219 protein-coding genes and 6 tRNA genes (1 of these 225 cut by a window edge) are annotated in these 230,686 nt (G+C 57.0%); 98 read left to right on the forward strand and 127 right to left on the reverse strand.

Annotated elements, in window-relative coordinates; genetic code table 11:
• The coding region (locus A8B84_RS21905) for a hypothetical protein (RefSeq protein WP_227512611.1) at positions 1-326 on the forward strand (326 nt) is incomplete at its 5' end.
• Positions 327-1,053: 727 nt separating this feature from the next.
• Here A8B84_RS21905 and A8B84_RS17915 read toward each other — a convergent pair.
• The 13 genes from A8B84_RS17915 to A8B84_RS17975 all read right to left on the reverse strand — a co-directional run bounded on the left by A8B84_RS17915 (position 1,054) and on the right by A8B84_RS17975 (position 13,309).
• Positions 1,054-1,140: transfer RNA gene (locus A8B84_RS17915), tRNA-Leu, on the reverse strand.
• 82 nt (positions 1,141-1,222) lie between these two features.
• Complete coding sequence (gene flgL, locus A8B84_RS17920; RefSeq protein WP_064226903.1) at positions 1,223-2,446, reverse strand: flagellar hook-associated protein FlgL; 1,224 nt, start codon at positions 2,444-2,446, stop codon at positions 1,223-1,225.
• Positions 2,447-2,464: 18 nt separating this feature from the next.
• Complete coding sequence (gene flgK / locus A8B84_RS17925; protein ID WP_064226902.1) at positions 2,465-4,495, reverse strand: flagellar hook-associated protein FlgK; 2,031 nt, start codon at positions 4,493-4,495, stop codon at positions 2,465-2,467.
• A 5-nt stretch (positions 4,496-4,500) separates the two neighbouring features.
• Positions 4,501-5,487, reverse strand: coding sequence for a flagellar assembly peptidoglycan hydrolase FlgJ (gene flgJ / locus A8B84_RS17930; protein ID WP_064226901.1), 987 nt, complete (start codon positions 5,485-5,487; stop codon positions 4,501-4,503).
• A gap of 8 nt (positions 5,488-5,495) precedes the next feature.
• Positions 5,496-6,593: a flagellar basal body P-ring protein FlgI gene (locus A8B84_RS17935; RefSeq protein ID WP_064226900.1), complete on the reverse strand. Its 1,098-nt coding sequence runs from the start codon at positions 6,591-6,593 to the stop codon at positions 5,496-5,498.
• Positions 6,590-7,291, reverse strand: coding sequence for a flagellar basal body L-ring protein FlgH (gene flgH, locus A8B84_RS17940; protein ID WP_227512610.1), 702 nt, complete (start codon positions 7,289-7,291; stop codon positions 6,590-6,592). Before flgH ends, A8B84_RS17935 begins: the two co-directional genes overlap by 4 nt.
• Before the next feature lie 19 nt (positions 7,292-7,310).
• On the reverse strand, positions 7,311-8,099 hold the full coding sequence (gene flgG, locus A8B84_RS17945) for a flagellar basal-body rod protein FlgG (protein ID WP_014576888.1): 789 nt from the start codon (positions 8,097-8,099) through the stop codon (positions 7,311-7,313).
• 82 nt (positions 8,100-8,181) lie between these two features.
• Positions 8,182-8,934: a flagellar basal body rod protein FlgF gene (locus tag A8B84_RS17950; RefSeq protein WP_014576887.1), complete on the reverse strand. Its 753-nt coding sequence runs from the start codon at positions 8,932-8,934 to the stop codon at positions 8,182-8,184.
• A gap of 76 nt (positions 8,935-9,010) precedes the next feature.
• The gene (locus tag A8B84_RS17955; protein WP_064226899.1) at positions 9,011-10,912 is read right to left on the reverse strand and encodes a flagellar hook protein FlgE; all 1,902 of its coding nucleotides are present in this window, start codon (positions 10,910-10,912) and stop codon (positions 9,011-9,013) included.
• Positions 10,913-10,939: 27 nt separating this feature from the next.
• Positions 10,940-11,617 (reverse strand): flagellar hook assembly protein FlgD, encoded by a 678-nt coding sequence (locus tag A8B84_RS17960; protein WP_064226898.1) that lies wholly within the window; start codon positions 11,615-11,617, stop codon positions 10,940-10,942.
• A gap of 18 nt (positions 11,618-11,635) precedes the next feature.
• On the reverse strand, positions 11,636-12,085 hold the full coding sequence (flgC, locus tag A8B84_RS17965) for a flagellar basal body rod protein FlgC (protein ID WP_008174287.1): 450 nt from the start codon (positions 12,083-12,085) through the stop codon (positions 11,636-11,638).
• Between the two features lie 34 nt (positions 12,086-12,119).
• Positions 12,120-12,518 (reverse strand): flagellar basal body rod protein FlgB, encoded by a 399-nt coding sequence (gene flgB, locus A8B84_RS17970; RefSeq protein WP_064226897.1) that lies wholly within the window; start codon positions 12,516-12,518, stop codon positions 12,120-12,122.
• A 239-nt stretch (positions 12,519-12,757) separates the two neighbouring features.
• Positions 12,758-13,309: a nitroreductase family protein gene (locus A8B84_RS17975; protein WP_064226896.1), complete on the reverse strand. Its 552-nt coding sequence runs from the start codon at positions 13,307-13,309 to the stop codon at positions 12,758-12,760.
• 166 nt (positions 13,310-13,475) lie between these two features.
• Here A8B84_RS17975 and A8B84_RS17980 point away from each other — a divergent pair, with 166 nt between their 5' ends.
• Both A8B84_RS17980 and A8B84_RS17985 read left to right on the forward strand, forming a co-directional pair.
• The gene (locus A8B84_RS17980; protein WP_064226895.1) at positions 13,476-13,787 is read left to right on the forward strand and encodes an Mpo1-like protein; all 312 of its coding nucleotides are present in this window, start codon (positions 13,476-13,478) and stop codon (positions 13,785-13,787) included.
• A 1-nt stretch (position 13,788) separates the two neighbouring features.
• Positions 13,789-15,228, forward strand: a complete 1,440-nt coding sequence (locus A8B84_RS17985) for an adenylate/guanylate cyclase domain-containing protein (RefSeq protein WP_064226894.1) — start codon at positions 13,789-13,791, stop codon at positions 15,226-15,228.
• A gap of 30 nt (positions 15,229-15,258) precedes the next feature.
• Here A8B84_RS17985 and queF read toward each other — a convergent pair whose 3' ends face one another.
• From queF to A8B84_RS18000, 3 genes are read right to left on the reverse strand one after another with little or no spacing between them, the layout of a single operon-like run.
• On the reverse strand, positions 15,259-16,077 hold the full coding sequence (gene queF, locus A8B84_RS17990) for an NADPH-dependent 7-cyano-7-deazaguanine reductase QueF (protein WP_064226893.1): 819 nt from the start codon (positions 16,075-16,077) through the stop codon (positions 15,259-15,261).
• A 14-nt stretch (positions 16,078-16,091) separates the two neighbouring features.
• The gene (locus A8B84_RS17995; RefSeq protein WP_064226892.1) at positions 16,092-16,865 is read right to left on the reverse strand and encodes an ABC transporter permease; all 774 of its coding nucleotides are present in this window, start codon (positions 16,863-16,865) and stop codon (positions 16,092-16,094) included.
• Positions 16,862-17,809: an ABC transporter ATP-binding protein gene (locus tag A8B84_RS18000; protein ID WP_064226891.1), complete on the reverse strand. Its 948-nt coding sequence runs from the start codon at positions 17,807-17,809 to the stop codon at positions 16,862-16,864. The genes A8B84_RS17995 and A8B84_RS18000 overlap by 4 nt, the downstream gene beginning before the upstream one ends.
• A gap of 260 nt (positions 17,810-18,069) precedes the next feature.
• Between A8B84_RS18000 and A8B84_RS18005 the strand changes: the two genes are divergently transcribed.
• The gene (locus tag A8B84_RS18005; RefSeq protein WP_064226890.1) at positions 18,070-19,185 is read left to right on the forward strand and encodes a hypothetical protein; all 1,116 of its coding nucleotides are present in this window, start codon (positions 18,070-18,072) and stop codon (positions 19,183-19,185) included.
• Here the strand turns inward: A8B84_RS18005 and A8B84_RS18010 are convergent.
• The 3 genes from A8B84_RS18010 to A8B84_RS18020 all read right to left on the reverse strand — a co-directional run bounded on the left by A8B84_RS18010 (position 19,175) and on the right by A8B84_RS18020 (position 21,604).
• Positions 19,175-20,482 (reverse strand): HD-GYP domain-containing protein, encoded by a 1,308-nt coding sequence (locus A8B84_RS18010; RefSeq protein ID WP_064226889.1) that lies wholly within the window; start codon positions 20,480-20,482, stop codon positions 19,175-19,177. The genes A8B84_RS18005 and A8B84_RS18010 overlap by 11 nt on opposite strands.
• Positions 20,483-20,658: 176 nt before the next feature.
• The gene (locus tag A8B84_RS18015; protein ID WP_227512609.1) at positions 20,659-21,108 is read right to left on the reverse strand and encodes a hypothetical protein; all 450 of its coding nucleotides are present in this window, start codon (positions 21,106-21,108) and stop codon (positions 20,659-20,661) included.
• Between the two features lie 217 nt (positions 21,109-21,325).
• The gene (locus A8B84_RS18020) at positions 21,326-21,604 is read right to left on the reverse strand and encodes a PilZ domain-containing protein (protein WP_064226887.1); all 279 of its coding nucleotides are present in this window, start codon (positions 21,602-21,604) and stop codon (positions 21,326-21,328) included.
• A gap of 188 nt (positions 21,605-21,792) precedes the next feature.
• Between A8B84_RS18020 and A8B84_RS18025 the strand changes: the two genes are divergently transcribed.
• The gene (locus A8B84_RS18025) at positions 21,793-22,809 is read left to right on the forward strand and encodes a Fe(3+) ABC transporter substrate-binding protein (protein ID WP_064226886.1); all 1,017 of its coding nucleotides are present in this window, start codon (positions 21,793-21,795) and stop codon (positions 22,807-22,809) included.
• 156 nt (positions 22,810-22,965) lie between these two features.
• The gene (locus A8B84_RS18030; RefSeq protein ID WP_064226885.1) at positions 22,966-24,654 is read left to right on the forward strand and encodes an ABC transporter permease; all 1,689 of its coding nucleotides are present in this window, start codon (positions 22,966-22,968) and stop codon (positions 24,652-24,654) included.
• 5 nt (positions 24,655-24,659) lie between these two features.
• Here A8B84_RS18030 and A8B84_RS18035 read toward each other — a convergent pair whose 3' ends face one another.
• Both A8B84_RS18035 and A8B84_RS18040 read right to left on the reverse strand, forming a co-directional pair.
• Positions 24,660-25,145, reverse strand: a complete 486-nt coding sequence (locus A8B84_RS18035; RefSeq protein WP_064226884.1) for a thioesterase domain-containing protein — start codon at positions 25,143-25,145, stop codon at positions 24,660-24,662.
• A gap of 133 nt (positions 25,146-25,278) precedes the next feature.
• Complete coding sequence (locus tag A8B84_RS18040; RefSeq protein WP_064226883.1) at positions 25,279-26,946, reverse strand: AMP-binding protein; 1,668 nt, start codon at positions 26,944-26,946, stop codon at positions 25,279-25,281.
• 242 nt (positions 26,947-27,188) lie between these two features.
• Between A8B84_RS18040 and A8B84_RS18045 the strand changes: the two genes are divergently transcribed.
• The 3 genes from A8B84_RS18045 to A8B84_RS18055 all read left to right on the forward strand — a co-directional run bounded on the left by A8B84_RS18045 (position 27,189) and on the right by A8B84_RS18055 (position 29,937).
• The gene (locus tag A8B84_RS18045; RefSeq protein ID WP_064226882.1) at positions 27,189-28,163 is read left to right on the forward strand and encodes an ABC transporter substrate-binding protein; all 975 of its coding nucleotides are present in this window, start codon (positions 27,189-27,191) and stop codon (positions 28,161-28,163) included.
• A gap of 67 nt (positions 28,164-28,230) precedes the next feature.
• Positions 28,231-29,133: an ABC transporter permease gene (locus A8B84_RS18050; protein WP_064226881.1), complete on the forward strand. Its 903-nt coding sequence runs from the start codon at positions 28,231-28,233 to the stop codon at positions 29,131-29,133.
• Between the two features lie 9 nt (positions 29,134-29,142).
• Positions 29,143-29,937, forward strand: coding sequence for an ABC transporter ATP-binding protein (locus tag A8B84_RS18055; RefSeq protein ID WP_064226880.1), 795 nt, complete (start codon positions 29,143-29,145; stop codon positions 29,935-29,937).
• 45 nt (positions 29,938-29,982) lie between these two features.
• Here A8B84_RS18055 and A8B84_RS18060 read toward each other — a convergent pair whose 3' ends face one another.
• Positions 29,983-30,804 (reverse strand): DUF6160 family protein, encoded by an 822-nt coding sequence (locus A8B84_RS18060; protein WP_064226879.1) that lies wholly within the window; start codon positions 30,802-30,804, stop codon positions 29,983-29,985.
• 449 nt (positions 30,805-31,253) lie between these two features.
• On the opposite strand from A8B84_RS18060, the gene A8B84_RS18065 reads away from it, so the two are divergent.
• The 8 genes from A8B84_RS18065 (at position 31,254) to A8B84_RS18100 (ending at position 39,508) form a co-directional block, all read left to right on the forward strand.
• Positions 31,254-33,392, forward strand: a complete 2,139-nt coding sequence (locus tag A8B84_RS18065) for an adenosylcobalamin-dependent ribonucleoside-diphosphate reductase (protein WP_064226917.1) — start codon at positions 31,254-31,256, stop codon at positions 33,390-33,392.
• A gap of 27 nt (positions 33,393-33,419) precedes the next feature.
• Positions 33,420-34,118: a ribonucleotide reductase subunit alpha gene (locus tag A8B84_RS18070; protein ID WP_014576864.1), complete on the forward strand. Its 699-nt coding sequence runs from the start codon at positions 33,420-33,422 to the stop codon at positions 34,116-34,118.
• 234 nt (positions 34,119-34,352) lie between these two features.
• Positions 34,353-35,012 (forward strand): hypothetical protein, encoded by a 660-nt coding sequence (locus A8B84_RS18075; protein ID WP_138102995.1) that lies wholly within the window; start codon positions 34,353-34,355, stop codon positions 35,010-35,012.
• Between the two features lie 153 nt (positions 35,013-35,165).
• The gene (locus A8B84_RS18080) at positions 35,166-35,936 is read left to right on the forward strand and encodes a hypothetical protein (RefSeq protein ID WP_064226877.1); all 771 of its coding nucleotides are present in this window, start codon (positions 35,166-35,168) and stop codon (positions 35,934-35,936) included.
• Positions 35,926-36,456 carry a hypothetical protein gene (locus A8B84_RS18085; RefSeq protein ID WP_064226876.1) on the forward strand — a complete coding sequence of 177 codons (531 nt, stop codon included), beginning with the start codon at positions 35,926-35,928 and terminating at the stop codon, positions 36,454-36,456. Before A8B84_RS18080 ends, A8B84_RS18085 begins: the two co-directional genes overlap by 11 nt.
• Positions 36,457-36,559: 103 nt before the next feature.
• Complete coding sequence (locus A8B84_RS21910; RefSeq protein ID WP_227512607.1) at positions 36,560-37,645, forward strand: hypothetical protein; 1,086 nt, start codon at positions 36,560-36,562, stop codon at positions 37,643-37,645.
• A 91-nt stretch (positions 37,646-37,736) separates the two neighbouring features.
• On the forward strand, positions 37,737-38,690 hold the full coding sequence (locus A8B84_RS18095) for a hypothetical protein (RefSeq protein ID WP_064226875.1): 954 nt from the start codon (positions 37,737-37,739) through the stop codon (positions 38,688-38,690).
• A gap of 317 nt (positions 38,691-39,007) precedes the next feature.
• The gene (locus tag A8B84_RS18100) at positions 39,008-39,508 is read left to right on the forward strand and encodes an AAA family ATPase (RefSeq protein WP_064226874.1); all 501 of its coding nucleotides are present in this window, start codon (positions 39,008-39,010) and stop codon (positions 39,506-39,508) included.
• A 117-nt stretch (positions 39,509-39,625) separates the two neighbouring features.
• Here the strand turns inward: A8B84_RS18100 and A8B84_RS18105 are convergent, their stop codons facing one another.
• The gene (locus tag A8B84_RS18105; RefSeq protein WP_064226873.1) at positions 39,626-40,105 is read right to left on the reverse strand and encodes a nucleoside deaminase; all 480 of its coding nucleotides are present in this window, start codon (positions 40,103-40,105) and stop codon (positions 39,626-39,628) included.
• Entirely contained in the window at positions 40,098-40,802 is a 705-nt protein-coding gene (locus tag A8B84_RS18110; protein WP_064226872.1) for an FMN-dependent NADH-azoreductase, read from the reverse strand. Before A8B84_RS18110 ends, A8B84_RS18105 begins: the two co-directional genes overlap by 8 nt.
• Positions 40,803-40,946: 144 nt before the next feature.
• Here A8B84_RS18110 and A8B84_RS18115 point away from each other — a divergent pair, with 144 nt between their 5' ends.
• From A8B84_RS18115 to A8B84_RS22165, 7 genes are all read left to right on the forward strand, one after another.
• Complete coding sequence (locus tag A8B84_RS18115) at positions 40,947-41,792, forward strand: LysR family transcriptional regulator (protein WP_264753901.1); 846 nt, start codon at positions 40,947-40,949, stop codon at positions 41,790-41,792.
• 59 nt (positions 41,793-41,851) lie between these two features.
• Positions 41,852-42,139, forward strand: coding sequence for a DUF1330 domain-containing protein (locus A8B84_RS18120; RefSeq protein ID WP_064226870.1), 288 nt, complete (start codon positions 41,852-41,854; stop codon positions 42,137-42,139).
• Positions 42,140-42,202: 63 nt separating this feature from the next.
• Positions 42,203-42,682: an acyl-CoA thioesterase gene (locus A8B84_RS18125; RefSeq protein WP_064226869.1), complete on the forward strand. Its 480-nt coding sequence runs from the start codon at positions 42,203-42,205 to the stop codon at positions 42,680-42,682.
• A gap of 152 nt (positions 42,683-42,834) precedes the next feature.
• Positions 42,835-43,155, forward strand: a complete 321-nt coding sequence (locus A8B84_RS18130; RefSeq protein WP_064226868.1) for a DUF2834 domain-containing protein — start codon at positions 42,835-42,837, stop codon at positions 43,153-43,155.
• A 98-nt stretch (positions 43,156-43,253) separates the two neighbouring features.
• The gene (locus A8B84_RS18135) at positions 43,254-43,520 is read left to right on the forward strand and encodes a DksA/TraR family C4-type zinc finger protein (RefSeq protein ID WP_064226867.1); all 267 of its coding nucleotides are present in this window, start codon (positions 43,254-43,256) and stop codon (positions 43,518-43,520) included.
• Between the two features lie 42 nt (positions 43,521-43,562).
• On the forward strand, positions 43,563-44,051 hold the full coding sequence (locus A8B84_RS18140; protein WP_082905225.1) for a hypothetical protein: 489 nt from the start codon (positions 43,563-43,565) through the stop codon (positions 44,049-44,051).
• Positions 44,052-44,342: 291 nt separating this feature from the next.
• Positions 44,343-44,534, forward strand: coding sequence for a hypothetical protein (locus A8B84_RS22165; RefSeq protein ID WP_413772285.1), 192 nt, complete (start codon positions 44,343-44,345; stop codon positions 44,532-44,534).
• Positions 44,535-44,653: 119 nt separating this feature from the next.
• Here the strand turns inward: A8B84_RS22165 and A8B84_RS18150 are convergent, their stop codons facing one another.
• Entirely contained in the window at positions 44,654-45,085 is a 432-nt protein-coding gene (locus tag A8B84_RS18150) for a GFA family protein (protein WP_064226914.1), read from the reverse strand.
• Between the two features lie 158 nt (positions 45,086-45,243).
• On the opposite strand from A8B84_RS18150, the gene A8B84_RS18155 reads away from it, so the two are divergent.
• From A8B84_RS18155 to A8B84_RS18180, 5 genes are all read left to right on the forward strand, one after another.
• Positions 45,244-46,263, forward strand: a complete 1,020-nt coding sequence (locus A8B84_RS18155) for a GlxA family transcriptional regulator (protein ID WP_064226866.1) — start codon at positions 45,244-45,246, stop codon at positions 46,261-46,263.
• A 311-nt stretch (positions 46,264-46,574) separates the two neighbouring features.
• Positions 46,575-47,087, forward strand: coding sequence for a type II CAAX prenyl endopeptidase Rce1 family protein (locus A8B84_RS18165; RefSeq protein WP_161487076.1), 513 nt, complete (start codon positions 46,575-46,577; stop codon positions 47,085-47,087).
• 70 nt (positions 47,088-47,157) lie between these two features.
• On the forward strand, positions 47,158-47,382 hold the full coding sequence (chaB, locus tag A8B84_RS18170; protein WP_064226863.1) for a putative cation transport regulator ChaB: 225 nt from the start codon (positions 47,158-47,160) through the stop codon (positions 47,380-47,382).
• A 36-nt stretch (positions 47,383-47,418) separates the two neighbouring features.
• Entirely contained in the window at positions 47,419-47,670 is a 252-nt protein-coding gene (locus A8B84_RS21615; RefSeq protein WP_064226862.1) for a hypothetical protein, read from the forward strand.
• A gap of 69 nt (positions 47,671-47,739) precedes the next feature.
• Entirely contained in the window at positions 47,740-48,336 is a 597-nt protein-coding gene (locus A8B84_RS18180) for a glutathione S-transferase family protein (RefSeq protein ID WP_064226861.1), read from the forward strand.
• Here the strand turns inward: A8B84_RS18180 and A8B84_RS18185 are convergent.
• The gene (locus A8B84_RS18185; protein ID WP_064226860.1) at positions 48,333-49,217 is read right to left on the reverse strand and encodes a LysR family transcriptional regulator; all 885 of its coding nucleotides are present in this window, start codon (positions 49,215-49,217) and stop codon (positions 48,333-48,335) included. The two genes, A8B84_RS18180 and A8B84_RS18185, sit on opposite strands and share 4 nt — an antisense overlap.
• Positions 49,218-49,306: 89 nt before the next feature.
• Here A8B84_RS18185 and A8B84_RS18190 point away from each other — a divergent pair, with 89 nt between their 5' ends.
• The 10 genes from A8B84_RS18190 to A8B84_RS18235 all read left to right on the forward strand — a co-directional run bounded on the left by A8B84_RS18190 (position 49,307) and on the right by A8B84_RS18235 (position 55,176).
• Positions 49,307-50,056 (forward strand): NAD(P)H-dependent oxidoreductase, encoded by a 750-nt coding sequence (locus tag A8B84_RS18190; RefSeq protein WP_064226859.1) that lies wholly within the window; start codon positions 49,307-49,309, stop codon positions 50,054-50,056.
• Between the two features lie 67 nt (positions 50,057-50,123).
• Positions 50,124-50,552 (forward strand): GFA family protein, encoded by a 429-nt coding sequence (locus A8B84_RS18195; RefSeq protein ID WP_064226858.1) that lies wholly within the window; start codon positions 50,124-50,126, stop codon positions 50,550-50,552.
• A 73-nt stretch (positions 50,553-50,625) separates the two neighbouring features.
• A complete protein-coding gene (locus A8B84_RS18200) occupies positions 50,626-51,195 on the forward strand; it encodes a hypothetical protein (protein WP_138102993.1) in 570 nt (189 codons plus the stop codon).
• A 101-nt stretch (positions 51,196-51,296) separates the two neighbouring features.
• Positions 51,297-52,208, forward strand: coding sequence for a GNAT family N-acetyltransferase (locus A8B84_RS21915; protein ID WP_227512606.1), 912 nt, complete (start codon positions 51,297-51,299; stop codon positions 52,206-52,208).
• 54 nt (positions 52,209-52,262) lie between these two features.
• Positions 52,263-52,580 carry an antibiotic biosynthesis monooxygenase family protein gene (locus A8B84_RS18210; RefSeq protein ID WP_064226856.1) on the forward strand — a complete coding sequence of 106 codons (318 nt, stop codon included), beginning with the start codon at positions 52,263-52,265 and terminating at the stop codon, positions 52,578-52,580.
• A 21-nt stretch (positions 52,581-52,601) separates the two neighbouring features.
• Positions 52,602-52,934 carry a YnfA family protein gene (locus tag A8B84_RS18215; protein ID WP_064226855.1) on the forward strand — a complete coding sequence of 111 codons (333 nt, stop codon included), beginning with the start codon at positions 52,602-52,604 and terminating at the stop codon, positions 52,932-52,934.
• 24 nt (positions 52,935-52,958) lie between these two features.
• Complete coding sequence (locus tag A8B84_RS18220; protein WP_201257915.1) at positions 52,959-53,423, forward strand: GNAT family N-acetyltransferase; 465 nt, start codon at positions 52,959-52,961, stop codon at positions 53,421-53,423.
• Positions 53,424-53,484: 61 nt separating this feature from the next.
• Entirely contained in the window at positions 53,485-53,904 is a 420-nt protein-coding gene (locus A8B84_RS18225; RefSeq protein ID WP_413772180.1) for a DUF4399 domain-containing protein, read from the forward strand.
• Positions 53,905-54,017: 113 nt separating this feature from the next.
• Positions 54,018-54,764 carry an SDR family oxidoreductase gene (locus A8B84_RS18230; RefSeq protein ID WP_064226853.1) on the forward strand — a complete coding sequence of 249 codons (747 nt, stop codon included), beginning with the start codon at positions 54,018-54,020 and terminating at the stop codon, positions 54,762-54,764.
• Positions 54,765-54,783: 19 nt separating this feature from the next.
• The gene (locus A8B84_RS18235; RefSeq protein WP_064226852.1) at positions 54,784-55,176 is read left to right on the forward strand and encodes a hypothetical protein; all 393 of its coding nucleotides are present in this window, start codon (positions 54,784-54,786) and stop codon (positions 55,174-55,176) included.
• Positions 55,177-55,285: 109 nt separating this feature from the next.
• Here A8B84_RS18235 and A8B84_RS18240 read toward each other — a convergent pair whose 3' ends face one another.
• From A8B84_RS18240 to A8B84_RS18265, 6 genes are all read right to left on the reverse strand, one after another.
• Complete coding sequence (locus A8B84_RS18240) at positions 55,286-56,008, reverse strand: amino acid ABC transporter ATP-binding protein (RefSeq protein ID WP_014576841.1); 723 nt, start codon at positions 56,006-56,008, stop codon at positions 55,286-55,288.
• On the reverse strand, positions 56,005-56,658 hold the full coding sequence (locus tag A8B84_RS18245; protein WP_008169529.1) for an amino acid ABC transporter permease: 654 nt from the start codon (positions 56,656-56,658) through the stop codon (positions 56,005-56,007). The genes A8B84_RS18240 and A8B84_RS18245 overlap by 4 nt, the downstream gene beginning before the upstream one ends.
• The gene (locus A8B84_RS18250; RefSeq protein ID WP_008169533.1) at positions 56,658-57,323 is read right to left on the reverse strand and encodes an amino acid ABC transporter permease; all 666 of its coding nucleotides are present in this window, start codon (positions 57,321-57,323) and stop codon (positions 56,658-56,660) included. Before A8B84_RS18250 ends, A8B84_RS18245 begins: the two co-directional genes overlap by 1 nt.
• 153 nt (positions 57,324-57,476) lie before the next feature.
• A complete protein-coding gene (locus A8B84_RS18255; RefSeq protein ID WP_064226851.1) occupies positions 57,477-58,295 on the reverse strand; it encodes a transporter substrate-binding domain-containing protein in 819 nt (272 codons plus the stop codon).
• Positions 58,296-58,604: 309 nt separating this feature from the next.
• Positions 58,605-61,172, reverse strand: coding sequence for an ABC transporter permease (locus tag A8B84_RS18260; RefSeq protein WP_064226850.1), 2,568 nt, complete (start codon positions 61,170-61,172; stop codon positions 58,605-58,607).
• The gene (locus A8B84_RS18265) at positions 61,162-61,815 is read right to left on the reverse strand and encodes an ABC transporter ATP-binding protein (protein WP_064226911.1); all 654 of its coding nucleotides are present in this window, start codon (positions 61,813-61,815) and stop codon (positions 61,162-61,164) included. The genes A8B84_RS18260 and A8B84_RS18265 overlap by 11 nt, the downstream gene beginning before the upstream one ends.
• Positions 61,816-61,980: 165 nt before the next feature.
• Between A8B84_RS18265 and A8B84_RS18270 the strand changes: the two genes are divergently transcribed.
• Positions 61,981-63,177 (forward strand): CaiB/BaiF CoA transferase family protein, encoded by a 1,197-nt coding sequence (locus A8B84_RS18270; RefSeq protein ID WP_064226849.1) that lies wholly within the window; start codon positions 61,981-61,983, stop codon positions 63,175-63,177.
• Positions 63,178-63,216: 39 nt separating this feature from the next.
• The gene (locus A8B84_RS18275) at positions 63,217-64,128 is read left to right on the forward strand and encodes a histone deacetylase (RefSeq protein ID WP_064226848.1); all 912 of its coding nucleotides are present in this window, start codon (positions 63,217-63,219) and stop codon (positions 64,126-64,128) included.
• 26 nt (positions 64,129-64,154) lie between these two features.
• Here the strand turns inward: A8B84_RS18275 and A8B84_RS18280 are convergent, their stop codons facing one another.
• Entirely contained in the window at positions 64,155-65,258 is a 1,104-nt protein-coding gene (locus tag A8B84_RS18280; RefSeq protein WP_064226847.1) for a histone deacetylase, read from the reverse strand.
• Between the two features lie 22 nt (positions 65,259-65,280).
• On the reverse strand, positions 65,281-65,817 hold the full coding sequence (locus A8B84_RS18285; RefSeq protein WP_064226846.1) for a GNAT family N-acetyltransferase: 537 nt from the start codon (positions 65,815-65,817) through the stop codon (positions 65,281-65,283).
• A 212-nt stretch (positions 65,818-66,029) separates the two neighbouring features.
• Between A8B84_RS18285 and A8B84_RS18290 the strand changes: the two genes are divergently transcribed.
• The 4 genes from A8B84_RS18290 (at position 66,030) to A8B84_RS18305 (ending at position 70,994) form a co-directional block, all read left to right on the forward strand.
• Positions 66,030-67,157: a hypothetical protein gene (locus tag A8B84_RS18290; RefSeq protein ID WP_227512604.1), complete on the forward strand. Its 1,128-nt coding sequence runs from the start codon at positions 66,030-66,032 to the stop codon at positions 67,155-67,157.
• Positions 67,158-67,170: 13 nt separating this feature from the next.
• Positions 67,171-67,836 carry a DNA-3-methyladenine glycosylase I gene (locus A8B84_RS18295; RefSeq protein WP_064226845.1) on the forward strand — a complete coding sequence of 222 codons (666 nt, stop codon included), beginning with the start codon at positions 67,171-67,173 and terminating at the stop codon, positions 67,834-67,836.
• Between the two features lie 92 nt (positions 67,837-67,928).
• Positions 67,929-70,028, forward strand: coding sequence for a TonB-dependent siderophore receptor (locus tag A8B84_RS18300; RefSeq protein ID WP_064226844.1), 2,100 nt, complete (start codon positions 67,929-67,931; stop codon positions 70,026-70,028).
• Positions 70,029-70,124: 96 nt separating this feature from the next.
• On the forward strand, positions 70,125-70,994 hold the full coding sequence (locus tag A8B84_RS18305) for an AraC family transcriptional regulator (protein ID WP_082905227.1): 870 nt from the start codon (positions 70,125-70,127) through the stop codon (positions 70,992-70,994).
• Here A8B84_RS18305 and A8B84_RS18310 read toward each other — a convergent pair.
• Positions 70,956-71,549, reverse strand: coding sequence for a LysE family translocator (locus A8B84_RS18310; protein ID WP_064226843.1), 594 nt, complete (start codon positions 71,547-71,549; stop codon positions 70,956-70,958). The genes A8B84_RS18305 and A8B84_RS18310 overlap by 39 nt on opposite strands.
• Before the next feature lie 283 nt (positions 71,550-71,832).
• Between A8B84_RS18310 and A8B84_RS18315 the strand changes: the two genes are divergently transcribed.
• Positions 71,833-72,321, forward strand: coding sequence for a CBS domain-containing protein (locus tag A8B84_RS18315; RefSeq protein ID WP_064226842.1), 489 nt, complete (start codon positions 71,833-71,835; stop codon positions 72,319-72,321).
• Positions 72,322-72,410: 89 nt separating this feature from the next.
• On the opposite strand, the gene A8B84_RS18320 is transcribed toward A8B84_RS18315, so the two are convergent.
• Together A8B84_RS18320 and A8B84_RS18325 are read right to left on the reverse strand one after the other, a co-directional pair.
• On the reverse strand, positions 72,411-72,650 hold the full coding sequence (locus A8B84_RS18320) for a DUF1289 domain-containing protein (protein ID WP_064226841.1): 240 nt from the start codon (positions 72,648-72,650) through the stop codon (positions 72,411-72,413).
• Between the two features lie 97 nt (positions 72,651-72,747).
• Positions 72,748-73,659, reverse strand: a complete 912-nt coding sequence (locus A8B84_RS18325; RefSeq protein WP_064226840.1) for a pirin family protein — start codon at positions 73,657-73,659, stop codon at positions 72,748-72,750.
• Positions 73,660-73,817: 158 nt separating this feature from the next.
• On the opposite strand from A8B84_RS18325, the gene A8B84_RS18330 reads away from it, so the two are divergent.
• Positions 73,818-74,837, forward strand: a complete 1,020-nt coding sequence (locus A8B84_RS18330) for a sodium:calcium antiporter (RefSeq protein ID WP_064226839.1) — start codon at positions 73,818-73,820, stop codon at positions 74,835-74,837.
• A gap of 6 nt (positions 74,838-74,843) precedes the next feature.
• Here A8B84_RS18330 and A8B84_RS18335 read toward each other — a convergent pair whose 3' ends face one another.
• The 4 genes from A8B84_RS18335 to A8B84_RS18350 are packed head-to-tail and all read right to left on the reverse strand — an operon-like array spanning position 74,844 to position 78,176.
• Positions 74,844-75,596 carry a LytR/AlgR family response regulator transcription factor gene (locus tag A8B84_RS18335; protein WP_064226838.1) on the reverse strand — a complete coding sequence of 251 codons (753 nt, stop codon included), beginning with the start codon at positions 75,594-75,596 and terminating at the stop codon, positions 74,844-74,846.
• Positions 75,593-76,666, reverse strand: a complete 1,074-nt coding sequence (locus A8B84_RS18340; protein WP_064226837.1) for a sensor histidine kinase — start codon at positions 76,664-76,666, stop codon at positions 75,593-75,595. Before A8B84_RS18340 ends, A8B84_RS18335 begins: the two co-directional genes overlap by 4 nt.
• A complete protein-coding gene (locus A8B84_RS18345; protein WP_064226836.1) occupies positions 76,663-77,340 on the reverse strand; it encodes a hypothetical protein in 678 nt (225 codons plus the stop codon). The genes A8B84_RS18340 and A8B84_RS18345 overlap by 4 nt, the downstream gene beginning before the upstream one ends.
• Positions 77,341-77,351: 11 nt before the next feature.
• On the reverse strand, positions 77,352-78,176 hold the full coding sequence (locus A8B84_RS18350) for a MipA/OmpV family protein (RefSeq protein WP_138102991.1): 825 nt from the start codon (positions 78,174-78,176) through the stop codon (positions 77,352-77,354).
• A 144-nt stretch (positions 78,177-78,320) separates the two neighbouring features.
• On the opposite strand from A8B84_RS18350, the gene A8B84_RS18355 reads away from it, so the two are divergent.
• The 3 genes from A8B84_RS18355 (at position 78,321) to A8B84_RS18365 (ending at position 83,002) form a co-directional block, all read left to right on the forward strand.
• Positions 78,321-79,016: an aspartate/glutamate racemase family protein gene (locus A8B84_RS18355; RefSeq protein ID WP_064226834.1), complete on the forward strand. Its 696-nt coding sequence runs from the start codon at positions 78,321-78,323 to the stop codon at positions 79,014-79,016.
• Between the two features lie 93 nt (positions 79,017-79,109).
• A complete protein-coding gene (locus A8B84_RS18360; protein ID WP_064226833.1) occupies positions 79,110-81,302 on the forward strand; it encodes an OsmC domain/YcaO domain-containing protein in 2,193 nt (730 codons plus the stop codon).
• 140 nt (positions 81,303-81,442) lie between these two features.
• A complete protein-coding gene (locus A8B84_RS18365; protein ID WP_064226832.1) occupies positions 81,443-83,002 on the forward strand; it encodes a glutamate synthase-related protein in 1,560 nt (519 codons plus the stop codon).
• Here the strand turns inward: A8B84_RS18365 and A8B84_RS18370 are convergent.
• Positions 82,972-85,065 (reverse strand): hypothetical protein, encoded by a 2,094-nt coding sequence (locus A8B84_RS18370; protein WP_064226831.1) that lies wholly within the window; start codon positions 85,063-85,065, stop codon positions 82,972-82,974. The genes A8B84_RS18365 and A8B84_RS18370 overlap by 31 nt on opposite strands.
• A 161-nt stretch (positions 85,066-85,226) precedes the next feature.
• Between A8B84_RS18370 and A8B84_RS18375 the strand changes: the two genes are divergently transcribed.
• On the forward strand, positions 85,227-86,240 hold the full coding sequence (locus A8B84_RS18375) for a class I fructose-bisphosphate aldolase (protein WP_064226830.1): 1,014 nt from the start codon (positions 85,227-85,229) through the stop codon (positions 86,238-86,240).
• Positions 86,241-86,270: 30 nt separating this feature from the next.
• On the opposite strand, the gene A8B84_RS18380 is transcribed toward A8B84_RS18375, so the two are convergent.
• The 8 genes from A8B84_RS18380 to A8B84_RS18415 all read right to left on the reverse strand — a co-directional run bounded on the left by A8B84_RS18380 (position 86,271) and on the right by A8B84_RS18415 (position 95,043).
• Positions 86,271-87,263 (reverse strand): MBL fold metallo-hydrolase, encoded by a 993-nt coding sequence (locus A8B84_RS18380; RefSeq protein ID WP_064226829.1) that lies wholly within the window; start codon positions 87,261-87,263, stop codon positions 86,271-86,273.
• Between the two features lie 107 nt (positions 87,264-87,370).
• A complete protein-coding gene (locus tag A8B84_RS18385; RefSeq protein WP_064226828.1) occupies positions 87,371-88,342 on the reverse strand; it encodes a tRNA dihydrouridine synthase in 972 nt (323 codons plus the stop codon).
• 137 nt (positions 88,343-88,479) lie between these two features.
• Positions 88,480-90,651 carry a catalase/peroxidase HPI gene (katG, locus tag A8B84_RS18390; RefSeq protein ID WP_064226827.1) on the reverse strand — a complete coding sequence of 724 codons (2,172 nt, stop codon included), beginning with the start codon at positions 90,649-90,651 and terminating at the stop codon, positions 88,480-88,482.
• 366 nt (positions 90,652-91,017) lie between these two features.
• Complete coding sequence (locus A8B84_RS18395; RefSeq protein WP_064226826.1) at positions 91,018-91,236, reverse strand: DUF2835 domain-containing protein; 219 nt, start codon at positions 91,234-91,236, stop codon at positions 91,018-91,020.
• A gap of 6 nt (positions 91,237-91,242) precedes the next feature.
• Positions 91,243-93,135: a molecular chaperone HtpG gene (htpG, locus tag A8B84_RS18400; RefSeq protein ID WP_064226825.1), complete on the reverse strand. Its 1,893-nt coding sequence runs from the start codon at positions 93,133-93,135 to the stop codon at positions 91,243-91,245.
• 247 nt (positions 93,136-93,382) lie between these two features.
• Positions 93,383-93,817, reverse strand: coding sequence for a PaaI family thioesterase (locus A8B84_RS18405; RefSeq protein ID WP_064226824.1), 435 nt, complete (start codon positions 93,815-93,817; stop codon positions 93,383-93,385).
• Entirely contained in the window at positions 93,814-94,284 is a 471-nt protein-coding gene (locus tag A8B84_RS18410) for a PaaI family thioesterase (protein ID WP_064226823.1), read from the reverse strand. Before A8B84_RS18410 ends, A8B84_RS18405 begins: the two co-directional genes overlap by 4 nt.
• Positions 94,285-94,302: 18 nt before the next feature.
• Positions 94,303-95,043 carry a DUF599 domain-containing protein gene (locus A8B84_RS18415; protein ID WP_064226822.1) on the reverse strand — a complete coding sequence of 247 codons (741 nt, stop codon included), beginning with the start codon at positions 95,041-95,043 and terminating at the stop codon, positions 94,303-94,305.
• 199 nt (positions 95,044-95,242) lie between these two features.
• On the opposite strand from A8B84_RS18415, the gene A8B84_RS18420 reads away from it, so the two are divergent.
• The 4 genes from A8B84_RS18420 to A8B84_RS18435 all read left to right on the forward strand — a co-directional run bounded on the left by A8B84_RS18420 (position 95,243) and on the right by A8B84_RS18435 (position 99,378).
• Entirely contained in the window at positions 95,243-96,520 is a 1,278-nt protein-coding gene (locus A8B84_RS18420) for a M48 family metalloprotease (RefSeq protein ID WP_064226908.1), read from the forward strand.
• 173 nt (positions 96,521-96,693) lie between these two features.
• A complete protein-coding gene (locus A8B84_RS18425; RefSeq protein WP_064226907.1) occupies positions 96,694-97,239 on the forward strand; it encodes a hypothetical protein in 546 nt (181 codons plus the stop codon).
• Positions 97,239-98,426 (forward strand): iron-containing alcohol dehydrogenase, encoded by a 1,188-nt coding sequence (locus A8B84_RS18430; RefSeq protein WP_064226821.1) that lies wholly within the window; start codon positions 97,239-97,241, stop codon positions 98,424-98,426. Before A8B84_RS18425 ends, A8B84_RS18430 begins: the two co-directional genes overlap by 1 nt.
• 169 nt (positions 98,427-98,595) lie before the next feature.
• Entirely contained in the window at positions 98,596-99,378 is a 783-nt protein-coding gene (locus A8B84_RS18435; protein WP_064226906.1) for a substrate-binding periplasmic protein, read from the forward strand.
• A 9-nt stretch (positions 99,379-99,387) separates the two neighbouring features.
• Here A8B84_RS18435 and A8B84_RS18440 read toward each other — a convergent pair whose 3' ends face one another.
• Complete coding sequence (locus A8B84_RS18440; protein ID WP_064226820.1) at positions 99,388-101,874, reverse strand: ABC transporter permease; 2,487 nt, start codon at positions 101,872-101,874, stop codon at positions 99,388-99,390.
• Positions 101,874-102,593: an ABC transporter ATP-binding protein gene (locus tag A8B84_RS18445; protein WP_064226905.1), complete on the reverse strand. Its 720-nt coding sequence runs from the start codon at positions 102,591-102,593 to the stop codon at positions 101,874-101,876. The genes A8B84_RS18440 and A8B84_RS18445 overlap by 1 nt, the downstream gene beginning before the upstream one ends.
• Before the next feature lie 60 nt (positions 102,594-102,653).
• Here A8B84_RS18445 and A8B84_RS18450 point away from each other — a divergent pair, with 60 nt between their 5' ends.
• Complete coding sequence (locus A8B84_RS18450; protein WP_064226819.1) at positions 102,654-103,283, forward strand: arylesterase; 630 nt, start codon at positions 102,654-102,656, stop codon at positions 103,281-103,283.
• A 7-nt stretch (positions 103,284-103,290) separates the two neighbouring features.
• Here A8B84_RS18450 and A8B84_RS18455 read toward each other — a convergent pair whose 3' ends face one another.
• Complete coding sequence (locus A8B84_RS18455) at positions 103,291-104,256, reverse strand: YheT family hydrolase (RefSeq protein WP_064232343.1); 966 nt, start codon at positions 104,254-104,256, stop codon at positions 103,291-103,293.
• A gap of 72 nt (positions 104,257-104,328) precedes the next feature.
• Between A8B84_RS18455 and A8B84_RS18460 the strand changes: the two genes are divergently transcribed.
• A tRNA-Asn gene (locus tag A8B84_RS18460) sits at positions 104,329-104,404 on the forward strand.
• A gap of 56 nt (positions 104,405-104,460) precedes the next feature.
• On the opposite strand, the gene A8B84_RS18465 is transcribed toward A8B84_RS18460, so the two are convergent.
• A complete protein-coding gene (locus A8B84_RS18465; protein WP_064230631.1) occupies positions 104,461-105,750 on the reverse strand; it encodes a M18 family aminopeptidase in 1,290 nt (429 codons plus the stop codon).
• Positions 105,751-105,871: 121 nt separating this feature from the next.
• On the opposite strand from A8B84_RS18465, the gene A8B84_RS18470 reads away from it, so the two are divergent.
• Positions 105,872-106,360, forward strand: coding sequence for a hypothetical protein (locus A8B84_RS18470; protein WP_064230630.1), 489 nt, complete (start codon positions 105,872-105,874; stop codon positions 106,358-106,360).
• Positions 106,361-106,464: 104 nt separating this feature from the next.
• Complete coding sequence (locus tag A8B84_RS18475) at positions 106,465-107,073, forward strand: outer membrane beta-barrel protein (RefSeq protein ID WP_064230629.1); 609 nt, start codon at positions 106,465-106,467, stop codon at positions 107,071-107,073.
• Positions 107,074-107,207: 134 nt separating this feature from the next.
• On the opposite strand, the gene rlmKL is transcribed toward A8B84_RS18475, so the two are convergent.
• On the reverse strand, positions 107,208-109,400 hold the full coding sequence (gene rlmKL / locus A8B84_RS18480) for a bifunctional 23S rRNA (guanine(2069)-N(7))-methyltransferase RlmK/23S rRNA (guanine(2445)-N(2))-methyltransferase RlmL (protein ID WP_264753902.1): 2,193 nt from the start codon (positions 109,398-109,400) through the stop codon (positions 107,208-107,210).
• 301 nt (positions 109,401-109,701) lie between these two features.
• On the opposite strand from rlmKL, the gene rmf reads away from it, so the two are divergent.
• Entirely contained in the window at positions 109,702-109,914 is a 213-nt protein-coding gene (gene rmf, locus A8B84_RS18485; protein ID WP_008172042.1) for a ribosome modulation factor, read from the forward strand.
• A gap of 172 nt (positions 109,915-110,086) precedes the next feature.
• Here the strand turns inward: rmf and A8B84_RS18490 are convergent, their stop codons facing one another.
• Entirely contained in the window at positions 110,087-111,106 is a 1,020-nt protein-coding gene (locus A8B84_RS18490) for a quinone-dependent dihydroorotate dehydrogenase (RefSeq protein ID WP_064230628.1), read from the reverse strand.
• A 409-nt stretch (positions 111,107-111,515) separates the two neighbouring features.
• Between A8B84_RS18490 and A8B84_RS18495 the strand changes: the two genes are divergently transcribed.
• Complete coding sequence (locus A8B84_RS18495) at positions 111,516-112,676, forward strand: cation diffusion facilitator family transporter (protein WP_064230627.1); 1,161 nt, start codon at positions 111,516-111,518, stop codon at positions 112,674-112,676.
• An 18-nt stretch (positions 112,677-112,694) separates the two neighbouring features.
• Here the strand turns inward: A8B84_RS18495 and A8B84_RS18500 are convergent, their stop codons facing one another.
• A complete protein-coding gene (locus A8B84_RS18500) occupies positions 112,695-114,194 on the reverse strand; it encodes a RimK family protein (protein ID WP_064230626.1) in 1,500 nt (499 codons plus the stop codon).
• Positions 114,195-114,394: 200 nt separating this feature from the next.
• Here A8B84_RS18500 and rimI point away from each other — a divergent pair, with 200 nt between their 5' ends.
• Positions 114,395-115,513: a ribosomal protein S18-alanine N-acetyltransferase gene (rimI, locus tag A8B84_RS18505; protein WP_064230625.1), complete on the forward strand. Its 1,119-nt coding sequence runs from the start codon at positions 114,395-114,397 to the stop codon at positions 115,511-115,513.
• Here rimI and uvrB read toward each other — a convergent pair whose 3' ends face one another.
• Complete coding sequence (uvrB, locus tag A8B84_RS18510) at positions 115,514-117,574, reverse strand: excinuclease ABC subunit UvrB (RefSeq protein ID WP_064230624.1); 2,061 nt, start codon at positions 117,572-117,574, stop codon at positions 115,514-115,516.
• 183 nt (positions 117,575-117,757) lie between these two features.
• Between uvrB and A8B84_RS18515 the strand changes: the two genes are divergently transcribed.
• Both A8B84_RS18515 and A8B84_RS18520 read left to right on the forward strand, forming a co-directional pair.
• Positions 117,758-118,942, forward strand: a complete 1,185-nt coding sequence (locus A8B84_RS18515; protein WP_064230623.1) for a pyridoxal phosphate-dependent aminotransferase — start codon at positions 117,758-117,760, stop codon at positions 118,940-118,942.
• Positions 118,943-119,012: 70 nt separating this feature from the next.
• Positions 119,013-119,088, forward strand: a tRNA-Asn gene (locus A8B84_RS18520).
• 573 nt (positions 119,089-119,661) lie between these two features.
• Here the strand turns inward: A8B84_RS18520 and pyrF are convergent.
• The 12 genes from pyrF to purU form a co-directional block, all read right to left on the reverse strand.
• Entirely contained in the window at positions 119,662-120,378 is a 717-nt protein-coding gene (gene pyrF, locus A8B84_RS18525; protein ID WP_064230622.1) for an orotidine-5'-phosphate decarboxylase, read from the reverse strand.
• Positions 120,379-120,404: 26 nt separating this feature from the next.
• Positions 120,405-121,574 carry a lipopolysaccharide assembly protein LapB gene (gene lapB, locus A8B84_RS18530; protein ID WP_064230621.1) on the reverse strand — a complete coding sequence of 390 codons (1,170 nt, stop codon included), beginning with the start codon at positions 121,572-121,574 and terminating at the stop codon, positions 120,405-120,407.
• Complete coding sequence (locus A8B84_RS18535) at positions 121,574-121,876, reverse strand: LapA family protein (RefSeq protein ID WP_064230620.1); 303 nt, start codon at positions 121,874-121,876, stop codon at positions 121,574-121,576. The genes lapB and A8B84_RS18535 overlap by 1 nt, the downstream gene beginning before the upstream one ends.
• Before the next feature lie 59 nt (positions 121,877-121,935).
• Positions 121,936-122,232: an integration host factor subunit beta gene (locus tag A8B84_RS18540; protein WP_008172061.1), complete on the reverse strand. Its 297-nt coding sequence runs from the start codon at positions 122,230-122,232 to the stop codon at positions 121,936-121,938.
• Between the two features lie 134 nt (positions 122,233-122,366).
• Positions 122,367-124,061: a 30S ribosomal protein S1 gene (rpsA, locus tag A8B84_RS18545; protein WP_014576794.1), complete on the reverse strand. Its 1,695-nt coding sequence runs from the start codon at positions 124,059-124,061 to the stop codon at positions 122,367-122,369.
• 130 nt (positions 124,062-124,191) lie between these two features.
• A complete protein-coding gene (gene cmk / locus A8B84_RS18550; RefSeq protein ID WP_064230619.1) occupies positions 124,192-124,872 on the reverse strand; it encodes a (d)CMP kinase in 681 nt (226 codons plus the stop codon).
• Positions 124,872-127,100, reverse strand: coding sequence for a bifunctional prephenate dehydrogenase/3-phosphoshikimate 1-carboxyvinyltransferase (locus tag A8B84_RS18555; protein ID WP_064230618.1), 2,229 nt, complete (start codon positions 127,098-127,100; stop codon positions 124,872-124,874). Before A8B84_RS18555 ends, cmk begins: the two co-directional genes overlap by 1 nt.
• Before the next feature lies 1 nt (position 127,101).
• Complete coding sequence (gene hisC, locus A8B84_RS18560; RefSeq protein WP_064230617.1) at positions 127,102-128,226, reverse strand: histidinol-phosphate transaminase; 1,125 nt, start codon at positions 128,224-128,226, stop codon at positions 127,102-127,104.
• A gap of 45 nt (positions 128,227-128,271) precedes the next feature.
• Positions 128,272-129,369: a prephenate dehydratase gene (gene pheA, locus A8B84_RS18565; protein ID WP_064230616.1), complete on the reverse strand. Its 1,098-nt coding sequence runs from the start codon at positions 129,367-129,369 to the stop codon at positions 128,272-128,274.
• 2 nt (positions 129,370-129,371) lie between these two features.
• Positions 129,372-130,454 carry a 3-phosphoserine/phosphohydroxythreonine transaminase gene (gene serC / locus A8B84_RS18570; RefSeq protein ID WP_064230615.1) on the reverse strand — a complete coding sequence of 361 codons (1,083 nt, stop codon included), beginning with the start codon at positions 130,452-130,454 and terminating at the stop codon, positions 129,372-129,374.
• A 51-nt stretch (positions 130,455-130,505) separates the two neighbouring features.
• The gene (gyrA, locus tag A8B84_RS18575) at positions 130,506-133,145 is read right to left on the reverse strand and encodes a DNA gyrase subunit A (RefSeq protein ID WP_064230614.1); all 2,640 of its coding nucleotides are present in this window, start codon (positions 133,143-133,145) and stop codon (positions 130,506-130,508) included.
• A gap of 126 nt (positions 133,146-133,271) precedes the next feature.
• Positions 133,272-134,126 carry a formyltetrahydrofolate deformylase gene (gene purU, locus A8B84_RS18580; protein WP_064230613.1) on the reverse strand — a complete coding sequence of 285 codons (855 nt, stop codon included), beginning with the start codon at positions 134,124-134,126 and terminating at the stop codon, positions 133,272-133,274.
• A gap of 143 nt (positions 134,127-134,269) precedes the next feature.
• On the opposite strand from purU, the gene ggt reads away from it, so the two are divergent.
• Genes ggt through ftsH form a run of 3 tightly spaced genes read left to right on the forward strand, consistent with a single transcriptional unit; the run spans position 134,270 to position 138,234 of the window.
• Entirely contained in the window at positions 134,270-136,033 is a 1,764-nt protein-coding gene (gene ggt, locus A8B84_RS18585; protein ID WP_064230612.1) for a gamma-glutamyltransferase, read from the forward strand.
• A 42-nt stretch (positions 136,034-136,075) separates the two neighbouring features.
• On the forward strand, positions 136,076-136,324 hold the full coding sequence (locus A8B84_RS18590; RefSeq protein WP_014576785.1) for a thiamine-binding protein: 249 nt from the start codon (positions 136,076-136,078) through the stop codon (positions 136,322-136,324).
• Positions 136,321-138,234: an ATP-dependent zinc metalloprotease FtsH gene (gene ftsH / locus A8B84_RS18595; protein WP_064230611.1), complete on the forward strand. Its 1,914-nt coding sequence runs from the start codon at positions 136,321-136,323 to the stop codon at positions 138,232-138,234. Before A8B84_RS18590 ends, ftsH begins: the two co-directional genes overlap by 4 nt.
• Before the next feature lie 9 nt (positions 138,235-138,243).
• Here the strand turns inward: ftsH and A8B84_RS18600 are convergent, their stop codons facing one another.
• The 7 genes from A8B84_RS18600 to cysP all read right to left on the reverse strand — a co-directional run bounded on the left by A8B84_RS18600 (position 138,244) and on the right by cysP (position 146,252).
• Positions 138,244-138,969, reverse strand: a complete 726-nt coding sequence (locus A8B84_RS18600) for a ZIP family metal transporter (protein ID WP_082905229.1) — start codon at positions 138,967-138,969, stop codon at positions 138,244-138,246.
• 33 nt (positions 138,970-139,002) lie between these two features.
• On the reverse strand, positions 139,003-139,869 hold the full coding sequence (locus A8B84_RS18605) for a universal stress protein (protein ID WP_064230610.1): 867 nt from the start codon (positions 139,867-139,869) through the stop codon (positions 139,003-139,005).
• Positions 139,862-142,261: a Lon protease family protein gene (locus tag A8B84_RS18610; protein ID WP_064230609.1), complete on the reverse strand. Its 2,400-nt coding sequence runs from the start codon at positions 142,259-142,261 to the stop codon at positions 139,862-139,864. Before A8B84_RS18610 ends, A8B84_RS18605 begins: the two co-directional genes overlap by 8 nt.
• A 129-nt stretch (positions 142,262-142,390) precedes the next feature.
• The gene (locus A8B84_RS18615) at positions 142,391-143,482 is read right to left on the reverse strand and encodes a sulfate/molybdate ABC transporter ATP-binding protein (RefSeq protein ID WP_064230608.1); all 1,092 of its coding nucleotides are present in this window, start codon (positions 143,480-143,482) and stop codon (positions 142,391-142,393) included.
• Positions 143,483-143,492: 10 nt separating this feature from the next.
• Positions 143,493-144,323: a sulfate ABC transporter permease subunit CysW gene (gene cysW / locus A8B84_RS18620; protein ID WP_053114946.1), complete on the reverse strand. Its 831-nt coding sequence runs from the start codon at positions 144,321-144,323 to the stop codon at positions 143,493-143,495.
• Between the two features lie 3 nt (positions 144,324-144,326).
• Positions 144,327-145,199 (reverse strand): sulfate/thiosulfate ABC transporter permease CysT, encoded by an 873-nt coding sequence (cysT, locus tag A8B84_RS18625; protein WP_064230607.1) that lies wholly within the window; start codon positions 145,197-145,199, stop codon positions 144,327-144,329.
• An 18-nt stretch (positions 145,200-145,217) separates the two neighbouring features.
• Positions 145,218-146,252 carry a thiosulfate ABC transporter substrate-binding protein CysP gene (gene cysP / locus A8B84_RS18630; RefSeq protein WP_082905230.1) on the reverse strand — a complete coding sequence of 345 codons (1,035 nt, stop codon included), beginning with the start codon at positions 146,250-146,252 and terminating at the stop codon, positions 145,218-145,220.
• Positions 146,253-146,510: 258 nt separating this feature from the next.
• Here cysP and A8B84_RS18635 point away from each other — a divergent pair, with 258 nt between their 5' ends.
• Positions 146,511-147,995, forward strand: coding sequence for a hypothetical protein (locus tag A8B84_RS18635; protein WP_064230606.1), 1,485 nt, complete (start codon positions 146,511-146,513; stop codon positions 147,993-147,995).
• Positions 147,992-149,032, forward strand: coding sequence for a succinylglutamate desuccinylase/aspartoacylase family protein (locus A8B84_RS18640; RefSeq protein ID WP_227512900.1), 1,041 nt, complete (start codon positions 147,992-147,994; stop codon positions 149,030-149,032). Before A8B84_RS18635 ends, A8B84_RS18640 begins: the two co-directional genes overlap by 4 nt.
• A gap of 71 nt (positions 149,033-149,103) precedes the next feature.
• Here the strand turns inward: A8B84_RS18640 and A8B84_RS18645 are convergent, their stop codons facing one another.
• The 3 genes from A8B84_RS18645 to A8B84_RS18655 all read right to left on the reverse strand — a co-directional run bounded on the left by A8B84_RS18645 (position 149,104) and on the right by A8B84_RS18655 (position 150,757).
• Entirely contained in the window at positions 149,104-149,610 is a 507-nt protein-coding gene (locus A8B84_RS18645) for a GNAT family N-acetyltransferase (RefSeq protein ID WP_064230604.1), read from the reverse strand.
• An 86-nt stretch (positions 149,611-149,696) separates the two neighbouring features.
• Positions 149,697-149,996 carry a helix-turn-helix domain-containing protein gene (locus A8B84_RS18650; protein WP_064230603.1) on the reverse strand — a complete coding sequence of 100 codons (300 nt, stop codon included), beginning with the start codon at positions 149,994-149,996 and terminating at the stop codon, positions 149,697-149,699.
• Positions 149,997-150,130: 134 nt separating this feature from the next.
• Positions 150,131-150,757, reverse strand: coding sequence for a DUF6386 family protein (locus tag A8B84_RS18655; protein WP_138103224.1), 627 nt, complete (start codon positions 150,755-150,757; stop codon positions 150,131-150,133).
• 227 nt (positions 150,758-150,984) lie between these two features.
• Between A8B84_RS18655 and A8B84_RS18660 the strand changes: the two genes are divergently transcribed.
• Complete coding sequence (locus A8B84_RS18660) at positions 150,985-151,221, forward strand: addiction module protein (protein WP_064230601.1); 237 nt, start codon at positions 150,985-150,987, stop codon at positions 151,219-151,221.
• Between the two features lie 2 nt (positions 151,222-151,223).
• The gene (locus A8B84_RS18665; RefSeq protein ID WP_064230600.1) at positions 151,224-151,538 is read left to right on the forward strand and encodes a hypothetical protein; all 315 of its coding nucleotides are present in this window, start codon (positions 151,224-151,226) and stop codon (positions 151,536-151,538) included.
• Positions 151,539-151,813: 275 nt separating this feature from the next.
• Here the strand turns inward: A8B84_RS18665 and A8B84_RS18670 are convergent, their stop codons facing one another.
• Positions 151,814-152,161 (reverse strand): 4a-hydroxytetrahydrobiopterin dehydratase, encoded by a 348-nt coding sequence (locus A8B84_RS18670; protein ID WP_064230599.1) that lies wholly within the window; start codon positions 152,159-152,161, stop codon positions 151,814-151,816.
• A gap of 128 nt (positions 152,162-152,289) precedes the next feature.
• Between A8B84_RS18670 and imuA the strand changes: the two genes are divergently transcribed.
• From imuA to A8B84_RS18685, 3 genes are read left to right on the forward strand one after another with little or no spacing between them, the layout of a single operon-like run.
• Positions 152,290-152,979, forward strand: coding sequence for a translesion DNA synthesis-associated protein ImuA (gene imuA / locus A8B84_RS18675; RefSeq protein WP_064230598.1), 690 nt, complete (start codon positions 152,290-152,292; stop codon positions 152,977-152,979).
• 9 nt (positions 152,980-152,988) lie between these two features.
• Entirely contained in the window at positions 152,989-154,407 is a 1,419-nt protein-coding gene (locus A8B84_RS18680) for a Y-family DNA polymerase (protein WP_064230597.1), read from the forward strand.
• Positions 154,407-157,526, forward strand: coding sequence for an error-prone DNA polymerase (locus A8B84_RS18685; RefSeq protein ID WP_064230596.1), 3,120 nt, complete (start codon positions 154,407-154,409; stop codon positions 157,524-157,526). Before A8B84_RS18680 ends, A8B84_RS18685 begins: the two co-directional genes overlap by 1 nt.
• Before the next feature lie 281 nt (positions 157,527-157,807).
• Here A8B84_RS18685 and A8B84_RS18690 read toward each other — a convergent pair whose 3' ends face one another.
• From A8B84_RS18690 to dbpA, 4 genes are all read right to left on the reverse strand, one after another.
• A complete protein-coding gene (locus A8B84_RS18690; protein WP_082905231.1) occupies positions 157,808-159,142 on the reverse strand; it encodes a sodium ion-translocating decarboxylase subunit beta in 1,335 nt (444 codons plus the stop codon).
• Positions 159,143-159,156: 14 nt separating this feature from the next.
• On the reverse strand, positions 159,157-160,944 hold the full coding sequence (gene oadA, locus A8B84_RS18695; RefSeq protein WP_064230594.1) for a sodium-extruding oxaloacetate decarboxylase subunit alpha: 1,788 nt from the start codon (positions 160,942-160,944) through the stop codon (positions 159,157-159,159).
• 41 nt (positions 160,945-160,985) lie between these two features.
• Positions 160,986-161,237, reverse strand: a complete 252-nt coding sequence (locus tag A8B84_RS18700) for an OadG family protein (protein ID WP_008172126.1) — start codon at positions 161,235-161,237, stop codon at positions 160,986-160,988.
• A 224-nt stretch (positions 161,238-161,461) separates the two neighbouring features.
• Positions 161,462-162,835 (reverse strand): ATP-dependent RNA helicase DbpA, encoded by a 1,374-nt coding sequence (gene dbpA, locus A8B84_RS18705; protein ID WP_064230593.1) that lies wholly within the window; start codon positions 162,833-162,835, stop codon positions 161,462-161,464.
• Between the two features lie 106 nt (positions 162,836-162,941).
• On the opposite strand from dbpA, the gene A8B84_RS18710 reads away from it, so the two are divergent.
• Both A8B84_RS18710 and A8B84_RS18715 read left to right on the forward strand, forming a co-directional pair.
• Positions 162,942-163,478, forward strand: a complete 537-nt coding sequence (locus A8B84_RS18710; RefSeq protein WP_064230592.1) for a DUF2058 domain-containing protein — start codon at positions 162,942-162,944, stop codon at positions 163,476-163,478.
• A 251-nt stretch (positions 163,479-163,729) separates the two neighbouring features.
• The gene (locus A8B84_RS18715) at positions 163,730-165,559 is read left to right on the forward strand and encodes a methyl-accepting chemotaxis protein (protein WP_227513984.1); all 1,830 of its coding nucleotides are present in this window, start codon (positions 163,730-163,732) and stop codon (positions 165,557-165,559) included.
• A gap of 70 nt (positions 165,560-165,629) precedes the next feature.
• Here the strand turns inward: A8B84_RS18715 and A8B84_RS18720 are convergent, their stop codons facing one another.
• From A8B84_RS18720 to alaS, 7 genes are all read right to left on the reverse strand, one after another.
• A complete protein-coding gene (locus A8B84_RS18720; protein WP_064230590.1) occupies positions 165,630-165,821 on the reverse strand; it encodes a hypothetical protein in 192 nt (63 codons plus the stop codon).
• Positions 165,822-166,149: 328 nt separating this feature from the next.
• Positions 166,150-166,226, reverse strand: a tRNA-Arg gene (locus A8B84_RS18725).
• Between the two features lie 25 nt (positions 166,227-166,251).
• A tRNA-Arg gene (locus A8B84_RS18730) sits at positions 166,252-166,328 on the reverse strand.
• A gap of 63 nt (positions 166,329-166,391) precedes the next feature.
• A tRNA-Ser gene (locus A8B84_RS18735) sits at positions 166,392-166,481 on the reverse strand.
• A 126-nt stretch (positions 166,482-166,607) separates the two neighbouring features.
• The gene (csrA, locus tag A8B84_RS18740; RefSeq protein ID WP_008172808.1) at positions 166,608-166,805 is read right to left on the reverse strand and encodes a carbon storage regulator CsrA; all 198 of its coding nucleotides are present in this window, start codon (positions 166,803-166,805) and stop codon (positions 166,608-166,610) included.
• 189 nt (positions 166,806-166,994) lie between these two features.
• Positions 166,995-168,233 (reverse strand): aspartate kinase, encoded by a 1,239-nt coding sequence (locus A8B84_RS18745; RefSeq protein WP_064230589.1) that lies wholly within the window; start codon positions 168,231-168,233, stop codon positions 166,995-166,997.
• 105 nt (positions 168,234-168,338) lie between these two features.
• Positions 168,339-170,969 carry an alanine--tRNA ligase gene (gene alaS, locus A8B84_RS18750; protein ID WP_064230588.1) on the reverse strand — a complete coding sequence of 877 codons (2,631 nt, stop codon included), beginning with the start codon at positions 170,967-170,969 and terminating at the stop codon, positions 168,339-168,341.
• A gap of 141 nt (positions 170,970-171,110) precedes the next feature.
• On the opposite strand from alaS, the gene A8B84_RS18755 reads away from it, so the two are divergent.
• Positions 171,111-171,665: an RDD family protein gene (locus A8B84_RS18755; RefSeq protein ID WP_064230587.1), complete on the forward strand. Its 555-nt coding sequence runs from the start codon at positions 171,111-171,113 to the stop codon at positions 171,663-171,665.
• 24 nt (positions 171,666-171,689) lie between these two features.
• Here the strand turns inward: A8B84_RS18755 and lptG are convergent, their stop codons facing one another.
• Together lptG and lptF are read right to left on the reverse strand one after the other, a co-directional pair.
• On the reverse strand, positions 171,690-172,751 hold the full coding sequence (lptG, locus tag A8B84_RS18760; RefSeq protein WP_064230586.1) for an LPS export ABC transporter permease LptG: 1,062 nt from the start codon (positions 172,749-172,751) through the stop codon (positions 171,690-171,692).
• Positions 172,738-173,847 (reverse strand): LPS export ABC transporter permease LptF, encoded by a 1,110-nt coding sequence (lptF, locus tag A8B84_RS18765; protein ID WP_064230585.1) that lies wholly within the window; start codon positions 173,845-173,847, stop codon positions 172,738-172,740. Before lptF ends, lptG begins: the two co-directional genes overlap by 14 nt.
• Before the next feature lie 242 nt (positions 173,848-174,089).
• Here lptF and A8B84_RS18770 point away from each other — a divergent pair, with 242 nt between their 5' ends.
• From A8B84_RS18770 to A8B84_RS18790, 5 genes are all read left to right on the forward strand, one after another.
• Positions 174,090-175,583 carry a leucyl aminopeptidase gene (locus A8B84_RS18770; RefSeq protein WP_064230584.1) on the forward strand — a complete coding sequence of 498 codons (1,494 nt, stop codon included), beginning with the start codon at positions 174,090-174,092 and terminating at the stop codon, positions 175,581-175,583.
• Positions 175,570-176,085, forward strand: coding sequence for a DNA polymerase III subunit chi (locus tag A8B84_RS18775; protein WP_064230583.1), 516 nt, complete (start codon positions 175,570-175,572; stop codon positions 176,083-176,085). Before A8B84_RS18770 ends, A8B84_RS18775 begins: the two co-directional genes overlap by 14 nt.
• 131 nt (positions 176,086-176,216) lie before the next feature.
• Positions 176,217-179,069 carry a valine--tRNA ligase gene (locus tag A8B84_RS18780; protein ID WP_064230582.1) on the forward strand — a complete coding sequence of 951 codons (2,853 nt, stop codon included), beginning with the start codon at positions 176,217-176,219 and terminating at the stop codon, positions 179,067-179,069.
• A 5-nt stretch (positions 179,070-179,074) separates the two neighbouring features.
• The gene (locus A8B84_RS18785; protein WP_064230581.1) at positions 179,075-179,968 is read left to right on the forward strand and encodes a ketopantoate reductase family protein; all 894 of its coding nucleotides are present in this window, start codon (positions 179,075-179,077) and stop codon (positions 179,966-179,968) included.
• A 14-nt stretch (positions 179,969-179,982) separates the two neighbouring features.
• Positions 179,983-180,540 carry a cob(I)yrinic acid a,c-diamide adenosyltransferase gene (locus A8B84_RS18790; protein WP_064230580.1) on the forward strand — a complete coding sequence of 186 codons (558 nt, stop codon included), beginning with the start codon at positions 179,983-179,985 and terminating at the stop codon, positions 180,538-180,540.
• Between the two features lie 42 nt (positions 180,541-180,582).
• On the opposite strand, the gene A8B84_RS18795 is transcribed toward A8B84_RS18790, so the two are convergent.
• From A8B84_RS18795 to A8B84_RS18810, 4 genes are all read right to left on the reverse strand, one after another.
• Positions 180,583-182,613, reverse strand: a complete 2,031-nt coding sequence (locus A8B84_RS18795) for a methyl-accepting chemotaxis protein (RefSeq protein ID WP_064230579.1) — start codon at positions 182,611-182,613, stop codon at positions 180,583-180,585.
• A gap of 120 nt (positions 182,614-182,733) precedes the next feature.
• On the reverse strand, positions 182,734-183,621 hold the full coding sequence (locus tag A8B84_RS18800) for a hypothetical protein (RefSeq protein ID WP_064230578.1): 888 nt from the start codon (positions 183,619-183,621) through the stop codon (positions 182,734-182,736).
• On the reverse strand, positions 183,622-184,248 hold the full coding sequence (gene ampD / locus A8B84_RS18805; RefSeq protein WP_064230577.1) for a 1,6-anhydro-N-acetylmuramyl-L-alanine amidase AmpD: 627 nt from the start codon (positions 184,246-184,248) through the stop codon (positions 183,622-183,624). It lies immediately after the preceding gene.
• Positions 184,249-184,317: 69 nt separating this feature from the next.
• A complete protein-coding gene (locus tag A8B84_RS18810; RefSeq protein WP_064230576.1) occupies positions 184,318-186,627 on the reverse strand; it encodes a DUF1631 domain-containing protein in 2,310 nt (769 codons plus the stop codon).
• Between the two features lie 223 nt (positions 186,628-186,850).
• Here A8B84_RS18810 and nadC point away from each other — a divergent pair, with 223 nt between their 5' ends.
• Entirely contained in the window at positions 186,851-187,690 is an 840-nt protein-coding gene (gene nadC, locus A8B84_RS18815) for a carboxylating nicotinate-nucleotide diphosphorylase (RefSeq protein WP_064230575.1), read from the forward strand.
• Here the strand turns inward: nadC and A8B84_RS18820 are convergent, their stop codons facing one another.
• Genes A8B84_RS18820 through A8B84_RS18840 form a run of 5 tightly spaced genes read right to left on the reverse strand, consistent with a single transcriptional unit; the run spans position 187,691 to position 191,511 of the window.
• The gene (locus tag A8B84_RS18820; RefSeq protein WP_064230574.1) at positions 187,691-188,026 is read right to left on the reverse strand and encodes a YqcC family protein; all 336 of its coding nucleotides are present in this window, start codon (positions 188,024-188,026) and stop codon (positions 187,691-187,693) included. It abuts the gene before it with no gap.
• Between the two features lie 12 nt (positions 188,027-188,038).
• Positions 188,039-188,836 (reverse strand): ParA family protein, encoded by a 798-nt coding sequence (locus tag A8B84_RS18825; protein ID WP_064230573.1) that lies wholly within the window; start codon positions 188,834-188,836, stop codon positions 188,039-188,041.
• Between the two features lie 60 nt (positions 188,837-188,896).
• Positions 188,897-189,595, reverse strand: a complete 699-nt coding sequence (gene hda / locus A8B84_RS18830) for a DnaA regulatory inactivator Hda (protein ID WP_064230572.1) — start codon at positions 189,593-189,595, stop codon at positions 188,897-188,899.
• Positions 189,592-190,152 carry a CDP-alcohol phosphatidyltransferase family protein gene (locus A8B84_RS18835; protein WP_064230571.1) on the reverse strand — a complete coding sequence of 187 codons (561 nt, stop codon included), beginning with the start codon at positions 190,150-190,152 and terminating at the stop codon, positions 189,592-189,594. Before A8B84_RS18835 ends, hda begins: the two co-directional genes overlap by 4 nt.
• 21 nt (positions 190,153-190,173) lie before the next feature.
• Complete coding sequence (locus tag A8B84_RS18840; protein ID WP_227512899.1) at positions 190,174-191,511, reverse strand: DUF2066 domain-containing protein; 1,338 nt, start codon at positions 191,509-191,511, stop codon at positions 190,174-190,176.
• Positions 191,512-191,670: 159 nt separating this feature from the next.
• Here A8B84_RS18840 and purM point away from each other — a divergent pair, with 159 nt between their 5' ends.
• The 3 genes from purM (at position 191,671) to A8B84_RS18855 (ending at position 194,219) form a co-directional block, all read left to right on the forward strand.
• Positions 191,671-192,735, forward strand: coding sequence for a phosphoribosylformylglycinamidine cyclo-ligase (purM, locus tag A8B84_RS18845; protein ID WP_064230634.1), 1,065 nt, complete (start codon positions 191,671-191,673; stop codon positions 192,733-192,735).
• On the forward strand, positions 192,732-193,394 hold the full coding sequence (gene purN, locus A8B84_RS18850; RefSeq protein ID WP_064230570.1) for a phosphoribosylglycinamide formyltransferase: 663 nt from the start codon (positions 192,732-192,734) through the stop codon (positions 193,392-193,394). The genes purM and purN overlap by 4 nt, the downstream gene beginning before the upstream one ends.
• A gap of 90 nt (positions 193,395-193,484) precedes the next feature.
• Positions 193,485-194,219, forward strand: a complete 735-nt coding sequence (locus A8B84_RS18855) for a DUF3108 domain-containing protein (protein WP_064230569.1) — start codon at positions 193,485-193,487, stop codon at positions 194,217-194,219.
• Here A8B84_RS18855 and A8B84_RS18860 read toward each other — a convergent pair.
• The 4 genes from A8B84_RS18860 to apbC all read right to left on the reverse strand — a co-directional run bounded on the left by A8B84_RS18860 (position 194,216) and on the right by apbC (position 198,101).
• On the reverse strand, positions 194,216-195,493 hold the full coding sequence (locus tag A8B84_RS18860) for a valine--pyruvate transaminase (RefSeq protein ID WP_064230568.1): 1,278 nt from the start codon (positions 195,491-195,493) through the stop codon (positions 194,216-194,218). The two genes, A8B84_RS18855 and A8B84_RS18860, sit on opposite strands and share 4 nt — an antisense overlap.
• A gap of 74 nt (positions 195,494-195,567) precedes the next feature.
• Entirely contained in the window at positions 195,568-196,167 is a 600-nt protein-coding gene (locus tag A8B84_RS18865; protein WP_064230567.1) for a YjaG family protein, read from the reverse strand.
• Positions 196,164-196,730 carry a dCTP deaminase gene (gene dcd, locus A8B84_RS18870; RefSeq protein ID WP_064230566.1) on the reverse strand — a complete coding sequence of 189 codons (567 nt, stop codon included), beginning with the start codon at positions 196,728-196,730 and terminating at the stop codon, positions 196,164-196,166. The genes A8B84_RS18865 and dcd overlap by 4 nt, the downstream gene beginning before the upstream one ends.
• A 270-nt stretch (positions 196,731-197,000) precedes the next feature.
• Entirely contained in the window at positions 197,001-198,101 is a 1,101-nt protein-coding gene (gene apbC, locus A8B84_RS18875; protein ID WP_064230565.1) for an iron-sulfur cluster carrier protein ApbC, read from the reverse strand.
• 198 nt (positions 198,102-198,299) lie between these two features.
• On the opposite strand from apbC, the gene metG reads away from it, so the two are divergent.
• From metG to nth, 8 genes are read left to right on the forward strand one after another with little or no spacing between them, the layout of a single operon-like run.
• On the forward strand, positions 198,300-200,330 hold the full coding sequence (gene metG / locus A8B84_RS18880; protein ID WP_064230564.1) for a methionine--tRNA ligase: 2,031 nt from the start codon (positions 198,300-198,302) through the stop codon (positions 200,328-200,330).
• 44 nt (positions 200,331-200,374) lie between these two features.
• Positions 200,375-200,956 (forward strand): electron transport complex subunit RsxA, encoded by a 582-nt coding sequence (gene rsxA, locus A8B84_RS18885; protein ID WP_064230563.1) that lies wholly within the window; start codon positions 200,375-200,377, stop codon positions 200,954-200,956.
• Positions 200,957-200,985: 29 nt separating this feature from the next.
• On the forward strand, positions 200,986-201,564 hold the full coding sequence (gene rsxB, locus A8B84_RS18890; protein WP_064230562.1) for an electron transport complex subunit RsxB: 579 nt from the start codon (positions 200,986-200,988) through the stop codon (positions 201,562-201,564).
• Entirely contained in the window at positions 201,564-203,411 is a 1,848-nt protein-coding gene (gene rsxC, locus A8B84_RS18895; protein WP_064230561.1) for an electron transport complex subunit RsxC, read from the forward strand. Before rsxB ends, rsxC begins: the two co-directional genes overlap by 1 nt.
• A gap of 21 nt (positions 203,412-203,432) precedes the next feature.
• Positions 203,433-204,482 carry an electron transport complex subunit RsxD gene (gene rsxD, locus A8B84_RS18900; RefSeq protein ID WP_064230560.1) on the forward strand — a complete coding sequence of 350 codons (1,050 nt, stop codon included), beginning with the start codon at positions 203,433-203,435 and terminating at the stop codon, positions 204,480-204,482.
• Positions 204,483-204,484: 2 nt separating this feature from the next.
• Complete coding sequence (gene rsxG / locus A8B84_RS18905; protein WP_064230559.1) at positions 204,485-205,186, forward strand: electron transport complex subunit RsxG; 702 nt, start codon at positions 204,485-204,487, stop codon at positions 205,184-205,186.
• Between the two features lie 2 nt (positions 205,187-205,188).
• The gene (locus A8B84_RS18910) at positions 205,189-205,905 is read left to right on the forward strand and encodes an electron transport complex subunit E (protein WP_064230558.1); all 717 of its coding nucleotides are present in this window, start codon (positions 205,189-205,191) and stop codon (positions 205,903-205,905) included.
• Positions 205,906-205,933: 28 nt separating this feature from the next.
• Positions 205,934-206,572 carry an endonuclease III gene (nth, locus tag A8B84_RS18915; RefSeq protein ID WP_064230557.1) on the forward strand — a complete coding sequence of 213 codons (639 nt, stop codon included), beginning with the start codon at positions 205,934-205,936 and terminating at the stop codon, positions 206,570-206,572.
• 62 nt (positions 206,573-206,634) lie between these two features.
• Here the strand turns inward: nth and A8B84_RS18920 are convergent, their stop codons facing one another.
• From A8B84_RS18920 to A8B84_RS19000, 17 genes are all read right to left on the reverse strand, one after another.
• Entirely contained in the window at positions 206,635-207,210 is a 576-nt protein-coding gene (locus A8B84_RS18920) for a chalcone isomerase family protein (protein WP_064230556.1), read from the reverse strand.
• Between the two features lie 206 nt (positions 207,211-207,416).
• Complete coding sequence (gene rpoS / locus A8B84_RS18925; RefSeq protein ID WP_064230555.1) at positions 207,417-208,412, reverse strand: RNA polymerase sigma factor RpoS; 996 nt, start codon at positions 208,410-208,412, stop codon at positions 207,417-207,419.
• 205 nt (positions 208,413-208,617) lie between these two features.
• A complete protein-coding gene (locus tag A8B84_RS18930) occupies positions 208,618-209,406 on the reverse strand; it encodes a peptidoglycan DD-metalloendopeptidase family protein (RefSeq protein WP_227512898.1) in 789 nt (262 codons plus the stop codon).
• A gap of 309 nt (positions 209,407-209,715) precedes the next feature.
• The gene (locus A8B84_RS18935) at positions 209,716-210,705 is read right to left on the reverse strand and encodes a DUF368 domain-containing protein (protein WP_064230554.1); all 990 of its coding nucleotides are present in this window, start codon (positions 210,703-210,705) and stop codon (positions 209,716-209,718) included.
• 2 nt (positions 210,706-210,707) lie between these two features.
• Positions 210,708-211,364, reverse strand: coding sequence for a protein-L-isoaspartate(D-aspartate) O-methyltransferase (locus tag A8B84_RS18940; protein ID WP_064230553.1), 657 nt, complete (start codon positions 211,362-211,364; stop codon positions 210,708-210,710).
• On the reverse strand, positions 211,361-212,131 hold the full coding sequence (surE, locus tag A8B84_RS18945) for a 5'/3'-nucleotidase SurE (RefSeq protein WP_064230552.1): 771 nt from the start codon (positions 212,129-212,131) through the stop codon (positions 211,361-211,363). The genes A8B84_RS18940 and surE overlap by 4 nt, the downstream gene beginning before the upstream one ends.
• Positions 212,132-212,142: 11 nt before the next feature.
• Positions 212,143-213,192 (reverse strand): tRNA pseudouridine(13) synthase TruD, encoded by a 1,050-nt coding sequence (truD, locus tag A8B84_RS18950; protein WP_064230551.1) that lies wholly within the window; start codon positions 213,190-213,192, stop codon positions 212,143-212,145.
• Positions 213,189-213,668, reverse strand: a complete 480-nt coding sequence (gene ispF / locus A8B84_RS18955) for a 2-C-methyl-D-erythritol 2,4-cyclodiphosphate synthase (protein WP_064230550.1) — start codon at positions 213,666-213,668, stop codon at positions 213,189-213,191. Before ispF ends, truD begins: the two co-directional genes overlap by 4 nt.
• Before the next feature lie 26 nt (positions 213,669-213,694).
• On the reverse strand, positions 213,695-214,396 hold the full coding sequence (ispD, locus tag A8B84_RS18960) for a 2-C-methyl-D-erythritol 4-phosphate cytidylyltransferase (protein WP_064230549.1): 702 nt from the start codon (positions 214,394-214,396) through the stop codon (positions 213,695-213,697).
• A 6-nt stretch (positions 214,397-214,402) separates the two neighbouring features.
• Positions 214,403-214,675, reverse strand: coding sequence for a septum formation initiator family protein (locus A8B84_RS18965; RefSeq protein WP_064230548.1), 273 nt, complete (start codon positions 214,673-214,675; stop codon positions 214,403-214,405).
• A gap of 205 nt (positions 214,676-214,880) precedes the next feature.
• Positions 214,881-216,176 carry a phosphopyruvate hydratase gene (gene eno / locus A8B84_RS18970; RefSeq protein WP_064230547.1) on the reverse strand — a complete coding sequence of 432 codons (1,296 nt, stop codon included), beginning with the start codon at positions 216,174-216,176 and terminating at the stop codon, positions 214,881-214,883.
• 180 nt (positions 216,177-216,356) lie between these two features.
• Entirely contained in the window at positions 216,357-217,202 is an 846-nt protein-coding gene (gene kdsA / locus A8B84_RS18975; protein WP_064230546.1) for a 3-deoxy-8-phosphooctulonate synthase, read from the reverse strand.
• 2 nt (positions 217,203-217,204) lie between these two features.
• The gene (locus A8B84_RS18980) at positions 217,205-218,833 is read right to left on the reverse strand and encodes a CTP synthase (protein WP_064230545.1); all 1,629 of its coding nucleotides are present in this window, start codon (positions 218,831-218,833) and stop codon (positions 217,205-217,207) included.
• 87 nt (positions 218,834-218,920) lie between these two features.
• A complete protein-coding gene (tilS, locus tag A8B84_RS18985) occupies positions 218,921-220,276 on the reverse strand; it encodes a tRNA lysidine(34) synthetase TilS (RefSeq protein ID WP_064230544.1) in 1,356 nt (451 codons plus the stop codon).
• Positions 220,260-221,213 carry an acetyl-CoA carboxylase carboxyl transferase subunit alpha gene (gene accA, locus A8B84_RS18990; RefSeq protein ID WP_008172897.1) on the reverse strand — a complete coding sequence of 318 codons (954 nt, stop codon included), beginning with the start codon at positions 221,211-221,213 and terminating at the stop codon, positions 220,260-220,262. Before accA ends, tilS begins: the two co-directional genes overlap by 17 nt.
• Before the next feature lie 139 nt (positions 221,214-221,352).
• Complete coding sequence (dnaE, locus tag A8B84_RS18995) at positions 221,353-224,835, reverse strand: DNA polymerase III subunit alpha (RefSeq protein ID WP_064230543.1); 3,483 nt, start codon at positions 224,833-224,835, stop codon at positions 221,353-221,355.
• Positions 224,836-224,880: 45 nt separating this feature from the next.
• Complete coding sequence (locus A8B84_RS19000) at positions 224,881-225,348, reverse strand: TlpA family protein disulfide reductase (RefSeq protein ID WP_064230542.1); 468 nt, start codon at positions 225,346-225,348, stop codon at positions 224,881-224,883.
• A 68-nt stretch (positions 225,349-225,416) separates the two neighbouring features.
• On the opposite strand from A8B84_RS19000, the gene arsC reads away from it, so the two are divergent.
• From arsC to A8B84_RS19020, 4 genes are read left to right on the forward strand one after another with little or no spacing between them, the layout of a single operon-like run.
• Positions 225,417-225,770: an arsenate reductase (glutaredoxin) gene (gene arsC, locus A8B84_RS19005; RefSeq protein ID WP_064230541.1), complete on the forward strand. Its 354-nt coding sequence runs from the start codon at positions 225,417-225,419 to the stop codon at positions 225,768-225,770.
• Positions 225,771-225,813: 43 nt separating this feature from the next.
• A complete protein-coding gene (gene wrbA, locus A8B84_RS19010) occupies positions 225,814-226,419 on the forward strand; it encodes an NAD(P)H:quinone oxidoreductase (protein WP_064230540.1) in 606 nt (201 codons plus the stop codon).
• A 57-nt stretch (positions 226,420-226,476) separates the two neighbouring features.
• The gene (locus A8B84_RS19015) at positions 226,477-226,848 is read left to right on the forward strand and encodes a DUF2069 domain-containing protein (protein WP_064230539.1); all 372 of its coding nucleotides are present in this window, start codon (positions 226,477-226,479) and stop codon (positions 226,846-226,848) included.
• 20 nt (positions 226,849-226,868) lie between these two features.
• Positions 226,869-228,686 (forward strand): GspE/PulE family protein, encoded by a 1,818-nt coding sequence (locus A8B84_RS19020; protein ID WP_064230538.1) that lies wholly within the window; start codon positions 226,869-226,871, stop codon positions 228,684-228,686.
• 6 nt (positions 228,687-228,692) lie between these two features.
• Here the strand turns inward: A8B84_RS19020 and A8B84_RS19025 are convergent, their stop codons facing one another.
• The 3 genes in view from A8B84_RS19025 to A8B84_RS19035 are tightly spaced (at most 36 nt apart) and all read right to left on the reverse strand, a layout consistent with a single transcriptional unit that may run on beyond the window.
• Complete coding sequence (locus A8B84_RS19025; RefSeq protein WP_064230537.1) at positions 228,693-229,748, reverse strand: DUF3080 domain-containing protein; 1,056 nt, start codon at positions 229,746-229,748, stop codon at positions 228,693-228,695.
• Between the two features lie 36 nt (positions 229,749-229,784).
• Positions 229,785-230,477 (reverse strand): acireductone synthase, encoded by a 693-nt coding sequence (gene mtnC, locus A8B84_RS19030; RefSeq protein WP_064230536.1) that lies wholly within the window; start codon positions 230,475-230,477, stop codon positions 229,785-229,787.
• A protein-coding gene (locus A8B84_RS19035) for a 1,2-dihydroxy-3-keto-5-methylthiopentene dioxygenase (protein WP_064230535.1) crosses the window boundary here: on the reverse strand, positions 230,474-230,686 show its 3' portion. Its footprint extends 348 nt past the window's final position; 213 of the gene's 561 nt are visible here — the last part of the coding sequence; the start codon falls outside the window, past its right edge — the gene reads right to left on this strand; it ends in the stop codon at positions 230,474-230,476. The genes mtnC and A8B84_RS19035 overlap by 4 nt, the downstream gene beginning before the upstream one ends.

Here is a 230,686-nt window from a genome sequence, read left to right on the forward strand (position 1 = left end):
ATTACTCAGTCGTGGGCAGTTACACAATTTGGTTTACAGGCTCCGCAAAGACGTTAGACCGGTATGAAAAATATATTCTGCTCGTTCTATCCGCCAATCCTTCACAATTCAGAGCAATTAATCGGACCGACGCAAAAACAATGGAGACGACTGACCTTGTAATGCATAGCGCTGCCATGAACCTTAGACGAAAGGGCCTGATAGACAGTTTTGAGGCTCCGCCAGATGGTGTTCTTGCCAAACTCACTAAAGCTGGGCTTGAACGAGCGAAGCCTTTGCAGGAATCGTTTTTTGAGAAAGAAGATGTAGTACTAACCGATGATTAAAACCTACCCCTGAGAACTCTTGGCCTGTATCTCTGCAACAACTGCTGACGGTGCTGCTAGCACTATTTCTAGCGAATGCTTGGCTTGCTATAGCCGTTACGTTCAAATCAGTTGTGCCTTCCTGACAGCCTGAGTGGGTAGACGAATGAAGCTATGACAACTGATGGAAGATTTGCGACATACGAATTCGGACACGCTAAAGGAAAGTTCTTACGACAGACAGGGATTCTATTGAACAACCAGTGCCGGGACACAACCATTAATACGCCAATAGAGTCACGCCTGTGGCACTGGTTTCGTTGTTGTGAGGCTCATGTTTGACGAACAACCCCGCCCTTATTTTTCACATGTGTCACGATAGGTTAGATCATAATCCAGTGGGGAAAGGGGCATAATGTTATCTAAACATAGCCTCAGAGGCCCCTATAGCCTTCTAGAATTACCCTCATCCATATTGACGGTACCGCCCTACCACTTGGCTTAGGAAAAACCTCCTAGGAGCCCGTGTTGGGTTTTAGTTTTTATCGGAGATTCTGACGATGAGGAATATTCCGGGAGAGGTAAAAACGGTGTCATGGAGCTTGACTCCACGTCCCGGAAATAAACGGCCTCTCATGCCGCAAATGAGACACACGGCCCGACACTTTTATATTTAATTCTGCATGGATTGAGAATTTGGCAGGAATTCTAAAAACTAAAAAGGCCCTTATATCAGGGCCTTAAAAGATGGTAGCGGCGGGCGGACTCGAACCGCCACGGGTTTTACCCCAACGGATTTTGAATCCGTCGTGTCTACCAATTTCACCACGCCGCCATCGGAGAGTGTTGGGGATTATACTGAGCTAAATCGCGAAAGCAATAAGCCAGCGGACACAACTGCCCGCTGGTTCAGATATTTACAGTCTGTCGAACAAAGACAGTTGCGAAACCTGCGCAAATGACTGCTGCGCCGCCTGCAGCACGAAGCTCTGGAAACTCAGGTTACTGATTGCTTCTGCGTAGTCCACGTCCTGTAACTGGGATCGGATTTCATTGGTATAAACGGAAGAATCCTCAAGGAAGGTCTTGGTCGATTCCACCGCGTTCATCCGGCCACCAAGTTCGGTTTGCTTGAGGATGATGCTCTCCTGGGCGTTGTCCAGGTTGATCAGGGAATTGGCGATCAGATCATCGTACTCGGCCTGCCCGCCCGGGCTGCTCTTGTCGATGCTGTTCAAGCCGGCAATCAGGTTTTCGATGGTACCGAACACCGACTGCTTTTCGTTGATCTGGAGCGTAAACACATCGCCCGCGCCCGGCACCGCATCGGTCAGAGTCACCTCAACACCTGCGACAACGAACGGCTCGCCACTCTGATAGGTGGCTGGATCTACCGTCAGCACATCACCCTGACTGTCTGTAGCGATGATATTGCCACCGGCATCTACCTCAACCGTGATGTCGTCCGGGAAGGAATTGGGATACTCCGCAGCAAGGTCTGCTTCGTTAACCAGACTGACCCCGGAAATGGAGGCGCCCGGCGTATTCACAGTGCTGTGCTCGCCGGTTATGGCAGCAGGAACCCGGACAAAAATGTCCTTGCCGTTATCACTGATGGGAACGGTAACGCCGTCATCAATCTCCAGGACACGCTGACCCTCGTCGCCCTGGTAGACCCAGCTGCCTGAAGGGTCCTGTTCAAAGGCCTTCACCGAGCCCTGAAAGCCACTGAAAATGTACTCACCAGACGCATCGCGGGTATTGGCAATATTCGCCAGCTGGCCAAGGCGCTCCTCCAGCTCGGAAGAAATCGAGCGTCGATCGTTGGCCGACAACGAACCGTTACCGGCTTGAACAGTCAACTCGCGGATCCGCTGAATCACATCGATTGAGCTTTCCAACGCGCTCTCTTCCTGCTTCAGCCGGTTGTCTGCCAGGTCAACGTTACGCTGGTAGGTTTCAACCCGCGAAAGCTCCTGGTCCAGTTTCAGAATCCGGGCCGCAGCGACCGGATCGTCGGAAGGTTTGTTTACCCTCTGGCCGGTCGAGATCTGTTGCTGGGTGTTATTCAGGCTGGTATTCAGCTCCTGAAGCCGATTTATACCGCCCGAGAAAATCTGCTGTGATGAAATTCTGATCATGTCACATCACCTCAACCGTTACCGGAAACTCTGCAACAGGGTATTGAACAGGTCCTGAGCCACCGACATCACCTGGGCCGAGGCGTTGTATGCGGCCTGATACTGGATCAGGCGGCCGGCTTCCTCATCCAGGTTGACACCAGATACCGATTCCCGCTGGTTGGTTGATTGCTCCAGAAGGGTTTTTCCGGCATCCACATCCAGTTGACTCTGGCGCGTTTTAACACCGATATCTTCAACAAGCCCCGCATAACCTTCGGAAAAATTCTGGCTGCCGCCGTTCAGGGTATTGGCAGTGCCCAGGGCGGCCAGCAATTCCGCGTTCCGATTGTCGGAAACGCCGTTGGAGTTGTAATTGATCTCGAAGGTGTCACCGTCGGCCGGCTGACCGGTTATCGTGAACTGAAAGCCCTGATACTCGGCACCATCGGCCGGATTATCGCTAAACAGTTCATTGGCAACGCCTGGAGTGTATGGCCTATTGGCCGGACCTATCGGGTTGCCACTGCCGTCCGTCACGGTGAACACCAGGCCGGTACCCGGATCATCAAATTCCACGGTTATCGGGCCATTCGCCAGCTGACCGGACGACTGGAAAGCGGGCAACAAGGAATTGGTGAACGGATTCCTCACGTTCAACATGGTGCCCTGGTCGATCTTGCCGGTTCCGATGTTGCCGTCTCCGGTCGTCGCACGAACCGGGCTGGCAAAGGCCAGATCCTCTTCCCGATTAACCACCAGACCGATGCTTTCAGCAGCATTTCGACTGGGCTGAATCAGGTACTTGTCGCCGGCGTTGAAGGTGCCGCCTTCAACGCGGATGTTGAAGCCCGGCATGCTGATCTCAGACTGCGCAGGATCCGGCAAGCGCCCCTGGTTCACCGTCTTGCCTGTGGCCTGGTCAATCAACTCGTAGCTCCGGCCGTCGCCACTGAACTGCAGGGTCCAGCGTCCTGCAGGAAGCGCAGAGCTGTCGGTTATTTCCACGGCCAGCTGGCCGGTGGTGGAAGGCGCGTTATTCCCGTTAGGGACCACCCGGCTGCGTTGTGCCTCGAGCGAATTGATATCGGTAAAAAACAGGCCACCAAGCTCGCCCTCCAGGTCCATCCCGATTTCATGCTGGTGGTTCATGGTGTCGGACAGGGCAATAGCAATTCTGCCAAGCTCATCGAAAGCCGGCTTCAGACCTTCGGTATCGAAACGCAGAAGCCCCCCCAGCTTGCCGCCGGTTATCTGCTCATCAATATTGAGTGTTCGGCCACCGTTGTTCAGGGTGAATTCCAAACGGGTCGGGTCCTCGGCGTTTTCCCGGGTACCAAGAGTCGACGCATTGCTGCCTACCACCAGGGAAAGGCCATTCGACAGTGACACGTTGACCTGGCTGCCGTCGGTCGGAGTTACTTTGATGCTGACCAGCTCGGAAAGCTGACGCAGTTTCTCGTCCCGCTTGTCCAGCAGTTCGTTAGGCATTTGCCCCTGGGCAATGCCCGGTGATTCAGAAATCGCCAGGTTCAGTTCTGCAATGCTTTTGAGCAGGGTGTTAGCATCCTTCACGCCCTGCTGCATCTGGGTCTTGATGGATTCCCGCTGCTGAATGAATTCCTGGTTAAGGGCCTGGAACCGGTTAACAACCTGTTGCGCCTCGCTCAGAACCAGCTGGCGCTGTGGCAGAGACGTCGGATCCTCGGCTGCGTTCTGAAGGCTGGCAAAAAAGTTGTTCAAGGCATTGCTGAGGCCCGTGGTTTCGCCGCCCAGGAGGTTATCAAGCCTGGAAAGCTCCGAATTGAGGGCTTCCTGCTCTCCATACAGCGTGCTGTCTTCCCGCACCTGCTGAACCAGATATTCATTGGCCAGGCGTCGAATGTCTGCAACGTTCACGCCGCTGCCAATGGTGCCGGCGCCAGTGCGCTGGCCTTCCTGGGTTTCAAACAGCACTTCCTGGCGACTGTAACCAGGCGTGTTGGCGTTGGTTATATTGTTGCCTGTAGTATTCAGCGCAGCCTGATGACTGAGGATGCCGGTCAGACCAATGCCTATCAGCCCTGCCATACGGTTTACTCCTTCATCCCGTCACTGCCCATGGACAGTGTCATCAGTGAGTCACGGTTCATGATCTGGCGGATCTTGCTGCCGTAGTTAGGGTCGGTGGCGTAGCCGGCTTCCTGGAGTTTCTCTGCAAAGACTTCAGGCTGGTCTGCTACTGACAGCACCTCCCGGTATCGGGGATTGGATTCCAGGAACGAGACATAATCACGGAAGCTGGATTCGTAATCCCGGTAGGCCCGGAAGCTGGCCTGCTCCTTCATTGGCAGCCCTTCCCGGTATTCCGTGGTGGTGATGGATACCGCGTCGCCCTGCCAGCGGCTATCTGCCTTGATGCCGAACAGGTTGAAACTGGGTTCACCCTGCTCCCCACGAATCATGTGCCGGCCCCAGCCGGTTTCCAGGGCGGCCTGGGCCACCATGAGTTTCGGATCAATGCCCGAATCGCGTGCAATTCGCTCGGCCACCGGCAGCAGCTCGGTGACGAAGTGCTCCGGAGATTCAAACCGATCCGGCAAATTCGACGGTGTAGCAGTCACCGGTGATACTGCTTTCTCCGCCACAGAAGTCACTGTCTGCACGCGGTCAGGCAATTGAGGAGTGAGGGCCGGCAGGCTTCGATCATAATCCGCAAGGCTCGCCTTGTGGCCAACAAGTCTGCCGCCTTCGTTATTCATGCCCGGAATCTGTTTGCCCAATTGGCGTACGAGTGCCTCGGCAAGACCACTGCCCTTGCCTCCCGCCATGGTCAGACTCATCTGGCTATCGAACATATCCCGGTATAGCTCGGACTGATTGCTCTTCAGGTAGTTGCCCTCGGAGAAGACGTCGCCGGCCTTGCGCATGGACTTCAGCATTTCAGACAGGAACAGGCTCTCGAACTGGCGCGCCACCTCACGCAGAGCTGACTCTTTGTCAGTGCGAGCCTGGGCCTTCAACGCATTGAGACCGTTGAAATCGGTGTAAACCTGGGCCTGTTGAACCTTGTAGTCCTGCATCACGCCACCTAGATAACAATCAGCTCGGCGCGCAGTGCACCGGCCTGTTTCAGGGCTTCGAGTACCGCCATAACGTCGCCGGGTGCAGCGCCCACCTGGTTTACGGCCTGCACGATCTCGTTCAGTGTGACGGCGGGGCCGAACTTGAACATCCGAGCTGGCTCCTCGGTAATGGCAATCTGGGAATCCTGCTCAATGGCGGTGTCACCACCGGCAAAGGGGTTCGGCTGCTCCACATTGGGGTTTTCCTGAATGGTGACTGTCAGGTTGCCGTGGGTAACGGCTGCCGGGCTGACCTGAACATTCTGGCCAACCACGATGGTGCCGGTACGGCTGTTAATCACCACTTTTGCAGCATCCTCGGCCGGATCCACCTCGATGTTCTCAAGGATCGACAGGAAGCTGACCCGCTGGGACGGATCCCTTGGCGCTCTTACAGAAACCGACGTTGCATCGTGGGCGTAGGCCATGTCCGGTCCCAACCGGTCGTTCACGGCCTCCACCACCCGACGTGCCGTTGTGAAATCCGGGCGCAGCAGATGGAAGGTAATGGTGTCGCCCTCAGTGAACGGCGAAGCTACCTCGCGCTCAATCGTAGCCCCATTAGGAATGCGACCAACACTGGGAACATTCACGGTAATTCTGGACCCGTCCTGCCCCTGGGCCCCGAAGCCACCAACCACCAGACTACCCTGAGCCATGGCATAAACCTTGTTGTCCGCGCCCTTCAGCGGTGTCATCAGAAGGGTGCCGCCACGCAGGCTGTCTGCGTTGCCGATGGACGAGACGGTGATGTCGATTTCCTGGCCAGCTTTTGCGAAGGGCGGCAATGTCGCACTCACCGTTACAGCAGCAACGTTGGCAAGGTTCGGATTGACGCCTTCCGGAAGGGTCACGCCAAACTGATTCATCATGTTCCTGAAGGTCTGATTGGTAAACGGTGCCTTGTCACCGGTTCCATCAAGACCAACCACCAGGCCATATCCCACCAGTTGGTTGTTGCGGACACCCTTGATCCGGGACAGATCCTTCAGGCGGTCCGCCATTACCGGGGCCGAAACAACAGCCAGGGCAAGTACCCAGACAATTAAACGGCGTAAGCTCATAGTGGCCACCACTCGCTATTAAAGAAGCGTGCCAGCCACCCCATCTGGTTTGCCTGGTCAAAATCACCGGTGCCGCCATAAGCGAACCGGGCATCAGCAATGCGATTGGACGCCACCGTGTTATCAGGCTGGATATCCTGGGGGCGAACCAGACCCGTCAGGCGGATGTATTCATCACCATTGGTCAACGAAAGCCATTTTTCCCCGCGAATCCTCAAAACACCGTTTGGCAACACCTCTGTCACGGTGACGGTGATACTGCCGGCCAGACTGTTGCTTTGATCTGCTTCAGCGCTGCCCTCGAAATCACGTTCGTGATTCAGGGAGGTATTAATTCCGAAATTGCTCTTACCCAGGATGGTCGGCTCTGGCAGCGTTACCTCATTGTCCTTGGTGATGCTGGTTTCTGCGTTCTTGCTGGCCCGGGTAGATTCTTCAAGAATGACTGTGAGCACGTCACCCACGTTCAACGCTACGGTATCGCCGTAGAAGTTGTAGTTCCGGGAGACCTGGTAAATCGAACCCGACGCACTGCCCCGCTGCATCATGGCCTGAGGGCGAACCGGTGCATACTCGGGGTCATCCGGAATTGCCCGGGGCCGGCTCATGGCCGTGCACCCCTGCAACACAATGAGAACCACCACAGTCGCCAGTGTGCTGGCACCTCGGGTTGTCCGGTTTGATGTCATCAATTTCATGACGTCACCTCTGGCGGCGTTAGCCAATGTTTTGAGTAATGAACTGGAGCATCTGGTCGGTTGTGGAGACCACTTTCGAGTTCATCTCGTAGGCCCGCTGAGTGGTAATCATGTTCACCAGCTCCTCAACCACCTCAACGTTGGAGGACTCCACGGAGCCCTGCTCGATACTGCCAAGCCCGGCCAGCCCGGGTTCACCTTCCGCAGGATCGCCACTGGCGTTGGTCGCCTTGAACAGGTTGTTGCCGATGGCCTGCAGGCCCTGGGGGTTGATGAAATCCACCAGCGTAATCTGGCCCAGGTTTACCGGTGCCGCCTGATCATCCGTTACTGCCGTCACAGTGCCGTCTTTGCCAATAGTGATATTGGTGGCGTTCTCCGGCACGTTGATGGCTGGTTCCAGCGGGTAGCCATCCGGGTTGACCACATCACCGTCAGCATTGAGCTGGAACTGGCCATCCCGGGTGTAGGCAATCTGGCCATCCGGCAACTGAACCTGCAGGAAGCCGCGGCCATTGATGGCCATATCCAGGGGCTGCTCGGTAATCTGCAGGTTGCCCTGAGAGAATTGCTTGGCGGTACCGACAACCCGCACACCGGTACCCAGCTGCAGGCCGGAAGGTAATTCGGAGTTCTGGGTTGTCAGACCTCCGGGTTGCCGGTTGATCTGGTACAGAAGGTCCTGAAACACGGCCCTGTCCCGCTTGAAGCCAGTGGTGTTGACGTTCGCCAGGTTGTTGGAAATGGTGGACATGTTGGTGTCCTGAGCGCTCAACCCGGTCTTGCTGACCCAAAGTGCTGGATGCATGCTGCTTACTCCTTGCCGGGGGCAGTCAGGCGGCCATTTTTTGCCGCTTCAGGCCCGCCAGGCCAATGTGTTCAGTCGTTACTTAAAGGTTCTGCAACAGCCGTGCCGTTGCTTCGGAATTCTCGTTGGCGGTGGTCATTACCTTCACCTGCATCTCGTATTGCCGGGACAGCTGAAGGTTCGAGATCATCTCTTCCACCGCATTCACGTTGGAGCTCTCAAGGAACCCGGAGGCAACCCGCTGGTTTGCATCCGGTGGCTCGGGGCCATCCAGAGCCTGATCCGGCTTGCGGCGCATGTGTCCGTCCAGGCCTTTCTCCAGGGCTTCCGGCGGCGGGCTGACCAGTTTCAGCCGGTCCACTTCAACCAACTGGTCCGGTGGTCCACCCACAGGAACAATTGAGACGGTGCCATCGGCGCCAATCTCGACGTTGTCAAAAGGCGGGAGCGCCACCGGCCCACCGTTGCCGAGCACCAGTTCACCGTTGGCCAGGCGCACCAGGCCGTTGACATCGACCTGGAGACTGCCACTGCGGGTGAAGACTTCCTCGCCCTGATCGTTCTGAATGGCAAGCCATCCCTCGCCTTCAACCGCCACATCCAGTTTGCGCCCGGTTTCCATCAGCGCACCGGCGGAAAGGTCCGTGCCGGGTCTTTCTGTCATGGCATAGGCGCGAGTCGGGTGGTGCTCCCCGTAGACAGGCATGCTGCGGGCCTGGGCGAAATCTTTCTTGAAGCCGGTGGTACTGACGTTCGCCAGGTTATTGGCATGGGCCTGCTGGGCCAGCATGTTCTGCTTGGCACCAGACATACCGATATAGAGGGCTTTGTCCATGGGAAAACTCCTGCCGGAATTTTGACTGTTTCCAGTCTTCCTGCAGGAGTCATGCCATGTTCTCTAGGTCGCGATATTAACGGAGGTTGATGATGGTCTGGGTGACCGCATCGGAGGTTTCAATGGTCTTGGCGTTGGCCTGATAGTTTCGCTGGGCAATGATCAGGTTGACCAGTTCCGCGGACAGATCCACGTTGGACTCTTCCACCGAGCTGGCCTTGATCGATCCAAGGGTTCCAGTATCGGGAGCACCGATGATTGGTTGGCCGGATTCGAAGGTTTCGACCCAGGAGGTGTCCCCTACCGGCGACAGCCCATTGGTGTTATTGAACGATGCCAACGCTACCTGACCCAATGCCTGGGATTGGCCGTTTGTGTAACGGGCGAACAATACCCCCTGATCCGATACGTCAAGTCCGGAAAGGCGACCGGTGGTATAACCATTTTGCTGCTGGTCATTTACCCCGAATGCCGCACCGTACTGGGTTGTACCGCTCAGATTTATTACAAAAGCCGAGGTTGTTGGCGGCTCGGGAATCGGCGTCACCACCGTCTCGCCGGCTGCAGGAGGTCCGTCCGCGCCATTGGGCTGACCGGCATCATCCTTTGGAATCCAGTCGTCGATCAGAATTTCACCGCTTGGGTCGCCATCAATAGACTGTAAAGCACCGTCCTGGTCAAACCGAGCCGTATACGGTGTCACGTCGGTTCCGCCCACAAATTCGCCATCAATCTGGGCATAGACCGACCACTCACTCACCCCAACACCATTACCCGGAGACGGATTTTTCACGAAGAACTGTGTCAGTTCATGAGAGTTACCCAGGCTGTCGTAAACCGTGGTGGATGTGGCGTGGTTATAGGTGCGCTGATCCAGAGGATTGAATTGGTTGGTAACGCGAATCGGAGACGCGTTGAAGGCTACCTCAAAATCATTATCGGCAGTAGTTGATGTAATGCCAGCTACCGTTCGGTCAGCGGTAACATTTATATCTCCCTCAACGGTGCCCGTATCGCCGTTTCCATTTCCATCTGCAAAGGTGTAATCCAGTGTTTCACCCTGATTATGAATTACGCGCAGGACATCATTACTACCAGACCCATCGTCCACTAGAGATGCCGAAATTGCGGTTTCAGAGGAATTATTTATGGAATCCACCAGATCCTGAAGCGAATTGATGTTGGAGGTATCCAGTGTCAACGGCGAACCATTAATATCGAGACTGAAGGAGAAAGAACTGGCTCCGGTAATGAAAGCATCATCAAGAGCCGGTGTACCGTCAAACGTCGCCGTTGTTGTGGCAGAGGCACTTAATCCAGAGGCATCGTTGATGGTGGAAGCCGCCTCACGAGCGCTCGCGGTGGGGTCAATAGCCACGTTGAAGTCCGGCGAGCCGTCCGAATACTGCACATCAAAGCTCTCACCCTGAATCGACGCAAGCGTCAACGGCCCGATATCTCTCACGCGGGTTTCCAGAACAGACTCTCTTGAGTCCAGGTTCAGGTCGGAATCCAGATTGGTCGTGCGACGCGGCGCCAGGTTATCCGTCTCAATCTGAAGATCCCCGCGAATCCCGGATAGATTGCCGTCTTCGTCTGCGGTATAGCCCTGCACCCGCATGTTCTGGTTATTCGTTACATAGCCTTCCTTATCAATACCAAACTGCCCCGCCCGGGAGTAGCGAATCTCGCCACCGTTGTTAAGAATAAAGAAACCATCGCCACTTATCGCCATATCCAGGCCGTTGTCAGTGAAGCTGATATTGCCCTGGCCAAAGGACTGCTTTACATCCTGAACCCGGACACCGTCACCGATCGGGTTGGTGCCTGCGCTCAGGAAGCCGCTGGCGTAGAGGTCGCCAAACTGGGCCTTGCTGCCCTTGAAGCCAACAGTACTGGCGTTCGCAATGTTGTTGCCGGTGACGTCCAGATCCACCGATGCCGCACGAAGGCCGCTCAAACCTGTATTAAATGCCATGGTTCACCCCTTGGTGTTTCACCGGTCTCAGTTAATTTGTTTCACATCAGACAGGGCAATGGAGCCCATGCCCGCAAGATTCAGGGTTATCGAGCCGCCCTGGCCCAGGGATACGCTGTCCACATTGGCGCTCACCATCGTGCCCAGCTGCTGCGGCCCGTCGGGATAGGAAGCCTCGGCCACAATGCGGTAGGGTCCCGGCGGCAAGGGATTGCCGTTACCGTCCTGGCCGTCCCAGCGGAAGGACACAACACCTGCCTGGCTGCTGCCCATATCAATCTGCCGCACCCGCTCACCATTCTGTCCTTCGATAGACAGGCGCAGGCCGCCCGTAGAGGCAGGCACTTCAATGGTTCCGGTAATCTCACCTTCGGCACCCAGGATCCCGATCTGTGAGGGCGCAAGTACGGTTTTACCCACCATGGCCGAGGCCTGGAGCGCCTGGGTGGATCGGAACTGCCCGACCACATCCTCAACCGTTCCGGAGAGATTCTGCATCTCCTCCAGCGAGCTGAACTGCGCCAGCTGGGAAATAAATTCGCCGTTGTCCTGCGGCTCCAACGGATTCTGATTTTTCAACTGCGCCAGCATCAGTTCCATGAACTCATTCCGGCCCAGCTCGCTGGTGCCCTGGCCGCCATTCTGTTGCTTCAGCTGGTACTGGCTCAGAACATCCGACGCGTCTGTTGCATTTACTGCAGTCATGTTGTGCTCCTCACCCTGTTACTGCTGACCGAGAGTCAGAATGCGCTGCATCATGGACTTGGCTGTATTCATGACATCCACATTCATCTGGAAACTTCTGGACGACGACATCATGTCCGCCATCTCTTCAACCACATTCACATTGGGGTAGTAGACGTAACCGTCCTCGTTGGCCGCCGGATGATGTGGCTCGTAACGCATCTGCAGCTCCGCATCGCTTTCAACGATACCTTCCACCCTGACACCGGCACCCGGGCCCTCATCGGCCGCCATCGGCAAACCGCCCTGCCCCGGATTCATCAGGGACTGCTGAATGGCCGAGAAAACCGGCTTTCTGGCCCGATAGGTTTCGCCGGTGCTGGAGCTCGCTGTCTCCGCATTGGCGATGTTGGACGCGGTTGTGTTCAGCCGCAGTGATTGCGCGGTCATGCCGGAACCGGCGATATCAAAAATGCTGCCCAGTGACATGAAAACTCTCCTTCGCTAACCCTGTGACTGCGGCTTACTCGCCTTTAATGGCTTTGGTCAAACCGCTGAACTTGCTGTTCAGAAACTGGAAACTGGCCTGGAAATCCATGGCGTTGCGCATGAAGCGGGTCTGCTCCTGCTGGGCGTCCACGGTATTGCCGTCAACCGACGGCTGGTGAGGTACCCGATACATCAGATCGCTTTCCGAGGCCGATAGGGAGGTATCCATGTGCGCATCATGCGTTTTGGACATCTGGAAACCGCTGACCTGCTCCTGGGCCTTCTGCATCATCGCCTGAAAATCCAGGTCGCGGGCTTTGAATCCCGGGGTATCAGCGTTCGCCAGGTTGTTTGCCAGAACTTCGGCACGTTTAACCCGCGCTTCAACCGCGTGTTGGTGAATGCCCAGAGCCGAATCGAACGTAATTGCCATGTTGCCTCCCGAAAACTGCACCAGTATGCCGACCTGTTTTTGCCGGCTGTGCTCTTTGACAGGACTAAAGCAAGCTGGATGCCAGAATTCAGGTGTGGTGTGAATTTGTCAGGAAAGCCAGTGTTGGCGGGCCCTGACCAGTGGTGCATTAACGGTCAGGGCAAAGCGAGTAAGGAAAGGGCAGGAAAAAGCGGCAAGCTGCTTCCCCCGGCGCGGACCGGGGGCGTTCGATCAAAAGATCAGGGCCAATGACGCACGAACTCATCAACTCCCGGCCGGGGAACAGCCGGCTTGGAAGCGGAGACTGTTCCGGTGTAGAGAAAGCCGACGATCAGCTCATGCTCTTCCAGTCCCAGCCCGGCGTGAACAGAAGAATGGTACGCAACACCGCCCGTTCTCCACATAACGCCGTACCCGGCGTCCTGCAGGGCAATCTCAATAAAACTCATGCCGGCTGCGGCCGACATCACCTGCTCGATTTCAGGTACCTTCGGATGCGTTTTCGGCGACGCGATACCGACAATCACCATCGGCGCGCGAAGAGGGGCACGCCTGAGCTTCTCGATCTCTTTCTCGTCACTGTTGTTGGCACAGGTAGAGGCAAACAGTTCGCCCAGGGCTTCCAGTCCTTCGCCCTCCACGACCAGGTAGCGCCAGGGCCTCAGCAGCGCGTGATCAGGCGCGCGGGCGGCACAGGCAAAAGCCCGGTCGAGGGTTGCCGGATCCGGCGCGGGCGACTCCAGCCTGGGTTCTGACGAACGATTGAGGAGAAAATCGGTAACTGCTGTCATATCTGCTCGCTGTCTGATCGCTATTCTGATGAGTTGGAAAAATAGGTACGAATACAATTCCCTGCCGTGAATTGTGGCTTGTACGTAATGCTGTTAACCTTTAGTCGTAGTCGGGTCTACCAACAATTATAAATGACGCGGTCGTACAACGGTGAGTGGCAACACAATGAGCAACCAGCAAACCTTCAACAACTTTTCCGAATTCTATCCTTACTACCTTGAAGAGCACAGCGACGTTACCTGTCGCCGTCTGCACTTTGCCGGCAGCCTGCTGGTTCTGATCGTGGCCTTGTGGGCACTGACTACAGGCAAGCTTTTGTGGCTTCTGGCCTTGCCGGTCATCGGCTATGGTTTTGCCTGGGTGGGTCATTTCAAGTTTGAGAAGAACCGCCCTGCCACCTTCAAGTACCCACTGTACAGCCTGATGGGCGACTGGGTCATGTTCCGTGACATGCTCATTGGCAGGATCCGTTTCTGAAATGATGAGCGCCCCGGCAGACCTTCGCAGCGCCAGCAGCTCAGCTGGCAGGTCCCTGGCGTCCGAGGCGTCAGGCAACCCGATTGCGATTCCCCCAATGCCCGATTACAACGGCCGGGTTCTGGCCTATACCTCAACCGCCGCCATTATTGCAACCGGCGTTCTGCAGGGTGCTTTTGCCCAATGGCTTCTGTGGCTGGTTGCCGGCGCCCTGACCTGGCCACATATCGCCCACGCCCTGACCCGCCGAACGTTCCTGAGAAATTCCCCACGCATACGCCAGAAGATGCTGATTTTCGATTGCGTTGTGGGCGGCGCGTTTATTGGCTGCATCGGGCTGATCGTCATCCCCTCCCTGGCAGTCGCCCTGATGCTGATGTTCAGCTGCCTGATCGTCGGGGGCATCCGCCAGTGGCTTATGGGCACCGTTTTCATGGCCGCAGCCATTGCCGGCTCTGTCGCTATCCTTGGCCCGGCAGATGGGCCACATTCGCCCCTGCTCACCAGCATTGTCTCGATTCTCTCAACCGGCATATATATTTGCGTCACCGCCTATTATTCCCACCAACAGGCACGTGCGTTGATGCTGGCAAAAACCCAGATCCAGAACCAGCGGGAGCAATCGATCGCTCTCTCCCACAAGCTTTCCAAATACCTCTCGCCGCAGGTTTGGCAGTCCATCTTTACTGGCGAGCGGGATGTGCGGTTGGAAACCCAGCGCAAGAAACTGGCGGTGTTCTTTTCGGACATCAAGGGCTTCACCGAGCTGTCTGAGGAAATGGAACCCGAAGCCCTTACCGAACTACTGAATCACTACTTCAACGAGATGTCGGAAGTGGCCCTGAAGTATGGCGGCACCATCGACAAGTTCGTTGGCGATTCCATCATGGTGTTCTTTGGCGACCCCACCAGCCGGGGCCAGCGGGAGGACGCCTTTGCCTGTGTATCCATGGCCATCGAGATGCGCAAGCACATGAAAATCATGCGCCAGAAATGGCGGAGCCAGGGCATCAAGACTCCGCTTGAAATTCGAATGGGGATCAGCACCGGTTACACAACCGTCGGCAACTTCGGTGCGGAAAACCGGATGGATTACACCATCATCGGCAAGGAAGTGAACCTTGCCAGCCGGCTTGAATCCCTGGCCGAACCGGGTGAAATCCTGGTGTCCTACGAGACCTTCTCGCTGATCAAGGACAAGATCATGTGCCGGGACAAGGGCGAAATTACGGTGAAAGGCTTCGGCAAACCGGTGCCAATTTATGAGGTGGTGGATTTCCGGCGCGACATGGGCCCCAACCGCAGTTTCCTAGAGCACGAGCACAGTGGCTTCGCCATGTATCTGGATTCAGACAAGATCACTGAGAAGGAGCGCCAGGCCATTCTGACCGCCCTGGAAGACGCCGCAGACCGCCTGCGACGGGAAGAAGATGTTTCCTGAAGCGCGTCCCTGCGCTCACGTTGATCCGTACTACTGACGTATCAGTCGCGGCCCGGCATCCTTGCCGGTTTCTGTGCTGCGCCAGGGATTGATATCCAGCCCGCCCCGCCGTGTATATCTGGCAACCACTGTAAGCGACTCCGGGTTGCATCGGCTCATCAGGTCGGTAAACACCGTTTCCACGCAATGCTCGTGGAAATCCTGTTTCTGCCGGAAACTCACCACGTAACGCAGCAAGCCAGCCCGGTCGATTTTCGGGCCAGTATAACTTACCAGCAGGGTGGCCCAGTCCGGTTGCCCCGTCACCGGGCAGTTGCTCTTCAGAAGATGGGAACATAGCTGCTCAGTCACCACCTCACTACCGGCCTTGAGAGACTCGGGTGAATACTCGTACACCACATCACTCACCGGCTCGTCATCAATGAGGTCAAAACCCTCAGGGCGGCCTATCGCCTCCCCGGATTCGTCCACGCTTAACAGCTTGACCTGTACCGCACCTCCGCAAGCGCTGGACAGATCCTTGGTAATCACTTCCGCGACCTGCTCCCGGGAGGAGTAAACCGCCTGGTTAAGCGAGTTGAGGTACAGCTTGAGCGATTTGGACTCAATGATCGAAGGCGAAGCCGCAGGAAACACAATCTCCGCCCAGACCACCTCCGGCACACCATTTGGCCTCAGCCAAGAGACCTCCCAAGCCTGCCACAAGTCCTCGCCAAACCAGGGCCAGCGGCCATCTTCTAGCCCCAGGCGTCGGCGGTTTTCCTCCCTCGCCACGGGGAACAACAGGCCCGGGTCGTAGCTGTCCGGGTAATCGCTTGTTTTGCCAAGCGGCGCGTCATTGAGTGCCATAGGTGTTCCTGAGATCAGTGGCGAATGCCTTTTCCACGCTCGAGCATTCTGAGCGCAATGAATGCCAGCACGGAGATGAAGACCAGAATCATACCAAGAGAAACGAACGGATTAACGTCTGACACACCCAGAATCCCGTACCGGAAGCCATTAACCATATACAGTATGGGATTGGCCATGGATACGCCCTGCCAGAACCCGGGCAGCAGATCAATGCTATAGAACACTCCGCCCAGGTAAGTCAACGGCGTCAGTACGAACGTGGGCACGATTGAGATGTCATCAAACTTGGTTGCCAGCATGGCGTTGATAAAACCGCCCAGTGCGAACAGGGCAGACGTCAGAAAGACCGTCAGAATCATCATGGGCAGGTTGTGGATGGACAACCGGGTAAACGCCAGTGAAAGCAGCGTTACAATCAGGCCGATACCGAGGCCCCGGGCCATGCCTCCGCACACGTAGCCGGCAAGGATGACCCAGTTAGGTACGGGGGACACCAATAGCTCCTCAATGCTGCGCTGGAACTTCATGGAGAAAAACGACGACACCACGTTGGCATAGGAACTGGTGATTACCGCCATCATGATCAGCCCGGGCACAATAAACGACATATAGTCGAAGCCGCCCATTTCGCCGATCCGGGAGCCGATCAGGTTGCCGAAAATAATGAAATACAGGGTCATGGTGACAGCAGGCGGCAGCAGCGTCTGAGCCCAGATACGGGTAAAACGGCGTATCTCCCGGACAACGATGGTGCTGAAGGCGGTGAAAAGGGCATGTGGGGTCATGCTGCACCCTCCGCTGCCTTGCTGGATTCTGCGTTCTCCTCAACCATTCGAATGAACAGTTCCTCCAGACGGTTGGCCTTGGTTCTCATGCTGACCACCTTTATGCCCAGCCGCTCTAGCTCCACAAACACCTGGTTGAGCCCCTGACCTTTCTCCACTTCCACCTCCAGGGCTCCTTCCGCGTCGAGGCGTGTCGGAAAACCGTTGAGCTCGGGCGCGGAGTCGAGGGTCTTCTCGGTATCCAGCACAAAAGTCTCCAGGCTCAGTTGCTGCAGCAAGGCTTTCTTGCTGGTGTGCTTGAGGATCTTGCCATGGTCGATAATGGCAATGTTGCGGCAAAGGGCTTCCGCCTCCTCCAGGTAATGGGTCGTCAGGATGATGGTTGTGCCCTGGCGATTCATCTCCTCCAGAAAGGTCCACATGGAACGGCGGAGTTCAATATCCACACCGGCGGTGGGCTCGTCCAGAATCAGCAGTTTTGGTTCGTGGACCAGGGCGCGGGCAATCATCAGACGGCGCTTCATGCCGCCGGACAGCATCCGGGCCGGGGTGTTCCGCTTGTCCCACAGACCAAGTTTTTTCAGGTACTTCTCGGCCGACGCGGAAGCCTGCTTCAACGGAATTCCGTAGTAGCCGGCCTGGGTGGTCACAATATCAAAGACTTTTTCGAACTGGTTGAAGTTGAACTCCTGGGGCACCACACCAAGGTTCAGCTTGGCATCGGAGAGGTGAGTATCGGTGTCATACCCGAACACCCGAACCTTGCCTGCTGTCTTGTTCACCAGGGAGCAAACGATGCCCAGGGTAGTCGATTTGCCAGCCCCGTTAGGCCCCAGCAAGGCAAAGAAATCCCCCTCGGCGACGTGCAGATCAATCCCCTTGAGAGCCTGAAACCCGTCACCGTAAGTCTTGGTGAGGCCCTCAATTTCCAGTGCATTGGTCATAAATCATCCCGATTCGGTGAAAAACAGCATGAACGGCCCCAGCCGCCCGCCAGAATTTAGAATGCTATTTATTGTGACAAAGTCGCTGATTTCAAGGCCCTTATCAGCCGGACGTATACCCTGGCCAATAACGGAAACTGCGACAGGAATCCCGATATGAGGCAAACCCCGCCCCTATAATGCGGTTACAACAATTTACAAAAGGGGCTGCCGCACCCTGAGTGCGGGCGCGCTGAATCGAAGGGAATGTACGACCAACCATGAGATCCGTTCACCGCATCCGACTAACGTTTACCCTGCTGGGCGCCCTCGCCCTCTCTGGCTGCCTGGATGACGACGGAGGTTCCGGCGACGACACCAGCGCCGGCCGGGTTAATTTCAACGGCTTTAACGGCCTCTCCTACCAGACGGCGAGCCAATCGGGCACCACGAACCCCGCAGGAGAGTTCCGCTACTACCCCGGCGAAACACTGACCTTCCGCGTTGGGGACCTGCCGTTGGTCAGTGGTGTGCCGGCCCGGCAATACGTAACACTGCTCGAGTTCTTCGAGACCACCCGCACAGAGCTGCAGACGCCGATGGTCGATGATGAAGGTCTGAGCACCCATACGCTTACCGAGCAACAGGTTCTGGAAAACACCGCGCTGATGAACCTGTCCCGGTTTCTGATGCTTCTGAACTGGAGCCAGAATGTCGCGGAAGGGGACGGTATCGATATTCGCGACCGGGTTATTGCGCAGTTGAATGCCGCCCTTCCGGACCTGACAGCACCCATTGACTTCACTGTCAGCGAATCGGAGTTCACTGCAACGGATCCCATGTCCCCGGCCAACCAGCTGCTCGCCGCAATCTGCTTTTACCCCGAAGACGACGAACTGTGTGAGGAGCCGCCAACCCAGGAGGAGATCGATAATGCGCCTCCAAGGCCGGAAAATGACGAGGATCGCGATCCGGACATTGAATACAGTGAAGACCTGCAGGCTAAAAAGGACAGGATCGAAAATGCCGTGCGCACCATGGAAGATATCGACTCGGAAGATGCCCAGACCTATCTCACGCGGGAACTCAAGGCCATCAGTACAACCGTCGCGAACCGTTATTTCCTGGACGAAGACGTAGCCAGCCATTCGGCCACTGATACAGCCCTGAAGGAGGTAGCGGTTCGAAAGATCGGAGGCGGGCTCTCCCTGGCAGAGCTGGAAGCCATCAGCACACGCCCGCAGGATGTCCAGATAAATTCAGCCGACTGGCAGAGCGGAAAAGTGGAGTATTTTGTCGCCGGTCCCTCCGGCGGAGAATCCGAGCTTCTGCTCAGCTTCCGTCCGGAGGATACCTATCGGTGGGTTCGCAAACAGCTGCGTGTGATTATCCGCTGATCAGGCGGGACAGACTCCAGCGTGACTCCACACCGGTAACATCATAGTAGGACGGATCCAGACCTTCCGTGCCATGTGGCAGGCATTCACGAATCCGCACCGTTTCCGCCGCTTCCTTGCCTTCGTTGTACCGGGACAGATCAATGACCTTGGCAGTTTTCAAAGGCCTGGAAGCAGCATCTGTCATAACCATGACACGGGGCCAGAGCCGGCGTTCCGGCGAGTGAGAAACCACGATGCCACGCTGGCCGTCGGTCAGCTCCACGAGGCTGCCAGTGGGATAGATACCAATCGCCTGGATAAAATTCTCCACCAGGTCTTCCTGGAATTCGATGTTGCGCATCTCGTAGAGCAGCGTCACCGCTTTCGCTGGTGTCATGGGCTCGGTGTGGGAGCGGGGCGCAATCAACGATTCGAAAAATTCCGCAATGCCGGCCACCTTTGCCAACAACGGAATGCGATCCCCCCGGACACCTTCCGGGAAGCCGGAACCGTTATGACGCTCGCGATGCCCCTGAACCACACTGAGCACCGCACGTGAGAGCCCAGTATTTTCCAGCATGGCAACACCACGGGAAACATAACCACGGTAAGTAAGGTATTCCTCGGCGCTCAACTGACCTTCCCGGGCCAGCAACTCAGGCGGCAGCGTGGTTTTGCCCACCTGGGACAGCAAACAGCCCAGGCCAAGATGATTAAGAAGCCCTTCGTTCAAACCCAAATGTCGACCACAAACCAGGGCCCATACCGATGTGTTCAAGGCATGGCGGTAAAGATAGCTGTCATGCGCACGGGTGCGACTGAGCCACAATAACGCATCAGGCTGGCGAACAACGCTGCTTACCATTTTACTGGTGATTGCCGCGATCGGCCTGAGATCAGGAACGCCGTCGGCACGGAGGGTCTCGAAAAGCTGATCCAGCGCCACTTCCATATCGTCCAGCAGGCGTTTGGACGTTTTCATTTCCTTTTTAAGGCTGGTGACGGTTTCGTAGGCTACCGGCTCCCGAATACTCAGTGGCGGCAACTGAAGCTGCTCTCGCCCGCCGCCACGCTTGTTCAGTGTCTTGCCGAAAACCGGCTTGCTACCGCCTTTTACCTCTTTTGCTTCCCGCGCTTCCGCGACATCGACCATGACCCACTTGCAGTGGGAAACCAGAGCGCGGATGTCATCCTGGGACCGGATATGAAAACCCTGGATAGGGAACGGGGTCTGGTGCCATGGTCTATCCAGATCAGACACGAACATGCCCACTTCCAGATCATGTACTGCGACTTTTTTCTGTTGGACACCCACGGGACACCTCACAAAACAAACTTTTCGATGTCTACCATTCTGACCGAACCGCCGGAAGACACAATTACATTATCGTATCGTCGGGTAACCCAAACGCGACAAAGCGTAACGCTAATCTTCAATGGGAAACAAAATGTAGCAATGTGATAGGGGTCACATATCAACGTCAGAATCTGTCACTCTGCGTCACATACGGATTCATCAAATTCAGGCAACCGGGCGCGCATCGACCCACGGGGCGCCTTGCGAACATAGACGGTGTAGGGCACCGAGGAAGCTCGCAAGTAGTCGAGGTTGCGCGCATCGTCGCCCTGACCTTCTGTGACAGCCGCGGGGGTACAGGAAACGAGCAACTCCAGCTTGCTACCCACATGGGCAATACGCGCGTCGGGGTCCGCAGGATTAATCGCCATGCAGCGGGTCGTGACGGTTGCCGGCCGGCCCGTTGCTGCCACGAGATCCCTGCCCCGCTCGCCACAGGCCCGAATGCCCGAACCACAGTCACCGGCATCATCGCCATCGCGCAGGCGCCAGACGCGGTCGCTGCATTGGGTTTCCAGCTTTACCGAGGTTGCCTTATCACCGGCGAACCACCAATCGGGGTATTCAGCGCTCTGCCAGGACATCCGCACATGCCTTGGTTCCCCTGATGAATTCTCCGCCGGAAACATCGCAAAATGTGAGTAATAGCTGGCACAGCCCGATGTAAACAACAGCATCAGGCTTGCAATAACTGGCTTGTAAGCTCTGGAAAAGGCTGAAAAGATCATCTGACTGGCACATCCCTGACGGCGGTTAAGTTAGCCCTGCCATTATCCATGGCAGGCGCCGTGAATCCGCCTATCAGTCACCATTTTGATCAAACTGGAGGCCATACCCGTCATTGGTTTTACGCACGACCACCATTTCAAGCACCGGCGCCGGAACAGGCAGACCCTGCACCTGCACGGTGACCTTGTCGCCAAGGTTTGGCGCGAAAGGCTCAGTGTCGACAACGATAAAAACACCGCCATCGGAAATATCGCGGGTCGAGAATATGAATTCTCCCAGCTCCGCGTGCACCACCTTTACTTTCGCACTCATGGCAGTGCGCATGTGTTCTCTTCGATCGTTCCCAACCATCTGAGGATTCCACTACTTTTTGCATAGTTTTTATAGTCTTCCGAAGCATAACACCATTTTCAGAAAAATATGCCAAAGGAGATATTGACTATACAATTAATAGAAATGAGAATGGTTGGCGTTTTTAAACGCCTGCAAATCTCAATGCAGGTAACTCATTAACGGAATCACCTGAAAAGGATGGGACTATGCGAATGAAACTGGCTGCCACCGCAGCAATCGCCCTTACCGCCATGCCCATGGCCGCCTCCGCAGACGGCGAGGTCAACATCTACTCCTACCGTCAGGCATACCTGCTTGAGCCCCTGCTGAACGCTTTCGAGCAGGAAACCGGCATCAAGAGCAATGTAGTATTCGCCAAACAGGGCCTTGCAGAGCGCCTGGAACGTGAAGGCCGCAACAGCCCGGCCGATGTGGTGATGACCGTTGATATTTCTCGCCTGAACGAGCTGGTAGAGCGTGATCTGGTCCAGGGCGTGGAAAACGACACCCTTGAAGAGAACATTCCGGAAAACCTTCGCCACCCAGACGGCAAATGGTTTGCACTGACCACCCGCGGCCGTCTGATCTTCGCTTCCAAGGAGCGCGTTGAGGAAGGCGAGATCACCACCTACGAGCAACTGGCAGACGACAAGTGGGACAACCGGATCTGTACTCGCAGCGGCAAGCATCCGTACAACATTGCCCTGTTCTCCTCCATGATTGCCCACCACGGTGAGGCCGAGACCGAGAAGTGGCTGGAAGGCCTGAAGGACAACCTGGCCCGCAAGCCCCAGGGTGGCGACCGTGACCAGATCAAAGCCATTGCCGAGGGCGTCTGCGACATATCCATCGGTAACAGCTACTACTACGGCAACATGCTGCAGGATGAGAACCAGCGTCCGATCGCCGAGCAGGTTCGCCTTGTGTTCCCGAACGCCGAAGGCCGGGGAACCCACGTGAACATCAGTGGCATTTCCCTGACCAAGAGCGCGCCAAACCGCGAGAACGCCGTCAAACTGATGGAATTCCTGTCCTCGCCGGACGCCCAGCGCATCTATGCCGAGGCAAACACCGAATACCCGGCAAACCCGGAAGTACAGCCTTCCGGACTGGTTGCCGAGTGGGGTGAAATCAACCCGGACGACCTTTCTCTGCAGGAAATTGCCAACAACCGCAATGCTGCAGTCAAGCTGGTTGACCGCGTCGATTACGACGGCGAGTAATCGCAAGTGGTGAGGGTGGCTTCGCTGCCCTCACCCGCTACTCGGCAGGCAACTGCCCAATCCGTGGGTGACGCCAGTCATTGCAGGCATCAGGCCAGGTGACTACAATCTGCAACCTTCAATCGGACAGACCCCACATCCAGACACAGGAACACTATGAGCGAGGCCGCAACCAGCGTTAACCCCGGGCTATCCCAGCCCTTGCTGGCAAAGCGTACCTCTCCAAAATGGATGATCAGCGCATTGCTGACCACCGCCATCGTCGCCCTCCCGGTTCTTTCCGTTATTTTCCTGGCGTTTTTTCCCGAAGAGAATATCTGGCCTCACCTCATCGAGACCACGCTTCCCCGTTACCTGACAACCACACTGAAGCTGATGATTGGCGTGGGCGCCCTTACTCTGGTGATAGGCCTGGCCTCGGCCTGGGCAGTCACCATGTGCGAGTTTCCCGGCCGCAAATTCTTTGAGTGGGCCATGCTGCTGCCGTTCGCGGTGCCGGCCTACGTTATTGCCTATGTGTACACCAGCCTCCTGGACTACGCAGGGCCGGTCCAGGGCGCACTGAGGGACCTTTTCGGCTGGAACAGCGCTGCCGATTACTGGTTCCCGGAAATCCGCAGCCTTGAAGGCGCCACGCTGATGATCGGGCTGGTCCTGTATCCCTACGTTTACCTGCTGGCCCGGGCTGCCTTTCTGGAGCAGTCCCCGTCTCTGTTCGCCGTCAGCCGCAGTCTTGGCCACTCCGCTCTGAGCACGTTCTTCAAGGTGGTTCTCCCCATCGCCCGCCCGGCGGTTGCTGTGGGTCTCTCGCTGGTGTTGATGGAAACCCTGAACGATTTCGGCACCGTGGATTTCTTCGCGGTTCAGACCCTCACCGCCGGCCTGTTTGATACCTGGATGAACCTGGGCAACCTTGGCGGCGCGGCCCAGATAGCCACCACCATGCTGATTTTCGTGGTCATCCTGGTGACCCTTGAGCGCTACTCGCGAAGACGCCAACAACAATTCGCAGCCCGGGATAACCGGGATCCGATCCAGCGCTTTACCATGTCATTCCCGCGCCAGATGATTTGCGTGGCCGTGTGCGCATTACCGGTGCTGTTCGGGTTTGTGATTCCCGGAGCCACGCTCGGCCTCTATGCCTGGGAATATTTTGGCGAAAGCTGGAACCCGGATTTTGTCCGCAACACCTTCAACAGCCTCTTCCTCTCCGGTACTGCGGCCCTCACCACTCTGCTGATCGGTATCACGCTCGCCTACAGCCGCCGCTTGCACAACACTCGCAAAATGCAGGTGCTTATGCGCCTGTCCAGTCTTGGCTACGCCATGCCCGGGGCGGTGCTGGCCGTGGGCGTGATTGTGCCACTGGCGGGTTTTGACAACTGGCTGGACAGCCTGATGCGGGATGTTTTCGGTGTCAGCACCGGCCTGTTACTCAGCGGCTCGGCCTTCGCCCTGGTGTTTGCCTATACCGTGCGATTCCTGGCGGTTTCTGCCGGTAGTGTGGAAAGTGCGTTGCAGAAAATCACACCAAGCATGGACATGGCATCGCGGTCTCTTGGACACAGCCCGGGTAACACCCTGGTACGTGTTCACCTGCCCATGCTGAGGGGCACGCTGGTTACCGCTGCCCTGGTGGTGTTCGTGGATTGCATGAAGGAATTGCCGGCCACACTGATTCTCAGACCGTTCAATTTCGAGACACTGGCCACCTACGTGTACCAGTTTGCGTCAGACGAGCGACTGTACCACAGCGCCCTGCCCGCGCTGATCATAGTCCTGGCAGGCATCATTCCGATCATTCTGATGAGCCGCTCCATTTCCAACAGTCGCTCAATCGCCTGAGCGGATCAGAAAGTGACCCGGGATTTCACATCCTGAACCACGAATCGCCCCTGGAACACAGCCACAGGGTCGCCTTCCGGCATCGTGGTTGGCTCCCCACAGAAGACTTCAGCAGTCAGATCCAGCCGCCCCTTGCCGTGCCTGGCAAGGCTCTTGCGAAAACGTTCGGGGATCTCGTCCCCCGGCAGACGGCAGATCACGTAGAAGTCTGATGTCACGGGCTCCAGATAGTCGATATTCCCGCTCTGCACCACGACATTCCCCCGGAGGCCGAGGTCCCAGAGCGCCAGTTCCGTCAGGCCCCAGGCCGCCGTTACCGCCGCCGAGTAGACACTGCCTCCGAACCCGGTACCCTGATGGTTACTGTTGGGCTCAAGAGGTGCACTGAGTAACAAGGAATGGCCATCCCAGGAATGTAATTGAATCCCCAAGGCCCGAGAAAGGGGAATCTCGTCCTGAATACGTTTCTGGAAAAGGGACAACTGGCTCATAACATCCTCCTGATATCCCTTCAGTTTAGGCCTGCTTCCCCCGATTCCCTATGCGACTTACGTCGGTTTTTTCCACTACAAAAAAAGGCCCGGCAGAGCCGGGCCAGAACATCTTCACCTGTAATCAAAAGCGCTATTGCCAGATAACTGGCTGACGCTGCGCATACCAATTGTCGACTTTCTCCTGGTATGCGTCTTCAACCACGTTTCGCTTGAGCTTCATCGTGGGTGTGAGGAAGCTGTTCTCGATGGACCATTCGTCGCTCACCACCGTGATAAATGCCAGCTGTTCGTGGGGATCCACGGTCTTGTTAACATCGGCAATCAGCTTCTTGAAGCTCTCCTCGATTTCCTTCCGGAACGCTTCATCCGCCATTTTCGGTCGGGACTCCTCTGCCAGCATCACGAGGGCGTGGGGCTGGGTCTGATTGGCACCGGAGACACACACCATCTCGATGGCATCATGGGACATCAGGCGGTTCTCAATGGGCGCAGGCGCAATATACTTGCCCTTGCTGGTCTTGAAGATTTCCTTGATGCGACCGGTGATCTTGAGCCGGCCCATCTCATCAATCTCACCCTTGTCGCCGGTCTTCAGGAAGCCATCCTCGGTAAAGGTCTCCCGGGTTTTCTCCTCGTCCTTGTAGTAGCCCATCATGGTGGCCGGGCTCTTGATCTGAATCTCACCCTCCGGGCTGATACGGGTTTCAACCCCCGGCGCGGACTCGCCGACGTAGCCGGTTCTTGATCGTCCTGGCTTGCTCATGTGGGAATAGGCAAAGTTCTCAGACATGCCATAGCCTTCGAGCAACTCAAGGCCAAGGTTGCGGTACCAGTCCAGAACGTCGCTCGCCAGGGGGGCCGAGCCACTGCCAGCCAGCTTGACCTTGTCCAGGCCAAGGCCCTTGAGAATTTTCTTCTTGATCAGTTTGTTGACCACCGGAATCTTCAGCAGGCGGTCCAGCTTCTTCTTCGGCAGCTTCTGGAGCACACCGTGCTGGAATTTCACCCACAGGCGCGGTACCGAGAGGAACAGCGTTGGCTGGGCCCGCCGCAAATCTTCCACGAAGGTGTCCAGAGATTCCGCAAAATACAGGTGGAACCCGGCATAGAGCGATGCCAGTTCAACAAAGGTACGCTCGAACACGTGAGCCAGCGGCAGGTACGACAACATGCGCTCCTCGGAGCCCACACCGAGCACCTCCATGCCCCCCTCTGCCGCATAGGCCATGTTGTAGAAGCTGAGCATCACGCCCTTGGGTTTACCGGTGCTGCCGGAGGTGTAAACGATGGTGGCCAGCTCGTCGGCATCACGCTGAACGTTTTCTTCCAGAGGCGGATACTTGGCGACAATATCGTCCCAGGTTTCGAAATCATTGGGCGGGCTCAGCGGGAAGGAGACGCAACGCACAGATTCCGGCACGCCCGGTTTCATCATGTCCCAGTCATCCAGCTTGCCGACAAACACCACGTCACACTCGGCATGATTGAGGATGTAATTCACGGTGTCGGCGTTGAGCGTGGGATAGAGCGGAACGGAAATGTGGCCAGCCATCCAGATGGCCCAGTCGGTCATTATCCAGTGGGCGCAGTTTTTGGAAATCAGGCCGATGCGGCTCTTTTCGGGGAGGTTCAGGGACTTCAGGTAAGACGCCATGCGCCTTGCCTCATCCACCGCCCGGCCCCAGGTGTACTCCACCGTTTTCCCGCCCCCGATGGGCTGAGTCATATAGACAGAGTTCGCCTTGGCCTTCTCCCAGTGATAGACCATATCCAGGGGAAGTTTATTTGTTGTGTCCATGGACCTTCCTTGCAGTTCGTTATTCGAATTATGGATGACTTATTATTAGACTTTCGTAGGGTATTTCAACATAGTATGAGCCGTCAAAACGTGACACAAGCAAAATAATTTCCAACTGCACCTATTTTCCACATCCCTGCTCTCCCGGGCCAAGATCCCTACCCCTCAAACCCTTTGCCTGTGGTAAACTTGCGCCCCTTCAGAATTGAAACATACCAGTTAACCTACCCGGAGATGGGCATATGGCCAAGACAACCCTGCGTACCCTGTTCGGTGCCACACTGCTGGCGCTGGCAACCCTCGTTCAGGCACAGGAACCCCGCGTTGTAGCCATCACACAGATTGTGGAGCACCCGGCACTGGACGCCGTCTACCAGGGCATTAAAGACGAACTCGCCGAGCTCGGCTTCAAAGAAGGCGACAACCTGGAAGTGATGCACGAAAGTGCCCAGGGCAATTCCGCCATCGCCTCCCAGATCGCCCGCAAATTTGTTGGCGAAAGCCCCGACGTGATCGTGGCGATTGCCACCCCTTCGGCCCAGACCGTTGCCGCAGCAGCCCGCAATACGCCGGTCATCTTCTCCGCTGTTACCGACCCGCTTGGTGCCAAGCTGGTTAGCAACCTGGAAGCGCCAGGTGCCAACATCACTGGTGTGAGCGACATGCTGCCCATCGACAAACACCTGGATATGCTTCAACGAGTAATGCCCGATGCCAAACGCATTGGCACGGTCTACAACCCGGGCGAAGCCAACGCTGTGTCCCTGGTGGAACTGCTGGAAGAGCGCCTCGCCGCCCGCGGTCTTGAACTGGTAAAAGGTGCCGCCACCAAAACCTCCGAAGTTCTTGGTGCCGCCCGCTCCCTGGTTGGTAAAGCCGATGCCATTTACCTCACCACTGATAACACCGTGATCAGTGCTGCCGAAGCCGTTATCTCTGTTGGCGAACGCGCCGGCATTCCGGTATTCGCCGCTGACACCGCCACCGTTGAACGTGGTGCTGTCGCTGCACTGGGCTTCGACTACTACGACCATGGCCGCCAGACCGGCGTGATGGTTGCCCGGGTACTCAATGGCGAGAAGCCCGGTGACATGGCTGTTGAGACTATGGAAAAACTGGACCTTTTCGTGAACCCGGCTGCCGCAGAGCGAATGGGTATCACCTTGTCCGATGACGTCATCGCAGACGCCGAGCAGGTTATCGACAGCGCCAAATAACCTCCCTGAACCCTCACGGGCGGCCCTCACAAGGGGCTGCCCGTTTTATCATTGGTGATACCCGACCATGCTGAGTAACATCGCTCTTTATGGTGCCATCGAGACCGGCCTGATCTACGGCCTGGTCGCTTTCGGCATCTACCTCTCCTTCCGGGTGCTCGATTTCCCGGACCTCACCGTAGATGGCAGCTTTCCGCTCGGTGCTGCCGTCGCCGCTGTACTGATCATTGAAGGCTGGAATCCCTGGTTGGCGACCGGTTGCGCGGTAATTGCCGGCATGGCCGCTGGCGCGGTAACCGCTTTGCTGAATGTAAAACTCAAGATTCTGAACCTGCTGGCCTCGATCCTCACCATGATCGCGCTCTATTCAGTCAATCTGCGTATCATGGGCCGCCCCAACGTGGCTCTGCTGACGGAAGAAACGGTGCTGACTCCCTGGTACGACCTGGATCTGGCCTACCATCAGGTTCCAGTGCTTCTGTTCGTTATTGTGGTCTTTATTGCACTCATCCTGCTGTGGCGCTTTATGAAATCCGAGACCGGCCTGGCCATGCGAGCCACCGGCGCCAACGCCAGAATGGCCCGGGCCCAGGGCATCGCCACCGGCGCCATGATTGTGCTTGGCGTTGCCGTCTCCAACGGCCTGGTTGGCCTTGCCGGCGCACTGTTCGCCCAGAGCCAGGGCGCAGCAGACGTCACCATGGGCGTGGGCGTAATTGTGATTGGGCTTGCCTCCCTGATTGGCGGTGAAGCGGTGGTTACTCCCTCTTCGGTTTTGCGTGCCCTTATCGCCTGCGTGGTGGGCGCCATCATCTACCGGCTGGCCATTGCCTTCGCTCTGAATGCGGATTTCCTTGGCCTTCAGGCCCAGGATCTGAACCTGATTACCGCGGTGCTGGTTACCCTGGCCATCGTTCTGCCCGGCGTGCGTTCATCCATTGCCGGCAAACTTTCCCGTAGCAAGGCCTAAGGAGGCGAAATGATCAGTGCAACCGACCTCCGACTTACCTTTGGCAAAGGAACACCGCTGGAGAACCCCGCGCTTAAAGGCATGAGCCTGACGGTCAACCAGGGGGAATTTGTCACGGTCATAGGCAGTAACGGCGCCGGTAAATCCACCTTTCTGAATGCCCTGGCCGGCGAAGTGCTGGTAGACAGCGGCCAGATCATTGTGGACAACCTGGACGTAACCAAACTCCCGACCCACAAACGGGCCGGCCGGGTTGCCCGGGTATTCCAGGACCCGCTGGCCGGCACCTGCGAAGGTCTCACCATCGAGGAAAACCTCGCCCTGGCCATCAAGCGCGGCCAGCGCCGGGGCCTGACCAGCGCCGTTAAAAGACAGTACATGGAGAAGTTCAAGGACAGCCTTTCGTCCCTGAACCTGGGCCTGGAAAAACGTCTTGGCGACAAGATGGGGCTGCTGTCCGGCGGCCAGCGCCAGGCCGTGAGCCTGCTCATGGCAAGCCTTACACCCTCCAGCATCCTGCTGCTGGACGAACACACCGCCGCGCTGGACCCGAAAACCGCTGCGTTCGTGCTGGAACTCACCACCAAGATCATCGAGGAGCAGAAGCTCACCGCACTGATGGTGACCCACAGCATGAAGCAGGCGCTGGAAGTTGGCAGTCGCACCGTAATGCTGCACCAGGGGCAGGTGGTATTTGATATCGAAGGCAAAGACCGCGAAGGCCTGGAAGTGAAAGATCTACTCGGCTTGTTTGAAAAACAGCGCGGGTTGGAAGTGGATGACGACAGTTTGTTGCTGGGCTAAAAAACGGGGGCCAGACTGGCCCCCGTTTTCGTTTAACAGCCGGAATCAGTGACCGTAGACCAACAGCTGGGTATTGGTGATCGCCAGATCATCCATAAACACGCTGCCTATGGATGTTCCACCAACCAGAACCCCTCCCATTGTGATGTCGGCATTGAACGAGTTCAGATCAATGGCCAGGCTATCAACACCAAGGCTGTTGGCGCGTTTGTAGATATCCAGATCAACCTTGGCAAACAGGTCCGGAATGTTTTTGTTTCGAACCGGATCATAGGTGTTGCCTGTCAGTCGGAAATCTCGGATGCCCAATGCCAGGAACGGCATGTCGAAATCCATGTCGTCAACGGCGATGTCCGTTCTCAGGTTCATCACATCGGTATCGGCATCAATCTCGATATTGGCGCCGCCCATCAGGATATCCGCATTAAAGTTATCCAGAATGGTGGTACTGCCACCAGTCCCCGTCAGATTCCACGCACCGGTCGAAACTCTCAGGTCCACCGCTCCGAACACCTGAGGCAGAACGTTGATGATGGCATCGCCATCGCTGAGGATATCAATTTCGATACGGACATTATCCAGAAGGTCCGTCTCCTGAGCTGCGCCCCCCATCAGATTTACCCCCAGCTCAGGGAACAAATCACTCCGGTTGGTACCACCCACGAAGATATCGTTGATTTCCATTGATCCCTCATCGGTATAGATGAAGCGATCAATGTTCAGTTTGGTTTCCAGCTCAATGGTTACACCGGCCTGGCCGGTGATCATGCCCATCGCCGAATCATCCAGCATCTGGATCTCGGCTACGGCTGCAGGTGGAACACCCGCAACGCAGAGCGCTAGCAAGGTAGGTTTCAGGCCTTTCATTGTTATTTCCTTGTTTTTAGTCTTTTTCACATCCTGTGGGCCACTGCAGTTTTCGACACCACGTCCATACTTTAGCGACACGTTCAAACCGGGTACGTGCAGGGGTCACAAATCATGTGACTACCTGAACCTCCTAGGGCCTGATCAATTTTTAAACCACAACATGTAGTGGTTTTGAACCTTTAACCCCAAACCGCTGTTTTAGAAAAAATTTCCCGGATTCAAGCCGGTTTCGATTGATTTTCTTTGCCCCGAAGCGTCTATCAATAGTTGCGTTCTTATTCACAGAACACTATATCCTGTTATACTCGTTTCAGATTCAGCCCATATATAGTGGTTAAAAAGAAAACAGGCCCAAGGCCAAACAGACGATTCTCAAGGGGTATGGCGCCGCCGGTACAAGGACTGGTGCCATCAAAAGAAGACATACCGGAAGACAGAGGGTGGAAATGAACGCTAAGGCACAGGCAGTGGTAACAACAATTCCGATGCAGGAAGCCTCGATCGACATCTGGCACAGCAAATACCAGCTGAAGACCAAGACCGGCGAGCCCGTAGACAAGGACATCAACGCAACCTACGAACGTGTTGCCAAAGCCCTTGCCGAGGTGGAAAACAAATCCGTTCGCACCCAGCACATGAAGAACTTCATCTGGGCCCTGCAGAACGGCGCCATTCCCGCCGGCCGGATTACCTCCAATGCCGGTGCCGAAGCACACAAGCCGGCAACCTCCACCATTAACTGCACCGTTTCCGGCACCGTTCAGGACTCCATGAACGACATCCTGGAAAAGAACCACGAAGCCGGCCTTACCCTCAAGGCAGGTTGTGGCATCGGTTATGAGTTCTCCACCCTGCGCCCGAAAGGCGCGTATGTGGCCGGCGCTGGTGCAACCACCTCTGGCCCGCTGTCGTTTATGGATATCTTCGATCGCATGTGCTTCACCGTGTCCTCTGCCGGTGGCCGCCGTGGCGCCCAGATGGCCACGTTCGATGTGCACCATCCGGACGTGATCGATTTCATCCAGGCCAAGCGTGAAGACGGCCGCCTGCGCCAGTTCAACCTCTCGCTGCTGATCACCGAAGACTTCATTGAAGCCGTGCGCAACGACGCCGACTGGCACCTCTCCTTCCCCGTTACCCAGAAGGAAGTCGAAGACGAGAATCTGGACCTGAGCGACGAGAGCCAGTTCGTATACCGTGATTTCCCGGAGCAGAAAGGCTACGTGGTGAACGGTGAAGGCAAGGTTGCCTGCCGCATCTACCGCACCCTGAAAGCCCAGTTTATCTGGGACACCATCATGACCAGCACCTACGACTACGCCGAGCCGGGTTTCATCCTGATCGACAAGGTCAACCAGATGAACAACAACTGGTTCTGCGAAGATATCCGTGCCACCAACCCCTGCGGTGAGCAGCCCCTGCCCCCGTACGGCAGCTGCCTGCTGGGCTCCGTAAACCTGACCATGTTCGTGGACTACCCGTTCACCGACAAGGCCAGCTTTAACTACGAGAAGTACCGCAAGGTTGTGGCCATCTTCACCCGGATGCTGGACAACGTGGTTGAGATCAACGGCCTGCCGCTGGCTGAGCAGCGCCATGAAATCACCTACAAGCGCCGCCACGGTATGGGCATCCTCGGCCTGGGCTCCACCCTCGCCATGCTGCGCATGCCCTACGGTTCCGCAGAATCCGTTCAGTTCACCGAAGAAGTCGTTCGTGAAATGGCCGTTGAAGGCTGGCGCCAGTCCCTCGCCCTGGCCGAGGAAAAGGGCGTTGCGCCGATCATGGACGACGAGTTTGAAATTACCCCGAAAATGCTCACCAAGTGCCCGCAGCTGTCTGAAGACGGCTACAAGTTGGGCGACAAGGTGAAAGGCCGCATCCTGCACGCCAAGTACAGCAAGTACATGCAGCAGATTGCCCAGGTGGAGCCGAAGCTGGTGGAAGAACTGGCCGAGAAAGGTGGCCGCTTTACCCACCACACGTCCATCGCGCCGACCGGCACCATCAGCCTGTCACTTGCCAACAACGCCAGTAACGGCATCGAGCCGAGCTTCTCGCACCACTACGCGCGTAACATCATCCGCGAAGGCCGGAAGACCAAAGAGAAAGTCGACGTATTCTCCTTCGAGCTGCTGGCATACCGCCATATGGTAAACCCGGGCGCCATGCCGTTCTCCGATGATGAAGACAAGAAGCTGCCGGCCTACTTCACCACATCCGACGACGTAACACCGTCACAGCACGTGGACATCCAGGCCGCCGCCCAGAAGTGGGTAGATTCCTCGATTTCCAAGACCGCGAACGTTCCGACAGACTTCGCTTACCAGGACTTCAAGGACATTTACCTCTACGCCTACGACAAGGGCTTGAAGGGTTGCACCACTTTCCGCTTCAACCCGGAAGCCTTCCAGGGCGTACTGGTTAAGGAAAAAGACCTCGAGAACACAATGTACGAGTTCACCCTGGACGATGGCAGCAAGGTCACCCTCAAGGGCAACGAGCAGGTAGAGTACGACGGCGAAATCCACAACGCCGCCAACCTGTTTGACGCGCTTAAAGAAGGCACCTACGGCAAGTACTGATCCGGGAACCGACACAGGACAACGAACATGACAGTTAAAATCAGCAACAAAATCGTCGGCTACCGCGTAAAGAAGGCCGACCCAGAAGCAGCCGCCGAACACCAGGCACCGGTGCACGCAGAAACCAAGCCCGTTCAGATGAACGAATACATCGAACGGCCGGACTTCCTGCTGGGCACCACCTACAAGATCAAGCCGCCGGTGGCCGAGCACGCGATGTACATCACCATCAACGACATCCTGCTCAACGAAGGCACCGACCACGAGAGCCGGCAGCCGTACGAAGTGTTCATCAACTCCAAGTCGATGGAACACTTTCAGTGGGTTATCGCCCTCACCCGCGTTATCTCTGCGGTATTCCGCAAGGGTGGCGACGTAACCTTCCTGGTGGAAGAGCTGCGCAGCGTGTACGACCCCAACGGTGGCTACTTCAAGAAAGGCGGCGTGTTCATGCCTTCCCTGGTGGCTGAAATCGGCGCCGTGATCGAGAAGCACCTGAAGGCCATCGGCCTGCTGGAAAGCGAGGAAATGAGCGAAACCACCAAGCGCATCCTCGCCGAGAAGCGCGCCGAGTTCGAAGCCAGCCACAGCACGGCGACGAACGATGAAAAGGCCAGCGACTTCCCGCCGAACGCCACCATGTGTGGCAAGTGCAGCACCAAGGCGGTGATCGTGATGGATGGGTGTGCGACTTGCCTCTCCTGCGGCGATAGCAAGTGCGGTTGAGGTGATGAGCTATTATGAATGACGAGAAGGCCTGGAGTGAGAACTTCGGGCCTTTTTGTTTGGTGGGCCGGAAGAACGGCCTGTTTGATCGAAAGGTTGGTGATATCAGTGAGAGCGGTCGCGAAGATTGTTTTTATCGAAACCCTGAGAACGAGCTTGGGATTCAGGATATTCAGTCTGAAGCACTTTTTGACAGATTGAGAAGTGGTCAGAGTGGATATTTGGTCGGGGAATATGATCATCGCGACCACTGTACAAATGTTAAGCGAGAGGGAAATGCACCAGTACGTCACGGATACCGAGTTTGCGGTGGCGAATCTATTGAAACTTGCCACTGATGAAGAGAAGCTGTTGTCAGAATTAAGACGAGCGCTCACCACGTTAGAGGCCAAAGAAAAGGCCTATAAGTGGGATTTCGAAACTAGTGATATGAATGACGATTTCTCCGATGCTTACGTCATGGCTGCTTTTCATCGTATGGCTGAAGCCCACCAAGCTGCGAAAGAGATAGAGCGCAGGGCTGCTGAAATCCAAGCGGCTGTGGGCGCTCATCAACAAGCCACTCAGGCAATTGCTGGGGGAGTACTGCAAATCGCAAAGCAAGGCATCTCCTTGGTGTTTGGTAAGAAAAGTGACGCGCCAATGGGTAGGCAAATTGGAGCCTTACCAATTAGAGATATTATTTGGGAAGGTAGAAACCAAGCCCTTCACTATGAAGAAGCAAATTACAAGAAAGGGGTAAAGAAAGTCTTCACTGCGCTTGAGCAAGACCATGGCGAGCATTTCTCCCTTGAATCTCACGGTCACCAAAACCGAGCCAAGCAAATACTTTATGTGCTTGGCTGGTTTAGTTTTAAGGATTATGCGCGAGACATGAATGAGCTCTTGTCATAGCGTCTTTTAGGTGCCGGGCATCGTAGCACGCTTAACCAGTGGGTGAAGCCGACCGGTACTCCGCTGCGCTCCGTCCCAGCGGCTTACCCAAGGCGTTAGAGGGCGGCTCCCTATCAGAGTACGATTCTTTATACACAGAAAATGGAGAACAAAATGACCGATGCGATAAGCTTGCCAGCGTCTTCGCTGGGAGAGTTGGAGAAGATCATCAAGGGCTATGGTCACTCAGGTAAGGAAATCGACTTGGCGAGCCTTTCCAAGCTCATTGGTATCGGTAGAACAAGTATTAGTCCTAACAACCCATTTCTAGCAGAAACCGGGATTGTCACATCCGGGAAAAAGAAAAAGATCACTGATGAGGGATTGAAACTCGCCAGAGCGCTTGACCACAACCAGTCTGAGCATATAGCAGCCACATGGCGTAAGGTTGTTCGTGAAAGTGAATTCTTATCCAACATTGTTTCTACTATTAGAATCAAAGGTGGCCTCTCAGTTGAGGATGCTGCTGGTCATGTGCTTTATGCGGCAGGAGCCAAGAATACAAAGGGGAATCGTACCGGGGCTCGTACTATTGTCGATATCCTTGTTATCACAGGATTAGTTAGTAACGATGACGGAACGTTAAGGGTAGCGCAAACTAACCCAGATGACAGTGAACCAGTGGCTAAAGAAGCGCTCGACCATGGGGGTGGTCAACAAAGTGACCGTAGTTCGTCTTTCAATGTTGATCCAGTTAGCACGGCTCAAAATGAAGCTCCCATTTCCGGTATTGGCGGATTATCAAGTCAAATCAAGGGTAACGGCGTTCCAACCATTGCGATAAATATCGAGCTTCATCTGCCCGCGACTGATAATCCAGAAGTCTACGATCAGTTGTTTAAATCTCTGAGAAAAAATCTTCTGAGCCCTGAAGATGACGACTGAATTACTGCCGAATTTATTGAAGCGTGTAGGACAGGCTGAGAAAGAAGCTCATGGAATTCTCAGCAGCCATGAAGCTTCGAAATCACGGATTATATTTCTTGAAGGCCTTCTCCGGGACATTCGTTCCATGCCCGTTGATGTGGAAACATACTTTCAAGAATCAATAAAGTGTCTTGAGGTGGGCTGTATTCGAGCAGGAATGGTCCTAGCCTGGAGCGGGTTGTTCGAAATACTGGCCGAGCGCTTATACGCCGACAAGGAAGCCGAAATTCGGTCTCTGCGCCCGAAGTGGAAGTTTAAAGACCTGGCAGAACTGAAAGAACAATGTCCTGAATCCCAGATATTGGATGTTGGAAAAGAAGTCGGTGTAATTAAGAAAGCACACTTGAAAGTTCTGCACGGCCATTTGGCCACTCGGAATCAATGTGCTCACCCTACAGTGTACTTGCCGAGCTTGAATGTCGGAATCGGATACGTCGATGAGCTTATTGCCTTCACCAAACTATATATTAGCCCCTAACAATCGGCTTCACAGCGACCTGGATTTCCACCGCTTCGCGGCTCCAAACCGGCGCGTGAGCCGGGCGTTCATTATAGCCAGGATTTTTCTTGAGGAGCAAAGTGTGTCATTGCTGGATTCTTACCGTCGAAATGTGTCGAGAAAACGAGAAGAAATCGCCAAGCTGCAGCAGGGAAAGGCGAAGGAACAAGCTAAAATAGCCAATCTCTCTGTGAAGATAGGCTCTGCTTCACAAGCATTGTCCCGAACTAGTAGTACAAGTACTGCGAAAACCAAGCTACGTGAAATTGAAAGACACCAAAAGGATCAAGTGACAGCGGAAAAGAAAGTGGCTGATCTTGACTACAAAATTGCAAAAAAGCAGAAAGAACTTTCTGATGAGCAGAAAAAAGTGTCAACGGAAGAAGAAAAAGAGGCTAAAAAAAGACAAAGGGAATCAGAGCGTCAGTCCAGAGCAGAACAATCAAGAATAAATCAAATAAACAGAACTCTGGATAAGCATGAAGGGTTGCATCAAAGCACTATTGAAACTCTAGAGGCACTTCAACAGCTTCCAGAGAGGATTATGGTTCTATTTTTAGCATCAAACCCAGTCGATGCGCAACAGTTAAGGCTTGACGAAGAAGCGCGTTCTATCGGCGATATGATTAGAAAGGCGAAGCACAGAGATTCAGTTTCATTTGAAAGTAGGTGGGCAGTCCAACCAATGGATGTGCTGCAAGCAATAAATGAGTTGAGTCCAACAATAGTTCATTTTAGCGGTCATGGTTCAGACTCCGACGAGATAGTATTTCAGGATGCCAATGGCAATGCAAAACTAGTTAGTAAAGAGGCAATTGTTCAAACTATGATGGCCTCATCGAGTAACATTCGTTTAGTTTTCTTTAATACTTGCTATTCCTATAACCAAGCGGAATCTGTAATTCAGCATGTTGAAGCAGCTATTGGCATGAATACTAGCATTGGCGATAATGCGGCTAAAGTATTTTCTTCACAGTTCTATTCTGCAATAGGGTTCGGACTTTCAGTTAAAAACGCATTTGAGCAGGCTAAGGCTTTGGTTATGATGGAAGGCATCAAGGAAGAGAATACCCCAGAGCTTTTTGTCCAAGATGGCCTAGATCCAGAAGATTTGATTATGGTGCGACCAAGTGGAGTACCAGAAAAATCGTTCGAATCATCAGAGTAAATACTGAACAAAGCCATTCATCAGACTCCGGCGCTATCGCGCCCCCCGCTGTTGATCGCGACGTTAAGGCAAAAATGGTAAGGATCTAATTTTGGGTGTAAAAGTAAAAAAAGTTAAAGACAAAAAAACTCAAGAAGAAGTCACCGTTGAAGATTGTGAAGGTGGCTATGACGGCGAGTATGTCTGCCATGTGAATGGATGTGATGCATATATGTCTTTTGTTCACTCCTATGAGCAAAGACGCTTAGAAAGAGTAATTACAGTTCCTTCGTTTTTTAAGCTTAAGCAAAACCATAAACATTCATACAAATTTTGCCCTTACAACACCGAGGGCGCGGTTGAGGTTATTGCAAGAGACTCTGACCCAGATGTATTAAGGTCTTTAGATGACAATAAGTATGAGTTCAGTCTTCAAATACTTCACAAACCAGAACGTTCTGAGACTACAACTGAGCCAAGAGACGGTTCCATAGAATATCCGAGCAAAAAAAGACTCAAAGGTAAAACGTATACCAGAAAAGGTACAGCCCCGAGCTATATAAAGGTATTGCAGCAAGTTCTTGCGCTGAGATCAGAACTTGAAGAGGATAATGAACTTGCTTCTTTGATCGTCCTCAATTACAGAGGAAAGAAGATTAAATGGGATGCATTCTATTTTGAGGAAGATCAGTATATTTCAGCCTACAAACTTGTTGAAAATAAAAAACAAAAACACCCAATGTGTTTTCAGGGTGTTGTTTCAAAGCTTATTCCGCCAACCGAAAAATTCAAATACTGGAAAATAAAGCTACACAGTCCTTATTATGAGTTAGTAGACAAGGTTACACCTATTCCTAGTATTGAGCTAGTTATCGCAGATAAGGAGCTTGACCCCTCAGAATATACCGAAGGCCAGAGGATTCTGGCGTATGGTGTCGTGAAGACTTCAGTAGGTGAATGGGTGCCGCCTAAAGAAAGAGACAAAAAGGAGCCAAAGAAAATTAAATTTTTAAATATGAGCTTGTGGATTAACCATCTTGAGCAGATCGCCAGTCTCAGCCCTTAACATAGGCGTCAACGGGACCGTGGACCTCCCCCATTTCGTGGGCTGGACCTGCAAACCGCTACGCGGTTTTTCGGCCGGTTACGGCGGCGTTAAAGGTACTCGTTGGCCTACACTGCTGGGCGTATATCGAGATTCCAGCCAATGAGGCAAAGGAGATGCGTCATGGCTAAGAGCGGAAATGGTTCAAAAGGCAATGGACGCCCGCCATCCAGTCACGCGGGCCCCGGAGGAAATTGGCCTAGCACAACGGGGCGCCCGTCCGGTGGCGGCCGAGGTAATCGAGCGCCGTTTTTGGCATTTTGCCTAAGGATTAAGCAATGAGTTCGTACGGAACGTTGATATTCTTCTGTGGGAAGATGGGAGCTGGCAAAAGCACTTTGTCTGGCAAGATCGCTCGCGAGCGGGGAGCCGTGCTTATTTCAGAGGATGAATGGCTGGCCGCTTTGTTCCCTGGCGAGATCAATGATTTCAATGATTACATTCGTTACTCATCTCGGCTCAAGCCAGTGCTGAGATCACACGTTGAGCAAGTGCTCTTGGCCGGTACCTCTGTGGTCCTGGACTTTCCCGGCAACACCCCTAAGCAGAGAGCCTGGTTCAAGGATATATACTCGCAACACGGCATTCCTCATGAGCTGTACTATTTGTCGGTAGACGATGAAGTTTGTTTAAAACAGCTGAAACAGCGGCAGAAAGAACAACCCGAACGAGCACAGTTCGACACGGAGGAGGTCTTTCGCATGGTGACGGGTTACTTTGAACCGCCCGAAGAGTCGGAGGCGTTCAACCTCCAGATTGTTGAAGGAAAGTCCGGATAACGGGTGACTGCTGCCAGACGCATCTACGTTGGCAGTCAGTTGCTAGCCTGACAAACTTGGAAATGCCAGCGTGGCAGCTCTGGTTTTAGCCGCCACGCCATTAGTAACCCCCTCTCCTCAATCACTCACACCCATTCTGGTCATCTGGAAGGGAAGCAATTTCCTATCGCTATCCAATGTCACAACGTCGAGTTCATCGATGAGAGCCGGATTCAAATGCTGGTAAGTCCACAGGTAGTCAAACCCGTTTTCTGCCGCCTCATATCGATCCAACAATATACGGACATTCGCAATGCCGGCCATACGGATCGCCATGTAACAGAGAGCGCAAGGCTCTCCTGAAGCAATCAACGTCGTCCCTTTTAAAGAAACGCTTTTCTCATTCCATGAAGCGTCCCTTATCGCCTGTATTTCTGCGTGTGCGGTACAATCCAGATGCTCGGCAACCTGATTTACCCCCTTGCCGACAACGTCTCCATTTTGATTGACGATCACAGCGGAAAACGGCAAACCACCGGCTTTTACATTGCTAATAGCCAGATCAATGGCACTTTCGCCACAGGTTGCCAGACGCTCCTCATCAATTCGGTCACGCATCGGTGACCTCATTTCTTGACGATAGCGCCGGGGCTGAAAGGCTCAGCTCTGAAGCAAGGCTCTCGGCTCGAGCTTTGGCGTTGGCGACTGACACTCGGTGCCTCTCGTCGCCAAATTCCTGATATTCAGCGGCGACCTCATAAATGGTGTCCACACCGAGGTATTTGCTCAACGTTCTGAGGTGCGGCACCAGGTGGCCAGACTCTTCTCTTATTCCGCCCTTCTCAAAGCCAAACTCTCCGCTGGAGGTCACGATGATCAATGTCTTACCGGAGAGCAGAGGCTGCAGGGGGAAGTCCCCTCGTTCGAGATCGAAATCAAACGTTTTGCCAATGCGAACGATCTGATCGAACCAGGCTTTTAGCTGAGCCGGCATACCGTAGTTGTACATGGGTGAGGAGATCACGATAACGTCAGCCGCCGACACTTCCGCGATCAGGGTATCAGAGAGTGCCAGTGTCTCCTGCTGCGCCGGGGTACGTTTCTCCTCCGGGGTAAACACCGCGCCAATCCAATCCTGGGTGATGAAAGCGGGTGGATTCACGCCAACGTCACGATAGATATATTCATCTTCAGGCCGGTTCTGTTTCCAGGTATCAATGAACCGACGGGCGACATTTTTCGATATGGAATCGTGATCCGGGTTCGGGTTTGTCGCCGCTCTGACGCTGGAATCAATGTGTAATAGTGTGCTCATGTTCATTTCCTTGGCTGATTGATGACAGGAGCTAGTTTGTGGCGCTGAATGGACTTGCACAAACGGAAAAATTACACTTGCAGATGACTTAAACTCATCCGAACGTTCATGAACTCGTGATTGACCTGGAGATTCATATTGCAAGTGTCATTACAGGCGCTGAAAGCCTTTGAGTCGGCTGCCCGCCGGGGAAGTTTCAAGTTGGCCGCAGAAGAACTTTCGCTAACGCCGACAGCCATTTCACACCACATTGGCAACCTGGAAAGCCGATTGAATGTGAGCCTGTTTCATCGGCAGGGAAGGCGGATATCCTTAACCGGAACGGGTATCCGATTAGCCAAAGCGACCTCGGAAGGATTTCGGAAAATCGACAGCGCTTTGGAAGAGGTGGTGAAGGCAGGCAATACGGTCAGGGTGACGACGACATCATCCTTGGCAGCGATGGTGCTGATCCCTTCCCAGCACGAGTTTGAACAAGCCAACCCGGATATCTCTGTGGAAATATCGACCGGCGAGTCGGTCGACAGCCAATCCTATATCATTCCGGTTCGGCTCGGTGATGTCTCAGTCGTTGAAGATTCTGATGTCATTCGATTTGAGTCATTCAATGTATTTGGTGCTTATGGAATGACGCCTCCTTCCTGGGAGAGTGAACCAATCACACTTTTCACCACGGAGTGGAAAAACAAAGCGTTACCGGCCCCTCCCCTCACCAATTGGTTAGAGAAAAATGGACTGGAGGGGGCAAATGTTCAACTCAAAACGTTTGATCAGGAGCTTTTCGGGATCCAACAGGCTATGGCAGGCAACGGACTGGTGTTCTGCTCTACAACGCTCGTAGACAGGCTGTTGAAGGCCAACGTTCTGCAGCACTTCGACACTCAATCGGTAACATCAGATTTGTGCTATTACGTTCCAGGTAGGGACAGCTTCGAAACGAGGAGTGCGGCCAGATTCCTGAATTGGATCGAAGATATCTTGAACCAGTAATGCATGCAGTCACTCTTATTTTTCATGGACATCAGCCCAATAAAAACCGGAGAACGCCAATGACCGCCTACGTGATCGGCAACATCACCGTAAAAGACCCCGACAAATGGGCACAATACCGCAGCCTTGTTCCGGAAACGCTGGTTCCCTGGGGTGCGGAACTGGTACTTCGGGGCACACAGGCAAAGGTGCTGAGCGGGCAATACCGGCACACCGATACCGTTGTCATTCGGTTTCCCGATGCGGATTCCGTCGTCGATTGGCACGACTCTCCTGCCTATCAGGCATTGGTGCCGTTACGCACCCAGGCAGCAGATGTGGATCTGGTGACGTTCGAGGCCGATTAATAACTACTGCCACCGCTGGCAGCCTGGCGCCTATACTGGAAAGCAAACCAACAGAGAAGCGCCATGGAAAACAATTCAACAAGCCTGAGCATGACCGTTCTGATGACGCCGGACAAAGCCAATTTCTCCGGCAATGTGCACGGCGGCACCCTGCTGAAGTACCTGGATGAGGTTGCCTATGCCTGCGCCAGCCGCTACGCGGGGACTTATGTTGTTACCCTGTCCGTCGACCAGGTGATGTTCCTCCAGCCCATCCAGATTGGCGAGCTGGTCACCTTTCTGGCCAGCGTGAACTATACCGGCCGTACCTCCATGGAGATCGGCATCAAGGTGGTTACCGAGAACATCCGCGACAAGTTGGTCCGCCATAGCAACAGCTGCTTCTTTACCATGGTGGCGGTTGATGACAACGGCAAAGCTGTCGCCGTACCGCAGCTGGTTCCGGGCACCGATGATCAGATACGGCGATTTGCCAACGGCAAGGAGCGCCGCGCGATTCGTGCCGAACTGGAGGAGCGCTACAGGGCACTGCATAAGAAATGAGCCCGGTGCTCTAAACGTCACGCGATGGTATGGTTCAGGAACGGATCGACGCCAGTATTGAAGACGAACGGATCAACAGGAGATGACCCAATACACAGAAAATCCCCGAGTCTAGAACCAATAAACCTCAATTTTTTAAATCAAGGAAGATCATGAAAGTATCCCCCCTCCCCCTCATCGTTCTCTGCCTGTTCATGGGCTTCACTTTCTGGGTAATGGCCGGAGCCGAGCAATCCCTCCTGGCCTTCGGTGCCCAGCTGATGTCCAGCCCCGATACCGCACAGGTTGTTATCGATCTCTACATTCTCGCGGTATTGGCTTGCATCTGGATGTACCAGGATGCCAAACGTCGAGGCAAAGGATTGGGTTACCTGATTCCGTTTTTCGTTCTGACAGCAGTGTTTGTCTCCGCAGGGCCCTTGCTGTATCTGGTTCTTCGAGGTGGGCGCGAGACTGAAGCCGGTAGGCTTTGACCATTCGTGTGGGCTAGATCAGCGTCGGCTATCTTTGAGCACCCGAGCTACAATGCTAACGTTGAGTGGTTTCAGTCAGCCAGACTCCGGAGGGCCCCATGGCAGGCGGATGGTCTCGTGATGGTGCGGTTCAGGAACAGATCGACGCAAGCGTTGAAGATGAAATCCAGCGCGCGCGCAGCCAGTTGGCCAAAGGCGAAAGTGCCGAGGAATGCGATGAGTGCGGAGCGCCGATTCCAGAGGCGCGGCGCAAGGCCATTCCCGGTGTTCGTTTGTGCATTGACTGCCAGTCGGCCCATGAAAAAGAGCACCCTCACTCCGGCGGCATCAATCGCAGGGGTAGCAAGGACAGCCAGCTTCGATAGCCCGTTGATTCACTTGCTCTAAAGCTCAGGAGCTATAGAACCATGCTAAGGATGACACCACACGTAATTTTTCAGTTTATTCTGCCCGCAATTTTCGTATTCCCCGGACTTGCACTTGCTGAGCCAGCTGAACCTGAAGTTTACATCGCTAGCGACCAGTTGGTCCTGGAAGTCCGGTATTGTGAATGCGAGGCCACCAGGCCCAATAGCCGTTCATCCGATGTGTTACCGGTATTTCTGGAAGAGTCGGGTGTTCTGAGGATGGCGGTGTCTGCCGAAGATAAGGGCTTCGCTTCAACTGCTGAAGTTTCAATCGGGTATCAGGTCAGTCGAATCAAAGACTCACCCGGTAAACTCAATTTCGGATTTGCAGGCACCTATACCACAGGTGGCAGGCATAGTTCGGGCCACGGGCAACTCATTCTGGAGAAGGGTCAATGGGTAATCCTGTTTGGCTCGCGTCACGAGAGTGGAACTGGATCGCTCCATTCAAATGTCGCTGTGCGGCTGGTAGAACCAACTGATTCATGATGGTGCCTTTAAGACTACAGGAATTAGTCAGATGATTCGGGAGTACAGGCAGGCCGATTTAGATCAAATCCTGGAGATTTGGCTATCGGCCTCAATCAAAGCTCATAATTTCATTGCGCCGGAGTTTTGGGAATCAAAGGTCAACGACATGCGGGATCTATACATTCCTGCATCGGAGACATTCATAGCAGAGTCCCAAGGAACGATGGCCGGCTTCTATAGCCTTTACGGGACAACCTGGCGGCAATCTTTGTAGCGCCTGACTTGCAAGGCAAGGGAATCGGCACGGCCTTGCTGGATGACGCTAAAAAACGGCGGGAGTGCTTGCAACTGACCGTTTACAAAGAGAATGTGCCGAGCGTCAAGTTCTATGAAAAACAGGGATTCGTATTTGTTGGTGAGCAGATAAATGAGCACACTGGTCACCCTGAGCAGGTCATGGAGTATAGCAACGTTACTTTAAAACCACCCCATGGATGCTAAATTTCCACGGTGAAGACAGACATTTATGGAGTGCCGGTATCGAACGTAGCGCTGGCTGAGACGAGCCGCCGGGGATGGTCTTCCGACCGTGCCCGGCGGCTGCTTGTCTTTGACAGGGCTTACTCTTCCATTGTGATTCCAGATCCACCAATGTCTTCCGGGGTATCCCGGAACTTTGGCAAGCCGTCGTGCACCCTCAGCACTTTCTCCTGGTAGTTCACATGCACACCGGGCTTAAACGGCAATTCCGGCAGGATCGCCGCGTAGACGTCGGTCAGGCCAAGTTCCGGATGCTCCGTCAGAATATGCCCACCGCAGCTCTTGCACCATTTACGATAGCTTTGTGGGGTTTTGTGATACGAAACAATGTTATCCATGCCCCTAGTGATCTGGACTGCCTCCGGCTTCCACAGAGTAAAGGCGTTCACGGGCCCCGCGGACCAATGCCTGCATGATTCACAATGGCAATAACCCATAGCCTCGGGCTGGCCGCGGGCATTCAATTCAACCGCACCGCAGAAACAGCTTCCTTTGTAGGTCGTCGTGCTCATGATCTGCACCTCCTCGACGTTGGCAATTGCGCCCTTTCGAGGATCCGCTCCGGGATCCACCATCAAACGTACTGGGTAAAGTATTTGCTATTTGCACCTTTTCGCGTAGTGGCGGCTGCGCCACAATAAAGGGACATTTCGGACTTCCGAGGTGCAGGATGATTGATGTCACCGTCGTTCTGGTCGAGGGCGGAATGCCGTCGACCGCCGTGGCTCCGGTGGAGGTTTTCAGCACAGCCGGCGTGCTTTGGAACTCCATGCGAGGCCTGCCGGCCGAACCGCGTTTCAGGGTGCGCACCGTTTCCCAGGATGGCAAAAAGGTGTCCACCGCCGTGAACCTGAACCTGGAGCCCGGCCGTCGCCTCGACGAGGTGGACGCCACCGATCTCATCATCGTATCGGCAGTGGGAACAAATCTGGAGGCCGCTTGCCGGGCCAACGCACCACTCTACCCCTGGCTTCGCGATTGGCATCAGAGAGGCTCCAGAATTGCCGGGGTCTGTGCCGGCGTTGCATTGTTGGCTGAATCCGGCCTTCTGGATAAAAGGCCCGCGACAACCCACTGGGGCGTTGTCGATGCCTGTCGTCGCCGGTATCCCGATGTTCATTGGCAGCCAGAGCGGTTTCTGACAGAGAGTGACAACCTGCTCTGCAGCGGCGGCGTCTATGCTTCCGTGGATCTCAGCCTATACCTGGTTGAAAAGCTGTGTGGCCACAGGGTGGCCATCGAGACCGCCAGGGCCTTGCTACTGGAAACGCCCCGGATTTGGCAGATTGGGTACGCAGCCGATCCCCCTGCGGTTAACCATGAGGATCGGTTGGTACGGCGAGCTCAGCAGTGGTTGTTCGAACATTACAACGGCCCGGTCCGTATCAGTGAACTGGCAGAGTCCGTGGCCATGAGTCCGCGCAATTTCGCCCGGCGTTTCAAGCTCGCAACGGGAGAAACACCTACAGACTATCTCCACCGGCTGCGAATCAATGCTGCGCGGCATTTGCTGGAAAACGAGCAACAAACAATCCAACAGGTTAGTCGAGCCGTTGGCTATGATGACCTTGCTTTTTTTCGTAGGCTGTTCAAACGCTACGTGGGCTCCTCTCCCAAACACTATCGGGAGAGTTTCACTGTCGACGCGTCCGAAAATGTTGCGATTAGCGGGCGCAGTCCTCATCGATAATTCTTCGATTATCAGAAGGAATAATTGAAGGGTTCTAAACCATCTCTTAAATGCTAAGTTTCCCGGAGGGAGACATACTTTGATGGAGTTGTGGAAATGAGCAGAAGGGAGCGACCGAATCAGCCCGGCCGACAGAAAGCGTTAATTTGGCTGATTGCTGGTTTTGGATCAGGCATCGCCATTGGCGCTGCTGTCGGCGTGACATTGTGGACCCCTATGGCGGGGATAGCTCTGGGTAGTGCATTGGGAGCCGGCTTGGGAGGCGTACCGGCATCGCTATATTATTTTGGTGATCTGAAATAACAGTGCGCTTGGCATACGATCTAACCCAAGCGCTGTTACATTCCCCATTTAAGACTCCGCTTAAAGCCTGGGCTCTTGTGCCGGTGTTCACAATCATTGCAGTCTCCGTCGGCCTCAGCACTGGCTTATTTCGGCCGGGTTGGCTGGATTCGCCACTTACTCCCCTGCTTCCCTTCATATTGTTTTTGTTTCCCTCATTGCTCGAAGAAGCCTTTTTCAGGGGCGTACTGATTCCAAGAAACATCCTGGCATCCGGCCGGGTAAAAGCGACCTGGCGTGTTGTAATCAGTACGCTGCTATTCGTTGCGTGGCATCCGTTCAATGCAATGGCCTTTAACCCAACGGCTATTCCTCTTTTCCTTGATCCGTGGTTTCTGGTTATCGTGGGCGCTATGGGACTTACCTGCGGCTTCGCTTATGCGCTTTCCAGATCGATCTGGGTGCCGGTTATCATTCACTGGGCGGCTGTAACGGTCTGGGTGCTTTTTCTTGGCGGTAGAAATCTTGTGCTGGAGTTGTAACCTTGTACCCGCTCCCTCCCGCTGAAAGATGCTAGCCTCTGACTCAAGCAAGTTTTTGGAGGTACCCCTCATGCCCTACAACAAAAATTCGGAATTGCCAGCCAGCGTGCGCAATAACCTGCCAGGGCATGCTCAGGAAATTTACCGCAAAGCGTTCAATTCAGCATGGGAAGAATACCGTGATCCCGAAGACCGCCGTGGCGACGCAAGCCGGGAAGAGACGGCCCATAAGGTTGCCTGGGCGGCGGTAAAACAGGAGTATCACAAGGAAGGTGATAAATGGGTTAAGACTTAAACCGTCTGAATTGGTTGGCCTACCGAGGAGTGCATCATGATGTGGTTCATCATCTATGTGGTATCACTTTACGCCCTCTGGGAAGCGATTGACCTCAAGGCAAATACCTTTTTCGCCAGTGGCGTTGCCCCTTTCACATTCTTTATCGTGCTAGTGGTTTTTCTTCTGTGGCTATCCACCAAGGTGAAAGTTCGCTCAGGCTCCTCATCGGGGGTTGGCGGTGGTAGCTTTTTGGGCGGCGGAGGGGACTCCTGCGGAGGCGGTGGCGATGGTGGTGGAGGCTGCTAGCAATTAAGCTACCATCTTGTGTTTTCTGCCTCCCCCCCACCACTCGCCCATTCTGGCAAAGGAATCTGCATGAAAATCTACGGCGATACCAAGTCCGGCAACTGCTACAAGGTACAGCTGGTCTGCCACCTGCTGAACATTGACCATCAGTGGATTGATGTCGACATTCTGGCCGGCGACACACAGTCTGATGAATTTCTGAAAAAGAACCCGAACGGCAAGATTACTCTGCTGGAGCTGGATAGCGGCGAGACGCTGTCAGAGTCCAACGACATCATTAACTACCTCGCGTCCGGCTCTGATCTGTACCCGAATGGCGGCCTCGCCCAGGCCCGCGTTCTGCAATGGCAATTCTTCGAGCAGTACAGTCATGAGCCATTTATCGCCGTCGCGCGCTTTATCAACAAGTACCTAGGACTGCCGGCGGAGAGAGCCGATGAGTATGCCGCCAAGCAAACCGGCGGACACAAGGCCTTAGAGGTGATGGAGCAGCAGCTGGCACAAACGCCATTTCTGACGGGCGAGAATGTCACTACCGCAGATATCTCACTCTATGCATACACCCACGTCGCAGATGAGGGTGGTTTTGAGCTGGAAGCCTACCCTGCGATTCGGGCGTGGCTGGATCGCATTGCGGCATTACCGAACTTCAGGCCTATGGTCTAATCCAGCGCTTGCCTCAATCCCTCACCGATGACCTGGGTAAACTCGCGGATTCGCTTCACGCGTTTCAGATCAGGATGGGTGAGAATCCACAGAGGTATATCCAGTTCCGCAATGGGATCAGTCAGCCGGCAGAGCAAATAATCGGACTCCCCCAAGTAGTCTGGAAGTACGGCCACTGCGTCACCTGATCGAGTGGCAGTTTGCATGCCCAGCATTGAGTCAACGCGGTAACTGCAGCATTCATTCAACCCGTTTCGGGCCATCCAGGTTTCCAGGGCCCGATTGCCCATATGCGTATCCGGGCCAATCCACTGGTGCCCGGTAAAGGTGTCCAGAGGGGCCCGCCGGTTCTGCCAATGATGCCGTTGCCCATAGACGCTCTGACGAATTACTCCAACCTTCCGCCCAACCAGGGTTTCCGGGGGATTCCCGGTGGGGCGAATGGCGACGTCTGCTTCGCGTTTGCTCAGGCTGTGCACCTGATTCGAGATGACAACTTCCAGCTTGATATCGGGGAAGTCCCCACGAAACTTTTCGAACAATGTAGCCAGCAAACCCGCAAACAGAGTGTCGGTTGTGGTGACCCGGATGATTCCGGAAAGCTTGAGGTCTTTTCCTGCAAGCCGGCGCTCAACGCCAGTGATATCCTCTTGCACCCTTCTCGCGACGGAGAAAAGGTCCTCTCCGGCAGCGCTTGGCGTGTATCCAGTGCGCGATCGCTCAAAAAGCACCACGCCCAGCTGATTTTCCAGATTGGTGAGCCGGCGGAAGACTGTCGCATGGCTGATTCCCAGCTGCCTGCCAGCTCCTGAGAGCGTTCCCATGTCGGCAATAGCCGACACAATCTGCAGATCATCCCACCGTATTTGCTGTTCATTCATGCAAATTGAGTTCGCGCATATTGAGAATTTATGTGTACCAAAGAACAGCTTAGGCTATCGCCAGATGAATGCAAAAGGAGTGATGGGCTATGAACGTACTGATTGTTTTCGCTCACCCCGAGCGCAAATCGTTTAATGGCGGGCTGGTTGATGTGGCGATAGAGTCCCTTCAGGCTGTTGGACACATAGTGGAACTCAATGACCTGTACCAGGAAGAGTTTGATCCGGTTGAACGTGCGGGCCACTACCGCGAGCGGGTTGATGACACCTATTTCGCCCCGTTGACCGAGCAGCGGGCTCATTATCAACGACGGGCGCTGGCTCCTGAGGTTCAGAGGGAAATCAGCCACCTGGAGTGGGCCGACTTCGTGATCTTCCAGTTTCCGTTGTGGTGGCACGCGCAACCGGCAATCCTCAAGGGTTGGTTCGATCGGGTTCTGGTATACGGAGGGCTCTATTCCGGGAGCCGACGGTACAACCGGGGACACTTCCGGGGCAAAAAAGCTATGTTGTCGGTAACCACCGGGTCTCCGGAGCAGGCTTTCATGCCCTTCGGCCGCGCTGGCAATATGGTGGAATGGCTATGGCCGATGCATTCCTCACTTTATTACGTGGGGTTTGATGTTCTGCCACCCCAGGTGAGCTATGGCATTCAGGGAGGCGGTATTCGTTACGAGGACGAGTCCAGGTTCAGGGAACAGCTGGAACAGAAGAAAACCCTATGGGCGGAGCGGCTACCCGGACTATTCGATGAAACACCCATCCCTTTTACTGGCTGGGAAGACTGGGACGAGGACGGTATGCTTCAACAGACACATCCTATGCGGTGGCGCCTTTAGAAAATAGAGCATGTTTCAAAGAGCTCCATAGCCTCAACTGCGGAATGAATGCGACAAGGAATTAACAATGAAAGGCGAGTGCCTTTGCGGCGGAGTGAAATTCAAGATTGAGGGCAATATGCCCAACCTCTACCAATGCCACTGCTCCCTTTGCCGGAAGGTAACGGGATCGTCGGCGAATGCGGCAACTTTTGTGAAGCAGGAGGACTTTCACTGGCTGTCTGGTCAGGACAAAATCTCTTCTTTCCAGAAGCCAACAGGCTATCGCAGTGATTTCTGCTCGGTCTGCGGTAGCCCAGTACCAAACCAACTGAGGGGCATGGAGTTGGTTTGGGTTCCCGCAGGACTTTTGGAGAAATCATTTGAAGCGGCTGTGAACGTGCATCTTCACATGGGCTCAGCTGCATCCTGGGAACGTGATTCCGGGGAATGCATCCGCCTTGAGGCGGGGCCAGAAAGCCTCGCGGCTCTGAAGAACGCCATCAACCGAACATGAGGCGTGAAACGACTGGCCAAATAACGGGTAGAAATCTTTTTTCTTGAAAGTCGAAGAGGGGTTGGCGTTGAAAATGAGACAGGTCGCTCCAATCGCAATGTTCGTGTTCTGTGCGGGCTGTGCCTCCACAGAAGTCGCGGAAGAAGACACTGGATTCGCAGAATCACCCAGTCTGGAAGACTTTATTGGCTGTTACAGGAACTGCAGTGATCCTTCGGACGGCTCAGCGCCCGTCTGTTTGACCTCCATCATCTGGCCCGACGTGTTTACGGCTGAAACGCGACCCCAGGCGGTTTACATTCAGCAAGGCGATGGCAAGAGTCTGGTCGCATCTGCAATATCGAATGGCACGGTGCTCAAGCAGTCCCAATTTCGGGAAGGCAAGGATTTCGAGTTGAAGGCCGGGCGAATTGAGCTAAAGCGGGACTACATTGCCTCCGGCGCCCGAGAACCGGGCAACCCTTTCATCGGTGTGGTCACCAGCAAAACGGTGTTGGGGCTGGATGACTCGGGCCAGGGCCGCATCAGCCAGTCAACCGCCTTCGCCGGCACTGGTTTCCTGGTAATACCCGTTGCCGGGAAAACATCGAACACACAGCAGATCGAACGGGTTCCTGTAGATCTGTGTGAGATCAAGAATTAGGCACTTATTGACCTGCACCCAACTGCAGGAGGCTTGGGAGCGGCGGCAGACCTAATTCGCTCCACCAAACACATGCCCAAGCTTTGACGTAAGGAAAAATATTGGCATTACACGAAGCATTCATGGCACTCGCACTCTCCGAGTCGCAAAAGGCCCTGCCACACTGCTTGCCGAATCCTCCCGTTGGGTGCGTATTGGTAAAAGATGATGTGGCGGTCTCTACCGGGCACACGAGAGCGCCAGGCCGCTATCATGCCGAGGCTGATGCGCTGGCAAATTACGCTGGGTCGTTTTCCGATCTCACCGCTTACGTGACACTCGAGCCCTGCTCTTTTCACGGAAGAACCCCATCCTGTGCGGACGCTCTAATCAACAAAGGGATTAACCGGGTTATCGTTGCATTGATTGATCCAGACCCGAGAAACAACGGCCAAGGGGTGGAAAAGTTACGGCGGGCCGGCATCCAGGTGATCCAGGGCATTTGCGAGGAAGAAGTGAGCAGATTTTTGGGGCCCTACCTGCGTAAAAAGCAACAAACGAAATTGACAGGCGCGCAGATAAAACTACGGGGCCTCAATCAGAGAGATAAACCTGCAGTCCTCTCAATGCTCGCAGATCCTGAGGTCATGCGGTTTTTAGGTCCCCGCCGCGCTCTTTCTGATGATGAGGGAGCCGCCTGGTTTAACGACGCTCTTCAAGGTCCATCCCGCTTTGTTATCTCCGATGCTACATCTGACGAATTCATTGGGTTTTGCGGCATAAAGGAGATTAATGGCATTCTGGATTTCGGCTATTTCATCAGGTCGGAGTTCTGGGGCAATGGCATCGCAACCAGGGCCTGTGAACTGGCCGTCGAAAAGCTCGCACATGAAGTCGATCTTGCTACCGCACAGGTATTTATCGCAGACGACAATGAAGCCAGTAAAAGAGTCGCCGAAAAAATGGGCTGGCAGGTTGTCCGCGGTTCAACGAAGGATGGCGAGTTCGGCCATTACTACCGAATAGGCAAATAGATAATCGGTAATGTGATAGAACCAAACCAGAAGCACAACCATCCAGAGGGACTTATGTCAGAGATCGCCAACACTCCCGAACCGCCCTACTACGCAGTGATTTTCAGCAACCACCGCACCGAGGGCGACAATGGCTACGCGGAAATGGCCGGGCGGATGGCAGAGCTTGCGAAATCCCAGCCCGGTTATCTGGGCATGGAATCCGTTCGGGAGGATCTGGGCATCACTGTCTCCTATTGGAAGAGCCTGGAGTCCATCGCCAACTGGAAGAAAAACACGGAGCACCTGGAAGCCCAGCGGCTGGGTCATCAAAAATGGTATTCAACCTTTCGCGTGCGTGTTGCGAAGGTGGAGCGTGAGTACGGAATTTAACGTTTCCAGAGGTCAATTCCCTTGCCTGAACTGAAAACCATCGGTCTGTTTCTCGTCACCGCGCTGGCCGAAATCGTTGGCTGCTACCTACCATATCTTTGGCTTCGCGAGGGAAAGAGCATCTGGCTTCTGGTGCCAGGCGCTCTGAGCCTGGCCGCGTTTGCCTGGTTACTCTCCCTGCATCCTACAGCCGCCGGCCGGGTGTATGCGGCCTACGGCGGTGTGTATATCTTCATGGCTATTCTCTGGCTTTGGGCTATTGATGGTATCCGGCCAACCGTCTGGGATCTGGTGGGTTCCGGTGTTGCATTGCTGGGCATGGCGATCATCATGTTTGCGCCGCGAAGCACATAGCGAGCGCGGAGGGACTTTGATCATATGATGAGTATCAGACCTTACGCAGAACAGGACCTGGCCGACATCGTCGCTGTGTTCACGGATTCAGTGCATCAGATTGCCTCGCGGAGCTATACCCCGGAGCAACTGGCAGCCTGGGCACCACTATCGCCGGATCTTGAACAATGGCGTGCACGCCTTTCAGGTGTGGAAACACTCGTCGCTGAATCCAGGGGCGTATTGGCGGGCTTTATCTCTTTCACCTCCAACGGTCATATCGAGTTTCTCTTCACGGCGCCAACGTTCGCCCGTCGAGGTGTCGCCTCTCTGCTTTACGAGGCAGCAGTGCAGAGTCTGGCTTCGGGCGGGGTCAAAACGTTAACAACCGACGCAAGCCTGGAAGCCCTTCCGTTTTTCGAGTCCAGGGGATTTTCAGTTACAGAGGCGCAAACGGTGGAGCGCAACGGAGTACAGTTTCGGCGCTTCGCCATGACCGGCCCGTCATAACTTCATTTCCTCAACTATACTCACCTGTGGCAAACACCAGGGAGGTAATGAAATGAACAGGATTGCAGTTACCCTATCTTTAGCTCTGTTGACCGCGCCAGTTGCCGCATTCGCAGAGAGCATGATGTCTGAGGCACCGGCCAACGCTGGCGTGTATTTCGTGCAACCAACTGACGGTGCAACCGTCGACCAGACCTTCAAAGTCGTCTTTGGTCTTCGAAATATGGGCGTGGCGCCTGCTGGCGTGGAAAAAGCGGGCACCGGGCATCACCATCTGCTGATCGATACCAATGTGCCTTCTGATTTAAGCCAATCTCTTCCGGCAACGGATCAGATCAAGCACTTTGGTGGCGGGCAAACCGAAACCGAGGTCACTCTATCACCGGGTAAACACACGCTGCAGCTTTTGGTCGGTGATCACATGCATGTGCCACATAACCCGCCAGTGGTCTCCGAGAAGATCACAGTGATGGTGGAGTAACGTTCTACCCTGAACGGAATGGCCAGTGCAGAGTTGCATTTCAGTCAATCCCCTGAGCGTTCGATCATGGTACTGTGAGCGCAAATAACCCGAACGAATCCAGGGGATAACTGATGCGAAAGAACATTCTGATTACCGGTGCCAGCACCGGTCTCGGCGAAGGCATGGCCCGAGAATGGGCCGCCAAAGGCTGCAATCTGGCGCTTTGCGCACGGCGGGCTGGCAAGCTGGAGGCTCTGCAGCGGGAATTGCAGCAGGCCAATCCGGGTATCCGGGTGCTGGTTCGTGGCCTTGATGTCTGCGATTACGATGAGGTGTTCGAAGTGTTCCGTGGCTTCCGGGATGAGCTGGGCAGCCTGGATCGGGTGGTGGTTAACGCGGGTATCGGCAGCTCACAGCCCATCGGCCGTGGGCATTTTGCCGCCAACCGACACACCGCCGAGACCAACTTCATCGCCGCCATTGCCCAGAGCGAGGCGGCCATGGAGATTTTTCGCGAACAGAACAGCGGTCATCTGGTGTTGATGTCGTCAGTGAGCGGTGTTCGTGGTTTCCGTGGCCCTCTGAACGTATACGCTGCCACCAAGGCTGCCGTGGCCTCTTTGGCGGAGGGTCTGCAACTCGATACCAAGGGTAAGCCGATCAACGTCAGCAACATTATGCCCGGCTACATTCTCACGGATATAAACCGGGATACCAAAAACGCGCCCTTCCGGGTGGATCTGGAAACCGGCGTGAAGGCTCTGGTGAAAGCCATCGAATCCGAGAAGCGCCGCGCCTATGTTCCCTGGTGGCCCTGGACACCCCTGAGTTACGTGTTGAAGTCCCTACCCTTCGGGATCTTCGCGAGAGCCATGTAACCAGCCTGAGATCCACTTGATGATCAAATCCATCGCCTTGGCCACACTGCTTATCCTGTTGGTGGCCTTTCTGGGTTTCCAGTACTACATCACGTCAGTGCCCGACCTGGCAGAGCCCATTTCTGTTGAGGAAACCCGTTTTATCGAGCGGGACAACTCGCTCCTGGTAACTCTGCGGGGCAATAACGGCCGCCACTTTACCCTGGGCCTACGGGGAGACATTGAGAACGAGCCTGAAGAAACCGCCCTGTTCTTTATCAGCAATCCGGATTTAGTTCCCTATGTGTACTGGCCAGGGCTTCGCAGCAACGATGAGAAACGGGTGCTGGAACTACTAGAGGATTTAGTCGAAAAAGAGGTGCAGGATGGGGAGATATCGCGCATCTACGAGGTTCTGAAGAACCGGAACTGACACTTTCAGTTTTGAGCCAGGAGGATTCACCCGCCTCTTGGGGCTGAAAAATGGCTGGGGAAGCGGGTCCAAAAACTCCCCCAGCCAGCGCCACGGTTGTGGCGACTTTCTAGCGCACTTTTGAAAGGAACTTCTGGGTGAGCGGGTTTTGCGGATCGGTAATCACCTGGCGTGCTTCACCGATCTCTGCAATCACACCCTCGTGGAAGTAAGCCACCCGGTCAGAGACATCCCGTGCGAATCCCATTTCGTGGGTCACACAGATCATGGTCATCCCCTCTTCTGCCAACAGGCGCAGGGTATCCAGAACCTCGCCGACCAGCTCCGGGTCGAGCGCGGAGGTCACCTCGTCAAGCAGCATGTAGTCGGGCTTCATGGCCAGAGCACGGGCAATCGCCAGGCGCTGCTGCTGGCCGCCGGACATTTTGGTGGGATAGACGTCGAACTTGTCACCCAGGCCGACATGCTCCAACTCTTTCTTGGCAATTTCAATTGCCTCTTCCTTGCTCATTTTCTTGACGATTCTGGGCGCCAGGGCGGCGTTCTCCAGCACAGTCATATGAGGAAAGGAATTCCATTGCTGAAAGACCATGCCCAGTTTCTGGCGCAGCTTGTCCTTATTGGTCTCTTTGGCATGGACATCCACATCATCAACGAGGATCTTGCCCTTGTTGATGGGCTCAATGGCATTGATGCAATACAGGAGAGTCGACTTGCCACTGCCGGAGCCCCCGATAACGCTCACGACCTCGCCTTTCTTTACATCCAGGCTGACGCCTTTCAGTACTTCAAGATCGCCGAAGGATTTATGGACATTCTGTACGCTGATCATATTGCCATTTTCCTCTCAACATACCGGCCGTAGTGGGACAGCGGGTACGAAATAATGAAGTAAAAGATACCAACACCGATCAGGATCTCGAGCGGTTGCTGGGTTCTTGAAATCAGTTGCTCCGACGTGCGCAGCAATTCCATGTAACCAATGACCGAGACCAAGGCCGAGTCCTTGATTACACTGAGTGCGACACCCAGCCACGAAGGGAACACAGCACGCAAACCAATCGGTAACCGAATGTGGTAGATGGTTTGCCATTTGGTCATACCCAGTGAGCGCGCTGCCGTCTGCATTGAGGGACTGACACTTTCAAAGCCACTGCGGAATACCTCGCTCATGAAGGCCATGGTATACAGCGAAAGCACAATGGAGCCCGCAACAAACGGCGCCAATGGATTTCCCATCGCACCGACAAAGGTGGAGAACAGAATAAGCTGGATGATCAGGGGAACACTTCTCAGCACGTCGAGCACGCTACCGAAAAGGACATTGACGGCCTTGTTGCTCTCGGCACGGAGAAAGCCGACGATCAATCCCAGAATAGTGCCCACCACGATGGCGACAACGGAGATGATGATGGTATTCCAGACACCGGTCAGGATCAGACCGCTATCGCTCCAGGACAGGGGTGTGAATAAAGAATTCATCAGATTTCCCCCTTGAAGAGTCTACGAGCAAGCAGTGATGACCCAAACAACACGAGTTTGGTGATAACGAAGTACATCACGGCCGCCACAATGAAGAACTCCAGCGTTCTGAACGACAGTGACTGCAAACGCTGAGTCGTGCCAGAAAGCTCGCTCATACCCACGAGAATGCCCAGAGAGCTCATCAGGATGGACCAGACAAACTGGTTGGTCATCGGGTGGTAGATGCGTCTCAGCATCTGCGGAAGGATGATGTATCGATACGTCTGGATACTGGTCATGCCCAGCGACTTGGAGGCGCTGTACTGGGTGCTCGGAATCGACTGGAAACCACCCCGGAACGTCTCTGTCAGGTAGCCCGCGTTGATGAAGACCAGTGCGCTCAGTACCGCCACATAGGGGCTGAGGTGGATACCAAATGCTCCAAGGCCAAAATAGGCCATGTAGATCTGGAACAGGGCCGGCGTATTCCGGGCGATCTCGACCCAGACCGTAGCAACCTGGCTGAAGAACTTCGTGTTATTCATTTTGGCGATCGCCAACAGTATTGCGATCACAACGCCCAGAAGCATCGCCAGAACGGATACGTGCAGGGTAACGAAGGCACCGTTCAGCAGCTGGGGCATGTTCTGGAACACAACGTTCCAGTGAAATTCGTAGTCCATACCTTGGCCATTTTATGAATGGTAGGAAACTCGACCAGAGCCCGGTAAGAAGGGCCTTGATCAGAATTTTAAGTCAGGACACCCGAGGGTGAGTGCCCGACCCGGGAACCAATGCAATGACGGCCGCCTGTTTGGCGGCCGTCGGTTCGGCGCTTACTTGTTGTCCCGGAGGGACTGAATCAGATCGGCCGGCGCATCGGTACCGAAGTGCTTGTTGTAAGCTTCGTTCATGTTGCCGTCGCGAATCTGGCGTACCAGGAACAGGTTCAGGTAGTTGATCCAGGCAACCTCATCACGCTTGGCGATGATGCCCACAACGTCGTCGTAGTTGGGAACGTAGGGGCCGGCTTCAAAGTCTTCGAACTCTTCGCTACGCAGTTTGGTCGCGATGTTCGTGTTGGTGGAAATGATCGCATCGACCTTACCCTGGTACAGACCCAGGTAAGCGTCATTCTCGGATTTGAAGGAGGTGTAGTTGTCCTTGCCCCAGCCCTGCTGCTCGGCATACGCGAGGTATTCGGTTTCGTAGGTGGTGCCGAGTGCCGCACCAACTTTCAGGTTCTTCAGGTCGTCGAAGGATTCAATGTTCTTGTCCTCGTTGGCGATAACCTGGAATTTGAACACGAAGTACGGGTAGGTGAAGCCAACGGTCTTGGCGCGCTCCAGTGTATCGGAGGTAGAACCGATAACCACATCAGTCTTGCCGGACACCAGGGAGGGAATCCGCTCGCCCCAGGTCAGGTTGAGAACGTTGACGTCTACGCCGAGCGCCTCGCCCAGATCGTTACAGTAATCGACGTCGAAGCCTGCAGGCTCGTTGTTCTCGTCAAAATATCCCATTGGTGGGAAATCCAGAACCACGCCACAGTTCAGAGTGCCACGTTGAATCACGGTGTCCAGCTGATCGGCTGTCGCGCTTACGGAGGTTACCGCAGCACAAGCGAATACAAGCGGTGCTAGTTTGCGAATCATAGTTATTCTCTCTTTTTCTTTCGTGGGCGAAAAGTGTGTGTCCGTTATGCCTACACAACACGAGTTATGTGCAAAAAGCATACGTAAAAATACTACCGTAGATTATTTAGTGAAAATTTTTGAAATTTGCCATTTGGTAGGCAATTTTCCTTAATTTCCTCAATATAACCGGATTTTTTGAGCCTGCAACTCGTGATAGCGGCCAAAAAACGAACAAACAGTCATTTTTCATGTTCTTAGGTCTATGATTTAACTGATGTTTACACCTCCTTAATCAAAAAGACGAATTTATTACGATAGCAGGCCATTTTAACTGTCTCTGAGCAACACAGCGGGGTTTAACCGCATTGCCCTGAGCGTGGGCAGGAGTCCACCCAGCAGCGCCAGCGAACTGACACCTCCGGCAACCAGCGCCCCAATCCACCATAAATCGCCTGCCGGCAGCTTCAAGGCGAGGTCAGCTACAGGTAAAGCAATTAGCGCACCAAGCGCCGTCGCGAAAACCGTTGCCAGGAAGGTCAGCAAACCGGTTTCCAGCAGCATGGATTGGCGGATGGCTCCGTGACGGGCGCCAAGGCAGTGCAAGAGGTTGGCCTCGTAAAGCTGCCGCCTGCGGCTGACACTCACCACGCTGGAAAGCACAAGCAGGCTGGCGAGAAGACTGACCGATGCCACAGCCGCCAGGCCCGCGGCTGCCTTGTTCAGCAGATCGCCTGCGGTTTCCAGCCAGTCAGCGGTGCGCAGCGTGATTACATTGGGGATGTTCTGTGCCAGCCATTGCTGGGATTCCCTGGCCGCCTCATCGCTTTGGTAGACCGCACCGACGTAAAGGCTGATCAAGTCGTCCAGCGCGCCTTGCTGCAATATGCCCTCGAACCAGAATCGCGTCTGAAGCCCTTTTTGCCGGTAAATTGCACGGATTTCGACGTCGATGCTCTTATCCTGTGCAGTAAAGGTGAGTTGGTCGCCCACCGCCAGTCCAAGCTGGTAGGCCTCCCGATCCTCCATGGCCATGTACGCGGGCTCCCCCTCGGGGGCCGGCGATTCCCACCAGCTGCCTTCCACCAGTTCCAGTGCTTCGGGGTTTCCCGAGAGATAACTCAGTTTGTATTCATCTCCCATGGCTTCTCGCCGGGCCCCGGCATTATCAGCGAGAACCTCCGCAATCGGCTTCTGGTTAATAGTGTCCAGACGGGAACGGACCATCGGAAGCAACTCAACGCGGCTGGAGGCATCCAACGCTTCCAGGCCGTTTTGCAGCGGTTCCATCTGGTCCGGGAACACTTCATAGAGGATTAGCGCCGGCGACTGTTCCGGTATGGTGGTTTCAAGCGCCCTCAGGAGCGTGGTAACCATCAACGTGCAGGCCACCACAAGCGTCAGTGCGGTGCCCAGTGACAGCAGGGTTGCCCGGAGCGGCGAATCCGGCCGGTGCAGATTGGCCAGGGCCAACCGCCGGGCAAACCTGCGGTCGGCAAAACCGCCGTTTTCCAGAGCCTTGGCACCGCGGCGCAACCCCTTGATCAAACCTTCCAGGAGGCCCCAGAGCAGCGTAACCGCCAGCAGGAACAGAAAGCCCAGATGAGGCGATGGCAGCCAGAAAAGAGTAGCGCCGATGTAGACGGCCAACAGAAGATAGCTGGCAATCCGCCAGCTGCGAGGCTCGTTGGGAGCCGCCTCGACCTGCCCCCGGAAAAGCCCGGCCGGCGCAGCAGCCAGGGCTCGCGCCAGCGCCGGCAGAGCAAAAACATAAGCAGTGAGCACCGCGAACAGCCAGCTCAGCAGCAAAGGAACAAACCACAGAGATAGCCAGCCGCCTGCCCCGTCGGGACCCGCCAATGCAAAGGCATCGCCCGCCAGGCTGATCGCCAGGGCGGAAAGCCCCAGCCCGATACAACCGCCAATAAGCCCCGCAAGGCTGCCCAATACACCAATCTGCAGGAGGTATATGCCGACAAGCGGTTTGCGACGCAGGCCAAGTGTTTGCAGGGTGGCAATTGTGCCCAGCTTTTCATCGAGGTAGGCGTGGATGCTGTTGGCAACGCCGAGGCCACCGATGAACAATGTAGTAAAAGCGATAAGGATGAGTGCTGTAGCAATCTGGTCCAGCCGCTCGGAAATCCGTTCGCTGCGCTCGGCAAACGTAGTGATTTCCCATCGCGCATCCGGGAATGCCTGCTCGAATTCCTCAAGCCAGGTGTCGAGATTCTGTTCGGTTTGTACCCGGTATTCGTAATCCACGCGGCTACCCGGGCGTATCAATCCGGTCGCCTCTACGGCCTGCTCGGAAATCATGATCGGCAGACCTCGCCAATTGGCGTTCAGGCTCCGATCCGGTTGCTTCTCGATAAGGCCGCTGATTCGGAAGGTGGCGGCGCCAATCTCAATCTGATCGCCCACCGACTGGCCCAGGCGTTCTGCCAGCAAAGGATCGATGATAGCGCCCCACTGCCCTTCTTTCTGGTCTGTAAGCGCACCCAGGGGTTCATCCGGCGTTAGCTCCAGCTCGCCGTATAGGGGATAGAGGGCATCCGGAACCAGTATCTCGGCCCGGAAGAAACCGTCGCCGCCGCTTCCGCTGACGATGGTATCGAATTCCCGAACCAGTGAAATTTTGCCGGTAGCACGAATCCATTCGAGCGCATCATCGGGTAGCGGCTCGCTGGTATCCAGCTCCACATCGCCACCGAGCAGCGCGCGGGTATCCGCCAGCAAGCTTTGCTCGATCACCCGGTAGAGGCTGGCTGTCGCAGCCACAAGGGTAACGCCGAGAATCAGGCAGGCCAGGAAAATCTTCAACGCAGAGATACGTGACCGCAGATCGGTGATCGCGAATCGGAGCATCCAGAGCGGGTTTGTGGAGCGTTCAGGAGGCATAGAGACGCCCACCGTCCATCCGGACCCTGTGCTGACAACGCTCGGCAACGCGCTCGTCGTGGGTCACCAGTACCAGCGTGGATTTGCTGTCCTTGTGCAAGTCGAACAGCAGAGAGAGCACTTTCTCACCGGTTTCATGGTCCAGATTGCCTGTGGGCTCATCCCCCAACAACAGGCTTGGCTGGTGAACCAGTGCCCGAGCGATCGCAACCCGTTGCTGCTCGCCGCCAGAGAGCTGCCCCGGGTAGTGCTGCAGCCGATGGCTGAGACCAACGGCCTCCAACATGGCGAGAGCTCGTTCCCGCGGCCTGGCCTCGCCGGCAATCTCAAGCGGCAGACTCACGTTTCCCAGGGCCGTGAGGCCAGGCAGCAGGTGAAAGGACTGGAAAATAATGCCAAGGTGCTCACTTCGCCAGTCGGCCAGAGCATTGGCGTCCATGTCGCCCAGGCGTTGATCGCCGACCAGAATTTCACCACTGGTCGGTCGCTGCAGGCCGGAGAGCAACAAAAGCAGGGACGTTTTCCCGCTGCCAGAGGGGCCTGTGATTGCCAGTGTTTCTCCCGGGGGCACCATGAGGGAGGCATTTTTGAGTACAGCAACCTTGCCGGACTCTGCGGGGTACTCGAGAAAAATGTCGGTCATTTCAACACTGGTGGACACTGGCGCTCCTCTGGTTTGATGAATTTCCTGCTCTGTTGCGTACTAGTAAATGATCGGCATCCGCATAAAGTTTAGAGTACGAACCCTTTTTAAGAGTGGCGCACTCACGTTTTTTGGCGCCTCCAAGGAAAAACAGGAGTCCTGACCATGACCGGACCGCTCGATGGCATCCGCATTATCGATCTGACAGCCATGATTTCCGGGCCTCTCGCGACCATGATACTGGCGGATCAGGGTGCCGAGGTTATCAAGATCGAGAATCCGGCGGGTGGAGACTTTACTCGCTCCGCGGCCAATCGGCAGGGCGATATGTCGGCGCTGTACCTCAACAACAACCGTAACAAGAAGTCGGTGGCATTGAACCTGAAAGAGCAGGAGGGGCGCGATGCGCTGCTGAGGCTGGTAGCGTCGGCCGATGTCTTTGTGCAGAACTTCCGGCCGGGCGTCATTGAGCGGATGGGTCTCGGCGAGGAGCAGCTGCGCAAGGTGGCGCCGAATCTCGTGATGGTATCAATCAGTGGCTTCGGTGACACCGGCCCCTATTCCCAGCGACCGGTATACGACCCGCTGATCCAGGGCCTCTCCGGATTGGCCACCGTTCAGGCGGGCGCCGATGAACTGCGTCCGCAACTGGTGAGGACCATCCTGCCCGACAAGCTCACCGGTGTAACCGCAGCCCAGGCGATTACCGCGGCTCTGTTTGCCCGGGAACGCACCGGGGAAAGCCAGCATGTCCGGCTGTCCATGCTGGACGCGATCATCGCGTTTCTCTGGAGCTCCGACATGGGCAGCCAGACCTTTGTTCACAGTGAGGTGCCACAGCAGGAGGCTGCAAGCCTTCAGGATCTCATCTATGAGACCACAACCGGCTACATCACCATTGCGGTTCAGAGCGATCGAGAGTGGCAAGCCCTCATTCGTGCCGTGGACCGCCCGGAGTGGGCGGAGGATCCACGATTCCAGACTGCCCGGCTGCGCCAGGAGAATATTGATGCGAGGCTTGAGCTGATCCAGTCGGTTATCAAAACCGATACGGCCGAACACTGGCTGGCAAGGCTTGAAGCCGAACAAGTGCCCTGTGCCCCGGTGTTGACCCGCACCCAGGTGCTCGACCATCCCCAGGTGCTGGCCAACGATCTGCTCTCACACTACGACCACCCCCAGGCTGGCCGACTGCGCCAGGCCAGGGCCCCGTCGCGATTCTCGGCCGCACCGGAGCAGCACTGGCAGGGAGCTCCGCGCCTCGGCGAGCAAACCGGCGAACTGCTGGCCGAGTGCGGGTATTCCGCCGAAGAAATCCAGGCGATGTGTGATTCTGGCATCGCAGCCGTGCCTGCCAAATAACATTCTGACGTCGCAAATCCACTGCAGCCGGACGATCCAATGCCCGTACCCGTGGTTCACCATCCAGACTACAGCTTTCCATTCCCGGCAAAGCATCGATTTCCCATGGAAAAATTCGGCCTCCTTGCCGATTACGCCCGCTCAAGAGGGCTTCTCACTCAAGCCAATAGCTTTCGCCCTGCCCCATGCCGGCAGGCGTGGCTGACCCGCACCCACTGCCCGGATTACCTCGCCCGTTTCGCCGGCGATCAACTCTCGGCGCGGGAGAAACGGCAGATGAATCTGCCCTGGAGCAAGGGCCTCGTCCGACGCACTTTCCTGGCTCCTTCAGGCACGGTTCTGACGGCGCAGTTGGCCCTTAAGCATGGCATTGCCTGTCACCTGGCCGGTGGTACCCATCATGCCCATTACGATTACGCTGCCGGCTTCTGCATCCTCGACGATCTGGCGATCGCCGCCAATGTGCTGTTGCAACAGGAGGGCATTGAACGTGTGCTTATCTTCGATGTGGATGTGCATCAGGGTGACGGTACCGCTGCTTTGTTGGCGAATGAGCCGAATGCCTTTACCTGCTCGATTCACTGTGAGCGTAACTACCCGTTCGAGAAAAAGGTGAGCGATCTCGATGTCGCCTTACCGGATGGCCTCGAAGACGGGGCCTATCTGGAGGTTGTCAGCGAAACGCTGCACAAAGCATTTGCGTTATCCCGGCCGGATATCGTGCTCTATGACGCAGGCGTGGATGTATTCAGGAATGATCCCCTCGGCCGCCTGAACATTTCCGAACAGGGAATTTTTGAGCGGGACTTCCAGGTGCTCAGTGAATTGAAACGTCGGGACATTCCGGTAGCGACGGTGATTGGCGGCGGCTACGATGACGACCGGGTGAAACTGGCCAAGCGGCACGGGATTGTTGTGGAAGCCGCCAGCCGGGTGTTTTCAACCGACTAACAGTGTCACTCGTGTTCAAAGCGGGCTCAGTCCTCATCACTGAAGGCAGAACGATGGAACTCCGCTGCCTCCTCGGCCTCCGGTACACCGATTTCATGCACTTCCGGCACCTCCCCTCCGGCAAGCACTTCGAGCACGGCATGCACCCCCTTGGACAGAGAACTCAGGCTGTAGCCACCTTCCAGAACCAGCGCTAACCGTCCCTCACAGTGTTTGTCAGCAATCGCCTGAACAATGCCTGTGATTACTTTGAAGCCCTCGTAGGTGAGGTTCAGGGCCATGTCGTTTCTGTGCGGATCAAAGCCGGCAGAGACCAGCACCAGATCCGGCTTGAAGTAATCCGCCGCCGGCATCAGGATCTCCCGGAACACTTTCTCGAAGGCAACGTCGCCAGCCGTTTCCGGAAGTGGCACGTTGATGGTGTAGCCCTCCCCCAGCCCATCACCGATCTCCTCCAGGTGACCGGATCCGGGATAGAACGGCGCCGCGCAGTGGGTATCGAAAAACAGGACATCGGGGTCTGCCCAGAAAATATCCTGGGTACCGTTGCCATGGTGGGCATCCCAGTCGATGATCAGAATCTTCTCACAGCCGAGTTTGGCCTGGGCATGGGCCGCAGCAATGGCCACATTATTGAGCAGGCAGAATCCCCGTGCCCGAACCGGTTCGGCATGATGGCCGGGCGGGCGGATCAGGGCAAACGCACTGTCACATTCCCCTTTAACAACGCTTTCAACGGCGGCAATGGCGTTGCCGGCCGCAGCCGTGGCGGCTTTGATGCTGTCGGGTGACACCGCCGTAGTGTCTTTATCAAGCCACGCCCGTTTGCCGTCCAGTGAGAAGATGTGGTCAAGGTAGGAGGTGGTGTGTACCCGTGCCAGCTGATCGTATGTTGCGGCAGCCGCACCCGATTTGAATTGAGTACCTGCCACAGGGTTTTCATCCAGATACGTCTTGATGGCGCTGATCCGCCCCGGGTGTTCCGGATAGCTCCATTTGAAGTCCAGCCCCTGAAGAATGGAGCGCACCCGCTTTTCCACCCGGCTGGGCATGAACGGAAGATCCACCTCGGGGTTATGCCCGAGCATGATCTCATCGTAAAACACATTCACACTGCGATCGCCGATCATGATCTGTTTCCTTTTCTTATCCCTATGATGCTGTCAGCGCTTGCTTCACTACAGAGGTGAATGCCGCCGCTCGAACGCCGGTCGGTTTGAAACCCAGTTTGGTCCAGGCGGCCTTGGCTTCCTTGTTTGAAGCGGAATACTCCAGGATCAGCTCCGAGGCGTGATGCGCCTCTGCGAAGGTCACCAGGTCCCGCAACAAGGCCTTGAGGATTCCGTGCCCCCGAAATTCCGGCTCTACCCAGATATCGTCAATAACGCCAGACTTGAACTCTGTAGACTCAGACTGCTCCCAGATGCCCTGGCTTCGCCAAATATAGACATAGCCCATTCCCACGAGACCCGAGTTTTTATTCTCCGCCACAAGCAACAGTTTGTTGGGATCGTCCAGCGAGGAGTGCAACGTTCGCAGAAGTCGCTTACGTTCACTTTCCTTAAGATCATGAGGGGGCGCGCCCGAAACATGCAGGGCCAGTTTGGCCAGGAATCCCACCATTTCGGGCAGATCCTCTTCGCAGGCCTCTCTGATAACAAATCCACGCTTCGTGTGCTTTCCAGCCACGTGCAACTCCCGTTAGACCGCTGTGTAGAGCTAACCTTCAAAGCTTAGTCGCTGGTTGATCCCGCTACAAAAGCAAAGTCCTTGAAACTGTTCTTGGAATAATTTCGGCTGCAGGTTAGTTTCAACAACAAACCTGATTTGAATTGCACCGGGATTTCTATGAGGCACGCGCACCGGAACAACATTGGTCGAGTGAGTATTCAGGCCAAGCGATGATGAGAAAACTTCTTCTGATCCTTTGCCTTGCGACGATGATCGCGCTGGTAGCCACTGTCGGCTCACGGCCTATGCTGATTGAAGAGAGGCTGATCCGGATTCAGGCGGAGGATACTCTCCGGGAGTTCCCTCGCATCGAATCGGAGCCACTGGAAGTTCAGGCCGCATTGCTCGATATGGCGGACGACGAGCTTCTTCTGCTGAAGGCTCGCGCGGCCTATTTGCGATACCCTGCCATGACCCGTGAGATCTTTCCGGTTTACGGGCCCGAGCCTGAGTTCCGGGAAATTCTCCGGTTGTATGGCGAAAACATTCTTCCGCCCATCCACTATTTCCTGAGCAACCCGATTGGCTCGATCGAGCTGATGAACGATCTGGCCACTCAATACCAGGCGGCTGTGGAGTTCTTAACCGGGAACGGAAAATCCGACAGCGATACAACCGGCCAGCAAAGCAGTCCGGGAAAGGAGAAGCTGACTCGGGAAGAGCGTGGGTGGTACGCGGTAGGCTTCATCCAGGAAGAGGGACATGATTTCCTGGGCCAATTCGTGGTGAACGATCAGGGCGACATTATCTGGGTTCGAACGGAACGTGTACTGGAAAATATCAATCAGTTTTTCGCCAGCGGCATCCGCAACCTGGAGATTCAGCATCGCACGGGTGAGGACGTGTCCGCCGCTGACGTTGGCTGGGCATCGGTGGATGTGCTGGTTTTTGCCAGCGCACTGAAGGTGCTTCGGGCAGGACGGGCAGTTGCGGTTTCTTCAAGAAGTGCCGCCGCTGGTACCCGGTCTGCAGCCCTTGGCGCTCGCCTGGCCAATAGCAGGCGCATGCTGATGACTACCGCCCGATACGCAAAGTGGCCCGCGGTAGTCGGCGTCGGATACCTGGTGGTCACGCACCCGGGTATTATCAACGACGTTCTGGCCGAGGTGTCCGAAATCCTGGGTTACCCGGTAAAGCTGGTGCAGTTTCTCGGATGGATGCTGATACTGCTGCCCGTCTTGTACGTCGGCAGCTGGGTATTCCGATTCATCGTGCGGCCAGCTCTTGCATTGCTGGGTGCCTCGATGGCCGGTCTGTCGCGCCTAGGCCGGCGGAAATCGCTTAACAGACTCGACTGATTCAGAGAGCACTATGTCTTTTTCCCGTATTTATGAACAAGCCGTCCTCCAGAAGGGCGGCGAGAACGAAGTTCGCGCACAGCTCCCAAGAGTGGCAGCACCCGGCGAACTGGAGGCTCTTGGTGACGATCGCTACCTCTCGGAAATCACCCGATGCGTCTTCAAGGCAGGCTTCGTCTGGCGGGTGATCGAAAAGAAATGGCCAAAGTTTGAAGAGGCGTTTGAGGGGTTCGTTCCGCTTTACTGGCAACAGGTTCCACCCGAGGTACTTGAGCAGTTGGCCGGCGATGAACGGATCGTGCGGAACGCCCAGAAGATTCAGACCGTGCCCGAGAACGCACGGATGATTGTGGATGCCGCCCGGGAGCACGGCAGCTTCGGCAAGTTCCTGGCCGATTGGCCCAGTAGTGACCAGGCCGGGTTACTGCTGTGGCTAAAACGCAACGGTGCCCGGCTAGGTGGCAACAGCGCGCAGTATTTTCTGCGCCGTGTGGGCTGGGATGGCTTCATCCTCTCCCGCGATGTGATTGCCGCGCTGCACCGTGAGGAGCTACTGGACGCCTCGCCCACCAGCAAGAAGGGGCTTATGCAGGCCCAGGAAGCTTTCAACCGCTGGCATCAGGAGAGCGGCCTGCCCTATAGCCATCTTTCGAGAATTCTTTCGTTTACTGTGGACTGAACCTATCTGACGATTGACGCGTCAGTTCTTGTAACTTTAATAATAATTGTTATCATTCGCCTCAGCATTCACAACCGAGGCATAAAACACTCATGAAAGCCCCAAGCCCCCGACGCCGTAGTTTCGTCGCGCTCGCTTCCCTGCTCGGCGCCAGTTCCCTGGCCACTGCACAATCCCAGACCGACAACGCCACCACACTCGAGGCTCTCGATGTGGTGTCCGATGCCATTACCGCACCCGACTACATGCCTCTCGAAAAGACGCCCAAAGTCGGCAAGCTCAATGTGCCTGTCGAAGAGCAACCCTATTCCGTCTCAATCGTCGATCGCGGATTCATCGAAGATTCCGGCGCCAAGAACATACAGGATGCCCTGCTCTACACTCCGGGTGTCTACGCAGGCAACTTTGGCTTTGACACCCGAATCGATTCCGCGAAAGTTCGTGGGGTTGATGCCGGGCGCTATCTGGATGGTCTGCGTCAGATCTACGGTTCCTACAACACTGTCCGAACCGATGTTTACGCCTTGGAGAGCATCGAAGTGCTCAAAGGCCCCTCGTCCATGCTTTATGGCCAGAGCGATCTGGGCGGCATCATCAACGGGGTATCCAAGCTCCCGGAAGAGGAACAGGCCGGCGAGATCTGGGCTCAGTACGGCACCTTTAATCGCAAGCAGCTGGCGGTGGATGTAACCGGCCCCGTCAATGAGAGCGGTGATTTGCTGTACCGCCTGATCGCACTTGGACGCGACAGCGACACCCAGGTGGATTATGTGGAAGACGATGGCTACGTGCTCGCCCCTTCCCTGACTTGGCGCGCCACTGATGACACAAGCATTACCCTGCTCCTGAACCGCCAGGAGAACAAAGGCCAGGTATCCGCTCAGTTCCTGCCACAGGCCGTCACCCTGGAGCCGGGATCACAAGGGTTTATCGGCTCTGAGCGATTCGTTGGGGAGCCAGGCTGGGATCGTTATGACCGGGAGAAGACCGAGGCTACCCTGTTTGTTGATCATCGACTGAATACCAACTGGGCGCTTTCCGCTACGGCCCGTTACACCCGCTCCAGCACCGAGACCCGTGAACACTGGATTACCATTCCGAGTGTCCCCGATGCCAATGGCGAAGTGCCACGTACTATCTTCACGGCGGACTCGGAAACTCGTATTTTCAACATGGATGCTCGCCTCGAAGGCGATGTTGAGCTGGGCATTACCCGCCATCGCCTGATTATCGGCGCCGACCGCCAGGACGCACTTTGGAAACAGGACAACTACTTTTACGGTTATGGCCTGGGTGGCACCTTCGATGTGTATGATCCACAGTACGGCAACCTGAATGATGGTGTCATCAATCCGACTGACCGGCCAGACAACGAGATCGAGCAGATCGGCCTCTACGTTGCCGATCACATCGAGATCGGCAACGTCATCGTGTCCGCTGGTCTTCGTCACGACTGGGCAGAGAACCGCAGCCTTGCCGTCTCCGGGGCGGACACCGTCAGCGACGAAGAGGCCACCACTGGTCGTGCGGGCTTGATGTACCGATTCGAAAACGGGATCTCCCCGTACATCAGCTACGCTGAAGCCTTCAGCATGAACCTCGGTACCGATGGCACCGCAGCCGCCAACACACTGGAACCCACCACCGGCGACCAGCAGGAAGCGGGCGTGAAGTACGTGTCCCCGGACCAGTCCCTTGGCATTACTGCAGCCTACTTCGATATTACCCAGGAGAACCGGATCAGCGACGGCAGCACTCCCGGAGGTGTTGAACAGACCGGCGCGGTGATCGACGGCTGGGAGCTGCAGGTGAACAAGCGGTGGCAGCGCTTTGAAACCCAACTGGCCTACACCGATCTGAATGCTAGGGATGACGCCTCTGGAAACCGGCTCCCCTATGTGGCCGAGCGTCAGGCTTCCTGGTGGAACCAGCTCTACATCGCCAGCAACTGGCGGGTCGGTGCGGGGGTGCGCTACGTGGGTGACAACGTTGGCTCAGGCGGCGGGCCCGTCGTTCCTTCCGTTACCCTCTACGACGCCATGATTGGCTACACCTGGCAGAACTGGGACTTCACCGTAGATGCCAAAAACCTGGCCGATGAGGAGTACATCACCTGGTGCCGCTCCGAAGGCGCAGACTGCGGCTACGGCGAGCGACGCACTGTGAATGCAAACGCTAAATATCGCTTCTAAACCTTCCGATATCCAGCGACATCTGCAGCCAGCTTACGGGCTGTGGATGTCGTGCTAGCATTACACTCTGTGCAAGGCGTTTGCATCGAGGAAGCTATGTCACACATTGCCAACATGGAAAGCAAGCCCCTATTCTGGCGGGATGCCCGAATCCCCCATGTGGAATTGCGGAAGGTGGGCGATGGTCGCAAGGTCTGTTATGACCCTCACAGCCACACCCAATGGTCGATTGGTGCTATTACGGCCGGCAAAAGCACATTTCAGTACCGGAATGACCATTATCGCGTACGCGCCGGTGATCTGGTACTCATGAATCCGGAATGGGTTCATGCCTGCAATCCTATCGGCAATCAGCCCTGGGCCTACCTGATGCTTTACGTGGATGCCGACTGGCTGACGGATCTCCGGTTTCGCGCCGGGCTTCTGCAAGAACCTCTCTGGCAGGATATTTCCACAGCAACAATATCTGAAACCATCTGGTATGAGCGCTATTGCCGAATGGCAGAGTGTCTTCTTGATCCCCGGAGTGATTTGCTGGAGAAACAAACCGAAGTGGTCGAGTTCATGTCGGACCTGATGCAAAAACTGGCCGAGCAACCAGTTGCTGCCGAATCCCGGGCACCAGACACCCTCTCAGCCCTTGCCCGTTACCTGGACCACCATGCCGCAGAAGATGTCTCGCTGGACACACTCTGCGAGCTTTCCGGATACAGTCCCGGGCATCTTATCCGGGCGTTCAAGCAGTATTTTGGCCTGACACCTCACGCCTATCTGGTAAACCGTCGCGTGCAACTGGGACGGGTGGATCTGAAAAATGGCATTCCTATCGCCGAAGCAGCCCTGAACGCAGGGTTTGCCGATCAGCCGCATTTCCAGCGTGCTTTCAAACGGCTAATGGCCGCAACGCCAAATCAGTACCGTCGACTCTCACCCGATCACCAAATACAGACAACTGGCCGCGAGTAATAGCGCCAGAATGCGGTTCACCGTTACCAGCACCTCTGGTCGCTGAACGTACCTTCGCAAGAAAGCACCGGCGTATACCCAACAGGCCAGCGACAGCCAGCAAATCGGCAGATAGACGAAGGCAAACATCAGAATCTGATCCAGATCGTTGGCGCTGGTATAGGCACCAATACCGGAGGCCGAGGCCAGCCACGCCTTGGGGTTGAGCCACTGCATCAGTGCCCCAGTCGCGAAACCGGGGGCCTTCCGGGTTTCTCCCTCTGGCAAGCGGCCATTGTCCGTGGCCAACTTCACGCTCAGGTACAGCAGGAAAACGACGCCCGCCCAGCGGAGCACCTCCTCAAAAATGGGCAGCATGGTTAATAGCGAATACAGGCCGAGACCCACAGCAATGAACAGGGCAATGAAACCCAGCGTAGCTCCGGTCACAAAAACAAGACCGCGAGAAACCGGATAGCGGGTACCACTACTGAGGCAGACCAGGTTGACCGGCCCCGGAGATATAGAGGCGGCCAGAGCAAACGCGGACATTGGCAGGATCAGGGAAAGACTCATGGTTTTATTCTCCGTTCGTGTCTTGGGATGAGTCTGGCCTGAAGTCCGGAGAGTTTATTGAATAAAATTGAGGTTGGTGGAAATAGAAGCTTTCAGGGTTGTCAAAATCGGACCATGGACATTAGACATGGGCGGGAATACATTGACCATGGCGCCGGATAAATATCCAGGGCGCTGCCTTCAGGATGAACGGCCCAAGGAAGTATGCAGGATCCGATGTCGCAGGGGCGAATTGCTGACGGCATTCATTGGACAGCCAAACCTCAGGAAGGAGGACATCCTAATGAAAGTCAATGAAGTGATGGTTACCGAAGTGGCGAGCTGCTCCCCACAGATGTCTTTACAGGACGTTGCCATGATGATGTGGAACAACGACTGCGGCGCCATTCCGTTGGTGGATGATATGGAACACCCACTGGGCATAATCACAGACCGGGATATCGCCATGGGCGCGGCTCTGCAACACAGGCCGTTGTGGGATATTCGTGCCGAGGATATCTGCAGTAATCGTGAACTGTATTGCTGTTCACCGGACGACAGCATCAAGAAAGTTCTACAGCTCATGGAAAAACATGAGGTGCGGCGTCTTCCGGTGGTCAATCAATACAACCAGCTTTGCGGCATGGTAAGCATGGGAGATATCGTTTCATTCACCGGCACTGAGACCCCGAAGAAAGCCGGCGACAAGAAGATTTCCTCAACGGAGACCATGGATTTCCTGCGGCACGTAAGTGCACACCACCCCAGCCATAAGGCTCCAGCCGCCTTGTAAGAGCAATTAGCTCAGTGCAGTCGTCCACCTCACAAGCGGCGGCTGCAGATTTGAGGGCTATCTAGTCAAACTCGGTCGTCAGAGCCTTGTCAGTTCTTCTTATTCCTCTTCTTTTTCGCCTTCTCGTACAACTCCCGCAATGCTTTGGGATTCTTCCCTTTACCCGAGCCGTGAGACTCCAGGATGCGTGTCCAGATCGCCTGCTTCTGATCAGGAGAGAGCTGCTTCCACTCCTTTTTTTCTTGCCTGGTTCGGCCACAGGCTTTGCATATGGCTTTTTTGTTGAACTCGCAGACGTCGATGCAGGGTTTCTTGGTGACGGGCTCCATGGACTCTGGTTTCCCATTTTGCTGAAGAAGTGTCTTGATTCAAGACTGAGGACTGGGCTCCGGGGATGCAAGACACATAGGCCGTGGAAAACCGAGACTAATAGGGAATAAATGCCTCCTCATCGCCCACCACTTTTTCAAAACGCCCTGCCCGCCAGTCTCCCCTGGCCTGGTCAATGCGGGCCTTGCTGGAGGACACAAAGTTCCACTCAATAAACCGCTTACCCAGCGGCTCGCCACCAATGACTGCAATGCGGGCATCCTCCGTGGCGGTAATGGCAACACCGGGCTCACTCGAAAAGACTGTCATGCTATGGGTGGGAAGTTCTGAGCCATGGGCTCGCAGGGCCCCGCTGGCTATATAAACTGCACGCTCAGGCGCCTCGGGTAATATCAGGGTCTGGCCGGCTTCTACCGTGGCTTCAAGATACAGGGTTTCGCTGAACTGGCGCACCGGCGAAGTGACTCCGTAGGCAGTGCCGATCATGACTCGAACCGGCACTCCATTGATCTCAATTGCCGGGATGTCATCGTCTGGATAGTGGTGGAACGCTGGCTCCGTTTCCTCGTGGCTTTCTGGCAGAGCCAGCCAGAGCTGGAGCCCATGCAAACGGTGATCCATTGCGGTGACTTCGGGGCGCTCCCGCTCAGAATGGGTGATGCCGCTACCGGCTACCATCAGGTTGATATCGCCGGGCCGGATTGGCTGATAGCTGCCAACGGAATCCCGGTGCAGTATCTCGCCCTCAAACAGGTAGGTAACCGTGGCAATACCAATATGGGGATGCGGCAGCACGTTGATACCCTGGCCAGCCGGAAATTCCGCCGGGCCCATTTCGTCAAAGAATACCCAGGGGCCTACCATTTTCCGCTTCGCGGTTGGCAACAGCCGACGTACGGAGAAGCCGCCCAGATTGGCAACCCGGGGGCTCAAAATGGTTTCGATGGCGCTGCACGGCGCATCGGCCGAATCACAGTTCTGTTCAACAGTATTCATCAGATTGCTCATGCATCGCTCCCGTTTTGCCCCGAACCTGTCACCCGGTTTCCTGAATCTATTATAGAAGCCGGAATCTTTCTCCGGGCACCGATATTCATCCTGGCCATTCCGCAACCGCTATAGTTACCGTAAGCAATTCAAGCAATCGCAACAGCCTGGGGCCTTGAGTGTTTCCATCACTGACTACCGGCATCATAGCTTTTGCCATCGCATCCGTCGTTATTGTGACAGCCGGCAGCCAACTTGCGCGGGTCGCCGATGAACTGGCTGATCGCACAGGTCTGGGCGAGGCGTTGTTCGGCATCTTTCTGCTGGCCGGGGTAACCTCACTGCCCGACTTCGCCGCCACGCTGAGCGCGGCCATGGATTCAAGGCCGGATCTGGCCATGAGCAATGTCATGGGCAGCATGGCTGCGAACCTGGTGTTTCTGGGCATTGCAGACATCATGTACCGGAAGGCCAACCTGGAGCACGCAGCTGCATCTTCCACCAACCTGATGCTGGCCGCGTTGTTGATCGTTCTGCTGGCTTTGCCGCTACTGGCAATTGCGAGTCCACCAGTTTCCCTCTGGGGAATACACCCAATCACACCCGTGATTACCGCAGCGTATTTGTTCGGGCTTCACCTGGTTCGCACAACAGACAGTAAACCCATGTGGTTTCCCCGACTGACCCGCCAGACCGTTCCCGACAAGCCTGGTCATTATCTTCGCGGCGGTCTTGCCCAGGCCTGGGTCACTTTCATTATTCTGGCGGCAATTACAGGCATAGCTGGATGGGTACTGATGGAAGGGGCCAAAGTGATCAGTGACGAAACGGGCCTGTCCGATACCCTGATTGGCGGCCTGTTTACCGCGCTCGCTACCTCCTCACCCGAGCTGGTCACCACCATTGCTGCCATCCGCAGGAACGCGCTGACCCTGGCGGTAAGCAATATATTCGGCACCAACTGTTTTAACATGCTGGTGATTGCTTCAGCCGATGTGGGCTACCCTGGCGGTTCCATATATCACGACATTACCCCGATACAGATGACCTGGGGCCTGGTGAGCATTCTGATGACGGCCACACTGCTGATGGGCATGGTCCGACGCCAGCGCTACGGAATCGGAAAGATCGGATTTGAAAGCGCGTTGATGCTGACGGTTTACGCGGTGGCGCTATCCATCGTTATGGCAAGCGGATGACAGCTTTTACATCTGCTTGAAGAGATGGGCATTGCTGCGACTGACCGGCAGTCTTCTGCCAATGCCATCCATAAACACCTCATAGTGTCCTTCTTCATCTCGTTCCACCCTGGAAATACGGCCAACCTGAACTATGATCGCCCGATGAATACGCCAAAACTGATCACCATCGAGGGTTTCCGTTAATTCTTTGATGGTTTTGCGAATGAGGAACTCCCCGTTCTCGGTCACCACTGTTGTGTACTTGTCCTCGGCGATAAAGCAACAGACATCGTCCAACCGTATAACATGAACCTGCTGGCCGCGGGTGGCGTTAATCCAGCGAAGTTCGCTGGAGCCTGCAACCGGCATTAGGCGTTTCAGCTGCGCAGCATCCAGCTCATACTTCACTGTTCTTTCATCACGCTTTCTCAGTCTTTCAATGCACTGATACAAGCGGTCTCCGTGCACGGGTTTAAGCAGATAGTCCACCGCTTCATGTTCAAATGCCTCCAAGGCATGTTGATCGTAGGCTGTAACAAATACGAGGTTCCCGGAAAATCCCATATCACGCAGGACACCCGCTGTCTCAACGCCGCTCATACCGGGCATCTTGATGTCCAAAAACACGGTATGCACATCAACTTCATTGATTCGTTCGACCGCTTCCACGCCCGACCCCACACAGATCACCTGCTCTGCTTCATCCCAGAGATCCGTGAGCAGTTTCTGAAGGTGAAATCTGAGTAAGGGTTCATCATCAACAACCATAACGTTCATGGCGAGTCCCCGGGATTAATCGGCCACCGAACCGTAGCAACGCAACCGGTTACTGAGCCCTTTTCATCAGTATGGTTGGCCAGTATCAGCGATGCATTCTTTCCATAGAGCAGCGACAAACGCTGATGAATGTTGTCAACGGCGATTCCATGCCCGACGCCATTGTTCTTACGAGAATCCTTTCGCAATCCCAGCCCCGTATCACGGATGGTAACGCAGCACCGCTCAGGTCCAACATCTACCAGCACCCGGATATGACCGCCTTCAAGTTTAGGTTCAATGCCATGGATAACCGAATTTTCAACAAGCGGCTGCAGCGTAAATGGCGGGCAGCTCACTCCAGCGATGTCATCCTGCACGACAACTTCAAAGGTCAATCTGTCTCCCATTCTAGTGCGCTGTATCGAAAGGTAAGCTTTCACAAACTCCAACTCTTCAGACAGAGGAATGAGCTGACGCTCAGCCTTGGTCATGGAACCTCTGAGCAACCCTGTAAGGTCATCCAGAACTGTTTTCGCCGTCTCCGGTCGCACGTCAATGAGTACACGTATATTGGCGAGTGTGTTGAATAGGAAGTGCGGCTCAATTCTTGATTGCAACACCTGATAGTTGGATTCCGCCAGCTGTTTTTCCTGCTCAAGCGTTCGCATTCGTTGAGCCTGTAGTTCTCTACGTTTACGGGTCAAACGATGTGAGTTGTAGAAAACGTAGGTCACCAACAAACTGAACAGGATCTTGAGTATAAGATCAGAAGCCGGCGCCTCCCGCACTTCTTCGAAGGAGCCATAAAGCTGATAAAACAAGTGGACGATGCCAATAACGACTCCCACCAGGTAGCCAATGACCGTGGCCACCAATATGGAAGTCCGGTTTTCAAGATAATGAACACTGACCCGTATCGCACACAGGCAAGACACCCCGAATACAAGAGCAACCTGCAGTGTCAGCCAGAACTCGCCCGCGTCCGTTAGCCAGATTACCATCGAAATCGCGTAGCAGATTGCAAGCGTCTGAAAGGTATCTCGGAGCAGGTCATGGCGCTGCCAGAGGCGTTGAATCTCAGTAATCATGATGTCTGCCCTGCTCCATTAAAAGCCAGATGCATACCCGTGGCCACGAACCAGAGAATGCCGCCAAGCCCGAATACCGCACCGCAGAACCCTGCCAGTTGCGGCAGTGCAGTAGCCGTGCCGGCAAAACCGACCAACAGTGCGCTCCACTGAATAGCCTCTGGCAACGACTGTTTCTGCCGTGAGGCAAAAAAAACCAGAATCAGCCATACGCCACCTACGAGTTCGTTCCCGCCCCCCAGACCGTTGACGACTATATGGAGCGAAACAAAGGCCCCCGGCGCGATTTCCGGATGGGCTTGTGCAAGAGTGATCACCATATTATGCCCTACGGTCGCCACCAGCCCCGCTGAAATCACGAGACCTGCCCACAGATACGCCACGAGCGATGCAGCTTGGCTCAGGGTTGTTCTCGGCAACAACGCCGACAATCCGAACTGCATGTTGAGCAGCGCAAAGCCGAACACGAGGTAAATAACAAAATACCATGTATACAGAAAACCGCTGTGCTCCTGCAGGTAAATGAGCTGGGCAGTGATGTCTGCCGATAGATTCCCGAACTGAACTTCCGTCAAGAGCGCGAGGTAAAAGACCATCCCGAACAGAAACGTTAATCCGGCAAGGATACCGGCAAACCCTCCCGTTCGTTCGCGAGATGAGAAACACAGCTTCATGTCGTTTGCTCCTAGAACTGATAAAAGATTGCAACACCACCAGACCAGAAGCCCTTGCGCTCCACGATTGAACTTTCGCCAGCCCCGTCGCCAAGATGTTCATAACCAAACGCGAACACCGAATGCCAATCGCTACCCAGTTTCTGGACGTGAGAGACCGACGTCCGCATTACGACCGATTTCTCTCCTTCGTATGCCGCAATGTTTGCAGACGCCTCTTGCTGGCTAACGCCGTAGTAGTAATCAACCAGCCTTCGCGATTGCTGACGCACGTCAATGCTTGGCACCAACGCACCCCCCCATGTGGGCAATTCGCGCGATACTCCAATACCCCATTCATGGCCGCCATGCCGGTCCAACACATCGGCCGACGCGAAAATGGCAAGATCAACCCAGGGGGTCGCCTGCTCCCATTTGATCAGAAACTCACCGGTGTCATCCCGGTCGTCCAGTGCTGCCAGCACCTTGTTATCATCCGGGTCGAACACAGACTGGCGTAACTGCACCATCACCTTGAGCCTGCTAGAAGACGTGGGCGGGGTAACAAGCCCGATACCTTCCGGGCTTGCCATCATCATCCCCCACCGCAGATCGGCATAAGGTACGACGACATGCTGATCATTCTCCCCCTTTACATGGCGCTGGATAGAGCCGCCCGAAAGGCCAAGGCTTGCTTCCCAGTCGGAGGCGCTGACAGGGCCTGCAAGAATACACAAGACAAGTGCTGTAAAAGTGAGCCTTGACCGGAGGGCAAGGTGAGTCGCTAACGGGTTCATTTCAATGATCTCCATGTGAATGAATTCAGGGGTGGAATACCCGGAAGCACGGACTTTCACACGGATGGAGAGTCTCCAAGGAAGCGTGAGATAAACGGTTGGTATGGACGACAAGCCGGCATAAATAGAGATGGACGGTAACGCGCATTCGACCGCACTAGACTGTGCTAGAGTCGTTGGAAACTCTGTTCTGGGATTTCATGTATGAAAACCATTGGCCTTCTCGGCGGCATGAGCTGGGAATCCACGCAAACCTATTACCGGCTTATCAACGAGGGCATTAAAAACCGCCTGGGCGGGCTGCATTCAGCCAAACTGGTGCTCTTCAGCGTGGATTTCGCCGAGATTGAAGCGCTACAACACAAAGGCGACTGGCCGGCCACTGCCGACATTCTTGCCGGGGCCGCTCTGTCATTGCAGAAGGCCGGCGCGGATTTCCTGGTGATCGGTACCAACACCATGCACAAGGTTGCTCCGGAGATCGAACAGGCAATCGGGATTCCATTGCTGCACATCGCGGATGCCACCGCGCAGGTACTGAAAAAAGATGGTGTGACCCGAGTAGGCCTGCTGGGCACCCGCTTTACCATGGAGCAGGCGTTCTACAGGGAACGACTGGAGGCCGCCGGTATCGACGTTCTCACCCCGGATGAAAGCCAGCGGGATGAGGTGCACCGTGTTATCTACGAAGAGCTTTGCCAGGGCGAGATCAAGCCTGACTCGCGCCACACCTACCTGAATATCGTTTCTTCGCTTTCCGGGCGCGGGGCCCAGGCGGTCATTCTCGGCTGCACCGAGATCGGATTGCTGATCAGCCAGGCCAACACCGAGGTTCCACTTTACGACACCACGGAGATTCACGCCGCCCGGGCTGTGGAGCTGGCGTTACATCATCCGTAGAAGACCGACCAAGACGAACACCTGCAAAAACTGGATAATGGCCGCCATTAGAAGCCATGGCGCGCCAAATTCTCCGATCCAGGACTCTTTGCAATGGAAATCAACGTCAACTTTCTCGAGAACCTCAGACTTGAAGCCAAGTTTGACGATTTCACCGTCGTAACGGACCAGCCGATTCGCTACAAGGGCGACGGCTCGGCGCCCAGCCCGTTCGACTATTTCCTGGCCTCCTCTGCCCTGTGTGCGGCCTACTTTGTTCGGGTTTACTGTCTCGCTCGGGACATTCCCACCGAGAACATCCGCCTGTCCCAGAACAACATCGTGGACCCGGAGAACCGCTACAACCAGATCTTCAAGATTTCCGTTGAGCTGCCCGAGGACATCTCAGAGAAAGACCGCCAGGGCATTCTGCGCTCGATCGACCGCTGCACCGTGAAAAAAGTGGTCCAGACCGGCCCCACCTTCGAGATTGAAACGGTCGAGAACCTCGACGCCGATGCCCAGGCGCTGTTGATGACCCAGCCGGAAGGCGGCACCCAGACCTTTATCGAAGGCAAGGACCTGCCCCTGGAGCAGACCATCGCCAACATGACTGGCATCCTTGAAGAATTGGGCATGAAGATCGAGATTGCCTCATGGCGGAACATTGTGCCGCACGTGTGGTCCCTGCACATTCGCGATGCCGCCTCACCCATGTGCTTTACCAATGGCAAGGGTGCTACCAAGGAGAGCGCCCTGTGCTCTGCCCTGGGTGAGTTCATCGAACGGCTAAGCTGCAACTTTTTCTACAACGATCAGTTCTTTGGCGAGGAAATCGCCAACAGCGAGTTCGTCCACTATCCGAACGAAAAGTGGTTCAAACCCGGCCCCAACGACGAGCTGCCGGAAGGCATTCTGGATGAGCACTGCCTCGCCATCTACAACCCGGAGGGCGAGCTGCGCGGCTCCAACCTGATCGATACCAACTCCGGCAGAGCCGACCGGGGCATCGTCTCCCTGCCCTACGCTCGAAAATCTGACGGCGAGGTGGTGTACTTCCCTTCCAACCTGATCGAAAACCTGTTTCTCAGCAACGGCATGAGTGCGGGCAACACGCTGAACGAAGCACAGGTCCAGTGCCTGTCGGAGATTTTCGAGCGGGCGGTGAAGAAGCAGATCATCGAAGAGGAAATCGCACTGCCAGACGTACCCCGGGAGGTACTGGAACAGTACCCGGACATCCTGGAAGGCATCGAGGCCCTGGAAGCCCAGGGCTTCCCCACGCTCGTGAAAGACGCCTCTCTCGGCGGCCAGTTCCCGGTGATGTGCGTTACCCTGATGAATCCGAGAACCGGTGGCGTGTTTGCGTCATTCGGCGCTCACCCAAGCTTCGAAGTGGCTCTTGAGCGGAGTCTGACCGAGCTATTGCAGGGCCGCAGCTTTGAAGGTTTGAACGATGTGCCGGCGCCCACCTTTAACAGTCTGGCGGTAACCGAGCCGAACAACTTCGTGGAACACTTCATCGACTCCACCGGCGTTGTTTCCTGGCGTTTCTTCAGCGCGAAATCAGACTACGATTTTGTGGAATGGGACTTCTCCGGCACCAACGCCGAGGAAGCCGAGTGCCTGTACGGCATTCTTCGGGATCTGGACAAGGAAGTGTATGTCGCCGTCTACGAGGAACTGGGCGCGCCGGTCTGCCGGATTCTGGTTCCAGGCTATTCCGAGGTGTATCCGGTGGAAGACCTGATCATGGATAACACCAACATGGCCCTGGACTACCGGGAAGATATCCTCAACCTGCACCGTCTGGACGATGAGCAACTGGCCGACCTGGTGGAACGCCTGGAAGCCAGCCAGTTAGACAACTACATGACCATCATCACCCTGATTGGCGTGGAGTTCGATGAGAACACGGTGTGGGGCCAGCTCACCATCCTGGAGTTGAAGATCCTGATCTGCCTTGCCCTGCAGTGGCACGAGGAGGCGCTGGAATTCGTCGACATGTTCCTGCAGTTCAACGACAACACCGTTGAGCGTGGCCTGTTCTACCGCGCCATGTACGCAGTGCTCGAAGTCACTCTCGATGACGAGATGGAGCTGGACGACTACATCACCAACTTCACCCGCATGTTCGGCGAGAAAACCATGGAAGCCGTTGTTGGCTCGGTGGATGGCAGCGTTCGTTTCCACGGCCTGGAGCCCACGAACATGCAACTGGACGGGCTGGAGAAGCACCAGCGATTGATTGAGAGCTACCGGAAGCTGCATGCCGCCCGTGCAGCCAGGGCAGGCCTGCGGCAGTAACAGGACGCTGAGCCAACCGCGCCGCATTGGCGGCGCGGACATTCCTGATCCACACTGGATCATTACAAGTAGCCTATTTGCGTTTAATGCCCGTACACCTTTGTACATTTACCGGCATACGCCAAACAAGGAGCCTTGCAATGAGCAATCCGGTGATCGCTGATAACAAGCCCAAGAAAGTCAGCCTGAAAGAAGGCAAGAAATACGCCTTCTGTGTTTGTGGCCGTTCCAAAAACCAGCCCTTCTGCGACGGTTCCCACGGAGACACGGGGTTCAAGCCCAAAGTCTTCAAAGCGGAGAAAGACGAGGAGGCGGTTCTGTGCCAATGCAAACAGACCGGCAGTGCTCCTTATTGCGATGGCACCCACCAGCAGTTCAGCGATGACCAGGTTGGCACGGAGGCGCCGGATTCCAACGATGATGGCGACGACAAGTCCGATGCGGCACCGAAAGCCAAATCCACCAAAGAAGAACCCACCGTTGAATTTATTCACCAGTTGGCGCGTGAAGGGCTGAGCAACATGGGCCACCACGGCCCCACGACTGCGATGGGCGTACCCCGCCACACCCTGCCCCATTGGGACGATCTTCAGCTGATGGTAGCGCAGATGGCCAGTAAACCGCTGGCCGATGATGCCGAGGTATCAACAGAGCTGGTGATCGGGCCTGAGGCCAAAAAGCCTCTGACCCTGAGTATGCCCCTGTTCGTATCAGACATGAGTTTCGGAGCCCTGTCCGAGGAGGCGAAGATTGCCCTGGCCCGGGGCGCCGAGCTTGCTGGCACCGGCATCTGCTCTGGCGAGGGCGGCATGTTGCCGGAAGAGCAGCAGGAAAACTCCCGTTACTTCTATGAACTGGCCAGCGCCAAGTTTGGCTACAAAGAAGAGCTGCTGAAGAAAGTCCAGGCTTTCCACTTCAAGGGTGGCCAAGGCGCCAAGACCGGCACCGGCGGCCATCTGCCCGGCAACAAAAACACGGGCAAGATCTCCGAGGTTCGCAACATTCCGGAGGGTGAAGCGGCCATTTCCCCGCCCACGTTCGAGGATCTGCGCTCGGTTGAGGATTTCCAGCGCTTCGCCAGCCATGTTCGGGAAATTACCGGTGGTATTCCCGTGGGCTTCAAGCTCAGCGCCAATCACATCGAGCGGGACGTACAATTCGCACTGGATGCCGGCGCCGACTACATCATTCTGGACGGCCGTGGCGGCGGCACCGGTGCTGCCCCGGAAATCTTCCGGGATCACATCAGTGTGCCCACCATTCCTGCCCTGGCTCGCGCCCGGCGCTATCTGGATGATCGCGGCGCCAGCGGACGAGTCACATTGATCGTGACTGGCGGACTGCGTGTGCCCATTGATTTCGTGAAGGCCATGGCCCTGGGCGCTGACGGTATTGCCGTTGCCAACAGTGCCATGCAGTCCATTGGCTGCGTTGCGGCCCGTATCTGCAACACCAACAACTGCCCGGCAGGCATCGCGACCCAGAACAAGGATTTGCGCCAGCGGTTGAATGTGGATCAGTCAGCCAGACAGCTGCAGAACTTCCTCGAGGCCTCCGTCTCTCTGATGCAGGTGATGGCGCGGGCCTGCGGGCACGACAGCCTGAGCAAACTGAATATAGATGACCTGTCCACCTGGCATCGGGAGATGGCCCTGCTCAGCGGCGTGCGCTACGCCGGTGTGCTCGATCCCTCTGCCTGAGATTCCTCCGCCTGAGATTCTTCTGCACTGGCCGCCAGGACTCGAACCCGTTCGAAGTCTTCCTCGGTGAACACACCGTTCACCCCGGAGATGGCGGCCAGTTTCATGCCGTGTTTCAGGCCCAATTTGTAGATTTCCCGCACCTTCTCCCACTCGATGTTCCGACCCAGGGTGAAGTTCTCGAAACGCGCTTCCAGGGCCAGCACAATGGTTTCTGCCAGGCAGGCATAGGCAATACCTTTGGGCAGGCCGATGTCTTTCATGTGCACTTCGCCCGGTAGCTGTATCTCGCCGGACTCGATCACCAGCACATCCGGACGTTTCGCCACATCTTCGGCCGGAATATCCAGCGGACGGGCTACGTCGGTGATCACACAGCCGGGCTTCACTTTCATGATGTCGAGAATACGTTTGCCGGCGCCGGAGGTAGCGGTCACGATCATATCCATGTCCGCCAGATCCCGTTCGGCAGAACCGGCAACGTGCACGATGGCCCCGGGCGTTTCCTGTTCGATGCTTTCCTTGAGCGCCAGCAGTTTCGCCGGCTCCGGTGCGGCCAGGTAAACCTCGTCCACTGCCTTGGCCAGCAATCTGGCGCAGACGGAACCGATAGCACCCGTGGCGCCAACCACCATGGCCTTGCCGGCCGCTTTGCCACTGGGACCAATACTCACCCGCCCTATTTTCTTCATGGCGTCATGGGCCGCCCAGAGTGCGCCGGAGGCGCTATAGCTGTTGCCGGTTGTGATCGGCAGCGGTGCCCGTTTGGCCACCGTAATTCCAGCGTCTCCCACAACCTTGGTGAACGCACCCAGGCCCATGATCTGGGCACCGAGTTTCTTCGCCAGTTTTGCCGCCTGTAGAAGCCTGGCGTAGGTAAATTCCGGCCCGTGGGCCATGATTTCGCGAGGGGTACCCCCAACGGTAATGAGCCAACCCTCCACTTCATCACCATTCGGTGAACGAATGCCAGACACCTTCGAGTAGATGAACGGCGGTGAGTACGCTATGGCCTTTTCAACCAGGTTCATCACCACAGGAGGCGACACGTTGGCAACCCAGTCCAGAGGCGGTGTTTTGGTAAGGTATTGCTGCGACAGGGGATGAATGACAAACGCAAACCGGTTAACCCGGCGATAACCGTTCGGGTAAAGGATCCGCGGCTCAATCTCCAGGCTCTGAATAACATCCAGATAGTCGTCGGGTCCCAACTGGTCCGGTGTCCTGGAAAGCGCCGCACTGATCATCGCCTCCATCACATTCACGCCAACGGGGCGCCCCTCCAGCCAGGGGCTGTAGTCCACCACCATGGCAACCTTGCGGGAACGCATCCAGTCCAGCGCAGCATCCGTGACCCTTGAGGTAATCACGGTTTTTCCATCCAGCTCTTTCTCAGTGAAGTTCTCCAGATCGCCTATGGAAGCCACGATGACATGGGCCTCCGATACAGCATGATGGAGAGACCCTTTCACCAAATTCTCACCCAATCGATACAGCGGTGTTCGGAGAATGGTCTCCACAGCTTTCACAGCCGCCGGCCTGAACATGATGGGTGCGGTCAGCGAGGTATAGGTTTCCAGTTGTTTCAGGGAGGTCAGCAGCCTGGGCACTCCGAAATCCGTGTAAGGATCGGCAAAGAAGAGATTTTCGGTATGCTCCGATAGCGCCCTCGCGATTCGATAGCCGGCCTGGCCATTCATGAACAGCACACGGGCGTTGTCAAAGAAATGCCCCAGTTCGGATTGGGTATGGCGTACGGCCCATTCCTGCAGGATCGCCCGCAGGCCCGCACCGGTGGTAACGGGTTTGTCCGGTACACAGGCCTCCAGACGAGCGGTATCGGGGTGTTCAAGCTGCTCCCGGCCCACCTCATAGTGATCGTGGACCATGCTCAGACCAATGGCGTCTGCCTGCGTGTGCACCGACTCCAGAACCGCCTCGGCACGGGAGAGATCGCCGTCTGTGCCAATACGGATAATCCTGAAAGGCTGGCCGAGGAAGGAGGTTTCCAGATCGTAATCGTATTCTGAAGATCCCTGGCTGACACTGACAACGGTTTTCATATTCAGGCTTCCCTTTTCCCTGTTGTTATCTTTACAGCGTAAATCACAGGACCGGTTTATGCCTTAGCCCAGATCAAATTCCAGACCGCTATTCAACGTCTACAATAAGGTGGCGGGCCGAACGACCAATCAGACCTTCAAGGATCAACCAGGAGCTCACTATGACCATTCAGGAAGAACTGAACACCACCGTCCGGGATTTGGTTCAGCCCGGCAAGGGAATTCTCGCGGCGGATGAAAGTCACCCCACCATTGCCAAACGCTTCAAAGCCGTTGGCGTGGAATCCAGCGAAGACAAACGCCGGGAATACCGGAGCCTCATTTTCTCTGCTTCCGGGCTCGGAGAATTCATCAGTGGGGTAATTCTTTTCGAAGAAACGCTGGGCCAGAACAGTCTGGATAATGTGGCCATGCCGAAGCTTCTGGCCAGCAAGGGCATCGTGCCGGGAATCAAGGTAGACAAGGGCAAGGGCGCCCTGGTTAATGCCCCCGGTGATGAAATCACCTTTGGCCTGGATGGTCTGGAAGATCGCCTGGAAATCTACAAGAACCAGGGTGCTCGGTTTGCCAAATGGCGCGATGTGTACCACATCTCCGACACCCTGCCCTCACGGCAGGCCATCGAGGCGAATGCCGAGGTTCTTGCCCGCTATGCTGCCATCTGCCAATCCCTGGGCATCGTGCCCATCGTCGAGCCCGAAGTACTGATTGATGGCAATCACACCATTGAGCGCTGCGCGGAAGTCAGTGAAGCGGTGATTCGCGAAGTTTTCCACGCCCTTTATCGGCATAAAGTGCAACTGGAACACATGATCCTGAAGCCCAGCATGGTGACACCGGGCAAGGAAAATCCCAAGGCATCACCGGAGGAAGTGGCCACAGCAACCCTTGATGTCTTTCGCAGGGCGGTGCCGGCGGCGGTACCCGGCATCTTCTTCCTCTCGGGCGGCCAGACCCCGGAAGAAGCGACCATCAACCTGAATGCCATGAACAGCATGGGGCCTCAGCCCTGGGAGCTCAGCTTCTCCTATGGTCGGGCCCTTCAGGAACCGGCCCAGAAAGCCTGGGCCGGTAGTCTGGATAATGGTCCAGAGGCGCAGGCAGCGATGCTGAAGCGCGCCCGCCTGAACGGTGCAGCGCGCTCGGGCAATTACCGACCGGAAATGGAAGACTGATCGGCAACTGCCCTGCGTGGGCGTGTTTCCTCAGTTACAGCCAGAGACGCAGCTCGCCATGCCATTGAATGCCATGGTACGGCCACTGAGGGGCACATGGACCGGCACGGTCACTGAATCCCGGAACAGGGCCGTGCGTGTGCCCTCCTGCACCTCGCCACCGGAGGTCGCCGGTTCGTTCGCATGGGAGGCAATGACCGCCTTCGGTTGCACCAGGTCATTGATGACGTAGGCAGCCTGTTTTGGCCCGGTGGTGAACGTATCGCCAATGTTCATCACCGCCAACCCGGCGCCATAGTGATCCTTCACCACCAGTTTCTGCTCTGCTGTGATGCCGGTATCACCAGACAGGTAAACAACCAGCCCGTTGGAAAACTTCAGCACATAGCCGGTTGGTGGCCCGACACTCGCGCCGACACCGGCAGCCGCCAGGTATTCCGCCAATGGCCCGGTCAGGAAGGAAGGCGAAACGCCATTGCTGTGAACCGCCGGCACCGTGGTGATTGCCACCCCGCCGACCTCACGTTCGCCACCGAAACGCACCAGCATGGAGTTTGCAGGGTCACCGCCCGCGTCTTTGAGCTTGGCGGCAAAGAATGCGGGCATTTCACTGCCAGTCACTATTTTCGCGCCATGCTTCACCGCAATGTCCACGGTGTTCGACTGTGGCAGCGTTGAAACACCAGTGTCCGGAGACCCGCAGGTGCCTTCGTTTGTCTTGCTGATACGTTGGTCACCCACGTGGTCGCCATGCATGTGGGAAACCAGAACAACATCAATCTTGCCCAGACGGGGATCGTCCGGCCCGGCGACGGTTCTGCCAGCGTCGTAGAGAATTCGGGTGCCATTTGGATCTTCAAACACCAGCGCCCGGTCCCGACTGCAGAACTCACCATCGTGACTGCCCAGCGGTGTGACCTTCACCGCGTGATCATCAGCGGCAGCCGGCATGGCCGCGCCAAGTAGCATGCAGGCACCGGCGCCGGCAAACGCCAGGGTGTGGCGTAAACGTGTTGATAGCATGGTGTTCGTCCTCCCACTCGTTTTATTGTTGGTGCTGACATTGATACGAACGACACAACCGTTAATACCAGTGTAGCCGGGGAAAACTGACAAGGGGGATATCGGTATCAGGCAGCGCGGGAACCTGGAACTGAAACCTGCTGTTCAAGACAGGCCATCATGGGTGCCACCTGGCGGATCTTGCGGGCCTCGGGCCAGAGGATTTGAGCTTCGGCAAAGCCCTGGCGAAGGAAGTTGAGCCACTGTTTGATGCGGCCTGTCACATAGCGGTCTTCCAGCCAGCCCTGCAGAACCGTGGCGTACTCACGAACCAGGGCCACCGCTTCCGGCCAGGTCATATCCGGTAATGTTTCGCCCTGCTGGCTGGCTTTGATCTGACGAGCCAGGTCTGGCCTGGCTATGAGCCCACGGCCAATCATGACATCGTCGCAGCCGGAGACCTCCCGGCATCGCCAGTAGTCCGCCACTGTCCAGATTTCGCCATTGGCAATGATATGGGTCTTTACCGCTTCCCGTGCCCGGGCGATTTCCTCCCAGTAGGCAGGCGGTTTGTAACCATCCACCTTGCTGCGGGCATGGATGACAATTTCTTCAGCCCCTGCGGCCTCCAGGGCCTGGGCACAGGCCACACCCATGGACCGGTCGTCATAGCCCAGTCGCATCTTGGCCGTGACGGGCACGTGGCCTGCCACCGCCTGGCGTACGGCGGCCACAATTTCATGCATGAGCTCCGGTTCGCGCATCAGGACGCAACCACCTTTGTGCTTGTTCACCGTTTTCGCCGGGCAGCCAAAATTGATATCGACCTGGGTGGCGCCCAGTTCTGCAGCACGCACACCATGTCGCGCCATCTGGATCGGGTCAGATCCCAGTAACTGGACTGCAACGGGCGTACCCACCCGGGTGAGAGACTGGTTATGTAGCTCAGGGGCGTACTTGTAGAACACTCTGGGCGGCAGCATGCCGTGGGTCACTCGAACGAATTCGGTTACGCACCGGTCAATACCGCCTACCTCGGTGAGGGTTTCACGGATAGGTGCGTCAACCAGCCCTTCCATCGGGGCAAGAATAATCCGCATGAGTGCTCCAGTCTTTACAGGGTCTGTTCAGGGTGAGACTGATCAAAAATCAGACGGAGCGGATTGTAAGGAATTTGGCGGGAAGTTGATAGACGGGCACCCCGTTACCGGGGCGCCCAACCATCTGCTTACAGGTCTTATTTAACGTCGAATCGATCGGCGTTCATGACCTTGGTCCAGGCTGCAACGAAGTCTTTCACAAACTTCTCTTCGTTGTCGTCCTGGGCGTACACCTCTGCGTAGGCTCGCAGGATGGAGTTGGAACCGAACACGAGGTCAACACGGGTCGCGGTGAACTTGGTATTGCCACTATTGCGATCCACGATGTTGTACGAGTTCTTGCCAGTAGGCTCCCAACGGTTCGACATGTCGGTCAGATTCACGAAGAAGTCGTTGGTCAGTTGGCCAACGCGATCCGTGAATACGCCGTGCTTGGTACCGCCATAGTTGGTTCCAAGTACCCGCATGCCACCGAGCAGGACTGTCATTTCAGGCGCGGTCAGGCCCATAAGCTGGGCACGATCCAGAAGCATTTCTTCCGGCTTGACCACGTAATCCTTCTTCTGCCAGTTACGGAAGCCATCAGCCAGCGGCTCCATGGGATCGAAGGAGTCAGCATCCGTCATCTCGTCGGTGGCGTCGCCACGGCCCTTCAGGAAGGGAACATGAACTTCATGGCCGGCTGCCTTCGCCGCCATCTCGATACCGAGGTTACCGCCGAGTACGATCACGTCTGCAACGCTGGCGCCGGTGTCGGCCGAGATCTGCTCGTAGACCTTGAGCACCTTGTCCAGACGATCAGGCTCATTACCTTCCCAATCCTTCTGGGGTGCCAGGCGAATACGGGCACCGTTGGCACCACCACGCATGTCCGACCCGCGGAATGTGCGGGCACTGTCCCACGCGGTACAGATCAGTTCGTTAAGGCTCAGACCGGCTCCGGCGATTTTTTCCTTCACCACCTCTTCGATGTAATTGGTCTCGCCCTGGGGAACCGGATCCTGCCAGATCAGGTCTTCATCCGGCACACCCGGACCAATGTAACGGGACTTCGGCCCCATATCGCGGTGCGTCAGCTTGAACCAGGCCCGGGCGAAGCAGTCCCTGAAGTATTCCGGATCTGCCATGAACTTCTCGCAGATTGCGCGGTACTTCGGATCGACTTTCATCGCCATATCCGCATCCGTCATCATCGGCTTGCGACGGACGGACGGGTCGGTCGGATCAACCGGCATGTGCTCTTCTTTGATGTCGATCGGCTCCCACTGATTTGCACCAGCCGGGCTCTTGGTCAGCTGCCACTCGTAGCCGAACAGCAGATCAAAATAGCCCATATCGAACTTGGTCGGGTTAGTTGTCCAGGCGCCTTCGATTCCGGAAGTCACGGCATTTGTCGCCTTACCGTCCAGGTTCGGGTTCATCCAGCCAAAGCCCTGAGTTTCAACGTCTGCTCCTTCCGGCTCCGGCCCAAGTGCATCGGCATCGCCATTACCGTGGGCCTTACCGACAGTATGGCCACCGGCGGTCAGGGCTGCAGTTTCTTCGTCATTCATGGCCATACGAGCGAAGGTGACACGCACCTGCTCGGCAGTCTTCTGTGGATCAGGCTGACCGTTCACGCCCTCAGGATTCACATAAATCAGACCCATCTGCACCGCAGCGAGTGGGTTTTCCATGGTGTCGGGCTTGTCGACGTCTTCATAGCGGCTGTCAGACGGCGCCAGCCACTCTTTTTCCGCACCCCAGTAAATGTCTTTTTCCGGGTGCCAGATATCCTCCCGTCCATAGGAGAAACCGAAGGTCTTCAGGCCGAAGGACTCATAGGCAACATTACCGGCCAGGATAAACAGATCGGCCCAGCTTACCTTGTTGCCATACTTTTTCTTGAGCGGCCACAGCAGACGGCGGGCCTTATCGAGGTTGCCGTTGTCGGGCCAGGAGTTCAGAGGAGCAAAACGCTGATTACCAGTACCTGCACCGCCGCGACCGTCGGCCAGTCGATAGGTACCAGCCGCATGCCAAGCCAGACGAATCATCAGGCCGCCGTAATGCCCCCAGTCAGCAGGCCACCATTCCTGGCTGTTGGTCATCAGCTCATGCATGTCTTTTTCAAGCGCTTCGTGGTCGAGCTTTTTGACCTCTTCGCGGTAATCGAAATCCTCACCCAGAGGATTGGTTTTCCGATCATGCTGATGAAGAATATCGAGGTTCAGATTTTCAGGCCACCAGGCGGCCACATCGGCCTTCTCCTGTGTGTTCGAGCCGTGCATTACGGGGCACTTTCCACCCGCACTGTTATTGTCGGTCATTTCTCTCTCCTCATTGGGGTTGGCAAAACGACACTGCTTCGATTCAGGCACTTCTAACTATAGGACACAACAAATACTCTGCTCTGAGTATTTCTTATCTCCGGGATAGCGTGTGCCTATAGCGTTTCCCGCATACTTTGCGGGCTTCATTCCGTTAATGGGCACAAGCGTAATCACTTGAATAATCCGACAGGATTCCGAGAACATCCGGCCAGGCGATAGAACGGCTAAGTGAAAATGCATTGGACATGGATCTGCTCCTGCCTAACGAGAACGCCTCCACCATAGCGCGAGGTCGAACGCCCAATACAATTAATTAAAAATAAATTTGTGAAAGTTTTTCTTTATGGGAGGCGCGTCGGCTACTTAAAGCCGTTCGATCGACGAGAACTTGCCGGCATCGTCAAAAACAATGCGGAAACTGCCGCAAATACCGTCGCGGAGGTAAAAACGGGAAAGGATACGGGCCGGGAACCGGACGGAGCGTCCGTCCCGGGCCGTGGTGTGAACATCGGTGGCAACGCCCTGATAGAGTTTGATCCACTCATCAGGGCTGATGCTGATATCCACAATAATCTGCTGCATCGGCTATCAGTTCGCCAGTTCAAGCAGCAGACGGTTCAGGCGGGTAACGTAGGCGCCCGGGTCCGGGAGCTGCTCGCCGCTGGCCAGGGTGGCCTGGTCCAGAATGACCGCCGAGAGCTCGTTGAACCGCTCTTCGCCCTTCTCGCTTTCCAGGCGCTGAACCAGCGGATGATCAACGTTGATCTCAAAGATCGGCTTGCTGTCTGGCACTTTCTGGCCGGCAGCTTCCATGATCTTCTTCATCTGCGCACCCATGTCGAAATCACCTACAACCAGGCAGGCCGGTGAATCGGTCAGGCGGTTGGTCACCCGCACTTCCTGAACCCGGTCGCTGAGGGCATTCTTGATGCGCTCCAGCAGGTCCTTGTGCTCTTCAGCCGCCTCTTCCTTGTGCTTCTTGTCCTCTTCGGTCTCAACTTCACCGAGATCCAGATCACCGCGGGCGACGTCCTGGAATTGCTTGCCGTCGTACTCACTGAGGTAGCCCATCATCCACTCGTCGATGCGATCTGTGAGGATCAGCACCTCAATGCCCTTCTTGCGGAACACTTCCAGGTGCGGGCTGCTCTTGGCCGCCGTGAAATTGTCCGCGGTAATGTAGTAGAGCTTCTTCTGGCCTTCTTTCATGCGGCCGATGTAGTCATCCAGCGATACATTCTGCCTACTCTCGCCGGTATCGGTGGAGGCAAAACGCAGCAGACCTGCAATCTTCTCGCGGTTGCTGAAATCTTCCGCCGGGCCTTCCTTCAATACAGTGCCAAACTCGCCCCAGAACTTCTGGTACTGCTCCGGATCCTTCTTGGCCAGCTTGGACAGCATATCCAGAACCCGCTTGGTCAGTGCGGTACGGATGCTTTCCACGGTGCTGTCGTTCTGCAGGATCTCACGGGACACGTTCAGGGACAGATCGTTGGAATCGATCACACCCTTGGCGAAGCGCAGGTACAGCGGCAGGAACTGCTCGGCGTCATCCATGATGAACACACGCTGCACATACAGCTTCAGGCCACGGGGCGCTTCCCGGTTGTAAAGATCAAACGGTGCCCGGGCGGGGATGTACAGCAGGCTGGTGTAGTCCAGCTTGCCTTCCACCTTGTTGTGGGACCAGGTCAGCGGATCTTCAAAATCGTGGGCAATGTGTTTGTAGAACTCCTTGTACTCCTCGTCCTTGATCTCGGTACGCGGGAGGGTCCAGAGCGCCGTCGCGTCGTTGACGGTTTCGTACTCGTCCTTCTTCTCACCCTCTTCGGATTCGGCCTTCATCACCACCGGGAAGGAAATATGATCCGAGTACTTTTTCACCAGACTGCGCAGCTTCCAGCCGTTGGCGAATTCCTTGGCGTCTGGTTTCAGGTGCAGCACGATCTGGGTACCGCGGTTATCCAGATTGACTTGCTCAATGGAAAACTCACCGTCGCCCTTGGACTCCCAATGCACGCCCTCTTCTGCCGGCGCACCCGCACGACGAGTGAAAACATCCACCTTGTCGGCCACGATAAACGACGAGTAGAAACCAACACCGAACTGACCGATCAGCTTGCTGTCCTTCTTCTCGTCACCGGACAACTGCTTCAGGAACTCCGCTGTACCAGAGCGGGCAATGGTGCCGAGGTTCTGGATGACGTCGTCACGGGTCATGCCGATACCGTTATCGGTGAGGGTGACGGTATTTGCCTCTTCATCAAAATCCAGGCGAATCTTCAGCTCAGGATCGCTTTCATAAAGGCTGTCGTCCTTCAGCGCCGCGAAGCGCAGTTTGTCTTCGGCATCTGAGGCGTTCGAAATCAGCTCACGAAGGAAGATTTCCTTGTTGGAATACAACGAGTGAATCATCAGGTGAAGCAGTTGCTTCACTTCAGTCTGGAATCCAAGCGTCTCTTTATTGGCTTCAACCGTCATGGCGTTTATGTCTCCTGATACAAATAAACGGGCAAAGAGGGGCGCCCGAGTTACCTCATAGTTTGGAGAGTGAGCGCGGAGGCCGTTCCGAAACCGTGCGGAGCCATGGATGGCGGAGCCGAGCGTACATGGACGTATTCACAGCGTGTTTCGGAACGGCCTCCGTGCTCGCTCCTGCACAAAAATCTCAGTCTGAGCAAAAAGTGGGGGCGCACCGGGGCATTTCAAGCCCCAGCGCATCAGCAAATCAGTCTTCGAGGAGGAAATGGGCGCGGGCGGTTGCGATGGGTTGCGAACGGGATTTCTGCCAGGCGCTGACCATAACATTGGCAACCCGATTGCCCTGGCGGGTCAGGCGGCATTCGGCGTAGGTTTCGCGGTTGAGGCCGGCCCGGAGATAATCCAGGGAGAAGTCCACGATACGGGGCATGCGCAGGCTTTCCTGGGACATGATCAGGTAGATATTGGCGGACATTTCCATGAAGCCGCCAATGACGCCACCGTGAATGGCCGGCAGGATCGGGTTACCAAGGTTGGAGTCCTTGCAGGGCAGGCGGAAAATCAGATCGTCGCCGAACCGCTCACACTGAAGGCCAATCCAGGTGGCGTAGGGAATGCTTTTGAGCATTCGGCTGAAGTCACCGGTTTCCTGGGTGTAGCGGAGGATTTCAGGATCGGTCATTCTTCACCTCCGGTAATCAGGTCCCGATAGTGTTTCGGGCTGGCATCCTTGCCGATACGCATGAAGGTGGCCACGCAGTTGGCAATGGTTTCACCGCCCTCCTGGTAGGCTTCACAGCGGGTGAAAATGATGTTCCGGGTTACCCGGTAGGTTTCAGCCCTTGCGTAGACCGGCTTCCTGGGATGGGCCGGGCGCATGTAGTCCACACGCAGGTCCAGCGTCGGGCAGAGTTCAAAATCTTCCAACGCACACAGGATCACACAGCCTGAAGTGGTGTCCATCAATGTGGTAATGGCGCCGCCATGAATCACGCCGGTGTCCGGATTACCAATAATCTGGTCGCTGTAGGGCAGGCAAAGTGTGAGGCTGCCTTTTTTCGCCTCGGTAACCGTCAGGCCCAGCTCTTTGGCCTGATTGAGGGTGTCGATGAAACGGGTGACCCGTTTCCGTCGGATATCATCGTTCATTCAGGTTCAACCTGTGGATCAACTTTTGGGTTTCGGGCTGTTTTCCGCCTTGCCGGGCACTGGCTCCTCAAACACCTTCCCTGCCCTCAACGCTTCCAGAGCCGTGGAGCAGAACTCCCGGCGGTAAAGGACGATCACCACCAGGGTGGATGCCGCCATGAAAACGATCGGATGGATAAACCAGCCTACCACGGCAAGTGCGTAATAGTAGGATCGCAGCCCAAGGTTAAAGGCATCGCCCGCGAGATTACAGATATTGCCGGCACTACGGGCAAACGCCTCCCGCCCTGCCGGGCTGGTTTTGGTATCGTCCGGTGGCGGGGCGCTGCCCACCATCACCGACACAAAATTGTACATCCGCATGGACCAGGTGAATTTGAAGAAGGCGTAGATAAATACGACCAACAGAACAACCATGCGCAGTTCCCAGACTTCCCGGGTGGGTAATGTGCCAAATGGCATGGTGCTGAACACTTCCATCACCTCCTGGGTATAGCCAAGAGCGGTGATAATACCCGCCAGAATCAGCAGGCAACTGGAGGCGAAAAAGGCGCCGTTCCGCTCCAGGTTGCCAACCACCGAGGCATCGGCAATCCGGTTTTCCCGGCGCAGCATGACGCGCATCCAGTCTTCCCGGTAAAGATCGAGCGTGTTGGAGAGGCAGGGACGATCTGCGGCTCGGCGTTTGGAGTATTCGGTGTAGCCGAGCCAGCAAACCAGGAACCAGAGCAAAGCGATTAATTCGAGTAGATTACCCATGGGTTGCCTTAGGTTCGAAATTGGCGAAACAGTGCGGGAACAGGGGCTTATGATACGCCAAGGGCCTGCTCGCCACCACCACTGAACAGGGTGAGGTAATCCACCCGGGGGCAATCATGTGCTATAAACTGGCCATTCAGGAATCGGGCAAAGTTTTATGGCAGTGCCCGACATCGCATTATCGAAAAGGGAGCTCATTGTGAACCTGTCTGCTATTAAAACCAGCGTCGTTGCTCTTGCCCTTGCGGTGACGCTCAGTGGCTGCTCGGTCAATCCGGTTACCGGGGAAAAGCAGCTTTCGCTGATCGGGGAAAGTCAGGAACTCGCCATGGGCGCGGAGCAATACGTGCCCACCCAACAAACCCAGGGCGGCCGGTTTTATGTGGACCCGGAACTGACGCTTTATGTGAGCGAGGTTGGCCAGAAAATGGCGGAGGTCAGTGACAGGCCGGATCTGCCCTATGAGTTCGTGGTCCTTAACAGCAGCGTACCGAATGCCTGGGCCCTGCCCGGGGGCAAGATTGCGATCAACCGCGGGCTGTTGACAGAACTTGAAGACGAAGCCCAGCTGGCTTCCGTTCTTGGCCATGAGATTGTTCATGCCGCCGCCAGACACAGTGTCCAGCGCATGCAGCAGGGAATGCTGATCAGTGCCGGTGTTGCCGGCCTCGGTTTTGCCCTGTCGGATAACGAGTGGGCCGGGCTGATCATGGGTGGCGCTGCACTGGGAGCCCAGCTCGCGCTGTCGCAGTATAGCCAGGGCGATGAACTGGAATCAGACCACTACGGCATTCTCTACATGAAAGAGGCGGGCTACGACCCCCAGGCGGCTGTGGAGCTGCAGGAGCTCTTTCTGAAACTCTCCGAAGGCCGCCAGTCCAGTTTCATTGATGGCCTGTTCGCTACCCACCCGCCCTCGGCAAAACGGGTTCAGGAGAACCGCGAACTGGTTAAGAAAGTTGGTGCCGGCGGCTATCGTGGCGAGGATGTCTACAAGCGAAAGATGGCCAAACTCCGTTCGCTGCAGCCCGCTTATGATGCCCACGACAAAGCCATGGAGCTGGCCTCCAAGGGTGAGATGAAGGCTGCGCTGGACAAGGTCAACGAGGCCATCCGCCTGCTACCGCGCGAAGCCATGTTCTATGCGCTGCGCGGCCGCATCTATCAGGATCAGAAGGAAGCCGAGAAAGCCGCTGCCGACTTTGAAAAGGCGGTGGAGCTCTACCCCGAGATGTTCAAGTATCGTCTGTACAATGGCCTGAATGCTCTGAGACTCAACAATCTCGACAAGGCCAGGGAAAACCTCACCAAAGCCAATGAAACGGTGCCCACTTCCATTGCGTTTCTGCGCCTGGGCGATGTTGCAGTGAAGCAGAACAATCGAAATGAGGCTATTGCCTATTACAGCAAGGCTGCCGAAGCTGGCGGGGACGTTGCCGAGGAGGCCAAACGCAAACTGGCGGCGCTCACGCAATAACTGTCCCCTGAATCGTTGACTTGAAAAGGCCGGAGTCCTGAAGGATTCCGGCCTTTTTATTGCCCGGGATCAAGATTGCCGGGCTGACGCGCAACTTCTGTCATCAGCTCCATTGACTTTTAGAGCAATAACTCTAAAAATCAGATGACATCAACAATGATTGGATGACGGACATGTTAGCGAAACGTATCCAGCCCATGGTTTTCCAGGCGCGTCGCTTGTATGTGGAACTGATGTTCCAGGTAATGGGGCGAGCCCTGCAGGCTGTTAGTGAAGTGGACGAAAAGGTGCAGAACGAAGCCAGGGCTCTGCCTGATGGCTTTCTGTTTGAGATGATGGTGATGCCGGACGGCTCAAAGCTGATTGTGGAACACACCGGCCAGGGACGTTTCCGTTATCACGGCGACAAGGCACCCCGCCCGGTCGACCTGTCGATTCAGTTCAAACACATTGCCCATGCGTTTCTGGTGCTGTCTTTCCAGGAAAAAACCTCGGTTGCATTCGCCAATGACCGCATGCTGGTCGATGGCGACATCAGCTATGCCGTGCGGATGACGCGAGTGCTGAACCGGCTTGAGTCCTTCATTCTGCCAAAACTGATTGCCGAGCGGGCCGTCAAGGAATACCCGGCCGACTTGCACCTTCCGGAAAAACTGATCAGCGCCGCGCGTATTTACCTGAAAGTTGCCACCAATTTCGTCGAGACAGTGAGAGCGTAATGACCAATAAATACTATGAGTTCTTCTGCCCGGTAAAAGTCATTGCCGGCAAGGCCGCCCTTGAACATATTCCCTACGAACTCACCGGCATGGCCGCCAAGCGGCCGATGATCGTAACCGACAAGGGCGTACGGGCTGCCGGCCTGCTGGAACCCGTTATCGCGGCCTGTGAGGAAAGTGGACTGGAGATTACGTCCATCTATGATGATGTTCCGCCAGACTCGTCCACCACCGTGGTGCGCGATATCGCCGGCATCTATCGCCAGGAGAAGTGCGACTCCATCATCGCCGTCGGCGGCGGTTCGGCGATCGATACCGGCAAGGCCGTCAATATTCTGGTCTCCGAGGGTGGTGACGATATTGCGAAATACAGCGGTGCCGGCGTGCTCAAGCACCCCTTGAAGCCGTTTTTCGTTGTGCCGACAACGGCCGGCACCGGCTCCGAAGTTACCTCTGTTGCCGTGATTACCGATGAGGCCAAGGGCGTCAAGCTCCCCTTTACGTCATCGTTCCTGCTTCCGAACGCGGCCATTATTGACCCGCGTATGACCCTCACCCTGCCGCCCCACATCACCGCGGCAACAGCGATGGACGCCATGACCCATGCAACGGAAGCCTTTACCTGCATGGCCAAGAACCCGCTGAGCGATGCCTATGCCACGTCGGCGATCAAAAAGATCAGCCACTCACTTCTCCACGTTATGGACAACCCGAAAGACAGTGACGGCCGGTTGGAACTGGCCCAGGCGTCGACCATGGCCGGCATTGCCTTCTCAAATTCCATGGTAGGTCTGGTGCACGCGCTCGGGCACGCCACCGGCGCTATCTGCCACTTGCCCCATGGCCTGTGTATGAGCCTGTACCTGCCCTATGTGCTGGAATACAACCTGGAGACCATCCGGGAACCCCTGGGCGAGTTGTTGCTGTATCTGGAAGGCCCGGAAGTGTTTGCAGCGACGCCAGCGGGCCGAAGGGCCGAGGCCAGCATTTCTGCTATTCGCAAGCTGCGGGACGCCCTGTACAAGCGATGCCAACTGCCACGGACTCTGAAAGAAACCGGCAAGGTAACCGAAGACCAGTTGGATCACATCGCCGAAATGGCGCTGGATGATGGCTCCATCATGTTCAATCCGAAGGAAGTCACCCTTGAAGATGCCCGCGCCGTCCTGCGACGCGCCTGGGCCTGATCTGTCATGCAGGGGCCTCGCCAGGGGCCCTCTGCTCGGGTGGTCTGAAGATAGAAATCAAATCATTGAAATTAACAAAGGAACAGAGGACAATTAAGATCTTCTGGCAGGGATGATAGCCGGGTTCGTTTTCCACCTACAGTACCGTTCCGTAGAGAGCCCCTTCCGCATGCAAAACCGACTTTCCTGCCTTTTATCTGCCACTCTGGGCACCCTTCTATTTGCTCTGGTGACACTTTCGCCCTCTGCATTTGCTTCTCAAGAAATCTCTCAGGAAAAGCAGGTTTTCCGTTTCAATGTTTCTCCAAACGGTTACCCGCCTTACCTAATCGTGCATCAGAACCAACCCTCAGGAATCATGTGGGATGTGGTGTCCGTGGTTGCCCGCCGCCTTGGCTACACGGTAATCGCGGAGCAGATACCGCGAAAACGGGTTGATCAGATGCTGCTTGAGGGGTACATCGACGGAACGCCGAGGGCCCGGGAGTGGGCCGACGATCCGGAGCAATTCCTGTTTACCGACCCGGTGGTGGACATTGAAGAGGTGTTTTTCGTTCCAGCGCAATCGGGCTTCTCGTACGAGAGCCCCGATGATCTGGTTTCAAAAACCATCGTCACTCATCTTGGCTACCGATACCCATTGCTCGAGCCCTACTTCGAAGAAGGTCGGATTCGCCGCTTTGATGTTTCCCGGGACAAAGACATGTTCACCTTCGTACTGCATGGCGACCGGTTCGACGCCGCTGTCGCCGACCGGCTCGTCGGCAAATGGATCCTCAGGAACGAGGGGCTGAGACAGCACTTCGACATAACCCGCGAGAGCATCAGTAATTACGGATTCAGGCTGATGCTACGGAAGGACTGGCATTCTTTTGCCAATCGGTTTAATGAAGAATTGGCGAAGATGAAGGAGAATGGCGAACTCGACGCCATTCTCGCCAATTACCGATAGTCTCCGCCGTTACTCCAGACGCCTGAGCAACAGCATCGGCGACACGTTCAGAACCGGACGGAGCTGCCAGCGGCCAAACAGGGCCAGGACGACAGCGCTTATCAGCGGGATAGGCAATACCACGTGCCAGTGCCATTGGAACGCCCCCTCGAACATCCTGAACTGAAGTGCCCAGACCGCCGCCTCGGCGGCAACCACGCCCAGTAAACCCGCAAAACCGCCCAGCAATGCGAACTCGAGCATGGTGCTTCGCACCAGCAGACTCTGCCGTCCGCCCAGTGTTCGCAGCAACGCGCCTTCCCTCTGACGGTCGCGTAGCGTGGCACTGACCACCGCTGCCATCACCACAAGTGCAGCGGCAAGAATCAGCGCGAGAATTGCTTCAATCGCCTGGGTTACCTGCCGGACGATTTCCTGGATTCGCTCGATAATGTGGTCGATTTCCAGTACCGATACGGTCGGGAACTGCCGGGAAAAATCATTCAATGCATCCTTCCTGTCCTTGGGCAGGTAAAAGCTGGTAATCCATGTTGCAGGCATGTCCGTCAGGCCGCCCTCGGGCGGAAAGGCCATGTAGAAGTTGGGCTTCATGCTGTCCCACTGAACCGTGCGGATGCTGGTGACAGTTTCCGTCACCTTCTCGGAGCCGATGGTGAAGGTGAGCTCATCGCCCAGTGACAGGCCAAGCTGCCCGGCCAGTTCAGCTTCCACCGAGACGCCATCTTTCTGGTTCTCGTCAAACCAGGTGCCTTCAACAATCTCGTTATCTTCCGGCAGCGTCGACATCCAGGTCAGGTTCAGTTCACGGTTGAGCGCGTTTACGTTCTCGTCTTTGCTGACCGCCTGCTTGACGGGCTGACCGTTGAGTTCAGTGAGGCGCCCGCGAACCATCGGGTAAAGCTTGTCCAGCGGCTGGCCACGCTCCTGCCAGAACGCATCCACTTCCTCTACCGCTTCCGGTGCGATGTTGATCAGGAAATGATTGGGAGCATCCTCGGGCAACTGAGCCTGCCAGTCCGCCAGCAGTGACGTCCGCACCAGTATCAGTGTGGCAGCCAGCATCAGCGTCATCGCAAATACGGCGATCTGGGACAGACTGGCCCGGCGATGCCGGTACAGGCCAACCAGGGCAAGTCGCCAGGAGTTGCCGCCTCCACGGACCTTGCGCAGGGTCGCCACCATCAGCCAGCCCACCAGGCCCAGCGCGCCAAGCAGCAGGGCAAGACCACCGAGCAGGGAAACAACAAGGGCCAGTTCTCCGGCGTACATCCAGACCAGCCCGAAGACCGCCACAATGGCGATCACGATATCCGGCAAAGCCTCACGCCCGGTTTCACCAGGCTGGCTGCGCAATACACGCATGGCTGGAACATTCCGAAGCCGACGCACCGGCGGATAGGCAAAGGCAAACAGGGAAACCAGGGCCGTCAACAGCGCAGGTACCAAAGCGGCAGGGTCAAGCTGGAAGTCCACGGGACGCTCCAGTACCTCGCTGAGCATACGAATCAGCAACCAATAAAGCGGTATGGCCACCAGCAGACCACCGACGATACCGGTTACGCCCCAGAGTGCCAGACGCCTCAGGTACAGACCGCCAATTCCGGCCCCGCTCAGGCCCAGGGTTTTCAGCAGTGCGACGGTGTCGCGCTGGGACAGGGCGTATTGCCGACTTGCCACGGCCACCGCCACAGCTGCGAGCAGAACCGCAAGGCTGCCGCCCAGCAACAGGAATCGTTCAGCACGCTCCAGGGAACGGGAGAAGGTTTCACCATCCCGCACCCCTTCCCATTCATGACTCGGCTCCATCCGGGGCTGCAGCCACTGATAGTAAGATTCCAGAGAGGCTTCTTCGCCGGCAAACAGGTAGATGTACTCAACCCGGCTGCCCTCCTGAATGACCCCGGTGGCTGAGACATCATCCACGTGCATCATCACCCGTGGCGCCAGCGCCGAAAGCCGGAAACCACCATCGGGCTCGCGAATGAGGAGGCCGGAGACCGTCAGGTTCAGATTCCCGACTTCCAGGGACTCGCCGATTTCGAGATCCAGCAGTCTGAGCAGGCGCGGGTTGATCCAGACTTCGCCAGGCCCGGGACCCTGATTTACCAGTTCCCTGGGCCCCGTTGGCTCCCGCTGTATTTCGATATCACCCCGAAGCGGATACTCGTTGCTGACCGCTTTCACCGACACCAGCTGGAAATTATCGGCGCCCAACACCATGGTGGAGAATTCAACCATCCGGCCGGTTGCCAACCCCTGATCAGTCGCCTCCTGCAGCCAGGAATCCGGTATCGGGCGACCATTCTCCGCTTCGAGCTGCCGATCCGCCGCCAGGAACGTACTGGCTGAGGAAACCAGGGTGCGCTGCAGCTGGCTGGCAAACAGGGCGATGGTGGCAACCGTGGCAACGGCAATGATCAGGGCAGCCAGAACGACGCGAACATCTCGTTCCCGCCAGTCCCGGCGGACCGACATAAGCTTCTTTGCAGCAGCCATCAGTGCGCCATCTCCTGAGCTGCTTCCGGTTCGGTAAGAACGCCGGCTTCAATATGGAACTGCCGATTACAGCGTGCCGCCAGATGTTCGTCGTGGGTAACCATCACCAGGGTTGTGCCCTGCTCCCGGTTCAGCGCCATCAGCAGATCGGAAACTGCCTGGCCGGTTCGGTTATCCAGGTTGCCCGTCGGCTCATCGGCAAACAGGATCAACGGGTCAGACGCAAACGCCCGGGCGATGGCCACCCGCTGCTGCTCACCACCGGAGAGCTGCCTGGGTGTGTGGGTCAGTCGCTCGCCAAGCCCCACCCGCTCCAGTAGCTCACGGGCTCTCTTTTCCGGTGACTGCATACCGGCAAGCTCCAGTGGCAACATGACATTCTCAAGCGCGGTAAGCGCCGGCAACAGCTGGAACGACTGGAACACAAACCCGACACGGTGCGCCCGAAGCTTTGCCCGCTCGTCTTCGCTGAGCTTGCTGATCACCGAGCCGTCCAGCTCAACCGTACCCTCAGTGGGCGTATCAAGGCCCGCCAGTAAACCCAAGAGCGTGGTTTTGCCGGAACCGGAGCGCCCGACGATGGCTACGGACTCTCCCCGATTGATTTCGAGAGTGACCCCTTGCAAGATCGTGAGCGTATCGGTTTCAACACTGACACGGTGAGTCAGGTTATTTACCCGTAACATTGGGCTCTGGCTATCCGGGTTAACATTGGTCATCTGGTTCACGGAATCTCCCGATCCTGGGTCCTGAATTACTTAAAGGTGTATTGGTTGTCTATGCATACGGCATTGGTGTACGTCAGATCAATTCTTTTTCTTGTAGTTACCCTGCTGGCCCTGCCGGTAGCGGCCAACCAGAGCACGCTGCTGATTGTCGGCGACAGCCTCAGTGCAGCCTATGGTGTACCCTCCGAAACCGCGTGGGTGCAGCTGTTGCGTAACCGGCTGGAGAACAACGGGCTATCGGACTGGGACGTGGTCAATGCCAGCATCAGCGGAGAAACCACCGATGGCGGCGCTCGCAGGCTGCCCGAACTGCTTGCGGAGAATGACCCCGAAGTGGTGATTATCGAATTGGGGGGCAACGATGGCCTTCGCGGCTTTCCGCCCAACGTGATCGAATCCAATCTCGCCTCCATGATCGAAAAGGTCCAGAGTTCGGGCGCCCGTGCTGTGCTGGTGGGCATGCAGATACCACCAAACTACGGACAGCGGTATACCGAAATGTTTGCTGACATTTACCCGAAGCTGTCAGACCGCTACGACACCGCTCTGGTTCCCTTTTTCCTGGACGGCATCTACAACCAGGACGGGCTAATGCAGGACGATGGCATTCACCCTACCGAGGAAGCCCAGGCCAAACTGCTCGAAAACGTCTGGCCTGTGCTCAAACCGATCCTGCAATAAAGCCGGATCAGCTTAATCCCTGCAGGAAAGCCAGGGCCCGACGCTCTGACCAGTAAAAGCCATCTCTCGCATGCTCGACAAACCCCACGTGGCCGCCCCAGCGAGGGGCTTCCAGGCGCACGTGGGCACCAAGCTGCCGCCGGGACTCCGGAAAGCACTGCGGCGACAGGAACGGATCATCGGCGGCATTCACCATCAGTGCCGGCACCCTGATATCTCGCATGCGCCCCAGGGCCGAACACTGGGCCCAGTAATCCCGCGCATCGCGAAAGCCATGCAGAGGCGCCGTGTAACGGTCATCAAATTCATGAAAGCTGCGGATGGCTTCAAACCCCGAAACATCAATCAGGTCCGGAAACCTTTCCGCCTTTTCCTGCATTTTCACCCTCAGATCCCGAAGAAAGCGCTGCATGTAGATCTTTCGGCTGGGCAGCGCCAGCATATCGGCGCTACCGGCCAGGTCACAGGGAACCGAATAGGCAACGGCACCGCAGATCCGGCTGTCCACCCGCTCCCCCTGCTCCCCCAAATAGAGCAGCGTCAGGTTGCCCCCCATACTGAACCCCGACAGAAACAAAGTGTCGTAGGTGCCGGCCAGACCATGATCAATCACCAGGCTGAGGTCTTCGGTGGCGCCACTGTGGTAAAACCTTGGCTGTCGGTTCATCACACCGCCGCAGGAGCGGAAGTTCCAGGCCAGAACGTCCCAGCCCTCCCGTAACAGGGCCCGGGTGAGGCCGAGCACGTAGGGCCGTCGGCTGTGACCTTCGAGACCGTGAGACACGATGGCCAGGCGGCCGCTGCCCTGCCGGTACCAGTCCAGATGCAGTTCATCGTCATCCGGTGTGGCGATAGTTTCCGGTTCCGGATCCACCATCGGAACCTTGCGAAACAGCGTGGGCCAGACAGACTGGACGTGGCCGTTGCGCAACCAGGGCGGTGGACGGTAGTGAAGGGTCCTGCTTTCGTACAATTTTTAGCCTTTCATATCAGGGGGTTGACCCCGTAAATCAAAGCGCTTAATATGCGCGCCACTTGATGCTGTTCCCCGATAGCTCAGTTGGTAGAGCAACGGACTGTTAATCCGTTTGTCGCTGGTTCGAGCCCAGCTCGGGGAGCCACTTATTCCGAAATGCCGCTGTTTCAAATGAATCAGCGGCATTTTTCGTTTCCGACCTCAGAAAATCTGTTCGCGCTGCATGAATTCGGTCAGCACGCGGAACAGTGTGAAACCATCCTCGGTACCAATCAGTTCCCGAATGGAATGCATACCGAACTGAGGCACACCAATATCCAGTGTGGTCACGCCCAGATTCCCCGCCGTCAACGGCCCGATGGTGCTGCCACAACCCATATCGCTTCTAACCACGAAGGTCTGGTGCGGCAGCCCGAGTTCATCGCTGATGTGACGGTAAACAGCAGCAGAGCGGCTATTGGTCGCGTAGCGCTGATTGTGATTGACTTTGATCACCGGGCCCTGGTTAAGAATCGGCCCGTGATTCTCATCGTGCTTGTCCATGTAGTTCGGATGAATCCCGTGGGCGTTATCCGCCGACACCATCATCGAACGAGCGATGGCTCGCGCCTTGCCAGCACCGGCCCAGCGGTCCAGAACCGCGGTCAGGAACGGCCCCTGGGCGCCCTCGGCCGACATACTGCCAACTTCTTCGTGATCGTTACAGACCAACAGCGCGGCCTCGTCACCGGAGGCTTTCAACAACGATTGCAGGCCAATGTAACAACTCAGCAGGTTGTCCAGGCGCGCCGAGGCAATGAAATCATCGCGCAAGCCCACGAACGACGCTTCCCGGGCATCGTAGAAGCTCAGCTCATAACCCAAAACCTTGCGGGCACTAATTCCGGATTCGGTCCTGACCTGTTGTGAGAGCAGATCAACAAAGCTGGTCGTGTCGCTTTCCGGAACCTGCATCAGAACCGGCGGCAGATCAGTCTGGGGGTTGACCGTCCGATTGCTGTTGGCTTCGCGGTCCAGATGAATGGCCAGGCTGGGAATAAACGCGATTGGCTTGCGAAAATCCACCAGGGTGTCCCGTACCTTGCCGTCCTCGTCCAGCACAGTCACCCGGCCGGCCAGGGAAAGATCCCGATCAAACCAGGGGTTAAGCAGAACACCGCCGTAAACCTCGACACCCAGCTGGAAAAAGCCCTTGCGACGCAGCTCCGGGTTCGGCTTGACCTTCAGGCAGGGGCTGTCGGTATGGGCGCCTACCATACGGATACCGGAGGTGGTGACATCCTTGCTGCCGGTACGGAAGGCGACGATTGAAGAGCCATTACGGATAACGAAATAGCCCTGGTTGCTGGCCAGTGACCAGTCCTCCCGCTCATCCAGCTCCTGAAATCCGGCCGCACTGAGCCGTTGCTTCATGGTGTCGACCGCATGCCAGGGCGTGGGGGAAGTGTTCAGAAACTTCAATAAATCTTTGTTAAATTCAGCGTGTTCCATGATGTCCCTGATTAAAAGATAATTGCTTCAACAGTATGGCATGAAGCCGGAAAGCCTCATACTGGGTCAACGGACATTCCCTATAACCGGGTCACAAATCAACCACCACCGGGAGCCCAACGTGCCTGCACCGAGATTTCTCGACATTGAATATTGCCAGACCGATGACGCCCTGTTCCCGACCGCCATGGCCTGGTCGCTGGAAGACGGCCAAATGAAAACCGTGGTGATCGCCCCTTCCGATGACTGGCTTCCGGAAGACGGTGATCTGGGCGATGTCGACCTCCTCTATCTTGAAGAACAGGGCGTGCCCCTGATCGAACTGGCCCGGGAACTGCACCAGGACCTGCCCGACCAGACGGTATTTGTGGACGGCCTGGACCCGGACGAGATCTTGGTGGATCTGATCTTCACCGCCGTGGCCCAGGAGGCCCCATTCGAAATCGCCCCCATCAGTGAGCTGATCACTGGCCTGGACAGCGAAACCCTGGAAGATCGTCGGCGTCAGCTGCTGTTCGAAGAGAGCCTGGAACCCCAACTGCCTGAAAACGGCGTCTACGCCCTGCTGCTGATGGCCCGCGAAGAAGGCCTGTTTGACGAAGACCTTTAAGCAGGTAAGACCGACACAGGGAAGTGTGACACGGGTCGACGTAACAAACGGTTACACGAGGCAGAATCAGCCCGTATTCGCCTACGTCAGGAAGCCCGATAACAATGAACAAGGTTGTGCGAACGCCCCTCATCTGCCCGCTTGTCCCTGCCCTGCTTCTCGCCTCCCAGGTCGCACTGGCCCAGGAGACCCCGAGGGCCGACAAACACTACATCGGTCTGCTGGCAACCACCTACAACCACCGCACCATCGGTGAAAACACCAAGGAAACCGCCTGGGGCACTGGCGGAACCCTGATGTTGGGTGGCCATATCACCGATCTGTTCCACGCCGAGCTGCGAGCCGGCGGCGGTTTCAAAGACGCCGAGGTTCCGAACAGCGACCTCACCCTGAGCGTTGACTATTACGCCAGCTGGTACATGGGCCTGCACTACCCTATCACCGACTACGCCAACGTTTACGGCCAGTTCGGCTTTTCCTACATCCACGGTGAGGGCGAGATCAGCGATCCGGCGAACGACCGCAACAACGCCTACCTTGATCTCGACGGCGAATTTCCGGACAGCGGTTTCAGCGTCAGCTGGATCGCCGGTCTCGACTTTGAAGTGATGGACGATACCTTCCTGGTATTCGAGGGCGGAAAGCTGTTCGAAGACACCGGAACGGATGTGAATACCTTCCAGTTCTCCGGCGGCGTGCGCTACGAGTTCTGAAGTCGCTGATATTAAATGTAGGTCGGATTAGCGAAGCGTAATCCGACAATCTGCTGATACGTAATCCCGCCGAATTTTTGTCGGATTACGCTTCGCTAATCCGACCTACCATTCGACCTACTATTCGATACCCGTTACGCCTTGTGGCGAATGTGCCAGCACCGGTGAATACGGGCGTTGCGCTGAAAATCCTTGTCCAGGGTATCCCGGGTAACCTCGGCAACCTCGAACTCATTCTCCAGCGCTTCGTCCAGCTTAAAGCGTCGGAAATTGTTGGAAAATATCAGCAACCCGTCGGAGCTCAACCGGGCCATGGCCTGCCTGACTAGCGTCGGATGATCCTTCTGGATATCCAGAACGCCAGCCATACGGGCAGAGTTGGAAAAGGTCGGAGGATCCATAAAGATCAGATCAAACCGTTGATCTGCCGTTTTCCGGTCTGCCAGCCAGGCCAGGCAATCCGCCTGCTCTACCCGATGCTTCTTCGGGTCGGCGCCGTTCAGGGCCAGATTTTCCTCGGCCCAGCCAACATAGGTCTTTGACATATCCAGGCTCAGAGACCGGCTAGCGCCTCCAACCACGGCGTGAACGGTAGCCGCGCCGGTATAGCAGAACAGGTTCAGAAACCGCTGGTTTGCCGAGTGTTGCTGAATCCAGTGCCGCACCGGCCGATGATCGAGGAACAGACCGGTGTCCAGGTAATCCTTAAGGTTCACCTTCAGCACGCAGCCATGTTCGTGAACCTTGAAGAACTCGCCACTGGCCGCCTGCTTTTCGTACTGGCTGGTGCCCGTCTGGCGCTGGCGCTGCTTGCACACCATCTCTTCCCGCTCCACGCCCAGTGCTTCAGGAATCACCGCAAGAGCTTCGGCCAGGCGTTCACGGGTGGAGCGCTCGTCCACCGATTTCGGGGCGGCATACTCCTGCACGTGCACCCTGCCCTCATAGATATCGATTGCCAGGGCAAACTCCGGCATGTCGGCATCGTAAAGACGGTAGCAACCAATGCCCTGCTTTCTTGCCCACTGGCCAATGGTTTTCATGTTTTTCCTGAGGCGGTTGCGGAGCATGGCCGCACGTTCCTCGTTGGCAATACGAGGGGTAACCTCACCGGGAGTATCGGGAACCCGGGGTGTCATGGCGCTGACGTCATTAATCTCGAACAGCAGCAACTGAGCGGGCAACTTGCCGTTGAAAAGTCGATATTGCTTATAGCTCCGCAAACCGATGGATTTTCCGAATTCCGGCGCGCCGGTAAATACGCCAAGGCGCCAGCCCGGAACCGTGCGTTTCACTGCATCACCCAGGGCCTGATACAGGGCGCCCAGCTCCCTGCGCTCACTCAACCGCTCGCCGTAGGGAGGATTGGTCAGCACCAGCCCCTGATCGGACCAGTCACCCTCCAGATCCAAAGCGTCGACAGCCCGCGCTTCAACGTGGACATTACTCTCCAGGCCCGCTCTCTGAATGTTTTTCCAGGCCGTCGCGATGACCCGGCTGTCCTGATCAAAGCCAGCCAGTCTCGGGATGCGCCCCTGATTGCCTTCATGGGCGCGGCGCTCCGCTTCCTGGCGCAGGGACAACCAGAGTTCCGGCTGGTGCCCGGGCCATTTCTCGAAGCCGAACCGTTCCTGCTTGCGGCCGGGCGCCATGTCCAGCGCCATCATGGCGGCTTCAATAACAAGAGTCCCGGACCCACACATCGGGTCCACGAAATCGCCACCGGCCGCGGCAATCTCGGGCCAGCCCGCGCGCATCAGCAATGCTGCCGCCAGGTTTTCTTTCAGGGGGGCTATCCCTTTATCCGTACGGTAGCCGCGCATGTGCAGGCTGTGACCACTCAGGTCGATGCCCAGTGACAGACGCCCCCGATTCAGGCGGGCGGAAACAATCACATCGGGGTTCTTGGCATCTACTGAAGGACGCGGGCCGCCGTTGGCCTGGAACCGGTCCACAATGCCGTCCTTCACCCGTTGCGCACCGTACTGGGTATTCCGGATGGCCTCGTTCTGGCCAAGGAAAGTCACCCGGAAGCTGCCATGCACCGGAATATGCTGCTGCCAGTCCATGTGCACAACGCCGTCATAGAGCTGATCGCCGCTGTTGGCATCCACTTCGTCAATATGAAGGATCAAGCGGTTGGCCAGGCGTGACCACAGGCAAGCGCGGTAGCCAGCCTCCAGAGAACCTTCCACCCAGACTCCGGCCGGCGCATTGCGCACGGTGTCCAGGCCAAAGGTGCTGAGCTCGTCCGCCAGAAGGTATTCCACTCCCTTCGGGCAGGTTACGAAAAATACAGATTTGGACAAGTTCAACTCCTGGTGCATCGACGGCTATTGGTAAGTTTCCGGAATACTGGCTGTTCCGAAATTGGCAGCAATTCTTTAGTTCACATAACTATAAAAAAAGCGTCACATAGATGAAATAATTAGTGTACATCTGCGCAAGGTTCGACTTACCTTGTAAGTGACGCGTCGTTCCGGAAGGCAATAAACCTTCCGTTAACAGGATCCTGACTGCTCTGGCTTGAGCTGACAATAGTGGGTTATCCCGGAAGTGGGTAACGCTTGTCGCAGCCACTGCAGAAGTGTACACGCTTGTTCTGTTAATCCATCAGTGAGGAACGGCATGAAAAGACAGAAAAGAGACATGTACGCTCGTGCATTCAAGCGGGGTTATCTCGCTGGCGTGTCCGGTAAATCCAAAGACAGCTGCCCGATTGAACAGGCGGAAGTTCGCCAGGAATGGCTGAACGGGTGGCGAGAAGGCCGCACAGATCAATGGGAGGGCATGACCGGCGTATCCGGCATCCACAAACTGGCTAACGTTACGACGGCGTGACGCCTGAACTAACCCCGAATCTTAATCTGATCTTTTTCTACACAATTTGACGCAGTACTCAGAGCAACCCAAATGGGGCCTCCCGCCCCATACCATGCGATGAAGCGCCACGGGGTTCATTCCCCGCTCGGGCCCGCTAAGCGGGCCCACCTTCGTTCTGGGGCACAACAAATCACTTAACCTGCCGGATCGCCTCAACCGCTTCTTTAATCAACTCAGGCCCGCGGTAGATAAACCCGGTGTATACCTGCACCAGTTTGGCACCGGCCCGGACTTTCTCTGCCGCGCTCTCGCCATCGGTAATGCCACCGACACCAATAATCGGTAGTGACTCCCCCAGCTCGGCGTAAAGCCCTTTTATTACCCTGAGAGACGCTTCCCGAACCGGCGCTCCACTAAGACCGCCAGCTTCATCTGCATGGGCGTGACCCGCCACCGCATCGCGACTGATCGTTGTATTGGTGGCAATAACGCCGTCCAGTCCTGTCTCCCGCAGCGCAGATGCCACAAAGCGGATACCGTCATCATCCATGTCCGGGGCGATCTTCACGGCCACAGGCACATACCGCCCATGTTGTTTCTCACACTTGAGCTGCTCATCCTTGATCGCTTCGAGCAGACCTTTCAGGGAATCGCCAAACTGCAGATCCCGGAGCCCCGGCGTGTTGGGCGAGGACACATTGACAGTGATGTAGTCGGCCCGGGTGTAAACCGCCGATATCCCCTTCCGGTAATCCGACTCGGACTGGTCGTTGGGGGTATCCTTGTTTTTGCCCACATTGATTCCGAGCACACCGCTGTAGCGACGGTTATCCACGCGCGCCAGCAAGTGGTCCAGACCTTCATTGTTGAAACCCATGCGGTTAATGATGGCCTGGTGTTCCGGCAAACGGAACATTCGCGGCTTGGGGTTGCCCGGCTGCGCCAGGGGCGTGACCGTACCCACTTCGATAAACCCGAAGCCCAGGGCACCGAGCGCATCCAGGTGATCAGCATTCTTGTCGAGGCCTGCAGCGAGGCCTACGGGGTTCGGGAAATCCAGCCCCATAACATTTACTGGTAATGCATCTATCTTTGGCGAAAAAGCGCTCAAAACACCCAGTCGGTGCGCAAGATCCAGACCATTCAATGCAACATTGTGAGCCTGCTCCGGCGGTAGGCGGAAAAGCAGGTTTCGGATAACGCCGTACATCTGAAAAAACTCCCCTCATCCAAGTGGGCGGAGTATACCGGAAGTTTTCCACAGCATCCCGGGCTAGAACCAAATCAGCTGTAAATGACTGTATCATGGCAGTCTCGTGACCTTTTCCACGGAATCTGTGGATAACCCTGTTGAAAATCCCGGGGCAACGGTTGCCATCCCTTGATAACTGCGCCAATCTACAGATTGATCATTTTTTAACCAGTTATTTTTTCCTTTATTTTCATGGTTTTATATATTTTTCTCTTGCCTGTCGACAAATACTAAACAAAATGTTACCGAGTCACCGTTCTGCAATGATGTGCATAAATCACTTGAAATTCTTCATTTTGGCCGCCCCTGCCAAAGGCACTGGGAATAACGTTATACTGACACCTGTCTTCTGATCTGGAGTGCTTCAATGCAAGAGCCGACTTCCCCCGCCCAACAGCACCGGGACAATCTCGCGGGCGAAATGAAGGCGGCCTCGCGCGTGACCATTATCGGGATGATTCTCGATGCAGTGCTCGGGATCATAAAAGTCATTGGCGGTGCTCTTTTTCATTCCCAGGCCCTCCTGGTTGACGGCATTCACTCCTTCACAGATGTAGCCTCGGATCTTGTTGTTCTTGGGGTAATGAAGGTATCCCGCCAGGAACCCGATGACGATCATCCCTATGGCCATCAACGAATCGAAACTTTCGGCACTCTGGTTCTCGGTAGCATTCTGATCGCCGTTGGCGCAGCCCTGGCCTGGGAAAATACCCTGCGCCTGCTCGAGGGCGGCGTGGATACCGTGCCGGGCTGGCCGGTTCTGGTGGCAGCTGCAGCGTCCGTTGCTGGTAAGGAATGGATTTTCCGATACACTCGCCATGTCGGCCAGAAGATTCGCTCAGACCTGATTATCGCCAACGCCTGGCACAGCAGAACCGACGCGTTTTCCTCTGTTGTCGTTCTGGTTTCCACCGCCGGTGCCATGCTAGGCATGGTTTGGCTGGATGTGTTTGCGGCAGTGGTGATCGCCGGAATCATTATCCACATCGGCTGGAAGTTCACCTGGGACAGCGTGAAAGAGCTTGTTGACACCGGTCTTTCGCATGAGGATACGGAGATGCTCAAGAGCATCGCCCGGGACACAGACGGGGTACGTAACGTCCACGAACTCCGTAGCCGCCGAATGGGCCACGATATTTTGCTGGATATTCACCTGGTGGTTCGGCCGGAAATCAGCGTCTCAGAGGGACACCAGATCGGTATGCAGGTAGTCTCGGGCATGCGGGATGCCCTGGACAATATTCGGGATATCAATTTCCACATCGACGCCGAAAACGACGAAGACCAGCCCCTGACCTCTGAGCGTCTACCCTCCCGTGGAGACATCCGGGCCATCCTGGCTCAGCACATTGGTGAGCTCCCTCACCACAGTCGTTTGCGGCTTCACTACCTGAAGAACAAGGTGCACCTGGAATTGTTCCTGGACGAGCACGAAGAAAGGACTGCCTTCTCCTCTGCGAACATCAAGGAACAGCTCCGGGATTACCCCTGGTTTGGCAGTGTCAGGGTGTGGGTGGCCGGCCCCTGAGGGAGCAGGCCATACCCTTCACCGACGGCGGTTCTCTTCCATCCTTGAAAGAAACTCCTGCATGATCAGGGTATAGAGTTCGCCACCGAGAAAGCGATCCTCTACACCGGCATCAATGCTCGGATTGTCGTTGACCTCAATCACCGCAACACGGTTGCCGGACTGCTTGATATCCACGCCATAAAGCCCGTTACCAATAAGCTTGGTGGCATTCAGCGCCGCCTGGATTACGTTTCTCGGCACCTCGTAGGTGGGCATGGTCTCAAAGCCACCGCTTTCACTCTCGGATTCACCGTGCTGATAGATCTGCCAGTGGCCTTTCACCATCATGTACTTGCAGGCGTAGATAGCCCGACCACCCAGTACACCAATGCGCCAGTCATAATCGGTGTACAGATATTCCTGAGCCAACACCAACGCCGACTGCTTGAACAGGTCCCTGAGACCGGCACGAAGGGTCTTTTCGTCCTCCGCCTTGGTAACGCCCCGGGAAAACGCACCATCGGGAATCTTTATAACCACCGGGAAACCCAGCTCACTGATGACCTGCTCGACCGCATTCTTCTGGTCTTTCGACAGGATCAGCGTCTTGGGTGTGGGAACCTTGTTGTTCTTGAGAAGATCCGCAAGGAACACCTTGTTGGTGCATTTCAGGATCGATACCGGGTCATCAATAACCACCATGCCCTCAGCGGCGGCCTTGCGGGCAAAGCGGTAGGTATGGTGATCAATGGCGGTGGTTTCCCGGATGAACAGGCCATCGTATTCCGGCAGGCGCATATAATCCCGCCGGGTAATCTGCTCAACATTGATACCCAGCTTGCGACCAGCCTTCTCGAACCGCTTCAGGGCGACCTTGTCACTCGGAGGCATTTCCTCATCGGGATTGACCAGCACCGCCAGATCATAGCGGTAACGGCGGCGGGTTCTGGGCTTACGCCACACCATGCTACTGAAACGATCCAGGGCGGCAGCAAACACATCCTGTTCGTGTTCGCCGAGATCCGCCGGAGCGGCCGGCTTCATGGACTCGATCTGCCACTGCTTGCGGCGCTTGAAGACAATCTCGAGAATCGGGCAGGGGAAACGCTCGAACAGCGCCCGGGCGACCGGTTTGAGATCCGGATGCTCAGCCTGGCCAAAGTAAGTCCGAATCCGGACTTCGTGGGTGGCTGCTCGCTCATCACTGGCGGGATCAATTGCCGAGCCAGCCGCTTCCAGCCAGTTGATGACGCTTTCATCAAGCTCTTCCAGCTCAAGTGAAAACAGCCCTTTTCGGCCGAGGTCGTTAAGAGTCATTACCGAAGGCACCACATGGTGGCCACGGGCTTCCGCCAGGAGTGAGCAGTAATAGCCCTTGCTAAGATAGCGGGCGCTCTGACACAGGTTGATGACCCTTACCCGGCTGGCAGGCGGAGCTGAGAACTGGAGGTACTGATCAAACGTCAGCACATCTTCACTGGGGTAATAGGGCGCCCAGTCTTTGGCACGGTCCACTACGATAAGCAATCGGGACATTAAGGGCATTCCTCCCTGAAAGGTCTTGCCTGTGGTAATTGAGGCCACAATACGCCGGTCACGATCCCTGCACAATCGGCGAATAATGCGTGCTTTTACGCATCCTTGCGGTCTTTGCGTTCCACCTACTCTCACCCATAATAGCCGAATACGGGAAGCCCACCAGCATGCCCTCCAAGTCTTCTCAAGGCCGCACCTTAATGCCTGATTTCCAGCTCCGACAAGCCACCAGCAAGGACCTCGACGCTCTGGTTGCGCTTGAAAACCGGTGTTTCACCGAGGACCGTCTGTCCCGGCGCAGCTTTCGCCGTTTTCTGGAAATGCCCAGGGACCGGTTGATTGTGGCTGAGGCCAATGGCGAATTGGTGGGTTATTGCCTGGTTCTGATGAGCGCGGCTACCCGGCTGGCCCGCATTTACTCCATTGCTGTTTCGCCAACGGTGCGCGGCCAGGGCGTGGGTGAAAAGCTGGTCCGGGAGGCAGAATCAGAAGCTGCGGAAGCGGGCCGAATCGTCATGAGACTGGAAGTACGTGAGGATAACCGGGGCGCCATCAGCCTTTACAAACGCCTGGGGTATCGACAGTTCGGAACCTACCGGGACTACTACGAAGACCACGGCACTGCCCTGCGTTTTGAGCGGCGAATCCTGTTCTACGAGCCGTCCCGGGAATTCCCCGCGGTGCCCTATTACCCGCAGACCACGGATTTTTCCTGCGGCCCCGCCGCCCTGATCATGGCCATGGCCGCCCTGGATGAGCAGCAACCGCTGACAACGCTGGAAGAACTGAGATTATGGCGGGAGGCGACCACAATTTTCATGCTTGCCGGCCACGGCGGCTGCGGCCCCCATGGACTGGCACTCGCCGCCTGGAATCGGGGCTTTGAAGCCAGTGCGTGGATCAGCATGGAAGGTGCCCTGTTCAAGGACACCGTCAGAAGCGAGGACAAAAAGCGGGTCCTGGAACTGGTCCATGAGGGCTTTCTGCATGACATCGGCCAGACCGGCATCCAGTTGCACCATGACCCGCTGACTCTGGAAGCCATGGCAGAGGCCCTACACGAGGGCCGGGTTCCGGTGATCCTTATCAGCACCTGGCAACTGAACCGAAGCCGCGTTCCCCACTGGGTAACCGTGTGCGCGATTGATGACCAGTTCGTATACCTGCACGATCCGGAGATAGACGTGGAAATGGGCGAGACCGTCGCCGACAAGCAATACCTGCCAGTCGACAAACGGGTATTCAGCCAGATTTCCCGCTATGGCAGGAACCAGCCATTGCAGGCCGCAGTCATCGTTGGCCCGAAACGGCCGGCCTGATTACCCCGTCCGCAAGGCCGCCTCTTTCAACTCGGCGATATCGTCCCGCAGACGAGCGGCCGTTTCGAAATCCAGCTCGGACGCGGCCTTGTACATTTCATCCTCCAGTCGCGAAACTTCTTTGAGCACTTCCTCCGGAGACCGGTTGCCGGCTTTGGCCCGATACTGTTCTGCCTCTTCCGCCGCTTTCTGTCCCGGACGCTCCGCCTTACGGCGGCCGCGACCGCCACCACCGGCACCTTCCATAATGTCGGCAATCTTCTTGTTCAGCCCCTGGGGAGTAATACCCTGCTCGAGGTTATGGGCCTCCTGCTTGGCCCGGCGACGTTCCGTTTCATCAATGGCCCGCTGCATAGAGCCGGTAATTCGATCGCCGTAGAGTATGGCCTTACCGTGAACATTCCGCGCGGCGCGGCCCATGGTCTGGATCAGTGAGCGCTCGGACCGCAGGAAACCTTCCTTGTCAGCATCGAGGATAGCCACCAGCGAAACCTCGGGCATGTCCAGACCTTCCCGCAACAGGTTGATGCCCACCAGTACATCGAACTCACCCCGCCGGAGGTCCCGTATGATCTCGACCCGTTCCACGGTATCAATGTCCGAGTGCAGATAGCGAACTTTGATGTCGTGCTCCATCAGGAAGTCGGTGAGATCCTCCGCCATACGCTTGGTCAGCGTTGTCACAAGAACCCGTTCCTTCGCTTTCACCCGGGTGTGGATCTCTGAAAGCAGGTCGTCCACTTGCGTGGAGGCCGGACGCACTTCGATTTCCGGGTCAAGCAGGCCAGTGGGTCGCACCACCTGTTCCACCACCTGCCCAGCATGCTCGGCCTCGTAGTTGGCCGGCGTTGCCGATACGAAGATCATCTGGGGCGCAATCCGCTCCCATTCCTCAAATTTCATAGGCCGGTTATCCAGCGCCGATGGGAGGCGGAAACCATATTCCACCAGCGTTTCCTTACGGGAACGGTCGCCCTTGTACATGGCACCGATCTGAGGAATGGTCACGTGGGACTCATCCACCACCAACAACGCGTTGGGTGGCAGGTAATCAAACAGGGTCGGCGGTGCCTCACCGGGAAGGCGACCGGAGAGATAGCGCGAGTAGTTCTCGATGCCGTTGCAATAGCCCAGCTCCAGCATCATCTCGATGTCGTACCGGGTTCGCTCTTCCAGGCGCTGGGCTTCCACCAGGCGGTTGTTGTCTCGTAACTGCTGCAGTCGCTCGTCCAACTCAACTTTGATGTGCTCAACCGCATCCAGCACCGTTTGCCGGGGTGTCACATAATGGGATTTCGGATAAATGGTTACCCGCGGTACCCGCCGCAATACCTCACCAGTCAACGGGTCGAAATAGCTTAGATTCTCCACCTCGTCATCGAACAGCTCGATGCGGATCGCCTCTTTTTCGGATTCCGCCGGAAATACATCAATCACGTCGCCCCTCACCCGGTAATTGGCCCGGTGAAACTCAACATCATTCCGGGTGTACTGAAGCTCGGCCAGGCGGCGGAGAATAAACCGCTGGTCAATCTGATCGCCCCGGTCCAGATGCAGCATCATCTTCAGATAGGACTGGGGATCACCCAGACCATAGATAGAAGAAACCGTCGCCACGATGATGGCGTCTGGTCTCTCCAGCAAAGCCTTGGTGGCGGACAGACGCATCTGCTCGATGTGCTCGTTGATAGAGGCGTCTTTTTCGATAAACGTGTCCGACGAGGGCACGTAAGCTTCTGGCTGGTAGTAGTCGTAGTAGGAGACGAAATACTCCACCGCATTGTCGGGAAAGAACTCCTTGAACTCACCATAAAGCTGAGCCGCCAGGGTCTTGTTATGGGCCATGATGATCGTTGGCCGCTGGATTTGCTGGATGACATTGGCGATGGTGAAGGTTTTGCCGGAGCCGGTTACCCCCAGCAACGTCTGATGTGCCAGACCGGAGTGGATACCATCCACCAGTCCCTCGATTGCCTTGGGCTGATCGCCCGCCGGCTGGAACGGTGAATCAACCTGGAACACACCTTCTCTGGCGGAAACGTTTGCCTGATTACTGGCCATAACTGGCGGAAACCTCCGGTAAAACCGATGCAGGGCTGAAACAGCCCCTGCCATTAGAGAAATTTAGCGATACACTCGCTTCATGATACCATCAGTGCGATCGACGGCTGGGCGAAAATCAGCCAGCAGCTCTGGCACCCGGCGGTCGCAGCCCTATCAGACGCAGCTTTAAGGAGCGCAAGTTTGGACCTTCAACTTTCCAGCCGAGTACAGGCTATCAAGCCCTCTCCCACCCTCGCAGTCACCAACAAGGCCGCGGAACTCCGCGCAGCAGGCCAGGACATTATCGGCCTGGGTGCCGGCGAGCCGGACTTCGACACACCTGATCACATCAAACAGGCAGCCATTGAAGCCATCAATAACGGCCAGACCAAATATACTGCCGTGGATGGTACGCCAGCCCTGAAAAAAGCGATTATTGCGAAGTTCAAACGGGACAACGGCCTGGATTACGAAGCCAACCAGATACTGGTAAGCAGTGGTGGCAAACAGAGCTTTTTCAACCTCGCACTTGCCACACTGAACCCGGGTGACGAAGCCATTATCCCGGCGCCCTACTGGGTTTCCTACCCGGACATGGTGCTGGTAGCCGAGGGCAAACCGGTTATTATCGAAACCGGCGCCGAGACCCGCTTCAAGATCACGCCGGAACAACTGGAAAACGCCATCACCGAGCGTACCCGCCTGTTCGTGATCAACAGCCCCTCGAACCCGAGCGGCATGGCCTACACCCTGGAAGAGCTGCAGGCCATCGGCGAGGTGCTGAAGAAGCACCCGAATATCATGATCGCCACTGATGACATGTACGAACCGATCCTGTGGACCGGCAAGCCGTTCTGCAACATCCTGAACGCGACGCCTGAGCTGTATGACCGTACCTTCGTACTGAATGGCGTGTCCAAAGCCTATTCCATGACTGGCTGGCGTATCGGCTACGCGGCGGGCCCGGCGAAAATCATCGGCGCCATGAAGAAGATCCAGTCCCAGAGCACCTCCAACCCGGCCTCTATCTCCCAGGCAGCAGCACAAGCTGCGCTTGATGGCGATCAGGCCTGCGTGGGCGAGATGGTCAAGGCCTTCAAGGAACGCCACGACTGGCTGGTAGAGGCCTTGAACAAACTACCGGGCGTTGAGTGCCTGAACGGCGACGGTACCTTCTATGTGTTCCCCAGCTTCCAGGGCGCCATTGATGCGGATTCCAGCGTCAGCACCGACGTTGAATTCGCCGAGAAACTGCTGACCGACGCCGGCGTGGCACTGGTCCCGGGCTCCGCCTTCGGCTGCCCTGGCCACATGCGCCTGAGCTTCGCGACCAGCATGGAAAACCTGGAAAAGGCTGTCGAACGTCTTCAGAAAGCGCTTGGCTAAAAAGTTCTGGCCAGGGGTTGACGGGGCGGTATTGCCAACTTAATATACGCGCCTCGTCACACGACGACGTTCCCCGATAGCTCAGTTGGTAGAGCAACGGACTGTTAATCCGTTTGTCGCTGGTTCGAGCCCAGCTCGGGGAGCCACTATTCTGAAAGCCCGCTAATTCTTTGAGTTAGCGGGTTTTTTATTGCCCCGCTTTTGACTCTGTCTTTTGTTGTTTTGATCTAGTCCTGCCCTAGCCTGGTCGATGGCGGGACTGGCGTGGCTGTCATGGCTTTCCAAAACACGCTACAAGCACGTCCGTGTGCGCTTGAATCGGGCCATCCCTGGCCCTCTACAGTTTTGGAAAGCCATGACAGCCACACCGTTCTGACCGTGAAGTTATCTGAAAAGCAAACAACAAACCTTGTGGAAACGGGTAACCAGTAGGTCGGATTAGCGCAGCGTAATCCGACAAATACGTTGACTGCCTATTTAGCAGCCTCCCTCGTCGGATTACGCTGCGCTAATCCGACCTACTCTTAGTTGCGGCCAGATATTTCTGAGAAGTCCGAAGAGGTGGTGTGGGGCCTCCCTCCCAAAAATGTCTGTGGCCAAGGATGGCCACAGCCAAGCGCACATGGATGTGCTCGTAGCGGTTTTTGGGAGGGAGGCCCCACACCACCAGACTCCAAACCATGCAGGCTAGGAGCCCAACTCAGACAGGAACCGAGAAACTAGACGCCAATAACCTCAGAGTGAATAGCCTCAAGGGCAGCCAGCGGGTCAGACGCCTGAGTAATCGGACGGCCGATCACGAGGTAATCGGAACCGGCTTTGAGGGCATCTGTGGGCGTCATGATGCGCTGCTGATCTCCTTTGTCAGCGGTCAGCGGTCGAATCCCCGGGGTAATCAACTTGAAGTCGGCGCCCTGCTCGGCTTTGAGCTTTGGTGCTTCCTGCGCAGAGCAGACGACGCCGTCGAGGCCGCAGTTTTTGGCGAGGGTTGCCAGGCGGGATACCTGGGCCTCCGGGGAATCGGTGATGCCGATGCCAGCCAGGTCGTCGGCGTTCATGCTGGTGAGGACGGTGACGGCGATCAGCAGCGGGCGGTTCGCGCCGAAAGCTTCAAGACGTTCCCGGCAGGCGGTCATCATTTTCTCACCGCCAGAGGCATGGACGTTCACCATCCAGACACCTAGGTCGGCTGCGGCTGCTACTGCTGCCGATGTGGTGTTCGGGATGTCGTGGAATTTCAGATCCAGGAACACGTCGAAGCCACGCTTCTGTAGCCCCTCGACCAATTGCGGGCCAGAGCGGGTGAACAGCTCCTTGCCCACTTTCAGACGGCATTTGGCCGGGTCCAGTTTGTCGACCAGCTCAAGGGCCGGATTCTGGGAGGGGAAATCGAGGGCGACGATGATCTTGGGATCGTTAGCGGTTTGCACGTTCATTTGTCCTGCAGAAATTCGGTAAAGGTTTATTCGGCTTCAACACCCTGGATCGGGCGGACGGTTTCCCATTGCTTGCAGCTTGGGCAAAGCCAGTGCAACTGACGACCAGAGAAACCACAGCTGACACAGCGGTAGACGGGACGATTGGCAAGAATCAGGTGGCCGATACGGCTCACCAGCCTGCCCTCATCGGTGGTCATGCCCTTTTCATAGCCGGCCATTTCCACCAGCCTGAGCAAGCCACGGACACTCGGCCGGGTTTCCAGTTCCTGCCTGAGTAAATCGATGGCTGCCGGTCGCCCCGAAGCGCGCTCTACGGACTCTACGAGGGCAAGCAGCAGACTGGTGCTCGGGTAGCTTTCGTACAGCTTGCGCAGCTTTTTCGCAAGCCTGCCGATGTCGCCGTGCTCATGCTCAAGCTTCATCAAACGGTCGATCGCTTCCGGCCCAAACTCCGGGTTCTGATCAAACACTTTCAGGCACTGGTTGCCGGCTTCCCGATAACTGCCCTGCCGAACCAGCAGCTTCATCAGAATAAGATTGGCCCGAACGCATGAGCGATCATAGTCGAGCGCTTCCTTGGCCAGCTTCTGGGCAGCCCACCGGTCGTCCTGTTTCAGGGACTCCTCAGAAAGCTCACAGGTCAGATAGGCCAGGACCTTGAACATGGCCGGGTCGGCGTCGCCCCGGGTCAGAGTCCGTGCAACCTCGGCAGCTTTGGCCCACTCCTTCTCTTGCTGATAGAGGTCGATCAGCTGCTGGGAGGAGTGCCGCCCGTATTCCTTGTCGCCCATCAACTGGTGCAGCAGCGCCTCGGCACGGTCTAGCAGGCCGGCATTGAGATAATCCCGGGCAAGCTCAAGGGTTACCTGTGGTGAGAAACGCGGAGGCAGTTCGGGCCTGGCCAACAGATTCTGGTGGATCAAGATGGCGCGGTCTGTTTCACCCTTGTTGCGGAAATGACTACCAATGGAAAGGTGCAGACTGACCGTGTCCTTGTTTACCGCGAGGGACTGGACGAAATTTTCAACAGCCTGATCAGAGTAGTTAGTGAAAAGGAACTGGAGACGATCCTTCACTGACTCCTCATCGGAAATCGTCTTTCCGGATCGGCTGTCATTGCTTCCTAGCCGGCCGACAAGCCAGCCAACGGCAACTGCAACTGTCAGCAGCAGCCACTGAAGTACCATATCCATTAAAGAGTCCGGTCGTTCTGGGCCCTGGATTTCTCCAATGCCTGCTCGGCGCGATCAAGTCGTTTCTGAAGGGTTCGCCGGGACACCGAGGTGCGGACGGTGGCCAGCATGGTCATCAGCACGCCAACGAGGGCACCGACAACGAATGCCATGATAATCCAGACGGCAACACCATGGGGTTGGGTTTCAAACAGCAGGAAGTTGAGGGAAACTGCCATTTGATTGTTGAGCGAGAATACCAGTGCCAGCAGAACCAGGACCAAAACCAACAGAATAATGAGGATCTTCTGCAATCCTGCCATAGCGATAGCACTCCCAAAGGGCTTCAAAGCCCGAATTATACGCGTTCCCTGAGCAGCTGTTAAAAGCCTTTCTTCAAGCTGTCGTTGACCTGCTCTCTTAATTCCTTGCCGGGTTTGAAGTGCGGCACATACTTGGCAGGCAACTGAACAGCCTCACCGGTTTTCGGGTTGCGCCCGGTGCGCGCGGCCCGGTGGTGAAGGGAAAAACTGCCAAATCCCCGGATTTCTATTCTCTGACCATCGGCAAGCGACTGGGACATGTGCTCAATGATGGTTTTTACAGCCAGTTCGACATCTTTAACGGAGAGCTGGGTCTGCTTGGAAGCAATCAGCTCGACCAGTTCGGACTTCGTCATGAGGCGTTTCCCTCTTTCGTTTTTATTCGGCCGTCGGTTACCGGATTCCCATGACTACCTAGTTTAGCCAAACCAGAAAAAAACACAAAAAAAACGGGCTCTTAGAGCCCGTTTTTTTCGTACCAACCGGAGGATTAGTCCTTATTGGCGTTTTGCTGCTGCATCTGCTCCTTGATGAGATCACCGATGGTGGTCGCACCAGAGGAAGTTTCCGCAGTCTTGGTCCGCACGTTTTCCAGCGCCTGCTTGTCGTCCTCAACGTCTTTGGACTTCACAGACAGGTTGATGATGCGGTTCTTGCGGTCGATGCTGATGATCTTCGCTTCAACTTCTTCGCCTTCCTTCAGCGCGTTGCGTGCATCTTCAACACGGTCACGGCTGATTTCAGAGGCTTTCAGTACCGCTTCAACTTCGTCATTCAGGGCGATGGTAGCCGCCTTGGCATCAACTGCAGACACGGTGCCCTTAACAATGGAACCCTTGTCGTTCAGCTGTACAAACTCGGCGAACGGATCGCTTTCGAGCTGCTTGATACCCAGGGAGATACGCTCACGCTCCGGATCAACAGACAGGATAACGGTTTCAACTTCGTCACCCTTCTTGTACTCACGAACCGCTTCTTCGCCAGTCTCGTTCCAGCTGATGTCAGACAGGTGAACCAGACCATCGATGCCGCCATCCAGACCGATAAAGATACCGAAGTCAGTGATTGACTTGATCTTACCGGAGATGCGGTCGCCCTTGTTGAAGTTGCTGGAGAAATCTTCCCACGGGTTGGATACACACTGCTTGATACCCAGGGAGATACGACGACGCTCTTCGTCGATATCCAGAATCATCACGTCCACTTCGTCGCCTACCTGGACAACCTTGGACGGATGGATGTTCTTGTTGGTCCAATCCATTTCGGAAACGTGAACCAGACCTTCAACACCCTCTTCCAGCTCAGCAAAGCAGCCGTAGTCGGTCAGGTTGGTAACGCGTGCCTTGACCTTGGAGCCTTCCGGGTAACGACCCTTGATATCAACCCAGGGATCTTCGCCCAGCTGCTTCAGGCCGAGGGAAACACGGTTACGCTCACGGTCAAACTTCAGGACCTTAACGCTGATTTCGTCGCCAACATTAACGATTTCGCTCGGATGCTTGATGCGCTTCCAGGCCATATCAGTAATGTGCAACAGGCCGTCAACACCACCCAGATCTACGAACGCGCCGTAGTCGGTCAGGTTCTTGACGATACCCTTGATTTCCATACCCTCGGTCAGGGTTTCCAGCAGAGCTTCACGCTCAGCACTGTTTTCGGCTTCCAGAACGGCGCGGCGGGAAACAACCACGTTGTTACGCTTCTGGTCGAGCTTGATAACCTTGAATTCGAGTTCTTTGTTCTCCAGGTGCGCGGTGTCGCGAACCGGACGAACGTCTACCAGCGAGCCAGGCAGGAAGGCACGGATACCGGCCAGATCGACGGTGAAACCACCCTTGACCTTACCGTTGATGATACCTTTAACCACTTCCTCAGCTTCGAAGGACTTCTCAAGTACCTTCCAGGCTTCTGCACGCTTGGCCTTTTCACGGGACAGACGGGTCTCACCGAAGCCGTCTTCAACAGCGTCGAGAGCTACATCGACAACGTCGCCGATAGCAATTTCCAACTCGCCTTTTTCGTTAAGGAACTGGGAGGCGGGGATAACGCCTTCGGACTTCAGTCCGGCGTTAACGGTGACCCAGTCGTTATCGACGTCTACAACAGTTCCCTGGACGATGGAACCCGGTTGCATGTCAATTTCTTTTAGGCTTTCTTCAAAAAGATCCGCAAAGCTCTCGCTCATTATGAGTCCTATATGATCAACGCAAGTGTACTCCGTGCCACCAGCAACACGGTCTGTTAACAAGTTCCGGATTAAGCCTGTGGCTGGCAGATAGCGCTACATCCGGCATTTCAACGACAAAAAGGTGTAGTCAGGCCTGGCCTGCTGCGGCCATACACCTGTCCAACACCTCTTCTATACTCAACCCCGTAGAATCAATGACTTGCGCATCATCTGCGGGCTTGAGAGGGGCAGCGGAACGGTTCATATCCCGTTCATCACGAACCCGTATCTCCTCTAAAAGGGCGTCAATATTAACATCGACACCCGCGTCCTTCAACTGGCTATAGCGCCGCTGGGCCCTCTCCTCGGCGCTTGCCGTAAGGAAGATTTTCACCGGCGCATCCGGAAACACCACCGTCCCCATGTCACGACCATCGGCCACCAGGCCCGGCGCCTGCCGGAAGTCGCGCTGGCGCTGCAAAAGTGCGTCCCGGACCGGCTGCATCACAGCCACCTTTGAAGCATTGTCGCCAGCCGATTCCGTACGTATATCTGCGGTCACGTCCTGCCCTGCCAAAATGACTTTAACCGGTTCACCTGCCGGAGTGGGCTCAAACGCCACGTCCAGTCCGGCAGCGACGTTCACCAGGCCGGCCTCATCGTCCAGAGACACGCCCTGACGAACTGCGGCCAAGGCCGTCAGCCGATACAAGGCACCACTGTCAAGCAGGTGCCAACCCAATTTACGGGCCAGCATCTGGGTAATTGTGCCTTTGCCGGAACCCCCGGGACCGTCCACGGTAATCACCGGCGCACTGCTATCTGACATCATTCAGCCCCCTCGGCTGAGATATTGATTCCCGTACCTTGCGCAAGTTCCACGAATCCCGGGAAAGATGTCGCCACGTTCGCACAATCGGTGACCGTGATCTCTCCCTCGGCGCGGAGCGATGCCACCGCGAAAGACATGGCAATCCGGTGGTCTCCATGGCTGTTCACGGTGCCGCCACCGATGGTCTGGCCGCCATCAATAATGATGCCGTCTGGCGTTACCGTGGTTTCCACACCCAGAGCGGCGAGGCCGTCAGCCATTACCTGGATTCGGTCGCTTTCCTTGACCCGAAGCTCCTCTGCGCCTCGCAGAACCGTTCGGCCTTTGGCACAGGCCGCGGCGATGAACAGCACCGGGAATTCGTCAATGGCCAGGGGCACCTGATCCTCAGGAATATCGATACCTTGCAACTCTGCCGAGCGGACCCGCAGGTCAGCGACCGGCTCGCCGCCGATTTCGCGCTCGTCCAGAATCTCAATGCTGGCGCCCATCTGGTTCAGGATGTTGATCACACCGACCCGGGTCGGGTTCATCCCCACATGCCGCAGAACCAGATCGGATCCGGGAGCAATACTCGCGGCTACCAGAAAAAAGGCGGACGACGAGATATCGGCAGGCACATCAATATTGGTCGCCGTCAGTTTGCCGCCACCACTGACACTTGCGGTCGCGCCGTCCCGGTGAACGTGATAGCCAAAGCCCGCCAGCATGCGCTCGGTGTGATCGCGGGTGGGAGCCGGCTCGGTCACCGACGTACTGCCTTCCGCATAAAGACCAGCCAGCAGGAGGCACGATTTCACCTGGGCGCTGGCCACCGGCATTTCATAATGAATACCGGAAAGTTTCTGGCCGCCACGGATCTTCAGTGGCGGGCGGCCACCCTCCGCGGTATTAATCACGGCACCCATGGCCCTGAGCGGATCGGCAACCCGCCCCATCGGGCGACCGGAGAGACTCGCATCGCCGGTCAGCTCGGAATCAAAGGGCTGGGCGGCCAGCAACCCCGCAAACAACCGCATGGCGGTTCCCGAGTTACCCAGATACAGAGGCCCCCGGGGGGCCTGAAGCCCGTGCATGCCAACGCCATGGATGCGAACAAAGCCGTCGTCCGGGCCTTCGATGGTTACGCCCATATCCCGAAACGCCTGGAGCGTGGCCAGGCTGTCCTCACCTTCCAGAAATCCCTTCACTTCGGTTACGCCGTCCGCCAGCGCACCCAGCATTATTGAACGGTGTGACATCGACTTGTCACCGGGCACCCGGATATCACCGGCAATCGCCCCACCGGGCCTAAGACGGAACGTTACCTGCTTTTCACTGTTGTTTGTCACGTAAGCCTGTCCTGAGAGCATCTTCGAAAAATGTTCACGCGCCGCCTTGGCGCGACTGAAAACCCGTAACAACGTGGCACTGTCCTGGTTGGCGATGGCAGTACGCAGTTGCTCGAGATCGTGGGTAAAGTGGTCAATCACGCGCAGAACCGCATCGCGGTTCGACAGAAAGATATCGTGCCACATCACCGGATCGCTGGCCGCAATCCGGGTAAAGTCCCTGAAGCCACCGGCAGCATAGCGAAAGATATCCATGTTCTCATCTTCACCCGCCAGGGTATCCACCAGGGAGAACGCAATCAGGTGCGGCAGGTGGCTTGTGGCCGCCAGCACCTCATCGTGATACGCCACCGACATGGTCAGCACCGTGGCACCACAGCCCTCCCACAGCGCTTTAAGCCGGGCAAGGTGTGGCTGACTGACGTCGTCAGGCGGCGTAAGAATGACCTTGTGGTTGGCAAACAGCTCGGGATTGGCCGCCCGAATGCCGCTCTTTTCAGAGCCAGCAATGGGATGGCCGGGAATAACCCGGGGCGACAAGCCGCCGAACACGGCCTCAACATCGGTTACGAAGCTGGATTTAGTGCTACCAACGTCGGTCAATATCGCGTCCGGTTCCAGTGCCGGGCGAACCTGCTCAAGCACCTTGCGAGTAGCCCGTACAGGAACGGCCAGCACAACCAGGTCTGCCCCCCGGACAGCATCGGCGATCGAAGCAGCCGACTGATCGATTACACCCAGCTCTTTGCCGAGTTGCAGCTCTTCATCGCGCTGATCTGTACCAACAACTGTGCCCGCCAGCCCGTTGCGCCGGATCGCGCAGGCCAGGGAGCCGCCAATCAGCCCCAGACCAATCACCGCTACCCTTTTAAACAGAGGCTCGGAAGACGCCATATCAGTCGCTGAGCCCCGATGCGGTAAGGGCCTGGGCCAAAGCCTCGATAAAGCGCTCGTTTTCTTCCGGAAGCCCGACAGACACCCTGAGATGCCGTGGCATGCCGTAGCCCGCGATCGGCCGGACAATTACACCGTGTGCGAGCAGAGCCTGGTATACGCCCATGGCCTGCTCCCCCACTTCCACGGCAACGAAGTTCCCGGCTGACGGAATGTAGCTGAGCCCCATCCGGTCGAATGCCTCCTGCAACTGACGCAGACCGGCTGTGTTCACGTCACGGGAACGCTGGAGATAGTCTTCATCCTCAAGCACAGCCGTGGCCGCAGACAGGGCAACCGTATCGACGTTAAACGGCTGGCGCACCCGGTTCAGAATATCCGCAATGGCCGGTGAGGAGATGCTGTACCCGACCCGCAAAGCCGCCAGCCCCCAGGCCTTGGAAAACGTGCGGCAAACGATGAGGTTCGGGAAGCGGGCCAGAAGCTCAACACCGTCCGGGTATTGCTCTCCGGTCAGGTATTCGCAGTAGGCCTCATCCAGAACTACAAGCACCTTCTCCGGAATCTTGTTCAGGAACGCCTCAATGGCATCCGCCGTGTGAACCGTGCCCGTGGGGTTGTTCGGGTTGGCGACAAACACCAGGCGAGTGCGATCGGTAACCGCCGCAGCCATGGCATCCAGATCGTGCCCCCACTCCCGGGCTGGCACAGACACGCCCCTGGCGCCGATAGCCTGGGTCACCAGAGGATAAACGGCGAATGCGTACTGGGAGAAAACGACTTCGGAATCTGTATCAGCGAAACAACGGGTAATCACTTCCAGTACATCATTGGAGCCGTTACCCAGGGTAATCTGATCCATTCCAACGTTCAGACGCTTCGACAACGCCTGTTTCAGATTGAATCCGTTACCATCGGGATACAGACAAAGCTCGGAGAGAGCCTGCCGCGCAGCCGACAGAGCCTTTTCGCTGGGCCCCAGCGGGTTTTCATTGCTCGCCAGCTTGATGATCTCTGCCGGATTGAGGCCAAGCTCACGGGCCAGCTCTTCAATCGGCTTGCCCGGCTGATAGGGTGAGAGCGCCTGTACGCCGCGAACCGCCAGACTCTGGTAATCAATGGCCATAAATCGTCCTCGACACTCTTTTCTCAGAAACGCAGGTGCAGATACTCAAAGCACGCCAATCGGGTAGGAACCCAGGCGCTTGAGTTCAACGGCCTCTTCGTCCACTTCCGCCAGCACCCTCCGAACCTGTTCGTCCTCCATATGCCCCTCAAAATCGATGTAGAACACATAGGCCCAGGTACCGCTGGGCGACGGCCGCGTTTCGATTCTGGTCAGGCTGAGACCGTGACGATGGAACGGCTCGAGAAGCTGATAAAGAGCCCCTGGCTTGTTGCGCATGGACACCAGAATGGATGACTTGTCGTGACCGCTGGCCGGCACTTCCTCCCGGCCAATGATCAGGAATCGGGTGGTATTGTCCGGGCGATCCTCAATGCTGTTCGCCAGCTTCTCCAGGCCATAGAGCTCGGCCGCCATGTCACCGGCAATGGCTGCGGTACCCGGCTCTTCGGCGGCGCGTCGGGCGGCTTCCGCATTGCTGGAGACGGTGACCCGCTCGATGCCGTAGCGGTGGGTATCCAGCCATTGCCGGCATTGGGCAAACGATTGCTGATGGGAATAAATCCGGGTAATTTCCTGGTCGCCGTGCTTCGGAGACACCAGGAGGTGATGATGAATCCGCAGCTGAACCTCGCCACAGATCTTGAGCGGCGAGGACATGAACATATCGAGGGTGTGGTTGATCATTCCCTCGGTAGAGTTTTCCACCGGTACCACGCCGTAATGGGCTGCGCCGGATTCGACCTCCCGGAACACCGCATCGATAGCCGGTAGCGGCACACTGACCACCGAGTGGCCAAAATGCTTGAGCGCTGCCGCCTGGGTAAAGGTGCCAATCGGTCCAAGGAAGGCAATGTGCATGGGCTTTTCAAGCGCCAGGCAGGCCGACATGATTTCCCGGAACAGACGGGCCATTTCTTCACCAGACAGCGGCCCAGGATTCTGCTCCTTGATGCGCCGAAGTACTTGCGCTTCCCGCTCAGGGCGATAGAAGAAGACGTCCTGCCCCGGATTGGCGGTCATTTTGACGTGGGCCACTTCCTGGGCACAGGCGGCCCTGGCACTGATCAGCTCCATGATCTTCTGATCAATCTGATCGATCTCGTCCCGCAGCTCTCCGAGCCGAACCTGCTCGTCACTCATGATCAGCCACGCTCCTTCGCAAATTCGGTCATGTAGTCAATCAGCGCATCAACCCCCGACTCGGGCATCGCGTTGTAGATGCTTGCACGCATTCCGCCAACCGAGCGGTGGCCGGCGAGGTTCAGCAGGCCACGGGCATTGGCACCTTTCAGGAATTCGCCATTCAGGGCGTCATCAGCCAGGGTGAACGGCACGTTCATCCAGGAGCGGAAGCGCGGATCGATCGGGTTGGCGTAGAACTCGTTGGTATCGATAAAGTCGTAGAGCTTGCGGGCCTTGCGCAGGTTGACCTCACCCATTGCCTTCACACCGCCCTGCTCTTTCAGCCACTTGAACACCAGACCGGCCAGGTACCAGGAGTAGGTGGCCGGGGTGTTGTACATGGAGCCGTTATCCGCAATCACCTGATAGTTCATCATGGTCGGGGTCTCCCTTCGGGCCTTGCCGAGGAGATCCTTGCGAATAATGACCACCACCAATCCTGAGGGACCGATGTTCTTCTGGGCACCGGCGTAGATTACGCCGAACCTGGAGACGTCCACCGGCCTCGAAAGCATCGATGAGGACATGTCGGCGACCAGCGGTGTGCCCGCGCTATCCGGAACAAAATCGAACTCCAGTCCACCGATGGTTTCGTTGGGCGTGTAGTGCAGGTACGCCGCATCGGCGGTGGTCTGCCACGAAGACTGGTCCGGAACCGTGGTAAAGCCACTATCTTCTGAACTCGCTACCACGTTCACCTTGCCATAACGACTGGCCTCGGCAATGGCCTTCTTGGACCAGATGCCGGTGTTCACGTAGTCCGCAGAGCCGTTTTCGCCCAGCAGATTCAGAGGAATGGTGGAAAACTGGCTGGACGCTCCACCCTGCATAAACAGAACGGCGTAATCATCCGACACGCCAGCCAGTTCACGCAGATCTTTTTCTGCAGTCTCGGCAATCTGGACAAACTCATCGCTGCGATGGCTCATTTCCATCACCGACATGCCGGTACCGCGCCAGTCGAGCATTTCATCCCGCGCCTGACGAAGCACGCTCTCCGGCAAAGTCGCCGGACCTGCACAAAAATTATACGCCCTGCTCATGTTGCTGTGTTCTCTCACGTCTTGCTGAATCTGTCTGTGGCAAGTGCCGGCTTATTCGTCGCCGGCACTCTCGCCTTCTTGGCCTTCTTGGCCTTCTTGGCCTTCTTCCGGGCTCTCGGCGGCAACAATCGGGTTGCCTTCGCTGTCGAGCTCTTCGTCGTCGGTTTCCGCGATCCGCTCAACGCCTACCAGCCGCTCGTCTTCCTGACTCAGCTTGATCAGGCGCACACCCTGGGTGTTCCGGCTCAGAACGGACACTTCGTCTGTCCGAGTACGCACCAGCGTGCCCTTGTCAGAGATCAGCATCATTTCATCGCCTTCGAACAACTGCAGGGCTGTAACCAGGTTACCGTTGCGTTCGGAGCACTGCATGGCGATAACGCCCTGGCTACCCCGGCTGTAGGTCGGGAACTCGTCGATAGCGGTCCGCTTGCCGTAGCCATTTTCGGAGGCCGTCAGGATAACCCCGCCTTCCTGCGGGATGATCAGCGACACCACATGGTGACCTTCCGGCATCTTGATACCGCGAACACCACGGGCTGTCCGGCTCATCGGACGAACGGCTTCTTCGTTGAAACGCACGGCCTTGCCAGCGGTCGAGAACAGCATGACCTCGGCATCGCCCTTGGTAATGGCCGCACCGATCAGGGTATCGCCTTCGTCCAGAGACAGGGCGATCAGGCCGCTGCTGCGCGGACGCGAGAAGTTCGGCAACGGCGTTTTCTTGACCACGCCTGCGGACGTAGCCATCAGCACAAACTGGTCTTCCGGATAGTCACGAACCGGCAGGAAGGTGGTAATACGCTCTCCCTCATCCAGCGGCAGGATATTCACCATGGGCCGCCCGCGGGACGCCCGGCTCGCACGCGGAATCTCGAATACCCGCAGCCAGTAGACCTTGCCACGGTTGGAGAAGCACAGAATCGTGTCGTGGGAGTTGGCAACCAGCAGCTTCTCAACGAAGTCTTCATCCTTCATGGAAGTTGCCGCCTTGCCGCGACCGCCCCGGCGCTGGGCCTGGTAGTCTTCCACTGCCTGTGTCTTGGCGTAACCACTGTGGGAGATTGTCACCACCAGATCTTCTTCATCAATCAGGTCTGCGATGGTCAGGTCGCGACGGGAGCTGGTGATCTCGGTACGACGCTCGTCGCCGAATTCGCTAACGATAGCTTCCAACTCTTCCCGAATTACCTGAAGCAACCGCTCCGGGTCGCCCAGGATATCCAGCAGATCGGCAATTTTTTCGAGAATCTCCTTGTACTCGTTCTGGAGCTTCTCGGTTTCCAGGCCGGTCAGGCGGTGCAGTCGCAGATCCAGGATCGCCTGGGCCTGCTCCGGAGACAGATGATACAGCCCTTCACGCAGCCCATATATCTCTGGCAGATCGTCCGGACGACAGGCGTCTTCGCCAGCACGCTCCAGCATGGCCATGACATCGCCCGGGGACCAGCCCCTGGCAATCAGCTTTTCCTTGGCTTCGGCGGCAGACGGCGAGGCCTTGATCAGCTCGATAATCTCGTCGATGTTGGCCAGGGCAACGGTCAGACCTTCCAGAATATGGCCACGTTCACGGGCCTTGCGCAGTTCGTAGATGGTACGGCGGGTCACCACTTCACGGCGGTGACGAACAAAGGCATCCAGCAGCTGCTTCAGATTCAGGGTTTTCGGCTCACCGTTGATCAGGCCGACCATGTTGATGCCGAATACGGTTTCCAGCTGGGTCTGGGCAAACAGGTTGTTGATCACAACGTCCGGGTTTTCACCCCGACGCAGCTCAATCACCACCCGAATACCTTCCTTGTTGGATTCGTCCCGCAGCTCGGAGATACCCTCGAGACGCTTCTCTTTCACCAGCTCGGCGATCTTTTCGATCAGGCGGGCCTTGTTCAGCTGATACGGCAGCTCGGTGATGATGATGGCATCGCGATTGGTCTTGTTGTCGTGCTCGATCTCGTGGCGGGCACGAATATAGATACGACCACGGCCGGTACGGTAGGCCTCAACAATGCCGGCACGGCCGTTGATAATGCCCTCGGTCGGGAAATCCGGGCCCGGAATGAATTCCATCAGCTCATCGATGGTCAGATCCGGATTATCAATCAGCGCCAGGCAGCCGCTTACGACTTCCGTCAGGTTGTGGGGCGGAATGTTGGTAGCCATACCCACGGCAATACCAGAGGAACCGTTCACCAGCAGGTTGGGCACCCGGGTGGGCAGAACCTCGGGAATCCGCTCGGTGCCGTCGTAGTTATCGACGAAATCGACCGTTTCCTTGTCCAGATCCGCCAGCAGGGAGTGGGCGATCTTCTCCATGCGGATCTCGGTGTAACGCATGGCTGCCGCGTTATCACCGTCGATGGAACCAAAGTTACCCTGGCCGTCGACCAGCGGATACCGCAGGGAGAACGGCTGGGCCATACGTACGATGGTGTCGTATACCGCAGAGTCACCGTGGGGGTGGTATTTACCAATGACATCACCCACCACACGGGCGGACTTCTTATAGGCCTTGTTCCAGTCGTTGTTCAGTTCGGACATGGCGAACAGAACGCGACGGTGAACCGGCTTGAGGCCGTCCCTCACATCCGGAAGCGCCCGCCCGACGATCACGCTCATGGCGTAATCGAGGTAGGACTGTTTTAACTCGTCTTCAATATTGACCGGCAGGATCTCTTTGGCTAATTCACCCATCGAGAAAGGTTCCTTTGCGTTATCTGGAAGTCGTATCGGAGCCGTTTCCGGGCCCCATAGTTATTCTTCAACAAGCCGCCAAGTCTACCACAGTCGCACCCTCTCCGGGGCAACTGTGAGGCAGCCTTAATCAAACACCACTGTCTTGTTTTCGTAGGTAATCACCCGGTCTTCGATGTGGGAACGCAGGCCCCGGGCCAGCACGTTCTTCTCCACATCCTTGCCCAGGCGAACCATATCCTCGATGGAATCGCTGTGGGTGATCCGGATAACGTCCTGCTCGATGATCGGGCCCTCGTCGAGGTCCTGGGTCACATAGTGGCAGGTGGCACCAATCAGCTTCACACCCCGGCTGTAGGCCTGGTGATAGGGGCGTGCACCTGCGAAAGACGGCAGGAAGCTGTGATGGATGTTGATGACCTTGCCCGAGTATTTCTGGCAAAGCTCGCCCGGCAGGATCTGCATATAACGGGCCAGCACCACCACATCGGCTTCGTACTTCTGGAAGAGCTCATCGATATGGGCAAAGGCTTCCGCCTTGTTTTCCTTGCTGACCGGCACATGGTGGTAGGGAATCTCGTGCCATTCCACCATCCGGCGCAGATCGTCGTGGTTGGAGATGACCGCTACAATCTCGGCATTGATCTCGTTGCTGTGCCAGCGGTACAGAAGGTCTGCAACGCAGTGGGATTCCTTGCTGCACATCAGTATGACTTTCTTGGGCTGGGCCGAATCGGCAATGTGCCAGTTCATATTGAATTCGCGGGCAATCGGCTCGAACGCGGCGCGGAACTGGTCCAGGCCGAACGGAATCGAGGTAGCCTTGATCTCGTGCCGCATGAAAAACCAGCCGGTGTGAGTATCCGAGTGGTGACTTGCCTCGGTAATCCAGCCATTGTACGTGGATAGAAAATTACTCACCTTGGCGACAATTCCCACCCGGTCGGGGCAGGAAATCACAAGACGATAGGTATGCTCCATGAAAGCCTTTCCTTAACTGAAATCCGGGAAAGCAGGTGCGTCGGGGAATCACCACCGGCATTAACGGCAGGTTAACGGTACGCACCTATGAAAATGACCGGCTATCATAGCCTATCTGAACGCCAGAAACGAGGAATGGAGATATGGACAGCGGCCTCTACCAACATACAACCAAAAACCTCGCCAGGGGGCGCTCAGGCCGCCTTTCGATTGTCGCGGCCCTGGCCTTTTTGATGGCCGCAGGCCCGGCTTTCGGGCAAGCCATTCTTGAGGGAGAGCGATTTCACCCGGTTACTGCGACCCAGGGCATGGTTGCCACCAGCCACACACTGGCCACCGAGGTTGCCCTGGAGGTACTGAAGAACGGCGGCAATGCCATAGATGCGGCGGTCACGGCGGGTTTTGCCCTGGCGGTTACTCAGCCACGCTCCGGCAACATTGGCGGCGGCGGCTTCATGCTGATTTCCAAAGGCGACGGCTCAGACCCGGAAGCCATCGATTACCGGGAGAAAGCGCCCGCTGCCGCGACTGAAACCATGTTCCAGAACGAATCCGGAAACGTGGTTCAAAACCGCAGCCGCTTTACCCACCTGGCCGCTGGCGTACCCGGGACCGTCGCTGGCCTGGCACTGGCGCTGGAGCGACACGGCACCATTACCCTGAAACAGGCGCTGGCGCCGGCCATCAAACTTGCGAGGGATGGCTTCATCGTACCCCAGCGCTTTACCGAGGGGCTGGAACAGGCCCGGGACAGGCTTGAGCCCTGGCCCGCCACCCGTGAAACCTTTTATAAGGAAGACGGCAGCGCCTGGCAGCCCGGCGAGCGCTTTCGCCAGCCGGAACTGGCCGCGACGCTCCAGCGCGTTTCCGATGACGGCGTAAAGGGCTTTTACGAGGGTGAAACGGCCGAACTGATCGCCAGTGAGATGGATCGGCACGATGGCCTGATCACCTTGCAGGACCTGAAAGATTATTCCCCGGTGGTTCGAACTCCGGTTCATGGCAACTATCGCGGGTACGATATTTTCTCCATGTCACCACCCTCTTCCGGGGGCACACACATCGTCCAGATCTTGAATATCCTGGAAGGCTTCCCCATGGCCGAGTTTGGCCATAACTCTGCTGATGCAATCCATCACATGGCAGAGGCCATGAAACTGGCCTACGCCGATCGCTCGAAATACCTGGGCGACACCGATTATGTAGATGTACCGTTGGCGGGGCTCACCAGCAAAGGTTACGCAGAAGAACGGCGCAAAGGCATTGACCCCGAAAGGGCGCGGCCGGCCAGCGAGATCAATCCGGGCCAGCCGGCAGCCTGGGAAAGCCCGGAGACTACCCATTTTTCCGTGGTGGACAAATGGGGCAACGCGGTGTCCAACACCTACACCATCAATTTCAGTTACGGATCCGGCATTACGGTAAAAGGCGCGGGCTTCCTGCTGAACAACGAAATGGACGATTTCAGCGCCAAGCCGGGCGTGCCGAACGCCTACGGCCTGATCGGCGGCGAAGCCAACAAGGTTGAGCCAGGTAAGCGCATGTTGAGCTCCATGTCGCCCACGATCGTGAAAAAGGACGGCAAGAATGTTCTGGTAACCGGCAGCCCGGGTGGCTCGAGGATTATAACCACCACCTTGCAGGTGATCCTCAATGTGATTGATCATGGAATGAACATACAGACCGCCGTGAGCGCACCTCGTATGCACCACCAGTGGCTGCCGGATGAAATCCGGATCGAGCAAGGCATCAGCCCCGACACCATCCGACTACTGGAAGAGCGGGGGCACAAGGTGGTCGGCGGATCTGCCATGGGCGCCATCCAGAGTATCCTGATTGATGATCAAGGAATCCGGCACGGTGGCGCAGACCCAAGGAGAAGTACCTCCTCGGCCATGGGCTATTAATATTGGCAATTGACCAGGGTCACTGACCCGATCGGAGGCATTATGTATCTTTCTGTTCAACTGAGCTGTTATCCCCTGAAAGAGGAATATAAACAGCCGATAAAAGACCTTATCGCACGCCTGGAACAAACCGGGCTGGAAGTCTACCCGGGGCGAATGAGCACCGAGATTTTCGGCGACTATGATGAGGTTATGGGCGTGCTCTCGGATACCATGAAATGGTCATTCGAGACCTACGGAAAATCCGTCTTCGTGGCGAAGATCATGGAGGGCGACCGGAGACCGAAATGACAGCACCGAGCGGGCCAGAGAACCAACAACAGAAGCCGGACCAGAACCAGCAGCCGGCAATCCCGAACCAGTTCGCGTTCCTGTGGCTCAGTGCCGCCATCTTTCTTATGGTACTCTGGCTTCAGGACGGCGGACAGCCCCGGCTTCAGGACCTGGCCTACTCGGAATTCAAAACCGCTGTGGTGAACGATCAGGTGGCGGAAGTCACTTTGAAAGAAGAAGCCATCACCGGCCTGTTCACCGACAGCGGCGCGGCAGACTTCAGCTCCGACAGCCCCGCACGGACAAGCACCCCGGGATTCCAGACCATCCGCCCGCCCATGGAAGACCCTTCCCTGCTTAACCTTCTGGAAGAGCACGAAGTCACCATCCGTGCCACCCCCTCCGGCTTACCCTGGTGGCAGGAGATGATCCGCGGCTTCCTGCCCTGGATCCTGCTGCTGGCGCTGATGTTCTGGTTCTGGGGCGCCGCGCAGAAGCGAATGACCCAGGGAGGTGGGCCGTTTGATTTCAGCCGTTCCAAGGCAAGACGGGCCCGCAAGGAAACCTCAACCGCCACCCTGGATGACGTAGCCGGCATTGAATCCGCCAAGCGGGAAATTGCCGAGATCATCGATTTCCTGAAATCTCCCGAAAAATATCGGGCCCTGGGTGCCGTCATGCCCAAGGGCGTGCTCCTGGTCGGCCCGCCGGGCACAGGCAAGACTCTGCTGGCCCGGGCCATCGCCGGCGAAGCGGAGGTGCCCTTCTACAGCATCAGCGCCTCGGAATTCATCGAGATGTTCGTGGGTGTTGGCGCCGCGCGGGTTCGGGACATGTTCAAGGAAGCCCGTAAAGACGCGCCGGCGCTGATTTTCATCGACGAACTGGACGCCATTGGCCGTTCACGGGGCGCGGGCCTGGGTGGCGGCCACGATGAGCGGGAACAGACCCTGAATCAGATTCTCACGGAAATGGACGGTTTCGAGGCCCACGAGAATGTCCTGGTACTGGCTGCCACCAACCGGCCGGACGTACTGGACAGCGCCCTGCTCCGCCCGGGCCGTTTTGACCGCAAGATCACCCTCGACCGCCCCCACAAGGAGGCCCGCGCGGCGATCCTGGCCGTTCACGTGCGAAAGGTCCCCCTGGCGAATGATGTCGACCTGGATCAACTTGCCGCGCGCACCATCGGCTTTTCCGGGGCGGATCTCAAGAACCTCGTAAATGAAGCGGCGCTCACCGCAGCCCGTGAAAGCCTGCATGAGGTAAATGCCCATTGCTTTGATCTGGCCCGGGACAGAATTATTCTCGGTGAAGAGCGCGACACCAAGCTGAACCCGCAGGAGCGTGAGGCCGTTGCCTACCACGAGTGTGGTCACGCCATCATGGCCTACTACATGCCGAACGCGGATCCCCTTACCAAGTTGACCATCATTCCTCACGGCATGGCCATGGGAGTTACGGAACAAACCCCGAGGGAAGATCACTACACCTACACCGAAAGCTACCTGAAGGATCGCATCAAGGTGATGCTTGGCGGTCGCTGCTCGGAAAAGCTGATCTACGGAGAAGTCAGCACCGGCGCCCAGAACGATCTCAAGGAAGCTACTGCGCTGATTCGCAAGATGATCGGCCAGTGGGGTATGAGTGAAAAAATCGGTCCCCTGGGCCTGAACATCGGCGAAGAGCATGTTTTCCTTGGCCGGGAGATGGGCATGCCGAGGGAGTTCAGCGAGAAGATGGCCGAGATGATCGACGGGGAAATCCAGTCCCAACTGCTGGCCCTGGAGAAAGCGACCCTGGACTTCCTGACCGAACACCGCAACCAGCTGGAAGCATTGGCCAAAGCCGTATTGAAGCACGAGACCCTGTCTGCCGAAGATGTCGAGGAAATCCTGCGCAAGGAAGACGCCCGAAAAATTGCCTGATCTGATGGATCAGACCTGACCCACCAGATCATGACTGAATAGCGCGAGGCAGAACCCCACAACCGCACCCAGCGGCGGCCCCCAGTGGCGCTCAAGCCTGGATTGCGGGGCGATATCCTGAAATATCAGGTAGAGAATACCGCCCGAAGCAATCAGCATGATCGCGCCCAATACCACCGGGCGTTCCGACAGGAAAAAATAGCCGAGCAAACCCGCCAGCGGCCCCGTCATCACAAGGCCGGTCATAAACAACAGGGTTTTCGTGGAGCTATAACCCGGCAGACTAACCAACTCCCGATAGGCATTGAACCCCTCAGGCAGATTCTGCATGGCTATCAGGACAGCCATCAACACTGCCGTTTCCGGGCTCACGACAGCAAGGCCGCCCAAAGCCGTTGCCTCCGGAATAAAGTCGAGCATCACGCCCATCAGTTGCGGAGACTCGCGCCGCTTCAGGCCAAGAATCCGCTCTACCCCAAAGAAAAGCAGCCCACCGGCAATGATGGCAGGAATGGCCCACAGAGAATCCCCCATGCTGGATTGTCCTTCGGGGATCAGAACCACTGAAACCGCACCCAGCAGTATGCCACCGCCCAGCGCGATCAGAAAATGACGGACCTCCTGCTCCAGCCAGTTTGGACGGATGTGCTCGAAGCTGGCGAGCAGACCGCCCAGTGGAATGCAGGCACCGGCAAGAACGGTCAGGCCAACAATGTAGAGAACGTCCATGAACATCGGATAACAGACCTATGAAACAGACAGGAGAATTTAAGGCGTGACCGTAACCGGAAGATTCAGGGCCACCAGCAACCTCTCTGCGTTAGGCTCCTGAAGCAGGGCACAATCACGGCTGAGCACCAACTGGACCGCCCTTTCCTGGCGCAAAATGCCGGCCACCGTAACCGGATCCGTTGACGGCAAAGACCTTACACGAAGCTCCGATTCCTGAACACCGAGGTCCCTGGCGACGCCTTTAAGGTCTTTGGACAGGACACTTGAATCCGCTCCCATCAAAAACGTCACGGGTCGATTAGAGCGACGGCTCACCTCAGCGGCTGCCTGTATAGCGCGGCTGTTGGCGTCCACGTGATCATTCAGAAAGACCACAACCCTACCCTGAGGCAGAGAGTGTTTTTCACACCAGAGCAACACCTTGCCCGGTGATCGGTAAACAAGGCCTTTTGCCGTGGAGCCCAACCGCGCGCCCGGCCCAAAGGACCAACCGACGCGACCAAGCACCAGAAGATCCCCGGGCCCCGCCAGAGCCAACACTTCATCGATCACATGGCCACGGGCAACGCTCAGTGAGTGCCTGCCACCATGGGGCGCTACAGCACCGGCAAGGGCACGGCGAGCCTGGTCCGCCAATCTCTGCATTCGCTGCTCAACGCCGGCAGGATCAAAGGGGCGGCTGACCCCGGATGACGCCCCCACTTCGCGGGCAAAACCATAGCCGGCGCTTCGCAGCTGATTCAGTTCCTCAACAAACACGCCCAGCACCTCGGCACCGGTGGACGCCGCGATCTCAGCCGCAGCCCGCAAGGCGGCGTAACTCATTCTGGAACCATCCAGAAGCACCAGTACACGACCAGTTGAGGTGCCGGGATCTGCCTGAGTTGTCGGCGCATCAGTCACGATCCTTGCCTCCGCTGTTGTTCGTTTCTCCGTTCTCGTCCCGTTTCTTGCTAGCCTCCGCGAACTTCTCGAGGCGCTCGGCAACACGGCGATTGAAGCTGTTCTCAGGGAACTCGCCATTACTGTCCGGCTCTCCGGGCTCAAGACCGGTTAACAGCTCAATTGCCTCATTGATGTCTGAAACCGGATAAATTCGGAACCGGTCTTCAGCAATCGCCTGCCTCACGTCGGCTCTCAGCATGAGGTGCTCAACGTTGCTTGCGGGCAACAGAGCGCCCTGCCCGCTAATGTCACCAGCTTCCTTGCAGACGTCGAAAAAGCCTTCGATCTTCTCGTTCACGCCGCCAACGGCCTGAACTTCACCATGCTGGTTCATGGACCCCGTTACGGCGAAGGACTGCTTCAGTGGTACACGGGAAATGGCTGACAGCAGCACGCAAGTCTCTGCCACCGAGGCAGAATCACCCTCAACACCACCATAGGATTGCTCAAAAGCCAGACTCGCTGACAGCGACAGTTCGCCATCACCGGCGTAACGACTCGCAAGGAACCGTGAAAGAATCATCACAGCCTTGCTGTGAATGGGGCCGCCAAGTTTGGCCTCCCGCTCAATATCCACCACCTGCCCCTTGCCGGGCCGTGCCGTGGCGGTAATCCGGGTAGGCTGGCCAAACATTGACGCCCCGAGCCTGAGTAACGAAAGGCCATTCACCTGAGCCACTTCCTCGCCGGTGGTGGCAATCATCACCACACCCCGGCTGATTTGCTCGCGGCTTCGCTCCCGCACCCGGCTGGCCCGATATTCCCGTTCATCAATGGCCTGCTGGAGGTGGCTGGCTTCGACCGTATCGGCCCCGGCCTGGCCCGCCCAGTGGTCTGCCTCACTCAGAATGTCCCGAAGCACCCGATCGTGGGCGGTCAGTTTGCGCTGGTCCGCTGCCAGCCGGCTCGCATGCTCGATCAGTCTGGCCACTGCGCTTCGCTCCAGTGGCCGCATTTTCAGAGCTCGGGCCATGGTCGCAATCATTCGGGCGTAAAGCTCGTAACAGCCGTCGTTGCGGTCCAGATCGTCCTCGAAATCCGCCTCCACCTTGAACAGGTCCAGGAAATCCGGATCGTAGTGCGACAGCAGGTAATACAACATCCGGTCCCCGAGCAGAACCACTTTGACCGACACCGGAATCGGCTCGGGCTGAAGACTGACGGTACTTACCAACCCATAGAGCCGCTCCAGGGACTCTATGCGGATTTCACCGGAAGACAGAATCCGCTTCAGGCTTTCCCACGCCATCGGCTGCGTCAGCACCCGGCGGGCATCAATGATCAGATACCCGCCACTGGCCCGATGCATGGAGCCGCCACGAATCAGGGTGAAATCCGTATAGAGATTGCCCTGGCGGGCCCGGTGTTCGATCTGCCCCGCCAGGTGCTGGTGGTTGGGCAAGTCCTCGTAGATAACGGGCGCGCCGACTGTCTCGGCATTATCCACCAGCAAATTGACCTTGTAGCGGGCCAGCAGGCCGACCGGTGGCCCGTTATCACTGTCCTGGAAAGCTTCGGCATGTTCCACTACGTCTTCGCGGACGGCATCCAGGTAATCGACAATATCCGGAAGGTGCGACCACTTCTCCCGCAATTCACCGATCGGGCCGCCCAGGGTCAGCTGCACCATCTCTTCATTGAGGGCATGGACCCGTTCCCGCACTTCTTTCCGCATCCTGGGAATCTGCTGAATGGTCTGCTGCAGCTTTTTCTGAAGCTCCTCGACCTTGGATTCAACCAGCTGCTTCTCTTCATCAGAAAAGTTCTTGTATTCCTCGGGGTCGATCACCTCGCCCTTGCGCATGGGGGCGAAGGTGAAACCGGCCGGCGTGGTGATCATGGCAATGTTGTTGCGGTTGGCCTCTTCCTGGATCTCGAACAGACCCTGGTGCTGCCGCTTGGCCATTTCTTCCTGCAGTTCCTGCAACCGGGCCTGGTATTCCTCGCTCTCAAACGCCGCTGGAATGGCCGTGCGCAGCTCTTCGGCCAGATCGTTCATGTCCTTCTTGAATTGCCGCCCTTCTCCGGCCGGCAGCTTCAAAGCATTCGGTCGGTCCGAGAACTGGAAGTTATAGACATGGCACCAATCCGGAGGAACCGGTTGCCTGGCGGCGTGCAGGGAAAGAAATCGCTCGACAAGTTCGTGCTTACCCGCCCCGGAGGGTCCGAGGACAAAGAGGTTGAAACCCTCTGCCTGAATACCGGCGCCAAATTCCAGCGCCCTCAACACCCTATCCTGACCATAAGGACGCTCAAGGTCTGGCAGGTCTTCGGTAGTGATGAAATCCAGCTTGTCTTCCGGGCAACAGTGGTAGACCTGGTTTTCGGTTAACGGGGCGGGTAGTGGCATTACATCCTCCTGATGGTTTCCACCCGAGGGTGGAGTACGCCGATTACGTCGAACGAGTAATCCGGGGGCAAAGCCCCTCATCAGGAAACTATAGATGATGGCGGGCGACCCGCTCCAACAATCGTCAGGCTAGCGCCACTCGAGAGTCTTGGGCTCCACCGCATGCTCACAGAACAGATGCCCGACATCCGGCACCGCAAAGCAACGGTCACCGCGTTGGGGCTGGCGGGCGTTGAACTCGGTATGGCTGATGCCTACCTCCCAAAGCTCCTCGCACTCCCAGCCATCGGGTTTGAGTTCGATTCGCACTTCCGCACCGATCAGGTTGATGGCCTCGATCCGGAAAGGCAGATGGGCCTCGTCACTGGCAGACTGGGTCAAGCGCACCTCGTGAGGTCGCAGATAGAGCTGCGCGTCATCGTTTTCGCAGCCTTCGGGCAGGCGAATCCAGGCGTCACCCTGGCTCATGACACCATCGCGGATCTTGCCGAATAACACATTCACCTGCCCCAGAAACTCGAACACAAACCGGCTGTCCGGGCGGCCATAGAGCTCCAGGGGCGTATCAACCTGCTCAATCCGGCCATTGCTCATCACAACCACCTGATCCGACAGTTCCAGGGCCTCCTCCTGATCGTGGGTCACGAACACACTGGTGAAGTGCAGCTCGTCATGGAGGCTGCGCAGCCAGCGGCGCAGGTCTTTTCGCACCTTGGCATCAAGTGCGCCGAAGGGCTCATCCAGCAGAAGAATCTCTGGCCGCATGGCCATGGCCCGGGCCAAAGCAATGCGCTGCTTCTGGCCACCGGAGAGTTGCGCCGGGTAACGGTCAGCCAGATGTTCCAGCTGTACCATTTCCAGCAGGTCTTTCACCCGCTTGCGGATCTCAGGCTTACCCGGGCGTTCCTTACGCGGCAGCACGTTAAGGCCAAAAGCCACGTTCTCGGCCACCGTCATGTGGCGGAACAACGCATAGTGCTGGAATACAAATCCCACGCGCCGGTCCCGAACGTGCAGGTCGGTCACGTCCCGTCCACTAAACCGGATCCTGCCCTGTTCAGGTGTTTCCAGGCCGGCGATAATGCGCAACAGCGTGGTCTTGCCCGAACCGGAAGGGCCCAGCAACGCCGTGAGCTGGCCATCCGGAATGGTCAGATTGATGTCATGCAGGGCCTGGAACTTGTCGAAAAACTTGTTGATACCCTGTATCTCGATACTCATGGGGAAACCCTTAATTACGACTCTGACGCCATTCAACAATGGCCTTCACGACAAGAGTGATCAGCGCGATGCCGGCCAACAGTGAGGATGCCGCGAACGCGCCTACGGTGTTGTAATCCTGGTAAAGCAGCTCCACCTGCAGCGGCAGAGTGTTGGTTTCGCCACGGATATTGCCGGAGACCACCGATACCGCACCAAACTCCCCCACTGCCCGGGCATTGGTGAGGATCACGCCGTACAGCAACGCCCAACGAATGTTCGGCAGGGTAACCCGCCGGAACAGCTGCCAGCCGGATGCGCCCAGCACCACCCCGGCCTCTTCCTCTTCCCGACCCTGTTGCTGCATCAGCGGGATCAGTTCTCTGGCCACGAACGGACAAGTCACAAACACGGTGACCATCACGATGCCGGGCCAGGAGAACATCAGTTGAATGTCGTACTCGCCGAGCCACTGGCCCACCCAGCCATTGCTGCCGTAGAGCAGCAGGAACAGCAGGCCGGCAACCACCGGAGACACGGCGAACGGGATATCAATAAGGGTGGTGAGCAGTTTGCGACCGGGGAATCGGAAACGGGTCACCAGCCAGGCCAGGAACACGCCGAACACCATGTTTAACGGTACCGTGAGCAGCGCAACTACCAGCGTCAGACCGATGGCGTGAAGCGTGTACTCATTGAGGATATTGCTGACGTAACCGGCCCAACCCTCGGCAAACGCCTGCACAAAGATCAGCACCAGGGGCATGAACAGCAGAAGCACCGTCAGGCCGACGGCAATTCCGATCAGAGTGCGACGAACCAACGGGCTGTCGCCAACGCGGCGATGTTTACGCGCAGCCATACCCTAACCTCCGTGCAAGCGCTTGAGATAGCGCCCCTGCCAGACATTGATCGCCAGAAGCAGCAACAGCGACACCGTCATCACTACTGCGGCAATGGCACTGGCCGCCGGAAAATCGTATTCCTCCAGGCGAACAAAGATCATCAGACTGATCACTTCACTGATATAGGGGGAGTTACCGGCAATAAAGATCACGGCACCATACTCTCCCAAACTGCGTGCAAACGAGAGCGCACCGCCGGTAACAACCGCCGGCCATAGCGTGGGAAAAAGAATCTTCCGGAATACCGTCATGTCCGAGGCGCCCAGACTCATGGCCGCCTCTTCGTCCTCCGGGGCCATCTCTTCTAGCACCGGCTGAACCGTGCGCACCACAAACGGCACACTGGTAAACGCCATCGCCACCACAATACCCAGCGGTGTGAATGCCACTTCAATACCCACATCGGCGAGATACTGCCCATACCAGCCGTTCTCGGCAAACAGGGTTGCCAGCGTGATCCCGGCCACGGCGGTCGGCAGAGCAAACGGCAGATCCATGATCGCATCCAACAATCGTTTGCCCGGGAACTCATAACGCACGAGCACCCAGGCCATCAGCAGGCCGAACACGCAATTGAACAGGGAGGCCGCCAGGGCAGCCAGAGCGGTGACCTTATAGGACGCAACCACCCGCGGATCAGTGATTACAAACCAGAACTGCTCCCACCCCATGCCGGCGGCACGAATAAACAGGCCGCTGATGGGCAGAAGCAGCACCAGGCTGATAAAGAAAAGCGAAATGCCGAGGCTCAGTCCGAACCCCGGCAAAACGCGTTTGGTGGCGGGAGCGCTCAGCCGTTTTGTCGGGCGCTCCGAAAGGTCATTGGTGGCCATGGATCAGATACGCATCCCTTAGCGGCGACGCTGCAACTGGTCGAGTTTGCCGCCGCTGGCAAAGTGGGTCTCCATGGCATTTTCCCAGCTGCCGGCGATGTCCTGAATCGGCATCAGCTTCAGTTCCGGGAACTTGTCAGCCACTTCCGCTTTCACGGTTTCGTTGTGCACCCGGTAATTGAAGCCGGCCAGCATGCGCTGGGCTTCCTCGGAGTAAAGGTGCTTCAAATACGCCTGAGCCAGCTCCTCGGTACCCTTCTTCTCGATGTTCTTGTCGATCCAGGTCACCGGGAACTCGGCCAGGAAGCTCACTTTCGGAACCACAACCTGGAAGTTCTTGTCCGGGTTCAGCGCAGGGATGTTGTTCACTTCGGATTCAAAGGTCAGCAGCACATCGCCCAGACCACGCTCAACAAAGGTGGTGGTGGCACCGCGACCGCCGGAGTCGAATACCTTTACCTGCCCAAGCAAATCGCTCAGGAAGGCATCGATCTTCTCCAGGTCGTCACCGAACTTGTCCTGGGCAAAACCCAGTGCCGCCAGGTAGGTGTAGCGGCCGTTACCGGAGGTTTTCGGATTCGGCATGATCAGCTCGACATCTTCGCGGATCAAATCATCCCAATTCTGGATGTTCTTGGGGTTACCCTCACGCACCAGGAACGCCATGGTGGAATAGTAGGGAGAGCTGTTGTTGGGCAGACGTGAGGCCCAATCCTCGGGAATCAGGTTGCCGCGCTCGGCCAGGATATTAACGTCCGTCACCTGATTGTAGGTCACCACATCGGCACCCAGCCCCTGCAGAATAGCACGCGCCTGCTTCGAGGAGCCGGCGTGGGATTGCTGGATGTTCACGGTTTCCCCGGTCTTCTCTTGCCAGTAGTCCTGGAACATAACGTTGTATTCCGCGAACAACTCCCGGGCAATATCGTAGGAGGAGTTCAGAATCTCCCGCTCTTGGGCGGAAGCTGGCCCCGTCATCGAGAACGCCAGCGCCATTGCACTGAACCACAGGCCCTTACGGGCTTTGGATCCGGAAAAAATCGAATTCGGCATAGTAGGCAGAGCTCCCAGTTAACTCGGAATCTTGATATGCGCCAAAAGAATAAAGATGACGCTTTGTTAGAACGCAAAGATAAGGTAGGAGCCTAAGAACAACAATGCTCTGGCTAGATGATTTATAACTTTTTTAGGAACTTTCAGTTATATAGGTCACCATTGGAAAGCCTACTGATTGATTTAGCGTCGCTGAGCTGGTGCCGGCCGCATCTTCCACTACTATCAAGGTAAGTCAGCGCTGGAGAAGACGTTGCCGTGGGACTGTCGATCAAGACAACAGAATTTGCACCGGAAGAGTTTGAACGTTTTGCAGCCAAGGTCCGAACGGACCTGAAAGCGCTCACCCGCCTTCTGAACCGGCCCGGCTTTGGTGAGGGAGAAAGTTCCATTGGCGCCGAGGTAGAGTTCTACATTGTAAACTCTGACCTGCGGGTTCAGCCGATCAACACAGAAATTGCCGCCAGCGTTCAGGACCCTCAGCTCACGGTTGAGCTAAACCGCTTCAATCTCGAATACAACCTCAGCCCCCAGGCATTCAAAGGCTCTCCATTCGCCAGAACAGAGAAGGAGCTGCTCGCTGCGATCCAACGGATCAATCAGCACGCCGCCGCACTGGATGGGGAGCTGGTACCCATCGGCATTCTGCCCACACTTCGACAGTCCGATATGGGCGCCAAGGTAATGACAGACGAGCCCCGCTACCATGCCCTATCCAATGCGTTACTCAAGCAACGGGGCGAGCCTTTCAGCATCCATATCGGGGGCAATGATGTGATCAATCTGGAGGCCGACGACGTCTACATGGAAGGCGCCAATACCTCCTTCCAGCTGCACTGGCGTGTGCCCGCCCATCGTTTTGCGGATTATTTCAATGCCGTACAACTGGTCACGCCGATTGTCCTCGCTCTGGCCAGCAATTCTCCCAGCCTGTTTGGCCACCACCTCTGGGACGAAACCCGGATTGCCCTGTTCAAGCAATCCATTGACAGCCGGTCACCCAACCACAAGACCTGGCGCCATCCGCCAAGGGTGTACTACGGCAACGGCTGGACACGCAGCGCCTGGGAACTGTTTGCGGCCTCGGCATCGCTCTATCCGCCCATCATTCCACTGATGTCGGAGGAAGATCCGATGGCGGTGATTGATCTTGGTGAAGTGCCAAGACTGGCCGAGCTGCGACTGCATCAGGGAACCACCTGGCCCTGGAACCGGGCCATCTACGACGATACCGAAGGCGGCCACCTGCGTATCGAGATTCGCTCAATGCCTGCAGGCCCTACAGCCGCTGATATGTGTGCGAACGGCCTGTTCGTGATCGGAGCTGCGCTGGCAGTGCTTGATGACATTCAGCATCTGACGTCGATACTGCCCTTCCACTACACCGAACACAATTTTTACCGCGCCGCCAAATATGGCGTGGGCGCAGAAATCATCTGGCCCCACAAAGATCAGGTTCAGTTGCAGGATACGCCCCTGTTAACCGTGGCCCGGGAGCTGCTGCCCCGCGCCCGGGAAGCATTGGCAAAAACAGCAGTAGACGAGGCGGAAATTCACCGCCTGCTGGGAATCATCGAAGGCCGCATTGAAACCGCCATGTCGGGCGCCCGGTGGCAACGACACATCACCGAATCTCTGCTCAAATCCCTGAGCCCCGATGAGGCGTTCCGAACCATGCTGTCTCTTTACATGGCCAACCAGAAGAAGAATACGCCGATCCATGAATGGACATTGTCACCGTGAGCAACTCGAAAATACTTGATTATCTGAATGATCCGTCACCCCGGACCCTGGGCCGTTCCCCACTCGAATGGCTGGACCAGCTGGAGAAACCCACGGTTATTCGTGTTGCCGGTCGTGATCGCTCCAGGACCCGAGCCATGGCGACACTGCTTCACGGCAATGAGCCTTCGGGGCTGTTTGCGCTTCATCGGTGGTTGCTTGAGCAGCGCACCCCTGAGGTCAACATGCTGTTTCTCCTGGGAGGCGTCTACCCTGCGAAGATTCCGCCCAGGCTCTCAATGCGCCAGATTCCAGACGGACGTGACCTCAACCGATGTTTCAAAGAACCTTTTGAGGGAGAGGAAGGGGCAATCGCCCAGGCCATGTTGGCTGAGCTCCATGACGCGAAGCCCGAATGCCTGCTGGATGTTCACAATACCTCAGGCACAGGCCCGGCCTTCGCTGTGTCCGTTACTAACGACGCGGCCCATCAGGCGCTGACCTCACTGTTTACCGACCGCCTCATTATGACGGACCTTCGCCTGGGGGCGCTTATGGAATATTCCGAACAGGAGGTGCCCACGGTAACTATTGAGTGTGGTGGCTCCCAGGACGACCAGGCACATGAACTGGCATATGAGGGACTTGTTCGGTATTGCTCAAGGCCAGATGTGCTGTCACTGGAAAAAGCAGAGTGGGACGTTACCGTGCTGCGCAACCCGATCCGAGTGGAGCTGGCGCCCGAAGCGACCATAGAATACCGCCTCGAACCCACCGGCCAGGCCGACCTGACGTTTCCGCCCGACATTGAGCATCGTAATTTCGGAATCGTCTCTCCGGATGAGCCCCTGGGATGGGTGGGTAAGAAAGGCCTAGGCATACTTACAGCGATTGGCCACAACCGAAAGGAGAACATGGAGCAGGTTCTGCAAGTCAGAGATGGGCAGATCTACGCCGCCCAGGCCATCCGGGCCTTTATGATTACCACCAATCCGATTATTGCGAAAAGTGATTGCCTGTTTTATGCGGTCAAGGCGACGGGGGAGCCTATTTTTTAACAGCTTTATGCGCTTGTTTAGCGGCGCTCTGACAAGGGCGTACGGTGCAGGGAACAAACTACAACAATTGGTTAGCTCCCGGCCGCGAATGCCTCGTGGAATGTCACTGAACCAACCGGAAACCTGGTGCCGAACTTTAGCGCCTGAAAGTATTCAGGTGGCACGTCGGGAAGGGTCAGATCGGGAACCGTGTTGAACCCGAATCTTTCATAGTAGGCCGGGTCGCCAACCAGGACACACCCCTGTGCCCCTGCTCTTCTCAACGCATCAAGAGCACTGCGTATCAGACGGGTTCCAACACCTTGACGTTGGTACTCCGGCAACACCGAAACCGGACCAAACCCGAACCAGCCCCTGGCCCCGTCAGAAATCTCGACAGGTGACGCGGCGACGTGCCCTACGACCTCACCGTTGCACTCCGCAACAAGCGAAACAGTCAGTACATCTGCGGCGCGAAGAGCTTCAACAATTTGAGCTTCGGTCCCCGAAGCGTGCTTAGCGGTAGCGAATGCCGCCTGGGTGACATGACGAATCGACGAAACGTCCTGTTCTTGCTCAGTCCTGATCGTAATGTTCATTCGCGATTTTCCATCTGAAGAGATAACGCCTTTGGTAATGGGCGGCAACGGAGCGCAACGCAGTTGGCGTCCCGTTGACCACCTCGTTAACCCCTGAGCTCGAGGTCTTCCCGAATAACCTCCGGATGGCGAAAAGCAATCTCGACGAGCGCCTTTGCCGGCCCGGAAGGTTTACGTCGCCCCTGCTCCCATTCCTGCAACGTACGTGGAGAAATATGGAGTACCTCGGCAAACTCTCGCTGTGTAAGGCCAGTCTTGCCACGCGCCTCTGCGACCTCATTTGGCTCTACAAGACTGACGCGCGCAGCGTTGCCCGCTTTCATTTTTTTCACAGATTGAAGCAGCTTGTTGCCAAGTTCCTCAGCACTCAGAGTCTCATTACTCATTTTCCAATACCTTACGAATCGACTTCAGGATATGCGCGGGCATGTTCTCCTTGACGGACTTTTGCGAGGTGGAAGTTGGAAGGGTTAACGCCGCTGACACGAGCTTTTCGGGTGCTCAGCCTTTTTATGCATAGCTATAACTCATCAAAGTGAGGAACTGAATGGACCAAGTTTCTCGTGAACATTTCGATAGGCGAAAAGGAGAGATCTACAACATTTCTCCTAACCCGGACTCCGACATTGTAAGCGCCTTTTTCACACGAAAAGTAGTCTCCACCGAAAGGCTCATCTAGCTTTTTCAGCCCATCAATAGGGTGACCCCCGACATAGATCAGGCCACCGTCGCAGACCAGCGTCAAACTCAGCTCTTTCTCAGTAGTTAGCCTCGGATTTTTTCCGTGGACGAGAACCTCGAAGTAGCCATCATAACCGGTGGACAAGAAAATTCCGTTGCCCCTATTTATTTCTGTAAGTAGCGCATCATCCTCTACCCACCAAGTTTCCTCGTCGCGGAATCGGTGTTCTAATGCTTTCGGATCAAAAATAGAAATTAGGGCTACATCTGTGGCAACTTTAAAGGCAATGAGATGCTCTTTATGTATCACTGAGCTCAAACTCAGAGGCGGAATTGCGCTGCCCACCGAGCCTGGATTTTTGACAGAAGGACTTGGGGCGGAGTTTACCCCCGATGGAGCCACTACCGAATAGATTGAGGCGGATCCCGCAATAACAGTGAAAACTAAACCAAACAGCCATACCAAAGGCTGCTTCTTGTGCTCTGGACAAAACCATCTCCAGCGCCCCTTTCTTAAGCACCGATTGAGGTTCTTTGTCCGTCCAATACATTGTCTCATTGGAATCATCGTGGTGCCTACCGCCAGCGGTAATGGGCGACAACGAAGCGCAGGAAGTGCAGCGTCCCGTTGACCGCCTTGTTAGCGTCTTTGAATCGGGATAGCATACTTGTATCGTCACTTGCGGAGGCCTCATGACTACCGAAACATTAGACCACCTACGCTCCCAGATTTCGACTCTCTCCGAGTCGGAGCGTGCAGCGCTGGCTCGGGAGCTAATCATGAGCCTGGACGGCCCTCGTGACGACTCAGTCGAACAGGCTTGGAACGATGAAATTGTTCGCCGTGTGTCCAAGGTCAAAAGCGGAAAAGCCACGTTGCTCAGCCGTGAAGAATTTCGATCAAAGATGCGAGCAAAGTTAGGCCAGTAACAGTGCGAACAGTAAGGATACTGGAAGAGGCCTCGCAGGAAGCAATAGAGGCCGCAGCATGGTATGAATATGAGCAGCCTGGACTCGGAGCCGAGTTTTTTGCTGCTGTTGATGCTGCCATCGACGTTATTGAAGAAGACTTCATTCCCTTATCACTTCTCCCGCAAGAAGCCGGCGATACCGGTGCGAGGCGCTTGATTCTGGAGCGTTTCCCATACGATATAGTCGCCATTGAGCTTCCAGAAGGAGCTGTAGTCATTGCCGTTGCTCACCACTCCCGAAAACCTGGCTATTGGCGGAAACGCATTAAGCCCTAACGCCCGCCATCATCGGTGACAAAATCCCAGCGAAGCGGAGGTTTTGGCATTCGGCGCATGGTCTGGTTATGTGCTACTTCAGGCTGCAACAAGCTTCTTCACGTTGAGCTCTTTGCGATGTTGTTCGGCATGCCAGAGTGCATATTGCGACTGCTATTTCAGCCAGCTTTTTGCCGAAGTATCGAAAGCAATAGAGAGCCTGATGGTGGGGCGGATCAGGAACTGGAAACTGTCGATGGGACAGCGACGGAAACCAGGTTCCGCCGCAGTTCGGGTTATTGCATGTCGTTGAACGCAGCGTCGGTTCTCGCTGCCAGGATAAAGTCGTTTTTGTGCAGGCCGCCGATTTCGTGGCTCCACCAGCTGACTGCGACTTTGCCGTACTCCAGCACAATCACAGGGTGGTGGTCTTCCTCTTCGGCGAGTTCGCCAATCTTGTTGGTGAACTCCAAAGCTTTTATAAAGTTTTTGAGCTTGTAGACCTTGTGAAGCTGTTCTTCACCGTCAATTTCCAGAATTTCCCAGTCTGGAACATCTTTGTGCAGCTGCTGCTTTTCTTCCTCGGTGGCCTTTGGTGCGTTCGGGCTGCAGGCTTCACAGCTGTGTGCTTTCAGGTCACTCATTTCAACCTCCATGGTTGATGGCTGTACTACAAGCGTGGGTCGTGCCCTTCGCTTTATCAACCCTTCTCTTGAAATCCGGCCACTTTCAGAATACTGTATATTTAAACAGTATTTTGAGAGTTTTCATCATGAGCGAGCTTCTGAACACGCTGATGCAGGATGCCCGTGTCTGGCAGGGGCACCGCCACACCCAGACCACACAGCCGGCGGAGCCCACCGGTTACCAGGTGCTGGATAACCAGCTCGGTGGCCTGGGCTGGCCCCGGGGTGCCTTGAGCGAATGCCTGCTGGATGCACCGGGTATTGGTGAGCTGCATTTGCTTCTGCCGCTGATGCAACGGGTGTGCGAAGAAGGCAAAAGTGTGTTCTGGCTGAACCCGCCGCATACGCCCTATGCCCCTGCCCTGGCCCGGGAAGGCGTCAACCTGGACCAGGTGGTGCTGATCCATACCGACGATGAGGGCGACTTTCTGTGGACACTGGAGAACTGTCTGCGTTCACCAGTAACAGGCCTGGTAATGGCCTGGCCGGGCAAGCTGGCCTCACGGGAAGTCCGTCGCCTGCAACTGGCCGCCGAAGCCGGGAGCAATGTGTGTGTGCTGTTCCGGGAACGATGTTACGCCGGGCAGAATTCTCCGGCGGCCCTGCGGCTGGAGCTGGAACCGGGGGAGCAGCAGGATCTCAAGGTGAATGTGCTCAAGCGCCGGGGTAGCTGGCCCGGGCAGCGCTGTTCGCTGGCCATGGCCCAGCGGGCCGATCTCGCATTCCGTGAAACCACCCGGGTTGTCCGGGGCCCATGGTCGGGTTCAACCGGGTAATAACGCTCCATGCTCTGGCTGTATCTGCATTTCCCGCACCTGATGCTGGACCATATTCGGCGCACCCGTGAAGATGAAGGCGCCCTGGTGGTGGTTGAAGGCTCTGGCCAGAAGGTGATCCAGGCCTGCCCGGACGCCAGGAGCCAGGGTATTCGTACCGGCATGCGCCTGAAAACCGCCATCAGCCTGGCGCCGGATCTGGGCATGGTGCGGGCCGATGAAACCCAAGAAGCCAGGATTCTGGAAGATCAGGCCCGCTGGCTGTACCGCTATGCGGCCCATATTGTGCTGGTGCCACCCGATGGTCTGCTGGCCGAGATTGGCAGCCTTCAAAAACTCTATGGCGGGCTGGCCGCCGTTTGGCAAACCGTGGAACAGGGGCTGAATGAACGCCAGCTGAATGCCTGGATCGGTATTGGCTATACCCCTCTAGCGGCCCGGCTGATTGCCCGCGCCGGCAAGGGGGAATGCACGGCAGACAAGGGCCACATTCTTCGAAGCCTGAGCCAGATGCCCCTGCTGGCAGCAGAATTCAACGAGAAGGCCTGCACCCGTTTGCAGCGCCTGGGGCTGAACACGCTGGGGGAGGTGTTTGATTTACCGCCCGGCGAACTCGCACGGCGTCTGTCTCCAGAACTTCTGGCTTATATACAGAAAATCCAGGGCACCCGGCCAGATCCCCGCACGCCCTGGCAGCCGCCCCACTCGTTCCGGCAACAGGCGGATTTTGTGCAGGAAATAGAACACACCCAGGGGCTGCTGTTTCCGCTCCAGCGCATGCTTGTCGAACTGGAAGAGGATCTGTGCTGGCGCCAGCAGGATACCGACAGCCTGCGGCTGGTTCTGAAGCACCGGCATGCGGAACCAACCCGGCTGCAGATTCGCACATCCGGGCCGGAGCACCGGGCCGATCATTTCCTGAACCTGGTTCGTCTGCGGCTGGAGCAACATTCCCTGAGCGCCCCGGTTATCTCCATGGTTTTGCTGGTGAAGCGTTTCCTGTCACGGGAAGCACCCTCCGGGCAGGATCTGCTGGGTGAAACCCAGGATCTGAATGAAGCCTGGCATACCCTGATCAGCCGGCTGCAGGCGCGTCTGGGCGATCAGGCTCTCAGGCAGCTCTCGCCCCAGGCGGATCATCGTCCCGAGCGGGCCTGGTCGGCCTCGGAAGTTCTGCGTAAAACCGGAACGCCGCTAGTACCGGCAGCAGAACTGCCCAGGCGGCCGCTCTGGTTGTTGAAAGGCCCGCAACCGCTCACCGAGGCGCCCGTTACCTGGTTTTCCGGGCCTGAGCGCATCAGCGGTGGCTGGTGGGATGGCCAGCGCGTGCACCGGGACTACTACATTGCCCAGTTGAACAGCGGCCAGCTGGCCTGGGTCTTTCGGGATGCCCGGGAAGGCTGGTTTGTGCATGGGTGGTTTGGCTGATGTCCGGGCAACAGTATGCGGAGCTGTTCTGCTTCAGCAATTTCACCTTCCTCACCGGGGCCTCTCATCCCCACGAACTGGCTGAGCGGGCGCATGAGCTGGGTTACACCGCCCTGGCTATCACCGATGCCTGCTCCGTTGCCGGCATTCCCCGGGCCTGGGCGGCGCTGGCAGAAAGCCCGGTAAAACTCATTACCGGCAGCTGGTTTGAGTTGTCGGATGCGCCAGCCGGCACAATCAAACCCCGTTTTATCCTTCTGGCCCGCACACGCAAGGGCTATGGCCAGCTCTGCCAGCTGATCACTACCGGCCGCCGTCGGGCTGAGAAAGGCCATTACCAGCTGTTTTACCGAGACATTGAAACCCACACCCTAGATGACTGCCTGTGCCTGTGGCTGCCCCCATCGCCTACCGAAGCGGATTCCGACCAGGCGCTGGCCTGCGGCGAGTGGCTGGCCCGCCTGTTTGATCCCCAGATCTGGATTGCCGCGGCCCGCACCCTGGAATCCGGCGAGGAGCAGCGGCTGGCGCGGATACACTGGCTGGCCGATCAGTTGCGCATTCCCGTGGCTGCCGTGGGCGAGGTGCACATGCACAGCCGGGAGCGCCAGCCGCTGCAGGATGTACTGACAGCCCTGCGCAATCACACCAATCTGGAGAATGCCGGCCACTGCCTGTTCCAGAATGGCGAGCGATACCTGCGTCCCCTGCCCGTTCTGCAACGGCTGTTTCCGGAAGCCTGGCTGCATGAAACCCTGGCCATTGCCAGCCAGTGCACCTTCGAGCCCGGCAGCCTGCGCTATGAATACCCGCCAGACCTGGTGCCGGAGGGCGAGACTCCGGCCGGCTACCTGAAACGGCTGACCCGCGGAGGCGAGCGCCAACGTTATCCAGAGGGCACGCCGCTGCAGGTTCAGGGCCTGATCCGCAAGGAGCTGGGCCTGATCTCGGAGATGAAGTACGAGCATTACTTCCTCACCATCCACGATATTGTCGACTTTGCCCGCAGCCGGGGGATTCTCTGCCAGGGCCGCGGTTCGGCGGCCAACTCTGCGGTCTGCTATTGCCTGGGCATCACCGAGGTAAACCCGGCCCGGGTGGAGCTTCTGTTCGAGCGGTTTATTTCCAAAGACCGGAACGAGCCGCCCGATATTGATGTGGATTTCGAGCACGAACGGCGTGAAGAAGTCATTCAGTACATCTACCAGCGTTATTCCCGTGAGCGGGCCGCCTTGGCCGCCACGGTGATCCGTTACCGGCCCAGGAGCGCCATCCGCGATGTCGGCAAAGCCTTGGGGTTTGATCCGGCCCTGGTGGAACAACTGCTGGAAGGCATCGACTGGCGGGACAAGGCCACCAACTGGCGCCAGCAGATTCTGGACAAGAAAATCACCCGCAACCCCCAGGTGGCGGACCAGTTCTTCACCCTGGTCAATACCCTGCTGGGCTTCCCACGGCACCTGTCCCAGCACGTGGGCGGTTTCGTGATCAGCGCCGGGCCACTGGCCGAACTGGTGCCGGTGGAGAACGCTGCCATGGCCGACCGCACCGTAATCCAGTGGGACAAGGACGACCTTGAGAGCCTGGGGCTGATGAAGGTGGATGTGCTGGCCCTTGGCATGCTCTCAGCCATTCGAAAAGCGCTGGAACTGATCAGCGATGAAAAAGGCCAGCCTTTCCGGATACAGGACATTCCCCAGGAAGACCGCGACACCTACGCCATGCTTCAGACAGGCGACAGCATCGGGGTTTTCCAGGTGGAGTCCCGGGCCCAGATCAACATGCTGCCCCGCCTGAAACCGGAAACCTACTATGACCTGGTGATCGAAGTGGCCATCGTGCGGCCCGGCCCCATCCAGGGCGACATGGTGCACCCGTATCTGCGCCGCAAGCACGGCCTGGAGCCGGTGGATTACCCGAACGATGCCGTGCGCAAGGTGCTGGAGCGCACCCTCGGCGTGCCCATTTTCCAGGAACAGGTGATCAAACTGGCCATGGTGGCGGCCGGCTTCTCCGCCGGCGAAGCCGACCAGCTCCGCCGAGCCATGGCCGCCTGGAAATCCCACGGCGACCTGACCCCATTCCGGGAAAAGCTGGTCACCGGTATGCTCGAGCGTGGTCACGATACCGACTTCGCTGAACGGCTGTACCAGCAGATCTGCGGCTTTGGCGGCTATGGCTTCCCCGAATCCCACGCCGCCAGCTTTGCCCTGCTTGTCTACGTCTCCGCCTGGATCAAGCGGCACTATCCGGCGGCGTTTTACTGTGCCCTGCTGAACAGCCAGCCCATGGGGTTCTATTCGCCTTCACAACTGGTGCAGGACGCCCGGCGCCACAATGTCACCGTACTGCCACCAGATGTGAATGCCAGCCAGTGGGACCACACCCTGGAAGGTGAAGAACGCCATCTGCGCCTGGGCCTTAGAATCATCCAGGGCCTGTCCATTAATGGCGCCGAGCGCATCCACCAGAACCGGCCAGCAGAAGGCTACCGCTCCGCCAGCGAACTTCGCCGCCTGGCCGCACTCAACCAGCGGGATATGGAACTAATCGCCGGGGCCAACGCCATGCCGGCATTCACCGCCAACCGCCACCAGGCCTACTGGCAGCTGCTCGACCACGAACAGCCCACAGAACTGTTCGCCGAAGAAGTCGCTGTCGACTACCAACCGGACTACTGCCAGCAACTACCAGAACCCTCGGAAGGCCAGAACGTGCTGGCCGACTACGCCAGCCAGGGCCTCACTCTGCAGCGTCACCCACTGGCGTTACTGCGGGAACAGGGCCACCTGAATTTCTGCCTCAGTGCCGAGCAACTGAAAAGTACCAAAGCCGGCATTCCGGTTCAGGTCGCCGGCCTCGTCACCGGCCGCCAGCGCCCTGGCTCCGCCTCCGGGGTTACCTTCGTCACCCTGGAAGACGAGACCGGCAATGTGAATGTGGTGGTGTGGCTGGAAACGGCGCGGCGGCAGCGCAAGCCGTTACTGACTGCCCGGTTGTTGCATGTGAAGGGAGTGCTGGAGCGCCAGGGGGATATTGTGCATGTAATGGCGGGGAGGCTTTCAGATCTTAGCCATCTGATCCAGTCATTGCCGGTCAATTCACGAAATTTTCACTAAGTCCCGACTTGCCGTTTAACTCTGTCGGATTACGGCTTCGCCTAATCCGACCTACATGATGCAGGTCTTTGATGCGATAACTCCAGAGATCATGGAGCGGGTGTGGAACCTCCTTTCAGGAATGTCTCCGGCCAAGGAAGGCCGGAGTCAAGCGCACATGGATGTGCTCGTAGCGGTTCCTGAAAGGAGGTTCCACACCTGCTCAAACTCCAGAATTATCAGTCTTATAAAGCAAGAAAACCCCGCACCAAGGCGGGGTTTTCGGGACTGCGGCAAACGAATCAGCCCAGAAGCTTGATCATCACACCGGCAGCAACCGCAGAGCCGATAACACCGGCCACGTTCGGGCCCATGGCGTGCATCAGCAGGAAGTTCTGCGGGTTGGCTTCCAGACCAACCTTGTTGGACACCCGCGCTGCCATCGGCACCGCAGATACACCGGCAGAACCGATCAACGGGTTGATCTGCTCCTTGCTCAGCTTGTTCATCAGCTTCGCCATCAGAACACCGCAGGCGGTACCAATACCGAAGGCAACGATACCCAGGCCGAGGATACCCAGAGTCTGGCCGTCCAGGAACTTGTCAGCCATCAGCTTGGAACCAACAGACAAGCCCAGGAAGATGGTCACGATGTTGATCAGGGCATTCTGGGCAGTGTCGCTCAAACGCTCAACCACGCCACACTCGCGCATCAGGTTACCGAAGCAGAACATACCCAGCAGCGGCGCCGCATCCGGCAGGAACAGTACCACTGCAATCAGTACCACCAGCGGGAAAATGATTTTTTCCTGCTTGCTGACCGGGCGCAGCTGGCTCATCTTGATCTTCCGCTCTTCCGCAGAAGTCAGCGCCTTCATGATCGGCGGCTGAATCATCGGTACCAGCGCCATATAGGCGTAGGCAGAGACCGCGATGGCACCCAGCAGGTGCGGAGCCAGAACACTGGATACGTAGATGGACGTCGGGCCATCCGCACCACCGATGATACCGATGGCAGCCGCTTCCAGGATGTTGAACTCCAGAACGCCGGTCCAATCCAGCAGCGCAGCACCGATCACAGTACCGAAGATGCCGAACTGAGCAGCAGCACCCAGCAGCAGGGTCTTGGGGTTGGCAAGCAACGGGCCGAAGTCCGTCATCGCACCTACACCCATGAAGATCAGCAGAGGCCCGATGGTGCTGCCGATGACCACGGAGTAGAAGTTATAGAGCATGCCATTGCCATAGCCGAAGTCCTGGGCAAGGGAGTTCGCCGCCGCCATTTCGGAGTAGCTGGCCTCTTTCACAGCCACCTTGAAGGCTTCCTTCAGCTCAGGCGTTACTGCCTGCCCGGCCTGATAGGCCACATCCAGGGGCGCGGCCAATGCGGCCAGAACCTGCGTTGCTTCGTTCTTCAGAGCGAAGTGGATAGCATTTTCCGCCGCAGTCAGGGCCAGGCCTGCCTCCGGAATATTCGCCAGAATGCCGCCGAACCCGATGGGTACCAGAAGCAACGGCTCGAATTTCTTGTTGATCGCAAGATAGAGGAGCAAGAGGCCGATGGCGATCATGATCACCTGGCCGATCTCGATGTTGAACAGGCCACTACCTGTCCAGAGTGTCATTAATTTTTCCATGGAATGCTGGCCCTTTATGCGATTGTCAGCATTTCATCATCAGGAGAGACGGCATCACCGACCTTGATGAAGACTTCGCCGATAGTGCCGGCTTTCGGCGCGCGAACCTCGGTTTCCATTTTCATGGCTTCGAGGATAATCATCACATCGCCCTCTTCCACGGTGTCACCCGGTGAAACCAGGACCTTGAAGATGTTGCCGCCAAGCGGCGCAACTACAGGCTCACCTTCACCTGCTGCAGGTGCCGGAGCCGAGGAAGCTGCCGGTGCGGAAGCCGCACCACCCTCGCCCTGAATCTGGGTGATCTCGCCACCTTCGGAAACGGCAACAACAAACTTCTTGCCATTCACTTCAACGGTGTAGGTCTCGGGTCCTTCAGACTTCTTGGCCGGAGCTGCGCTTTCAGCGGTCGGAACCGGCTCGAACGCATCCGGGTTGCCACGGTTTTCCAGGAACTTCAGACCAATCTGCGGGAACAGCGCGTAGGTCAGAACGTCATCTACGGTGTTTTCCGCCAGCTTGATATCTTTCTCTTCGGCGAGCTTCTGAAGCTCTTCGGTCAGCTTGTCCATTTCCGGCTCAAGCAGATCCGCCGGACGACAGGTAACGGGCTCTTTGCCGTCCAGAACACGCTCCTGCAGTTCCTTATTCATGGGCGCCGGTGCAGCACCGTATTCGCCTTTAAGGATTGCCGAGGTCTCTTTGGAGATGGACTTGTAGCGCTCGCCGGTCAGAACGTTCAGTACCGCTTGGGTACCCACGATCTGGGAAGTCGGCGTTACGAGCGGAATGAAGCCCAGGTCTTCACGAACCTTGGGAATCTCGTCCAGAACCTGATCGAACTTGTCGCTGGCGTTCTGCTCACGCAGCTGGTTTTCCATATTGGTGAGCATGCCACCCGGTACCTGGGCAATCAGGATTCGGGAGTCGGTGCCACGCAGGCTGCCTTCGAACTTCGCGTACTTCTTCCGCACCTGGCGGAAATATGCGGCAATTTCTTCGAGCAGGTTCAGATCCAGGCCGGTATCACGATCCGTGCCCTCAAGAATCGCAACCACGGCTTCGGTGGGCGAATGACCGTAGGTCATACTCATTGAGGAAATGGCGGTGTCCACGTTATCAATACCGGCTTCCGCAGCCTTGATGGCGGTAGCGGTAGACATGCCGGTGGTGGCGTGGCACTGCATGTGAATGGGGATGTCCAGCTCTTTCTTCAGACGGCTGACCAGGTCAAAGGCCACGTACGGCTTGAGAATACCGGCCATGTCCTTGATCGCGATGGAGTCCGCGCCCATGTCGGCGACCTCTTTCGCCAGCTCGACCCACATCTCGATGGTGTGCACCGGGCTTGTGGTGTAGGCAATAGTGCCCTGAGCATGCTTACCTGTCTTACGTACGGCCTTGATGGCGCGATCCAGGTTACGGGGATCGTTCATCGCATCAAAAATACGGAACACGTCGACGCCATTCTCGGCGGCACGCTCACAGAAACGGTCAACCACATCATCCGCGTAATGACGATAGCCCAACAGGTTCTGGCCGCGCAGAAGCATCTGCTGCTGGGTGTTGGGCATGGCTTTTTTCAGCTCACGGATGCGCTCCCAGGGATCTTCGCCCAGGTAGCGGATGCAGGAATCAAAGGTAGCGCCGCCCCAGGACTCCAGGGACCAGAAACCGACCTTGTCGAGTTTCTCGGCAACAGGCAGCATGTCATCCAGCCGCATACGGGTGGCAAGCAGGGACTGGTGGGCGTCACGCAGGATAACGTCCGTAATCCCCAGCGGTTTCTTTGTGTCAGTCATCGTGTCAGCCTTCTGTTTAAAGGTTCTAGTCTTTTACCGGGTCACTTCTTGTGGCGCGACCGGAATTGTGCAATCGCCTTCTTGATGGCCTCGGCGGTGTCAGGGTCAACCGACGCGGGCGCCTTCGGCTTGGCACGTGGCGTTTTGGCCGGGGTTGCCGGCTCTGGCGGCGCAAACCGTCCTATCAGTTTGGACATGAGGAGTGTCGCGAACACCAGAATAATCAGGAACACGAACACAAACCCCATTCCGGCAATCATCAGATCGACGGCTTGTGACATCAGGTCATTCATATCGAACAGCTACCTGTATTGATTTTATGTTTCTCCCGAACGTTGCCCGGACTGACCAGTTAGACTAAGGTCTAACAGCCTTCCGCCACAATTCGGGGGGCAAAATCCTGCGTAATTTACCGTTTTCAGGGCCCTCGGGCAACCTGAATACAAAAATCTATACGGGGTTTCCGAGCGTCGCGGCCCGAAAAGACACGTATTTATACAGACGAAGCAATTCTCATTCAGGCATATCGGACGCGTATTTTCCGGCCTTTGACCTTGCCACTTTCAAGCCTGGACAGAGCCTTACCTGCCAGTGATTTTTCAACCGCCACAAAACACTGATGGTCGAACAGGTCGATCTTGCCAACGGCCTTTCCGGGCAGACCCGCCTCACCGGTTAACGCACCCATAACATCCCCGGGACGAATCTTGTCCTTGCGGCCACCAGCAATACACAGGGTTTTCATAGCCGGAGCAACTGGCTTCAGGGGCGTCGCCAGAAGAGCCTTCGTGTCTCCCCAGTCCACGTTGCGCCCTCTTTCGGATTCAATGCGACTGATCTTGTGGCCCTGGGCCGGTGTACAGAAGGTAACGGCGTGGCCCTGCTCCCCTGCCCGGCCGGTGCGCCCGATGCGATGAGTATGAACTTCGGGATCTCTCGCAGGTTCAGCATTGATGACTAACGGCAGAGACTTGATATCAAGGCCTCGGGCAGCCACATCGGTGGCAACCAGAATGGAGCAGCTCTGGTTACCAAAGCGCACCAGCACGCTGTCGCGTTCCCGCTGCTCCAGGTCTCCATGCAGCGGCAGTGCGGAAAACCCGCGCTCACCCAGCTCCTGCGCCAGTTCGTCGCACTGCTGTTTGGTGGTACAGAAAACGATACAGGACTCAGGCTGTCGCTGGGAAAGCAGTGCCACGATGGCATCCGATCTGGATTGCGGCGACACTTCGTAGAACAACTCTTCGATGTCGGGATTATCACCGGCTTCCTCAGCGCGAATATCTACCGGGCTTTTCTGATACTGCTTGCTCAGTTCACGAATGGGCGCGGGCCAGGTCGCCGAGAACATCATGGTCTGGCGAGAGGGCGGCGTCTCGGAGAGGATATCTTCCATTGCTTCCTGAAAACCCATGTCCAGCATCCGGTCCGCCTCATCAAGCACCACAGTTTTCAGACGTGCCAGCGAGAGGGTCTGCTTGCGCAGGTGGTCCTGAATCCGGCCCGGCGTTCCAACCACAATATGTGCACCATGGCTGAGCGACCCGATCTGCGGTCCGATGGCAACACCACCACACAAAGTCAGTACCTTGATGTTATCCCGGGCCCGCGCCAGCTCCCGGATGGCCTTGGCCACCTGGTCTGCCAGTTCACGGGTTGGGCATAACACCAGCGCCTGAACCGCAAAAAGCCGGGGATTTAGCCGCTCAACAAGACTGATGCCAAAGGCGGCCGTTTTGCCGCTACCGGTTTTGGCCATGGCGATGATGTCTTTCCCGGCCAGTCCCGGTGCAAGGGCCTTCTCCTGAATCTCAGTGGGCTTGGCAAAACCCAGTTGATCGAGGTTCGAGCGCATGGCAGAGGACAGGCCGAAGTCATTGAAAGAAGACATAGAAGAAAATCCCGGAATCAGCGGAAGCTGGTTATGAAGGCAATAATGAGGGCGTATACTAGGCCGAAATGATACCAGAATCTGCAACGAAAGAATGGAGTTACTAATGGCATCCCTGCAGGATCAATTGCTGAAAGCCGGCCTTGCCGACGAGAAAAAGGCCAAGGCCATTCGCAGCGAAAAGCGCAAGAAGAGAAAGCAGCAACCCAAGGGCGCGGTCGAGGTGAACGAGGCCGAGATCCGGGCTCGCCAGGCCCGGGAAGAAAAAGCCGAACGGGATCGCCAACTCAACCTGGAGCGCCAGCGCACTGCCGAGAAAAAAGCTATTCAGGCCCAGATCCGCCAGTTGGTGGAAACTAATCGACTGGATCGCAGCCGGGGCGAAACCTCATATCAGTTTGTCCATGACAAGAAGATCAAGAAGCTTTTCGTGGACGACACCATGGTGGACCAGCTCTCCCGCGGCCGCCTCGCGATCGTTTTTGTGAACGACAGTTACGAGATCGTGGCTGAAGGCGTTGCCCGCAAGATCATGGAACGGGATGGCAGCGCCGTTGTCGTGCTCCATGACCGCAAGAAAGACGATGTGGGAGAGGACGACCCCTACGCGGGCTACGAAATTCCTGATGACCTGATGTGGTAACCAGCAACCCACCATTTCGTATCACGTTAAAAAACACCCGGTAATCATCTGTTACTGTAAAGTTCTGGAATACCCTGCCGTAAAACCTCTTAATATAAGTCAAATAAAAGCCACCTTTACTCTTCCAGGCGTATCAAAAGTCCTTTTTTCTGGTCCCAGGCCAAAATCGAGACGCTATCGAAGTTGGGCCGGCAAACCTCACACCCGTCAGGAACACAGAAACAATGCGTTTTTCAGAGCTCTTCAGCAACATGACTATCCGAACCAGGCTGGCCGGAGGGTTTGCCATCCTGCTCATTCTGACCATTCTGGTAGGCCTGGTTGGCGACCGCGCACTGGATAGTTACAGCCAGCGGTCAAACATTGTTGCCATGCTCGGGCAGGTGAACACCAATCTCACCGAGGCCCGGGTTGAAGAGAAGAACTTCCTTCTGACCGGCGAAGCACAAGCTGTCACCAGAACCCAGGCCCAGGGCGACCGGGTTCTGGAGCTGATCAGTAACATCAAGCCATTGCTTGCAGTGCCCAAAGATATCGAAACGCTAGGCCAGATTCAGGCCGACGTAAAAAACTACCAACAGCTGATGGAACAGGTTGAGACAAACATCGGCGAGCGCGAGGAGGCGCTTGAGCGACTGGAAACCAGCGCGCGCATTTTTGGATCCTCTTTAAAGGCCCACAGCTCTTTGTTCTTTGCTTCGGCCATTTTCGAAGACATGCGTCGATCCGAGCGAAAGTTTCTTATCGATCACGACGATGCAAGCGTGAAAGCCTACCTTGATGACGCCAAACGGGTTCAGGGTCCCCTTAAGTCAGCAGCGATAACAGCCGAGGAAAAGGAGCAGATTAACGAGGCTCTCGATACTTATGTCTCTGAATTTCGAAACGTTGTGGATCTTACCAATGCCGGAAAGCAATTTTCAGATGACATGGTTAGCACGGCGAGGAGCGCCATCGAATCGGCAAACAACCTTCGGGCACTTCAGGCCGAGAAGATGGAAGCTGACAGGCAGCAGGCGTCCTGGCTGATTTTTGGCGCCACTGGCATCGCCCTGGTGCTCGGTATCCTGATGGCTTACCTGATTACCCGCGCCATCGTTTCCCCCGTCAATCAGGCCGTGAACATTGCGTCCGAAGTTGCCTCTGGCAACCTGACCGTGGACATCAAGGCAAGCGGTACCAACGAGATTGGTCGGCTGATGGCCGCTCTGGCGACCATGGTAACCAGCCTCAGGGAATTGGTCAGAAGCATTGAATCAGGCGCGTCCAACATCGCCGCCTCTGCCGAGGAGCTGTCAACGGTTACCAGCCAGACCAGCGACGGCATCAACCGCCAGAAACAGGAAACCGACCAGGTTGCCACGGCCATGAACGAAATGACCGCAACCGTTGGCGAAATCGCCCGCAGCGCCGAACAGGCATTCTCTGTAGCCACAGACGCCGCCAGCCAGGCAAGCGATGGTGAACGGGAAGTACGGGAAACGGTCAATCAGGTGAACAACCTGGCCCATGAAGTCAGCCAGAGCATGGAAACCATCCAGGGATTGCAGAAGGAAACCGCCAACATCGGAACAGTCCTGGATGTCATCAAATCGGTCGCCGAACAGACCAATCTGCTGGCCCTCAACGCCGCTATTGAGGCAGCCCGAGCTGGCGAGCAGGGTCGCGGCTTTGCCGTTGTGGCAGATGAGGTACGCTCACTCGCCCAGCGGACCCAATCGTCCGCCCAGGAAATCGAGACGCTGGTGACATCGCTTCAAAGCAGTGCCGGCAACTCGGTATCCGCCATGGAGTCCAGCACCACCATGGCCTCAAACACCCTCGAGCGTGCCACCGCAACCGGGGCAACCATTGAACGCATTGCCCGGGCCGTGGAGGACATCAAACAGTACAACAGCCAGATTGCCACAGCCTCCGAGCAGCAGACATCGGTGGCCGAGGAAATCAATCAGAACATTACCAGCATCCGCGACGTGACTGATCAGTCCGCCGCTTCATCGAACCAGACCGCCAGCTCCAGTAGCGAACTGGCCAGGCTTGGCAGTGACCTGCAGAATCTGGTTTCCCGATTCCGACTCTAGGCCATTCAAAATAAAAGAGGCAGGCACCTCTCCCTGGCTGCCTGCCTCTTTCTATACGCCTCAGTTTGCTTCAGTGGAGCTGGTGCCGCTCGAATATCTCCAGGATTTCCCTCTCGGTCTCAGCAGGTACGCTAACCTTGACCACCTTGGCTTCCTCGTCGATGAAGATGTTGTCGCGAGGGATGCCGGTTGCGATAAGGTCATCCCAGGTGTTCTTGGCCTGGTCGTGGTCTTCGTAGGCGCCGTTCAGTGTCTTGTTCATGGGTGAGCCTCCTTCCGGGAATTAGATTTCCCTGCACCCTTAAGGTTAGGTTCGGAGAAGAGGTTTGCGCAAATATTGATCAGCTTGGAATTGACCGGGGACAAATAAAAAACCCCGCACAAGGCGGGGTTCTTTATTTGATATGGCGCGGCTGGGAGGATTATTCGGGCCTTCGGCCCTCACCCCTTCGGGGTCGCCGTCGCGCGGCTCCGGCGTTCCTCAACCCACTACGTGGGTTTCGGTCGAACCTCTTATCGGTTCAAATCCTTTCAGACTCCGAGATTTGCAAATAAAAAACCCCGCACAAGGCGGGGTTCTTTATTTGATATGGCGCGGCTGGGAGGATTCGAACCTCCGACCGCCTGGTTCGTAGCCAGGTACTCTATCCAGCTGAGCTACAGCCGCTTAAAACTTGTTGCAGGTTGATCGATGGCGCGGCTGGGAGGATTCGAACCTCCGACCGCCTGGTTCGTAGCCAGGTACTCTATCCAGCTGAGCTACAGCCGCACATTGATCACTTGCTGTGGTTGAGTGCTACCTCAACCTGTCTCGCTTTTCCCAGAAGGAAAATGGCGGAGAGGGAGGGATTCGAACCCTCGGTACGATTGCTCGTACGGTTCCTTAGCAGGGAACTGGTTTCAGCCACTCACCCACCTCTCCTTGAGAACGGGGCGTATACTACCATAATTTTTCTGTTTTCATAGGGTTGACACGAGATTTTTCGGGCCCGCTTCCCCACACCATCAAAAAAGCCGTTCAGGTTTCCCTTGAACGGCTTTCTGTCTCTCAGCTGTTGCCGGGCTCGGGCTCTTCAGAGCCTTTTTCCGACTGGATCCGCTGGTAGATTTCTTCACGGTGTACCGCGACTTCCTTCGGGGCATTGACGCCAATGCGCACCTGATTGCCTTTCACTCCCAGGACGGTGACGGTGATATCGTCGCCGACCATCAGAGTTTCGCCCACGCGGCGAGTCAAAATCAACATATCCCTTACTCCCTATCCAGAGCTACCTGTTCCGATAAATGGTTTTTTGATCTATTTATTGCTTTTATAGTGGGATCACTTACTGAGCTGTAGACGCACATTCCCTTATACGGTGTGCGTTTGTCATAGGCTCAGTATATGATGCCCTTTTTTCGGAGGCCCCGCAGACCGACCTTTTATCTGCGGCTTTCAGGCCTCTTCCGATACCGCGGGCTTGTCCAGTTCAAATGCACTGTGAAGCGCGCGAACCGCAAGCTCAAGGTATTTCTCGTCGATCACCACGGAAATCTTGATTTCTGACGTGGAGATCATCTGAATGTTGATGCCCTCGTTGGACAGCGCCTCGAACATCTGTGTTGCCACACCAGCGTGGGAACGCATACCGACACCCACGATGCTGACCTTGGCAATCTTGCTGTCGCCGGCCACTTCACGGGCACCAAGTTCATCGGCCACCCTCTGGAGCACCTCTTTCGCCCGCTTGAAATCGTTACGGTGCACGGTGAACGTGAAGGCAGTGCGGTTATCCTCGCCCACGTTCTGCACGATCATATCAACTTCAATGTTAGCGTCGCTCACCGGCTTCAGAATACGCAGCGCGCTACCCGGGGTGTCCGGTACGCCGGCAATGGTCAGTTTGGCTTCATCACGGTTAAAAGCGATGCCGGAAACAACCGGTTGTTCCATGGCGTTTTCATCCTCAAGAGTAATCAGGGTGCCTTCGCCTTCCTGGAAGCTGGAAAGAACCCTTAATGGAACGTTGTATTTACCTGCAAATTCTACCGAGCGGATCTGGAGCACTTTCGAACCAAGGCTCGCCATTTCAAGCATTTCCTCGAACGTAATCCGTTCAAGCCTGCGCGCAGTGTCTACAACCCTTGGATCGGTTGTGTAGACACCGTCAACGTCAGTGTAGATCTGGCATTCATCGGCCCTGAGGGCTGCGGCAAGAGCCACCGCCGTGGTATCCGATCCGCCCCGCCCAAGCGTGGTGATGTTTCCACTTTCGTCGATTCCCTGGAATCCGGCAACCACCACCACTCGGCCCGAATCCAGATCTTCGCGCATGCGCTGCTCATCGATCTGTTTGATCCGCGCCTTGGTGTGGCTGCTGTCCGTGAGAATTCGGACCTGGGAGCCAGTGTAAGAACGCGCTTCACAGCCACGCTTCTGCAACGCCATGGACAGGAGCGCGATCGTTACCTGCTCACCGGTGGAGACCAGCACGTCCATCTCACGGGGCGTCGGCTCCTCCATGATGTTATTGGCCAGGGCGATCAACCGGTTGGTTTCACCGCTCATGGCGGAAACCACGACAACAACATCATGACCTTCCTTACGGAAACGGCACACCTTGTCGGCTACCGCTTCAATACGTTCGGTTGTTCCAACCGATGTGCCACCAAATTTCTGAACCAACAGAGCCATTGTTTTCCCAATATCCGAAACGGGGACTCACAGCGGAGCGATGCTCCGCCAATTAAGACAAACGGGCGGGATTATAAACCCCAGCCCGCCCACAAAAACAGTTGCTTAAGCGATATTTTTCTCGACCCAACCGGCGACACCGGCCAGGGCGTCCTCCAGCTTGGACGGATCGTTACCACCGCCCTGAGCCATATCGGGTCGTCCCCCGCCCTTACCGTCGACCTGAGCCGCCAGATGTTTCATCAGATCCCCGGCCTTGATCCGGTCAGTGGCGGACTTGGTTACGCCGGCAACCAGAGTTACCTTGCCATCTTCCACGCTGGCGAGAACCACGACACCTTCGCCCAGCTTGTTTTTCAGCTGATCGGCCGTTTCCATCAGGGCCTTGCGGTCAGCGCCTTCCAGCTCGGAAGCCACCACCTTGAGCCCGGCAACATCAACAGCAGTGCTGGCCAGATCGGTACCTGCAGAAGAGGCGAGTTTTGCCTTCAGGGCATCCACTTCCTTCTCGAGCTGTCGGTTGCGGTCAATGGTTTGCTGAACCTTTTCAATCACAGACTCGCGGGAACCTTTCACCAGACGCGCCGCTTCCCGAAGGGTCCGCTCGGTACCGTCAATCCAGTCCAGCGCGCCCATGCCGGTAACCGCTTCAATACGACGCACACCGGATGAAATACCACTTTCTGAGGTAATACGGAAAAGGCCAATGTCACCGGTGCGGGAAACATGAGTACCGCCGCAGAGTTCAACAGAGTAGTTGTCGGTACCCATGCTGAGCACCCGTACCACATCCCCGTATTTTTCACCGAACAACGCCATGGCACCCTTCTCCCGGGCCTTTTCCATGTCGGTAATTTCAGTCTGTACCGGGCTGTTTTCCAGGATCTGCTCGTTCACCTGGCGCTCAATCTCGCGAAGCTGCTCCGGAGTAACGGCCTCGAAATGGGAGAAATCGAAACGCAGTTTATCCGGGTCCACCAGTGAACCTTTCTGGCTGACGTGCTCACCCAGCACCTTGCGCAAGGCTGCATGCAGCAGGTGGGTGGCGGAGTGGTTACGCTTGGTACGCTCGCGGCGGGCGTGATCAATCCGCGCATCAACTTCCAGCCCCGGGAACAGCTCGCCTTCGATCAGAGTACCAAGGTGCAGGTGGTTATCCCCTTCCTTGCGTGTATCCGTCACCTTGAACCGGCCACCACTCCACGTCAGCAGGCCGGTATCACCAACCTGACCACCGGATTCGGCGTAGAACGGCGTGCGTTCAAGCACCACAACGGCTTCATCGCCGGCTTCGGCGGTCTTCTCTTCTCCGTTGACAATGACCGCGCGGATTTTCTCGTGGCCGTCAATGTGCTCGTAACCGGTGAACTCGGTCTTGCCCTCGAGTTGCAGGCCGGCGGCGTTGTAGTCGATACCAAATTTACTGGCTGCCCGGGCACGCTCGCGCTGAGCTTCCATGGCTGTCTCATAACCTTCGTAATCCAGCGTCAGGCCGCGCTCACGGGCAATGTCGTTGGTCAGGTCGACCGGAAAACCATAAGTGTCATACAGCGTGAAGATGGTCTCGCCCGGAATCTCGCTGCCCTTGAGCTCGGCGATGTCCTGCTCAAGCAGGCGCAGGCCCTTGTCCAGGGTCTTGGCAAATTGCTCTTCCTCCTGCAGCAACACCTTTTCAATCTGTTTACGGCTGCTGACCAGTTGCGGGAAGGCATCGCCCATCAGTTCGCACAGAGCGCCGGTGAGCTTGTAGAAGAAGGGCCCGGTTGCACCCAGCTTGTTGCCATGGCGGGCGGCGCGGCGAATGATACGGCGCAGCACAAAACCGCGCCCCTCGTTTGAGGGCATGACGCCGTCCGCGATCAGGAAGGCGCAGGAACGGATGTGGTCCGCGACCACGCGCAAAGATGCTTCCGTGGTTGCAGCACCGCCCAGAATCTGTGAGGCGGCTGCCAGCAAATCCTGGAACAGATCAATTTCATAGTTGCTGTGAACACCCTGCAGAACCGCCGTGATGCGCTCCAGACCCATGCCAGTGTCAACAGACGGCTTGGGCAGCTTCAACATCTCACCGTCAGCGGTGCGATTGTACTGCATGAACACCACGTTCCAGATTTCGATGTAGCGATCACCATCTTCTTCCGGTGATCCGGGAGGTCCACCAGCGACATCCGGGCCGTGATCGTAGAAGATTTCGGTACAGGGTCCACAGGGACCGGTGTCCCCCATCTGCCAGAAGTTGTCAGAGGCGTAACGGCCGCCCTTGTTATCGCCAATCCGGACGATACGGTCTGCCGGCACCCCAATTTCCTTGTTCCAGATATCGAAGGCTTCGTCATCTTCGGCGTAAACGGTTACCCAGAGTTTCTCCTGGGGCAGGTTCAGCCAGTTCTCGCCGGTAAGAAACGTCCAGGCGTAGTTGATCGCTTCCCGCTTGAAGTAGTCGCCGAAACTGAAGTTGCCCAGCATCTCGAAAAAGGTGTGGTGACGGGCGGTGTAGCCGACGTTTTCGAGGTCGTTGTGCTTGCCGCCAGCGCGGACACATTTCTGGGTGGAGGTTGCCCGGGTATAGTCACGCTCCTCGCGACCCAGGAACAGGTCCTTGAACTGGTTCATTCCCGCATTCGTAAACAACAATGTGGGGTCGTCCGCAGGTACCAGCGAACTGCTTGGAACAATGGTGTGACCTTGCTGCTTGAAATAATCGAGGAATGCCTGTCGCAACTCTGCGGTTTTCATAGCCCTTTGATACCTTTCCAGAAACCCGGCGGAAATGCCGCCCGGTCCGCGATTGAATACGAATACTTACATGCTTGTGCAAATCCGCTACTCTAGCACACGCCGAGAACAGGAAAAACGTGAAACATCACAGGAGATTCCATGCCCCGACGCTTCCATGACGCCGAGGAACTATTCCCACCAGCCACTGCCCTTAAACGCGCCCTTGCCATTATTTACGACGGTTTGATCAGCATCGCCGTGCTGCTTGTCGCTACCTGGGGATACACCATGGTGGCCGGCTGGATTACGGGCTGGGACCGCTACGAGCAAATGGCCGAGTCCGGCCAGCTTTCCGGGGACCCAGGCCTGACATTCACCCTGTTTCTGGTTCTTTATCTGTTCTTTGGATATTTCTGGACTCGCATCGGCCAGACCCTGGGGATGCAGGTGTGGCGGATCCGCATTGAAAACATTGACGGCACGTCAGTGAGCTGGACCAAGGCTCTCAGACGCTATGTGACGGCGGCTGGGGTGATCTTCCTGACCCTGCTGGGCAGCTACTATTTCGGAGCGGCCACTCTGTTCCTGAGCATCCCGGCAATTGTCGCACTGTTCTATCCGATTAACGGCCTTTCGGTTACTGATCGCCTGTCCGACAGCGTCGTTGTCTCGGTTCCGAAGGAAACCGCAACGAAAAAGCGCGCGGCGAAGTAACCGCAGAGGGCCAGGGCGGGCCCGCTAGCCGGCCCGTCGCATCAAGATAGCCCCCACAACGGCATTCACTGCGATTGGCACCAGTACCGCCAGCATCGGGTTAAAGCCGTAAACCAGACTCATCGGCCCCAGCAGATCCTGCATGTATTTGAAGAGCAACCCCACCAACAGCCCGGTAAACACGCGGAACCCCATGGTGACTGATCGCAACGGCCCGAAAATAAAGGATATGGCGACCAGCACCATCACAGCGGTACCCAGGGGCATCAGGGCTTTTTTCCAGAATGCCAGCCAGTAACGCGAGGCATTGAGGTTTTGTTCTCCCAGGTAGCGGGCGTAGGTGAATAAGCCCGTCATAGACAGATTTTCCGGTTTCACAATCAGGACACTCAGAACGCTTGGTGACAGGCCCGTTTCCCACCTCAGGATCTTGTTTTCAGAACGGGTGGTTCTGTCGTCCTCGAACTCGGTGGTGCGCACCTTTTCCAGAAGCCAGTAATCGCCCTGATAGATGGCCCGTTCCGCGAAGCTCGCCGCCAGCAACTGCCTATCCTCGTCAAACCGGAAGCGGGAAACACCGTGAAGCACGCCGTTGGGCTGCACCGCGTTCAGATGAATGTAAACGTTCCCTTCCTTGTGCCAGACCCCGGACGCCGACGCCACATTGGTGCCCGCACCCAGCGCCACGGCCTTGTCGCTCTGCGCCACACGCTCCGCCGGTGGGGCCACGTACTCACCAATCAACACCCCAAGGATGACCACAACCAAAGCCGGCTTCATGGCCGACCAGACAATTCGCTTCAGCGAAACACCGGCCGCCCGGATCACTGTCAGCTCCGATGAACTGGCCATGGAACCCAGCCCCACCAGACAACCCATGAACGCGCCCAGCGGCAGGTAGTCGTAGATGCGGCGAGGCAGAGTCAGGAAGACGTACCAGAGCGCTTCCAGCGTCTGGTAGTCATTCCGGGTATCCTCAAGTTCGGCGATAAAGGCGAAGATCAGATCAAGCGACAGCACCACCACCATAACCAGGAACATGGCGCCGCCGACGGTCCGCATTACATAGCCGTCAATCCTGCGCATGGACAGCCCCCTCCAGCATCAACCGCCTGCGATGCAGCCAGTCAGGGCCAAACTGCAGCCAAAGGCCAAACCCTATAAACAGGGCATGAACCCAGAGCATACCGACCCACTCGGGGACCTTGCCCTCGGCCAGCCAGTCCCGGGCCACGATCAGCAAGCCCAGGTAGGTAATGTAAACCAGCATCGCCGGAAGCAGGTGAAAGAACCTGCCCTGGCGGGGGTTCACCCGGCTCAAGCGCACCGCCAGCAAAGTCACTACCGGTACAATCAGCGGCAGTGAAAGGCGCCAGTGCAACAAAGCACGATCTTCAAGCCGGTCTGACTGCATCAGGCTCCAGGTACTGGCACCCTCTTCCAGCTCCCGGGTTCCAGCCTTGCCGCTCTCGATTTTCAGGCCGTAGGCCTCGAAATCAATAGTGGTGTAATCCAGCTCACCAGCAGCGCCCTCGAAGCGGCCACCCTCTTCAAGAATCAAAAAACGGCTTCCGGTTTCGGGGTCCACCAGCTGGGAACCGGAATCGGCCGTGATAATGGTCAGCCCCTGACCGTTGTCGGCGTATTCTGCGATAAAGACGCCCTGCAGGCGGCGTTTGTCTTCGCTCAGGCCTTCGGTGTAAGTCACCCGACCGCCCGACGAGAAATCCTGAAAGCGACCCGGCGCCAGCATCTCGAACTCCGTGGCCTTACGCTGCTCATTGAAAATCTCTTCAACCTGGTTCATCCCCCAGGGCGAGACGTAAAGACTCATGGCGCCGACAATAATCATCACGGGGAGACTGCCCAGGAGGGTTTTACCCAACAAGGCCTTGTCACTGACACCGCAGGCGAACAACACCGTCATCTCGCTTTCAAGGTACATGCGACCGTAGGCAAGCAAGATGCCGATAAAAAGCCCCAGGGGCAGTATCAGCTCGAGGAATCCCGGAAAACGGTAAGCCATGATTTCGAACAGAACACCGGCGGAAATGCTCCCCTGGGCGGCACTGTCGAGGTATTTCAGAAAACGGCCGCTCATGAACACCAGCAGCAGGATGCCGGAAACGGCAACCATGCTGATCATGATCTGGCGTATGAGGTAACGGAAAATGATGTTCAAATCGGTCTCTCTGGCCGTATCCGTTGAAACGTGGAGGTCGCTGGGAACTGCGCGTATTCTATGTAACCTTGGTGTCGAATGACAGAGCAGCCGTATTACACCGATACGAAGGCGCGAACAGGCACCAAAGCCGCGCAAATTGCTTGATAATTTCCCGGCCCGCCCCAATGCTAGACTAGATCACAATCAAGAACGATTCCCGCCGTCGGCGGATGTCTCGCGAACAATCAACAGGAGTTGCCATGAATTTCAGCCTGAGCAGTAAAGCCATCGCCAGTAGCAAAGCAGACTGCCTCGTAATCGGCTTGCCTGAGAAGGGTACCTGGCCCGATTCTACCAATCAGGCCGATGAAGCACTCGGCGGGCTGATCAAGACGCTCCAGAAGGCCGGCGACCTTTCCGGCAAGAATGCCACGACTCTGACAATTCCCCTGACAGACCAGCCCTGGAGCCGTCTGCTCGTGGTTGGCACTGGCAAGGATACTGATCGCAGCCCTGCCAACTACCGCAAGGCGCTGATCGCGATGATGACCGCACTCAAGGATGGCCCATCGAAAAGTGTCGCCATCGCCCTGGCGGACACGGCGGTAACCGGAGAAGAGGCCGTGAGTTCCGAAGCCGCCCGGCTGAGCCTGATCGGCCGCACCCTGGAAGACCAGCTTTACACCTTCAGCGACTTCAAGAGCGAAAAACCCGCCGCCCGCAAGCTCAACAAAGCCGTTGTGCTTGCCTCCAGTGCCAGCAAGGCCCTCAAGGATGCCTTCAACCTCGGCCTGGCCACCGGTCGAGGCATGAACCTCACCCGGGATCTCGGCAACACTCCACCCAACATCTGCCACCCGGAGTGGCTGGCCCAGCAAGCGAAGAAGCTGGCCAAGGACTACGACTGCATCAAGACCGAAGTGCTTGATGAAAAGCAGATGGAAAAAATGGGCATGAACACCATCCTGGCCGTGGGCAAAGGCAGCACACAGCCGCCGCGCCTGATCGTGATGGAATACCGTGGTGGCAAGGCCAAGGACAAGCCCCACGTACTTGTCGGCAAAGGCATCACCTTCGACACCGGCGGTATCAGCCTGAAGCCTGGCGAGGGCATGGATGAAATGAAGTACGACATGGGCGGCTCCGCCAGTGTCTTCGGCGCCATGAAAGTCCTGGCCGAAACCCAACCCAAGATCAACGTGGTGGCCGTGATTGCCGCTGCGGAAAACATGCCGGACGGCGGCGCTTCCCGCCCGGGCGATATCGTAACCACCCTCTCGGGCATGACCGTCGAAATCCTCAACACCGATGCCGAGGGCCGGTTGGTACTGTGCGACGCCCTCACCTACGTGAAGAAATTCGACCCGGCCGCCGTCATCGATCTGGCGACGCTGACCGGTGCCTGCATCATCGCCCTTGGCAATCACGCCACCGGCCTGCTGGCCAACAACGATGATCTGGCCAACGAACTGCTGGCTGCCGGCGAACGTGCCGGTGACCGGGCATGGCGTCTACCGCTCTGGGACGAATACCAGAGCCAGCTGGACAGCAACTTCGCCGACATGGCCAACATCGGCGGACGCCCGGCCGGCACCATTACTGCAGCCTGCTTCCTGTCCCGGTTCGCCAAGGACTACCGCTGGGCCCACCTGGACATCGCCGGCACCGCATGGCATTCCGGCAAAGCCAAAGGCTCCTCCGGCCGTCCGGTCCCTCTGCTGGTCGACTACCTGATGTCCCATGCCGGAAAATAACCCGGCGCCCTCTCCGGAACCCGGCAGCCCTGCTGCCGGAGCTTCCGGCCAGGAGGACCGGAACCAACGCTACTGGTTCCATATCCTTGCCCAGAACACCCCTGCCGCCCGCAACCTCCACGCCGCCAAACTCGTGGACAAAGCCTGGCAGCAGGGAGACCGTGTGTGCATCGTTTGCGATACCATGCAACACGCCGAAGAGCTGGACGACCTGCTCTGGAACTTCAGCCCCGACGCATTCATCCCCCACAGCGTTGTTCCCGATTCCGCTACCACCTGCCCCGATCCTGTCGGCATCCTGCTCTGCCCGCCGGTTGCCGAAGATTGGGACACCGTGATCATTCTATCGGCAACGCTGCCGGCGGATGCGGATCGGTTCAAGCGACTGGCGCTGGTCGCTCATAACGACCCGAATGTGCTTAATCAGGCCCGGTCGCATTTCAAGCAGTTGCGGGCATTGGGGATTGAACCGCGGGTGCATGACCTCAGGAAGCCGGGATAGCCCATGTCGGGTTACGCTTCGCTAACCCGACCTACGGTTTAAAACGGATTTCGCCGTTGGGCAGGCGACCATGTATAATCGGCCGTCTCAATTTTCCCTTGTGAATCAACCAACGGTCACTGCAGAACCCCATGGAAAAAACCTACCAGCCAGAAAACATCGAGCGCCAGTGGTACGAAAACTGGGAATCCAAAGGGTACTTCCGCCCCAGCGGTGAAGGCCAGTCCTACAGCATCGCCATCCCGCCGCCCAACGTTACCGGCAGCCTGCACATGGGCCACGCGTTCCAGCACACCATCATGGACACCCTCACCCGCTTCAAGCGCATGCAGGGCCGTAACGCACTGTGGACTGTCGGTACCGACCACGCCGGCATTGCCACCCAGATGGTGGTTGAGCGCAAACTCGCTGCGGAAGAGGACAAGACCCGCCACGATCTGGGCCGGGAAGAATTCATCAAGCGCATCTGGGACTGGAAAGAGCACTCCGGGGGCACCATCACCCGTCAGATCCGGCGCCTCGGCAACTCTGTAGACTGGGACAACGAACGCTTCACCATGGACGACGGCTTCTACAAAGCCGTTCAGGAAGTGTTTATCCGTCTGTACGACGAAGGCCTGGTGTACCGTGGCAAGCGCCTGGTCAACTGGGACCCGAAACTGCACACCGCCATTTCTGATCTGGAAGTGGAAAACAAGGAAGAAAAAGGCTTTTTCTGGCACCTGCGTTACCCGCTGGCTGACGGCGCGCAGACCAAAGACGGCAAAGACTACCTCGTAGTCGCTACCACCCGGCCCGAGACCATGCTCGGCGATACAGCCGTGGCCGTGCATCCGGAAGACGAGCGCTACCAGCACCTGATTGGCAAACACGTGATGCTGCCGCTGGTGAATCGCCGGATTCCCATTGTTGCCGACCATCACGCCGATCCGGAGAAAGGTTCCGGCTGCGTGAAGATCACCCCGGCTCACGACTTCAACGACTACGCCGTCGGCAAGCGCAACAACCTGCCGATGATCAACGTCATGACCCAGGATGCCAACATCCGGGACGTGGCCGAAGTGTTCAACGCGGACGGCACTGAAAACACCGAACTCGACGGGACCATGCCAAACGCCTACGCCGGGCTGACCCGCGAAGCGGCCCGCAAACAGATCGTCGCCGACATGGAAACCGAGGGTCTGGTTGAGAATATCGAGGATCACGTGCTCAGCGTCCCCCGCGGTGACCGGTCGGGCCTGATTATCGAGCCGATGCTCACCGACCAGTGGTTTGCCGATGCCAAGACCCTGGCCAAGCCGGCCATCGAAGCTGTTGAGGATGGCCGTATCCAGTTCGTACCGAAACAGTACGAAAACATGTATTTTGCCTGGATGCGGGACATCCAGGACTGGTGTATTTCCCGCCAGCTCTGGTGGGGCCACCGCATCCCGGCCTGGTACGACGCCGAAGGCAACATCTACGTTGGCCGTAGCGAAGACGAAGTCCGCCAGAAGCACAACCTCGACGCCGACGTCGCCCTCGAGCAGGACGAAGACGTTCTCGACACCTGGTTCAGCTCTGCCCTGTGGACCTTCGGCACCCTGGGCTGGCCGGAGATCACCGAACGCCTGAAAACCTTCCATCCAACCGATGTGCTGGTGACCGGCTTCGACATCATCTTCTTCTGGGTAGCCCGGATGATCATGATGACCATGCACTTCATGAAGAACGAAGACGGTACACCCCAGGTGCCCTTCCATACCGTGTATGTCACCGGCCTGATCCGGGACGAGCACGGCGACAAGATGTCCAAGTCCAAGGGCAACGTGATCGATCCGCTGGACATGATCGACGGCATCAGCCTCGATGACCTTCTGGAGAAGCGCACTGGCAATCTGATGCAGCCCAAGCTGGCCGAGAAGATCGGCAAGCGCACCAAAAAGGAGTTCCCGGAGGGCATCACCGCCCACGGCACCGACGCCCTGCGCTTCACCCTGGCGGCCATGGCCACCACCGGTCGTGACATCAACTGGGACATGAAGCGCCTGGAAGGCTACCGCAACTTCTGCAACAAGCTGTGGAACGCAGCCCGTTACGTGCTGATGAATACCGAGGACGAAGATTGCGGCGTGAATGACGAGCCGGTGGAGCTGTCCCTTGCCGACCGCTGGATCATCAGCGAACTGCAGAGCTGCGAGCAGGATGTGATCCGCCACCTGGACCAATACCGCTTTGACCTGGCTGCCTACGCGCTGTATGAATTCATCTGGAACGAATACTGCGACTGGTATCTGGAACTGTCGAAGCCGGTGCTCAATGATGAAAGCGCCAGTGCCGAAGCCAAACGCGGCACCCGTCGCACCCTGGTGCGCGTACTGGAAGCCGTCCTGCGCCTGGCCCACCCGATGATGCCGTTCATCACCGAGGAAATCTGGCAGCGCATTGCGCCCCTGGCCGGCAAGACCGGAGACAGCATCATGCTGCAGGCCTACCCACAGCCGGATGCCACCAAGCAGGATGCTGCAGTGACCGCCGATATTGAATGGTTGAAAGGCGTCATCGTTGCAGTGCGAAACATCCGTGGTGAGATGAACATTTCCCCGGCGAAAAAGATCCCGGTATTGCTGCGTGGCAAAGACGCGGAAGATCAGCGTCGCATGAACGACAACCGCCAGTTCCTGAGCTCCCTTGCCAAGCTGGAGAGCCTTGACTGGTTCGAGGGTGACAAAGCGCCGATGTCCGCCACCCAACTGGTGGGAGAAATGGAAGTGCTGGTCCCCATGGCCGGCCTGATCGACAAGGATGCGGAACTCAAGCGCCTGGACAAGGAGCTGGAGCGCCTGCAGAAAGAGATTGGCCGCCTGGAGGGCAAGCTGGGGAACGAGAAGTTTACCGCCAAAGCCCCAGCCGAAGTGGTTGAGAAGGAGCAGGAGAAACTCCGTGACGCCCAGAGCAGCCAGGCTCGCCTGAGCCAGCAAAGGGCCGACATCGAGGCCATGTAACCGGCATGATCGGTATTCTCGGTGCAGGCTCTCTGGGCAGGCTTTGGGGCGCAATGCTACCCGCGGGTCGCGTTGCCTTCATTGCCAGGCCTGGCGAGCCGACCGACACCGATCTCAGTTACCGTTTCCGGCCCTTTAAAGGGCCGGAATCAACGGTACGAATCCCATTCCTCAAGGCGGGTAACAAGCCAGATCTGCTTCTGGTCACAACCAAGGCCGGTGACACCCTGGATGCCCTGGCGGGGGTGATCGACCAGTTTGCCATGGACACCCCCATCCTGCTTTTCCAGAACGGCCTGGGCAGCCAACAGGCTGTTGCCGACCGGTGGCCGGAGCGCCCGATCCTGGCCGCCAGCACCACCGAAGGCGCCAACCGGCCGGAGCCGAAGCTTCTCGTTCATGCCGGCACCGGTGATACCTGGGTGGGGCCAATGACCGAGCCCGCCAGAGCCGCCGTCAGCAAAACCGTAGAAATGCTGGCAGCCACCGGCCTGGCTGTTCATCCCGAGCCGGACATCCTCCAGCGACTCTGGCAAAAACTCATCATCAACGCCGGCATCAATCCCTACACCGCCATCCTGGACTGCCCGAATGGCGAGATTTTGAGTACGCACCTGTATCAGAGCACCATCGACGACCTTTGCCACGAGCTATCAGAACTGATGGACGCCTCCCTTCAGATCAGAGAGACACCGAACTCCCTGCGGCAGCGCATCGAGCAGGTGGCTCGCAATACCGCCGGCAACACATCCTCCATGCGTGCCGATGTTCTCAGGGGCCGCCGAACCGAGATAGACTTTATCAACGGTTACCTGACACAGCTGGGAAATGAACTCAGTATCAAAACTCCAGTGAACCAAATGCTGACCGAACGGGTACAACAACTGTCGTCACACTAATCAGGAGCAGACTGATGGGCAACCGCCTTTCCAAGATTTACACCCGCACCGGAGATGATGGCTCCACGGGCCTGGCCGATGGCAACCGTATTGCCAAGAATGCCCAGCGGGTTGAAGCCATGGGCACCGCCGATGAGCTGAATTGTCACATCGGGCTGTTGATCGAGACTCTGGACAGCGACGACGAACTGATTGAAAGCCTGCGCCGCATCCAGCACCACCTGTTCGATCTGGGGGGCGAGTTTGCCATCCCCGGCAGCCGGGTGATCGGTGATGATCATATCGAATGGCTGGAGAACACCCTGGACCGGCATAACGAGGGTCTGCCACCTCTGAAGAACTTTATCCTGCCTGGCGGCACACCTGCGGCAGCCCAGTGCCACCTGGCCCGGGCGGTATCCCGTCGGGCGGAGCGAGTGGTTGTTGCCCTCGGCCATGAAGATTCTATCAATACCGCCTCCCGGCACTACCTGAATCGTCTGTCGGATCTGTTGTTTGTCATCGCCCGCGTCCTGGCCCGTCGCGATGGTGGTAAGGAAATTCTCTGGGAGCAAAAAAAATCCGGCCTCTAGGGGCCGGATTTGTCTTCACTGTTACTCGGAAGCTGGCGCCAGTCAGACCTTGAAGGCCTCCACCAAGCGCTGGAGTGAGGCGGTCAGCTGCGACATTTCCCGCGAGGAACCGAGCGTCTCCTCGGCGTTGGCGGCAGTCCTCTGACCCAGCTCACCAATCTGCTCAACGTTCGAATTCACGTTCTTGGCAACGGCGGATTGCTCTTCCGCCGCCTGGGCAATCTGGTGGCTCATATCCACGATCACCGAAATACCCTTGGCGATCCTGTCCAGAGCCTCCGTGACCTCACCCGACTTCTGCACCGTCGCCTCGGTCACGTCCCGACTGTTGGTCATGGCTGACACCGCATCTTTCACGCCGCTCTGAAGGCGGGAAATCATACCCTCAATCTCTTCAGTGGATTTATGGGTACGCTGGGAAAGCGAGCGAACCTCATCGGCAACTACCGCAAAACCGCGCCCCTGCTCACCGGCCCTGGCAGCCTCGATAGCGGCATTCAGAGCCAGCAGGTTGGTTTGTTCGGCAATCGCCTTGATCTCGACCAGCACCTGGCTGATGTTGTCACTGTCCTTGCTGACCCGGTTGATCACTTCCACGGCGCCAGATATCTCGCCCGCCAGCTTGTTGATGGTTTCAACGGTGTCGGCAACCACACCACGCCCGGTTTCCGTATCCTGTTCGGCGTTACTGGCGCTGTCTGCAACCCGGTGAGCGCTTTCTGTGACTTCGTGGACCGCCTCAACCATCTGGTTCATGGCCTCGTTGATCTGGCCGCTTTCTTCCATCTGGCGTGCCACGGCCTCGCTGTTGGCAGCCGCGGTGTCGTTGACCCGGGTCGCCTGCTGGTCCACATCCGCCGTGGTCCGGCTGACCGAGCGAATCAGCTCGGCAATCCGGTCGGTCATGTTGTTGAACTCAGTGGTCAGTTCGCCCAGCTCGTCGCGGTTACGCAACATGATATGGGTGGTCATATCACCGGCAGCGACGCTCCGTGCAGCCTCGCTGAAGCGGTTGATGGCGGTGCGCACCGACATAAAGAAACCGATATAGAGATAGACGACCACCAGCAGGATGGCAATGAGAGCAATGACGATCAGCCGACGCTGGTTAATCTCACTCCCAAGCCGTGCTCGCAGGTTCGAATCGACAACACTGAACGCAGCCGTCTTGACCGCGTCGTAATGGGCCAGTTGCCCGGACATCAGATCGTCGTATTCGGTCCAGGGCATTTCCAGACGCATTGGCGTAATCACGTTCAGATCCAGCTGATCCCGGACCACCATCAGGCTCTCATCAACCCGCTGAATGGCATTGCCCGCCTGCTCGGTCAACCTCGGAGATGCCTCGGAGGCCAGGGCCAACGCAGGTGAGAGCAATGAGCTGCGATTGGTCAGCTGGTCATAGATCGCGTTCAAGGTCTCGCTCAGGGCATAGCCCACCTGCCCCTCAACCAGCGCGAAGATGCCGTATGATTTTGCACGGCCGATCACGGTGCGTGCGGCGGGGAGCGAGTCGCTGACCAGGCCAAGAATAAGCTGGTTCTCCCTCGAGGCTCCCTGCCCCAAGCCTGAAATTTCAATGGTCGCGGACAGCAGAGCCTGGGCCTTCTGGACAAACTCCTGATAATACTTGAACTGGGGATCGAAGCTGCCCTGATAGTTATCATCCGCCCGGAGTGCCTCCCACTCCTGGCGAAGGGACTGCACCTGTTCAGCCCATGAGCCGGTTGTATCGAACGAACGCTCTTCGGCAACGAGTGCCGCCAGAGTGTCGTCTATCTCACCGGCCGCTTCTTCAGAAACTGCCGTAATAGCGGATTCATCCTTGATAATTGCCGGTGAACGGTAATCCCGATAATCCATCGCGGCGTCCACCAGCCGATCCACCTGCTGAAGCTGTTCAAGCCCCTCGACACCTCGAGTCATGGTCTGAACCGAGCGGTTCAGCTCGGAAATGGCAAGCCAGGACAGTCCACCGATCGGTAACAGGAACAGAATGCTGATGAGGCTGAACTTGTAGACCATCGGCAGCCGGTTCATCAGTGCAATGGCAGGATTAATGAGTTGCTTCACAGTGACCCTCGTGCTGGCAAATAACAACTGAACGTAAGTTCTTTTCTTATATTGTCGCCTAAAGTCTTAAAAACTTAAGCATTATTTGTTGTTAAACTGTAATGTTTTATAAAATCCAGGTCAGACAACCCCGGAAATGACCAGCAGAGCGAGCGTGCATATCCATACCAGCATGCTTCTGTTCAATAAATCCCTTACTGCTCTCAGGCTACGTCCTCCGAACGCTGTCCACTCATCCGGGTGAACCCGGGAAAAGCGGGCTGGATCCAGTGCATACCCGGTTAACGACCCGTTGGCCGAAATCATGAGGACCTCCCCGGCTTTTTTGGTTACACCAGTGAGGGTGCGACGTGTTTCCCGCAGCCAGCCGGCAAGGTCTCCGGCTATCCCGAAGGTCAAAGAAAGAAGTCTGGCGGGGACCCAGCCGGCCAGGTCCGATATTCTCGCAAAACGCGGCCTGGCCGGCGCCTGAGGCCATTGATCGGCAAGCGCGACCAAACCACGCGCCAGAACCGCAAGGCCGATACCGCCAACCACGTACCAGAAAGCCACCAGGAAGAAGCGCTGAAACACCGAAACCATCAATGCCTTGGACAGGGACAGATGCATGGCCTCGGGAGACACCGCTGCACCCCGCTCATCGGCCGGTAAAAGATCTTTCACATGATGCCAAGCCGACTGCATGTCTCCCCGCTGCCATGCCTCTGCGTAAGCCCGGAGCACCTGTCGCCAGCCGGGTGTACCCATGAGGACGACCAGAACCAGGAACTCCAATGGGTAAGCGGCCATTCTCCAGCCGGAGGCTACCAGGAGATATTCCGCAAGACCCAGCAGGAAGGCCGGCAATACAACCAGCGCCAGCCCGATAGCAATCCCCGACTCATGGCCCGCCCTGACCCGGCTGCCATTGCGAAACCACCGACGCCAGACCTCATCCCCGGACAGCAGATCCAGGGAATCCAGACGCCTGCGTACCATGTACGCCAGAAGAAACACAACAAACTCCATTCAGACGTTCCTCCCGGATCCCTGGACTGCCTGGAGGGCTGCCCGGAAATATTGCCAGTCGAAGGCAGGCCCCGGATCGCTCTTCCTGCCAGGCGCAATGTCGCAGTGCCCGGTAATCCGATTGGCCGTGACATCCGGCCAGGCCGTCATAATCAGGTCCGCCACTTTCGCCAGCATGCGATATTGTTCGGTGGTGTAAGGGGTGTCGTCGGTCCCTTCCAGTTCAATCCCGATGGAAAAATCATTGCATTCCTCCTGCCCTTCAAAACACGATCGGCCGGCATGCCAGGCCCGATCAAGCAGGCTGACAAACTGGACCAGCGCGCCATCGCGGCGAATCAGCAGGTGCGCAGACACCTGGACGCCCTCGATAGTCTTGAAGTAGGGGTGCGCAGAATGGTCGAGTTGGTTGCAGAAGAAGTCTTCTATTTCGCGGCCACCAAACTGACCCGGAGGCAGGCTGATATTGTGGACGACCAGGAGGGAAATGGCGGCCCCTTCCGGACGAGGCCCGAAATTCGGCGAAGGGGTCCAGCGGGCGAAGGAAATCCGCCCGGTTTCGCGAAGCGAATTTCCATCGGTACCGGAGGCTGAAGGGCGTTCGGAAAAAACGTCTGAATCGGGCAAAGTAATTCCAAAAGTTTCAGAGCATTACAGCCTCTGATTGAATCACAAAGTTGCCACGGTTACTACGAATCAGTCCTTGCGGCTGCTGCGGAGGTTGTCGATGATCGACTCCAGGGCCCGGTCGAAAATCAGGCCATCATCCAGCATGCTGATTTTTCCGGCTTCCATGTCTGCGGCCAGCTCCTGGCGCAGATACTCGGCCACCTTGGCACCACTGCGGTTCACAAAGATGTACTTGCCGGTAGCCTTGATAAAGGCCGCAAGTTTGCAGCGCACCTTGGTTTCGTCGCGGGTTAGCTCAATCCAGGAACCTACACGGAGGCTCTCCGCCTTTTCCAGCCATTGTGGCGATACCGAAGCCGACTCTTCTGTTCCGGTTTTCCCTCCCGTTTCGGAAGGCGCTTCGTTGACCACCGCAACGGGTGACTCCACGGGCTCTGCCGGAACCGGAGTTTGCTTCAACTCCTCAACTGGCGCTTGAGGGGCCACAGGCGTTTCGACCGAACGCTCGGTTTCCGGCTGCGGCAGGTCCTCAGGTTCTGCTGGTGATTCCGGACGCGACGGCGCGGTTACCAGCCGCTGGAAAACATCCACGTGTGCCAGTTCCAGATCACGAATGGCGGCATCGGTGGCAAAGGGGTCCCAGGAAATCTCCTGAAGCGCCTTGCGAAGGTCATCCACGATGGCTGGAATTGCCCGCAGAAGCTCTCCCCGGGTGGAATCATTGACCGGCCGCGGATCGACACTCCACACCAGCTGTTCGGTCAGGTTCCGGGCATGCTGCCAGCGATCGCTTTCCTCACCTTCCCGCAGAACCACCCACTGCAGATACTTGGTCCAGGCTTCGTTGAGAAGACCGGCAACCGGCTCTGGAATGTCTCGCTGCTCAGTCAGCTCCTGTACCAATCCTTCTGCCGCCTGGGACGCCCGCTCCTGACGGGCTCGCCCCTCTTCCGCATCCCGAAGACGTTGCTCCACAAGCTCACGACGCCTGCGGTCGAGATCCATGAAGTGACTGAAATCTTTAAGCAACTCTTCGAACAAACTGACGTTGGTGGTGAATTCGCCAAGCACCCGGTCTACCACCGACTCAATCTTTTCCCGAAGTGGATCCCTTTGACCTGTCTTTTTCTCAGTCCAACCAATGGCTGACAGCGCCAGCTCGTTAAGCAGCTTGCGAACCGGGTGACCGCCGCGATTGAAAAAGTTTTTGTCACTCAACGCCACCTTCAGCACCGGGATCTGCAGACGACCGATCAACGCCTTCATCACCGGATGCAACTGACGATCCTCCAGGATGAAGTCAAATAGCATTGAAACCAGATTGATCACATCACTGTCTACCTGCCCCACATGAAGGCTTTTTCCGTCACCGGAGCGCAGGATGGGTTGAAGCTGCTCGTTAAGTGGCACAACGGCACCATCGCCCCATTGCCGACTGCTCGACTGGGCCTCGGTAAGACGCGCCATCAGTCGATCAGTGTCAATGTAAGCTTCGCCAGCGGGGGCACCACCGCTGGCAGCACCAGCATCGCCTCGATGCAGCAGCGCACTGAGCTCTGAGAATGTGGCCTGCGATTGAGACATACCCTGGCTCTCGTCGGTGGAACTGGCCTGAACGCTGGCGCCTGTCGGCGCTGAATTTTCCCCTGACATGCGCTGACCGGAGCGCGCAGGCGCTTTGCCGGCAGGAGGCCGCTTCATATCAGGCATGACCCCCTCTTTAATCAAGGTGCGATTGGCTTCTTTGTAGAAATCACCGAGGGTATCGGCGAGCAGGCGATCAAACAGCTTCAGAACCACCAGCTTGGCCCGGATATCAATGTCGAGGTCGGCACAGGCCTCGGCAACACCGCCACAGATGATCTCAGGGCTCAGCGGCATTTGTGCGTCTTTCAGCTCGATGCCCGGCACCAGATGCCCAACCCGGACGGTAAGCAGACGGATCTGTTCGGTATAACGGTTCCGGAGTTTATTTATGAGGTTGTCGACTGCCACCTGCTGCTCAAGCTGGGAATGGTCAACGAGGCTGAGAGAGTCCTCGTCAACTTCATCCAGGGTCCTGGCGCTTTGTTGGGGCTGGAACCTGCCGATTTCATTGAAAGCCTGGCTGACGTACTGGAGGATCGAGACCACCATGGCCTTGCGGCGAAGCCTGAGCTCACGCATGGCATCAAAATAGGCGGTCTGGTCGAGGTTGGAGCCGGCTCTGTCGGCGAGTTCAAACAGGGCATCATCGGCACGATCGAAAAAACTGGCAAGAACGGATTTGAGGGACTGACCCGATGCGTCACGCAGGCGGACGAGGGCTGCAGGCAATGCAAACCGGGCGGGCGGCTTCTGGCCTAAAAAGCTGACAACCTTGTTATCGTGCACCATGTCGCTGCTCCGCCTTCTATCGCACAAATGCCTGTTTGATTATCCACTTCACATGATACGAGCTGCCCACGTCAGGTTGTGTCAGAATTTGTCACCTTTTGTGTATACCTGACCTGCATCACAGTTTAGCAGTCTGGACTCAAGAGTTTGGCGATTCACCAGCAGCCCATTAGAATTGACAGCCTCAAAAGCCTACAACCCACTGCATCGGACACTTTGCCCTATGATCCCCCCTGAACTCCTTCGTCAGGCCAGAATCGAGAATGTTGCCCAGAGCCTGCGGGAAGATATTGGTGATGGTGACGTCACGGCCAAACTGATACCCGCCGACAAACAGGCGAAAGGCCGCGTGATTACCCGAGAAACCGCAACGATTTCGGGCAAGGAGTGGGTAAACGAGGTTTTCCGGCAGGTAGATCCGGCCGTCGAGCTCACCTGGCAGGTATCCGATGGCGAAACCGTTTCACCGGATCAGGTACTGTTTAACATGCAGGGCCCTGCCAGAAGCTTGCTGAGCGCCGAACGCGCCGCCCTGAACTGGCTTCAGACCCTGTCCGGGGTTGCTACCACTTGCGCCAGCTATGCCGCCCGGGTTGCCCACACCAATGTACGACTGCTGGATACCCGCAAAACCCTGCCGGGCCTGCGCCTGGCACAGAAATACGCCGTTACCTGTGGCGGTTGCTTCAATCACCGCATCGGGCTCTGGGATGCCTTCCTGATCAAGGAAAATCATATTGCCGCCTGCGGCTCGATTGCCGAAGCCATCGAGGCCGCCCACAGGATTGCCCCGGGCAAACCGGTTGAAGTGGAAACCGAGAACCTTGACGAGCTGGCGCAAGCCCTGAAGGCGGGCGCCGACATCATCATGCTGGATGAATTCTCACTTGAAGATATGCGAACGGCGGTTGCCACCACCCAAGGCAAGGCAAAGCTTGAGGCCTCCGGGGGAATCAACGCCGACACCCTGGTGCCGATCGCCGAGACTGGGGTGGACTTCGTCTCGATTGGCGCGCTGACCAAGGATGTGAAGGCTGTCGACCTGTCAATGAGACTGGACTGATCACTCCCCGCTGAGAAGGCGGTCGATTTCCTCCAGTTCCCTGACCAGCCTGTTGCCGGACTCGGGCCGCCCCCGGAAGTGCTCCTCAGCCATGGGTGCTATGCCGGAGGCCGAAGGCAAGGGGTGGTCATTTTCAATAATGATCTTCATTTTTTCCACAAAGACAAATTGCAGCCACTGGGTAAACTCCAGCGTATCAATGCAAAACGGCTGGGCACTCTGGAAAGCCTCTTCCGGTGGTGGCTCGGACTCCCAAAGCCCGAGTTGCCGCAACTCCATCTCTATGTTCAGCAGGCAATCCGCCACCTGCCCGATCGGGTCACCGGATTCGGTCATATCAATCTCGCTTCAGTCGGTGAGAGGCTCAAGCTCCACGGTTTCGCCATGCAGAACCCGGAACAGGTCTTCGTACTGGCGAGTCAACGGGTGCTTGGGCGCCATATGAATCAGTGGCTGCCGGCTCTGATGGGATTCTTTCATCTTCACGGAACTTGAGAGCCGCACCGGCAAAACCGGCAAGCCTTCTTCGATAAGCTCCCTGACCAGCTGCTTTGGCAGGCTGGCGCGAGGCTGGAACTGGTTGGCAACAATTCCCTCAACCACCAGATCTTCGTTGTGATCTTCCTGAAGGTCTCGGATTTCATTGAGAATGTTGTAAAGGGCCTGGCGGGAAAAATCATCACAATCGAAGGGTATCAGGCAGCGCTGAGCGGCAATCAGCGCAGAGCGCGTATAAAAATTCAGCGCGGGCGCTGTGTCGATGTAGATTGCATCGAAGGATTCACCGAGCTTTTTCAGAGCCTCTCTCAGCTTGTAGATCTTGTGCTTGGCTTCCAGCTTGCGCTCCAGGAAGTCCAGCTCCGGACTGGAAGGCATCACAAACAGGTTCTTGAATGGTGAGGCGTGGACAAATTCGTCCGGACGGCGGTTGAACACGGTAAAGGCCACCGTCTGCTCCAGCATATCCGCAACGGTATCCTTGAGTTCGCTGGCCGGCTTGCCCAGCAGGTAGTGGGTGGAGTTTCCCTGGGGATCGAGATCCACGACCAGGGTTCGCTTTCCACGAGCGGCGCTGATCGCTGCGAGATTGCACGTGATACTGGACTTGCCGACACCGCCTTTCTGGTTGAATACCACCCGTCTCATTTTGCCTCTCCCTTGATGAATTCGTTATCGTTTTCTGCCCTGCGATGAACCCATTCCAACTCACCACCCCATCACTGTTTTCACAAACGGGATAGTAAGCCGTCGCTGTGCCTGAAGTGAATTTTCATCCAGTATATCCAGAATCCCCAGCAAATCACCGAGCCTACGAGGCGCCCGGCGCATTATATAGCTGGCTACATCATCCGCCATCACCAGGCCCCGCTTCTCGGCACGGGCCCTGAGAATGGTCAGGCGGTCCTCATCCCGGTAGATACCCAACTGGATGATCAGCCCATGGCTGAACCTGGAGACCAGATCCGGCAACTCGAAGGGCAAACTGGCCGGCAAATCCGCTAAACTTACCAGCAAAAGGCCGCCACGGTCGTGTATCCGGTTATAGAGATGAAAAATGGCCTCTTCCCACATCCGCTGACCGGCGATGCGGTCGATGTCGTCCAGACAGACGATGTCATGGGTCTCAAGCCCCGACAGAGCATCAGGACCAAAAGGCTCGAGCTCTGCAATGCTGATACAGACCGCAGCCCTGCCCTGCTTTTCACCCAGGTGGCAAACCGCCTGCAAAAGATGGCTTTTGCCGGTATCGGCATCACCACACAGAACAACCACCGGAACATCATCAGGTTGCTGACAAACGCTTTCAAGGCGCTGGGCTGCTCCCGTGTTCCGGTCGCCATGGAAATTGTCGAATCGGGCGTCGTCACGCAGCTTAACCCCGAGCACCAACTGGGATGCGGTCATGGCCGGGTAGCCCTCCAGGCCCGCAAGCCCCACACAAACAGGTAATGCCCCCCGCTGAACACTGTGGAGACAGCAACCAGGAGAATGCCGGCATCCACCACCCAAGGCTGCATCGGCAGGTCCGCCAGAAGCACGATGATGGCCAGGGCTACAAGAATCTGGATAAAAGTATTGACCTTGCCGGGAATGCTGGGCTCCATATCGTATCGACCAACCTTGTAGTGGTAGGCAAGGGCGCCGACCACAATCAGCAGATCACGCCCCAACACCAGCAGAAACAGCCACACTGGCAGAACAGCGGTGAGGGTAAGCATCAGGTACGCGGTGATCAGCAAGGCCTTGTCGGCAAGAGGATCTGCAATTGCACCAAGCCTGGAACGCCAATTGAAATGCCGGGCAAGGAAGCCGTCAACCGCGTCTGTGCCGGCTGCCAGAAAGAATATCAGCAACGCACGGCGATAATCTCCGGTCAATAACGCTCCCGCGAAGGGAGCGATCAGAAGAATACGCAGGAACGTCAGGGCATTGGGAATCCAGCGCCAGCGGTGCAAATTCAAAAGACTCCCTCCGGTTACACCTTATTCGCCGCCATCGCTCCCGATGACAGAAGACGGTTGCCAACGATAATACAGAACCTGGTACAGGGATTCGAACGCCTCTCTGGCCTCTTCCTCATCAACGGGCACCGGCTGGTAGGTATACAAGGAAGTCTCCTCAGATTCTTCAGCTGAGGTCTGCTGATCCCCCTCCACCGGTTGCGCTTCCTGGCTTTCGGGCGTTTCTTCGGCATTTGTCGAAGACGACGCCACCGGGTCGGCTGTTATGCGGGCAGCATCGGACGGTTCGGCCGGAACGTCTGACTCCATCGGAACAAAGCGTGGATCCAGGGCGATGTACTCGCGAAGCTGGTCCAGCTCACCGGAAAAAGCCACACGCAGGGTAAGTTGTTCATCGCGCACCCTGTGGGCACCGACACTGACAACCGGTGTCAGCCCCTCCAGCACCTTATTGGCTCGGGCGTAGTCTTCCAGTGAGGTTACGCCGCGCAGAACAATATCCACTTGCGGGGAATCCCCCACTTCCGCAGCAGCCACGGCGTATCGGCTGGCGTACAGCTCGGCCCAGCGATTAATCATCGCCTCTGCCAATGCTTCTGGAGTCTGTGCGGTCACTGACTCTTCGCCAGCATTCATGGCCATACCATCGAACACCCAACCGGCACGCCATTGCCCGCCAGCACGGCTGACCCGCACCACGGCTAGCACATCGTGATCCAGGTCCTCGGAGGCGGACTTAACACGGCCAATAAACTGCCCCCAGATATCCGACAACAATTCCCGGTCTGCGGCGAAATCCGCTGGCGGCAGTGCCACCGGCAAGCCCCGCTTCCTGGCAGCCTCATCGAACGCAGCCCGCCAGCTTGCAGAGTTTTCCTGCCCGGCGCCTGCGTCAGACCGGGTCACGAGTGTTCGCGAGCCACGGTCCTCGGCAGCAATCCAGGCCAACGTGAGCGGTCTGTTAGCACCCCACACCGGCGCGTTGATTGAGGCCAGCGCGCGGTTCACCCCGACCGCTCCGAAGGACATGCTCAGAACACTCTGGCCGGACTCATCCCGGGCAACCTGATAGGAAAGCAGAAGCGACTCGGCATCGGACAGCAGTGTTTGAACGCCTTCCATCGCAAGCACGTCGCGGGTACCAGAAACCCTCACCAACACCTGGCTCAGGCCATCCGCATAGCCCTGGGCCAGCTGACCCGGCGACGATCCTTCCACCGGTACTTTGGCCGAATAAAGACCGGAAACGGTCACTGCGGTTACCTGGGCGGAAAACCCGACCAGCAGAAAAGCAAACAGCGCAAAGAACCACGCCGGGGATACAGACCTCTGTGCCGGCTTTTGTCCTGATACTGACATGAAACACCCTGCAATTCGCATGAATGGCGCATAGGATACACCATGCCCCAAGGTGTGAGTAGCGGCCCCGGATTTCGGAAAAGCAATATACATTTGGAGCGCCACACCGCACCTGTTAAAATCCGCCGCCTGACCCACTGGCCAACGGTTAAGTACACCATGAGCGAACAGAAGCCCTCCCTGACCTACCGCGATGCTGGCGTAGATATTGATGCCGGCAATGAACTCGTCAGCCGAATCAAGGACACCGCCGCGCGCACCCGCCGCCCCGAGGTTCTTGGCGGTCTCGGCGGCTTCGGCGCCATGGTCTCCATCCCCGCCGGATATAACGAACCGGTTCTGGTTTCCGGCACCGACGGAGTGGGCACAAAGCTCAGACTGGCCATGCAACTGGACAAGCACGACAGCATCGGCATCGATCTGGTCGCCATGTGCGTAAACGATCTGGTTGTCGGCGGCGCTGAACCGCTTTTCTTCCTCGACTACTACGCGACTGGCAAGCTGAACGTAGACGTTGCCACTCAGGTGGTTGCCGGAATCGGCGAGGGCTGCGAGCAGGCTGGCTGTGCGCTGGTCGGCGGCGAAACCGCCGAGATGCCGGGCATGTACGAAGGCGACGACTACGATCTGGCTGGCTTCTGCGTAGGCGTTGCCGAGCGCAGCGAGATTATTGACGGCGGCCGCGTCCAGGCCGGAGACGTGCTGATTGCCCTGGGCTCCTCCGGCCCCCACTCCAACGGCTACTCCCTGATCCGGAAAATTCTGGAAGTCAGCAACGCCGACCTCGACCAGCCAATGGGCGACACTACCCTGGCCAATGCCCTGATGGCACCGACCCGAATCTATGTGAAGAACCTTCTGCAACTGATTCGCGAAGTGGACGTCCGGGCACTTTCCCACATTACCGGTGGTGGCCTGCCGGAAAATATTCCCAGGGTGCTGCCGAACGGTACCATTGCGGCCATTGATACCGACAGCTGGTCGCTGCCCCCGGTATTCCAATGGCTCAAGAATAACGGCGGCGTTGCCAGCGAAGAAATGTACCGCACGTTCAACTGCGGTATCGGCATGATTGTCTGCGTGCCCGCCAACCAGAAAGAACTGGCCCTGGATACCCTGAAAGCACTGGGTGAGCACGCCTGGCAGGTAGGCTTGATCGAACGTGCAGATAACGAAGAAGCAGATGCTTGCGTTCGCTACGCACCAGGGTTGCTGTCGGCATGAAGGCAGATCAGACCCCTTTGCCGAAAATCCTGGTGCTCGCCTCTGGCAGTGGCACCAACCTGCAGGCTCTGATTGATGCCAACCGTGAGCGGGACTTCCCCGGACAGATCGTTGCTGTCGGCTGCAACCAGCCTGGCGCTTTTGCACTGGAACGTGCGGCCCAGGCCAATATCGAAACCTTTGTGGTAAACCACAAGAATTTCGAATCCCGGGACGAGTTTGACGCCTCCCTGATGGCAGAAATCCTCCGCTACAATCCGGACGTGATTGTGCTGGCAGGATTCATGCGGATTCTGACCACGGATTTCGTTCGGGCGTTTCGAGGCAAAATGCTGAACATTCACCCTTCGCTGCTGCCAAAATACACCGGGCTGAACACTCACCGCCGGGCACTGGAGGCGGGCGATACGGTTCACGGCGTTTCTATCCACTTCGTTACCGAAGAGCTGGATGGCGGCCCCGTGATTGCTCAGGCAGAAGTTTCGATTGCTTCCGATGACACTCCCGAAAGCCTCGCAGAGAAGGTACAGGCCAAGGAACATATCCTCTACCCCATCGTTGTGCGCTGGTTTTGCGAAGGCCGGATTCAACTGGGCAGCGATTACGTGCTGTTCGACGGCGAACCTTTGAACGCCCCAATGCGCCTGCCGGACAACTGATACATCGCCTGAACGAATTGTCATCCCCGCATCCTGCCCGAGCAGCTACACTGTCGCCATTGATGACGGTAATGGTTCGGGTTTAACAAGATGCTTTCACGACAACTCAGCAGAATAGGCTGCGTGGCCTTGCTGACCTGCCTCGGCATTCTGGCCTGGCCGGTCACTCTGCACGCAGAGACCGAAGCGGGGCTGGTTCCTTTTGAGGCCAGCTACACCGCGGCCATGGAAAAAGGCCTATCCCTCAATGGTACTTCAAAGCGCACACTCACCTCCCAGGGCAACGACGTCTGGCTGTACCGCACGGATGTGGACTCCTTTATCGTCAGTATCGATGAATCCCTGGTTTTTCGCTGGGAAGACGATCAAGTCATACCCATGAGATACCGGTATCGCTTATCCGGATTTCTGGTCAGCGACCGCAAGAACTCCATCGACTTTGACTGGTCTGCAGGCATTGCGACCGGGGAATACAAAGGAAAGCCCTTTGAGCTGGAACTGGAAGAAGGCCTGCTGGATCCACTGGGTTATCAGCTTCAGCTGCACCAGGACATCAAGAACGGTAAGCGGGAGATGACCTATCGGGTGCTCGACGGAAATTCCATCGACACCGATCGCTTCGCGGTGATCAATGGCGAGAAAATGAGTACCGGCAGCCAACAAAGGAGCACCCTCAAGGCGGAGAAAGTTCGCGAGGACTCGAAGCGCCAGACTCTGATGTGGTTCTCACCGGAACAGAATTTCCTGCTCGTCCGGCTCAGACAGGTGGAGCCGGACGGCAGCACTTACGAACTGAAACTCAAGGAAGCGGAGTTCGAGCGCTAGAAATCGCGCCCGGCCTCCCGCCAGACGGCCTTGACCTCATCGGCGATCATCCGCAGACCCTCGGCAACCCGGTCGTCGTCCTGGGAATAAGTCACGCGCAGGCATTCGTGCCGGTGCCTCCAGCCATCTTCCGGCAGCCCCGGGAAGAAATAGTGCCCGGAAACCACCAGAACACCCCGGCTTTTCAGCCGCTGATACAACTCAAGGCTGGTAATCGGCAGATCCGGAAACCAGAGCCACAGGAACATGGCGCCTTCGGGTTTATGGACATACCAGCGGCAACTGTCCTCCCCCATGGCCTCCCGGAAAGCAGACACCGCCCGCTCCATCTTCGCCTTGTAGAAGGGGCAAACCACATCCCGGCTCAGGGACAGAATCTCACCGGAGCGAACCAGAGGCTCCGCCAACATGGCACCGAAACTGCCCGTCGCCAGATTCATAATGGCGTTAATGCCTGACAACGCCTTGATCACCGGCTGGGCCGCAATCACGATACCGGTCCGCGCTGCCGGCAAACCAAGCTTCGAAAGGCTCAGGCAGAGGATGATCTGGTCGTTCCAGGTAGGCGTTGCATCGACGAACAGCAGGCTGGGAAACGGTGTGCCATAGGCGCCGTCGACGATCAGCGGTATGTCGTGTTGTCGGGCGAGCTCTTCAAGCCGCGCAAGCTCTTCGTCAGTAACGACGTTGCCAGTCGGATTGGTGGGGCGTGACACACAGATAGCGCCGGTCTCGCCGGTAACCTCCACGGCATCAAAATCCACCCGGTACTTGAATTCGTGGGCATCGGTGAACGAAATGTCCGGCTGCACCGCATGGAACAGGCCCGGTTCGATGCCGGCGTCGGCGTAGCCGATGTACTCGGGCGCCAGGGGTAAGAGGATGTGCTTGCGGTGACCTTCACCATAATCGCCGCCAAACATGTTGAACAGCATGAAGAAGGCCGCCTGGCTGCCGTTGGTCAGGGCAATGTTCTCGGGCTTCAGGCCCCAGCCATATTCCCGGTTAAGCAGTTCGGCGAGCGAGGCGATAAACTGCTTTTCGCCCTGGGGCGGATCGTAGATGCCGACCAGGCGACGCACGTCGCCCTCGTTACGGCTCATATCAGCCAGAATTTCCTGAACTCTCTGTTGGATCTCGGGAATGTGCCCCGGATTACCGCCACCCATCATGATCATGTCGTCGCCGGATGCCATGGCATTACCCAGGTCATCCATCAGAGACGTGATGCCGGCATCGGCGGTGAACTTGCGACCAAAAGCAGAGAGTTTCATGGGGTAAAATCCATCTGACCTAATCTGAAAATATCGGGTAATACCGGAAGTGTAGCTTGCTCGCTCGCCAACGTTTATTCGGTAAGCGAAATGCCAAGGTTACTGACACCCTCGTTGGCTGCATCCTCCCGGAGACGGGCCACGAACTGATCGGTCGGCGTGCGTTGGCGCTTCAGCTCCAGGATCAGGTCCCGCTGGAAGGTCTTGTCTTCTTTCATCAACGGGTGATGATCAAGCAGACGGACGAGTTCGTCTTCCTCCAGGTCTTCCCCTTCGGACAGCTCAATAAAGTTCATCACGGTTCCGGTAGCCATCTGTGACGCATCGGTAGCGCGGTGTTTTGAGGGATTCAGGCGGTTCAGCAGCGCCTGCTCCAGCAGCTGACAGAAGTCGAAGGCCGGGTAAACACCGTAGGCGTCGTAGGCGTCCACGTCCGGCGACAGGGCTTCCAGTTTGGCGAGCAACTGGGGAATGGCGGATTCGGCGACGTCTTTCTGAAGCATGCCCCAGGCCAGATCCAGAAGCTGGCGCATTTTGGCACCGGTCTTCAGGCCCATGGCATCGGCAAACAGGGCGTAGTTCGGGAATGAGCGCTCGGCCAGAGCCAGCAGGAAGGCGCATTCGCGCCAGCCCTGCAGCTGTGAAACGGCTTTCAGGAACTGGTTGGCGTTCATGTCCTGGGCAGGGTCACGCCGGTCTGGCCAAGATATTTGCCGCCCCGGTCTTTGTAGCTGGTTTCACAGATCTCGTCGGATTCGAAGAACAGCATCTGGGCGACGCCTTCGTTGGCGTAGATCTTCGCCGGCAGGTTGGTGGTGTTGGAAAATTCCAGGGTAACCTGGCCTTCCCATTCCGGCTCCAGCGGGGTGACGTTGACGATGATGCCGCAACGAGCGTAGGTGGACTTGCCCAGGCAAATGGTCAGTACGCTTCGCGGGATGCGGAAGTACTCAACCGTGCGGGCCAGTGCAAAGGAGTTCGGCGGGATGATGCAGACGTCGCCGGTGTAGTTGACGAAGCTGTTTTCGTCGAAGTTCTTCGGGTCCACGGTGGCGGAGTGGACGTTGGTGAAGATTTTGAATTCGTTGCTGCAGCGTACGTCGTAGCCGTAGCTGGAGGTGCCGTAGGAGATCACGCGGCCTTTTTCGGTTTCACGAACCTGTCCGCTTTCATACGGTTCGATCATGCCGTGTTGTTCGGACATCCGGCGAATCCACTTGTCGGATTTGATGCTCATTGGCGAAGTCTCGTATCCACTGGGAAAATTGGGGCGTAGTTTACCTGTTCCCTGAAGGTCTGTCGAAGCTTCAGCGGCTTACTTATTTGCTTGAGCTTGGGGGCTGCTTTGCTTGAGCTTGGAGGCTGCGGTCACAGGAAAAGCCGTCCAAAAACCGCTACGAGCACGTCCATGTGCGCTTGTTTCCGGCCATCCATGGCCTCCAACATTTTTGGACGGCTTTTCCTGCGCCCGGGATCGGACCGCGTGCAAGCCCGCTTGCGAATCCGGTCAGTGTTCGGTCACTGAAACGCTTGAGATCGAACCGGAGAGGTTCCGCTCGCGGGTCGAGAGCTCGGCCCCTACTCTTCTCGCGATATCCCGGTACCGACGGGCCACTTCGGAGTCCGGTTCGGCGATCACCGAGGGGGTGCCGCCGTCGGTCTGTTCGCGGATGGTCATGTGCAGGGGCAGCTGGCCAAGGAGTGTGGTGTCGTATTCTTCTGCGATGCGTTCGCCGCCGCCGTGGCCGAAGAGGGGTTCTTCGTGGCCGCAGTTGCTGCAGATGTGGACGCTCATGTTTTCAACCACGCCAAGCACCGGGATGTCGACTTTGCGGAACATTTCGATGCCTTTCTTGCCGTCCAGCAAAGCGATGTCCTGGGGTGTGGTGACGATAACGGCGCCGGTTACCGGGACTTTCTGGGCCAGGGTGAGCTGGATATCGCCGGTGCCGGGGGGCATGTCGACGATAAGGTAGTCGAGTTCGTTCCAGAGGGTCTGCTGGAGCAGTTGCATCACGGCGCCGCTGACCATGGGGCCGCGCCAGACCATGGGGGTTTTCTCGGTAACGACAAAAGCCATGGAGTTGGCCTGGAGGCCGTGGGCGTCCATGGGCACGAAGTATTTGTTTTCGCGGGTATCGGGGCGCTTGCCTTCGGGCACGCCGAGCATCATGCCGATGCTGGGGCCGTAGATGTCGGCGTCGAGGATGCCGACCCGGGCGCCTTCGGCCTGGAGCGCCAGGGCCAGGTTGACGGCGGTGGTGGATTTACCGACGCCACCCTTGCCGGAGGCGACGGCAATGATGTTTTTTACGCCGGGCACCGAAGGAAGGTCCTTCTGGACTTTGTAGGAGTGGATTTTCTGGCCTACGTGGACGTCCACACTTTCTACCCCGTCGACGTCTTCCAGGGCGTTGCCCACCAGCTGATTCAGGGCGCCGGCGATGCCTTTCGAGGGGTATGGCAGCTCGACCATGAGGGTGACGTTTCCGCTCTCATCGGCATTCAGGGATTTAACGGCACCCAGTTCGTAGAGGTCCTTGTTCAGGTACGGGTCACGGTATTGGCGAACCGCTGTTTGCAGGGCCTGCTCAGAAATCTGTGTCATCGGGTTCTCCGGAATAAGCTCATGCTCGATTTTAAGCACGGAAACAGGTGATTCGGGTGAAAATTATCTGCTCGGAAGGTATCATCTGTGCCCGTTTCTGACCATATGGGGTCTTTACCTGGGGCAATCAATCAAGACAGCCACCAGTTCCCCGTTTTGTCTTTCCAACCCGTGTCAACATAAGGTTCGGACATCACCATGACGCAAGCGAGCAAGCAACAGCGCGATATTCTGGTTACCAGCGCCCTGCCGTACGCCAACGGCCCTATCCATCTCGGGCACCTGCTGGAATACATTCAGACCGACATCTGGGTGCGCTACCAGAAGATGCGGGGCCAGAATTGTTTCTACGTTTGCGCCGACGATGCCCATGGCACCGCCATTATGCTCCGCGCCGAGCGGGAAGGTATTACGTCCGAGCAGCTGATCGACCGGATCCGCGAGGAGCACCAGGAAGATTTCGCCGGGTTCCATATCCGCTTTGATAACTATTACACCACGCATTCCGAGGAGAACCGCCAGTTCTCGGAGTACATCTACCGTCAGCTGCAGGAAAACGGGCACATTGCCACGCGCAAGATCACCCAGTCCTACGACCCGGAAAAGAACATGTTCCTGGCGGACCGGTTCATCAAGGGCACCTGCCCCAAGTGCAAGACCGAGGACCAGTACGGTGATAACTGCGAGGCCTGTGGTGCCACCTACACGCCTGCCGAGCTGATCAACCCCCGTTCGGCGGTTTCCGGCGCCACACCGATCGAGAAAGAGTCCGAGCACTATTTCTTCAAGCTGCCGGATTTCCAGGACTTTCTTGCCAAGTGGACCCGCAGCGGCACACTTCAGCCCCAGGTCGCCAACAAACTGGCGGAATGGCTGGATGCCGGACTTCAGGAATGGGACATCAGCCGCGATGCGCCCTACTTCGGTTTCGAAATTCCGGATGCGCCCGGCAAGTACTTCTACGTGTGGCTGGACGCGCCGATCGGCTACCTGGCCAGCTTCAAGAACCTCTGCAACCGCGAAGGCATCGATTTCGAGCACTTCTGGAAGGCTGACTCCACCGCCGAGGTCTACCATTTCATCGGCAAGGACATCATCAATTTCCACGCGCTGTTCTGGCCGTCCATGCTGCACGACGCCGGCTTCCGCACGCCGACTGCGGTCTGGGCTCACGGCTTTGTCACCGTCAACGGCAAAAAAATGTCCAAGTCCCGCGGTACGTTTATCATGGCCCGCACCTACCTGGACCATCTGAACCCGGAATACCTGCGCTACTACTTCGCCGCCAAGCTGACCGGCAGCGTGGATGACATGGACCTGAACCTGGAAGACTTTGCGGCCCGTGTGAACTCGGATCTGGTGGGCAAGGTGGTCAACATTGCCAGCCGCAGTGCCGGGTTCATTACCAAGCGCTTCGACGGCCAGCTTGGACAGGTTACCGAGCATGCCAAACTGAAGGAATTCATCGAGGCCGGCAAGGAAATCGAGGAATTCTACGAAACCCGCGAATTTGGCCGCGCGATGCGCCGGATCATGGAACTGGCCGACATTGCCAACCAGTATGTTAACGACGAGCAGCCGTGGGTGATCGCCAAGCAGGAAGGCCAGGACGAGAATCTTCAGGCCATCTGTACCAATGCCATCAACATGTTCCATCTTCTGATGACGTACCTGGCGCCGGTACTGCCGGAGACCGCCAAGGCTTCCGAGGCGTTCCTGAATGCACCGCTGGACTGGAACCAGCGTAGCGAGCGCCTGGAAAACCACGGTATCAACAAGTTCAAGCCGCTGATGAACCGTGTGGACATGGCCCAGATCGAGAAAATGCTGGACGCTTCCAAGGAGGAGTTGCCTGCAGCGACCGGCAAACCGGCACCTGCTGCCAATCTTGAGCCCATTACGGATGAAATAGAATTTGGCGATTTCGCGAAAGTGGATCTTCGCGTCGTTAAAATTGTCAAAGCCGAGCACGTAGAAGGTGCCGACAAACTTCTTCGCCTCACCCTTGACGTAGGGCATGGCGAGCGCAACGTGTTTGCTGGTATCAAGTCAGCCTACAAGCCCGAAGATCTCGAAGGACGCCTGACGGTCATGGTCGCCAACCTGAAACCGCGGAAGATGAAGTTCGGGATGTCCGAGGGCATGGTTCTGGCGGCAGGCCCCGGTGGCAAGGATATCTTTATCCTGTCCCCGGATTCCGGCGCCACCCCCGGCATGCGGATTATGTAAGGGCGGCCGGGCAACGCTGGCAGGGGCCCAATGGAGCAAGGTAAATGACCGAATATCTGCTGATTCTGGTCAGCACCATTCTGGTGAACAATTTTGTACTGGTTCAGTTCCTGGGCCTGTGCCCGTTCATGGGCGTTTCCAGCAAGCTGGAAACGGCCATGGGTATGTCGCTGGCCACCACATTCGTGCTGACCCTGGCCTCAGTGTGCAGCTACCTTGCCTATACCTATCTGCTTGAGCCGCTGGATCTGGCGTTTCTGAGGACCATCACGTTCATTCTGGTGATCGCCGTGGTGGTGCAGTTCACAGAGATGGTGGTTCGCAAGACAAGCCCGTTGCTTTATCGGGTGCTGGGTATTTTCCTTCCGCTGATCACCACGAACTGCGCGGTGCTCGGCGTTGCCCTTCTGAACATCAACAAGAACAACAACTTTGTTGAGTCGGTTCTTTATGGATTCGGCGCAGCAGCGGGCTTTTCCATGGTTCTGGTGCTGTTCGCGGCCATGCGTGAGCGCATCGCCGTGGCCGACGTGCCGGTTGCCTTTCGCGGTGCTGCCATCGGTCTGGTTACGGCAGGTCTGATGGCTCTGGCTTTCCTGGGCTTTGGCGGCCTGGTCAGCGTTTGACCGGCCGGCGGGATTAGGAGTAACAGGTTATGTGGACAAGCGTTCTTGTTGCCGTTGTGGTTCTTCTGGCCCTTGCCGTTGTTTTCGGCGGCCTGCTCGGATTTGCCGCCGAACGATTCAAGGTAGAAGGCAACCCCCTAGTCGACCAGATCGATGCCCTTCTGCCCCAGACCCAATGCGGCCAGTGCGGCTATCCCGGCTGTCGGCCCTATGCCGAATCCATTGCCGAAGGCGGCCCCATCAACAAGTGTCCACCAGGCGGCGAGTCCACTATCAAGGCACTGGCAGACCTGCTGGATGTGGAGCCGGAACCGTTGGACGCCGAGCATGGTGTTGAGCAGGTCAAACGGGTTGCCGTTATTCGCGAAGACGAGTGCATCGGTTGCACCAAGTGCATCCAGGCCTGCCCCGTGGATGCCATTCTTGGCGCCGCCAAACACATGCACACAGTGATTGAGAGCGAATGCACCGGCTGTGATCTGTGCGTTGATCCCTGCCCGGTGGACTGCATCGATATGGTGACAGTGGAACCAGACATTCGCACCTGGACCTGGACACCGCCCAAATCCGGACTCATTGCCACCGATCGCCAGGGAGCCAGCGCCTGATGACTCAACTCTGGGACTTCTCCGGCGGCATTCATCCTCCGGAACACAAAGAGCTTTCAACAGCCCGCCCGATTCGCAACGCCGGCTTGCCGGGCTACCTGATCCTGCCACTTCAGCAACATATCGGGGATCCAGCCGAAGCCGTTGTTGAGGTGGGCGAACGAGTGTTAAAGGGCCAGCAAATTGCCGATGTGAAAACGGGCATGGGCGTTCCCGTTCATGCCCCGACATCCGGCGTCATTGAAAGCATCGCAGACTACCCTGTGCCCCATCCTTCGGGTATGGCGGATCGGTGCATCACCCTGAAACCGGATGGCGAAGACCAGTGGTGCCAGCGCAATCCCGTGAAGGATTATCGTTCGCTGGAGCGGGACCAGGTTCTGCAGATCATCCGTGACGCCGGTATTTCCGGCATGGGTGGAGCCGGCTTTCCCACCAACATCAAACTCCGGCCACCAAGGGACCGCAAAGTAAGCACGCTCATCCTCAACGGTGCCGAATGCGAGCCCTACATCACCGCTGACGACATGACCATGCGGGAAAAGGCCGATGAGGTGGTTGCCGGCCTGAAAATCATGGCCTGGATTCTGCGCCCCGAACGTTGCGTGATCGGCATTGAGGACAACAAGCCCGAGGCCATTGCTGCACTTCGAAAAGCCACCGAAGGCACCCAGACCGAAATAGCCGTTGTGCCGACCAAGTACCCCTCGGGTGGTGAGAAGCAGCTGATCCAGATACTGACCGGCATGGAAGTACCCAGCGGTGGCATTCCAGCCGATATCGGCGTGATGTGCCAGAACATCGGGACTGCCGTGGCCGTGGCACAGGCGGTCTTTGAGGGAACACCGCTTATCTCCCGTGTGGTTACCATCACCGGGGAAGCCGTCCGGGAACCGGGCAATTTCGAAGCCCTTATTGGCACGCCGATTGAGCATCTACTGAAGCAAGCCGGCGTTAACCAGGACGCCGTCAGCCGGCTGGTCCTTGGCGGCCCCATGATGGGCTACACGCTGACAACAGAAGCAGTACCGGTAATCAAGACCACCAACTGTGTGATCGCCGCAACCGCCGCTGAATTGCCGACACCGCCGCCGGAGCAACCCTGCATTCGCTGCGGGCAGTGCGCCGAAGTGTGCCCCATGGAGCTATTACCTCAACAGCTGTTCTGGCACGCCAAGGCCACCGAATTTGAGAAAGCAGAGCACCTGAACCTGTTTGACTGTATTGAATGCGGAGCCTGCTCCTACGTTTGCCCGAGCTCCATTCCACTGGTTCAGTACTATCGATTCGCCAAGGGCGAGATTCGTGCGCAACAGGCGGAACAGCTCAAGTCAGACAGGGCTCGTGAACGCTTCGAAGCCCGCCAGGCGCGCCTTGAGCGGGAGCAGCAGGAGAAAGAGCTGAGGCGCAAGGAGCGCGCGAAAGCCGCTGCCGAAGCGGCGGCCAAGAAACAGGCCGAAGCGGAAAAGGCCGCAGTCGAGGGTGAGGCCGTTGATGAGCGGGCCGCCAAGTCAGCCCTGGTTGAACAGGCTCTGGCCCGCAAGAAAGCAAAGGCCGAGGCATCTCAGCCACCTGCCGCCAGTGCGCCGCCGGCCCCCAGTGCCCCGCCTGCAGAGCAAAAACCGGATATTGAGGCCCTCGAAAAGCAGCTGAGCCAGGCTCAGTCCAAACTGGACACCATGCAGGGCATGCTTGATGACGCCAAAGCCCAGCAGGCCGACAACGTAGAAAAGCTGGAGAGGGCCGTGGCCAAGAACCACGACCGGGTACAACGGGCTGAAGATGCGCTGTCTGAAGCCAGAGAAAAGCTGGCCGCCGGTTCAACTGAATCCCAGCCAACCCACTAACCGAGATCAGGCACCACATCCATGGCATTCGTTCAGCAGTCATCGCCACACGCCCACAAGGCCCGGCCAACATCCCGCGTGATGTTGTGGGTTCTTATTGCGGCCTTGCCTGGCCTGTTGGCCCAGACGCTGTTTTTTGGCTGGGGCAACCTGATCAATGTGGTCTTCTGTATCGCCGTTGCCATTGCCTCCGAAGCTGCCCTGCTCAAGCTCAGAAAGAAGCCAGTCGCATTCTTTATCAAAGACAACACCGCCGCCGTCACCGGCCTTCTGCTGGGCCTGTCACTGCCTCAGTTTGCGCCCTGGTGGGTCTCAGCCGTCGCGGTGATTTCAGCCATCGTTGTTGCCAAACAGCTGTATGGCGGGCTGGGTTCAAATCCGTTCAACCCCGCCATGGTGGGCTACGCCCTAGTTCTGGTCTCATTTCCGGTGGCCATGACAACCAACTGGGCGGGACCCGCCATGCTCTGGGACGGTGCACCGGGCTTTGGCGAGACCCTGGCGACCATTGCCTCCGGCCAGCAAACAGCGGTTGACGGCTGGACCATGGCAACCCCGCTTGATGAATACAAACACAAGATCACCACCCATACCGCGGCCGAGGTTCTCAACCACCCGACCTTTGGTGAGGGTGTTGCGAAGGGCTGGGAATGGGTCAATGCAGCGTTCCTCGCCGGGGGTCTGCTACTCATCGGCCTGCGCATTATCAGCTGGCATATTCCGGCCGGGTTTCTTGGCGGTCTGATCGTGATGAGCCTGGCTTTTGGTAGCAACCCCGATCTCTACACGCCGCTCTCCCTGCATCTGCTGGCGGGCGGAACCATGTTGGGTGCGTTCTTTATCGCCACCGATCCGGTTTCGGCCGCCACCAGCCACCAGGGAAAACTGATCTACGGAGCCGGGATTGGCATCCTGATCTACCTGATCCGCACCTGGGGCAATTATCCGGACGCCGTGGCGTTCAGCGTTTTGCTAATGAATTTTGCGGTACCGTTCATCGATCATTACACACCCCCGCGGACATACGGGCATCACAAGCCCCGCCGGGGTGTACCGGGGAGTCAGGGATAATCATGGCTGCAGTTGCACAGTCCATCCGTCGCAGCGCCATCGGCCTCGGCTTGTTTGCCGTTATCACCGGTGGCACCATCGCCGTGACCCAGGTGGCCACCGAAGAGCGCATTCGTGAGCAGGCGGCCCGTGCCGAGGCCCAGGCCCTCTATGAAATCATTCCGGAAAGCCGGCACAATAACGATCTGCTCCGGGACACCGTGCAGCTACCCGCCAGCGAGCGGCTCGCGCAACCCGGCCCTCTGACCGTTTGGGTGGCGAGACAGGACGAACGACCCATTGGCATGATCATGCCCGTGGTTGCACCGGACGGGTACTCTGGAAAAATACATCTGCTAGTGGGCGTGGACATGGAGGGCACCATTCTCGGCGTCCGGGTAACCAACCATAAAGAAACGCCGGGGCTGGGAGACCAGATCGAGACCCGAAAATCCGACTGGATCAAGAGCTTTGATGGCCGCTCTCTGGGCAAGCCCCCGCATCGGGAGTGGAACGTCAAAAAGAATGGCGGAGAATTCGATCAGTTCACTGGCGCCACCATCACGCCAAGGGCTGTGGTAAAAGCTGTTCAGAAGGCACTGATCTACTTCCGGGAAAATCGTCAGATTATCCGGGAGCGGCTCAATGAAGAGCCGTCACCGAGAGACAACATCCTGAACCCTGAAGCGATTGCCGGCGAATCGTCCAATACGGAGCATTCCTGATCATGGCAACCAAATCATCCAGCGAAATCGTCCGGGACGGGCTCTGGGACAACAACCCTGCCCTCGTACAGGTGCTTGGGCTCTGCCCTCTTCTGGCCGTGACCAGTACCGTTGTCAACGCCATCGGGCTGGGCCTGGCCACACTCATGGTGCTCATGGGATCCAATCTCGCAGTCTCGCTGATTCGCAATTTCGTGAGCGAATCCGTGCGTCTGCCCGCATTTGTGATGATCATCGCCTCGTTCGTGACCTGCGCCGAGCTGCTGATGCAGGCCTTTACCTATGAGCTGTACCTCATCCTTGGCATTTTTATCCCGTTGATCGTCACCAACTGTGCCATTCTTGGCCGAGCCGACGCCTTCGCCTCAAGGAATCCACCGCTTCCGGCACTCTTGGACGGTGCCATGATGGGCCTCGGTTTTCTGGCGGTTCTGGTGGTTCTGGGCGGCATACGGGAGCTCATTGGACAGGGCACTCTGTTTGTCGACATGCACCTGCTGCTCGGCCCCGTTGCCGCTGACTGGGTGGTACGCCCGTTCGACAATTACCCGGACATGCTGTTCATGATTCTTCCGCCAGGCGCGTTTGTGGGCCTCGGCCTGCTGATCGCCCTCAAGAACGGGATCGACAATCACCTGGAAGAACGCCGCAAAGCCAATGAACCAGCACCCGTGGCAGCGGGCAGCAAGCGGGTCCGGGTTACCGGGAACGTTTCCTGATCCCCTGGTTGCAGAAGACTGAGAGCTGATGAACAAACAGAAACGCATTGAGATTTTCACCCGTCTCCGGGAGGCCAACCCCAACCCGACCACCGAGCTGAACTATTCCAGCCCGTTCGAGCTGCTGATTGCGGTTATCCTATCGGCCCAGGCCACGGATGTGGGTGTCAACAAGGCAACGGACAAGCTGTTCCCGGTAGCCAACACGCCAGAGGCCATCCTCGCCCTGGGGGTTGACGGCCTCAAGGAATACATCAAAACCATTGGCCTGTTTAACAGCAAGGCCGAGAACGTGATCAAGACCTGTCGCATTCTGATTGACAAACACGATGGCCAGGTACCGGAACGCCGGGAAGATCTTGAGGCATTACCAGGTGTCGGTCGCAAAACCGCAAATGTGGTGCTGAATACCGCGTTCGGCCACATGGCAATGGCGGTGGACACCCATATCTATCGCGTGTCGAACCGCACCGGCATCGCCCCGGGCAAGAACGTTCTCGAAGTGGAGAACCGGTTGATGCGCCTGGTGCCGAAAGAGTTCCTGCTGGACGCGCACCACTGGCTGATTCTGCACGGACGTTATACCTGTACCGCCCGAAAGCCAAAATGCGGCGCCTGTATCATTGAAGACCTGTGCGAGTTCAAGCAGAAACGGGATTATCTGTGAATTCAGGTTGATAAAAAGCCGGCATTGCGCCGGCTTTTTACTTTCAGAAGCGAGGCCCGGGGTTACCGCTGGCCGAGCATTTTCTCCTTCAGGTCCTTCTGAGCCGGTTTATCTGACAGCCAGATTCCAAACAGGGCCTTTTTGAAGGCCAGATCGCCAACGGTGTCCTTGTGCTCACCATTCTTGAGGACCCGGACGCCTTCTCCCGGCAGATACACCAAGTCAAATACGTCACCCTCGGTGATCTCTTCCCGGAACACCGCCATGAACTGGTCCACATCCTCTTGGATAGACGCCATATCGCCGTCGGTGGAGGCTTCGAAACCCTCCAGTGTGGCCTCGGTCATGCGTTCGCTGGTAATCATGCCGGAAATGATATGCAGAGTAATTGCCTGGGGTTCATCCGCGTTGATCACTGCCTCACCATCGTCGATGGTCTCCGGGACATACAGGCCTCCGACATACAGATCCATGAACCACTTGGAGCGGGTACCTGCGCCATTAAGCTTAAGTTCGGTATCCATGGCTGAATAGGTATCCGGAACATCAACACCTTCCACGGTGATCGCAGCAGCCGGTGCCGACAGCAGCGCTGTCATAAGCACAGAGGCAAAGCCGGTTGTAAGAGCCTTCTTCATAGTCCTTTCCTTTTCGATCGTTATTATTGACGTGTTTCATTCGTGCACCGGGTTTCGACACCCTTATCCCCGCCCGGTCACGGCATTCTATCAATGAGGCTGGCGGCCAGTGCGCAACCTGGTTCTCATTTGCAGCGATCCTGAAACACAAAAAAACCGGCCAGGAATATCCTGGCCGGCTTTTCGATCGGAATATCAGAAGGGTTTTACTTGAAGAGCAGGTTTCCGGACAAGCCTTCCTTCTCCAGAATTTCCCGAAGGCGACGAAGCGCCTCAACCTGAATCTGCCGCACGCGTTCACGGGTAAGACCGATTTCCTGCCCCACTTCCTCAAGCGTACTGACCGGATAACCCCGAAGACCAAACCGCCGTGACAGAACTTCCTGCTGCTTGTCACTGAGCTGATCGATCCACTTTTCCAGGCAGGAACACATGTTGTTGTCCTGCAGGAGATCCGCCGGATCTGACGCTCCCTCATCGGCTACGGTATCCAGCAGCGACTTTTCGCCACCGGTACCAATGGGCGTATCCATCGACGCCACACGCTCATTCAGACCAAGCATGCGCTTCACATCAGCTACCGGCTTGTCGACCATTCTAGCGATTTCTTCGGCCGACGGCTCATGATCCAGTTTCTGGGTCAGCTCCCGCGCCGCACGCAGGTAGAGGTTGAGTTCCTTAACCACATGAATCGGCAGACGGATGGTGCGGGTCTGGTTCATGATGGCCCGCTCAATGGTCTGGCGAATCCACCAAGTGGCGTAAGTGGAGAAGCGGAAGCCACGCTCCGGATCAAACTTCTCAACCGCCCGGATCAAACCTAGGTTGCCCTCCTCAATCAGGTCCAGCAGCGTCAGGCCCCGATTCACGTAGCGACGGGCAATCTTGACTACAAGACGAAGATTGCTCTCGATCATGCGCTTGCGGCCGGACTCCTCTCCCTTGCGCGCCAGGCGGGCAAAGTAGACCTCTTCTTCCGGCGTCAGGAGTGGTGAGAAACCGATTTCGTTGAGATACAGCTGAGTGGCATCCAGCTGTTTTTGACTGGTGAAATAACGTCCCTGGGTGGGAAAATCCTCTTCGACTTCAGCCACTTCTTCGGTGGCCTCTTTATCGACTTTCTCTTCAGCTAACAGTTGATCCTCGGCATCGTCCATGTCCGACACGCGATCAATGATGATGTCTTCTTGCTCTGCTGACATTTGTCTTGCCCCGCCTCTCAATAATCCTGGATGTTCGTCCGATACTTCTTTTTATTGCGGACGTCTTTGTATTCGTGCTTTTTCTTCAGGACATTTTGTTGGTCGGCCTGTAGTGGCCTTATACCGTTTTTGTTTTTCTTGCGAACGCGGTTTTTTGTCAGTGCCGGCGTGTGGGATCTGCGCAGCCTGCTGACTGCGTTATTTATTAGCGCGGTGGCAGATAATGGACTGGGTCAACCGGATTGCCGTTTTTGCGAATCTCAAAATGCAACATGGGTCGTTCAGCGCCACTGCTACCGAGCTCTGCGATCACCTGCCCGGCTTTCACATCCTCCCCTTCCTGCACCAGAATCTTCCGGTTGTGAGCGTAAGCACTTAAATAGTGCTCATTATGATTCACGATAATCAGATTGCCGTATCCAAGCAACCCGTTGCCGGCATAGACCACATTCCCGGTGGCCGCAGCCCTTACAGCATCCCCGGCTTGCCCGGCAATATCAATACCTTTATTGACTTTTCCGGATGTTGAATATCCAGCAATTACAGTGCCAACGTGAGGCCAGCGCCATTCGATTCGAGCCACGGTCTGGGTCTGGGAAGCCAGCGGCGCACCCTTACTAGGCGCCCTGGTTACCGCAGGTTTTGGTGCCGTGGCAGCTGTCTGCTTGGGCGGCGAAGCCCGGCTCGGCGTTCTGGTGACCGAGGTCGCCGGTTTGCTGGCAGTAGTAGTCTGACTGCCGGAGGTTACATTTCCACGAAGATCCAGGCGAAGCACCTGCCCTGCCTTGAGGTTCCAGGGTGGACCAATCCCGTTGGCATCACCCAGCTCCCGATAGTCCCGACCATACCGCCAGGCTATGCTGTAAAGGGTTTCGCCAGGCTGGACGACGTGCCGGCCCCAGTAGACCGGGGGATTGTATATATCATCCTGGTAGAGCGCGGGGGTATTGCAGCCAGACAAAAGCAGCAAGGCAATCAGGGGAAGGAGAATCAAAAGGCTGGTCGGCGTTTTTTCCGCAGGGCGAGAGGATTCAGAGGCACCGGAAAGGAACCGCGGGGACACCGGTAAAACGGCATTGACTAGCCCACGCAAAAATCTCACAGGAATAAAACTGACCCAGTTATGAAAAATCCATATAAACCATTTTGGTTGTCGAAGCAGTTTCTAAACTTTTTATAGTAACTTGCTAATATATTGCACATTTCTCGCAGGAAGCCAAGTTACTCCCCGGCCATCCTTGTTACCTCACGAAACACCCATTTTGTGCGTCAGGTAACACTCTGGCACCACAATCGCCCCGATTTACGTCGACGATGAGACATATCCGCGCCTGGAACCAATCCATTCCACAAGCAGAACCAAACCAAAACCAGCCAGTGCCATAAGCACTGCGAAAAACACCTTGGGGTCCTGCCCTGCCTGTTCCGCGAAGGTCCAGGGCCAGATACTTGCCTCATTCAGGGGCACCTTTTCACCAGAGCTGTTTTCCCGCCAACTGAGTGTTTCTTTCCAGGGCCAGACCTTGTTGAGCGCGCCGATCATGAAGCCGGTCAGCAAAGCGAGCACCAGATCATGGAAATGATGAAACGCCCAGGTGATCAGGCGGGCGATGGATAACAGGCCCACCACGCAACCTGCCATAAACAGCAACAGAATGCCCACCTCGAACGATTTGATCGCCGCCAGCACGGGCGCATACATGCCAATAATCACCAGAATGAAACTGCCCGAGATGCCGGGAAGAATCATGGCACAGATGGCGAGGGCGCCGGCGCCGAAAAATGCCAGAGCGGAAGGCGAGACCTCGCTGGCGGAAAGGGTGGTTACCCACCAGGCGATAGCAATGCCTACCAGCAGCGGAATCAGTAGTGTGGGCGTATAACGCCGGACCTGGCGCCCCACATGCCACACCGAGGCGACAATCAAGCCAAAGAAAAAGCTCCAGATCAGGATCGGATACGCCACCAGCAAGTAACTGATGGCTGAAGCCAGAGTGGCAATACTGGTCAGAATGCCCGCCAGCAGACAGACCAGAAAGGTTCCATCGACGGCGTTCCAGAAAGCCCTGAACTGGCCCCGAAACAGCTGGCGAAAGACCGCTCCGGGAACAGCGTTGATCGCCTCCAGCAGCCGGAAATAGATACCGGTTATGAATGCGATGGTGCCTCCGGACACACCCGGAACGATATCAGCGGCTCCCATTGCAATGCCCCGCAGAAATACTGCTGCAGGATGATGGTTACGGGCGGTTTCGCTATCTACGTCGGAGCTGAGTACTGCAGAGTCAACCATAACTATCGGACAACCCCGCCCAGGAGCGGGACAAACCGGACCGGTTCCAGCTCCTTGTGATCGAAACGATCGCCCCTGCGGGTAACCTCCACCAATACCTGATTCTCTTCGCCCACTGGCGCAATCAGAATGCCACCGTCGGCCAGCTGAGCGAGCAATTCGCCGGGAACTTCAATTGGCGCAGCGGTCACGATAATGCCGTCGAAAGGGCCGCGCTCGGGCCAGCCCATGCCACCGTCAGCGTGTTTCAGGAACACGTTTCTGGCGTTCAACTGGCGCAATCGGTCCCGGGCCCGGTCCTGCAGCGCCTTGATACGCTCAACGCTGTAGATTTCGGAAAAGAGACGGGAGAGCACCGCGGTCTGATAGCCTGATCCGGTTCCCAGCTCCAGCACCCGTGCAGGCCCATGGGCCAGCATCAATTCCGTCATCCGCGCCACAATGTAGGGCTGGGACAGGGTCTGACCATAGCCGATCGGCAGGGATGTATCTTCATAAGCGCGATGGGACAGGGCCTCATCCAGGAAGATGTGCCGTGGCACCTCCCCCATAATCTCAAGTACCCGGTCCGATTCGATGCCGGCTTCCCTGAGGCGCTGGACCAGTCGCATCCGGGTGCGTCGGGAGGTCATCCCGATGCCTTCGAGCTGAGCGGTCATCCCCGGCCCTCCAGCGAATCCTCCAGGGTGTCGACCCAGTCCCGGAGCCGGGACAGCGCCTCATGCCGGGTCATGTCGATATGTACCGGAGTCACCGAGACATAGCCTTCGCGGACGGCGTTGAAATCCGTACCCGGACCTGCATCACCGCCCACACCGGCGGCCCCGATCCAGTAACGCTCCTTACCGCGGGGACAGGTCATCGGAACCGCGCCTTCAGCCCGCTCCCGGTGGCCCAGGCGGGTCACCCGGATTCCAGCCAGCTCCTCCCAGGGTACGTCCGGGACATTCACATTAAGAATGGAGCGCGGCCCAAGCGCCAGGGGGCGCTCGTTTTCGAGGAGCATCCGGATCACCCGGGCAGCTGTTTCGTAGTGAAAGTGGCCATCGTTAACCAGGGAAACGGCAATGGCCGGAAGGCCAAGGTGACGCCCTTCGGTGGCTGCGGCAACGGTACCTGAATAGATAATGTCATCGCCCAGGTTGGCATGGGTGTTTATCCCGGAAACCACCCTGTCGAATGGCTCTTTGAACAGCCCGTTGACCGCCAGATGAACACAGTCTGTGGGCGTTCCATCCACGGAACGGAACCCGTTTGGATGCTCTTCCACGGTGAGGGGGCGATTGAGGGTCAGGGCGTTACTGGCACCGCTGTGATCCCGATCGGGGGCCACGACCTCCAGCTCACCCAGGCCCTTCAATCCCTCGAACAGGGCGATAAGCCCCGGCGAATGAACGCCGTCATCGTTCGACAACAGAATACGCACAGTGTTCTCCGCTAGCCTTGTTGTTCGTTATGTCGGCTGAGGCTCATGTCCTCAAGCTCGAAAATATCACTCAAAATCGTTGTGGCGTACTGGCCGGGTGACAGAACAAACGTCAGTTCCAGGCTGTCCTCAGCCAGCCACTGCCAGGAGAGCCTACCTGGCTTTACCGCCAGGGGCCGTCGCTCCGGTTTCATCCGGGTGACCGAGAACAGGCTTGCCAGACCCGGGGTTTGCGCAACAATGTCCCGTTCAAGAGTTTCCAGCGCCCCGGAAGCAGTCGTGCCGCCGTCACCCCAAAGGGGCCCTGTCGCCCCTGCCTCAGCCCAGCTACCATCTTCTACCCGAGCTGCGAGCACCTCGTTAAACAGCCAAGAGCGCGCCGCCGAAAAATACAATACGTTTTTCGAGCCGTCGCTGCCAGCACGCTTTTTGCCGCCGCGGCCTTTTCCGCCAGATCGGCTCCGACGGTTCAGGGTGGCGGGATCCAGGTGCACCGCCCGGTCAAGGTTTGCGCCGCCGTTGCCGAACCGCTGGGGACCAAAGTAATTGGGAGCGCCAATATCTGCCAGACGCGCCAGGGCACGATCAATGACCTCGTGCTCCCCGGTAACGGCTCTCAGGGTGACAACAAAGCCATTGCCCCTGTGCTCTCCTCGACGTAATTTCCGCGCCTGTCGGGAGGCCGCCAGAACGGGCCAGCGAGCGGCAATATCCTCAATCAACGAGGCGTCCTGGGCTTCACACCCTGGTCGATAGAGACTGAACCATTGGCGTGTTACCGCATGCCGATCCTTGAGACCGCAAAAACCGACATCAAAGTTCCGACAATCCGCCATTCTGGCCAGTTCGCGAGCGACATACTCCGTGTTATCGCCCACTTTCTCCAGTTTCAGGCAGAGATGTTCTCCACTGCCCGGAGTTGCGTCTGCGTCAACATCAGAGCCGCTTTCCGGAAATTCCAGTAACTCGTCGACAATGAAATCGCCGGGCGTTGTCTTTAAACGACCAGAAGCAATACGGCCACCGCCAGATGTGGGCCAGTCAAGACGCCACTGACTCACGAATCCACCGGTTCAAGCAGGCAGATGGCCTGGCAGGCGATGCCTTCACCCCGCCCTGTAAAACCGAGTTTTTCCGTGGTCGTGGCTTTTACGCTCACACGACTGGCGGACACGCCCAGGTCTTCCGCAATATTTAGACGAATGGCATCAATGTGAGGCGCCATTTTCGGAGCCTGAGCGATGATGGTGGTATCTACATTCACCACGCTGAAACCTTCGTCGCGAACACGGCTAATGACCCGACGCAGAAGATCGCGGCTGTCGGCACCCGCCCACTCATCACTGGTGTCCGGAAAAAAATGTCCGATATCACCAAGTGCTACAGCGCCAAGTAGCGCATCCGCCAACGCATGCAGCAGCACGTCACCATCGGAATGAGCCTTAAGCCCATGGGCATGGGGAATGCTTACACCGCCAATAATCACAGAATCGCCTTCACAGAAGGCATGGACATCAAAGCCCTGACCAATACGCATAATGTGCTCCGGAAAACTCCGAACGTTCAGAACCGGCTAAGAATAAAGCCTGCGAGTGCCAGATCCGCGGGTACGGTGATCTTGATATTGTCCGGCCGCCCTTCTACCAGCACCGGCATGTTACCGGAAAACTCCACGGCAGAGGACTCATCAGTCACCGGAAGTTCCCTGGCAAGGGCAGCTTCGAGGGACTCCACCAGAATACGATAGCGAAACATCTGAGGCGTTAACGCCCGCCACAAATTTGTGCGATCCACCGTCCCGGAAACCTCGGGCAGCTCGCCGGTGCCGGCGCTCTTGAGGGTGTCGGCCACTGGCGAAGCCAGGAGGCCCCCGACAGTGTGGTTGTAGAGTTGGTCAATAAGATTGCACAGATCCCGGGTATGAAGGCATGGCCGTGCCGCATCGTGAACCAGAACCCAGTCATCATCACTGACCTGTTCCGCCATGGCATGCAGTGCCGACAACACCGAACCCGCCCTTTCGGAACCGCCGGTGCAGGTCTGGATTCGGTTATCTCCGCTGGCTTCGGTATCGGGCCACCAATGATCGGCCGGATGCAATGGCACCATGCAGCCGGAAAAAGGCGCGGAATCCATCAGTCGGGAAAGGGTGATGTCGAGAATGAAACGTTGGTCGATCCGAAGGTACTGTTTCGGTTGCTCAGCCTGCATACGCTGGCCGATGCCGGCGGCAGGAACAATCAGCCAAAGTCTCGGAGCAGGCATAGACAATCAGTTTTCAACAACCAGGAAAAAGGTCTCGTCTTCTCTTATCAGGCCGAGGTTCATTCTGGCCCGCTCTTCAACGGCGCCCTGCTCGTTACGCAGATTCCTGACTTCGGCATAAAGACGTTCATTGCGGGTAGCCAGCTCGGCATTTTCTTCACGTTGCTCGGCGATGGACTGCTCGAGTGCCCATACCTGCGCAAAGCTGCCCTCCCCGACCCACAGGCGCACCTGCAGCAGGAGAATCACAACCACCATTATGGTCCAGAGCAACTTCATTGCCGATTCCGTTCAAAATTCAATCAATCAAAATACCAACGCCGGACGTTGAGTATAGACCTTAGAGTAGATTAGCAACAAATTCTTCTAACTGCCTGTACAAAAAGGCCATCGCATCCAGATTGTCATCCGGAACACGATGGCCTTAACAGTTTTTCGCCGATTGCCGGCCTGACACTTTGCCAGAACCGGTCAGATCAGTCGATCAGCCCTGCCCCTTGATCTCGCTCAGGCCGCGGTAAGGCGCCTTGCCTTCCAGGGCCTCTTCAATACGCAGCAGCTGGTTGTACTTGGCAACACGATCGGAGCGGCACAGGGAACCGGTCTTGATCTGGCCGGCACAGGTGGCCACCGCCAGATCGGCAATGGTGGTGTCCTCGGTTTCACCGGAGCGATGGGAAATCACAGCAGTGAAGCCGGCATCCTGTGCCATCTTGATGGCATCGAGGGTTTCGCTCAGGCTGCCAATCTGGTTGAACTTGATCAGGATAGAGTTACCCACACCCTTATCGATACCCTGCTTGAGGATCTTGGTGTTGGTAACGAACAGATCGTCGCCCACCAGCTGAACCTTGCTTCCGAGCTTGTCGGTCAGAACTTTCCAGCCATCCCAATCGCTCTCATCCATACCGTCTTCGATGGAGACAATCGGGTAACGCTCGCACAAACCCGCCAGGTAGTCGGCAAAGCCTTCGGAATCGAAGCTCTTGCCTTCACCGGACAGCTGGTACTGGCCATCTTTGTAGAATTCGGAGGACGCACAGTCCAGGGCCAGCGTCACATCGGTACCCAGCTTGTAACCGGCCTTCTCGACCGCTTCCTGAATCACCGCCAGCGCGGCTTCGTTGGAGGGCAGGTTGGGAGCAAAACCACCCTCATCGCCAACCGCTGTGTTCAGGCCCTGGGCCTTCAGCACTTTTTTCAGGCTGTGAAAAATCTCCGCGCCAACACGCAGGGCTTCAGAGAAGCTCTTGGCGGAAACCGGCTGAACCATGAACTCCTGGATATCAACGTTGTTATCCGCGTGCTCGCCACCGTTCAGGATGTTCATCATCGGTACCGGCATGGAAAACTTCCCAGAGGTACCGTTGATGTCCGCAATGTGCGCATAAAGGGGCTTGCCCAGGGAGATTGCCGCTGCCTTGGCCGCCGCCAGGGAAACTGCCAGGATGGCGTTGGCGCCCAGGTTGGCCTTGTTCTCGGTACCGTCGAGGTCCAGCATGATCTGATCCAGAGCACGCTGATCGGCAGCGTCTTTGCCGACCAGTGCATCACGGATCTTGCTGTTCACGGCTTCAACTGCCTTCAGAACACCTTTGCCAAGGTAACGGGAAGCGTCACCGTCACGCAGCTCAAGAGCCTCGCGTGAACCGGTAGACGCTCCAGAGGGAGCGCATGCGCTTCCAATAGTTCCGTCTTCAAGGATAACGTCTGCTTCGACAGTAGGGTTACCGCGGGAATCCAGCACCTCACGGCCTTTGATGTTGGCAATCTTGGTCATTCTTCTCTGTCTCCAAGTTCATGTTCAAATTCGGGAGCCAGAGCGAGCGGGAACGGCCCTGCGAAAACCGCTACAAGCACATCCCTGTGCGCTTGTTTCGGGCCATCCATGGCCCTCTACATTTTCGCAGGGCCGTTCCCGCTCGCTCCCATAGTCCGCGTAAAACGCCAACACCGCCAATCAGGCGGTGTCGATAGGTTTAAAACTTTTTACCAGATCATCCACAGCTTTCACCCGCTGCAAGAAGGGCTCCAACTGACTGAGCCGCAAAGCGCAGGGGCCATCGCATTTGGCCTTGTCCGGGTCCGGATGGGCCTCGAGGAACAGGCCAGCCAGGCCCTGGGACATACCTGCCAAAGCCAGATCCGTCACCTGGGCCCTGCGGCCGCCGGCGGAATCGGCTCGTCCGCCCGGCATCTGCAGGGAGTGGGTCACATCGAACATCACCGGCACGTTCATGGCCTTCATGATGCCAAAGCCCAGCATGTCGACAACCAGGTTGTTGTAACCGAAGCTGCTGCCCCGCTCACACAGGATCACCTTATCGTTGCCGGCTTCCTCGCACTTGGTGATGATGTGTTTCATTTCCTGGGGAGCCAGGAACTGGGCCTTCTTGATGTTGATCACCGCACCGGTTTTCGCCATAGCGACCACCAGGTCCGTTTGGCGGCTCAGGAAAGCCGGCAGCTGGATGATGTCACAGACTTCGGCTGCCGGAGCCGCCTGGGCTGGCTCGTGAACGTCCGAGATGATGGGCACACCATACTTGCTCTTGATGTCCGCCAGTATCTGAAGACCTTTCTCCAGGCCGGGGCCACGGAAGGAATTCACAGACGACCGGTTGGCTTTATCAAAAGACGCCTTGAAAACGTAGGGAATACCCAGCTTGCCGGTAGCCTCAACATAAGCCTGGGCCACTTCCATGGCCAGTTCCGGCGACTCGAGGACGTTCATGCCACCAAAGAGCACAAACGGCTTGTGGTTGGCGACGTCGATTCCCGATACGTTTACAGTGCTCTGCGCCATACTCAGGATCCTTTCTTGCAGGCCAGTGCTGCCTCAACGAACCCCCTGAACAGCGGGTGGCCGTCGCGGGGCGTGGAGGTAAACTCCGGATGGAACTGGCAGGCGACAAACCAGGGGTGGTCCGGCGCCTCAACAACTTCTACCAGGCGGCCATCGGTCGAACGACCAGAAATCTGGAGACCAGCCTCTTCCAACCTCGGCAGGAAATGGTTGTTCACCTCGTAACGGTGGCGATGACGCTCGCGAATGGTTTTCTTGCCATAGCAGTTGGCAATGGTGGAACCTTCGGTGAGAACGCAGTCCTGGGCGCCAAGACGCATGGTCCCACCCAGATCGGATTCTTCAGTGCGCTCTTCACGCTCTCCGGTCGAGTCCAGCCATTCGGTGATCAGGCCAACCACTGGTTCCGGCGTGTGAGTGCGGAATTCCGTACTGTGTGCTTCTTTGAGACCTGCCACGTTGCGGGCGTACTCAATAACTGCAACCTGCATACCCAGACAGATACCCAGGTAAGGCACCTTGTTCTCACGGGCATACTGGACTGTGCGGATCTTGCCTTCCACGCCGCGCTCACCGAAACCGCCCGGCACCAGAATCGCGTCGGCACTGGCCAGCGCACCGGTGCCATCACGCTCGATGTCTTCGGAATCGATGTAGTTGATATTGACCTTGGTGCGGGTCTTGATGCCGGCGTGCAGCAGGGATTCGATCAGGGACTTGTACGCGTCGAGAAGCTCCATGTACTTGCCAACCATGGCAATGGTCACTTCCTGCTCCGGATTCATCAGTGATTCAACAACATTGTCCCACTCGCTGAGGTCCGCAGGACGTGCATCCAGACCGAATCGTTCGATAACGAGCTGATCCAGGCCATGCTCATAGAGCATGCGCGGAATGGCGTAAATGGATTTGGCATCCTGGAGAGGAATAACCGCCCGCTCTTCGACGTTGGTGAACAGGGCAATCTTGCGACGTGAACTGGCGTCCACCTCGTGCTCGGAGCGGCACAGCAGGATATCCGGCTGCAGACCGATAGAGCGCATTTCCTTGACCGAGTGCTGGGTGGGCTTGGTCTTGATTTCGCCAGCAGTAGCAATGTACGGAACCAGGGTCAGGTGCATGAAAAGCGCCCGCTGGGGGCCGACTTCGACCTTCAATTGACGACAGGCTTCGAGGAACGGCAGGGATTCAATATCGCCCACGGTACCACCGATTTCAATCAGCGCCACGTCGGCTCCGGCGGCACCTTCAACGACCCGCCGCTTGATTTCGTCGGTGATGTGGGGAATCACCTGAACGGTTCCGCCCAGGTAGTCACCACGGCGCTCCTTGCGGATCACTTCTTCGTAAACCCGGCCGGTGGTGAAGTTGTTGCGCTTGCTCATCGGGGAGCGGATAAAGCGCTCATAGTGGCCCAGATCGAGGTCTGTTTCCGCGCCATCCTCGGTGACAAAAACCTCACCGTGCTGGAACGGGCTCATGGTGCCGGGGTCCACGTTGATGTACGGGTCCAGCTTGAGAATAGTGACCTTCAGGCCGCGTGCCTCGAGGATCGCAGCCAGTGAGGCTGATGCGATACCTTTCCCCAAGGAGGACACGACACCGCCGGTGACGAAAATATAACGCGTCATGCAGATTCCGTGATTGTCTGGTTCGGTGAAGGAGGGAGATTGTCATCTCAAGATGGGACGCCAGACTACCAGAAAGGCCCCATTGACTCAATCACATTCCCGCTCTACAACCAGCCGCCAACCGGCGGCATGGGCGCCTCCCGAGTATTGCTCAGAACACCATAAATCGCCAACGGCAATGAGCTCTGCTGCGTCCCCGGAACCCGCGAAAACCAGCGGCAGACGGGCCCTTTCCCAGGGTGGAACGGCGACCTCCTGCAGCCACTTTTTGAGCGAACGGGACGGACCATCGGGACGGAAACGTACCCGCTCACCGCCCTGCCTCGTAAATATCCGTATTGGCGGCAATGGCCTTTCCGGGGTAACGGCAGGTTCCAGCCTGAGGAACCATTCGCCAAAGTTCAGCCCGGGACCGGGCTCCAGAGCAAGGGGAACCTCCGGCAGAGGCGAGTGATCGGGAACCAGGTAAACATCGCCCTGAAAACGGCGCAGACTGAAGCCGTCGGACCGGAACTCCGGCTCCCGGTCTTCCCCTGCAAACAACAGGTCCTGAATGACCTGCTGCCAGTCAGAAATCGTGGGCGCATGAAACCCGCGTTCCCGAACCCACCAACGAATCAGATTTTTCTGCTCCGCCAGAGGCAGTGTTTTCAGACCATCGACGGGCAGACAGTCCTGATCGCCGCCTACAGCCTGCCACTGCATAGCCGCCAGCTTACGGTTAAGCGCTTCGCTTTCGGCGCAGGACTCTGCCGTGTGCCGGAGCCTGCGATTCAGTCCCGGCCAGCGCTCGCGTAGAAGCGGTAGCACGGTGTGGCGCAGAAAGTTCCGGTCGAATCGCTGGTCGGTATTACTGGGATCGTCAATCCATGCCAGGCCGGCGGATCGCGCCCAGTGCTCAAGCTCGGCCCGCTCAAAACCCAAGAGAGGCCGGGCAAGCATGGCCGGGCCCAGTGCGCGACTGGCCGGCATGCCTGCCAGTCCTGCCACGCCACTACCCCTCAGCATCCGGAACAGAACCGTTTCCGCCTGATCATCACCATGGTGAGCCATCAAAAGCAGGTCCCTGCGCTGCATCAGTGCCTCGAATGCGGAATACCGCGCCTTGCGGGCCGCCTCTTCGATGCCACCACCGCCAGCCCCATTCCCTGCTGCAGCAACAGTTACCCGCTCCACCACCAGCGGCACACCCAGACGATCACACAGGTCGCGGCAAAACGACTCGGTATCGGATGCGTTCGGCTGAAGTTGATGATTGATGTGCACTGCCCGCACGGTTCCGGTGCGGCCATGACAATGGACTGCAAGGTGTAATAGCAGTGTCGAATCCAGGCCGCCGCTAAGGGCAACCCACAGGCGGGAGTGATCTGGGAGTTCTTTGACCGGGGCGCAAAGCGCCTCCGGCCAGTGGAATCCGGAACCGGGCTCAGCGCCCGGTGTCATAGCGGGTCAGCCGCTCGTAGCGGCGGGATACCAGCTCATCCAGTGGCAGGCGGCTGAGCTCAGCGACGCCTTTCGCCAGAACCTCTTTGAGGGATTCCGACATTTTTTCAGGGTTGCGGTGAGCACCGCCGAGGGGCTCGGTTACGACGTTATCCGCCAGCCCCAGATCTTTGAGCCGGTCAGCCGTAACACCCATGGCCTCCGCCGCCTGGGCAGCGTATTCGGCACTTTTCCAGAGAATCGACGCACAGCCCTCTGGGGAAATCACCGCGTAGGTGGAATACTGCAGCATGTTCAGCTGGTCACAGACACCGATGGCCAACGCGCCACCGGAACCGCCCTCACCGATCACCGTGGAGATAATGGGTGTCTTGAGGCGGGACATCACGGCCAGGTTGAAGGCAATGGCCTCACTCTGCCCACGCTCTTCCGCACCAATGCCGGGATAGGCGCCCGGTGTATCGATGAACGTAAGAATGGGCATCTTGAACCGCTCAGCCATTTCCATCAGGCGCAGGGCCTTGCGATACCCCTCCGGGCGAGGCATACCAAAGTTACGCTTGACCTTGTCCCGCACTTCCCGGCCCTTCTGATGACCAATCACCATCACCGGCTTGTCATCCAACCGGGCAGTGCCGCCCACGATGGCCAGGTCGTCTGCATAACGGCGGTCGCCGTGCAGCTCATCAAAATCCTCAAACATGGATTCGATGTAGTCCAGGGTGTAGGGCCGGCGGGGATGGCGAGCCAGTCGGGCAACGTCCCAGGGCTTGAGATCGGAGAAAATGCTCTCTGTGAGGCTGACGCTCTTCTTCTTCAGCCGGGTGATCTCGTCGGTAATATTGATGTCGGTGTCATTGCCAACCATCCGAAGCTCTTCAATCTTGGCTTCCAGGTCGGCGATTGGCTGTTCGAAATCCAGATAGTTAGGGTTCATGATGTTCCATCATTTTTTGCCAGGCGGGAAAATGCTCCGCCAAACCAGAATTTACACAAAGATAGCAGCGCCCGGTCAGTGGCTAAAGCGGACATTGGTATGAGTCCGCTATCTGACAAACTTTTAATTTTCAGCTTTCTCAATCATAGACCAGTTCTACCGACTGGTCGCCTACGAGGTAACGGAGCTCCAGTAGCAGGTTGTCATCCGGCTGCACACGCCAGGACTCACCCAGCTCGATCCGGGTGGACGCCTCGGGGCTGCTGTACTCTATCCAGACCGGACTACCCTCACACCGGAACGGTCTCAGGGTGGTGTCCAGTTTCTCCAGCAGGCCGTTTTGTAGCTGATCGGCATGCAGGTTCAGCTTCAGTCCGCGGCTGAACTGCTGGCGAGCACTCGCCACATCCATAACCGTACTCACCCGCATCTTCATCTGGCCGGAATAGTCGTCGTGGCTGACCTGCCCCTCCACCACGATCACCTGGTCCGACTGCAACAGTTCCCGATTTTCAAAGAAAGCTTCCGAGAACAGGGTCGCCTCGATCCGCGCGCTTCTGTCGTCCAGCGTAATGAAACACATGGTGGAGCCGGTGCGGGTTTTCATGGTGCGCTGGGCAACCACCAACCCGGCGACGCGCTGGGGTGACTTGTTCGGCTTCAGATCGGCTATGGAGGACCGGACAAACCGCCGAACCTCTTTCTCGTATTCATCGAACGGGTGGCCGGTGAGGTAAAGCCCCAGGGTATCTTTCTCGCCTTTCAGCCGCTGTTTTTCGGGCCACTCGCGCATACCGGCCACGTCCTCGTAGGGATCGCCACCGTCGCCCGCCTCGAGCATTTCACCGAACATATCCATCATGCCAACGGATTCGTTACGGGATTGCTGGCCGGCCTGCTGCACGGCCTTATCGATGCTGGCCATCAACTGAGCCCGGCTGGCGCCAAGCTTGTCCATGGCGCCGCACCGGATCAGTGCTTCCATGGCGCGCTTGTTGACCTTTTTCAGGTCAATGCGTCGGCAAAAATCGAAAATATCCTGATAGGGCTCGCCATCACCACGCCCTTCGACGATGCTCTGGATCGGGCCCTCGCCCAGGCCTTTAATCGCACCGAGGCCGTACACAATCTGACCCTCGTCGTTGACGGTAAAGGTGTATTCCGAGCGGCTGACGTCGGGCACCAGAAGATCCAGCTTCATGTTCCGGCACTCTTCCACCAGCGTGACCACCTTGTCGGTGTTCTGCATATCGGCGGTCAGTACTGCAGCCATGAACTCTGCAGGGTAATGGGCTTTCAGCCAGAGGGTCTGGTAGGACACCAATGCGTAGGCGGCCGAGTGAGACTTGTTGAAACCGTAACCGGCGAACTTCTCCACCAGGTCGAAGATGTTTTCTGCGAGGGTTGTGTTGATGCCATTTTTCTCGCAACCATCCAGAAAGAACTGTTTCTGCTTGGCCATCTCCTCGGGTTTTTTCTTACCCATCGCCCGACGCAGCATGTCAGCGTTACCCAGGCTATAACCTGCCATCACCTGGGCAATCTGCATGACCTGCTCCTGGTAAAGGATGACCCCGTAGGTGGGTTCAAGAACCGGCTTCAGGCCTTCATATTGATAATCCGGGTGCGGGAAGGACATGGGCTGGCGACCGTGCTTACGGTCGATAAAGTCATCCACCATGCCCGACTGCAGAGGCCCCGGCCGGAACAACGCCACCAGGGCGATCATGTCTTCCAGAGAGTCCGGCTGGAGGCGGCGAATCAGGTCCTTCATGCCCCGGGATTCCAGCTGGAACACCGCCGTGGTTTCGGCTTTCTTGAGCATGTCGAACGAGGGCACGTCATCAAGCGGAATCTCGTTGATGTCGAGCGGCTGCATGCCCTTCTTTTCCCGGCGCGGATTGATCATGTTCAGCGCCCACTTGATGATCGTGAGCGTCCGCAGGCCCAGGAAGTCGAATTTCACCAGTCCGGCATCTTCCACATCGCCCTTGTCGAACTGGGTCACCAGGCTGCCACCCTCGTCGTCGCAGTACAGGGGCGAAAAATCGGTGATCTTGGTGGGCGCGATCACGACACCACCGGCGTGTTTACCGGCATTCCGGCACACGCCTTCAAGCTTCCGAGCCATTTCCCAGATTTCCTGGGCTTCCTCGTCGTTCTCGAGAAACTCGACCAGCTGTGGTTCCTGCTCCAGAGCCTTCTCCAGGGTCATGCCCGGCTCGAAGGGGATCATCTTGGAGAGTTTGTCGGCCAGCCCATAGGACTTGCCCTGCACCCGGGCAACGTCGCGCACTACCGCCTTCGCCGCCATGGTGCCGAAGGTAATAATCTGCGAGACCGCCTCTCGCCCGTACTTCTGGGCGGTGTACTCGATCACCCTGTCCCGGCCTTCCATGCAAAAGTCGACGTCGAAGTCGGGCATGGAGACCCGTTCCGGGTTCAGGAAGCGCTCGAACAGCAAGTCGTATTCCAGGGGATCCAGGTCGGTGATCAACTGGGCATAGGCTACCAGCGAGCCGGCACCGGAACCCCGGCCCGGCCCCACCGGCACGCCGTTATTCTTGGCCCACTTGATGAAGTCCATCACGATCAGGAAGTAGCCCGGGAACCCCATCTGGATGATGATGTCCAGCTCAAAATTCAGGCGCTTGTAGTAGGCCTCGCGCTTGGCATCGTATTCCGGATCGTCTTTGCTCAGGGTCTTGGCAAGCCGCTCCTCCAGACCTTCCTCCGAAACCTTCCGGAAGTAGTCATCCATGGTCATGCCGTCCGGAATCGGGTAGTTCGGCAGGAAGTATTCGCCCATCCGGACCTTCACCGAGCAGCGGCGGGCAATCTCCACCGTATTCTCGATCGCTTCCGGGATGTCGCTGAACAGCTCGATCATTTCATCGGCGCTGCGCAGGTACTGCTGGTCACTGAAACGACGATCACGTCGCGGGTCGTCCAGAGTGCGGCTCTCCCCGATACAAACCCGGGCCTCGTGGGCTTCGAAATCTTCCGCCTCAAGGAAGTGGACATCGTTGGTGGCCACCACCGGAAGCCCTAGCGCCCCGGCCAGTTCAACACTCAGGTGCAGACAATCTTCGTCACCGGGACGACCGGTGCGCTGCAACTCGAGGTAATAGCTGTCAGGGTACAAATCCATCCAGTAACGGGCGCGCTCGCGGGCCAGTTCCGGCTTGCCCGCCATCAAAGCCTTGCCCACATCGCCCATCCTGGAGCCGGAGAGCGCGATCAGACCGTTCGCCCTTGCCTCCAGCCACTTGCGCTGGATGATCGGTTTACCGAAACGCTGGCCCTCGGTGTAACCCAGGGAAATGATTTCAGTGAGGTTGAGGTAGCCATCGTTATCCCGGGCCAGCAGTGTCAGCCGGAACGGGTTCTCGGGCTCGTCCGGGTTTTCCAGCCACAGATCCGCGCCGATGATCGGTTTTACCCCCGCGCCCATGGCCGCTTTATAAAAACGTACCAGCGAGCACATATTGGATTGCTCAGTCAGGCCCACGGCCGGCATGCCCAGATCGGCGACGCGGTTGATCAGCGGTTTAACCCTGACCAGGCCATCCACCATGGAGTATTCGGAATGGACACGGAGGTGTACAAAAGTCTGCGACATAACGTCAGGTTATTCCTGCTGTGTAATTCAATTAGGGCAGCGGTCTCAGCCGCCGATCACGGCCCGGAGATCTTCTTCAGTCTGAGGGCCAAAACGGGTTTCAACCAGATCGCCGCCGGGGTTAACCAAGAACGTGGCCGGCAACGCGACCGGCAATTTCCAACCGAACCCGGGCCCGGGATCATCCGCCAGCATGGTGAATTCGATACCCATTCGCTCGCCGAGCTCCACCAGGGCATCGCCCCGCACGCCATCAAAATTGACACCCAGCACAGTGATATCGGGCGCCTTGTCCAGCTCATTGAGCTCTGGTATTTCTTCAAGACATGGCTTGCACCATTCCGCCCAGTAGTTGACCAGCACCCATTGGCCGCGCAAGTTGTCCCAGTTCAGCTTTGTTCCCTCGGCCCTCTCAAGTTCAATTTTCTCACAACCGGCCAGAGCCAGAACAAGCAGCGCAACACCAACCAGATAAAAGCGGGAGCGACCACAAACAGAATCAGGGTACTGCACTGGAAAACCTCCTGTTAGACTACCGACCACAGAAATAGTGGACTCCATTCAGATAACCAGGCACGAAGATGACAGAACCAACCCGGATTTTCCACAACCCACGCTGCTCGAAATCCCGTCAAACCCTTGAACTGCTTACCGAACGGGGAATTGAGCCGGAGATTATACGCTACCTGGAAACACCACCGACAGAGCAGGAGCTAAAGGATATTCTGAACGCTCTGGATCTGCGTCCTCGCGAACTGATGCGCATAAAAGAAAAAGAGTACAAAGAACAGGGCCTGAACAACCCCGACCTCAGTGATGAGGAGTTAATCGCGGCCATGGCAGCGACACCGAAGCTGATTGAACGACCGATCGTAATCGCCAATGGCAAAGCAGCCCTTGGTCGCCCACCGGAAAACGTTCTTTCGATTCTGTGAGCCCACACAACTTCCCCGCGTCAGATCAGAAGGATCGCTGACCATGTCCGAGCAATTGCCGTATGTTCTCGTGCTTTTTTACAGCCGTACCGGCCAGACGGCGGAGCTGGCCAGCCAGATCGGCCGAGGCGTGGCCCGTGTGGCAGGCATTGAAGCCAGACTGAGATCAGTACCGCCGGTTTCCCCGGACACGGAAGCGTCGCTGCCCGCCGTGCCAGATTCCGGCGCACCTTATGCCAGCAAATCGGATCTCGCAAGTTGTGCCGGATTGGCCATCGGCAGCCCCACCCGCTTTGGTAACATGGCGGCACCTCTGAAGCATTTCCTGGACAGCACGGGCGATCTCTGGCTGGCCGGCACACTCGAAGGCAGGCCCGCCGGCGCATTTACGTCGACCGGCAGCCTTCATGGCGGACAGGAAACCACACTGATGACAATGATGATGCCGCTCCTGCATCACGGCATGGTCGTCTGCGGCCTGCCCTACTCCGAGAAAAGCCTGGGGGACACGCAAACCGGTGGCACACCCTATGGCCCGACCCATTGGGCAGGAACCGGTGAACAACAGCCACTGAGCAATCACGAGAAAGCGCTGTGCCAGGCATTTGGCGAGCGCCTGGCCCGGCTCGCGCTGAAACTCGCTGACTGATACAGGCTCGGGTACCAGACGTACGTTGCTTAACACTTATTTATCCCGGAACACACTATGCTGAACAACCCGAAGGCCCGCACCACCGTGCGGGCAACCATCGCGCTCTATATCGGCGTGCTTGCCACCTTGCTGATAACGACCTTCTACCCGGCACCCGTCGAGGGCGTATCAATACCGTTGATGTTGGCTGTGAAACTGATTCCTCTTCTGCCCTTTGCGGTTCCGGTGTTTCGGGGCCACAATCGGGGCTATATCTGGATGTCGTTCGTGGTGATCTTCTACTTCACCCAGGCCGTCGTTTCCGCCTGGCTGAGTGAAGGCGCTCCCGGACCGGTCATTCTGACGGTACTGACCTTCCTGTTGTTCACTGTTGCCATGATTCACCTCAAAGTGAACCGGCCAGTGGCGAATGGAAATACACCCTGAATTCCTGGACCTGACACTTTATGGCTGAAACAAGCAACTCCGGAACCGTGCCGAGGCCACCCGCGCCGCCTAGAAGCACCCTGACCCTGAGAGATGTTTGCACCGCACTTGTGACCAGCGGAGAAATCGGCCAGGAAGACGCCGAACGGGTGCTTTCGGCCAATCTCGGCGCAGCCACTGGCGAAGGACAGAAGGGAAAACGCCATCCGCTGGAACTGGTTGCCATTGCCGCGCTTACCAGCCAGAAAAGCGGCCGCACCCTCGACCTGGACCGACTGACCCACTGGCTGGCCGATTGGGCCGGGCAACCCCACTACCATATTGACCCTCTGAAGATCGACACACCCGCCATTGCCCGGGTGATGTCTTACGCCTTCGCCCAGCGCCACGGCATCCTGGCAGTTGAGATCGGCGCTGACGAGGTGCTGATCGCCAGCACAGAGCCGTTCAAGAGCGACTGGGTGCAAAACCTTCAACAGGCCGTCCGTAAGGATATCCGTCGCGTTGTCGCCAACCCCGAGGATATCCGAAGATACACCGTCGAGTTTTATCAACTGGCCAGTTCCGTCAGCAAGGCCAGTGGCGGCCAGGGCCCGGGTGTGGCCGGCAACCAGAATTTCGAGCAATTACTGGATCTTGGCGCCAGCGAACATCCGGACGCCAATGACCAGCACGTCGTCAAGATCGTCGACTGGCTACTGCAATACGCCTTTGACCAGCGCGCCTCGGACATCCACATTGAGCCCCGCCGAACGGTCACCCAGGTGCGGTTCCGGATCGACGGCGTGCTTCACAACGTCTACGAATTCCCGGAACACGTGGGCGTGGCGGTTACCAGTCGGCTGAAGATCCTTGGCCGCCTCAATGTGGCAGAGAAACGCCGCCCCCAGGACGGTCGTATCAAGACTCGCAAGCCCGATAACCGGGAGGTGGAACTGCGTCTGGCCACCATGCCGACTGCCTTTGGCGAAAAGATGGTCATGCGGATTTTTGATCCGGACGTGCTGCTAAAGTCCTACGAGCAACTGGGATTCGGCAAGGAAGACCGCCAGCGGTGGCAGGAAATCACGTCCCGTCCACACGGTATTGTCCTGGTAACCGGCCCGACCGGGTCCGGCAAAACCACGACCCTGTATTCGACCCTGAAACAGATTGCCTCACCCGAGCTCAACGTCTGCACCATCGAGGATCCCATCGAAATGGTGGAGCCTGCGTTCAACCAGATGCAGGTTCAGACCAACATCGACCTGACCTTTGCGGCCGGTGTGCGGGCCTTGCTGCGACAGGATCCGGATATCATCATGATCGGTGAGATCCGCGATCTGGAAACGGCGGAAATGGCGGTTCAGGCCGCGCTCACTGGCCATCTGGTGCTCTCAACCCTGCACACCAACGATGCACCGAGCGCGATTACCCGGATGATGGAACTGGGCATTCCACCTTACCTCATTCGGGCCACGGTACTGGGCGTGATGGCACAACGGCTTGCCCGAACTCTGTGCCCCCATTGCAAGGCGCCCGGCCCTGCTGACGAACAGGCCTGGCAGACCCTCACCCGGCCCTGGAAAGCGCCGGTTCCCAAGCAGTTCTATCAGCCTGTGGGGTGCCTGGAATGCCGGAACACAGGGTATCTTGGCCGCGCAGGAGTTTATGAAATCATGACGCTGTCAGGCCCGTTGCTACGCCAGATCACAGATCATTGCGAGCTGGAGCAACTAAGGCTGGATGCCTACAAGGAAGGCATGAAATCCCTGCGCCTGAGTGGTGCACAGAAAGTGGCCGCCGGCCAGACAACGGTGGAGGAAATTCTGAGGGTGACGCCTGAAAGCCAGCGTTGAGCCGGGTCAGGCCCCGGGTCGCAATCCGCACTGGCCCAGTAATTCCTGCCAGGCCTTGGTGTGGGCAGTCATGGCCATGTCCAGCTCACGCCAGAGACTGTCTTGGGCAACCTGCGATAGATGGCGCTGGTACCAGCCGGTGAAACTCTCTGGCATGACCTCTTCCTGAACTTTGGCCAGCCGCTCGAACGGCTCGATGAGTGCAACCCGTCCCTGGGTCACGGCGCTCATGTAAGGCTGGATCTTTTCGATATACACGCTGAAGAACATGTTCTGGACGATATCCGACTGGTTATTGGGCTTGCCATCGAGGCACAGGGGGCGGCCGTCGATTCTCTGCCTGAGCAATTTTGTCCCGTCCTGCAGCCGTGCGGTCAGAAGAAGCGCGCTGTTGATCAACTGGCCGGCGCGGTATTCCGCCTGCCAGCGCTGATGAACGTCGCCGGCAAAATCGAGGGAAACCGCCAGATCCTCGGAGTACAAACGGGCAACTGCTGAATTCAGGCTTTCAATATCAAGGGCCAGATCCGACACGGGATTGCCCTCAGGCGCGACCGGATAATAGCCCTTGGCCAGGGTGAACAGTTTCTCGATTTCTTCGACGCCCCAGGTGGCATTCCAGATGGCAATGGGCAGGGATTCAAGCTTGCTGTCGATGGCGCCGGTAAGCTCTTCGGCGAACTCTTCATCTTCTATCTCGGGAAGACAATCCCGAGCCGCTTCGATAAACCGGATTTCATAGCGCAGACGGTTCAGGGGCTGCATAACCCGCCCCATCACCGAGGCTTTCTCCCCAACCACGTACTGGAGTTCACAACCGTAAAGCGAGAGAAAGTCGAGCATCCCCATGTCCAGCTCGGGCATGGTCAAGACCCGGTCGCGGCGGCGGGGGAGCTGGCTTGCGGAAAGGATGTCAGAAAACTCGGGATCGGTCTCCAGCACCCGGGCCACCCGCTCCACGTACTCATCCATCATGGGGCGGGCGTCAGAGAAAGGGTCGCAACCCGCAAGAAGCACGGCGAGAACCGGCGCAACGATTCTGCAAAATCCGGTTCCGGGCATTCATTCCTCCTGCGGTGGCGTGAAAAAGCCGTTGGCCTAGCGCTTTTGCAGCAGGGTATCAACCTCCGCAAAATCACGGGCAACAAAACGTTCGGTTTCCGGCAGATCCCCCTCGCGAACAAGCCAGGCGGTTTGCATACCGGCTTCCTCGGCTGCCTCAAGTTCGGCTTCCACGTCTGACAGGAACAACACCGTGGCCGCCTCCACGCCCAACTCCGCCAGAATATTGCGGTATGAGGCCACCTCTTTCTTGCCACCGATACGGGTATCGAAGTAGCCGGAGAAGAATGGCGTAAAGTCGCCTTCCGTGGTGAAACCGAAAATCAGCTTCTGGGCCTTGACCGACCCTGATGAGTATACGAACAGACGCAGACCCCGATCATGCCAGCGCTGCAGGTAATCGGCTGCATCGGCGTAGATATGGCCCTTCAGCTCTCCCTGCTGGTATCCCTGCTCCCAGACCATGCCCTGCAGCGCCTTCAGGGAAGTTTCCTTGCGATCTTCAATGATCCAGGTCTTCAGCACCTCGATCAGGCCTTCAACATCCTCACGAGCCACACCTGAAACCTCAGCCACCGCATCCAGTTGCTCGGAAACCGCGAGATTGTCCTGATGCTGGTCGCGGACAAACCCCGGCAGGTGTTCGCTGGCGTAGGGAAACAGGACGTCATGCACAAACGAGATCGAGCTGGTGGTCCCTTCAATGTCCGTCAGCACAACCCGGATCATTCCGCTGCTCCTGCCAGCGCCTCGTAACGGGGCAACCTGCTGGCGATGTCTTCACCGGTAAAATCGGCGACCCAGCCTTCAGGATTGGTAAACAGGCGAATACAGGTGAATTCCGGTTCCGGCCCCATGTCGAACCAGTGCCGTGTGCCATCGGGCACGCTGATCAGATCGTTTTTCTGGCACAGCACAGCAAACACCTCGTTGCCGAA

The organism is Marinobacter sp. EhC06 (genome assembly GCF_001650915.1).
Taxonomy (GTDB): Bacteria; Pseudomonadota; Gammaproteobacteria; order Pseudomonadales; family Oleiphilaceae; genus Marinobacter.

Bases quoted from the DNA above. Each gene is read 5' to 3' on its own strand.
- flgC (WP_008174287.1), bottom strand. From the start codon at position 12,085: ATGTCACTGGGCAGCATTTTTGATATCGCCGGTTCCGGCATGACCGCG.
- A8B84_RS18965 (WP_064230548.1), bottom strand. From the start codon at position 214,675: ATGAAGTTGCTCTGGACCATAATGGTGGTTGTGATTCTCCTGCTGCAG.
- A8B84_RS18240 (WP_014576841.1), bottom strand. From the start codon at position 56,008: ATGATCAGCGTACAGAATGTCCATAAATCCTTCGGCGATCTTGAAGTA.
- A8B84_RS17985 (WP_064226894.1), top strand. From the start codon at position 13,789: ATGATGAGCGCCCCGGCAGACCTTCGCAGCGCCAGCAGCTCAGCTGGC.
- cysT (WP_064230607.1), bottom strand. From the start codon at position 145,199: ATGGCCACCAATGACCTTTCGGAGCGCCCGACAAAACGGCTGAGCGCT.
- lptG (WP_064230586.1), bottom strand. From the start codon at position 172,751: ATGCGCAGGATTGACGGCTATGTAATGCGGACCGTCGGCGGCGCCATG.
- arsC (WP_064230541.1), top strand. From the start codon at position 225,417: ATGACAGAACCAACCCGGATTTTCCACAACCCACGCTGCTCGAAATCC.
- A8B84_RS18980 (WP_064230545.1), bottom strand. From the start codon at position 218,833: ATGACGCGTTATATTTTCGTCACCGGCGGTGTCGTGTCCTCCTTGGGG.
- uvrB (WP_064230624.1), bottom strand. From the start codon at position 117,574: ATGGCCAGTAATCAGGCAAACGTTTCCGCCAGAGAAGGTGTGTTCCAG.
- A8B84_RS18150 (WP_064226914.1), bottom strand. From the start codon at position 45,085: ATGAGCACGACGACCTACAAAGGAAGCTGTTTCTGCGGTGCGGTTGAA.
- A8B84_RS18200 (WP_138102993.1), top strand. From the start codon at position 50,626: ATGAGACAGGTCGCTCCAATCGCAATGTTCGTGTTCTGTGCGGGCTGT.
- flgL (WP_064226903.1), bottom strand. From the start codon at position 2,446: ATGATCAGAATTTCATCACAGCAGATTTTCTCGGGCGGTATAAATCGG.
- A8B84_RS18610 (WP_064230609.1), bottom strand. From the start codon at position 142,261: ATGCCACTACCCGCCCCGTTAACCGAAAACCAGGTCTACCACTGTTGC.
- A8B84_RS18555 (WP_064230618.1), bottom strand. From the start codon at position 127,100: ATGGCGTCTTCCGAGCCTCTGTTTAAAAGGGTAGCGGTGATTGGTCTG.
- cmk (WP_064230619.1), bottom strand. From the start codon at position 124,872: ATGTCAGATAGCAGTGCGCCGGTGATTACCGTGGACGGTCCCGGGGGT.
- purM (WP_064230634.1), top strand. From the start codon at position 191,671: ATGAGCGAACAGAAGCCCTCCCTGACCTACCGCGATGCTGGCGTAGAT.
- eno (WP_064230547.1), bottom strand. From the start codon at position 216,176: ATGACCAAGATTGCCAACATCAAAGGCCGTGAGGTGCTGGATTCCCGC.
- csrA (WP_008172808.1), bottom strand. From the start codon at position 166,805: ATGTTGATTTTGACTCGCCGCGTGGGCGAAACTCTGATGGTCGGCGAC.
- A8B84_RS18410 (WP_064226823.1), bottom strand. From the start codon at position 94,284: ATGAACGATGATATCCGACGGAAACGGGTCACCCGTTTCATCGACACC.
- A8B84_RS18840 (WP_227512899.1), bottom strand. From the start codon at position 191,511: ATGTCAGTATCAGGACAAAAGCCGGCACAGAGGTCTGTATCCCCGGCG.
- A8B84_RS18075 (WP_138102995.1), top strand. From the start codon at position 34,353: ATGATCATCGCGACCACTGTACAAATGTTAAGCGAGAGGGAAATGCAC.
- nth (WP_064230557.1), top strand. From the start codon at position 205,934: ATGAACAAACAGAAACGCATTGAGATTTTCACCCGTCTCCGGGAGGCC.
- A8B84_RS18430 (WP_064226821.1), top strand. From the start codon at position 97,239: ATGACCAATAAATACTATGAGTTCTTCTGCCCGGTAAAAGTCATTGCC.
- A8B84_RS18440 (WP_064226820.1), bottom strand. From the start codon at position 101,874: ATGGCTGCTGCAAAGAAGCTTATGTCGGTCCGCCGGGACTGGCGGGAA.
- A8B84_RS18130 (WP_064226868.1), top strand. From the start codon at position 42,835: ATGAAAGTATCCCCCCTCCCCCTCATCGTTCTCTGCCTGTTCATGGGC.
- lapB (WP_064230621.1), bottom strand. From the start codon at position 121,574: ATGGATATGGTACTTCAGTGGCTGCTGCTGACAGTTGCAGTTGCCGTT.
- A8B84_RS18685 (WP_064230596.1), top strand. From the start codon at position 154,407: ATGTCCGGGCAACAGTATGCGGAGCTGTTCTGCTTCAGCAATTTCACC.
- wrbA (WP_064230540.1), top strand. From the start codon at position 225,814: ATGTCCGAGCAATTGCCGTATGTTCTCGTGCTTTTTTACAGCCGTACC.
- alaS (WP_064230588.1), bottom strand. From the start codon at position 170,969: ATGAAAACCGCAGAGTTGCGACAGGCATTCCTCGATTATTTCAAGCAG.
- A8B84_RS18710 (WP_064230592.1), top strand. From the start codon at position 162,942: ATGGCATCCCTGCAGGATCAATTGCTGAAAGCCGGCCTTGCCGACGAG.
- A8B84_RS18110 (WP_064226872.1), bottom strand. From the start codon at position 40,802: ATGAGCACACTATTACACATTGATTCCAGCGTCAGAGCGGCGACAAAC.
- purU (WP_064230613.1), bottom strand. From the start codon at position 134,126: ATGGAGCATACCTATCGTCTTGTGATTTCCTGCCCCGACCGGGTGGGA.
- rpoS (WP_064230555.1), bottom strand. From the start codon at position 208,412: ATGTCAGCAGAGCAAGAAGACATCATCATTGATCGCGTGTCGGACATG.
- purN (WP_064230570.1), top strand. From the start codon at position 192,732: ATGAAGGCAGATCAGACCCCTTTGCCGAAAATCCTGGTGCTCGCCTCT.
- A8B84_RS18195 (WP_064226858.1), top strand. From the start codon at position 50,124: ATGAAAGGCGAGTGCCTTTGCGGCGGAGTGAAATTCAAGATTGAGGGC.
- serC (WP_064230615.1), bottom strand. From the start codon at position 130,454: ATGAGCAGGGCGTATAATTTTTGTGCAGGTCCGGCGACTTTGCCGGAG.
- pyrF (WP_064230622.1), bottom strand. From the start codon at position 120,378: ATGAACGTGCAAACCGCTAACGATCCCAAGATCATCGTCGCCCTCGAT.
- A8B84_RS17955 (WP_064226899.1), bottom strand. From the start codon at position 10,912: ATGGCATTTAATACAGGTTTGAGCGGCCTTCGTGCGGCATCGGTGGAT.
- A8B84_RS18155 (WP_064226866.1), top strand. From the start codon at position 45,244: ATGATTGATGTCACCGTCGTTCTGGTCGAGGGCGGAATGCCGTCGACC.
- tilS (WP_064230544.1), bottom strand. From the start codon at position 220,276: ATGACACCGGGCGCTGAGCCCGGTTCCGGATTCCACTGGCCGGAGGCG.
- pheA (WP_064230616.1), bottom strand. From the start codon at position 129,369: ATGAGTGACGAGCAGGTTCGGCTCGGAGAGCTGCGGGACGAGATCGAT.
- ispF (WP_064230550.1), bottom strand. From the start codon at position 213,668: ATGCGTATTGGTCAGGGCTTTGATGTCCATGCCTTCTGTGAAGGCGAT.
- A8B84_RS18245 (WP_008169529.1), bottom strand. From the start codon at position 56,658: ATGAATTCTTTATTCACACCCCTGTCCTGGAGCGATAGCGGTCTGATC.
- A8B84_RS18180 (WP_064226861.1), top strand. From the start codon at position 47,740: ATGAAAATCTACGGCGATACCAAGTCCGGCAACTGCTACAAGGTACAG.
- accA (WP_008172897.1), bottom strand. From the start codon at position 221,213: ATGAACCCTAACTATCTGGATTTCGAACAGCCAATCGCCGACCTGGAA.
- oadA (WP_064230594.1), bottom strand. From the start codon at position 160,944: ATGACTGACACAAAGAAACCGCTGGGGATTACGGACGTTATCCTGCGT.
- A8B84_RS18785 (WP_064230581.1), top strand. From the start codon at position 179,075: ATGATCGGTATTCTCGGTGCAGGCTCTCTGGGCAGGCTTTGGGGCGCA.
- A8B84_RS18825 (WP_064230573.1), bottom strand. From the start codon at position 188,836: ATGAGACGGGTGGTATTCAACCAGAAAGGCGGTGTCGGCAAGTCCAGT.
- A8B84_RS18065 (WP_064226917.1), top strand. From the start codon at position 31,254: ATGAACGCTAAGGCACAGGCAGTGGTAACAACAATTCCGATGCAGGAA.
- A8B84_RS18060 (WP_064226879.1), bottom strand. From the start codon at position 30,804: ATGAAAGGCCTGAAACCTACCTTGCTAGCGCTCTGCGTTGCGGGTGTT.
- A8B84_RS18445 (WP_064226905.1), bottom strand. From the start codon at position 102,593: ATGACCAATGTTAACCCGGATAGCCAGAGCCCAATGTTACGGGTAAAT.
- A8B84_RS18720 (WP_064230590.1), bottom strand. From the start codon at position 165,821: ATGAACAAGACACTGAACGGCGCCTACGAAGACCACGACCAGGCCAAG.
- A8B84_RS18020 (WP_064226887.1), bottom strand. From the start codon at position 21,604: ATGGTTGGGAACGATCGAAGAGAACACATGCGCACTGCCATGAGTGCG.
- A8B84_RS18085 (WP_064226876.1), top strand. From the start codon at position 35,926: ATGACGACTGAATTACTGCCGAATTTATTGAAGCGTGTAGGACAGGCT.
- katG (WP_064226827.1), bottom strand. From the start codon at position 90,651: ATGACCGACAATAACAGTGCGGGTGGAAAGTGCCCCGTAATGCACGGC.
- A8B84_RS18370 (WP_064226831.1), bottom strand. From the start codon at position 85,065: ATGAAAACCGTTGTCAGTGTCAGCCAGGGATCTTCAGAATACGATTAC.
- A8B84_RS18670 (WP_064230599.1), bottom strand. From the start codon at position 152,161: ATGAGTGACCTGAAAGCACACAGCTGTGAAGCCTGCAGCCCGAACGCA.
- A8B84_RS18745 (WP_064230589.1), bottom strand. From the start codon at position 168,233: ATGGCTCTGTTGGTTCAGAAATTTGGTGGCACATCGGTTGGAACAACC.
- A8B84_RS18100 (WP_064226874.1), top strand. From the start codon at position 39,008: ATGAGTTCGTACGGAACGTTGATATTCTTCTGTGGGAAGATGGGAGCT.
- flgJ (WP_064226901.1), bottom strand. From the start codon at position 5,487: ATGCAGGACTACAAGGTTCAACAGGCCCAGGTTTACACCGATTTCAAC.
- A8B84_RS17980 (WP_064226895.1), top strand. From the start codon at position 13,476: ATGAGCAACCAGCAAACCTTCAACAACTTTTCCGAATTCTATCCTTAC.
- A8B84_RS18025 (WP_064226886.1), top strand. From the start codon at position 21,793: ATGCGAATGAAACTGGCTGCCACCGCAGCAATCGCCCTTACCGCCATG.
- rlmKL (WP_264753902.1), bottom strand. From the start codon at position 109,400: ATGCACCAGGAGTTGAACTTGTCCAAATCTGTATTTTTCGTAACCTGC.
- A8B84_RS18535 (WP_064230620.1), bottom strand. From the start codon at position 121,876: ATGGCAGGATTGCAGAAGATCCTCATTATTCTGTTGGTTTTGGTCCTG.
- A8B84_RS18270 (WP_064226849.1), top strand. From the start codon at position 61,981: ATGACCGGACCGCTCGATGGCATCCGCATTATCGATCTGACAGCCATG.
- queF (WP_064226893.1), bottom strand. From the start codon at position 16,077: ATGGCACTCAATGACGCGCCGCTTGGCAAAACAAGCGATTACCCGGAC.
- A8B84_RS18140 (WP_082905225.1), top strand. From the start codon at position 43,563: ATGCTAAGGATGACACCACACGTAATTTTTCAGTTTATTCTGCCCGCA.
- A8B84_RS18315 (WP_064226842.1), top strand. From the start codon at position 71,833: ATGAAAGTCAATGAAGTGATGGTTACCGAAGTGGCGAGCTGCTCCCCA.
- A8B84_RS18230 (WP_064226853.1), top strand. From the start codon at position 54,018: ATGCGAAAGAACATTCTGATTACCGGTGCCAGCACCGGTCTCGGCGAA.
- A8B84_RS18295 (WP_064226845.1), top strand. From the start codon at position 67,171: ATGTCTTTTTCCCGTATTTATGAACAAGCCGTCCTCCAGAAGGGCGGC.
- apbC (WP_064230565.1), bottom strand. From the start codon at position 198,101: ATGACACAGATTTCTGAGCAGGCCCTGCAAACAGCGGTTCGCCAATAC.
- A8B84_RS18325 (WP_064226840.1), bottom strand. From the start codon at position 73,659: ATGAGCAATCTGATGAATACTGTTGAACAGAACTGTGATTCGGCCGAT.
- A8B84_RS18780 (WP_064230582.1), top strand. From the start codon at position 176,217: ATGGAAAAAACCTACCAGCCAGAAAACATCGAGCGCCAGTGGTACGAA.
- chaB (WP_064226863.1), top strand. From the start codon at position 47,158: ATGCCCTACAACAAAAATTCGGAATTGCCAGCCAGCGTGCGCAATAAC.
- A8B84_RS18050 (WP_064226881.1), top strand. From the start codon at position 28,231: ATGCTGAGTAACATCGCTCTTTATGGTGCCATCGAGACCGGCCTGATC.
- A8B84_RS18405 (WP_064226824.1), bottom strand. From the start codon at position 93,817: ATGACCGATCCTGAAATCCTCCGCTACACCCAGGAAACCGGTGACTTC.
- A8B84_RS18475 (WP_064230629.1), top strand. From the start codon at position 106,465: ATGAACAAGGTTGTGCGAACGCCCCTCATCTGCCCGCTTGTCCCTGCC.
- A8B84_RS18355 (WP_064226834.1), top strand. From the start codon at position 78,321: ATGAAAACCATTGGCCTTCTCGGCGGCATGAGCTGGGAATCCACGCAA.
- A8B84_RS18135 (WP_064226867.1), top strand. From the start codon at position 43,254: ATGGCAGGCGGATGGTCTCGTGATGGTGCGGTTCAGGAACAGATCGAC.
- A8B84_RS18810 (WP_064230576.1), bottom strand. From the start codon at position 186,627: ATGGTGCACGATAACAAGGTTGTCAGCTTTTTAGGCCAGAAGCCGCCC.
- A8B84_RS18305 (WP_082905227.1), top strand. From the start codon at position 70,125: ATGTCACACATTGCCAACATGGAAAGCAAGCCCCTATTCTGGCGGGAT.
- A8B84_RS18045 (WP_064226882.1), top strand. From the start codon at position 27,189: ATGGCCAAGACAACCCTGCGTACCCTGTTCGGTGCCACACTGCTGGCG.
- flgK (WP_064226902.1), bottom strand. From the start codon at position 4,495: ATGGCAGGGCTGATAGGCATTGGTCTGACCGGCATCCTCAGTCATCAG.
- A8B84_RS18615 (WP_064230608.1), bottom strand. From the start codon at position 143,482: ATGAGTATCGAGATACAGGGTATCAACAAGTTTTTCGACAAGTTCCAG.
- A8B84_RS18005 (WP_064226890.1), top strand. From the start codon at position 18,070: ATGAGATCCGTTCACCGCATCCGACTAACGTTTACCCTGCTGGGCGCC.
- A8B84_RS18380 (WP_064226829.1), bottom strand. From the start codon at position 87,263: ATGCTATCAACACGTTTACGCCACACCCTGGCGTTTGCCGGCGCCGGT.
- A8B84_RS18465 (WP_064230631.1), bottom strand. From the start codon at position 105,750: ATGGAACACGCTGAATTTAACAAAGATTTATTGAAGTTTCTGAACACT.
- A8B84_RS18235 (WP_064226852.1), top strand. From the start codon at position 54,784: ATGATCAAATCCATCGCCTTGGCCACACTGCTTATCCTGTTGGTGGCC.
- A8B84_RS18680 (WP_064230597.1), top strand. From the start codon at position 152,989: ATGCTCTGGCTGTATCTGCATTTCCCGCACCTGATGCTGGACCATATT.
- A8B84_RS18940 (WP_064230553.1), bottom strand. From the start codon at position 211,364: ATGACCGCTCAGCTCGAAGGCATCGGGATGACCTCCCGACGCACCCGG.
- A8B84_RS18700 (WP_008172126.1), bottom strand. From the start codon at position 161,237: ATGAATGACCTGATGTCACAAGCCGTCGATCTGATGATTGCCGGAATG.
- A8B84_RS18055 (WP_064226880.1), top strand. From the start codon at position 29,143: ATGATCAGTGCAACCGACCTCCGACTTACCTTTGGCAAAGGAACACCG.
- flgH (WP_227512610.1), bottom strand. From the start codon at position 7,291: ATGAAATTGATGACATCAAACCGGACAACCCGAGGTGCCAGCACACTG.
- A8B84_RS18185 (WP_064226860.1), bottom strand. From the start codon at position 49,217: ATGAATGAACAGCAAATACGGTGGGATGATCTGCAGATTGTGTCGGCT.
- A8B84_RS17960 (WP_064226898.1), bottom strand. From the start codon at position 11,617: ATGACTGCAGTAAATGCAACAGACGCGTCGGATGTTCTGAGCCAGTAC.
- imuA (WP_064230598.1), top strand. From the start codon at position 152,290: ATGAGCGAGCTTCTGAACACGCTGATGCAGGATGCCCGTGTCTGGCAG.
- A8B84_RS18120 (WP_064226870.1), top strand. From the start codon at position 41,852: ATGACCGCCTACGTGATCGGCAACATCACCGTAAAAGACCCCGACAAA.
- A8B84_RS18715 (WP_227513984.1), top strand. From the start codon at position 163,730: ATGACTATCCGAACCAGGCTGGCCGGAGGGTTTGCCATCCTGCTCATT.
- rsxG (WP_064230559.1), top strand. From the start codon at position 204,485: ATGGCTGCAGTTGCACAGTCCATCCGTCGCAGCGCCATCGGCCTCGGC.
- A8B84_RS18255 (WP_064226851.1), bottom strand. From the start codon at position 58,295: ATGATTCGCAAACTAGCACCGCTTGTATTCGCTTGTGCTGCGGTAACC.
- A8B84_RS18500 (WP_064230626.1), bottom strand. From the start codon at position 114,194: ATGTCCCGATTGCTTATCGTAGTGGACCGTGCCAAAGACTGGGCGCCC.
- A8B84_RS18385 (WP_064226828.1), bottom strand. From the start codon at position 88,342: ATGCGGATTATTCTTGCCCCGATGGAAGGGCTGGTTGACGCACCTATC.
- rsxB (WP_064230562.1), top strand. From the start codon at position 200,986: ATGTGGACAAGCGTTCTTGTTGCCGTTGTGGTTCTTCTGGCCCTTGCC.
- A8B84_RS18035 (WP_064226884.1), bottom strand. From the start codon at position 25,145: ATGAGCCAGTTGTCCCTTTTCCAGAAACGTATTCAGGACGAGATTCCC.
- A8B84_RS18365 (WP_064226832.1), top strand. From the start codon at position 81,443: ATGAGCAATCCGGTGATCGCTGATAACAAGCCCAAGAAAGTCAGCCTG.
- A8B84_RS18275 (WP_064226848.1), top strand. From the start codon at position 63,217: ATGCCCGTACCCGTGGTTCACCATCCAGACTACAGCTTTCCATTCCCG.
- A8B84_RS18650 (WP_064230603.1), bottom strand. From the start codon at position 149,996: ATGAGTAATGAGACTCTGAGTGCTGAGGAACTTGGCAACAAGCTGCTT.
- dcd (WP_064230566.1), bottom strand. From the start codon at position 196,730: ATGAGCATCAAATCCGACAAGTGGATTCGCCGGATGTCCGAACAACAC.
- A8B84_RS18220 (WP_201257915.1), top strand. From the start codon at position 52,959: ATGATGAGTATCAGACCTTACGCAGAACAGGACCTGGCCGACATCGTC.
- A8B84_RS18490 (WP_064230628.1), bottom strand. From the start codon at position 111,106: ATGTACGGCGTTATCCGAAACCTGCTTTTCCGCCTACCGCCGGAGCAG.
- A8B84_RS18040 (WP_064226883.1), bottom strand. From the start codon at position 26,946: ATGGACACAACAAATAAACTTCCCCTGGATATGGTCTATCACTGGGAG.
- A8B84_RS18070 (WP_014576864.1), top strand. From the start codon at position 33,420: ATGACAGTTAAAATCAGCAACAAAATCGTCGGCTACCGCGTAAAGAAG.
- A8B84_RS18210 (WP_064226856.1), top strand. From the start codon at position 52,263: ATGTCAGAGATCGCCAACACTCCCGAACCGCCCTACTACGCAGTGATT.
- kdsA (WP_064230546.1), bottom strand. From the start codon at position 217,202: ATGGCGCAGAGCACTGTAAACGTATCGGGAATCGACGTCGCCAACCAC.
- A8B84_RS18345 (WP_064226836.1), bottom strand. From the start codon at position 77,340: ATGAAGCTGTGTTTCTCATCTCGCGAACGAACGGGAGGGTTTGCCGGT.
- A8B84_RS18080 (WP_064226877.1), top strand. From the start codon at position 35,166: ATGACCGATGCGATAAGCTTGCCAGCGTCTTCGCTGGGAGAGTTGGAG.
- A8B84_RS18125 (WP_064226869.1), top strand. From the start codon at position 42,203: ATGGAAAACAATTCAACAAGCCTGAGCATGACCGTTCTGATGACGCCG.
- A8B84_RS18435 (WP_064226906.1), top strand. From the start codon at position 98,596: ATGCAAAACCGACTTTCCTGCCTTTTATCTGCCACTCTGGGCACCCTT.
- A8B84_RS18790 (WP_064230580.1), top strand. From the start codon at position 179,983: ATGGGCAACCGCCTTTCCAAGATTTACACCCGCACCGGAGATGATGGC.
- A8B84_RS17950 (WP_014576887.1), bottom strand. From the start codon at position 8,934: ATGGACAAAGCCCTCTATATCGGTATGTCTGGTGCCAAGCAGAACATG.
- nadC (WP_064230575.1), top strand. From the start codon at position 186,851: ATGATCCCCCCTGAACTCCTTCGTCAGGCCAGAATCGAGAATGTTGCC.
- A8B84_RS18775 (WP_064230583.1), top strand. From the start codon at position 175,570: ATGCCGGAAAATAACCCGGCGCCCTCTCCGGAACCCGGCAGCCCTGCT.
- rsxD (WP_064230560.1), top strand. From the start codon at position 203,433: ATGGCATTCGTTCAGCAGTCATCGCCACACGCCCACAAGGCCCGGCCA.
- flgB (WP_064226897.1), bottom strand. From the start codon at position 12,518: ATGGCAATTACGTTCGATTCGGCTCTGGGCATTCACCAACACGCGGTT.
- A8B84_RS18450 (WP_064226819.1), top strand. From the start codon at position 102,654: ATGCATACGGCATTGGTGTACGTCAGATCAATTCTTTTTCTTGTAGTT.
- rsxC (WP_064230561.1), top strand. From the start codon at position 201,564: ATGACTCAACTCTGGGACTTCTCCGGCGGCATTCATCCTCCGGAACAC.
- A8B84_RS18860 (WP_064230568.1), bottom strand. From the start codon at position 195,493: ATGAAACTCTCTGCTTTTGGTCGCAAGTTCACCGCCGATGCCGGCATC.
- dbpA (WP_064230593.1), bottom strand. From the start codon at position 162,835: ATGTCTTCTTTCAATGACTTCGGCCTGTCCTCTGCCATGCGCTCGAAC.
- A8B84_RS18865 (WP_064230567.1), bottom strand. From the start codon at position 196,167: ATGAACGCCAACCAGTTCCTGAAAGCCGTTTCACAGCTGCAGGGCTGG.
- A8B84_RS18375 (WP_064226830.1), top strand. From the start codon at position 85,227: ATGACCATTCAGGAAGAACTGAACACCACCGTCCGGGATTTGGTTCAG.
- A8B84_RS18250 (WP_008169533.1), bottom strand. From the start codon at position 57,323: ATGGACTACGAATTTCACTGGAACGTTGTGTTCCAGAACATGCCCCAG.
- A8B84_RS17975 (WP_064226896.1), bottom strand. From the start codon at position 13,309: ATGACAGCAGTTACCGATTTTCTCCTCAATCGTTCGTCAGAACCCAGG.
- A8B84_RS21615 (WP_064226862.1), top strand. From the start codon at position 47,419: ATGATGTGGTTCATCATCTATGTGGTATCACTTTACGCCCTCTGGGAA.
- ftsH (WP_064230611.1), top strand. From the start codon at position 136,321: ATGACAGCACCGAGCGGGCCAGAGAACCAACAACAGAAGCCGGACCAG.
- mtnC (WP_064230536.1), bottom strand. From the start codon at position 230,477: ATGATCCGGGTTGTGCTGACGGACATTGAAGGGACCACCAGCTCGATC.
- rimI (WP_064230625.1), top strand. From the start codon at position 114,395: ATGCCTGATTTCCAGCTCCGACAAGCCACCAGCAAGGACCTCGACGCT.
- cysP (WP_082905230.1), bottom strand. From the start codon at position 146,252: ATGCCGAATTCGATTTTTTCCGGATCCAAAGCCCGTAAGGGCCTGTGG.
- A8B84_RS18540 (WP_008172061.1), bottom strand. From the start codon at position 122,232: ATGACGAAGTCCGAACTGGTCGAGCTGATTGCTTCCAAGCAGACCCAG.
- A8B84_RS18320 (WP_064226841.1), bottom strand. From the start codon at position 72,650: ATGGAGCCCGTCACCAAGAAACCCTGCATCGACGTCTGCGAGTTCAAC.
- gyrA (WP_064230614.1), bottom strand. From the start codon at position 133,145: ATGGGTGAATTAGCCAAAGAGATCCTGCCGGTCAATATTGAAGACGAG.
- rmf (WP_008172042.1), top strand. From the start codon at position 109,702: ATGAAAAGACAGAAAAGAGACATGTACGCTCGTGCATTCAAGCGGGGT.
- metG (WP_064230564.1), top strand. From the start codon at position 198,300: ATGACGCAAGCGAGCAAGCAACAGCGCGATATTCTGGTTACCAGCGCC.
- dnaE (WP_064230543.1), bottom strand. From the start codon at position 224,835: ATGTCGCAGACTTTTGTACACCTCCGTGTCCATTCCGAATACTCCATG.
- A8B84_RS18280 (WP_064226847.1), bottom strand. From the start codon at position 65,258: ATGATCGGCGATCGCAGTGTGAATGTGTTTTACGATGAGATCATGCTC.
- A8B84_RS18590 (WP_014576785.1), top strand. From the start codon at position 136,076: ATGTATCTTTCTGTTCAACTGAGCTGTTATCCCCTGAAAGAGGAATAT.
- A8B84_RS18310 (WP_064226843.1), bottom strand. From the start codon at position 71,549: ATGAGTCTTTCCCTGATCCTGCCAATGTCCGCGTTTGCTCTGGCCGCC.
- A8B84_RS18260 (WP_064226850.1), bottom strand. From the start codon at position 61,172: ATGCCTCCTGAACGCTCCACAAACCCGCTCTGGATGCTCCGATTCGCG.
- hda (WP_064230572.1), bottom strand. From the start codon at position 189,595: ATGACCGCATCCCAGTTGGTGCTCGGGGTTAAGCTGCGTGACGACGCC.
- A8B84_RS18395 (WP_064226826.1), bottom strand. From the start codon at position 91,236: ATGCAGCAGATTATTGTGGATATCAGCATCAGCCCTGATGAGTGGATC.
- A8B84_RS18770 (WP_064230584.1), top strand. From the start codon at position 174,090: ATGAATTTCAGCCTGAGCAGTAAAGCCATCGCCAGTAGCAAAGCAGAC.
- A8B84_RS18425 (WP_064226907.1), top strand. From the start codon at position 96,694: ATGTTAGCGAAACGTATCCAGCCCATGGTTTTCCAGGCGCGTCGCTTG.
- A8B84_RS18600 (WP_082905229.1), bottom strand. From the start codon at position 138,969: ATGTTCATGGACGTTCTCTACATTGTTGGCCTGACCGTTCTTGCCGGT.
- A8B84_RS18935 (WP_064230554.1), bottom strand. From the start codon at position 210,705: ATGGTTGACTCTGCAGTACTCAGCTCCGACGTAGATAGCGAAACCGCC.
- A8B84_RS18660 (WP_064230601.1), top strand. From the start codon at position 150,985: ATGACTACCGAAACATTAGACCACCTACGCTCCCAGATTTCGACTCTC.
- hisC (WP_064230617.1), bottom strand. From the start codon at position 128,226: ATGGCCATTGATTACCAGAGTCTGGCGGTTCGCGGCGTACAGGCGCTC.
- A8B84_RS17935 (WP_064226900.1), bottom strand. From the start codon at position 6,593: ATGAGCTTACGCCGTTTAATTGTCTGGGTACTTGCCCTGGCTGTTGTT.
- htpG (WP_064226825.1), bottom strand. From the start codon at position 93,135: ATGACGGTTGAAGCCAATAAAGAGACGCTTGGATTCCAGACTGAAGTG.
- rsxA (WP_064230563.1), top strand. From the start codon at position 200,375: ATGACCGAATATCTGCTGATTCTGGTCAGCACCATTCTGGTGAACAAT.
- A8B84_RS18855 (WP_064230569.1), top strand. From the start codon at position 193,485: ATGCTTTCACGACAACTCAGCAGAATAGGCTGCGTGGCCTTGCTGACC.
- A8B84_RS17995 (WP_064226892.1), bottom strand. From the start codon at position 16,865: ATGACCCCACATGCCCTTTTCACCGCCTTCAGCACCATCGTTGTCCGG.
- A8B84_RS18690 (WP_082905231.1), bottom strand. From the start codon at position 159,142: ATGGAAAAATTAATGACACTCTGGACAGGTAGTGGCCTGTTCAACATC.
- A8B84_RS18495 (WP_064230627.1), top strand. From the start codon at position 111,516: ATGCAAGAGCCGACTTCCCCCGCCCAACAGCACCGGGACAATCTCGCG.
- A8B84_RS18265 (WP_064226911.1), bottom strand. From the start codon at position 61,815: ATGACCGACATTTTTCTCGAGTACCCCGCAGAGTCCGGCAAGGTTGCT.
- A8B84_RS18415 (WP_064226822.1), bottom strand. From the start codon at position 95,043: ATGGGTAATCTACTCGAATTAATCGCTTTGCTCTGGTTCCTGGTTTGC.
- A8B84_RS18030 (WP_064226885.1), top strand. From the start codon at position 22,966: ATGAGCGAGGCCGCAACCAGCGTTAACCCCGGGCTATCCCAGCCCTTG.
- ispD (WP_064230549.1), bottom strand. From the start codon at position 214,396: ATGCCTGCTCCGAGACTTTGGCTGATTGTTCCTGCCGCCGGCATCGGC.
- A8B84_RS19025 (WP_064230537.1), bottom strand. From the start codon at position 229,748: ATGCCCGGAACCGGATTTTGCAGAATCGTTGCGCCGGTTCTCGCCGTG.
- A8B84_RS18360 (WP_064226833.1), top strand. From the start codon at position 79,110: ATGGAAATCAACGTCAACTTTCTCGAGAACCTCAGACTTGAAGCCAAG.
- ggt (WP_064230612.1), top strand. From the start codon at position 134,270: ATGGACAGCGGCCTCTACCAACATACAACCAAAAACCTCGCCAGGGGG.
- A8B84_RS18800 (WP_064230578.1), bottom strand. From the start codon at position 183,621: ATGGAGTTTGTTGTGTTTCTTCTGGCGTACATGGTACGCAGGCGTCTG.
- A8B84_RS18645 (WP_064230604.1), bottom strand. From the start codon at position 149,610: ATGAACATTACGATCAGGACTGAGCAAGAACAGGACGTTTCGTCGATT.
- A8B84_RS18335 (WP_064226838.1), bottom strand. From the start codon at position 75,596: ATGAACGTTATGGTTGTTGATGATGAACCCTTACTCAGATTTCACCTT.
- A8B84_RS19020 (WP_064230538.1), top strand. From the start codon at position 226,869: ATGGCTGAAACAAGCAACTCCGGAACCGTGCCGAGGCCACCCGCGCCG.
- A8B84_RS18290 (WP_227512604.1), top strand. From the start codon at position 66,030: ATGATGAGAAAACTTCTTCTGATCCTTTGCCTTGCGACGATGATCGCG.
- A8B84_RS18920 (WP_064230556.1), bottom strand. From the start codon at position 207,210: ATGAAGAAGGCTCTTACAACCGGCTTTGCCTCTGTGCTTATGACAGCG.
- A8B84_RS18300 (WP_064226844.1), top strand. From the start codon at position 67,929: ATGAAAGCCCCAAGCCCCCGACGCCGTAGTTTCGTCGCGCTCGCTTCC.
- A8B84_RS18820 (WP_064230574.1), bottom strand. From the start codon at position 188,026: ATGACCGAATCCGGTGACCCGATCGGGCAGGTGGCGGATTGCCTGCTG.
- A8B84_RS18755 (WP_064230587.1), top strand. From the start codon at position 171,111: ATGCCCCGACGCTTCCATGACGCCGAGGAACTATTCCCACCAGCCACT.
- A8B84_RS18340 (WP_064226837.1), bottom strand. From the start codon at position 76,666: ATGATTACTGAGATTCAACGCCTCTGGCAGCGCCATGACCTGCTCCGA.
- A8B84_RS18910 (WP_064230558.1), top strand. From the start codon at position 205,189: ATGGCAACCAAATCATCCAGCGAAATCGTCCGGGACGGGCTCTGGGAC.
- rpsA (WP_014576794.1), bottom strand. From the start codon at position 124,061: ATGAGCGAGAGCTTTGCGGATCTTTTTGAAGAAAGCCTAAAAGAAATT.
- A8B84_RS18015 (WP_227512609.1), bottom strand. From the start codon at position 21,108: ATGTCCTGGCAGAGCGCTGAATACCCCGATTGGTGGTTCGCCGGTGAT.
- A8B84_RS18000 (WP_064226891.1), bottom strand. From the start codon at position 17,809: ATGACCAATGCACTGGAAATTGAGGGCCTCACCAAGACTTACGGTGAC.
- A8B84_RS18190 (WP_064226859.1), top strand. From the start codon at position 49,307: ATGAACGTACTGATTGTTTTCGCTCACCCCGAGCGCAAATCGTTTAAT.
- flgG (WP_014576888.1), bottom strand. From the start codon at position 8,099: ATGCATCCAGCACTTTGGGTCAGCAAGACCGGGTTGAGCGCTCAGGAC.
- A8B84_RS18105 (WP_064226873.1), bottom strand. From the start codon at position 40,105: ATGCGTGACCGAATTGATGAGGAGCGTCTGGCAACCTGTGGCGAAAGT.
- A8B84_RS19015 (WP_064230539.1), top strand. From the start codon at position 226,477: ATGCTGAACAACCCGAAGGCCCGCACCACCGTGCGGGCAACCATCGCG.
- cysW (WP_053114946.1), bottom strand. From the start codon at position 144,323: ATGGCTGCGCGTAAACATCGCCGCGTTGGCGACAGCCCGTTGGTTCGT.